Below are 224,552 nucleotides of genomic sequence, written 5' to 3' on the forward strand. Positions count from 1 at the left end.
TACGGTTACCGGGATAGCGAATTCTTTTTCATGAAGATCAAGAGCGTCTTTCCCGGTAATCCGTGAAGAACCTTTTTAATGTAGACCGAAATTGGCGTTTGTGAGGTGGACCGTGTCGCACCCTTCGCGAGCAGGCTCGCTCCCACAGGGGGCGGTGCGGTTCTTGTGGGAGCGAGCCTGCTCGCGAAGGGGCCCGTCCAGACACCACAAAAGTGTCCAGTAGCAGCCCATCACCATCTCACCGAAAGCGACTGGCCTTTTTTCTGCATGCAGAACAACCGTCATGTCAATCCAGCATCATCCGCTCGAACCGAGCTAAGGAAGCATCATCGTGAAAATCAACTGGGCCGAGAACCTGCGGCAGAACGTGCACCAACTGGCCGAGTCCCTGGGCAACCTGTTCGTCGAGACCTTCCACTACCTGGCGCTGTTCGCCATCGGTGCGGTGACCGCGTACGCCGCGGTGATGGAATTCTTGCAGATGATCGAAGCAGGGCACATCAAGATCGACGACATCTTGCTGCTGTTCATCTACCTCGAATTGGGGGCGATGGTCGGGATTTACTTCAAGACCAATCACATGCCGGTGCGATTCCTGATCTACGTGGCGATCACCGCGCTGACGCGGCTGCTGATCTCCAACGTATCGCATCACAATCCGCCGGATGTGGGGATCATCTATCTGTGCGGCGGGATCCTGCTGCTGGCGTTTTCGATTCTGGTGGTGCGCTACGCCTCGTCGCAATTCCCTTCGGTGAAGATCGAGCACCCGCAACGCAAGGTCGGTGCGGGTTCCAGTGAACATCCCGAAGTGGAGAAGGGCGAGCTTTAAAGCCGGATCGCAGGTCGCGGCTGGCCTTTGACCGGCGGTGGTGGCAAGGAGCGACTGTCGCCGTCGGTCATGGCTTCGAGGATGGTCATGGCACTGTGGCCCTGCTCGATGGCGATGCCGAACTGAATGCTTTGCACCAGGCGCTTCAGGCGCTTGGGGTCATTGCGTTGTTCGGCACTGATCATCCGTTTGGCCACCACGCGGCCGCTGTTGGAGAGGGTCAGCATGATGCTGCCGTCCAGACCCTGAATGCTCAGGTTGATCTGGTAATCCGGTGCAAAGGCATCGGTAATGACCTGAAAGGGGTTGTCCATAATGCGTCACCGCCTGATTGAACGTGCAGTTGTTGACCGGCCATATTCGGGTTGGTTCGCAACACCGGACCATCGGCCGATCGCTCGCTGAGGTTTCAACAGTCCTTTTGCCTCAGCGGTGACGTAGCAAGGGGCATGCCGGAAAAATTGTCGGACAATGATCACGGCAAAAAACAGGCGGGCGCCCTGACAATCAAGCAGGCCGCCTTCTTTTTACCTGCCCGTTTCAGGGCATGAATGCGCAGATGACCGCAGACAGTGCAATCAGCACTCCACCCAGCTCACCGCCAAACCGCCGCGTGACGTCTCTTTGTATTTGTCATGCATGTCGGCGCCGGTATCGCGCATGGTGCGGATCACCCGGTCCAGGGAGATGAAATGTTTGCCATCGCCGCGCAGGGCCATTTGCGTGGCGTTGATCGCTTTCACCGCGGCAATCGCGTTGCGCTCGATGCACGGCACTTGGACCAGGCCGCCGACCGGATCGCAGGTCAGGCCGAGGTTGTGTTCCAGACCAATTTCAGCGGCGTTTTCAAGCTGCTCTGGCGTGGCACCGAGCACGTCGGCCAGACCGGCGGCCGCCATCGCGCAGGCCGAGCCGACTTCGCCCTGACAGCCGACTTCAGCGCCGGAGATCGAGGCGTTTTTCTTGCACAGGATGCCGACTGCCGCCGCACCCAGAAAGAACGCGACCACGTCATCGTCCGACGCGTCCGGGTTGAACTTCATGTAGTAATGCAGCACCGCCGGAATGATCCCCGCCGCACCGTTGGTCGGAGCCGTGACCATGCGCCCGCCCGCGGCGTTTTCCTCGTTCACGGCAAGGGCAAACAGGTTGACCCACTCCATGGCCGACAGGGTGGAGGTGATGACATTCGGCTTGCCGATTTCCAGCAGGCTGCGGTGCAACTTCGCCGCGCGACGGGGCACATTCAGGCCACCCGGCAGGATGCCCTCGTGACGCAAACCCTGTTCGACACACTCGCGCATCACCGACCAGATGTGCAGCAAGCCCTGGCGGATCTCGGCTTCGCTGCGCCAGGCCAATTCATTGGCCATCATCAATTCGGAAACCCGCAGACCGTGCTGGTTGCAGAGCCGGAGCAATTCGGCGGCGCTGGAGAAATCGTATGGCAGCACCACATCGCTGGCCGGTGCGATGCCGGACTCGGCTTGCGCCGCTTCGATGATGAAACCGCCGCCGACCGAGTAGTACGTCTGTTCGTAGAGTTCGCCGGATTCGCCGAAAGCTGTCAGCGACATCGCGTTGGGGTGGTAGGGCAGGCTCTCGTCCAGCAGCAGGAGATCGCGCTGCCAGTCGAAGGCAATTGTGGTTTTGCCGGCCAGGGATAATTCACCGGTTTCGCGCAAAGTCTGGATACGGCTGTCGATGGAGGTTGGATCGATGCTGTCCGGCCATTCGCCCATCAGGCCCATGACGCAGGCACGGTCGGTCGCGTGGCCGACGCCGGTGGCGGACAGGGAGCCATAAAGGCGGATTTCTACCCGACGAACGGCGTCCAGTAAATGCTGGTCAATCAGTGCCAGGGCGAAGGTCGCGGCGGCGCGCATCGGGCCGACGGTGTGGGAACTGGACGGACCGATGCCGACTTTGAAGAGATCGAAAACACTGATAGCCATGCTAAACCCTATACAAGCAATGGAAGAGAAATCGCTGCCATTTTTGTAGGACAAGCGCAATGTCGGCGATACTGCCTGCCTCGGTCCAGCGTGACCAACGAAACTTCCTAAGACAGCCTTTAGCAGGACTAAACGATGAGTCGTCAATTGCATGCCCAGACCTACGTCTGGCTGCACGTGTTTTCCTGTGCCGCACGGCACTTGTCGTTCACCCGTTGCGCCGAAGAACTGCACATCACGCCGGGGGCGGTGAGTCAGCAAATCCGCCAACTGGAAGAACGTTTGGGTTTCCGCCTGTTTCACCGTCGTGCGCGAGGTGTCGAACTGAGCGCTGAAGGCCAGCGCCTGGCCATTACGGTCAACGAGGCGTATGGCAGCATCGATGCGGAATTGCGCCGACTGGACGCCGGAATGATCAGCGGAACGTTGCGGCTGCGCTCGATTCCGTCATTCCTGAGCAAATGGCTGACCCCGCGCCTGCCACGTTTGCAGCAGCGCTTTCCAGACATTCAGTTGCGCCTGGTGGCGGAGGACAGCAGCGTGCCGCTGCACGAGGGTGACTTCGATCTGGCCATCGACCTGAACGATGGCAGTTACCCCGGCCTGTTATCCACAGCCTTGCTCGACGAGCAGATTTTCCCGGTTTGTGCACCGAGCCTGCTGCGCGGACGACCGCCGCTGCATGGCCCGGCGGACCTGATGCATTTCCCGTTGTTGCACGACATCACCGCCTGGCGCGGCAGCTATGAATACGCGGAATGGGAGTTCTACCTGAATGCCATCGGCTTCCAAGGCGCCGACGTACGGCGCGGGCACACATTCAATCGCAATCACCTGACCATCGAAGCGGCGATTGCCGGGATGGGCGTGGCGATTGCGCGGCGCACGTTGCTCAATGATGAGCTGGAACGGGGAACTTTGATTGTGCCGTTCGGCCTGGCGGTGCCCAATCACAAGCGCTACATGCTGCTGTATGCGCCGGGTGCATTGAGCCATCCGGGCGTGCGCGCGGTGCATGACTGGCTGGTGGAGGAGGCGGGGATTTTTCGAAGTCTGCACCCGCTGGCAGAGCAGCAGATGTGAGCAATTATGACAAAGAAGCGTGTCGACCCAACTCCCGACCTTAACAGCGCTTTTGCCCGTTGTCCGGGTTTTTTTGCGAATCCATATTTATCTTTTTTTAGGGGTTGAATTGTTCTGCGCGCAGACCGATTGTGTAAGTAAGAGGTCACGGTGATGACGCCCAAGGGCTAGCCGAAGGGCCTCTCGCGAGCTAGCTGAAATAAGGGATGAACTATGCAAATCCAAGTCAACAGCGATAACCATATTCAAAGCAGCATCCGACTGGAGGAGTGGGTACGTACTACCATTGAGAGCACGCTCGAACGTTATGCAGAGGACCTGACACGCGTCGAGGTCCACCTGTCAGACGAAAACGGCGACAAGCCCGGACCGCACGACATGCGCTGCCAGCTGGAAGCGCGGCCAAAAGGCCACCAACCGATTTCTGTCACTCATAAAGCCGATAACCTGGAACTGGCGATCGACGGCGCGGCCGAAAAACTCGAACATGCGCTGGAACACCTGTTCGGCAAACTGCGAGGCAAACCACGTGCCGCTGTGGTGCCGTTCGAACGAGCCGCAGCCGATGCGCTGCTGGAAGACGAATTTCTCGAGAACGAGCAGGCCGCACAAAACGGCTGACAGCTGATTCGCTTATTACCTTTCCACCACTGAAAACGGGCCTGCTGATGCAGGCCCGTTCTTGTTTCGGGGTCCAAAAATTCCTGTGGCTTGATGGGATCCCTGTGGCGAGGGGGCTTGCCCCCGTTCGGCTGCGAAGCAGTCGCAAAACTTGCTGTGAGGTTTTGTCTGACACAACTCATTGGATGGTTCAGGGACCGCTTCGCAGTCCAACGGGGGCAAGCCCCCTCGCCACAGGGGTGTAACCCCTCAGAAATGTCACCCGCCGGCAATCGGATCTCTTTGCGTATGAGAATATTTATCATTAATATTGCGCCCTCGCTGGCCCCATGACTTTCACGCGGCCTTACCGGTTTCAAGGTCGCATCATGAAAGACACCTCAACGCTCCCGGTTTCCTCTCGATTAGCCATCGCCACGTTTGCGCAGGGCTGACCTGATGATCACCCTCCCACCCGAATCACACGACGAGGAACATCGCGGGGCGCGCGCGCATTTCCTGCAGGTGTTTTTATCGCAGCGTTCGCAGATGGAAGCCCTGGTGAACCGGCGCGTGGGGTGTCGGGCGACGGCGGCGGATCTGGTGCAGGACTTGTTCCTGCGTTTCTGGCGGCGGCCGTTGGTGCAGGTCGAGGAACTCAGCACCTACCTGCTGCGCTGCGCCGGCAACATCGCCATCGATCATTTGCGCAGCGAAGGCACGCGGGTGCGGGTCAATGAAGGCTGGATGCCGGACGCGCCAGGCAGCCACGGCAGTGAGCCGCAAGCCGCCCTGGAAGCCGGCAACGACTTGCGTCACGTCGAAGCGGCGCTGCGTGCCCTGCCGGAACGCACGCGGCAGATCTTCCTGCTCAACCGCATCCACGGTCGCAAGTACGCCGAAATCGCCAAGGCCATGGGCTTGTCCCAAAGCGCCGTGGAAAAACATATGATGCGCGCCCTCGATGCCTGCAAGGCCAGCCTGCGGGAACCGCTAACGCGCACGCCAGGGAAAGCACCGTGAATCAGCTCGAACGCGTCACCCCGACGCCCGCTCAGGAACAGGCCGCCTTCGCGTGGCTGTGCCTGCTGCACGACCAGCCCAGCAGTGGTGATCAACTCACCTTCAGTCACTGGTTGCAGGCTGACCCCGCCCACGCCGAGGCTTATGCGCAGGCGCAGGTGCTGTGGGAATTGAGCGAGTCGCCGGCGCGAACCCTGGCCGATGAAGACGCTTTCGCCTTGCAGGGCTATCTCAATGCCATCAATCAATCACGCCGCCACAGCATGCGGCGGTGGTCGGGTGCGTTGGCGATGGCGGCGTGTCTGTTGTTGATGATTGGCCTCGGCGCGGGTTGGCAGCCGGCGCGATGGATCGATGATCTGGGGGCGGACTATGTCTCGGCGCCGGGGGAAATTCGCACCGTGACCTTGGCGGACCAGTCGCAAGTCACGCTGGATGCCGACAGTGCCATCTCGGTGGATTTCAGTCGCGGTGAGCGGCATGTCCAGTTGCGGCGCGGCGCAGGGTTCTTCAGCGTGACACACACGGGCGATCCGTTTGTCGTCGACGCTGAACAGGGCCAGGCGAAAGTGCTGGGCACCCAGTTTGAAGTGCGCCTGCAACCGCAGGGGGCTCAGGTGACGGTATTGTCCGGACGGGTAGGCGTGACCGCGAAGAAGTACGCCGAACCACAAATTCTGACCGCCGGCCAGCAATTGGCCTACGGCGACGGCGCGGCGGAAAAACTGCATGCCGTCGACAGCGAGGCGCAGTTGGCGTGGCGTCAGGGCTGGCTCAATTACTACAAGGCGACGTTGGCGGAGGTGGTGCAGGACCTCGGGCGCTATTACCCGGGGCGGATTGTATTGCTCAACGATGAGCTGGCGGCGCGGCGAATCAGTGGCAGCTTTCCGAGCAAGGACCCGCAGGCGGTGTTGAGTTCGTTGCAGGGGGTGTTGGGATTTGAGCAGCACAACGTTTTGGGCCGTCTGATTATTTTGCGTTGAGGCTGCTGGCCCCATCGCGAGCAGGCTCGCTCCCACAATTGACCGCATTTCTTCAGGATAAATGCAATTAAATGTGGGAGCGAGGCTGCTCGCGAAGGCGTCCGATCAGGCAACACATAACCTTGAGTAAAAATATTTTCAGAATTCCAGTGAGGTAAACCCGAGCCCCATCCGTGTAGTGACTGAAACTGCGAGTCATTCGCATCCGTAGCGGTTCTACACAGGTCATTGAGCAATGAAGTCCAGGGCAAAATCGGGTTCGGTCAAACAGTGGTTGGGTGCTTCGGCATTGAGTATGTCGGCGCTGGCCTTGCTGCCATTGAGCATCGCCTCGGCGGCTGAAGCGAACAACACGCAACAGCGTACCCAGTTCAGTTTCGCCATCCCCGCCAAACCACTGCCCCAGGCCCTGAGCGACTTCAGTCGGGTCACCGGCATCAGCGTGGTCTACACCGATGAAGCGCCGTACGGCCTCACTGCCCCGGCGATCAATGGCCAGTTGAGCGCCGATCAAGCGATGCAGCAGTTGCTCAGCGGCTCGGGCTTCACCTTCCGCCGCACCGATGCGCAAACCCTGATGCTTGAACCCGTGCCCACTGCCGGTACCTTGAACCTGGGCGCGACCACCATCACCTCGGTCACCGATCAATCCCTAAGCTATCAGCCGCCGCCCACCAGTTCGGTGATGCGCTCGTCGGCCTTGCTCCAGGAAATCCCGCAGACCATCAACGTCGTCCCGGCCCAAGTCATTCGCGATCAGCTGCCGCGCAATCTGGATGATGCGCTGGCCAACGTCAGCGGCATCACCCAAGGCAACACACTGGCGAGCACCCAGGATTCGGTGATGACTCGCGGTTTCGGTGACAACCGCAATGGCTCGATCATGCGCGACGGCATGCCGATCGTGCAGGGCCGCGGCATGAATGAAAGTGTCGATCGCGTCGAAGTGCTCAAGGGCCCGGCCTCCTTGCTGTACGGCATTCAAGACCCGGGCGGGGTGGTCAACCTGGTCAGCAAGAAGCCGGAACTTGAGCAATACAACGCCCTGACCCTGCGCGGTTCGACTTATGGCGATGGCAAAAACGGCAGCGGTGGCAGCCTCGACAGCACCGGCGCACTCGGCACCTCCGGCCTCGCTTACCGCATGGTGCTGGACCATGAAGATGAAGATTACTGGCGCAATTTCGGCACCCACCGCGAGTCGCTGGTAGCGCCGTCGCTGGCCTGGTTTGGCGAAAGCACCAAGCTGTTGTTCTCCTATGAACACCGCGAGTTCCTGACCCCGTTCGACCGTGGCACGATCATCGATCCGCGCACCAACCACCCGCTGGACATCTCGCGCAACGAGCGCCTCGACGAGCCGTTCAACAACATGGAAGGCCGTTCGGACCTGTACCACTTCGAGGCCGATCACGAGCTCAATGACAACTGGACCGCCCACCTCGGCTACAGCTGGAACCGTGAAACCTACGACGCCAGCCAGGTGCGCGTCACCGCCATCGACACCAAGAAAGGCACGCTGACCCGCAGCATGGACGGCACGCAGAATGCGATCAGCACCGACCGCTTCACCACCGCCAGCCTCGAAGGCAATGTCGAGTTCGCCGGGATGAAACACGACCTGGTGTTCGGCGTCGATGACGAGTACCGCAAGATCTACCGCGAAGACCTGATCCGTCAGAAAAGCCTGAGCACCTTCAGCTACGTCAACCCGGTCTACGGCCGCGAAGTTGCCGGCACCACCGTCAGCCCGGCGGACAGCGCGCAAACCGATGAACTGCGCAGCGATTCGATCTTTCTGCAGGACTCGATTCACCTCACCGACAAATGGATTTTCGTCGCCGGTGGGCGCTTCCAGGAATACGACCAATACGCCGGTAAAGGCGTGCCATTCAAGGCCAACACCGACAGCAACGGCCAGAAGTGGGTGCCGCGCGCGGGGCTGGTGTATCGCTACACCGATGAACTGTCGTTCTACGGCAGCTACACCGAATCGTTCAAACCCAACTCCACCATCGCGCCCTTGAGCGGCAGCAGCACCGTGCTCGACGGCAGCATCGCGCCGGAAGAAGCCAAGGCCTGGGAAATCGGCGCCAAGTTCGATATGCCGGGGCGCATCACCGGTGACATCGCACTGTTCGACATCAAAAAACGCAACGTGCTGGTGGCCAACTCCGAAGGCCCGGTGACGATCTACAGCGCGGCCGGCGAAGTGCGTTCCCGTGGCCTCGAAGTGGACGTGACCGGCCAATTGACGGATCGCTGGAGCATGATCGGCAGCTATGCCTACACCGATGCCGAAGTTACCGAAGACCCGGACTACAAAGGCAAGCAGCTGCAAAACGTCGCCAAGAACAGCGGCTCGCTGTCGGCGGTCTATGACTTCGGTACGATCGTCGGTGGCGATCAGTTGCGGGTCGGCGCCGGGGCGCGATATGTCGGCGAGCGGGCGGGTAACGCTGTGAACGATTTCGACCTGCCGGCATACACCGTGGCAGATGCGTTCGCCACGTACGACACCAAGGTTGAAGGGCAGCGGGTCAAGTTTCAGCTCAACGTGAAGAATATGTTCGACCGCACGTACTACACCTCGGCGGCGAGCCAGTTCTTTGTGTCGATGGGGGATTCTCGGCAGATTCTGTTGTCGAGCACGTTGGAGTTCTGATCAGACACGGCGTCATCGTTCTTCGCGAGCAAGCCCGCTCCCACATTGGTTTTGTGAACGACACAGATCAAATGTGGGAGCGGGCTTGCTCGCGAAGGCGGCCTGACAGGCACCGACTATCTAGGGGCCTACCGCAAAAACGCCTGCCGATACTCCCCAGGCGTCCCACCCAGTGCCTGCCGAAACCGATTGGTAAAATGACTCGCACTGGAAAACCCGCACGCCAACGCAATCTCCCCCAACGGCTGCGACGTCGAACGCAATAACTCCCGCGCCCGGTTCAGCCTGCGAGCCAACACATACTGATGCGGCGGCAAACCAAAGCTCTCGCGAAACATCCGCGCAAAATGGTATTCCGACAGCGCACACAGCGCAGCCAATTGCCCAAGGCTGATGGCCTCGGCCAATTGATGATCGATGAACTCCACCAACTGCCGCCGCTGGTGCGCCGCCAATCCACCCTTGAGCCGCAACCCCTCGCGCATGCCCACCTGACCCAGCAACACGTGGCTGAGCATTTCGTGGGCCAGGCTGCTGGTCAGCAAGCGTTCGCCGGGTTCGTCCCAGTTGAGGGTGAGCATCTGTCGAAAGCGCAGGGCTTGTGCCGGGTCGTCGAGGAAAGTCGCTTCGCGTAATTGCAGTTCACGCGGTTCTCTGTCCAGCAGCGTGACGCAGCCGAGGGCGAATTGTTCGGGGCTGAAATACACGTGGGCCAGGCGAATATCGCCATTGATCACCCAGCCGGACTGATGATCCGCCGGCAGGATGCACAGCTTGTCCGGGCCGCCCTTGGTGCCGGGCTGGTCACGGCGGAAGGTGCCGGTGCCGCCGGCGATGTAGCACGACAATGTGTGATGGCTCGGCGCTTCGTAGTCCTGGGCGTCGTGATGATTGCTCCACAAGGCTGCAGCCATGCCGTCACCGAGCTCGGCGCTGTGCTCGAGGCGAGCATTGGGCGAGCGGTTGAGGGCTTGAAAGACTTGCAACGTTTCCAGTGCGGGCATGATCGGTTCTCTCCAACGCCTTGCATCCTACTCCGTAGACGTTGGCCTGCCAGCCTGCGGGCTGACAAAAGCGCAAGTTTATGCAAGTGCGACGCGAGCGCACGCAGGACACTGAGCCTCTATTGAGGAGTGTTTGCCATGAACCTGTCGTTGTACTTGCTGACCGTGCTGATCTGGGGCACCACCTGGATTGCCTTGAAATGGCAATTGGGCGTGGTGGCGATACCGGTGTCGATCGTCTATCGCTTCGGCCTCGCGGCGCTGGTGCTGTTCGCGATGTTGCTGCTGAGTCGACGTCTGCAAGTGATGAACCGGCGCGGGCACTTGATCTGCCTGGCGCAGGGGCTGTGCCTGTTCTGCGTCAATTTCATGTGTTTCCTGACCGCCAGCCAGTGGATTCCCAGCGGCCTGGTCGCCGTGGTGTTTTCCACCGCGACGCTGTGGAACGCCCTGAACGCGCGGGTGTTCTTCGGCCAGAAAATCGCCCGCAACGTGCTGATGGGCGGGGCGTTGGGCTTGTTCGGGCTTGGCCTGCTGTTCTGGCCAGAGCTGGCGGGCCACACCGCGAGCCCGGAAACCTTGCTCGGGCTGGGCCTGGCGCTGCTTGGCACCCTGTGCTTCTCGGCCGGCAATATGCTGTCGAGTTTGCAACAGAAGGCCGGGTTGAAACCGCTGACCACCAACGCCTGGGGCATGGCGTATGGCGCGGCGATGTTGTCGGTGTGGTGCCTGGTCAAAGGCATTCCGTTCGACATCGAATGGAGCACCCGTTACATCGGCTCGTTGTTGTACCTGGTCATTCCCGGTTCCGTGATCGGCTTCACCGCTTACCTGACATTGGTCGGGCGCATGGGCCCCGAGCGCGCGGCCTATTGCACCGTGTTGTTCCCGGTGGTGGCGTTGAATGTCTCGGCCTTTGCCGAAGGCTATCAATGGACTGCACCGGCATTGGTGGGCCTGGTGTTGGTGATGCTGGGCAACGTATTGGTGTTTCGTAAACCCAAGCCACCCATGGTCCAGGGAACTGGCAAACTGGCGTGACGTTTATAAAGATCGAGTGTTCAGCGCTCGATCTTTAACGTTATATAGATTAACAACGGCAACATGAAGTCAACGATGTCTCGGGCCCAGTCCTTGGCATTCCATGTTTGTGATTTGTTCATGTTGAACCACTCGACGCCGACAACTTGCAGGCAAAGGTAATAGATAAACAGACCGATCATTAACCCGATGATCGAGCATTTCTTGGCTTCGTGGAATGCTTTGGCAGACGCGTTGATGTTCCGAAGCAGGTGATAAGTGCCCATCAGGCAGAATACGGTGTACGTCACCTCGAGGGTGATGATAAGCCAGTAGATACGGTGGTGGAGCAGGGGCGAGGTGATTGCCCGGTAGCGGGTATTTTCGTTTTTCTGCGTGGTGTCCATGCTCAGGATGTGGCCTACATATTCGTAGTTGGTGGCATAGTCGGTAAAGTTGCCATACATCACCAGCAGTCCAAACAAACTTATATAGGCCATCAGTATGACTTTGCTGTATCTGATGAGTTGTGCAGTTTTAAGCGTGTGCAAGGCAAGGGTTCTCCATAACCGTTAGTCCGAGGGGGCGGGCAGTAGTGGAGAGTCTATAGCGGGGTTTTATCTTTCGTCGGTTGACTGAATTGCAAGTTGTGTAGGGCGCGGGCAGACGATTAAAACCGTCTGCCCGTTTTAATCAGCCTTTCCAGACTTGCGGGTTGACCAGATCTTGCGGGCGCTCGCCCAGCAAGGCGCTGCGCAAGTTGGCCAGTGCACGGTTGGCCATGGCTTCACGGGTTTCGTGGGTGGCGGAACCGATGTGCGGCAATGTCACCGCGTTTTTCAGCTGGAACAGCGGCGACTCGGCCAGCGGTTCTTTTTCGTAGACGTCCAGCCCGGCGCCGCGAATGCGGTTGTTTTGCAGCGCTTCGATCAGGGCCGGCTCGTCGACAACCGGGCCACGCGAGATGTTCACCAGAATCGCACTTGGCTTCATCAGTGCCAGTTCGCGGTGGCTGATCAGGTGTCTGGTTTTTTCGCTGAGCGGCACCACCAGGCAGACGAAATCGGCTTCGGCCAGCAGTTGATCCAGCGTGCGGAACTGCGCGCCGAGTTGTTGTTCCAGCTCGGTCTTGCGGCTGTTGCCGCTGTAGATGATCGGCATGTTGAAACCGAGGCGACCGCGACGGGCAATGGCCGCGCCGATGTTGCCCATGCCGACGATGCCCAGGGTTTTACCGTGTACGTCGGTGCCGAACAGCGGTGCGCCGACGGTTGCCTGCCATTGGCCGGCCTTGGTCCAGGCGTCCAGTTCGGCGACGCGTCGGGCGCTGCTCATGAGTAGGGCGAAGGCCAGGTCGGCGGTGCTTTCGGTGAGGACGTCGGGGGTGTTGGTGAGCATGATCCCGCGTTCGTTGAAGTAGGCGAGGTCGTAGTTGTCGTAGCCGACCGAGACGCTGGAGACGACTTCGAGTTTGGCGGCGGTTTCGAGTTGTGCGCGACCGAGTTTGCGACCGACGCCGATCAGGCCGTGGGCGTGGGGCAGGGCTTCGTTGAATTGGGCGTTGATGTCGCCGTTTTTCGGGTTTGGCACGATGACGTCGAAGTCTTGCTTGAGGTGTTCGACCATTTCGGGGGTGACGCGGCTGAAGGCGAGGACGGTCTTTTTCATGGGAGGAGGGCTCGTCGGGCGTGGAGAATGCCAAGCACGCTAACATTCTTCCCCGCTGTTGTGCGAGTGCCCGGGCGTCGGTTATGCCCCCTATTCAAACTGTGGGAGTGGGCCTGCTCGCGATGGCGTCCTGACAGGCGACCATTCTCTTTCTTGGTGTACATATCCATTTCTGCGGTAACGGCCGCTTAGGGTTTCGCCCTTACGGCGACTCACTTTTTTTTCAAACGCCAAAAAAAAGTAAGCAAAAAAAGGCTCGCCCCGAGCGTCCGGCCCCTCGCTTAGGCTCGGCGTTCCTTCGCTCCGGTATCCATCCGGGGACACTGCCCTCCGGTCTGCTTCGCTACGACCTACATGCAGCGTGTTCGACTGCGTCGAACGGCGCTGCGCGCCACTCCCCGGATGCACACCTCCACTCAGCCTCCCGAAGGGGCGGGCAGATCAAAAGCGGCAGGCGAGCTAACGCTCGGCCTGTTGAGTGGTGAGGAGCGGTAGGTGTACACCGATCTATGTAGGAGCCTGGCTTGCCAGCGATGGCGGCCTGACAGCCGACCAATCTCTACCAGATGCACCCATTCCAACTGTGGGAGCGAGCCTGCTCGCGAAAGCGGTATGCCAGACAACATTGATGTTGAATGTTAAATCGCATTCGCGAGCAGGCTCGCTCCCACAGGGATTGGCGTTTACTGGGGGATTAGCGATGTGGCGCGGGTTTGGGCAGTACGAGGTTGTCCATCATCCGGTTTGCCGCCAGTTCGGCGAGCATGACGATCTGCTGGATGGCCATGGCGGTGTTGCGGTGCGGGCCCTCCAGGTACGCGGCAAAATCGCCGGCCATTACGCTGGCCTGGGCCAGGGATTCACAGGTGTGGGCCAGCAGGTCTTCGTCTTTGAGGTCCGGTGCAAGCATGAACATGGTGCTGGGTTTGCGGGTGGGTGGTGATTTCAGCGCGGCGGGGTTGAGGTAGTGATTCAACGCGCGTTCGGCGGCGTCGTGGAATTTTTTGGAATCGACGGATTCGTAGGGGGAAACGTCGTCGGTTTCCGGAGGATTCGGTGTTTCTTTGATCATAAAATTTACTCGATTTGGGATTAATCGAGCTGCCATTTTCGTTTCCAAGCGAAAGGGTGGCAGCCATGCGCGGTCTGGAAAACCGGATATCCCATCAAAACCGGCAGACCCGAAGGTCTCCCGCGCACAGCCGCCATAACAAGGATTTGCGTGCAGAAAAAAGCGCCGCAGTATGCCATGTGCTGTGATGGGAATATCAGGTTTCCAAGCCTGATCGCTGATTTGGCAGCGACCCACAAAGCCTACCCATTTCCCGTCTGACCCAACAACCGACAGAACGCGTCGGAATCCTTCCCCAAATTCAGCGCGTCTGTAGGACCGTGGAATCAGTTCGCCAGCCGAGCCCCACCCAGACTCCCACTCAATTCATACGCCGCCAACTCCGCTTGATGCGCCGCCAGAATCTCTGGCAACGAGCCGCGCAAGTACTCGACCCACGTCTTGATCTTCGCGTCGAGATATTGCCGCGAAGGGTAGATCGCATACAGGTTCAGTTCCTGCGAGCGGTAGTTCGGCATCACCCGCACCAGCGAGCCGTTGCGCAAGCCTTCGATCGCCGCATACACCGGCAGCACGCCAACGCCCATGCCGCTGGTGATTGCGGTTTTCATGGCGTCCGCCGAGTTCACCAGAAACGGTGAGCTGTTAATGGTGACCATCTCCTGGCCTTCTGGCCCGTCGAAAGTCCACTTCTCCAGCGGAATCACCGGGCTTACCAGGCGCAGGCACATGTGGTTCAGCAAATCGCTGGGCTTTTGCGCGCAACCGTTGGCTTTCACGTACGCCGGCGAGGCGCAGACGATGCTGTAGGTGATGCCCAGCCGCTGAGACACGAAGCCAGAGTCCGGCAGTTCGCTGGCCAGCACGATGGACACGTCGTAGCCCTCGTCGAGCAAGTCCGGCACGCGGTTGGCCATGGTCAGGTCGAAGGTTACGTCCGGGTGCGTCTTGCGATAACGGGCGATGGCGTCGATCACGAAGTGCTGACCGATGCCGGTCATGGTGTGCACCTTGAGCTGCCCGGCCGGCCGCGCATGGGCGTCGCTGGCCTCGGCTTCGGCTTCTTCGACGTAGGCGAGGATCTGCTCGCAGCGCAACAGGTAGCGCTTGCCGGCCTCGGTCAGGGCGATGCGGCGGGTGGTGCGGTTGAGCAGGCGGGTTTGCAGGTGGGCTTCCAGGTTGGAGACCGCGCGCGAAACGTTGGCGGTGGTGGTGTCCAGTTGCACGGCGGCGGCGGTGAAGCTGCCGGCTTCGGCCACGTAACTGAAGGCGCGCATGTTTTGCAAAGTGTCCATGGGGTGCTCTCGGGTGCGATGGCAAATTGTGACACGAAGTTGCTGGGGCGGTGACCCCGACCAAGGGATTATCGCGTTAACGGTAACAAAGATTCACAAGAATCCCAGCTTATCGCCGTTCCGGCCGGCCCCTAGAATTGCGCCACCGCAGGAATCCGCTTGCACCAATGCCCGTCCGGCATGGCGCAAAACCTGTGGGAGCTTGGTCTTACCTCACCCTCTCAGGAAATCGCAGCAGTGCCGCGTCGCATCAGCAGAGCGCTTCAGACGCTCAGTGTTTTGGCTTTAACCCTGGCAATCAGTGGCTGCATCGGTACCGCAGGTATTGCCCCGCAGGGCAAGGCACTGGAGGCCGATTCCCTGGCCACCGACGCAGCCATTCAACACGCTGCGCAGGACGCGCACTGGCCCACCGCTCAATGGTGGCAGGCCTATGGCGACCCGCAATTGAACCGTTGGATCGACCTCGCCGTGCAAGGCAGCCCGAGCATGGCCATGGCGGCGGCGCGTGTGCGCCAGGCCAAATCCATGGCCGGCATCGCCGAATCCGCCGAGTCGCTGCAGATCAATGGCGAATCCACCCTCAAGCGCCACAACTGGCCCACCGATCAGTTCTACGGGCCGGGCGAATTGGCCAACACCACCACCTGGGATAACAACGCCGCGTTGGGCTTCAGCTATGCGCTGGACCTCTGGGGACGCGAAAGCAATGCCACCGAGCGCGCCGTCGACATGGCGCACATGAGTGCCGCCGAAGCGCGCCTGGCGCAGCTCGAATTGCAGAACAACATCGTGCGCGCCTACATCGAGCTGTCCTTGCATTACGCCCAGCGCGACATCGTCGAAGCGACGCTGCAGCAGCAACAGCAGATTCTCGACCTCGCGCAGAAGCGTCTGAACGGTGGCATCGGCACGCACTTTGAAGTCAGTCAGGCACAAACGCCGTTGCCGGAAACCCATCGCCAGATCGATGCGCTGGACGAGGAAATCGCCCTCAGCCGCAACCAGCTCGCGGCCCTCGCCGGTTTTGGTCCGGGGGAGGGCGCGAAGTTGCAGCGGCCAACGCTGTCGTTGGGCGCGGCGTTGAAATTGCCGTCGACGCTGCCCGCGCAATTGCTCGGTCAACGCCCGGACGTGGTTGCCAGTCGCTGGCAAGTGGCGGCGCAAGCGCGCGGCATTGACGTCGCCCACGCCGGTTTCTATCCCAACGTCGATCTGGTCGGCAGCCTCGGCTACATGGCCACGGGCGGTGGGGCGCTGGAGTTCTTGACCGGCAAGAAACTCAACTACAACGTCGGCCCGGCCATCTCGTTGCCGATTTTCGATGGCGGGCGTTTGCGCTCGGAGTTGGGCGAAGCGTCGGCGGGGTATGACATCGCCGTGGCCAAGTACAACCAGACGCTGGTCAATGCGCTGAAAAGCATCTCCGATCAATTGATCCGTCGCGAGTCGATGGACAAGCAGCAGGGCTTCGCCACCGAGTCCGTGGCCACGGCGCAGAAGACCTATGACATCGCGATGATCGCGTATCAGCGCGGGCTCACCGACTACCTCAATGTGCTTAATGCGCAGACGTTGTTGTTCAAGCAGCAGCAAGTGCAGCAGCAGGTGCAGGCGGCGCGGCTGAGTGCGCATGCGGAACTGGTGACGGCGTTGGGTGGTGGGCTGGGTGCGGGGAATGATGTGCCGAGCGACGTACAAACCCAGGCCCCGAAAACCCCGGCCCTTTTGAATTGACCCCGATGTATCAGACATACCCATATTTGTGGCGAGGGGGCTTGCCCCCGTTGGGTCGCGAAGCGGCCCCAAAACCTGCCATCGCATTTTCTCAGGTACACCGCATCCATCTGTACGGCGACTGCTGCGCAGTCGAACGGGGGCAAGCCCCCTCGCCACAGACAAGCCCTTCCACCACAGGGTTTCGGTTGATCCAGGTCGTTCAACTATGAGCACGATTTCATGACTCCCTTGCCCGCACCCTTGCGCTGGCTGTACTCCCTTGAATGGCGCCGGGGTTTCTTTGATTGGGCGCGCAGCGACGGCGTGACCTGGGTCTACATCTTCAAGGTGGTGTTCGCCGCATTCCTGACCTTGTGGCTGGCGATGCGCCTGGAATTGCCGCAACCGCGCACGGCGATGATCACCGTGTTCATCGTCATGCAGCCGCAAAGCGGTCAGGTGTTCGCCAAGAGTTTTTACCGCTTTCTCGGCACCTTGACCGGCTCGGCGGTGATGGTGGCGCTGATTGCCTTGTTCGCGCAAAACACCGAACTGTTCCTCGGCTCGCTGGCGATCTGGGTCGGCATCTGCTCGGCCGGTGCCGCGCGGTGTCGCAACTTTCGCGCCTACGGTTTTGTGTTGGCCGGTTACACCGCCGCGATGGTCGGATTACCTGCGCTGGCGCACCCGGACGGCGCGTTCATGGCCGCCGTCTGGCGGGTGCTGGAAATCTCCCTGGGCATTCTCTGCTCGACGCTGGTCAGCGCCGCGATCCTGCCGCAAACCGCCAGCGCGGCGATGCGCAATGCCTTGTATCAGCGCTTCGGCGTGTTTGCCTTGTTCGTCACCGATGGCTTGCGCGGTCGCAGCAAGCGGGAGGCGTTTGAAGCGAGCAACGTGCGCTTCATCGCTGAGGCGGTGGGGCTGGAAGGCTTGCGCAGCGTGACCGTGTTCGAAGACCCGCACATGCGTCGGCGTAACGGTCGGCTCAATCGTTTGAACAGCGAGTTCATGGGCATCACCACCCGCTTCAACGCCTTGCATCAGTTGCTCGAACGCTTGCGCAGCAGCGGTGCCGAGCCTGCGGTTGCCGCGATCAAACCGGGTTTGCAGGACCTCGCGGAGGTGCTCGACGGTTTCAGCGGTCGAGCCCTGACCGACGTGGACGCGGCACGCCTGGTCGTCGAGTTGAGCGCTTATAAAGAAGGCTTGCCGGCGCAGGTTCGCCGCTTGCGGGCGACCTTTCAGGAGAGCAACCCGAGCGACGCCGAGCTGCTGGATTTCCACACTGCGTACGAGTTGCTTTATCGCTTCGTCGACGACTTGCACAGCTATGCTCAGACCCACGCCTCACTCGCCGATCACAGCCATGCGCGCGAGCAATGGGACGAACCATTCACCCCGCAAACCAACTGGATGGCCTCGGCGGCGTCGGGGATTCGGGCGGCGTTCATCCTGGTGGTGCTCGGTAGCTATTGGGTGGCGACCGCATGGCCCAGCGGCGCGACGATGACCTTGATTGCCGCCGCCACTGTCGGCCTTTCCGCCGCCACACCGAACCCGAAACGCATGGCGTTTCAGATGGCCTGCGGGACGTTCCTCGGCGCACTGATCGGTTTCGTCGAGATGTTTTTCATCTTCCCGTGGATCGACGGTTTCCCGTTGCTGTGCGTGATGCTCGCGCCGGTGATCGTGCTCGGTTCGTTCCTCACCTCGCGGCCGCAATACGCCGGTGTCGGCCTCGGCTTGCTGATCTTCTTCAGCACCGGTTCGGTGCCGGACAACCTCACGGTCTACAACCCTTATGCCTTCATCAATGACTACATCGCCATGGTGCTCGGCATGTTGGTCTGCGCCGCGGCCGGGGCAATCATTCTGCCGCCGAACAGCCGCTGGCTGTGGCGGCGTCTGGAGCAGGACCTGCGTGGGCAAGTGGTGTACGCGATCAGCGGCAAACTCAAGGGCTTGGCGTCGAGTTTTGAGAGTCGCACGCGGGACTTGCTGCATCAGGCGTATGGCCTCGCGGCGGGGCAACCGCAGGTACAAAGCAACTTGCTGCGCTGGATGTTCGTGGTGCTGGAAGTCGGCCACGCGATCATCGAGTTGCGCAAGGAGCAGGCGATTTTGCCGGTGCATCCGGCATACGCCGAATCGCAGCCGTGGCGCCAGGCGATCCGCGTGATGGGCCGCTCGCTGGTGCGGCTGTTCCTGCAACCGAGCCAGAACAATCTGGAGCGCAGTTTGATCGCGGTCGACCATGCGATCAGCCGCGTGCAAGCCACCGACGAACCCTTCGCACCGCACTTCGACACCTCGGCCCTGCGCCGGGTGAAGAGCTACCTGCACTTCATTCGCACCTCGTTGCTGGACCCGCAATCACCGCTCGCGGCCTACACGAAAACCGCGCCGCAAGGACTTGAACATGCCTCGTGAAATCGCCTTCCACGGCGTGTACATGCCCACCATGACACTGATGTTTTTCATCGCCGCCGCACTGGCCTGGGCGCTGGACCGGTTCTTGTCCGGGTTCGACCTGTACCGCTTTTTCTGGCACCCGGCGCTGCTGCGCCTGAGCCTGTTTACCTGTCTGTTCGGCGCGCTGGCGCTGACTGTTTATCACTGACTCTCTAATTCTGAAGAAGGCCCTGATGAAAAAGCTTTTCAGCCTGCTCGCCACCCTGTTGGTGCTGGCCCTCGCGCTATGGATCGGCCGGACCCTGTGGGTGCATTACATGGACACCCCGTGGACCCGCGACGGCCGGGTGCGCGCCGACATCATCAACGTCGCCGCCGACGTCACCGGGGAAGTGGTAGACGTGCCGGTGCGCGATAACCAGCAAGTGAAGAAGGGCGATTTGCTGATGCAGATCGACCCCGAGCACTACCGCATCGCGGTCAAGCAGGCGCAGTCGCTGGTCGCCTCACGCAAGGCCACGTGGGAGATGCGCAAGGTCAACGCCCGCCGCCGTGCGGACATGGACAACCTGGTGATCTCCCGGGAAAACCGCGACGACGCCAGCAACATCGCCGACTCGGCACTCGCCGATTATCAACACGCGCAGGCGCAACTCGAAGCCGCCGAACTCAACCTCAAACGCACCGAAGTGCGGGCGGCGGTGGACGGGTATGTGACCAACCTCAACGTCCATCGTGGCGACTACGCACGTATCGGCGAAGCGAAAATGGCCGTGGTCGACATGAACTCGTTCTGGGTCTATGGCTTCTTCGAAGAAACCAAGTTGCCGCATGTGCGCGTGGGCGATAAGGCCGACATGCAATTGATGAGCGGCGAAGTGCTGAAGGGGCATGTGGAGAGCATTTCTCGTGGCATCTACGACCGGGATAACCCGCAGAGTCGCGAACTGATTGCCGATGTGAACCCGACGTTCAACTGGGTGCGACTCGCGCAGCGGGTGCCGGTGCGGATTCACATTGATGAAGTGCCGGAGGGGGTGCTGTTGGCGGCGGGGATTACGTGCACGGTGGTGGTTAACCCAGCAGTTGGCGAATAACCCTGTGGCGAGGGAGCTTGCTCCCGTTGGACTGCGCAGCAGTCCCCTACTTTTTGGGACCACTTCGCAGCCCAGCGGGAGCAAGCTCCCTCGCCACAAAGAGCGATCGAGTCAACCCTTGCAAAACGTCTCATGCAAGTGCCGCCAGATCAGCCGGCCATCGGCGTCTTTCTCAAACACCACGGTCGAACGTCGATCCGAATGCAACCCGGTGGCATCGGTCTGTTGCTCGCGATAACTCACCACCGCGCCGCCGTCATACAGCGCAACACCGCGCAAGTCGCTGAGCTCGATCCTGAACCCGAGCTTCTTGCCGCCCGCCAGTTGAAACAGTTCGCTCAACGCCTCGAAATCCAGCACCCGGCCCAATGGCGAGACCATGGAGAACTGTGGCGAAAACCGGCTCAGCAGTTGTTCGAGTTCCGAGTCGTCTCGTTCTTCGGCCAGCCATTGTTCGATGGCGACGTGGGCCTGGATGACTTCGTCGAAGTAGTCGGTGTAGTCGGTCATAGTGTTTCCTGAATTTTTGCAGTGTTTGTTCTGAAGCCTTCGCGAGCAGGCTCGCTCCCACAGTGGAATGCATTTCAAATGTGGGAGCGAGCCTGCTCGCGAAGCGGTCAACTCGGTCTCAGAGCTGCCCACGCAACCCGAACCGCTTCATCAACCCCGATTCCAGCAAGCCTTTCGGCAACAACCCCGCCAACAACGGCAACGCCCGGCTGCCGTTACCCAATCGAATCAAGCGCGGTGGCTTGCTTTGCTGCACAGCCTTGAGCAAACCCTCGGCAAATTCCCGGGCCGGTGTCGGCTTGTCCTGTGATGCCTTGGCCCGTGCACGAATACCTTCACGCAGTGGAAACCATGGCGATTGTTCGGTGATCAGTTGCTCGGCTTCGTGGCCGGCATTCTTCGCGAAGCTGGATTCGATGGCGCCTGGCTGGACTTCCATCACGCGGATACCGAACGGCGCCAGTTCCATGCGCAGAGCATCGCTCAACGCATGAACGGCCGCTTTTGACGCGCAATACGCGCCAGCAAATGGCGTGACCAAAACCCCTGAAACGCTGCCAATATTCACCACCAATCCTTTGGCGCGACGCAGCACCGGGAACAGCGCGCGGGTGACGCCGACAATCGCAAACACGTTGGTCTCGAATTGCCGCTGCATGGCCGGTACACCGCCGTCGAGCAGCGGCCCCATCGCGCCATAACCGGCGTTGTTGATCAGCACGTCGAGGCCGCCGCGTTGCTGATTGATCTGTTCGCTCAGCTGTTCGAGCGCGGCGCCGTCATTGACGTCCAGTTGCACGGCGGTGAAACCGGCGGCGGTTAACGCGGCCACGTCTTCAGCCTTGCGGGCGCTGGCCCAGACTTCGTAGCCGGCCTCTTTGAACACGTCGGCGAGGGCGCGGCCAATGCCGCTGGAGCAACCGGTAATCAACGCAACGGGCATGGCGCGGTCCTTGTGCAAAGTAAGAGTTAAATTAATCGGAGAAACTACCCTGCAAACGCTCGGCGCGAAACTCCAGGGTTTGCGGGCGATAGCCTGGGCGCAATGGCGGCAAGGGCAAACAGTCTTCCCAGTTAGCGCCGGCCTGCAGCTCGCCGGGGCCACGATAGCGTGGGGCGTCGTATTGGTTGTCGGCCAGATTGACCGTGTCCCCCGGTGCATACGCCGCGATGCGCCAGCGCAATTCGGTCAGCGGCACGTCGTTGCCGTTGTTCATTTTCAGCTGCAACGGGCGATCCGCCGGGCACTGCTCGGGCGCGTAGGCGATGCGCAGCTCCAGCCGCGCCAGTTGCTTGACCTCGCGGTTGTCCAGCCAGACCACCCACGTGGCCACCAGGCCCAAACCGACGGCGGCTGCCACAGACACGGGAAACGCCTTGGACGGGTAGCGCAGCAGCAGGATCAGCCAAGTGATGACCAGCAGGACGCCGATGAACATGTGTGTACGCTCCTTGAACTCATGGCCTCCATCCTACCGAAGGGCCGCGTGAATGGACATTCGTGGATCAAGCGTTGTTGCCATTGGTCGGAACTGTAATTTCTGACAGTAGCCGGCCCGCGCCATTAGCGATTAGCTGACCACTGGCTCACAGGGACGCGCCGGCATGCACGATAAAACCCCCACAGTGTCGGTCGTCGACCCGCGAAAGCTGCCGATCCGTTCCATTGCTTATTGGCGCGAGGTTGAAGGCGAGCCGACTCAGGCACGCATCAACCGCACACTGCACAATGCCGCCGGGCACGCTGTCATGCAGTGGGACCCTCGGCTTTGGTTGCTACAGGAACAAAACCCGCTGGCGCCCGCCAGTCTCGTGAGGGTGCATGCACTGTCCGGTGTTGCCATCTCGACGCTCAGCGTGGATGCCGGCTCGCAGATCAATCTCCTCGGCCTGGCCGGCGAAGTGCTGCAAGGCTGGGACGGTCGCGGCACACGACGCGAGATTGAATACGACGAACTGCTGCGCCCGGTGACGGTGTTTGAGCACGTCGCCACCGCGCCACGACGTTGTGCCGAACGCATGGAATATGGTCGTCCCGGTCAGGGTCATCAGGACCACAACCCGTTCGGGCAACTGATTCGACGGGATGGCCCTGGCGGGACCGTATCGTTTGAGGCGTTTGCGATCACAGGTCAATGCTCAAGACAGGTTCAACACTTCGCTCTGGATGCCGTCGCCCCTGATTGGCCGGAGCCGATTGCTGATCGCGATGAATTGTTGGAGCCCGGCGATGGGGCTGTTTCGACGTGGCGGTTCGGTCCGCTCGGGAATGTGCTGGACTCGGTCGATGCCAGGCAGAACTGTCAGACCTTCGGTTACACCCTTGATGGTCGACTACGCCACAGTGCCTTGAAGCTCGCAGGCAAGCCGTCCGGGCAAACACTGGTGAGTGGCATCGAATACAACGCCCAAGGACAGATCACTCGCGAAGTGGCGGGTAACAACGTACAGACGACCCTCAAATATTCTCCGCAAGACGGACGCCTGATTGAGCGCCGGGCGCACAGCGATCACAGCGGATTGCTGCAACACCTGCTCTACGACTACGACCAAATGGGTAACGTGCTGAGCATCGAAGACAAGGCGTTGGCGGTGCGTTTTTTCAACAATCAACGCATCGAGCCCGTCAGTCGATTTACCTACGACAGCCTGTATCAACTGATCGCGGCGACTGGCTGGGAGGCGGGTGCGCCCAACCAAGGACCGGCATCCGTTGGGCGCAGCGATCCAGCGGCGCTCAGCAACTACGAGCAAACCTACAGTTATGACAAAAGCGGGAACTTGCTGAAGCTGACACATGTCGGTGCGCAAAGTCCTGGGCGTGATCTGAAAGCTGCCCCGTACAGCAATCGTTGCCTACCTTGGCGCAACGACGAACCGCCGACCGAGGAAGAAATCGCCGCGGCATTCGACGCCAGCGGCAATTTGCTGGAGCTGGATCCGGGGCGACTCCTGACGTGGGATTTGCGTAACCAATTGCAATCGGTCAGCCCGGTGGTGCGCGACTCTGGACGCAATGACGTTGAGTCCTATCTCTACGATGGCGGTGGCCAACGGGTGCGAAAAATTCGCGCGTTGCAGACCAACGCCCGAACCGTGATAGCCGAAGTGCGCTATTTACCGGGGCTGGAACTGCGTACCGCCAGTGGCACCGGTGAGAGGCTGCAAGTCATCACCGCACAGGCGGGCCTGAATTCGGTGCGGGTGTTGCATTGGGAAAGCGATCCACCGTCCGGCGTCAACGATCAGTATCGGTACACCCTGGCCGATCACCTGAACTCCTGCACCATGGAACTGGCCGACGACGCTCGAATCATCAGCCGGGAAGTTTTCTATCCGTTCGGCGAGACCGCGTGGTTCGCTGGCGCGGATGCGATTGAAGTCGATTACAAAACCATTCGCTATTCGGGCAAGGAACGGGATGCTACAGGGCTTTATTACTATGGTCTTCGGTACTACATACCGTGGCTGCAGCGCTGGCTTAATCCCGATCCCGCAGGAGAGGTCGACGGGCTCAATCTTTATCGAATGGTTCGTAACAACCCATTGACGTTTTTTGACGAACAGGGCGAAGAGCCTGAGTCGGAAACGTCATTAACCACCGCTACCGGTATTTTTGAAACGTACAAGGAAGGTTACAGCGATATAGATAGACAGCTTCCTTTCAAAATGATGGCCGATATTACCGGCAACAAATTGGTTTTTAAAACAAACAAGGCATCTGCCGGAATGCTCGAAAAAACCAGCACCAAGCGTTTCACTTTGAGGCATTACACCGTTTCTGGCAGTCAAGGGGATACGCCACCCTTCATGGAGATAGCGTCAAACTTTTCGCTGGTCCATAAAAAGGTGAAAACGTTGGGTGGAAAGGGTGGCAACACAAACGAGAAAGACTGGACGAAGGCAGGCAACAGCGCCTTTACCTTTTTTCTCCTGGCCGTGGATGGTGAAGTCAACGAACGTAAATTTCTTCAATCAATGACCCACTTCGCCGAATACGATCTAGGGGATGACAGGGCGCTGGAGGAAGCGCTGGGCCCAGGTTTCAATGATGTCGATTTTTTTTGCCTCTCCTGATGTATTGGACCCAAAGCATTCCGCGAATCTGGCAACCGTTCCAATGGTTAAGGGGCGGTTGAAAGATTTGAAGGCGCTGCTGTTGGGTAACTCAGGGATTTCTGCGGTGCAAGTGGGAAGAATGGATTCGAAATCATTACTTAATAGTATTGATCATGCGTTTGGTGGAAGCCTCGAGATCAAAATTCCTGGCACGATGAAAGTTAAAACGTGGCACAAGAAAACAACAACGCCATCTGTTGGTAAGAAGGCAGCATGATCGCCTACAGCTAAAAAAGCCCCCGCCCAACCCGCTACGGATAGGGGACGCAGCGGGCTGGACGGGGGCTTTCATTTTGCTGAACGCTTACTGCGCGATGGTTTTCACCGACACGCCGCGCTCGACCGGTGTCGACCGACCGTAGATATCTTCAAAGCGCTCGATATCGTCTTCACCCAGGTAGCTGCCCGATTGCACTTCGATGATCTCGAGTGGAATCTTGCCCGGGTTGCGCAGACGGTGGACCGACGCGATCGGGATGTAGGTCGACTGGTTTTCGCAGAGCAGGAACACATTCTCATCGCAGGTCACTTCAGCGGTGCCGCTGACCACGATCCAGTGTTCGGCGCGGTGGTGGTGCATTTGCAGCGACAGGCACGCGCCCGGTTTGACCGAAATGTGCTTGACCTGGAAACGGCCGCCCATGTCCACCGAGTCGTAGGAACCCCACGGACGATAGACTTCGCAGTGGTTCTGGGTTTCGCTGCGACCCTGCTCGTTGAGGGTGTTGACCATCTGTTTCACGCCTTGGACCGAGTCCTTGTGCGCAATCATCATGGCGTCCTTGGTTTCGACCACCACGATGTTTTCCAGGCCGATCACCGACACCAGTTTGCCGTTGCCGTGGATCATGCAGTTCTTGCTGTCCTGAATCACCACATCGCCTTTGGTGACGTTGCCGTTGGCGTCTTTTTCATTCACTTCCCACAGCGACGCCCAGCAACCGACATCGCTCCAGCCCGCAGTCAGCGGCACGACGCAGGCGCGCTGGGTTTTTTCCATCACTGCGTAGTCGATGGAGTTGTCCGGGCAGCAGGCGAAGGTGGCTTCGTCGAAGGTGATGGTGTCGGCATCTTGCTCGCTGCGTTCGAGGGTCAACAGACAGGTGTCGTAGATGTCCGGGTCGTGCTTTTTCAGTTCTTCGAGGAAGCGGCTGGCGCGGAACAGGAACATGCCGCTGTTCCAGAAATAACCACCGGACTCGACATATTCGGTGGCACGTTTGACGTCCGGTTTCTCGACAAAATGCGAGACGCGGCTGACGCCTTCGGGCAGCAGCGAATCATTGGTCGACTTGATGTAGCCATAACCGGTTTCCGGTTTGGTCGCCGGCACGCCGAACAGCACCATTTCGCCGTTTTCGGCAGCCACGGTGGCCAGGGCCAGCGCACGTTGCAGGGCTTTCTGGTCTTCCAGCACGTGGTCGGCCGGCAGCACCAGCATCAACTCGTCGCGACCTTCATTGACCAGCATCATCGCGGTCAGGGCCACGGCCGGCGCGGTGTTGCGACCGAACGGTTCCATCAGGATGCGCTGGGCTTCGAGTTTGCGGTTGCTCAACTGCTCGTTGACGATGAAGCGGTGGTCCTTGTTGCACACCACGATCGGGGTGTCCATGCCTTCGAACACCAGGCGTTCCAGGGTTTGCTGGAACAGCGTGTGTTCGCCGGTCAGGGCAAGGAATTGCTTGGGAAACTGTTTACGCGAAAGCGGCCAAAGACGTGAGCCGCTACCACCTGACAAGATCACCGGAATCATGTTGTTACTCCTTTAAAATCGATTGGTTAGAGCTACGAACGTTCTGTCGTTTCACTCTTGTTCTTATTCCGTGTCCTGACTGAGACGGCGATTCAATGTGGGAGCGAGCCTGCTCGCGAAGGCGGCGTATCAGTCGACATCAATGATGGATGTCAGACCGCTTTCGCGAGCAGGCTCGCTCCCACAAGGGAACCGAGTCAGTCAGGCAAATTGATTAGCGCGTCGAGACGGGGCGTTTTACCCAGACTGGCGACAGGCTGCTGCCGTTGCCGGTGACGTACAGCACGGCCGCTTCACCGCGTTCCAGGGCAACCGGTTTGACGTCGCCGACTTTTTTGTCGCCTTCAAACAACGCCAGGCTGACCTTCACCGGGTTGATCTCACGCTCGCCACGGCCCTTGGCGGCCACGCTTGGCACCACGTCAGTCTTGCCGTCAGCGGTCTTCAGGGTCAGGGCCTTGTCGCTCAGGTTTTGCAGACGCACCAAGGACTTTTGCTTGTTCTTGAACGGCGGTTCTTCGATCAGTTGCGGCGCGCCGGAAGCGTTGTTGACCAGGGTGTAGTAGTGGTCACCGGCCAGTTTCACCGGCAGGGACTGGCTGCCGACCTTGGCGCTGTAGTCACCGCCCGGCATGAAGCTGAAGTCGGTGCTGGACAGCGGTGCGACGTCGCTCAGGCTGGTGGTGCCGACGGTGGCGCTGACTTCAGCGTTACCGGCGTTGTAGACCCGTACGAAGCTCGAGCCTTTTGGTGCGGTCGGGCCGTAGAGTGCAGCGTCGCCACCGGCGAAGGCGTTCATCGACAGCACGCTGAAGGTCGCGGCCAAAGCGAAAGTCTTGGCGAGACGGCGAGGAGTAGTAGTGAAAGTCATGGTGTACCTCTCTTTCAGTTTTGCGCCCGGTCGGGCGTCTCGGATTTAGTGTTTGCGGCTACGTTTTGTTGGCGGGCGCCGGCTTCTTTGAGCTCTGCGACCCACTGCGGGTCGGCGTCGCCGATTTCGTTGTTCACAGGCAGATATCGTTCAGGAAACTCCCAGATCAGCACTTGTGGCGGGCTGTTCTTGAAAGCATCGCTTTTCAGGTAGCTGAGCATCGGCAGGATCGGGCCGTGGCCGTCTTCGGCGTAATTGACCACGTCGCTGCGCAGCGCTTGTTTCAGTGCGCCGACGAAGTTCCAGTTCGGGTTGGCGCTGTAGCTGGTGCCGATCAGGGCCACCGGCACTTCGGTGTTGGCGAACAAGGCGTCGTCACCGGCAGGCTGATCGCCAGCCGCCACGGTGTTGCGCTTCTGCAGCGGCTCTTGCGCCGGCATCAGGTTTTCGAACAGCGGGTCCAGCGGCAGGAACAGGCGCAGGTCGCCCTTGTGCGTGACTTTTTCCGCGGGTTCAGTGACGAAGTTTTGCGGTTCGCCGCTCAGCGGCAGTTTGTCGGCGATGGTTTTCGCCAGGGTCTCGGCGGCGACTTGTGCGCCTTCCGGGGTCCAGTGGGTGTCGGTGCGCAGGAACACTTGCTGACCGTTCTGCTTGGCTTTTTGCAGCGGGCCGAGCAGGTCGGGGGCGAGGATCTTGTCGGCCGCGACACGGGCGTGGAAGTCCTGATAGAGGTTGGCGTGAATGCTCGAAGGCTTCACCTCACCCAGGTGTTCCGGGTACAGGCGGGTCTTGGCCGGCACGATCGCCATCACCAATTGCACGCCTTGCTCTTTCAAGGTCTGGCGCACGCCTTCGACCAGCGCGTAGTTGCCTTGCAGGTTCAGCTCTTCGTTGACGATCGGGTTGAACTCTTCATCGCTGTAGAGCCACTGATCGCGGCCGAGCACGACGCCCGGACGACCTTCGTTGAACAGTTTGAAATCCAGCGCGGCCCAGAGGTTGGTGCCCAGGCGCTTGATCGGAAACTCGTCGTCGTAGTGCGTCTCCACGGCTTTGGTCCAGCGGCCGTTGAGCACCGTCGCCTCGGCGTTGGTGCTGAAGCCGAAGAAGCTGCGCGTGGACCACAGGCCCAGTGCCAACAGCGTCAGCAGGAACAGGGCGATGTAGAAGATGCGTAATGAGCGGGTCATGGTCAGATCCCTCAGAACTGGAAGTAAAGGAACGGCGAGAAGCTTTGCGCCGAGAGTTTGAAAATCGAAGCAATGAACAGCAGCAGCACCAGGGCGCGCATCACGTAACGCGACCAGTCAGCGGTCCAGTAGGCCGGTTGCACGGTGGCTTCAACGCCGACGGTGTAGCCCGGTTGGTGGATGCTGGCCGGGTTGTCGCCCGGTACGGCTTTGATCATTCCTGGGGTTGCGCCAGCAGGACCATCGGTCTCGACATTGACGGCAGGTTTGGTCTTCTCTGGCGGACGGTTGGTGTAGAAATCACGGATGCCGAAGAACGCCAGCGTCACGTACGCCACCACCAGGGTTGCCACTTGCAGGCCGGTGAGGCTGGCCTGGTTGAGTTCCGACAACGACCATTCGTTGAAGCTGAACATCGCGCCGTACATACGGCCGGCGACGTGCAGGTTTTCCGAGCGGAAGATCACCCAGCCCATCACCACCAGCAGGAACGTCAGCGCCCAGCGGATCGGGTTGATGCTGCGCGGCGAGGTGTTCAGGCCCAGCGCTTTTTCAATCGCCAGCCACATGCCGTGCCACGCACCCCAGACGATGTAGGTGATGTTCGCGCCGTGCCACAGACCACCGAGCAGCATGGTCAGGAACAGGTTGCGATAGGTCATCAGCGTGCCTTTGCGGTTACCGCCCAGCGTGATGTACAGGTAGTCACGCAGCCAGGTGGAAAGACTGATGTGCCAGCGACGCCAGAACTCGGTGATCGACTGGCTGATGTACGGCTGCTTGAAGTTTTCCATGAAGCGGAAACCCATCATCAAGCCCAGGCCGATGGCCATGTCGCTGTAGCCGGAGAAGTCGAAATACAGTTGCGCGGTGTAGGCCAGTGCGCCGAGCCAGGCATCGCCCGTGGTCGGGTTTTGCAGGGCGAAGCAGTGGTCGGCGACGACGGCGAGGGTGTCGGCGATGAAGACTTTCTTGATGAAACCCTGCATGAACCGCGTGCAGCCCTCGGAGAATTTATCCAGGGTGTGGGTGCGGTTGTTGAACTGGTCGGCGAGGTCGCGGAAACGCAACACCGGGCCGGCAATCAGGTGCGGGAAAATCGCCACGAACGCCGCAAAGTCGATCAGGTTGCGAGTCGCCGGGGTGTCACCACGATAGACGTCGATGATGTAGCTGATGGACTCGAAGATGTAGAACGAGATCCCGATCGGCAACAGCACGTGGGTCAGGATGAACGGCGACAGACCGACCGAGGTCATCATCGCGTTGATGCTGTCGACGCCGAAGTTGGCGTACTTGAAGTAGCCCAGGATGCACAGGTCGACGGCGACGCCGAGCAGCAGCCAGCGCTGGGCCGGTTTGGTGCGAACGCCTGCGGCACCGACTTTGAGGCCGATCCAGTAGTTCCACAGCGTGACGGCGGCGAACAGCGCGAGGAAGTCCACGCGCCACCAGGCATAGAACACGTAGCTGGCGATCAGCAGCAGCAGGTTGCGATAGCGTATTCCGCTCAAGTAGTACAAGCCGAGAAAGATCGGCAAGAACAGAAACAGGAACACATTGGATGAAAATACCATCCCGATCTCTCCATGTTTAACCAACAGTCAAGGGCCAACGGCCCCCCCAAACCCCCCACCGAAAACCTGGGGGGCAACATCACTTCACTGTGGGAGCGAGCCTGCTCGCGAAAGCGGTGTTTCAGTCGACATCTTTAGTGAATGTCAGACCGCATTCGCGAGCAGGCTCGCTCCCACAGGGGATTGCATCTGTCTTAGGAACCCTTGTTGCCTTTTTCATTGGCCGGGTCGAAGACCTTGGTCAAATCCCCACCGAGGCGGAAGGTCTTGAACGGCTGCATTTTGTGTTTCTGTTGCAGCACATCCGGCGCGCAGGTGTAGAGCGTGCAGAACGGTTCGAGCCAGGCGAATTTCGAGTCGATCTTCAGATCGGTCATGTCCTGTTCCTTGCCGTTCTTCTTCTCGAAGATGTCCGGATCTTTAATCCCGGCCAGCACCTGATCACCCAGGCGTTTCAGCGCGCCGTTGTTTTCCTGGCGCAAGTCCACACCGTTGACCTGAGCGAAACTGGCGATCATCGCCAGTGGCGGCAGGGCGTAGTTGTGGTAGGCGAGGGCGCGTTGCTGGCGCTTGAGTTCGTTCGGCAGGAAACCCTGCGCGTCGACCTGATTGGCGCCGACCTTGTATTCCTTCACGGCCCAGTCAAACAGGTCGCGGCGGTTGGTCGCGACCGACGTGGCCATCACCGACCAGGCAGCCCAGTACGAGTGATTGTTGGTTTGCTCGAGCGGCAGGTTGTCCCAGTCGCTGACCACCTGATCGGCCATTTTGCTGAACCAGGCTTCGATCAACTGCGACTCTTGCTGATGGTTGGCCAGCGGATGCGAGTCGGAGAACTTCAGGCGGATATACGACGAAGCCATGCTGCCCAGCGCCCATTTGCGCATGGACTTGCCGGTGTGGTTGAAGTCCTTGGACATCAACGCATCGGCCTTGGCCCAGGCGGTCAGCCAGGTCAGCGTGCATTCGAGTTGTTCCGGGCGACCATCACGCATGAATTGCATCACGCGCTTGCTGGTGCCGCGTTCGATCTTGGTGATGTCGGCGGTGCTGTCGCGGAAGGCTTTTTCCGATTGCACGTTCAGGGTCGAACGGGCCTTGTCGGAGCCTTCGTATTTGCTGCGAAATTGCAGCGAGCCGGTGTACGGTGTCGGCATCGCATCACAGCCTTCGCTGCTGTCGCCGGTTTTGACTTTTTCGATCGGCGCGAAGTAACCCTGTGGCGGGCGCAGGGGTGCGGCGGCCTGGGTGGCACCGGCGAACATTGCCAGGGTCAGCAACGATGGCGCGAGCAGGTTTTTCAACGTTCGGTTTCGCATGGCAGACCTCATTGCCCGGCCTGAGCAGTTCGCTGCTCAGCACTCGGGAACACGTTGCGTTTGCAGATTTTCGCTTCGACTTTTTGCGGCGCGGCACCTGCTTCAGGGCCCTGGACTTCGACGGCCAGCAGATTCTGCGAGGCCCAGTCTTCGTCCGTGCGCAACTCAAAGGCGAAACGCCCGTCGGTGTCGGAGGTTTCCGGTTTATCGATCTTGATGTCCTCGTGGCGACCGTTCATGTACCAGAGGGTGGCGTGCAGGGTTTTCACCGACGGATCGGCGAAGCGGATGTCGACCTGGTGGCTGCTGTTTTGCAGGTCCAGGTTTTTGCTGTTGACCATCAATTCGTTCTTGCCCGGTTTCAGCGTGGTGCTGCCGGACATCTGTGCATCCTTGCCTTCGCAACCGTTGTCCAGCAGCGCCATCATTTGGCGGTAGATGGTTTCCTGGTCGAGGCGATAGAGCGGCGAGAATTCCCAGATCAGGATCTTTGGCGGCTTGGTCTGGAATTCTTCGCTACCCAGGTACTGCAGCATCGAACCTTCCAGGCCACCGCCGGGGAACGCCACGTTGAGGATGTCGGCGCCGATGGCCTCTTCGAGGAAACCGGCGAAGTTATAGTTCTTGCCACTGTGGCTCGTGCCTACCAGGGTGATCTCCGGATTGCCGGCGTCGCTGAACAGATCGCCGTCGGCGGCTTCGCCCTTGGGCTCGGTGGTGAATTGATCCATGTACTGGATCGCGTAGCTGGTGCCACAGAGTTGACCGGCCATGTTGTGCAATGTTCCGGTCTTGCCCATGCGACCCGACCTGTGGGTCTCGAATTCACGCTTCGGAATGCCGGCAAACGCCGGAATCTGCTTGACCTTTTCCGCGACGATTTTCGCGGTGCGCTGGGCACCATACGGTGTCCAGTGTTGGTCGCCGCGGAAGTAGAAGTCGTGGGCGGGCAGGGTGTCGGGCAGTGACTCGTTGGTCAGCGGCGACAGGTCCGGTACGACGTAACCCATGGCGGCGAAACGCCCGAGCATGGTCTTGTAGTTCTTCAGTGCCTTGTCGAAATCGTACTTGGCTTTTTCTTCCGGGTTGAGCTTGTTGCGGTTCACCAGGCCACGGGTCGGCTGGTAGACGACGACCAGTTCAACGCCTTTGCTCTTGAACGCATCGTGCAGCTCTTTCATGCGTTTGTAGCCGGCGGGGGTGGTGTCGAATTCGGTGCGCAAGTCTTCTTGCGTACGGAACAGCCAGTCGCCCTGAGCCTGCACCAGGGTGGTGAAGTTTTGTTGATAACGCGTGGTGTAATTCTTCGCGTCATGGGCTTCGGGGCACAGGTTGCAGCACGGATCAGCCGTGAATTTTGGTGCCTGGGCTTCATCGGCGCGAACACCGCCGCTGGCCGCGAGAATGCCGGCGGTCAGGGCCGACAGGCTGAGTAATTTGATCAAGTGTGGGTGCATAAAATTATCCTCAGTCCCGCATTTCGGTCTGGCGTTCGACAGGGTCGATCAGCACGGCTTTCTGCTGGCGCACCAGCAAGTCGAGAATTTCATCCTGACGCTCGCCGAGAATCCCGCTGAAGCTGATGCCGCTGGATTTGGTCGGGGCGAGCATGGACACGCGATACAGCTCGACGCTCAGCGGCGAGTCGATGGACAGCGGGCCACTGCCGTTGCCGGCCAGTTCACCGCCGACCACAATCAGCGAGACTTCGGCGTCGAACGGGTCGAGCTTGATGTCGCGGTCGGTGTCGCTCAGGTCCTTGATGTGGCCGTAGACGCCGGTCAGGCCGTTGGCCAGGGACAGGTTTTCGTAGAGGCGGATGTTCACGCTGTTACGAATACGGATGCCGTGGCGTTTGTTGCTGATCACCTTGTTGCCGTAAATCAGGTTGTCGGCACTCTCGTAGAGGGTGATGCCGTCGGTGTGGTTCTTGTAGATCTCGTTGTAGGCGATCAGGTTGTTCACGCTGTTACGGTCGATCACCAGGCCCGACAACTTGTTGTCGTAGCTGCGGTTGTTGAAGATGAAGCTGTCGTTGACCTCACGGGAAATAATGATCCCGTGCTTCTTCTTGGTCCCGTAGACGGTGTTGTCGGCAATGATCAAACGGTGCGAACGGTCATGCGGGTCGATGCCGTAGACGATGTTGTCTTTGTAGGTGTTGCCCTTGACCACGAAGTCGCGGGTTTCGTAGCAGTAGAAGCCGTACCACATGTCCGAGAACTCGGAGCCGACGATCCAGCCTGTCGGTTCAGGGCGCTTCAAGACCTTGGCCATGTTCGGCGTGTACTGGGAAATACTCACGCCGTAGGACTTACTGTTGGCGTAGCCGAAACTGGCGATCTTGCTGTTGGCGATGTAGGTCTCGGTGCCACCCCAGGACAGCAGGAACGGACGGAATTCCTTCGGCGAGGTGAACGTCGCCGGGCCGTTGTCCTTCTCGCGCCAGCCAGTGATTTTGGTGTCACGCACAAACAGCTGGCCGTCGTTGACCAGGAACGAACCGGCTTCTTGGGACAGGCGCAATTCCTGAGTCTGTTTGTCGATTTCGAGGATGCCGTGACGGCCGACCACGATCGGCAACTTCGCCAGGAACACGCCCGGCGAAGTTTCGCTGAAGTACTGCTTGGGCAGTTTCTTCGCCAGGTCCTTGAGGTTCATGTAGCCGTCGTCAACGAAGATTGCCTGCGGGATACCGTGCTGACGCACCACCCACTCGGCCATCTTGTTGTCGCCGCCGATGAAGTCCTTCAGGGCGTCTTCCTGCATCATCCGGCGTACGCTGATCTTGCCAGCCTTGGTCCGCACGATTTTTGCGGCGATGGCTTCGGCGGTGTAGCCGGACAGGTCTGGCAGTTTTGGCTTGGCCAGCTCCAGCGGCGCGGTCGGTGCGCTGCTGACGGTGTAGGTCTTGGCCTGTTGCAAACCTTTGGCAAGGGTCGCCGGTTGTCCTTTCTGTACGGGCACGACCGGTTCCACATTGGCGAAGGCAGCCGCGCTGGCCAGCAGCATCGCGCCGGCCAGCAAGGAGATCGAACCTCGCTTCGAATTGTTCATGTCGGGCACTCCCTTCGCGGTTCGCATCAGAAGCGCCAGATCACGTCGATGAATGCGCGGTGCATGTACGAATCCACTTCCTTGCCGTACGCATCACCCGGCTTGAACACACCACCGCGGAAACGCACGAGGGCCGAAGGCTCGTCGATCGACTGGCTCAACGCCGCCGGCAACAGGCCTTGCTTGAAGTACTTGGTGACGACCAGGTCCATCTCCTGACCGAGGTCTTTTTCGCCATCGTTCAGCGGCAGGGACGTGGTGGAGAGAATCGCGCCGGTTGGGTCATCGGTGTTGTTCTCGACCGCGTTGATACCGTTGCTGCCGATCGGCTTGTTGCCGTCGACGCGCCAGAATTTGTGGTAGATCACGCTGGCGTCGTATTCGTCGTTGAGCATCCACGAACCGAACAGGGTGGCGGTCTGCATGTTCTGCATTTCGCCACGGAAGGCTTCGCCGAAACGGTGAACCCGCGAGCGAGTACCGGTGTAGTTCGAGCGGTTGCTTTCCAGGCCGTTCTGTTCGTACTCGGCACTGGCGCGAGCATAGGCTGCACCCACTTGCCATTGCGGATCGAGGCGCAGACGCACGCCGACATCCGTGGCCCAGCCATTGAGGTCTTGTCCGCGTTTGGCTTCGGTCGGAGGCGTGCCGTTGGCGTTCAGCGGGTTGACCGTGTCGGTGTCGCCGCTCATGCCGGTGATGCTGCCCCAGTAATTGACAGTGTTGGTGTTGCGCCAGTTATAGGCGTCGCTGTCGGCGGTCAGGCCCAGCCAGGTGATGTCGCCGTTCTGTTTTTTGTCCAGCGAATCGGCGGCTACGCCCGGTTCCGGGTAGTCGAGCTTGCCGTCATCGTGGGTGTGATGAGCGCGAACGCCCGCCCAGTTGCCCGGTGTCCACTGATACTCCGCATCGGCGTAGACGTGCAGGCGATCCTTGTCTTTTGGAGCCAGCTCCGTGAGGTCGGTGCGGTACTCGCTGAAGCGTTCGGCGACACCCATGTTGGCGCGCAACAGGGTGGTGTCGAAGGTCCAGTTCAGGGCTTCGATGTTGGTGTCGCGCCATTGGCCGTCAGCGTTGTGCAGGCGTTGACGACCGAACTTGAGCATCTCGCCCGGATACGGCGTGAGGCCGCTGTAGCCGACCCAAAATTCGCGCATCGCCAGGTAGTTTTTCTTGGTCTTGCGATCATCGTTGGTGGTCGGCGTGGTGCCATCGCTGGCAGTGCCTTGCAAGGTGTCCGTCTCGATGATGTCGGTGGCGGTCACGGCCTGGCCCATGGCGTAGGCGCTCCACGCGCCGCTTTCGCCGTAGACCCATGGACGCAGGTCGAGACCGACGCCGTTGACGTCGCCGCCGCTCTGGGTGCCGAGGTCGCTGTCGTCTTCGGACTGGCCGGTGACTTTCACTTCGAGGCCGAAGTTTTTGGTTTCAGTGATCGCGGCCAGTGTCGGGCAAGACCAGATCAGCGCGAACGTGAGGCCGATACCGGCCTTCATGAATGGATTCAACTTCATAGGGATTCCTCGCCGTCTTCTTCTTGCAGGGCATGCAGTTCCAGCGTGTTCTGGCTCAAGGACCCACGAACGGCCTGTTCTTGTTTCAACAGGCGTTGGGCCTCGGCGAGCTGGGCAGGCGGCAGTTGTGCTTCGAGTGTTTGCGCAAGCTCGGTGGCTTGCGGGGTGTCTTGAGCCTTGGCCAACTGGCTGAAGACGTAAGCGTTAAGCGGGTTGGGCTTGGTGCCCTTGCCTTGGGAAAACAGCTGGGCGATGGCGAAGTCGGCGCTGTTCTGGCCGTTGCGCGCAGCGGTCAGCAAGTGATCCAGGGCTTTCTGCGAATAGACTTTGCCCAGGTAGCCGCGGCGGTAGATCTGGCCGAGGTAGTAATCGGCGGCGACTTCGCGGCCGACGGCTTTCTGGAAATGTTCTTCGGCGACCTTGGCGTCGGCCGGGACCATCTTGCCTTCGTAGTAGAGCTTGCCCAACAACAGTTCGGCGCGCGGCTGGTCGGCGGCGCGACCGTTGTCCAGGTACTTCATCATTTGGTCGACGTCACCCAGTTCTGGGAAGTCGTAGATCAATTGCGCGAGGGTGACCCACGACGCCGGGTAGCCCGGAGCGATAGGTTCGAGCAGCGACTGCGCGGTTTTCTCGTCGGTCTTGCCCAGGGTCGGGTCCGCGAGTACACGGGCGACGCTGTCGACCCGCTGCGCGGAAACGGTGCCGCGAGCGTGTGCGGCTTGCATTTGTTTGATCAGCTCGGCTTGTTGCTCGGGCTTGGCCTGTTTCTGATAAACCGTGGCCAGTTCGACGTAGCAGATGTCGGTAGTGTTCAGCGCGGCTTTGCAGATGCTGGCGACTTCGTCCAGGTGCTGGTCGTAAGTGCCTTGGGTGCGATAGAGCAACACTTGCGCCAGACCCGCTTCCGGTTTGCCTTCGGCGCGCCATTGGCTGATCTGCTTCTGCGCATCGATGTTCGGGAAGCTGTGCGGGTATTGCAGGTACAGCATGGCCAGCGGAATCAGGGTGTTGCCTTCGCCATTGGCCGAGGCTTTTTTCAACAGGCCTTCGGCTTCGTGCTGTTCGGCTTCGGTAGAACCCGGCTTGGCCACCAGCAGGCGACCGAGGCGAGCCTGCGCCCGCGGCGAGACGTCGGCCGCGGCGCGGTAAGTCGCCTCGGCCTGCTTGATCTGCGCCGGGTCACGGCTGTCGACCTGAATATCGGCCAGGCCCACTTGAGCCTCGCTGTAGCCGAGGTCGGCCAGTTGCTTGTAGTTCTGCTGCGCGAGCGCGGTGTCGCCGCGCTTGAGGGCTTCGTTGGCCAGACGCTGGTCGGGCAGGCCGGCGCAACCGCTGAGGCTGACTGCCAACGCAATAGCGCACAGCGATCCCATGTGGGAGCGAGCCTGCTCGCGAAGCTGACTTTGCGGTGTTTCAGACAGACCGCGCGACCCCTTTCGCGAGCAGGCTCGCTCCCACAGGGACTGCGGTGTGTTCGAGATTTTTGTGATGGTCACGGGCATGTCCTCGACTTAAAGACCGGCGGCCATGGCTTTGTCGATCAGCCAGTTCAGGTTCGGGCCACGATCGCTGTTCACTTCCACCGGGCGACCGGCGAGGCTGCTGTCCAGGGCTTCGTCAGGCTGGATCAGCACACGAATGTCGGACGACAGGTCGGCGCTTTTCAGGCTGGTGCTGCTGACGATCTTGCCGGTGCGGGTTTTGTCTTCGCCGGCGATCTGGAAGCTGACCGGAGTACCTGGACGCACGTCGCGGAACTGGCGATAGGAGAAGCGCGCTTCGACGTTGGCTTCGCTGTTACGCGGCACCAGCTGGAAGATCACGTCGCCCTTGCTGGCGTACTGACCGTTGGCGACCATTTGTTGGGCCACGGTGCAATCGCACGGCGAGGTCAGGGTGCCGGTCATTTGCTTGCCGAACAGTTCTTCAACCTTGGCTGGTTGCAGTTGGTTGTCGTCCAGATGCCCTTTGAGCACGTCGAGCATGCTGGTGCTGAACGTGGCGAGCGGGGCGCCTTTGGCGGCCACGCCGTCAGCCTTGATCAGGCTCTGCACGGTGCCGTCGCGCGGCATGGTGATGTTCATGCCCGGCACGCTGACCAGGCCGGCCTGTGCGTGGCTGACGAAGTACATGCCGTACACCGATTTGAAAACGAAACCGAATGCGGCGACGCCGACGATGAAAATCCCCAGGCTGAAGGTCACTGCACGCAGGCGACCGAATGCGCTCATGCCGTGACCGCCGTCCTTGACCTTGCGCGCCTTGGTGAAGTTGTCGCGCTGCAGGGTCGCCAGCACTTCACCCATGCTGACGATGTCGCCGGCCAGGTGAGAGGTGATCAGGTGACGCAGGGTCGAAATGTCTTGCGGTTCGAGGTTCTGGAACTGGCAACCGGCACGGCCGGTCTGGCGGTCGAAGGAGCGAACCTGCAACTCCACGTCCATGGCCAGGCCGAGGTTGTCGATGACAAATTGCAGGCGAGCCTTGTACACATCACCGATCTTCAGCGGCAGCTGACCGGCGTTGAACGCCAGGCCGCCAGCGGAAAGGTCGATCACACGGGCTTCAACCGGCGTCCGGTCCGGACCGAAGAAACGCAGCTTGGCCGGGATTTTCACTCGGGCGTGTTGGCGCTGGGCTTCGGATTCATGCACTACGTTGGCGTTGACGGCGGTATTCATAGGGGCGATTTCCTTGTTAATTCAATAGGGGCGGGTCAGACCATCATCAGCAGCACGGCGACAAAAATGCTGCCGGCGGAGAAGGTCATGGTCCGAGACGACCAGGTGTTGAACCAACGTTGAAAGCTGGCGAGATCACGGGTCAGAGAAGTGGGTTGGCGAGTCCAGGACTGTTGATCGAGGCGGAAGAACACGTAGATCTTCACCAGCGCGCCGACGATCTGGTTGTAATAGAGAATCGCCGGGTAGGCCGGGCCGATCCGGTGACCGGAAAGGGACAGCATCAAGGTCAGGATCAGGCGGGTAATGCCGATCCACAGCAGGTAAACCAGGATGAACGCGGTGCCGTATTTGAAGCTGGCAATCAGCGCGACCGTCAGGCCCAGCAACGAGGTCCACATCGACACGCGCTGATCGAACAGCACCACCGAGGTGAACAGGCCGAGGCGCTTCATCCCCAGGCCCAGGGCGCGGGAGTTCTGGCGCAGGTTGTTGCCGTACCAGCGGAACATCAGCTTGCGACTGGCCTTGATGAAGCTCTTTTCCGGCGGATGCTCGACGGTGTTGATCGCGGCGTCAGGCACGTAGAAGGTGTCGTAACCCAGGCGCATCAGGCTGAACCAGCTCGACTTGTCGTCGCCGGTCAGGAACTTGAAACGACCCAGGCGCCAGTGTTGCAGCGAGTCGCTTTCCACGTCGGCAATGAATTCCGGGTTGGTGACGACCGTGGCACGGAACACCGACATGCGCCCGGTCATGGTCAATACGCGCTTGGACAGGGCCATCGAGCACATGTTGATGTGACGCTGGGCGAAACGCAGCTTGTGCCATTCGCTCATGATGTAGCCGCCGCGCACTTCGCAGAACTCGTTGGTGGTCAGGCCGCCGACGTTGCCGAACAGCTGGAACCACGGCACGGTCTTGCGCACTGTGCCTTCGCCGAGCACGGTGTCGCCATCGATCACGGCGACCACGGCGCGGTCGTCCGGCAAGTGGCGGGAGATGGCGCGGAAACCGTAGGCCAGGCCGTCGCGCTTGCCGGTGCCGGGGATGCGCACGAAGTCGAGCTTGACCCGGTCCGGCGGATTCATCCGCGACCAGAGGCTCTTCACCAGCTTCTCATCGGACATTTCCACGATGGAGCAGACCATGGTGGTCGGCAGGCCGCAGTCGATCGCTTCACGAATCACCGAGGCGTAGACCTGCGCGGTGGTCAGCGCGTCGATACGGAAACTGGTGACCATCAAAAATACATGGGACGGGTCTGCCGCTTTGCCCAGCTTGCGCACTTTACGCCGCAGGTGGGGGTAGACCACGTACAGGAACAGCATGCCGCGCAGAAAGTGCGTGGCACCCATCGAGTAACGCCAGATCCCGATGAAGCCGATCAGGAAAATGAAGTCCTTCGACTCGGAGTCGAACGTGGACGCAGGCAACGCCATGGCGATGCCCATCAATAAACTTAGGTAAAACAGCCAACCGGCGGCCTGAAGTAGGCCGTGCTTTAGCCTGTGCATAATCGGAATCCTAAAGTCAGTTGCAAGCCCCGCGCCCCTGTAGGAGCCCGGCTTGCCGGCGATGGCGATCTCAAGTCCGTCATCGTCGGCAAGGCGGGCTCCTACAGGTGTTTCATCCGCGAAAGCGCGGTGTCAGAGACGGGATTCCGTATTACCAGCAGATGCCTTCGGTGCGGCCCGAAACGCTGGTGGCTTTGGTCATGAAGCCCACCAGGTCGACCACTTGCTTGCCGTGCGGGGCGTTCTGCGCCAGGGCGCGGAATTTCTCGTCACGGTTGCCGAGGATGATCACGTCGGAGTTGTTGATCACGTCGTCGAAGTCGGAGTTGAGCAAGGACGAGACGTGAGGGATTTTCGACTCGATGTAATCCTTGTTCGCACCGTGAACACGGGCGTATTCGACGTTGCTGTCGTAGATGCTCAGGTCGTAACCCTTGCCGATCAGCATTTCGGCCAGATCCACCAGCGGGCTTTCGCGCAGGTCGTCGGTGCCGGCCTTGAAGCTCAGGCCCAGCAGGGCGACTTTGCGTTTGTCGTGGCTGGAAACGATGTCGAAGGCGTTCTGCACCTGGGATTCGTTGCTGCGCATCAGCGAGTTCAGCAGCGGTGCTTCCACGTCCAGGGAACCTGCGCGGTAGGTCAGGGCACGCACGTCTTTTGGCAGGCAAGAGCCGCCGAACGCGAAGCCTGGGCGCATGTAGTACTGGGACAGGTTCAGGGTTTTGTCCTGGCAGACCACTTCCATCACTTCACGACCATCGACGCCGACGGCCTTGGCGATGTTGCCGATTTCGTTGGCGAAGGTGACCTTGGTGGCGTGCCACACGTTGCAGGTGTACTTGATCATCTCGGCAACGGCGATGTCCTTGCGGATGATCGGTGCGTCGAGTTCTTCGTACAGCGATTGCAGAACGTCGCCCGATGCCTTGTCGAACTCGCCGATGACGGTCATTGGTGGCAGGTCGTAGTCGGCGATCGCGGTGCTTTCACGCAAGAACTCAGGGTTCACTGCAACGCCGAAGTCGACGCCGGCTTTCTTGCCGGAGCAATCTTCGAGGATCGGGATCACTACATTGGCCACGGTGCCCGGCAGCACGGTGCTGCGAACCACGATGGTGTGGCGGGTGGTCTTGTCACGCAGGACAAAACCGATTTCGCGGCACACGGCTTCGATGTAGTTCAGTTCCAGGTCGCCGTTTTTCTTGCTGGGCGTACCGACGCAGATCATCGACAGGTCGGTGTCACGAATCGCCTCGGCGAAGTTGGTCGTGCCACGCAGTTTGCCGGTATCGATACCCTTGCGCAGAAGTTCGCCCAGGCCCGGTTCAACGATCGGCGATTTGCCGGCATTGATCATATCGATTTTGTCTTTGGCAACATCGACGCCAACGACGTCATGGCCCCGTGCAGACAGGCAACCGGCACAGACAGCGCCGACATAACCCAAACCAAATATGCTGATGCGCATCGCAATTACCTCTCTGTTATCAAGACTGTTTTCACTAGCCATAAGATGGCCGGAGTTAAAGGTGTTTAGCGGTCATAGTGCACTCGAAAGTGCGGCTTACAGGCGCCACAATGCCGTGTGCAGGCATACTAAGTTCCGAGTGTCTAAATAAGTGCACTCAAGATGTGCGCAACTAGGCCTTATTATTATGACGTGCCCTGTTATGCAGCCGGTCCTCTGGCCTGAGGACGCTTGTGCAAGGATCTTGCGCGCTCAATGCCAGGCGATAAGCCTGTAAATCAAGCGGTTGGGTGCTCGGGAGAGCACGTTTATAGGGGCGCTGCCTTGGCCTTGTAGGGGATATTAATGATGCGTATCTCCTGTCCTTCGTGTGTTGCCCAAATAAGCGACTCATGTTCGGAAGTTAATGTGACAACTTCGCTATGTGAATGGCTTGTCTGCGTAAGTTATCTCGTACAAGCACGTTGATAATCGTTACCGGTGGTATGAACTACGCATTTGGACATAGTTCCAGTCCGCCCATCGCGAAATCTGAAATTTCTTGAAATATTAAGAAAGATGGCACTACTTTCAAACTGATGGCACTTGCTGTTTCACCCTTGATACATAGGGGGCTAACCGAGTTCGATAGTTTTATGCCACTACCGATAAAAATTTTCAGTGCCACTACTGAAAAAAAACACCGAAGTCGAGTGAAACAAAAGTTAGAAAATTTGGTGATGTTTTATTGGCGTCAATAAGTCGACGATATGGGGCGGGATTGTTCGACGAACGGGCGTCGGCGCACGACGAGGATTAAAAGAGTCGTGCGCCGGGTTGGTGCTTTTATTCGGGGGCGTGATCGCGCAGGAAAACCAGGTTGTCCGGTTTGGACTGTTCGGCGCTGTAGCGGTAACCCTGAACGTCAAATTGCTTGAGGTCGGCTGGGTTGTTGATGCGCTCCTCGATGACGAAGCGACTCATCATGCCGCGGGCTTTTTTCGCGTAGAAACTGATGATCTTGTACTGGCCGTTCTTCAGGTCCTTGAAGTCGGTATTGATGATGCGCGCGTTCAAGGCGTTGCGTTTGACGGCCGAGAAGTACTCGTTGGACGCCAGGTTCAGCAGCACGTCATCGCCTTGATCGGCCAGCGCTTCGTTCAGCCATTCGCTGATGCGCGTACCCCAGAAGGCATACAGGTCTTTGCCACGGGCATTCGCCAGCTTGGTGCCCATCTCCAGGCGATACGGTTGCATCAGGTCCAGCGGGCGCAGCAGGCCATACAGGCCGGACAACATGCGCAGGTGCTGCTGGGCGTAATCGAAATCGGCTTCGCTGAAGGTTTGTGCGTTGAGACCGGTATAGACGTCGCCCTTGAAGGCCAGCAGCGCCTGCTTGGCGTTTTCCGGGGTGAACGCGGGTGTCCAGCTGCCGAAACGCGCGGCGTTGAGGCCACCGATCTTGTCCGAGACGTGCATCAGTTCGCTGATTTGCGCCGGCGTCAGGTCGCGCAGCTGCATGATCAGCTCTTGGGAATGATCGAGGTACTGCGGCTGGGTAAAGCGCTGGGTCGCCGGCGGTGTTTCGTAATCGAGGGTCTTGGCGGGGGAAATCACCATCAGCATGAAGTCGTCTCCTTTAATCGTGGGCGCGATTCTAGGGGGTAGCGGCGGATGACTCCAGCTATCAAGGCGATAGGTGATGATCGGTGGCAATCCGAATACCTGTGGGAGCGAGCCTGCTCGCGAAGAGGGCGGCACATTCAACATCTATGTTGCCTGACGCACCGCGTTCGCGAGCAGGCTCGCTCCCACAGTAGGTCGTGGCGCTAGTGCGGGATCGGCTATAGTGCGCCGCGGGTTTTGTTATGGAGACATCCCATTGCGTATCGTTTTTCTATTCTCGGCCTGGCTATTGAGCTTTGGCGCCCTGGCGGCGCCCGGTGATCTGGCGACGCTGGATCGCAGCACCTGGCCTGAGAAGCTCAGCAGCCCGACCCTGTTCGACGTGGCGTCGCGGGCCGAAATCCTCATGTTCGCGCGGGTGCTTCTGGCCAGCGAATCGCTGGATGAACCCGCACTGGCTCAACGCCTGGGGTTGCGAAAAATCAATCTGGAAGCGGTCAACCAACTGCGCCAGCGTCTGTGGCAGCGTTTGTTGACCAACTACAACTTTGCCCAGCAAAGCTGCGATCAGGATGCGTCTTTCTGTTTCCTGGTCGAAGACATGGAGACGTTGCGCGGGCAAGCGGCCAAGTTCCTGGTCAGCGACGACAGCTACTACATCAAGTGGGCCGAACCGAGCCGGTTGTTCCACGCGCAGTACCTGGACGAGCAACTGCGCAAGGCCGCCCTGTTTCCACAGACCAGCAGCGAAGTCGATCGTTTTGGCGACTATGAACACACTGGCGATGCCATGCATGACCGGCTGTTTTTGCTGACCTTCGACAGCGCCGCCAACGTCGCGCCGGACAACACCGGTTGGGCCGCCGAGTACCTGCGCAAGTCGAACATGAGCGGCACGTTCTTTGTTCTCGGCAAGGACATTCAGGCACGCCTGGCTGCCGACTCGGTGGCCAGCCTGCAAGCGATGTACTCGCAGCAATGCATCGGCGTACAGGGCTGGGAGTTCCGCTCCCACAGCCACTGGCAGGACTGGCAGGACTCGGTGCGACGCAGCGTCGAACTGGTCAAAAGCAAATTGCCGGAGAACTACGTGCCGCTGTTTCGTCCTCCCGATGGCCAGCGCCGCTCCGATGCCGAAGGCTTCTTTAATGCCCAGGGTTTGCAGGTGGCGTTATGGAACATCGATGCGCAGGACGGGGCGGGCAAGCTCAAGGGCAACCCGAGCGCGCAACGCGTGCTGACGCTGATGCTGCTGTGGCGCCATGGCGTGATCAATTTCAATGTGAAGCAGGACGCGTTAAAAACGGCGATGCCCTGGCTGATTACGCAAACGGCGCAAAGCGGGATCGGTTGGGAAGACTGTCAGGACGGTTTTCGCTGAAACGCGCTGCTTGGCACAAACCCCGTAAACATTGGGTTTGGGGCGTTTTTGAGAGGAATTTCGATGCAGGCGGACTTCCGACTTTAACGGGGTAGTGGCAGTCCGCCAAGTGCTATTGGTCATTCTGAAAAATAAACTTCAAAAAAACGTCAAAGTACTTTTTTCTGTCACACGTTTTGGAGTATTACGAAGACAGACCGCCGAAACCTGCAACACAGGTGGCGTCTTCCAAGACCCGTTTGTTTTGCAGTCACTTGATTCTCCGCAGGTGAGATTCGGCGGCCACTTCGAGGCGCAGCACCGCCAAGGTATTGCGTCTACTGGCTCCCACAAAGGTGACCGAGTATGGATGATCACGGACGTAGCTCTTCTTCCAACCAGCCAATCCTTTATGTACTCGATACCAACGTATTGATTCACGATCCAAACGCGCTGCTCAACTTCGAAGAACACCACGTTGCCATCCCGATGACCGTCCTTGAAGAGCTCGACAAGCTCAAGAGCGGGCATCACAGCGTGGCTGCGGAATGCCGTCAAGCCATTCGCCTGATCGACAAGACGCTGGGCGATGCCAGTCCTGAAGATGTAGAGCTGGGTGTGCCGATCCAGCGTGGCAAAAGTGGGCCCAAGGGTTTGCTGTCAATTCTGATGAGCAAACGCACCGAACCGAACATCATTCTTCCCGAACACCTGAACGACAACATCATCATCAATCAACTGATTGATCTGCACGCGCGCGAGCCCAAGTTGCCCGTCGTGCTGGTCACCAAAGACATCAACATGCGCCTCAAGGCCCGGGCGTGCGGGATCGCGGCCGAGGACTACAGCACCGACCAACTGGTAGACGACGTTTCGTTACTGCCTAACGGCTACCACAACATGGACGGCTCCTTCTGGGATCGTGTGAAGAATGTCGAAACCCGTCAAGACCACGGTCGCACCTGGCACCAGGTGCAGCTGATCGACAACCTGCCGGCTGTGCATATCAATGAGTTCATCATCGATGAACAGGGTTTTGTCGGCTGGATCAAGGAGATCGAAGAAGACAAGCTGCTGATTCTCGACCTGCACCAGGAACCCCTGTTGCACCAGGAAGCCTGGGGCCTGAAACCGCGTGACATCTATCAAAGCCTGGCGCTGTACGCCTTGCTCGATCCGGATATCCACCTGGTCAACCTGACCGGGGCAGCAGGTTCCGGTAAAACCATCCTGGCCCTGGCGGCGGCGATCGAGCAGACCATGGTCAGCAAACGTTATCGCCGGATCATCGCGACCCGTAGCGTGCAGGGCCTGGACCAGGAGATCGGCTTCCTGCCTGGCACCGAGGCAGAAAAAATGGAGCCTTGGCTGGGCGCCATCACCGACAACCTCGAAGCCTTGCACATGGATGACGAAAACACCCATGGCAGCGTCGACTACATCCTCAGCAAAGTGCCGTTGCAGTTCAAATCCCTCAACTACATCCGGGGTCGCAGCTTCCAGCAGAGCCTGATTTTGATCGATGAATGCCAGAACCTGACACCGCACCAGATGAAAACCATCATCACCCGTGCCGGCGCCGGTTCCAAAGTGGTGTGCCTAGGTAACCTGGCGCAGATCGACACCCCATACCTGTCCGCGACCAGTTCCGGGCTGACGTACCTGACCGAACGCTTCAAAGACTTCCCCAACGGTGTGCACATCACCCTGCAAGGGGTGCCTCGTTCGATTCTGGCCGAATACGCCGAATCGCATTTGTAACTGCTCAACCCAAACCGGGCGGCCCCAAAGGTCGCCCGGTTTTTTATGCCCAACACACATCTCCCTGTAGGAGTGGTGAGCCGATAATCTAGGGTGCGGAAAATTGACCCGCAGGTTTACAATCGACGCTCCTGATCAGGAGTAACCCTGTGCTGACTCATCTCGATTCCCAAGGTCGCGCCAACATGGTCGACGTCACTGAAAAAGCCGTGACGTTCCGTGAAGCGACGGCCCAAGCGCTGGTGCGCATGTTGCCCGAAACGTTGCAGATGATCGTCAGCGGCGGTCACCCCAAGGGTGATGTGTTCGCCGTGGCGCGTATCGCCGGCATTCAGGCGGCGAAGAAAACCAGCGATCTGATTCCCCTGTGCCATCCGTTGATGTTGACCGGCGTCAAAGTCGAGCTCAGTGCCGAAGGCGACGACACCGTGCGCATCGTCGCGCGCTGCAAGTTGTCCGGGCAGACCGGCGTCGAGATGGAAGCGCTGACCGCTGCCAGCGTCGCGGCATTGACCATCTACGACATGTGCAAGGCCGTTGATCGCGGCATGACCATCGAAAGCGTGCGCCTGTTGGAGAAGGTCGGCGGCAAGAGCGGGCATTTCCAGGCGGATCAGCCATGAACGTTATCGTGAAGTTTTTCGCGCGTTACCGTGAAGCGCTCGGCGTGGACTCGGTCAAGGTTGAAGGCGATTTCGCCACGGTCGACGACGTGCGTGCGCTGCTGGCTCAGCGTGACGGTGCCGAGGTGTTGAGCGAGCAGAACCTGATGTGCGCGCGCAACGAAGACCTTTGCCAACTCGACGAGCCGGTGAGCGATGGCGATGAAGTGGCATTCTTTCCGACCGTGACCGGGGGCTGATCCATGGCGATTCGCGTGCAGTCCATGGCGTTCGATCCGGGTGCTGAAGTCAACGCCATGCACGCTGCCAATGTCGGCGTGGGCGCGGTGGTGAGTTTTGTCGGCTACGTGCGCGACTTCAATGACGGGCTCGATGTGGCCGGGATGTTTCTTGAGCACTACCCGGGCATGACCGAAAAAGCCCTCGGCAAGATTGCCCTCGAGGCCGAGCAGCGCTGGCCGCTGTTGAAGCTGGAAGTGCTGCACCGCATCGGTGCCCTGGAACCGGGCGAGCCGATCGTCTTTGTCGGCGCCGCCAGCGCCCACCGCCAGGCAGCGTTCGATGCCTGTGCCTTTGTCATGGACTACCTGAAAACCCGTGCGCCGTTCTGGAAGAAGGAAAACACCAGTGACGGCCCGCGCTGGGTTGAGGGGCGTGACAGCGATCATGCGGCGGCGGATCGCTGGAAGAAGTAGTTCCTGCGGAGTTCTCTAGCCAGTCTTCGCGAGCAGGCTCGCTCCCACAGTTGATCTTCATGAACACAAAATTTGTGTACGACGAAAATCCCTGTGGGAGCGAGCCTGCTCGCGAAGGGGCCATTCGCTTCATCCAATAGCGCCCTGACTCACCACCCGACCATTGGCCAGGCATGATCCCGCTTGCCCGATTGACGATTAATACATAAAAGTCCAGTATGGAATTATAAGTACAAAAAAAGGCGTCCCCCCGTTTCTGCTCTTTCTTCTGTCTTGCCAAACCAACAACAACCCGCGAGAGAACGAACATGAAGAAATTCCCCCTCATCACCGGTCTGGCCCTGAGCCTGTTGGCGTGCACCAGTGTGTTTGCCGCCGAGAAAGCCCTGCGAATCGGCATCGAAGCTGCCTACCCGCCGTTCGCCTCGAAAACCGACGAGGGTAAGATTGTCGGTTTCGACTACGACATCGGCAATGCGTTGTGCGCACAAATGAAGGTCGAGTGTGTATGGGTCGAAGGCGAATTCGACGGTCTGATTCCTTCCCTGAAAGTGAAGAAAATCGACATGGCGCTGTCGTCCATGACCATCAATGAAGACCGCAAGAAGTCGGTGGATTTCACCCACAAGTATTACTTCACGTCCTCGCGCCTGGTGATGAAGGACGGCGCGGTGGTCGATGACCAATACGCCAGCCTCAAAGGCAAGACCGTTGGTGTGCAGCGCGCGACCACCACCGACCGTTACGCCACCGAGGTGTTCGAAACGAAGGGCATCAACGTCAAGCGCTACGGCAACAACGAAGAAATCTACATGGACCTGGCAGCCGGTCGCCTTGATGCGATTTTTGCCGACACCATCCCGTTGAACGACTTCCTGTCGATGCCGCGTGGCAAGGGTTACGCGTTTGTCGGACCGGAATTGAAGGACCCGAAATACGTGGGCGAGGGCGCGGGGATTGCGGTGCGCAAGGGCAACACTGAATTGGTCAGTGAACTGAACGCGGCGATTGATGGCATTCGGGCGAGTGGCGAATATCAGAAGATTTCGGACAAGTACTTCAAGTCCGATATCTACGGCGACTGAAAAACCGCTTTCGCGAGCAGGCTCGCTCCCACATTTGATCTCCAAATGGCGCAGATTCAGTGTGGGAGCGAGCCTGCTCGCGAAGAGGCCGGATCAAACAACACAAACCTCAGATCCTAGCCCTTCAATTCCTTCAAATGCTTGTAAACCGTCGCCCGGCCCATGTTCAGCACATTGGCCACATAGTTCGACGCGCTCTTGCCCTTGAAAGCGCCTTCGGCGTGCAGCGCCAGCACCAGTTCGCGTTTATGGTCGCGTGTCAGCAGGTTCAGGCTCAACTGGCGCTCACGCAGCCAGGCGTGCAGGAAGGTGTTGATCCGCTCCTGCCAGTCATCTCGAAACAGTGAGTCCGGTTGCGGGATCAGCTTGCTCGGCGACAGGAACAGGTCGAGCGCCGCCTTGGCATTCTCGAACAGCGAGATGTTCAGGTTGACGCACAACACCGCCAGCGGATGACCTTCGCCATCGCGCAATACGGTGCTCAAGCTGCGAATCTTCTGACCGTCCCAATTGAGCTTTTCGTACGGCCCAATGTTGGTTTCGCTGACATCGTCGCTGAGCATGTCCTCCAGCGCCGCGTCATCGCCGATTTCCCGTTTTGACAGGTTATTGGCGATGTAGTCGATCTTCTGCGTGCGCAGGTCGTGCAGCACCACCTCGGCATGAGGAAAGAACAGCGTGGCGATGGCATCGGCGATCGCTCGGTAATTGTCCAGCGCCGGGTCTTTTTCAGGTGCGTTCATACAGTGGAGCTCCAGGCAGCGTCAGCGCCCTGTAAAAACGGGCGCTGGAAGTTTGCCGCAATCGTGGCGACACGTCACCTGAACAGGCGATCAGCCGAGGCGAGCGAGGGAGAGCATGTCGGCGTCCAGACCGAAACGCGTGAGCTGCTCGGGCAAGCATTCTCCGCGTACCAGCGCTGCGCTGGCCTGGCCCATGGCTGGCGACGTCTGGATGCCATAGCCGCCCTGTGCCGCTACCCAGAACAGGCCTGGGACCTGCAGATCGAAGCCGGACAGTAAATCGCCATCGCTGACAAAGCTGCGCAAACCGGCCCACGTGCGGGTCGGGCGGCGAATGGTCAGGGTGGTGGCCTCTTCGATCTGATAGATGCCCATGGCGATGTCCAGTTCTTCCGGCTGTACGTCGTGCGGTTCCACCGGGTCGGCGTTGGCCGGCGAACCGAGGAACATCCCCGCGTCGGGCTTCATGTAGAAGGACTCGTCGAGGCTGACCAGCATCGGCCAATGGTGGATGTCCACGCCCTCGGGCCCGGCGAAGATGAAGGCCGCCCGCCGTTTCGGTTGCAGGCCCAGCGGCCGGGCGCCGGCCAGCGCGCCGATTTTGTCAGCCCAGGCACCGGCGGCGTTGATGATGACGGGGGCGCTGAAGGTCTGGCCATTGGTGGTGACTTGCCACACGCCGTCGGCATCGCGGGTCAGGCTTAGCACTTCGGTGTCGGTAATGACCTCGCCTTTGTTGCGTCGGATGCCGCGCAAGTAACCCTGGTGCAGGGCATCGGTGTCGATGTCGCTGGCGGTCGGGTCGTAGATCGCGCCATGGACTTTTTCCCGGCGCAGGATCGGCAGGCGCGCGCAGGCTTCATCGGCGCTGAGCAGTTGCATCTCGGGCACCGTGGCTTTGGCGCTGAGGTATTGATTGTTCAGTTCAGCCGGGTCGCCGGTGAAGTCCACGGTCATCTCGCCGCGCGGAGTCAGCAGCGGGTGTTCGCAGAAGCCGGCAGGCGGCGCGTCGAAGAAGTCGCGACTGGCCTGGGTCAGCGCGCGAACCTGGGGCGTGCCGTAGGCGGCGGTGTACAGCGCGGCGGAGCGTCCGGTGGAGTGATAAGCCGGATGGGATTCGCGTTCGAGCACAATCACCTTGGCCTGCTGCGACAGCCAGAAACCGGTGGATGCCCCGGCAATCCCGCCGCCGATGATGATGAAATCTGCCTGGCTCATGAACGTCTCCTGTGGGGCGCAAATGCCGAAATTGTGGCGATCCCTGTGGGAGCGAGCCTGCTCGCGAATGCGGTTAATCATTCAACATTGATGTCGACTGACCCGACGCCTTCGCGAGCAGGCTCGCTCCCACGGGAGTTCAGTTGTTAGTTCTGTAATTGGTAGATGGCATTGGCCAGCGCGATGTCTTCCAGGCCCAGGCCGATGGAGCGGAAGAACACGGTCCGGTCGTAGTCGGGGCGTTGTACCTTGCCGCTCAGCAGATCGGGCAGGTCGCCGACTATCAAGCCCGTGTCCCAACCATGCTGCTCGCCGGCAATCAGCATTTCGCCCGCCGAGCCCGGCGTGGTCAGACGATAATCGCAGAACACCTGCATGTCATTGAGGCTCTGCGGCGGCACTTCGTGGGCGCGTGGGGCGTTGGTGCTGATGGAGGTGATCAGCGCCGGTTTGCTCAAGATAGCCGGGTCGATCACCGGGCTTGCGGACGATGTGCACAGCATGATCACGTCGGCGTCCTGAATCGCCGCTTCGCGATTGTCGGCGATGGTCAGGCGCGGGTCGAGACATTGGAGTTGCGCCAATACTTCGGGATTTTTGTCGCTCAGGCTTGGCGAGTAGAGGCTGATGCTTTGCCAGTCACGCAGGCCTTTGACGTAGTGCAGGTGCGCTTGGGCGACTTTGCCGCTGCCGATGATCGCCAGACGCTGCGCCTTTAAAGGCGCCAGTGCGTCGACAGCGACAGCGGTGGTTGCCGCCGTGCGGGCGGTGGTCAACTCACCGGCATCGCACAGCAACAACGGCTGCCCGGTTTGCATCGACATCAGCAACGTCCAGGCCGTCACCAGCGGGCCCTGTTCGCGCACGATGTAAGGCGAGGTCTTGACCCCGTAGACACCGTCCTGCGCCAGCACGCCGAGGTAATTGATGAAATCGCCGGCACCCTGAGGGAATTCAACCAGTTGCTGCGCCGGTTGTACGGCTTGGCCGGCCGCCAAGTCGCGGAACAGCTTGCGCAGGATCTGCGGGACGTCGACCTTCGCCAGTAGTTCGCGGGCCTGAGGCTGGGTGATCACGTAAGGCGTACTGGACATGGTCGGCTCCGGAAGCTGCAAGTAAACTAATTTGTCCATTATGGACTTTTAGTTGTGTTGGGCAAGCGCTTGTAAAAAAGCGAGGCGAAAAAAAAGCGCAGTCCGTTCCCGGCTGCGCCTCTTTCTGCAACTTCCCGGTTACGGGCGTTTGCGCTCAACCGCCCGCAGTAGATGCGTCGGAGGTGTTTCACAGCTGATCTTGCGGCCCAGCAACGCCTCAATGGACGGTAGCTGGTAGGAGTCGTCTTCACCGGCAAAGCTGATGGACACGCCATCGGCACCGGCGCGACCGGTACGACCGATACGGTGTACGTAGTCGTCCGGAACTTCCGGCAGGGTGAAGTTGATCACGTGGCTGATGCCGTCGATGTGAATGCCGCGACCGGCGACATCGGTGGCGACCAGCACGCGAATCTTGCCCTCGCGGAAACCTTCCAGGGTCTTGATGCGTTTGTGCTGCGGTACATCGCCGGACAGTTGCGCGGCGTTGACGCCATCGCGCACCAGGCGTTCTTCGATGCGGCGCACTTCATCCTTGCGGTTGGCAAACACCATCACCCGCTCCCAACCGTTGTCGTTGACCAGGTTGTAGAGCAGTTTGTATTTGTCGGCACCGGCAACGGCGTAGATGTGCTGCTCGACGTTTTCGCTGGCCACGTTCTGCGACTCGATCTCGACGATCGACGGTTCGGTGGTCCATTGCTTGGCGAGGTTCATCACGTCTTCGGTGAAGGTCGCGGAGAACAGCAGCGTCTGACGCTCGTTCTTCGGTGGCGTCTGGCGAATGATCTGACGCACTTGTGGGATGAAACCCATGTCGAGCATCCGGTCAGCTTCGTCCAGCACCATCACTTCGACCATGTCCAGGTGCACGTCGCCGCGCTGGTTGAAGTCGAGCAGGCGGCCCGGGGTGGCCACGAGGATGTCGCAGTGACGGGCTTCGAGGTGCTTGAGCTGCTTGTCGAAGTCCATGCCGCCGACAAACGTCATGACGTTGAGGCCGGTGTACTTGGTCAGGTCGGCCGCGTCCTTGGCGATCTGCACCACCAGTTCGCGGGTTGGCGCGATGATCAGCGCCCGCGGTTCACCCATGTAGCGCTCTTTCGGCGGCGGGGTTTCCAGCAGTTGGGTGATGATCGAAATCAGGAACGCGGCCGTTTTGCCGGTGCCGGTCTGGGCGCGACCGATGGCGTCTTTGCCCGCCAGGGTGAAGCCCAGCACTTGCGCCTGGATCGGCGTGCAGTACGGAAAGCCCAGGTCCTGGATGGCGTGCATCAGTTCGGGGGCGAGTTTGAAATCGTGGAAGCGGGTTTTGCCTTCCTGGGGTTCGACGACGAAGTCTTCGAGTTTCCAGGGAATAACCGGCGCTTTTGGCTTCGGTTCACGACGCGGTTTTGCAGGTTTCGGGGCTTCGCTGAGCGGTTGTTCCGCTGCGATGACCTCGACAGGAGGGGCGGCCGGTGTGGTCACGGGCTCGTGTTTCGGTGCCGCTACGGCAGCGGTCCGGCCAGGCTGATGACCGTCGGTGCGGTGGCTGGGGATGTGAGACGGAGCGCTGGCGACTGCGGCGAGCGGCTCAGCCTCGCTTTTACCGAACATCTTTTTGAGTGCTTTGAGCACGGTCATCTCATCAATTGGTTAAGGAATGTACGCCGGCCAGTGTAATGCAAGAAACGGGCGCGGCGTAGCGGGATGATCAAAGGAAGGCTTTTAACGCAAGCGCTCGGCGAGCCAGGTGCCGATATCGCGAATTTCTTCGGGTAACACTTCGTGGCCCATTGGGTATTCCTGCCATGTCACGGTGACACCACGCTGCTTTAAATGCTCATACGCAGAGCGGCCCATGGCGTTTTGCACCACGTCATCGTACTGGCCGTGCAAAGACAGCACGGGAATACGCTGCTGGCTGGCGGAAAGCTCGAGTTCATCGCTGAACGTCGGCGCGTAGGTGGAGAGGGCAAGTACGCCACCCAGCGCCCCCTGCCACTTCAGGAAAGCGGTGTGTAACACCACGGCGCCGCCCTGTGAAAAGCCTGCGAGAAAAATCCGCGAGGCGTCTATTCCAACGGCTCGCTGCACTTCGATCAATTTAATGATCCGTTGCGCTGACTCCTCCAGCTGCTCGCGGTTGATCGCGCGCGCCGGGCTCATGGCCAATATGTCGTACCAGCTCGGCATTTCGTAGCCACCATTAATGGTGACGGCGCAGGTCGGTGCCTGGGGCAGGACGAAGCGCGTGGTCAACAGGCTTTCCTGCAGGGCTTCGGCCACCGGCAGGAAGTCGTAGCGGTCGGCGCCCAAGCCGTGCAGCCAGATAACGCAAGCGTCTACGGGCTTTACGGGTTCAAGAATAAGGGGCTCGGTCATGGCTGCTCCATTGTTGTGCGTGCGCTCTGATTGGGTGCGAGATCCCAGTGCGCTTCAGGTTGATCAGTTAAGAAGATGTCGCAAGGCTACAAGTTTTGCTATTGACCTGTCGCGCAATCGGTTCAGCGAGCGGTCTGGTACGGGCTTTGCTATGGGAAAGCGGTGCAACCCATCTCGCCCCCTGCGGTAACACTATCAGTGTACTGCTGACGGCGGGATAGCAAAGAATCCGGTGATGGATGTTCGCCAGTGGCCGCTACGGGCTTCGCGAACGTGAAAGGGCTACAGCCCGTTCGGCCGATTGGTGAGAAGTGAGTTATCCATGATGTGGATTTTCTCCTACTAGACTCATAGCGCAGGTCCTACGTCGGTTGACCCCAAAAAAAGCCAACTCGGGTCGATTACGCCTCAAAAGGGTGCGGCAGGACTCAAGCTCCGACACAACAAGAGCAAAACTGGAGGTTTGAATGAAGATGTTGAAATCCACCCTGGCTATCGTGACTGCAGCCGCAGTACTCGGTATCAGTGGGTTCGCTCAGGCGGGTGCAACCCTGGATGCAGTGCAGAAGAAAGGTTTCGTACAGTGCGGTGTCAGTGATGGTCTGCCGGGCTTCTCGGTTCCAGACTCCACTGGCAAGATTGTGGGTATCGATGCTGACTACTGCCGCGCCGTGGCTGCTGCAGTGTTTGGCGATGCAAACAAAGTCAAATTCAGCCAGTTGAATGCCAAGGAGCGTTTCACCGCTCTGCAGTCCGGCGAAATCGACATGCTGTCGCGCAACTCCACCATGACCAGTTCCCGTGACGCGGGCATGGGCCTGAAGTTTCCTGGCTTCATCACTTACTACGACGGCGTGGGCTTCCTGGCCAACAGCAAGCTGGGCGTGAAAAGTGCCAAGGAACTGGACGGTGCAACCATCTGCATTCAAGCCGGTACCACTACCGAGCTGAACGTGTCCGACTACTTCCGTGCCAACAACCTGAAGTACACCCCGATCACTTTCGACACCTCCGATGAAAGCGCCAAGTCGCTGGAATCCGGTCGTTGCGACGTGTTGACCTCTGACAAATCCCAGCTCTACGCACAGCGCAGCAAGCTGGCTTCGCCGAAAGACTACGTGGTTCTGCCGGAAACCATTTCCAAAGAACCTCTGGGTCCAGTCGTGCGTAACGGCGACGACGAGTGGCTGGCCATCGTTCGTTGGGTTGGCTACGCCATGCTCAACGCCGAAGAAGCAGGCGTGACTTCCAAAAACGTGGTTGAACAAGCCAAGTCGACTAAAAACCCTGACGTTGCCCGTCTGCTCGGCGCTGATGGTGAGTACGGCAAGGACCTGAAACTGCCGAAGGACTGGGTCGTCAAGATCGTCAGCCAGGTCGGCAACTACGGTGAAGTCTTCGAGAAAAACCTCGGCAAGAGCACTCCGCTGGAAATCGACCGTGGCATGAACGCCCTGTGGACCAACGGCGGCATTCAATACGCACCACCAGTGCGCTGATGGTTCTATCACCCGGTGGGCCAACCACCGGGTGATGTTCTGTTCCATTACATCCGGGGCACTTCATGCAAAATTCAATCGGCGCACCAAAGCAGAGGCTCAGCCTCAGCGATCCCAAAGTGCGTGCGTGGCTGTTTCAGATCATCACCATTGTGGCGGTGGTCTCGATGGGCTGGTATCTGTTCGATAACACCCAGACCAACCTGCAACACCGGGGTATTACTTCCGGCTTCAGTTTCCTGGAGCGCAGTGCCGGTTTCGGCATCGCTCAACACCTGATCGACTACACCGAATCGGACAGTTATGCCCGGGTGTTTGTCATCGGCCTGCTCAACACGCTGCTGGTGACGTTCATCGGCGTGATCCTGGCGACGATCCTCGGGTTCATCGTCGGCGTGTCACGACTGTCGAAGAACTGGATCATCGCCAAGCTGGCGACTGTTTATGTGGAAGTCTTCCGCAACATTCCGCCGCTGCTGCAAATCCTGTTCTGGTACTTCGCGGTGTTCCTGACCATGCCGGGGCCGCGCAACAGCCATAACTTCGGCGACACCTTCTTCGTCAGCAGCCGTGGCCTGAACATGCCGGCCGCGTTGGCGGCGGACGGGTTCTGGCCGTTTGTGGCGAGCATTGTCGTGGCCATTGTCGCCATCGTGCTGATGAGCCGCTGGGCCACCAAGCGCTTCGAAGAGACCGGCGTCCCGTTCCACAAGTTCTGGGTTGGCCTGGCGCTGTTCCTGGTGATCCCGGCGCTGTGCGCCTTGATCTTCGGCGCGCCCCTGCACTGGGAGTTGCCAGAGCTCAAGGGCTTCAACTTCGTCGGTGGCTGGGTACTGATCCCGGAACTGCTGGCATTGACCCTGGCCCTGACCGTATACACCGCGGCGTTCATCGCCGAGATCGTGCGTTCGGGCATCAAGTCGGTCAGCCACGGCCAGACCGAAGCGGCGCACTCGCTCGGGTTGCGCAACGGTCCGACCCTGCGCAAGGTGATCATCCCGCAAGCCCTGCGCGTGATCATTCCACCGCTCACCAGCCAATACCTGAACCTGGCGAAGAACTCCTCGCTGGCGGCCGGTATCGGTTACCCGGAAATGGTGTCGTTGTTTGCCGGTACGGTGCTGAACCAGACCGGACAGGCGATCGAGGTGATTGCGATCACCATGAGCGTGTACCTGGCGATCAGTATCAGCATTTCCCTGCTGATGAACTGGTACAACAAGCGCATTGCGCTGATCGAGCGGTAAGGAATAGCGCATGAGTACTCATACTTTCAAACCTGACATGCCTCCACCGAGCAGTAGCATCGGTGTGATTGCATGGATGCGCGCGAACATGTTCTCCAGCTGGCTCAATACCCTGCTGACCCTGTTCGCGTTCTATCTGATTTACCTGGTGGTGCCGCCGATCCTGCATTGGGCAATCCTGGACGCCAACTGGGTCGGCACCACGCGCGCCGACTGCACGAAGGAGGGCGCCTGCTGGGTGTTCATCCAACAGCGCTTCGGCCAGTTCATGTACGGCTACTACCCACCGGAACTGCGCTGGCGCGTCGACCTGACCGTGTGGCTGGCGGTTATCGGTATCGCACCGTTGTTCATTTCGCGCTTTCACCGTAAAGCGGTGTATGGCCTGAGCTTCCTGGTGCTGTACCCGATCATTGCCTACTTCCTGTTGCACGGTGGCATCTTCGGCCTGACCCAGGTGGCGACCAGCCAATGGGGCGGCTTGATGCTGACCCTGGTGATCGCTACCGTCGGTATCGCTGGTGCTTTGCCGCTGGGTATCGTCCTGGCGCTGGGACGTCGTTCGAACATGCCGGCGATTCGTGTGGTCTGCGTGACCTTCATCGAATTCTGGCGCGGCGTGCCGTTGATCACGGTGCTGTTCATGTCGTCGGTAATGCTGCCGTTGTTCCTGCCGGAAGGCATGAGCTTCGACAAGCTGCTGCGGGCACTGATCGGCGTGATCCTGTTCCAGTCGGCCTACGTCGCCGAAGTGGTGCGCGGCGGTCTGCAAGCGATTCCAAAAGGTCAGTACGAAGCGGCTGCCGCGATGGGCCTCGGCTACTGGCGCAGCATGGGCCTGGTGATCCTGCCGCAAGCCCTGAAGCTGGTCATCCCCGGCATCGTCAACACCTTCATTGCGCTGTTCAAGGACACCAGCCTGGTGATCATCATCGGCCTGTTCGACCTGCTCAACAGCGTCAAACAAGCCGCCGCCGACCCGAAATGGCTGGGCATGGCCACTGAAGGTTATGTGTTCGCGGCCCTGGTGTTCTGGATTTTCTGTTTTGGTATGTCGCGCTATTCCATGCATCTGGAACGCAAGCTCGACACTGGGCACAAGCGCTAAGTCGCTACCTAATTTGGGAAGTTCTGTAATGAGCGAAGCAATCAAAAAGACAGTGAGCCCTGAAGGCATTATTCAGATGCAGGGCGTGAACAAGTGGTACGGCCAGTTTCACGTGTTGAAAGACATCAACCTGAACGTGAAACAGGGCGAGCGTATCGTGTTGTGCGGCCCGTCGGGTTCCGGCAAGTCGACCACCATCCGTTGCCTCAACCGACTGGAAGAACACCAGCAGGGCCGCATCGTCGTCGATGGCGTGGAGCTGACCAACGACCTGAAGCAGATCGAAACGGTGCGCCGTGAAGTCGGCATGGTGTTCCAGCACTTCAATCTGTTTCCGCACCTGACCATTCTGCAGAACTGCACCCTGGCGCCAATGTGGGTACGCAAAATGCCCAAGCGCCAGGCCGAGGAAATCGCCATGCATTACCTGGAGCGCGTACGCATTCCGGAGCAGGCGCATAAATTCCCGGGGCAACTGTCCGGTGGTCAGCAACAGCGTGTGGCGATTGCCCGCGCGCTGTGCATGAAACCGAAAATCATGTTGTTCGACGAACCGACTTCGGCACTCGACCCCGAGATGGTGAAAGAGGTATTGGACACCATGATCGGCCTGGCTGAAGACGGCATGACCATGCTCTGCGTAACCCACGAAATGGGCTTCGCCCGTACCGTGGCCAACCGCGTGATCTTCATGGACAAGGGTGAAATCGTCGAACAGGCCGCGCCGAACGACTTCTTCGATAACCCGCAGAATGAACGGACCAAGATGTTCCTGAGCCAGATTCTGCATTGATCGAAACCAGGCAGTGAAATAAACCCGGACCGTGTTCCGGGTTTATTTTTGGCTGATGAAATGCTCCAACTGCTAACTGCCAAACCTGTAGGAGCCGGCTTGCTGGCGATGGCGGCATAACAGCCGCCACCGAGTATTCCGGCTATAGCCATTTGGCATCCCACAATGGGTAATCGTGCACGCGTGTGACAAGCCCCGCACGCAATGGATTGGCAACGATGTATCTGGCGACTGCTCGCAGATCCTCTTCACGGCGAATCGCACGGTCGTGGAAACCTCTCTGCCATACCATCCCTCTGCGCTTCAGCCGCGCGTTTACCGCCCGCGCGCTGCGCGATTTGGTTGCCAGCACCAACGCCGACAACGAGTTGTCCTTCAGTTCTACCAGCCAATGAAAATGGTCGGGCATCACCACCCAAGCGAGGGAGTCGACCCATTCTTCGGTATGCGCCTGACGAAAGTGGTCAACCACCAGACGTCCTGCCCGCCAGTCAGTAAAAAACGGGGTGCGATTCCAGGTGACAGCCGTCAGCAGATAGATTTGGCCGGTTTGGGAATAGCGGCCGGCGCGCAAGCGATTGGCATGGGGAAGATCTGGCATTCCATTGCCCTCCTGTGTTTTGAAAGAAACAAAAGGCTAGTGCGCAATAGTGAGAAGCGTTGCCAAAGTTCAGTTCCGAATGTGTCGGCACGATCGCGATCGCCAGCAAGCCGGCGCCTACAGGTTTGCGGCGAATCCGTTGTCTTGTTCGGCTAAGCTGACTAACATGTCAGAAAATTCATCCTATGATTGGATGAAAGGGCGAATTACATGTCAGACATTTCTCCATTGACCAAGCGATCCTTGGTCGACCAAGCGCTGGACCAGCTACGCCTTCGTATCACGCAAGGCGTCTGGGTCGTCGGCCAACGTCTACCCACCGAACCGGAGCTGGCGACCGAGCTGGGCATCAGCCGCAATACCGTGCGTGAAGCCATGCGCGTGTTGGCATTTTCAGGCTTGATCGAAATCCGCCAGGGAGACGGCAGCTACCTGCGGGCGGTGATCGATCCGCTGGACACCATGAAAGCGCTGTCCCGCTGCTCCCACGAGCAGGCCCGTGAGACGCGGCACATCCTTGAAGTCGAAGCCATCGGCCTCGCGGCACTGCGCCGGACAGACGAAGACCTGGTGGCCTTGCGCGAAGCGTTGGGTGTCAGCGGTAGCCACTACCACGGCGATCTCGACAGCTACATCGCCTGCGACCTGGTGTTCCACCGCCGTCTGGTGGACGCCGCGCACAATCCGACACTGAGCGAGTTGTATCGCTATTTCTCCAGCGTCATCGGCGCGCAATTGCGCCAGACCTTGAACATCACCCCGCGACGCCAGGAAGTGTTCGACCTGCACATCGAACTGCTGGATGCCGTCGAGCAACGCGACCCGGAACGGGCCAAAGCCCTGTCGAGGCAGTTGATCAATGAACCTTGAAACCGAGAAATCCATGTCCAGCAGCGATAGTAATCTCACGCAATCCAAGCGCACGGCGGAGCTCGAAGAGTTGCTGATCGACGCCGAAGCGGATGATGAGCAAGTCCAGCAACGTCACCCGATCCTGCGCCGGCCGTGGCTATTGTTACTGGGACTGATCCTGGTGGCGTTGAACCTGCGTCCGGCTCTGTCGAGCATGGCGCCCATGCTCAGCGAGGTTTCGAAGACTCTTGGTTTGTCGGCGGCCCAGGCCGGTTTGCTGACGACATTGCCGGTGCTCTGCCTCGGCCTGTTCGCGCCACTGGCACCCGTGCTGGCACGACGTTTTGGCGCCGAGCGAGTGGTGTTGGGGATTCTGCTGACACTGGCGGGCGGGATCATTTTGCGCAGTTCATTCGGCGAGATCGGCTTGTTTGCCGGCAGCGTGCTGGCGGGTGCAAGCATCGGCGTGATCGGTGTGTTGTTGCCGGGCATCGTCAAACGCGACTTCCCGAAACAGGCCGGGACCATGACCGGTGTCTACACCATGGCGTTGTGTCTCGGGGCCGCAATGGCCGCCGGCGCCACCGTGCCGCTGAGTGAGCATTTCGACCAGAGCTGGGCCATGGGCCTGGGCTTCTGGGTCCTGCCGGCGCTGGTCGCGGCGATCTTCTGGCTGCCGCAGGTGGGTGGCCAGAAACATGGTGCGCATAACGTTGCGTATCGGGTTCGCGGACTGCTGCGCGATCCGTTGGCCTGGCAAGTGACGTTTTACATGGGCCTGCAATCGTCGCTGGCGTACATCGTATTCGGCTGGTTGCCGTCGATTCTGATCGGTCGCGGGCTGACACCGACCCAGGCTGGTCTGGTGCTGTCAGGATCGGTGATCGTCCAGTTGGCCAGTTCTCTCGCGGCGCCTTGGCTGGCGACACGCGGCAAGGATCAGCGACCGGCCATTGTGGTGGTAATGCTGATGACCCTCGGCGGTCTGTTCGGCTGTCTCTACGCACCGATCGAAGGCCTGTGGGGCTGGGCAATTCTGCTCGGCCTGGGGCAGGGCGCTACCTTCAGCCTGGCGTTGACCCTGATCGTGCTGCGCTCGCGGGACTCGCACGTCGCGGCCAACCTGTCGAGCATGGCCCAGGGGTTCGGTTACACCCTGGCATCGATGGGGCCGTTCGCGGTGGGTATCGTGCATGACTGGACCGGCGGCTGGACGGCGCTGGGCTGGATCTTCGGTGTGATTGGTCTCGGCGCAATCGTGGCGGGTCTCGGCGCCGGACGTTCACTGTACGTCCAGGTCGACAGCGAAAAAGTCTGATGCCCCCTCGCACTGTCGGTATTCGGCCCACGAATGCCGATAGTGTTTCGCGTCGTTGCAGACTATCGTGCAGGCAATATTACGAAGCTAATTTGCAAACACAGGGAGTCTGCCCATGAGTGAAGTCCACAGCACATTGATCACCCGGTTCTACCAGGCTTTCCAGCGTCTGGATGCCGAGGCGATGAGCGCCTGTTACACCGACGACGTGGTGTTCAGTGATCCGGCGTTCGGCGAATTGCGCGGTCGCGACGCCGGCGACATGTGGCGCATGCTCACCACTCGGGCCAAGGACTTTTCCCTGACCTTCGACAACGTGCGCGCTGACGAGCGCACGGGCGGTGCGCACTGGGTCGCGACGTATCTGTTCAGCCAGACCGGTAACATTGTGGTCAACGACATTCAGGCACGCTTCGTGTTTCGCGATGGCAAGATCTGCGAGCACCACGACAGTTTCGACCTGTGGGCCTGGTCGCGGCAGGCGCTGGGTTTCAAAGGGCTGATTCTGGGGTGGACGCCTCTGGTCAGAAACGCCGTTCGTGCTCAAGCCCTCAAGGGGCTGAAGGCATTCCAGGCCAGTCGCTGATAAGATCGCGGCTTGTTTCCTACAAGCCATGATCGTCACGTGAGCACCCTGAGCGAATCTTCCGACATTGCCGCCGAACCGGTGCTGCCCGTCAGCAAACCCTGGTTCGTCTACCTCGTTCGCGCGGCCAATGGTTCGCTTTACTGCGGCATCAGCGACGACCCCGTGCGGCGCTTTGCTACGCACCAAAGCGGCAAGGGTGCGCGGTTTTTTCTCTCCAGCCCGGCCGTGGCGCTCGTCTACACAGAAGTCTGTCGCGATAAAAGCGAAGCGCTGCGGCAGGAACGGCTGATCAAAAAGCTCAGGAAAAGCGCCAAGGAGTGCCTGGTCGCGAGTGCCGCTGCGGGCTTATCAACCTGACTGATAAGTGCCCATCAGGCAGATCTGTAGGCCGCTTGTCGATTGCGCGCTAAGCTGCGGATTCCTTATCCGTGCGGCGGAGCCGAGCATGTCCGAGTTAATTCTGCATCATTACCCGACGTCCCCTTTTGCCGAAAAGGCCCGACTGCTATTGGGCTTCAAGGGGCTGTCCTGGCGCTCGGTGCACATCTCGCCGGTGATGCCAAAACCCGATCTGACTGCACTGACCGGTGGCTACCGCCGGACGCCGGTGTTGCAGATCGGCGCGGATATCTATTGCGATACCTCGCTGATCGCTCGCCGCCTGGAGCAGGAAAAAGCCTTGCCGGCGTTTTTCCCGGAAGGCCAGGAAATGATTGCCGCGACCTTTGCGGCCTGGGCTGATTCGGTGGTGTTCCAGCATGCGGTCAGCCTGGTCTTCCAGCCGGAATCGGTAGCGGTGCGCTTCGGCAAATTGCCGCCGGAAGCGATCAAGGCCTTCCTCGCCGACCGCGCCGGGTTGTTCAGCGGTGGCAGCGCTTCCAGGTTGTCCGCCGAGCAGGCGAAACATCAATGGCCGACAATCATGACGCGACTGGAGCAACAGCTGCAGCGCGAGCAGGGTGATTTCCTGTTTGGCGAACCGTCGATTGCCGATTTTGCCCTGGCCCATTCGCTGTGGTTCCTCAAGGCAACTCCTGTGACTTCACCGCTGGTTGATGCTTATCCGGCTGTGTCGGCCTGGTTCGGGCGAGTGATGGGCTTTGGGCATGGTGCGTCCAGTGAGATGACGTCTTTGGAGGCGCTGGAAGTAGCGCGCAATGCCACGCCAGCTGCTTTGCCGGATGAGCAGTTCGAAGAACCGAACGGGTTTGAGCCTGGCCAGCAGGTGAAGATCGCGGCCATCGATTACGGCGTTGATCCGGTGGAGGGTGAGTTGCTGTTTGCAGGCAGCGAAGAATTGATCCTGCGCCGTGAAGACGAACGTGGTGGCGTGGTGCATGTGCACTTTCCGCGCTTCGGGTTTCGGATCGAAGCGAAGTAACCCGGGATTCTGCTTACAACTGTGGCGAGGGAGCTTGCTCCCGCTTGAGTGCACAGCACTCACAAAGTTGGCGTTAGTTTGGGACTGCTACGCAGTCCAGCGGGAGCAAGCTCCCTCGCCACAGAGATTGAACAAGTTATTTGAGGGCCGCGAGGATTGCGTCCGGGTCATACCCGCGAATCAGTGTCCCGTTCACGTCGATGATCGGAATCCCGCCGCCACCCAGCGCCTCATACGCCGTACGCGCCTCGGCATCTTTCTCGATATCGAATTCCTTGTATGGAATACCTTTCTGGTCGAGAAAACGCCGAGTCAATTTGCAGTAGCCGCACCAGTCGGTCGCATAGAGCACGACGGTGGCCTTGGCCTGCGTCTGCTCCGACACCACTTGCGAAGGGTTGAACACCCGCTCGATCTTGCCCCAGTTCTGATAAACCACAACGACCAGCAGGATCAGCAGGAATTTCTTGAGAATGCCATTCAGCATCAGTTGCGTCGCTTGAGCTGGTCGGTCAACTGAGTCGGCAAGCCCTTGATGATCAGCGTGCCGGCTTCTTCGTCGTACTCGATCTTCGAGCCCAACAGGTGCGCTTCAAAGCTGATTGACAGGCCTTCCGCACGACCGGTGAAGCGACGGAATTGATTCAGGGTGCGTTTGTCTGCCGGAATCTCCGGGGACAGGCCGTAATCCTTGTTGCGGATGTGATCGTAGAACGCTTTCGGGCGTTCTTCGTCGATCAGCTCCGAGAGTTCTTCCAGGCCCATGGGTTCGCCGAGCTTGGCCTGGCTGCTGGCGTAATCGACCAGGGTCTTGGTCTTTTCACGGGCGGACTCTTCCGGCAAATCTTCGCTTTCCACGAAGTCACTGAAGGCCTTGAGCAGGGTGCGGGTTTCGCCCGGGCCGTCGACGCCTTCCTGGCAGCCGATGAAGTCGCGGAAATACTCCGAAACCTTTTTCCCGTTCTTGCCTTTGATGAACGAAATGTATTGCTTGGACTGTTTGTTGTTCTGCCACTCGGACACGTTGATCCGCGCGGCCAGGTGCAATTGGCCCAGGTCCAGATGGCGAGACGGGGTCACGTCCAGCTGATCGGTCACTGCAACGCCTTCACTGTGGTGCAGCAGCGCGATCGCCAGGTAATCGGTCATACCCTGCTGGTAATGCGCAAACAGCACGTGGCCGCCCACCGAGAGGTTCGACTCTTCCATCAGCTTTTGCAGATGTTCCACCGCCACCCGGCTAAACGCCGTGAAGTCCTTGCCACCCTCGAAGTATTCTTTCAGCCAGCCGCTGAACGGGTGCGCGCCGGATTCGGCATGGAAGAAACCCCAGGCCTTGCCTTGTTTGGCGTTATAGCTCTCGTTGAGGTCGGCAAGCATGTTCTCGATCGCGCTCGACTCGGCGAGCTCAGAGTCACGGGCGTGAAGAACTGCAGGTGTGCCGTCGGGTTTTTTGTCGATCAGGTGGACGATGCAATGACGGATCGGCATGGGCTTCTCGGCTGATTGAAGAGAGGAGGGCGTGCTCCCCGAAAAAGTGCCAAGTGTACCGCAACCACTGGTTTTGGCGCGGCATGAAGGGCAAATCCGGGGCGACCGGCGGCGCTTATGCGTTTTTTTCCCGTTTTAGAGCAATAAAGCTGACCAAATGGGTAGCAAGAGGCGGATATTTCCCCGTCTCTGTGCTAGTTTTGCCCCGTCTTACGCGAAGTCACTGCGTTAAGCGTGCATTCAGCATTTGTCAGGTCGAACCAAACCCTGATTTCGGTATCTATAACCCCGATCCAGTGGTTATTGGCCGAGGGTGCCAGATCCAGAAGATCGGGCTCGATGGCTGACACTGCACTCTGCAATCCATATGAATTTGATAGGGAAGGAACACTACATGGCTCTTACTAAAGACCAACTGATCGCCGACATCGCTGAAGCTATCGACGCGCCAAAAACCACCGCGCGTAACGCTCTGGACCAACTGGGCCAAATCGTTGCTGATCAGCTGGAAAACGGCGGCGAAATCACTCTGCCAGGTATCGGCAAACTGAAAGTGACTGAGCGTCCTGCCCGTACTGGCCGTAACCCTTCGACTGGCGCTGCCATCGAAATCGCTGCCAAGAAAGTTATCAAGCTGGTTGTGGCCAAAGGCCTGACCGACGCTGTTAACAAGTAAGACTTGTTAAAAAAACCGTGCTCCGGAGCAATCCGGGCACGGTTTTTTTGTGTCTGCGATTTGCCGGCAATACCGCAAAACCAATGTGGGAGCGAGCCTGCTCGCGAAAGCGGTGTGTCAGGCGAAATCTATGTCGACTGACACACCCTCTTCGCGAGCAGGCTCGCTCCCACAGTTGATCTGCGGTGGTCAGTTACTCAGCTTTTTTTAACCCAGCGCTCGCGCCAGACCTGCTGCTCGGATTTGGTCTGGAAGGTCCAGGCAACGAAGCGGCTCTGCTTCTGACCCTGGGACATTTCCACCACCTGGCTTTCCAGCACGCCGGCTTTTTTCAGCGCAGTCTGGATCGCAGGCAAGTTCGAGGCCTTCGAGACCAAGGTGCTGAACCACAGCACTTTGTGCTGGAAGCTCGCACTTTCGGCGATCAATTGCGTCACAAACCGTGCTTCGCCGCCTTCACACCACAGCTCAGCCGATTGACCGCCGAAGTTCAGCACCGGCAATTTACGTTTAGGGTCGGCACGACCCAGGGCACGCCATTTGCGCTCGCTACCCTTGGTCGCTTCGTCCATCGAGGCGTGGAACGGCGGGTTGCACATGGTCAGGTCAAAGCGTTCACCCGGCTCCAGCAAGCCCAGCAGGATGTGCTTGGGATTGCTTTGCTGGCGCAACTGGATGGCTTTGTTCAGACCGTTGGACTGCACGATGGCTTTGGCAGCGGCCACGGCTGTCGGGTCGATTTCCGAGCCGAGGAAGTGCCAGCGGTAATCGCTGTAGCCGATCAACGGATAGACGCAGTTGGCGCCCATGCCGATGTCGAGCACTTTGACCGGTGCGCCGCGCGGGATTTCGCCGTCATTGACGCTGGCCAGCAGGTCGGCGAGGAAGTGCACGTAGTCGGCACGGCCCGGAACGGGTGGGCACAGGTAATCCGCCGGGATGTCCCAATGCGCGATGCCGTAGAACGACTTGAGCAACGCCCGGTTGAACACACGCACCGCGTCGGGGCTGGCGAAGTCGATGCTTTCCTTGCCGTACGGGTTGATGATCACGAACTTCGCCAGTTCCGGCGTGGTTTTGATCAGTGCCGGGAAGTCGTAACGACCCTGGTGGCGGTTGCGCGGGTGCAGGCTGGCCTTTTCACGCGGTTCCACGGTTTTGGCCGGGGTGGCGGTGTCAGGCTTTTTACGCGCAGGTCTTGGTGTGCGGGGGGCGTTCATGGGCGTTGTCGATTCGGGTATGGCTAAAAGTGGCGGGTATTGTCCCACATCCAGCCGTTGTGAACCCAATTGTGACAAACACCACATTCCCCCTGTAGGAGTGAGCCTGCTCGCGAAAGCGGTTTGCCATTCAGCATGGATGCGACTGACACGGCCTCTTCGCGAGCAGGCTCGCTCCCACAGGGGGGATGCCGGGAGAATATGGAAAGCACAAAAAAGGGAGGCCGTTGCGGGCCTCCCTTTTTCATTGCGATGTGCCGTTACAGACTGGCAATCCGCGCATGCTGCTCAGCCAGCTTGCCCAAAGCCTGTTCAGCTTCAGCCAGTTTGGCGCGCTCTTTCTCGATGACTTCAGCCGGAGCCTTGTCGACGAAACCCGCATTGGACAGCTTGCCGCCCACGCGCTGGACTTCGCCCTGCAAGCGCAGGATTTCCTTGTCCAGACGCGCCAGTTCGGCGTCCTTGTCGATCAGGCCAGCCATCGGCACCAGCACTTCCATCTCGCCGACCAGTGCGGTGGCAGACAGCGGTGCTTCTTCGCCGGCAGCCAATACAGTGATCGATTCGAGGCGAGCCAGCTTCTTCAGCAGGGCTTCGTTCTCGGTGAGACGGCGCTGGTCTTCAGCGCTGACGTTCTTCAGGTAGATCGGCAGCGGCTTGCCAGGACCAATATTCATTTCGCCACGGATGTTACGCGTGCCGAGCATCAGTTCCTTGAGCCATTCGATATCGTCTTCGGCGGCCGGATCGATGCGCTCTTCATTGGCCACTGGCCAAGGTTGCAGCATGATCGTCTTGCCCTGAATGCCGGCCAGCGGCGCGATGCGCTGCCAGATTTCTTCAGTGATGAACGGCATGAACGGATGCGCCAGACGCAACGCCACTTCCAGGACGCGAACCAGCGTGCGACGGGTACCACGCTGACGCTCGACCGGGGCGTTTTCGTCCCACAGCACTGGCTTGGACAGTTCCAGGTACCAGTCGCAGTACTGGTTCCAGATGAACTCGTACAGCGCTTGCGCCGCCAGGTCGAAACGGAACTGGTCGAGTTGACGGGTCACTTCAGCTTCGGTGCGTTGCAGCTGCGAGATGATCCAGCGATCCGCCAGGGACAGTTCGTAGGCTTCGCCGTTCTGGCCGCAGTCTTCGCCCTTGTCCAGAACGTAACGCGCGGCGTTCCAGATCTTGTTGCAGAAGTTGCGATAGCCTTCAACGCGGCCCATGTCGAACTTGATGTCACGACCGGTGGACGCCAGCGAGCAGAAGGTGAAACGCAGGGCGTCGGTGCCATAACTGGCGATACCGTCGGCGAACTCGTCGCGGGTCTGCTTCTCGATCTTCTTCGCCAGTTTTGGCTGCATCAGGCCGGAGGTGCGTTTCTGCACCAGCTCTTCCAGCTCGATACCGTCGATGATGTCCAGCGGGTCCAGGACGTTGCCCTTGGACTTGGACATCTTCTGGCCTTGGCCATCACGCACCAGACCGTGCACATAAACGGTCTTGAACGGAACCTGCGGCGTGCCGTCTTCGTTCTTCACCAAATGCATGGTGAGCATGATCATCCGGGCAACCCAGAAGAAAATGATGTCGAAACCGGTCACCAGCACGTCGGTGGAGTGGAATTTCTTCAGGAATTCGGTCTGCTCAGGCCAGCCGAGCGTGGAGAAGGTCCACAGGCCCGAACTGAACCAAGTGTCGAGAACGTCGTTGTCCTGTTGCAGCGCAATGTCCGGACCGAGATTGTTCTTGGCACGCACTTCGGCTTCGTCGCGACCGACGTAGACTTTGCCCGACTCGTCGTACCAGGCAGGAATCCGGTGGCCCCACCACAGCTGACGGCTGATGCACCAATCCTGGATGTCGCGCATCCACGAGAAGTACATGTTCTCGTATTGCTTTGGCACGAACTGGATGCGGCCATCTTCAACGGCAGCAATCGCTGGCTCGGCCAACGGCTTGGTCGACACGTACCACTGGTCGGTCAGCCACGGCTCGATGATCGTGCCGGAACGGTCGCCTTTCGGCACTTTCAGGGCGTGATCATTGACGCTGACCAGCAGGCCGGCGGCGTCGAATGCAGCAACGATTTGCTTGCGGGCTTCGAAACGGTCGAGGCCGGCGTATTCGGCCGGAATCTTGCCGTCGATGCTTTCGTTCAGCGTGCCGTCGAGGTTGAACACCTGGCAGGCCGGCAGTACGGCCGCATTCTTGTCGAAGATGTTCAGCAGCGGCAGGTTGTGGCGCTTGCCGACTTCGTAGTCGTTGAAATCGTGGGCCGGGGTGATTTTCACGCAGCCGGTGCCGAATTCAGGGTCGCAGTAATCGTCGGCGATGATCGGGATGCGGCGGCCGACCAGCGGCAGCTCGACAAATTTGCCGATCAGGGCTTTGTAGCGTTCGTCGTTCGGGTTAACCGCGACGGCGGAGTCGCCGAGCATGGTTTCCGGGCGAGTGGTCGCGACGATCAGGTAGTCATTGCCTTCCGCGGTTTTGACGCCGTCGGCCAGCGGGTATTTCAGGTTCCACAGGAAACCTTTCTCGTCGTGGTTTTCCACTTCAAGGTCGGAAATCGCCGTGTGCAGCTTGGTGTCCCAGTTGACCAGGCGCTTGCCGCGGTAGATCAGGCCGTCTTCATGCAGGCGCACAAAGGCTTCTTTCACCGATTCCGAGAGGCCGTCATCCATGGTGAAGCGCTCACGGCTCCAGTCTACGGACGAGCCGAGGCGACGGATTTGACGGCTGATGTTGCCGCCGGACTCATCCTTCCATTCCCAGATTTTCTCGAGAAACTTCTCACGACCCAGGTCATGGCGGCTCTGGCCTTTGGCTTCGAGCTGACGCTCCACCAGCATCTGAGTGGCGATACCGGCGTGGTCGGTGCCCGGCTGCCACAGGGTGTTGCGACCCTGCATGCGGCGGAAACGGATCAGGGCGTCCATGATCGCGTTGTTGAAACCGTGGCCCATGTGCAGGCTGCCGGTGACGTTCGGCGGCGGGATCATGATGGTGTAGGACTCGCCCGCGCCTTGCGGGGCGAAGTAATTCTCTGACTCCCAGGTGTTGTACCAGGAAGTTTCAATGGCGTGCGGCTGGTAGGTCTTATCCATGCGCGGCGGGACCCTATTGGCATTTATTCAGGAAAAGCCGGCAAGTATAGCGGGGCATGGGGCGTAGGGCGAGCAGGTGCGGACAGGGCGCTGTATCAATCGTGGTGCAGAACAAATGTGAAGCGGTCTGTGGCGAGGGAGCTTGCTCCCGCTGGGGCGCGAAGCGGCCCCAATATCGTCAGGCACACCGCAATTTCAGGTATTGCGACTGCTTCGCAGCCGAGCGGGAGCAAGCTCCCTCGCCACAGATGCCCTTACACAGGGGCGGGGGGTTACTCGTATTGGCTGAGAAGCCGTTCCATCCGCGCATCCAGCCGGCGTTTGATTTCGGTTTCGATGTGCGGGGCGAAGTCGTCGATCACGTCTTGCATGATCAGCATCGCTGCGGCGCGCAGTTCGCTGTCCAGATGCAGCAGGGCGTCAGGGCCTTTGCTGGTGTTCGGCGAAGGTTGCGTGGCAGTAGCGGGCGGTGGTGTCGGCTCGACCGGCTGTGGCGCATTGCCGACAGGCTCGAACAACATGGGAATCTGTTCCTGATCACCGTCGATGACCGTGTCGGTCAGTAGCGGTGGTTGCAGGTTGTCATCGCCGAGCAATTGGCGGATCGACTCAAGGTCGTCCAGCAGGTGCGCGGACTTTTGCTGCGGTTTCGGAGTGTCCATCGGAATGCTCAGAGTCGCTGTAAACGGTGGTCTTGCAGAGGATAGCCCTGTTCGCGGTAGAAACGGAAACTCTCCCGCGCAGCCGCTCGAATCGTCGGATCTTCCACCACCACTTCCGCCACGCGGGCGAATTTGTTGGCGAATACCGGCACTTTCAGGTCGAGATTGACCAGCAGATCCTGGTGCTGACCGCAGTCATCACCGAGCCCCAGCACAATCAAACCGTCCGGTTCACTTTCAGCAGGACCATGAGGGACGAAGCTTTCGCCCTTGAAGGCCCACAAACGGGCATCGAGATCCTCACGCTGAGCGGCATCGCTGCAGTGCAGGTAAATACGGTGGCCCATGCGCCAGGCTTTTTCGGTGAGCTTGCAGGCGAAATCCAGCCGTGCCGAAGGATCGGCGCTGGGCAGGATATAGAAGTCGACTTTGGTCATTGCAGTTCCTGAGCCAGGCACGGCGCAGCCCGAAAGCAGCGCCGCCCCGGGTCAACGGTTTCAGGCTTTGGCGCGGTCCAGCAGGTATTGGGTCAGCAATGGAACCGGACGGCCAGTGGCGCCCTTGTCCTTGCCGCCGCTGGTCCATGCGGTGCCGGCGATGTCCAGGTGCGCCCAGTTCAGGTTTTTGGTGAAGCGCGACAGGAAGCAGGCAGCGGTGATGGTCCCGGCTTTCGGCCCGCCAATGTTGGCGATGTCGGCGAACGGGCTATCCAGCTGCTCCTGGTACTCATCGAACAGCGGCAATTGCCAGGCGCGGTCGTCAGCTGTCTTGCCGGCGCTCAACAGTTGGCCGATCAGTTCGTCGTTGTTACCCAGCAGGCCCGAGGTGTGGGCGCCCAAGGCAACGACGCAAGCGCCGGTCAGGGTCGCGATGTCGATCACGGCTTGCGGCTTGAAGCGCTCGGAGTAGGTCAGGGCATCGCACAGCACCAGACGGCCTTCGGCGTCAGTGTTGAGGATTTCCACGGTCTGGCCGCTCATGGTGGTGACGATGTCGCCCGGGCGCGAAGCGTTGCCGCTCGGCATGTTCTCGGCGCAAGCCAGGATGCACACCAGGTTGATCGGCAGTTTCAGCTCAAGCACGGCACGCAGGGTGCCGAACACGCTGGCAGCGCCGCCCATGTCGTACTTCATTTCATCCATGCCCAGGCCCGGCTTCAGGCTGATGCCGCCGGTGTCAAAGGTGATGCCTTTGCCGACCAGGGCGTACGGCTTCTCGGATTTCTTGCCGCCGTTGTATTGCATGACGATCAGGCGCGGAGGCTGGGCGCTGCCCTGGCCCACGGCGTAGAACGAACCCATGCCCAGTTCCTTGATCTTCTTCTCATCAAGGACTTCAACTTTCAGTGTTTTGAATTCTTTGCCGAGGTTCTTGGCTTGCTCGCCGAGGAACGTCGGGTGGCAGATGTTCGGCGGCAGGTTGCCCAGGTTACGGGTGAAGGCCATGCCGTTGGCGATAGCGGTGGCGTGGGCCACGGCGCGCTCGACTTCAGCCTGTGCAGCCTTGATGGTCAGCAGGGTGACTTTCTTCAGGGCGCGAGGTTCGGCTTTCTGGCTCTTGAACTGGTCGAAGGTGTATTCGCCGTCCACCAGGGTTTCAGCCAGCAGGCGGGTCTTGCCGTAGCTGTCGCGGCCCTTGACCACGATTTCGTCCAGCGCCAGCACGGCGTCGGTGCCGCCCAGGCCTTTCAGGGTGTTGAGGACGCCGGCAATGATTTTGCGGAACGGGCGGTCGCCCAGTTCTTCGTCCTTGCCCACGCCGACCAGCAGAACGCGGTCAGCCTTGAGGTTCGGCAGGCTGTGCAGCAACAGGCTCTGGCCGACTTTGCCAGCGAGGTCGCCGCGCTTGAGAACAGCGCTGATCGCACCGCCACTCAGTTCGTCCAGCTGTTTGGCGACGGCGCCGAGCTTGCGGCCTTCACCGACGGCGACAACCAGCGTGGCGGTCTTCAACGTTTCTGGGCTAACGCTTTTTACAACCAGTTCCATGTCCGGGTCCCTGAATAATGGTCAACGTGCGCGGGCAAAACGGCGACGCACAGACGCTTGCTTATATAGATGGAAAGACGCAGGTCACGGCCCGCGACAAAGGCCGCAGTTTGAACCTCGCTCCCTGCGCCTGACAACCCTCGGTTGTACGATCTTCAACGCATTGAGCGCCAGCTTGAGCATGCGCAGTGACAGGCGCACTCAATCACAGGATAATGCGCCATCTTTTTCGGCGGCTCTGCCCTGCGGGCTGTCTGATACGTTTGCTTGTTTGGCCGCCTTAGCCTGACAACCCTGGAGTGTCTGGTTTGATTGTCTTCCGTTATCTGTCCCGCGAAGTCCTGTTGACCTTGAGCGCCGTCAGCGCCGTGCTGCTGGTCATCATCATGAGCGGGCGCTTCATCAAATACCTCGCCCAGGCGGCCTCGGGCCTGCTGGATCCGGGCTCGCTGTTCCTGATCATGGGCTTCCGCCTGCCGGGCTTCCTGCAGCTGATCCTGCCGCTGGGCCTGTTTCTCGGGATCCTGCTGGCGTACGGTCGCCTGTACCTCGAAAGCGAGATGACCGTGCTGTCGGCCACCGGCATGAGCCAGCAGCGTCTGTTTGTCATTACCCTGTTTCCGGCCACGCTGGTTGCGCTGGTTGTGGCCTGGCTGAGCCTGAGCCTGGCGCCACAAGGTGCCAATCAGTTCCAGCTGCTGCTGAACAAACAGGATGCCCTGACCGAGTTCGATACCCTCGAGCCGGGTCGCTTCCAGGCGTTGCGCGACGGGACCCGGGTGACCTATACCGAGCAGTTGACCGATGATCGCGTCAATTTGGCGGGTGTGTTCATTTCGCAAAAGAACACCAACTCTGACCAGAAGGATCGCGGTATTTCCGTGCTGGTGGCCGAGAAGGGTCGCCAGGAAATCCGCCCGGACGGCAACCGCTACCTGATTCTCGACAACGGTTATCGCTATGACGGTAATCCGGGGCAGGCCGACTATCGCGCGATCAAGTACGACGAGTACGGGGTATTGCTGCCAAAGCCGGACGTCAGTGACGAAGTGACCGACCGTGATGCAATGAGCACCCGTTCCTTGCTCGATAACGAAGACCCACGTTCACGCGCCGAGCTGCAATGGCGTCTGTCCCTGCCGCTGCTGGTGTTCATCGTGACCCTGATGGCGGTGCCGTTGTCACGGGTCAACCCGCGCCAAGGACGTTTCCTCAAGCTGCTGCCGGCGATTCTTCTTTATATGGCTTACCTGACCATCCTGATTGCCGCCCGCGGCGCTCTGGACAAGGGCAAGATTCCACATGCCCTGGGGTTGTGGTGGGTTCACGGGTTGTTCCTGTTCATTGGTCTCGGGTTGCTTTACTGGGAGCCGATGCGCTTGAAGATGGCGAGTCGCCGCAGCGCGCTGGAGGTGGCTCGTGGTTAAGCTCGATCGCTACATCGGTAGCAGCGTGTTCATGGCCATCCTCGCGGTACTGGGGATTATTCTCGGTCTGGCGACGCTGTTTGCCTTCATCGACGAGATGGGTGAGGTCAGCGATACCTATACGCTGATGGATGCTTTCAGTTACGTCTTGCTGACGGCCCCGCGTCGTCTTTACGACATGTTGCCAATGGCGGCACTGATCGGATGCCTGATTGGCCTCGGCAGTCTGGCCAGCAACAGTGAGCTGACCATCATGCGCGCCGCGGGCGTGTCGATCGGCCGGATCGTCTGGGCGGTCATGAAGCCGATGCTGATCCTGATGGTCGTGGGTGTCGTGATCGGCGAATACGTTGCGCCGGCCACCGAAGTCACGGCGCAGGCCAATCGCTCGCTGGCTCAGGGCAGCGGTGATGCGCAAAGCGCCAAACACGGCTTGTGGCACCGCCAGGGTGACGAGTTCATTCACGTCAACTCCGTGCAACCCAACGGTGTTCTGTACGGCGTAACTCGTTATCGCTTCGATAAAGAACGGCACATGTTGTCGGCAAGCTTCGCCAAGCGTGGTGAATTCGACAAGGATCATTGGCAACTCAGCGACGTCACGACGACGGTGTTCCACGACAAGAGCACCGAAGTGGTCACCACCCCCGTCGAGCGCTGGGATATTGCCCTGAGCCCGCAGTTGCTGGACACCGTGGTGATGGCACCAGAGTCGCTGTCGATCAGCGGATTGTGGGGTTACATCCACTATCTGGCAGATCAAGGCCTGAGCAATGGCCGTTATTGGCTGGCGTTTTGGGTCAAAGTGTTGCAGCCACTGGTGACGGCGGCGCTGGTGCTGATGGCGATTTCCTTCATCTTTGGTCCTCTGCGTTCGGTGACCCTCGGCCAGCGTGTGTTCACCGGCGTTCTGGTGGGCTTCACCTTCCGTATCGTCCAGGATCTGCTGGGGCCTTCGAGCCTGGTGTTCGGTTTCTCGCCGCTGTTTGCGGTGCTCATTCCGGCCGGTGTCTGTGCCCTGGCCGGCGTCTGGCTGTTGCGCCGGGCCGGTTGATCGAGGGTTTTTCCTGACCCCGTCGCCATCTGAAACGCCCCTGTCGCAAGACCGGGGCGTTTTTGTACGTGCCGTCTGACCTGCGAACGTGACGCTTGCGCCGTGGATCAGGTACAATTCCCGGCTATTTTTCGGCGGGCTATGCCTGCAGCCTTTTTGAGTGTTGATCCGTGAGTGATTTGAGTCATATCCGCAATTTCTCCATCATCGCCCACATTGACCATGGCAAGTCGACGCTGGCTGATCGATTCATCCAGATGTGCGGCGGCCTTGCCGAGCGCGAAATGGAAGCCCAGGTGCTGGACTCCATGGACCTGGAGCGTGAACGCGGGATCACCATCAAGGCCCATAGCGTCACCCTTTATTACACCGCTCGCGATGGCATCAAGTACCAGTTGAACTTCATTGACACCCCCGGCCACGTTGACTTCACCTATGAAGTCAGCCGGTCGCTGGCGGCCTGTGAAGGTGCGTTGCTGGTGGTCGATGCCGGTCAGGGCGTTGAAGCGCAGTCGGTTGCCAACTGCTACACGGCGATCGAGCAGGGCCTGGAAGTCATGCCGGTCCTGAACAAGATCGACTTGCCGCAGGCCGATCCGGACCGCGTCAAAGAAGAAATCGAAAAAATCATCGGCATCGATGCCACCGATGCGGTCGAGTGCTCGGCCAAGACCGGTCTGGGCGTCGACGAAGTGCTCGAGCGCCTGGTCGCCACTATTCCTCCGCCGACCGGCAACTACGAAGATCCGCTGCAAGCGTTGATCATCGATTCGTGGTTCGATAACTACCTGGGCGTTGTTTCCCTGGTACGCGTGCGTCAGGGTCGTGTGAAGAAGGGCGACAAGATCCTGGTCAAATCCACCGGCAAGATCCACCTGGTGGACAGCGTTGGTGTCTTCAACCCGAAACACACCCCTACCGCTGACCTGAAGGCCGGTGAAGTGGGCTTCATCATTGCCAGCATCAAGGACATTCACGGTGCGCCAGTGGGTGACACCCTGACCTTGAACTCGACGCCAGACGTCGACGTGCTGCCAGGTTTCAAACGCATTCAGCCGCAGGTTTACGCCGGCCTGTTCCCGGTCAGTTCCGACGACTTTGAAGATTTCCGTGAAGCCCTGCAAAAGCTCACGCTCAACGACTCGTCCCTGCAGTACACCCCGGAAAGCTCCGACGCCCTGGGCTTCGGCTTCCGTTGCGGGTTCCTCGGCATGCTGCACATGGAAATCATCCAGGAGCGCCTTGAGCGCGAGTATGACCTGGACCTGATCACCACGGCGCCGACGGTAATTTTCGAGCTGTTGCTGAAAACCGGCGAAACGATTTACGTCGATAACCCGTCGAAGCTTCCGGACCTGTCCTCGATCGAAGACATGCGTGAGCCGATCGTGCGGGCCAATATTCTTGTGCCGCAAGAGCACCTGGGCAACGTCATTACCCTGTGCATCGAAAAGCGTGGCGTGCAACACGACATGTTGTTCCTCGGTTCCCAGGTCCAGGTGACCTACGATTTGCCGATGAACGAAGTGGTCCTGGACTTCTTCGACCGTCTGAAATCGACCAGCCGTGGTTATGCTTCGCTGGATTACCATTTCGATCGTTATCAATCGGCTAGTCTGGTGAAACTGGATGTGCTGATCAACGGTGACAAGGTCGACGCCCTGGCGCTGATCGTGCACAAGGATAACGCGCACTACAAAGGTCGCCAGTTGACCGAGAAGATGAAGGAACTGATTCCGCGCCAGATGTTCGACGTCGCGATCCAGGCCGCCATTGGCGGGCAGATCATTGCGCGAACCTCCGTCAAGGCACTCAGAAAGAACGTATTGGCCAAATGCTACGGCGGTGACGTTAGCCGTAAGAAGAAACTGCTTGAAAAGCAAAAGGCCGGTAAAAAACGCATGAAGCAAGTCGGCAACGTGGAAATTCCACAAGAAGCCTTCCTTGCAGTGCTCAGGTTGGATAGTTAGGTCCTATGTCACTAAATTTCCCGCTGTTGCTGGTCATCGCCGTGTTCGTCTGCGGCCTGTTGGCGTTGCTCGATCTGGTTTTCCTGGCGCCGCGTCGGCGTGCTGCCATTGCCTCCTATCAGGGCAGCGTCAGCCAGCCTGACGGGGTGGTGGTCGAGAAGCTGAACAAAGAGCCGCTGCTGGTCGAATACGGCAAGTCGTTCTTCCCGGTGTTGTTCATCGTGCTGGTCCTGCGTTCGTTCCTGGTGGAACCGTTCCAGATTCCGTCCGGATCGATGAAACCGACCCTGGACGTCGGCGACTTCATTCTGGTGAACAAATTTTCTTACGGGATCCGCCTGCCGGTGATCGACAAGAAAGTCATCGAAGTCGGTGATCCGCAGCGCGGCGATGTGATGGTGTTCCGTTACCCGAGCGATCCGAACGTCAACTACATCAAGCGTGTAGTGGGCCTGCCGGGCGACACGATTCGCTACACTGCCGACAAGCGCCTGTTCGTCAACGGTGAGTCGATTGCCGAGCAACTGGTCGGCTCCGAGCCGGGCACGCTGGGCAGCGCTGAGCTCTACAAGGAAAAACTCGGCGTTGCCGAGCACCTGATCCGCAAGGAAATGAGCCGTTATCGCGCCACGCCGGACCATTCGTGGACCGTGCCCGCCGGGCACTATTTCATGATGGGCGACAACCGCGACAACTCCAACGACAGTCGCTACTGGGATGATCCAAGCATTCCCAAGGATCTGCTGGGCATGGTTCCCGACAAGAATATCGTCGGCAAGGCCTTCGCAGTCTGGATGAGCTGGCCGGAACCCAAACTCAGTCACCTGCCGAATTTCTCGCGGGTTGGCCTGATCAAGTAATCACACACGGCGCTGTTGAACACAGCGCCGAATGCTTTTCTGGAGTCGGCACAATCGGCCCCGGCAGCATGAAGCCAATGATATTCAGGACGTTATTTTTGAACACAGCGTTAATTGTCCCAGGCCTGCGCCGTATCACGGCGATGGCGGTGGAATCCAACCACGAACTCAGCGTGGGTAAACCGTGAGCGTCTCCTTAAGTCGTCTAGAGCGTCAGCTCGGCTACACCTTCAAGGACCAGGAACTGATGGTTCTGGCCCTGACTCACCGCAGCTTTGCCGGGCGTAACAACGAACGCCTGGAATTCCTCGGTGATGCCATCCTTAACTTCGTCGCTGGCGAGGCGCTGTTCGATCGCTTCCCGCTGGCCCGCGAAGGCCAGTTGTCGCGTTTGCGCGCACGCTTGGTGAAAGGTGAGACGCTGGCCGTACTGGCTCGCGGTTTCGATCTGGGCGACTACCTGCGCCTGGGCTCCGGTGAACTGAAAAGCGGCGGCTTCCGTCGCGAGTCGATTCTGGCCGATGCCCTGGAAGCGCTGATTGGTGCGATCTACCTCGACGCCGGCATGGACATGGCGCGCGAGCGTGTATTGGCCTGGCTGGCCGGTGAGTTCGAAGGCCTGACGCTGGTCGACACCAACAAAGATCCAAAAACCCGCCTGCAGGAATTCCTGCAATCGCGTGGTTGTGAGCTGCCACGTTACGAAGTGGTGGATATCCAGGGTGAGCCGCATTGCCGGACGTTCTTCGTCGAATGTGAAATCACCTTACTGAATGAAAAAAGCCGAGGTCAGGGTGTGAGTCGTCGTATTGCCGAACAGGTAGCGGCCGCCGCAGCACTGATTGCCCTGGGTGTGGAGAATGGCAATGACTGATACAAACGCAACTCGCTGTGGCTATGTTGCCATCGTCGGCCGTCCCAACGTGGGCAAGTCCACGCTGCTGAACCACATCCTGGGTCAGAAGCTGGCGATCACCTCGCGCAAGCCGCAAACTACCCGCCACAACATGCTGGGCATCAAGACCGAAGGCGCCGTGCAGGCGATCTACGTCGACACCCCGGGCATGCACAAGGGCGGCGAAAAGGCCCTGAACCGCTACATGAACAAGACTGCTTCGGCGGCGTTGAAAGACGTCGACGTGGTGATCTTCGTGGTTGACCGCACCAAGTGGACCGACGAAGACCAGATGGTTCTCGAGCGCGTCCAGTACGTGACCGGCCCGCTGATCGTGGCACTGAACAAGACTGACCGCATCGAAGACAAAGCCGAGCTGATGCCGCACCTGAGCTGGTTGCAGGAACAGCTGCCGAACGCACAGATCATGCCGATCTCGGCCCAGCACGGGCACAACCTCGAAGCGCTGGAGCGTGTGATCGCCGGTTACCTGCCGGAAAACGATCACTTCTTCCCGGAAGACCAGATCACTGACCGCAGCAGCCGCTTCCTCGCCGCCGAACTGGTGCGTGAGAAAATCATGCGCCAGATGGGCGCCGAGCTGCCGTACCAGATCACCGTGGAAATCGAAGAGTTCAAGCAGCAGGGCAAAACCCTGCACATTCATGCCTTGATCCTCGTTGAGCGTGATGGCCAGAAGAAAATCATCATTGGCGACAAGGGCGAACGCATCAAGCGCATCGGCACCGAGGCGCGCAAGGACATGGAGCTGCTGTTCGACTCCAAGATCATGCTCAACCTCTGGGTGAAAGTGAAAGGCGGCTGGTCCGATGACGAGCGCGCATTGCGTTCGCTGGGTTACGGCGACCTGTAAACCCGGTTCCAGATACATTGAAGATCCCCTGTGGGAGCGAGCCTGCTCGCGAAGAGGATGTAACATTCAGCATTGATGTTGACTGTCACACCGCTTTCGCGAGCAGGCTCGCTCCCACATTGTTTTGGGTTGTTTGCAAGACTGCGCGCTGCCATTGAGTACCCTGACTTCCATGTCCCAAACCCCACCCAGCGGCCAACCCGCCTACGTCCTCCACTCCCGCGCCTACCGCGAAAACAGTGCGCTGGTGGATTTCCTCACGCCGCAAGGTCGGCTGCGGGCGGTGTTGCGCAGTGCGCGGGGCAAGGCGGGGACGTTGGCGCGGCCGTTCGTGCCGCTGGAAGTCGAGTTTCGCGGACGTGGCGAGCTGAAGAACGTCGGGCGCATGGAAAGTGCCGGCGTCTCCACCTGGCTCAGCGGTGAGGCGTTGTTCAGCGGCCTCTACCTCAATGAACTGTTGATCCGTCTATTGCCTTCCGAAGACCCTCATCCCGGGGTATTCGATCACTACGCTGCTACCCTGCTCGCGCTGGCCGAGGGTCGTCCGCTGGAGCCGTTGTTGCGCTCGTTCGAATGGCGCTTGCTCGACGACCTCGGCTACGGCTTTGCACTGACCACGGACATCCACGGCGAGCCCATCGCCCCGGACGGTCTCTACCGTTTGCAGGTGGATGCGGGGCTGGAGCAGGTCTATCTGCTGCAACCCGGTTTGTTCAATGGCACCGAACTGTTGGCCATGGCCGATGCCGACTGGACCGCGCCCGGTGCGCTGTCCGCCGCCAAGCGTCTGATGCGCCAGGCTTTGGCCGTGCATCTGGGCGGTCGTCCTTTAGTCAGCCGCGAGCTGTTTCGCAAGCCGTAGTCTCCCCGTATGCTGTGCGCCGAATCTTTAAATTCAGGAGCGCTTCCGTGACCACCAGCAATCGCATTCTTCTTGGCGTGAACATCGACCACGTTGCCACCCTGCGTCAGGCCCGGGGCACTCGCTATCCGGATCCGGTCAAGGCTGCACTGGACGCGGAAGAGGCGGGCGCTGACGGCATTACCGTGCATTTGCGCGAAGACCGCCGGCACATCCAGGAGCGCGACGTTCTTGTGCTCAAGGACGTGCTGCAGACCCGCATGAACTTCGAGATGGGCGTCACCGAAGAAATGATGCTGTTCGCCGAGCACATTCGCCCGGCGCACATTTGCCTGGTCCCGGAAACCCGCCAGGAACTGACCACTGAAGGTGGCCTGGACGTAGCGGGGCAGGAAGCACGGATCAAAGCCGCGGTGGATCGCTTATCGAAAATTGGCTGCGAAGTGTCGCTGTTCATCGACGCTGATGAGCGCCAGATTGAAGCCTCCCGTCGCGTTGGCGCGCCCGCGATTGAACTGCACACCGGGCGTTACGCCGATGCAGAAACACCGACTGACGTGGCTGAAGAACTCAAGCGCGTGGCTGATGGTGTAGCGTTTGGCCTGGCTCAGGGGTTGATCGTCAACGCCGGGCACGGTCTGCACTACCACAACGTAGAAGCCGTGGCGGCGATCAAAGGCATCAATGAGCTGAACATCGGTCACGCACTGGTGGCGCATGCGTTGTTTGTTGGCTTCAAGTCAGCGGTGTCGGAAATGAAAGCGCTGATCCTGGCCGCCGCAAAAGCCTAAAACCCATACGCAAAACAAAATGTGGGAGCGAGCAGGCCTACTCCCACATTTGATTTGTGTTGTCAGGGTTAGAGCGGCGCAGGCTCCTGGGCCGGCTTGGTCTTGTCGATCCCCGGCACATGCAGATTGCCTTCGGCGACCTGGTCACCTTCAAGCTGCGGCTGCGTGACCCACGTCAGGATGTCGTAGTAACGACGGATGTTCGCCACGAAGTGCACCGGCTCGCCGCCTCGGGCGTAGCCATAGCGCGTCTTGCTGTACCACTTTTTCTCGGACAGGCGCGGCAGGATTTTCTTCACGTCCAGCCACTTGTCCGGGTTCAGCCCTTCCTTCGCCGCCAGTTTGCGCGCGTCATCCAGGTGACCGCTGCCAACGTTGTAAGCCGCCAGGGCAAACCAGGTGCGGTCCGGCTCCTGGATCGACTCGTCCAGCTGATCCTTCATATAAGCCAGGTACTTGGCCCCGCCCATGATGCTCTGCTTGGGGTCGAGGCGGTTGGACACGCCCATGGCTTGCGCGGTGTTCTGGGTCAGCATCATCAGGCCGCGAACGCCGGTCTTGGACGTGACCGCCGGTTGCCACAACGACTCCTGATAACCGATTGCGGCCAGCAGGCGCCAGTCGACCTGTTCCTTCTTGGCATACGCCTTGAAGTGCTGTTCGTACTTGGGCAGACGCTGCTGCAAATGCTGGGCGAACGTGGTGGCGCCCATGTAGCCGAGGACGTCGACATGCCCGTAATAGCGATCCTTGAGGCGCTGCAGGGTGCCGTTTTTTTGCACCTTGTCGAGGTAGGCGTTGATTTCGTTGAGCAGGCTGTTGTCTTCGCCGGCGGCCACGGCCCAACTCTGGTTGCTGGCGTCGCCGAGGTCAAAGGCGACCCGGATGTTGGTGAAGTACACCTGGTTCATCGCGACTTCGTTGGAGTCGACCAGCGTCAGGTCGATCTGGCCTTCATCGACCATGCGCAGCAGGTCGACGACTTCAACCGCGTCGGATTCTTCGTATTCAATGCCGGGGTATTTCTTTTTCAGCTCTGCCAGCTGTTCGGCGTGGGTGCTGCCCTTGAGCACCATGATCTTCTTGCCGACCAGGTCGCCCGCGTCGGTCGGCCGTGACTGGCCGTTGCGGTAGATGATCTGTGGGGTGACTTCCAGGTAGGAATGGGAAAACCGCACCTGCTTTTTGCGTGCCTCGCTGCTGACCAGACCGGCAGCCGCCAGCACCGGGCCGTTAGGCTTGCCTACCTGATTGAACAGGTCGTCGAGGTTGTCGGCGGTCTCGATCTTGAGTTCCACCCCCAGATCGTCGGCGAAGCGCTTCACCAGCTCGTATTCGAAGCCGGTTTCACCGTTGCGATCCTGAAAGTAGGTGGCGGGGCTGTTTCGGGTAACCACCCGCAGCACGCCATCCTCCTTTACGCGCTCCAGCGTGTTGGGTTTATCAACACAGCCACTGAGCACCAGGAAGAGTCCGGTTGCGATCAGCCATTTGGCGTACCGCGGACGCAAAGCCGTTGGGGAAAACATCTGCGCAGTATACGCAAAGGACCACGACCGCCATATCTCGACAGAGAAGGGCTTGTCTGCTAGGCAATTGAAAACCGCTCCGGAGCCCGCAGGAATGGGCCCGAACAGGATTTTGTGACAGAAAAAATAACCCTTTTTGAGCGCCATTCTCAGGCCCGGATCCCCGGCCCGACACGCAGGTGTTGCCGCCTGTACCGTTTCGGGTGATGTCGCGGGCGGTTTAGGCTAGAATGCACGGCCTCAAAGCACACCCCTCCCGAGGCTGTCCCGAAGATGTTGATCCTGCGCGGCGCTCCTGCCCTTTCTGCCTTTCGCCACAGCAAACTTCTTGAGCAACTGAGCCAGAAGGTCCCGGCTGTCAGCGGCCTGTATGCTGAATTCGCTCACTTCGCCGAAGTTACCGGCGTCCTGACCGGCGACGAACAGCAGGTGCTCGCGCGCCTTCTGAAGTACGGCCCAAGTGTTCCGGTACAAGAGCCGACCGGTCGTCTGTTCCTGGTGTTGCCGCGTTTCGGCACCATCTCGCCGTGGTCCAGTAAAGCCAGCGACATCGCTCGCAACTGCGGCCTGAGCAAGATCCAGCGCCTGGAACGCGGCATCGCGTTCTATGTAGCCGGTCAGTTCAGCGATGCCGAAGCACAGCTGATCTGCGACACCTTGCACGACCGCATGACGCAAATCGTTCTGGCCAACCTCGAACAGGCCGCCGGCCTGTTCAGCCACGCCGAACCGAAGCCGCTGACCGCGATCGACGTGCTGGGTGGCGGCCGCGCCGCGCTGGAAAAAGCCAACACCGAGCTGGGCCTGGCCTTGGCCGAAGACGAAATCGACTACTTGGTCAACGCCTTCGTCGGCTTGAAGCGCAACCCGCACGACATCGAACTGATGATGTTCGCCCAGGCGAACTCCGAGCACTGCCGCCACAAGATCTTCAACGCCAGTTGGGATATCGACGGCCAGAGCCAGGAAAAAAGCCTGTTCGGCATGATCAAGAACACCTACGTGATGCACAGCGAAGGCGTTCTGTCGGCTTATAAGGACAACGCCTCGGTCATCGTCGGCAACGTCGCCGGCCGTTTCTTCCCGGACCCTGAAACCCGCCAGTACGGCGCGGTGCAGGAACCGGTGCATATCCTGATGAAAGTCGAAACCCACAACCACCCGACTGCGATTGCCCCGTTCCCGGGCGCATCCACCGGCAGTGGCGGTGAGATTCGTGACGAAGGCGCGACCGGCCGTGGCGCCAAGCCGAAGGCTGGCCTGACCGGTTTCACCGTGTCCAACCTGCAAATCCCGGGCTTCGAACAGCCGTGGGAAGTGCCGTACGGCAAGCCTGAGCGCATCGTCACCGCGCTGGACATCATGATCGAAGGCCCACTGGGTGGCGCCGCGTTCAACAACGAATTCGGTCGTCCGGCCCTGACCGGTTACTTCCGTACCTTCGAACAGTCGATCACCACCCCGCGTGGCGACGAAGTTCGTGGTTACCACAAGCCGATCATGCTGGCCGGCGGCATGGGTAACATCCGTGCCGAACACGTACAGAAAGGCGAGATCACCGTTGGCTCCAAGCTGATCGTGCTCGGCGGCCCGGCGATGTTGATCGGCCTGGGCGGCGGCGCGGCTTCCTCCATGGCCACCGGTACCAGCTCGGCTGACCTGGACTTCGCTTCCGTACAACGCGAAAACCCTGAGATGGAACGTCGCTGCCAGGAAGTCATCGACCGTTGCTGGCAGTTGGGTGACAAAAACCCGATCAGCTTCATCCACGACGTCGGCGCGGGCGGTCTGTCCAACGCCTTCCCGGAACTGGTCAACGACGGCAACCGCGGTGGCCGCTTCGAATTGCGCAACATTCCAAACGACGAGCCGGGCATGGCCCCGCACGAAATCTGGAGTAACGAATCCCAGGAACGCTACGTTCTGGCGGTCGGCCCGGCCGACTTCGAACGCTTCCAGGCGATCTGCGAGCGCGAGCGCTGCCCGTTCGCCGTCGTCGGCGAAGCCACTGCGGAGCCGCAACTGACCGTCACCGACAGTCACTTCGGCAACAGCCCGGTGGACATGCCACTCGAAGTGCTGCTGGGCAAAGCCCCGCGCATGCACCGTTCGGCCGTTCGTGAAAACGAACTGGGCGACGACTTCGATCCGTCGACGCTGGAGATTGCAGACTGCGTAGAGCGCGTCCTGCATCACCCGGCTGTTGCGAGCAAAAGCTTCCTGATCACCATCGGCGACCGTACCATCACCGGCCTCGTGGCCCGTGACCAAATGGTCGGCCCGTGGCAGGTTCCGGTGGCCGACGTTGCCGTCACCGCCACCAGTTTCGACGTCTACACCGGTGAAGCCATGGCCATGGGCGAGCGTACTCCGCTGGCACTGCTGGACGCTCCCGCGTCGGGCCGCATGGCCATCGGCGAAACCCTGACCAACATCGCCGCTTCGCGCATCAACAAGATCTCCGACATCAAGCTGTCGGCGAACTGGATGTCCGCTGCCGGTCACCCGGGTGAAGACGCGCGTCTGTACGACACCGTGAAAGCGGTCGGTATGGAACTGTGCCCTGAGCTGGGTATCACCATTCCGGTGGGCAAGGACTCCATGTCCATGGCCACGCGCTGGAGCGACGAAGGCGTCGACAAGACAGTCACTTCGCCGATGTCCCTGATCGTGACCGGTTTCGCGCCAGTGGCTGACATCCGTCAGACCCTGACCCCGGAACTGCGCATGAACAAGGGCACCACCGACCTGATCCTGATCGATCTGGGCCGTGGCCAGAACCGCATGGGCGCCTCGATCCTGGCCCAGGTGCACGGCAAGCTCGGCTCGCAAGCGCCGGACGTTGACGATTCCGAAGACCTCAAGGCCTTCTTCGCGGTGATCCAGGGCCTGAATGCCGACGGTCACTTGCTGGCGTACCACGACCGTTCCGACGGTGGTCTGCTGACCAGCGTGGTGGAAATGGCCTTCGCCGGTCACTGCGGTCTGAGCCTGAACCTCGACGGCCTGGCGGAAACCTCCGCTGACATCGCCGCGATCCTGTTCAACGAAGAACTGGGTGCGGTGATCCAGGTTCGTCAGGACGCCACCCCGGACATCCTCGCGCAGTTCAGCGCAGCCGGTCTGGGTGACTGCGTGTCGGTGATCGGTCAGCCGATGAACAACGGCCAGATCAACATCACCTTCAACGGCGAAACCGTGTTCGAAGGTCAGCGTCGTCTGCTGCAGCGTCAGTGGGCTGAAACCAGCTACCAGATCCAGCGTCTGCGTGACAACGCCGACTGCGCCGAGCAAGAGTTCGACGTGCTGCTGGAAGAAGACAACCCGGGCCTGAGCGTCAAGCTGAGCTACGACGTCAACCAGGACGTCGCCGCGCCTTACATCAAGAAAGGCATTCGCCCACAGGTTGCCGTACTGCGTGAGCAGGGCGTCAACGGTCAGGTGGAAATGGCGGCCGCGTTCGACCGCGCCGGTTTCAACGCGATCGACGTGCACATGAGCGACATTCTGGCCGGCCGTGTCGACCTGAACGACTTCAAGGGCATGGTCGCTTGCGGCGGTTTCTCCTACGGCGACGTGCTCGGTGCCGGCGAAGGCTGGGCCAAGTCCGCGCTGTTCAACAGCCGCGCTCGCGATGCGTTCCAGGGCTTCTTCGAACGTAACGACAGCTTCACCCTCGGCGTGTGCAACGGTTGCCAGATGATGTCCAACCTGCACGAGCTGATCCCGGGCAGCGAGTTCTGGCCGCACTTCGTACGCAACCGCTCCGAGCAGTTCGAAGCGCGCGTGGCGATGGTTCAGGTCCAGGAGTCGAACTCGATCTTCCTGCAGGGCATGGCCGGTTCGCGCATGCCAATCGCCATCGCTCACGGTGAAGGTCATGCCGAGTTCGCCAGCGAAGAAGCGTTGCTGGAAGCCGATCTGTCGGGTTGCGTGGCGATGCGTTTCGTCGACAACCATGGCAAGGTCACCGAAAAATACCCGGCCAACCCGAACGGCTCGCCACGCGGGATCACCGGTTTGACCAGCCGCGACGGTCGCGTAACGATCATGATGCCGCACCCGGAGCGCGTGTTCCGCGCCGTGCAGAACTCGTGGCGTTCGGAAGACTGGAACGAAGACGCACCTTGGATGCGTATGTTCCGTAACGCTCGCGTGTGGGTGAACTAAGCGTCGTGTACAAGCTGAGTTTTTTTGTTCCGGCCAGTCATGTGGAACAGGTCAAGAGTGCCGTTTTTGCCGCCGGTGGCGGACGGATCGGCGCTTACGACCATTGCGCGTGGCAAGTGCTCGGCCTCGGCCAGTTTCGCCCTTTGGACGGCAGCCAGCCGTTCATTGGTGAAGCGGGGCAGGTCGAGCAGGTTGAGGAATGGAAGGTTGAGCTGGTGGTCAGCGATGAGTTGATTCGCGCGGTGGTGGTGGCTTTGAAAGAGAGCCATCCCTACGAGACGCCGGCTTATGAAGTGTGGCGGTTGGAAGACTTCTGATCTTCCTGACTGCTGAAATGAGAAACCCGCTGAATTTGCGTTCAGCGGGTTTTTTGTTGCCTGCGATGACGGCCTTCGGGCCGACCATGCTGTTGTTGACTGAGTACATATCCATTTCTGCGGTAACGGCCACTTAGGGTTTCGCCCTTACGGCGACTCACTTTTTTTCAAACGCCAAAAAAAAGTAAGCAAAAAAAGGCTCGCCCCGAGCGTCCGGCCCCTCGCTCAGGCTCGGCGTTCCTTCGCTCCGGTATCCATCCGGGGACACTGCCCTCCGGTCGGCTTCGCTTCGACCTACATGCAGCGTGTTCGACTGCGTCGAACGGCGCTGCGCGCCACTCCCCGGATGAACACCTCCACTCAGCCTCCCGAGGGGGCGGGTGAATCAAGATCAAGAGCTGCCGGCGAGCTAACGCTCGGCCTGTTGAGTGGTGAAAAGCAAGGGCTGTACGGCGATCTACTGTAGGAGCTGGCTTGCCAGCGAAGGCGGCCTGAAAGCCGACCAATCTCTTGCAGGTGTAAAAATTCCCTGTGGGAGCTGCGGTGCGGCGCTGTAACGGCTACATCGCTCGAGGAAATATCCGACAATTTTTTCAGGTTGTCCGTCGGAAGTGCCACGTCCAACCTTTGTCCATCACAAACACTTCAATCCACTTGAGGTTCAAAGATGGAATCGCCGGACGCAATTACTCAAGATTACCTGGAGACTACAGATGGCGACGCCCCATAGCGGCCACGTCCTCTCATCCGCCTTGGACACCTTGGTCAAAAAACCTTTGAATCAAGCAGATGACGCTGCGCTGGTCAGCGCTGCCAAAGCTGTTTGGTACTCCAATTTGAATCTTGAGAGTGAAGTAACTGCTTTTCTGAACTGCCACACTGATGAGGTAGAAGTTCGGCGTGCAGGCTATTTACTCGAACGGTTTACTCGTTTTTCGTGCGTGTCCGATAGCCGCGTGTCCGAAACCCTCAATGCTCTTGAGCTTTTTGCGTACTCGACTGCCAGGCAAGGGGACGCGCCCTATGCAGTCGTACCCCTTCGTAGGCGCCGTGATGTACTTGCCGTTTCCTGGGGGCTGAATGAAGGCCTCGGCCTGAAGGCTCAAGCTCTTATGCCATTCCAGACTCGGCATTACGAGGCGGAGCAGCGCGCAACATCTGCTTGAGCTTAAGTGGGTCGCATCCCGATCCGCTGGGGTAGTTGAAATGAAAAAGCCCGCAGGACCGGTCATGACCTGCGGGCGTTGAGTCCAAGGTGTTATTTAGTGCCTCATCGCGAACAAGCTCGCTCGCGATGACGGACTGACAGGCGCCAGAGATTCAGACCTTGGCACTCACCTCACTTCGATTCACCAACACCTCCAGCGCATCACTCAAGCTCGATGCCTTGTCACCAATCAGCAGGTGCCAAACGCCACCTTCCAGCTGACTGACACCCTGACACCCCAGCACCTTCAAATCACACTCCGACAGCGATTTGCCATCCGCCAGTTGCAGCCGAATCCGTGTCATGGCGATGCAGTCCATCTGCAGCACATTCTCGCCGCCCCCCAACGCATCCAGCCATTGCTGCGCTTCCGGAGCGGCCACCGCCGCAGGTGCCGGCGCATCGATAACAGCAGGAGGAGAGGACACAATCGCACGCCCCAACGCCGGCATCGCCAAGCGAATTTCATCAGCAATGCTGTCCGCCATCGGCCCAACCACCACCTGCAAACTCCCGCCTTTACCTGGACGCACTACCGCCATCGCCCCCAGCGCTTTCAACTCGGCATCGTTGGCTTTGTTGCGATCCACCATGTCCAACCGCAACCGCGTGGTGCAGGCCCCGACGGTGATCAAGTTGTGCGCACCGCCCAAGGCCTTGATATATGCCCCGGCCCGTTCGTTTTCAGCGACCACGACTTTCTCGCCGGCAGGCATCTCTTCGCGTCCTGGCGTCTTGAGGTTGAAACGGCGGATACAGAAATCAAACACCACGTAGTAGATCACCGCATACGCCAGCCCCACCGGAATCACCAACCAGCCATTGGTGGATCGGCCCCAGCCGAGAATCATGTCGATGAAACCACCGGAGAAGGTGAACCCAAGGTGAATGTTCAGCGCATTGGTGATTGCCATCGACAACCCCGTCAACAGCGCATGCAGCAAATACAGAAACGGCGCGAGGAACATAAAGGCGAATTCGATCGGCTCGGTCACGCCAGTCAAAAACGACGTCAGGGCCATCGACAGGAAAATCCCGCCCATGACCTTGCGGCGCTCCGGCAGGGCGTTGCGGTACATCGCCAGGCAGGCGGCGGGCAGGCCGAAGATCATCATCGGGAACATGCCGGTCATGAACTGGCCGCCCTTCGGGTCGCCGGCGAAGTAGCGTGACAGGTCGCCGGTGACCATGGCGCCCGTGGTCGGGTCGGTGAAGTTGCCGAAGACGAACCACGCCATGTTATTGAGGATGTGATGCAGGCCGGTGACGATCAGCAAACGGTTGAACACGCCGAAGACGAAAGCGCCGAAGCTGCCGCTTTCCATCATCAAGGCGCCGAAACTGTTAATGCCTTGCTGGATCGGTGGCCAGATCAACCCGAAGATCACGCCCAGGCCGACGGCGGCAAACCCGGTGACGATGGGCACAAAGCGCCGGCCACCGAAGAACGCCAGGTACTCCGGCAACTTGATGTCCTTGAAGCGGTTGTACAGCGCGCCGGCCATCAAGCCGCTGACGATCCCGGCGAGCATGCCCATGTTGATGCTCGCATCCAGCACCTTGAGGGTGGAGATCATCACCAGGTAACCAATCACCCCGGCCAGGCCTGCGGTGCCGTTGTTGTCCTTGGCGAAACCGACCGCGATGCCGATGGCGAAGATCATTGCCAGGTTGGCGAAGATCACTTGGCCGGCGTCGTGAATGATCGCGATGTTCAGCAGGTCAGTGTCGCCGAGGCGCAGCAGCAATCCGGCAATCGGCAGGATTGCGATCGGCAGCATCAATGCGCGCCCGAGGCGCTGCAGGCCTTCGATGAAGTGTTGGTACATGGCGAATCTCCCTGTGCTCTTATTGTTTGAGAGTTGTTGTTTTCAGCTCAGAGGCCATTGCTGGTGACAGGCGTGACGCACGGCCGCAGCGCTGCTCAGTTTGAGCAGGTCGTGGCTGATGCGTCGGCATTCGGCGGCGTCGAGGTGGCGCACGCGGTCTTTGATTTCGCCGATTTGCACCGGGCTCACCGACAATTCGCTGACCCCCAGGCCGATCAACACCGGCGTCGCCAGCGGGTCGGAGGCGAGCGCGCCGCAGACGCCAACCCAACGGTTATGCACCGCCGCACCCGCGCAGGTCTGTGCGATCAAGCGCAGCAGCGCCGGGTGCAGGGCGTCGACGCGTGAAGCGAGGCCCGCGTGGTCGCGGTCCATGGCCAAGGTGTATTGCGACAAGTCGTTAGTGCCGATGGACAGGAAATCCGCATGTTCGGCCAAGTGCTCGGCCATTAATGCTGCGGCCGGGACTTCGATCATCACCCCAAGCTCCGGGCGTTCACTCACGCCGAGTTCACAACACAACGCCTCAAGGCGCTTGCGAATGTGCAGCAGCTCGTCGACCTCGGTGACCATTGGCAACAGAATTCGGCAGCGCGATATCGGGTGAACATGCAGCAGTGCGCGCAGTTGCTGATCGAGCAATTCCGGGCGCACTTGAGCCAGACGAATGCCGCGCAAGCCAAGCACCGGATTGGCCTCGACCGGCAGGGGCAAGTAGTCGAGTTGCTTGTCGCCGCCGACGTCGATGGTGCGGATGATCACCGATTTGTCGCCCATCGCATCGAGCACGGCTTGATAGGCGAGGCGCTGTTCCTGTTCATCCGGCGCGGTATTGCGATCCACGAACAGAAACTCGGTACGCAGCAGGCCGACACCGTCGGCGCCATTGGCCAGCGCATCGGCCGCTTCGGCGCTGGACGCGACATTGGCTGCCACCTCGATATGCACACCGTCGAGCGTCAGTGCGCGGGTGTGCGCTTGAGACTGTTGAAGCGCGCGGCGCTGCTGATGATCGAGTTGCGCCTGATGCACATCGGCCAAGCGTTCAGTGGTCGGTGCCAGTTCGAGACGACCCCCGTCAGCGTCCAGCACCACCGATTGGCCTTGCTCCAGATTCAGCAGCGCCGAGCCCAGTGCAACCATGCAAGGCAAGCCTTTGCCGCGCGCAAGAATCGCCACGTGGGAGGTCGCGCCACCCTCGGCCATGCACAACCCGGCGACGCCTTGCTGGCTGAGTTGCAACAGGTCTGACGGGGTCAGTTCGTGCGCCGCGACAATGGCGCCCGCCGGCACGTCGTAATGCCAGGCCTCACCGAGCAAGGCGCGCAACACGCGCTGTTTGAGGTCGCGCAGATCATTGGCGCGCTCGGCCAGCAACGGGCTGCCGAGTTGCTGCAGAACTTCGCACTGGGCGTCGATTGACTGGCTCCAGGCGTGGGTCGCGGCGATGCCTTGGTCGATGGAGGTATTCGCCGCGTCCAGCAGTGCCGGATCTTCAAGCAGCGCGAGGTGCGCTGCAAAAATCGCTTCTTCGTCGGTGTGCTTGTGCTTTTTGGCCTGGGCCAGGGTGTGCTCGATTTCGCTACGCACGAGGGTCAGCGCGGTATCGAGCGCATGCCGTTGTTGCTCGGGATCATGATTACCTGCATCAACCGGCAGGCTGATGACGCTCAATCGAAACAGTGGCCCACCGACCAGACCGGGCGCGGCGCAAACACCGTGTAGCACACCGGCTTCGGCGGGACGATTGCGTTGGGCGATCGGCGTTGGCGCGGCGGCGTGGTTGTCTTCGGCCAGGGCGGTGGCCAGCGCGGTCAACAAGGCTTGCAACGCCGCTTCGGCATCTGCGCCCTGGCAACTGACTTGCACTTCATCCTGCTCGCCGATCGCCAGGCCCATCAGCCCGATCAAGCTGTCACAGGTCGCCGATTTACCGCCGAAATGCAGCTGCGATTTACTCTTGAAACCTTGCGCGGTCTGACGAATAAGCGCCGCAGGACGCGCATGTAAACCGCCGCGAAAGGCGACGTGGACATGCCCGTTCACTTCGATGCCCGAGGCGTCGGTCTCGACCATCGCACCGCAGGACTGCCGGCGAATAATGTGCAACAACGGCTCGCCGACCTTTACCGATTTGAGGGTGATTGGCCGTGCCTGAAATTCCTCGCTGTTGGTCAGGATCATCAGGCTGACCAGGCTTTTGCACTGCTGCGCAACCTTGTCCAGGTCATAGCGCAACAGCGGCTGGCCATTGCTGACCCGCGCGCCTTCCTTGACCAGCATCGAGAAGCCTTCGCCCTGCAACTCGACCGTGTCGAGGCCCAGGTGCAGCAACAGTTCAGCGCCGTTATCGGCACGCAAGGTAATCGCATGCCCGGTTCGGGCGACGTGCACGACGACGCCTGCGCAAGGGGCATGAAGGGTGTCGTTCAGGGGATCGATGGCGATCCCGTCGCCCATTGCGCCGCTGGCGAACACCGGGTCCGGGACCTTGGCGAGCGTGAGCACCGGGCCGCTGAGCGGGGCGCTGAGGGTCAGCTCTTTATTGTTGTTATGCATGGCTCGGTCTCATGAATAAAAAACGACGGTTCGGATCAACTCGACTTAATGGGTGCGCGTGACTTTGCTCAAATGACGCGGCTGGTCCGGGTCCATGCCGCGGGCAACCGCCAAACCGGCGGCCATGACGTAGAAACTCTGGATCGCCAGGATCGGATCAAGGGCCGGGTGTTCGGCGCGGGTCAGGGTGAGGTCGCGTTCGGCGATGTCATCGGGCGCGGCCAGCAATACGCGGGCGCCACGTTGGCGCATGTCGGCGGCGAGGCTCAACAAACCGGCCTGTTCGGCACCGCGTGGGGCGAAGATCAGCAGCGGATAGTGTTCGTCGATCAAGGCCATCGGGCCGTGGCGGACTTCGGCGCTGCTGAACGCTTCCGCCTGAATCGCCGAGGTCTCCTTGAATTTCAGCGCCGCTTCCTGGGCGATGGCGAACCCGGCGCCGCGACCGATCACCATCAGGCGTTGGCAATCGCGCAGGGCGTCGATGGCCACGCTCCAATCCTGCTGCGCGGCGTCACGCAGACCGTCCGGCAGGGCGTTGCCGGCTTCGAGCATTTCTACATCGTCTTTCCAGTGCGCGATCAGACGAGCGCTGGCGCTGAGCGTGGCGATAAAACTCTTGGTCGCGGCGACGCTGCTTTCGGTGCCGGCCAACAAGGGCAGGCTGAATTCACACGCTGCCTCCAGTGGCGAGCCTTCGGCATTGACCATGGAAATGCTCAGGGCACCACGCTTGCGCAACAGGCGCAGGCTGTTCACCAGATCAGGACTTTGCCCGGACTGCGAGAAGGCAAACGCCACCTGACCGCTGACTTTTAACGGCGCTTGCTGCATGGTCACCACCGACATCGGCAACGACGCCACCGGAATGCCCAGCAGTTGCATGGTCAGGTAGGCGAAGTAACTGGCGGCGTGGTCGGAGCTGCCACGGGCGACGGTCATCGCCACTTGCGGTGGTTGACGACGCAGGCGTCCGGCAATCTCGAGCATCTGCGGGTCGAGCTGTTGCAATTGGGCCTGCACGGCCTCGAACGAGGACAGCGCCTCTTCAAGCATTTTTGAAGTCAATGTCTTCTCCTTCGACCATGACGGCGGTCAGTGTGAGTGAGCGATCCAGCCGCACGCAGTCGGCCCAGCTGCCCGGTGTGAGGCGGCCGCGTTCTTCAAGGCCGAGGTAATCGGCGGGGAATAGCGAAAGACGTTGCGAGGCCTCGGCAATCGGCAAACCGATCTTCACCAGATTGCGCAATGCCTGATCCATGGTCAGGGTGCTGCCGGCGAGGGTGCCGTCGGGCAGGCGCACGCCGCCCAGGCATTTGGTCACGGTGTGGCTGCCGAGCTTGTATTCACCGTCGGGCATGCCGGCGGCGGCGGTGGAGTCGGTCACGCAATACAGGCACGGAATCGAGCGCAGGGCCACGCGGATGGCGCCGGGGTGTACGTGCAACAGGTCCGGAATCAGCTCGGCATATTTGGCGTGGGCCAGCGCTGCGCCGACGATGCCCGGCTCGCGATGATGCAGCGGGCTCATGGCGTTGTAGAGGTGAGTGAAACTGCTCGCACCCGCCGCCAGCGCTGCGACGCCTTCCTCGTAGCTGCCGAGCGTATGGCCGATCTGCATGCGTACGCCGCGAGCGCTGAGGGCGCGGATCAAAGCGTCATGGCCGGCGATTTCCGGGGCGATGGTGATCACGCGGATCGGCGCCAGCGTCAGATACTCTTCGACTTCGGCCATCAACGCGGTGTGGGCGAAGTTCGGTTGTGCGCCGAGTTTGCCAGGGTTGATGTACGGGCCTTCTAGGTGCACGCCGAGTACCCGGGCGCTGCCTTTCGGGCGCGTCTCGCAGAACTCGCCGAGCGCTTTGAGTACGCTGGAAATCTCTTCGCTCGGCGCGGTCATGGTGGTCGCCAGCAGCGACGTGGTGCCGAAGCGCACGTGGGTTCGGGTGATGGTCTCGAAGGCTGTTGCGCCTTCCATGATGTCTTTGCCGCCGCCGCCGTGGACGTGCAGGTCGATGAAACCCGGCAGCAGATAAGGCAAGTCGTTGTCCGCCGGATCGCAGGGCACGCCTTCGATCGACACGACTTTGCCGTGTTCGTGAATCAGCCGGCCGCGAATCCAGCCGTGGGCGGTGAGGATGTTGTCTTCGGTCATGATCGTTTTCCTGGCGCTTAGCGGCGAAGCTCTGCAACAAAGTCGTAGTAGTCGTTGCGGCAATAGGTGTCGGTGACTTCGATGGGCGTGTTGTCTTCCAGATAACCGACCCGGGTCATCAGCAACATGGCGGTGCCGGGGGCGATGCCGACCAGGGCGGCAAATTCATCCGAGGCGTTGATCGCCTGGATGTGTTGCAGCGCGCGCACGACCGGTTTGCCGATACCGTCGAGGAATTCGTAGAGGGAGTCGCCCACGGCTTGCGGCTTTGGAATGATCGAGGCGGGCAGGGTGCTCATCTCGATCGCCATCACGGTGTCGTCGGCTTTACGCAGGCGTTTGAGCCGCGCGACCTTGTCGTTGGGCGAGAGGCTCAGGCGAATCAGTTCTTCGTGGGTCGGCGGGGTGATTTCCCGTTCCAGCCATTGCGAACCGGGAACGAAGCCCTTGAGCCGGAGCATTTCGCTGAAACCCGAGAGCCGCGACAGCGGTTGTTCCAGGCGTGGGGTAATGAAGGTGCCGGAACCTTGATTGCGGCGGATCAGACCTTGCTCGAACAGCACTTCCAGCGCCTTGCGTGCGGTGACGCGGGAAATGCCGAGCATTTCGCTGAGGCTGCGTTCCGACGGCATGGCCTGTTCGGCTTTCCACTGGCCGGCATGGATGGCCGCTTCCAGATTGCGCGCCAGTTGCAGGTACAACGGCGTGGGTTGGGTGTCGTCGGGGCGTAAGGCCCGGAGGTCATTCATGTAGGTTTGGTCCGATGCGGATGTAGGATTGTTGTCGCCCGGTTGTGCGATGAAAACTAATACCACTTAAATACCATGTCAATGCCAGTGCTTTGTTGTAGGCGTACGAAAGCCTGTCCTGCTTGACGGACTTATAGGCGGGTGGGTTGAAGTGGTATTAACGATGGCGGTTTTGAACGCAAAGATCGCAGTCTGTGGTGACGCTTGCGCGGGGAATTGGTATCACCCCGGCAGGCGTTGTCTCAGGCTGCGATCTTTTGAAATTATTTTTTTGCTGGCGACCGAAGGTCGCCGTTTGTGGCGAGGGGGTGGACGTTACGGGCGGATTTCGATCATCGTGCCGTCCGGCACCAGGTTCCAGACTTCGCGCATGTCCATGTTGCGCATGGCGATGCAGCCGTCGGTCCAGTCCAGGGTGTGGAACAGGTCTTCAGGGGTGTCTTCCGTGTCCGGAGTGCCGTGGATCATGATCATGCCACCGGGATCGACACCTTCACGCCGCGAACGGGCGGAGTCGCTGATGTTCGGGTAGGAGATGTGCATGGCCAGGTTGAAGCGATCGCTGACCTTGCGCCAGTCCACCCAATAGAAACCTTCAGGCGTGCGTTTATCGCCCTCCATCAGCTTCGGCCCCTTGGGGTGTTTGCCCAGGGAAATGCGATAAGTCTTGAGCGGCTTGCCGTCATTGATCAATTGCAATTGATGGGCGGACTTGAGAATCAGGACTTTTTCGATGGCTTTGCCGTTCACGGTTTCCACGACGGAAGCCTGCGACATTGCGACGAACGACAAGCAGAACACGGCAAGCAACCAGCGCATTGAAACGATATCCCTAGAGGTGTCGGCTATTTTAGTTATAGATGTTTTAAGTGATGGCAGGCTGAGCAAGCGGCGGGATCGACTCGGACCGCACAGGGTAATCCTCGGCCCGCCGGTCAGCGAAGAAGCATTCTAAGGTACGGCCCACGGTGCGGAAAGCCAGGTCGGACCAAGGGATGTCGGCTTCTTCGAAAAGCTGCACTTCCAGGCTCTCTGGGCCGGCTGAAAAGTCCAGGTCCGCAAGCTCCGCGCGAAAGAACACATGCACCTGACTGATGTGCGGTACGTCGATCAGCGTATAGATGCTCAGGTTGCGTACCCGGGCGCAGGCTTCTTCGGCAGTCTCGCGAATGGCCGCCTGCTCGATGGTTTCACCGTTTTCCATGAAACCGGCCGGCAAGGTCCAGTAACCGCGCCGTGGCTCGATGGCGCGTCGACACAGCAACACTTTCGAACCCCAGGTCGCGACACAGCCGGCGACGATATTGGGGTTCTGGTAATGAATCGTATCGCAGCTGTCACAGACAAACCGCAGGCGCGAATCGCCTTCGGGAATGCGCTGGATCACCGGGTTGCCGCACTGACTGCAAAATTTCATGCTTGGGTTCCTGAATGCTGCGCCTATCTTGGCGTGCGGCGGTGTCAGTCGGCAAGTTGTCGTTTAGCGACATGCCGTGTTTATGGGGTTGGGCGGTCCGTTCGATTGGTGCATGATGCAGGGTAAGGCACAGATCGAGAGCACTCATGCTGGACGAGCTACTTCATCGGGTAAGCAACCACACGCCGACAACGCTGGAAACCGATAAACGTTTCCCCGAAGCCGCGGTCCTGGTCCCCATCACTCGCAGCGATGAACCGGAACTGGTGCTGACCCTGCGCGCCAGCGGGCTCTCGACCCATGGCGGTGAAGTCGCCTTCCCCGGCGGTCGCCGAGACCCCGAAGACCCCGACCTGATTTTCACTGCGCTACGTGAAGCCGAAGAAGAAATCGGCCTGCCGCCGGGGCTGGTCGAAGTCATCGGCCCGCTCAGCCCGCTGATCTCCCTGCACGGCATCAAGGTCACGCCCTATGTCGGCGTGATCCCGGACTTCGTCGAGTACCGGGCCAACGATGCCGAGATCGCAGCGGTCTTCAGCGTGCCGCTCGAATTCTTCCGCAAAGACCCCCGCGAACACACCCATCGTATCGATTACCAGGGCCGTAGCTGGTACGTGCCGAGCTATCGTTATGGCGAATACAAGATCTGGGGCCTGACGGCGATTATGATCGTCGAGTTGATCAACCTGCTCTATGACGCCAAAATCAGCCTGCATCAACCGCCCAAGAGTTTTATCAACACCTGAAGCCATCGTTCGTATGGCGTGAACCGAGCCTGCCTGGCCTTGAGGACAACAAGATGAAATATCGCCTGGGCGACGCCCGCGTCGAAACCCATCCGCAGAGCTGGGTCGCACCCAATGCCGTGCTGGTGGGCAAGGTCAAACTGGAAGAGGGCGCCAACGTCTGGTTCAACGCCGTGCTGCGCGGCGACAACGAACTGATCCTGATCGGCAAGAACAGCAACGTTCAGGACGGCACGGTGATGCACACCGACATGGGCTTCCCGCTGACCATCGGCACCGGCGTGACCATCGGCCACAACGCCATGCTGCATGGCTGCACCGTGGGCGACTACAGCTTGATCGGTATTAATGCAGTGATTTTGAACGGCGCGAAGATCGGCAAGAACTGCATCATCGGCGCCAATTCGCTGATCGGCGAAGGCAAGGAAATTCCCGACGGTTCGCTGGTCATGGGTTCGCCGGGCAAAGTGGTGCGGGAATTGACCGAACCGCAAAAAAAGATGCTCGAAGCCAGCGCCGCTCACTATGTGCATAACTCGCAGCGCTACGCCCGCGATCTGGTCGAGCAGGAAGAATGAGCGCCACAGAACGGCCAGTGCTCTCGCCCTGCGTGAATATTTGCGCACTGGATGACGATGATATTTGCACCGGGTGTCAGCGCACGGTGGAAGAGATCACCCGCTGGAGCCGGATGACCAACGATGAGCGCCGCGCGGTGTTGGGGTTGTGTCATGAGCGGGCGAAATCCAGCGGGTTGCTCTGGATGATTGGAACAAAATCGGATAAATGAGGTGCGGCCTTCGCGAGCAGGCTCGCTCCCACATTGAGTCGCATTCTTTCTGTTAGAACGCGGTCCCCTGTGGGAGCGAGCCTGCTCGCGAAGAGGCCATCACTGCCACCTCCGCGCTTGGTCCATCCTGTCTCCTGAAGTAATCTGTGCGCCAAATTGACAGGTATCCCCACGCCCCATGCTCTTCCTGATCGCTTACATCAGCAGCGTCGTGCTGATCAACTACGCCTTTTCCACCGCCCCACACCTCGACATTATCTGGTCGGCCTGGGGTGGGCTGGTGTTCGTGCTCCGCGACATGGTGCAAACCCGCTTCGGCCACGGCGCCATCGCCGCGATGCTGGCCGCGCTGGTGCTGTCCTACGTCACTTCCGATCCGTCCATAGCGTTGGCCAGCGCCACAGCGTTCGCGGTGTCCGAATGCATCGACTGGCTGGTGTTCAGCATCACCAAGCGTCCGCTGCACGATCGCCTGTGGATAAGTTCGGCGCTGAGCATTCCCCTCGATACCTTCATCTTCTTCGGCATGATCGACGCCTTCACCCCAGGCGTGATCCTCACCGCCATGGGCTCGAAGTTCGCTGGCGTGACCGCCGTGTGGCTGATCATGGCCTGGCGCTTGCGCAAACAGGCCGTCGTCAGCTGAAGCCAAACCCTGCGGTTCATGTAAAATGCCGCGCTTTCTCCCCATGGGAAGCGCGCCAGGCGTTGCATCCCTCGATGATCCGCTTCTTGAGGACCTGAGATGACCCGTATCGGAACTCCATTGTCGCCAACCGCGACCCGCGTATTGCTGTGTGGCTGTGGTGAGTTGGGCAAGGAAGTGGTGATCGAGCTGCAACGCCTGGGCGTTGAAGTGATTGCCGTCGACCGTTACGCCAACGCGCCGGCCATGCAAGTTGCCCATCGCAGCCACGTGATCAACATGCTCGACGGCGCCGCCCTGCGTGCAGTGATCGAAGCCGAGAAGCCGCACTTCATCGTGCCGGAAATCGAAGCCATTGCCACCGCCACGCTGGTCGAACTGGAAGCCGAAGGCTTCACCGTGATCCCGACCGCACGTGCTGCACAGCTGACCATGAACCGCGAAGGCATCCGTCGCCTGGCCGCCGAAGAGCTGGACCTGCCGACGTCGCCGTACCACTTCGCCGATACCTTCGAGGACTACAGCAAAGCCGTTGAAGACCTCGGCTTCCCGTGCGTGGTCAAGCCCGTGATGAGTTCGTCGGGCAAGGGCCAGAGCCTGTTGCGCAGCGCCGATGACGTCAAGACCGCGTGGGACTACGCGCAAGAAGGCGGTCGCGCCGGCAAAGGTCGCGTGATCGTCGAAGGGTTCATCGACTTTGACTACGAAATCACCCTGCTGACCGTGCGTCACGTCGGTGGCACCACATTCTGCGCGCCGGTCGGTCACCGTCAGGAGAAGGGCGACTATCAGGAATCGTGGCAGCCGCAAGCCATGAGCCCGGTTGCCCTGGCTGAGTCCGAGCGCGTGGCCAAAGCCGTGACCGAAGCCTTGGGTGGTCGTGGTCTGTTTGGCGTCGAGTTGTTCATCAAAGGGGATCAGGTGTGGTTCAGCGAAGTTTCGCCGCGTCCGCATGACACCGGCCTGGTGACCCTGATTTCCCAGGACCTGTCGCAATTCGCGCTGCACGCGCGGGCGATTCTGGGCCTGCCGATCCCGTTGATCCGTCAGTTCGGGCCTTCGGCTTCGGCGGTGATTCTGGTGGAAGGGCAGTCGACCCAGACTGCTTTCGCTAACCTGGGTGCGGCGTTGAGCGAGCCGGACACGGCGTTGCGTCTGTTCGGCAAGCCTGAAGTGAATGGCCAGCGCCGGATGGGTGTGGCGTTGGCGCGGGATGAGTCGATTGAATTGGCTCGGGCTAAAGCGACCCGCGCTGCGCAGGCTGTTGTCGTCGAGCTGTAAACCGAGGCGCGGCATTCGCGAGCAGGCTCGCTCCCACAGGTTCGGTGTGATCCATGTGGGAGCGAGCCTGCTCGCGAAGCTTTTTCTTCAGGCGACTCGATTCAAATCGTTATGCCGTGTCTCCTTCAAGCACAGCACCGCAATCAAGCTCAGCACCGCCGCCGCCGACACATACCCCCCGACATAACTCAAACCACCCATCGCCACCAGTTTCTGCGCAAAGAACGGCGCCGCCGAGGCACCGACGATCCCACCCAGGTTGTAGGCCGCCGACGCACCGGTATAGCGAACGTGAGTCGGAAACAGCTCCGGCAGCAACGCGCCCATCGGCGCAAACGTCACGCCCATCAGAAACAGTTCGATGCACAGAAACAGCGCCACACCCCAAGTCGAGCCGTGAGTCAGCAGCGGTTCCATCAAGAATCCGGACAGAATCGCCAGCACGCCACCGATGATCAGCACCGGTTTGCGCCCGTAACGGTCGCTGGCCCATGCCGACAGCGGCGTTGCTGCGGCCATGAACAGCACGGCGAAGCACAGCAGGGCGAGGAAGGTTTCACGGGTATAGCCGAGGGTCGACACCCCATAACTCAGCGAAAACACCGTCGAGATGTAAAACAGCGCGTAGCACACCACCATCGACCCGGCGCCCAGCAGCATCGGTGCCCAGTATTGGCTGAACAGCTCGACCAGCGGGATTTTCACCCGTTCCTGACGGGCCATGGCATTGGCGAACACCGGGGTTTCGTGGAGCTTGAGGCGCACGTACAACCCGACCATCACCAGAACGGCGCTGAGCAGGAAGGGGATCCGCCAGCCCCACGAGCGGAATTGTTCGTCATTCAGGGTCATGGCCAGGGTCAGGAACAGTCCGTTTGCGGCCAGAAAACCAATCGAAGGGCCAAGCTGCGGGAACATGCCGAACCAGGCACGTTTGCCCTTGGGCGCATTCTCGGTCGCCAGCAACGCCGCACCGCCCCATTCACCGCCCAGTCCCAGGCCCTGGCCAAAGCGCAGCACACACAGCAGGATCGGCGCCCAGGCGCCAATGCTGTCGTAACCCGGCAACACGCCGATCAACGTGGTACAGACGCCCATCAGCAGCAGCGAGGCCACAAGGGTCGATTTGCGCCCGATACGGTCACCGAAATGGCCGAATAGCGCTGAACCCAGTGGTCGCGCAAGAAAGGCGATGCCGAAGGTGAGGAACGCCGACAGCATTTGCGCGGTGCCGGAGGTCTGCGGAAAGAACACCGGCCCGATCACCAGCGCAGCCGCAGTGGCATAGACGTAGAAGTCGTAAAACTCGATGGCGGTGCCGATGAAGCTCGCGGTGGCCACCCGGGTGGCAGAGTTCGTCGGTTGCGCAGGCGTGGTTTCGGTATAAGTCGTGCTGGTCGTCATGCGGTTATCCCTGACAGTCATGTGCCCCAGTGGAGCGAATTATTATGGTCGAACACCCAGGGATGTGGGTTTTTATGCGGCGTGCGGGTAGCACTGGGGTGGGGCGGGGCTTGGGTAAGCGCCCCGATTATAGGAAGGCGCCTAACGATTCAACAAGGGGCTTGGTGAGGGCATTGTGGCGAGGGGCTTTAGATGACGGCTGGCACCGAGCTGGTATGCCAGATCAGCACCCGCGTGACGCGGTTATCTTCGGTTTCCAGAATCTCCAGCCGGTAGCGACCGATCTTCAGGCATACCGCGCTGTCCGGAATGGTCTCCAGGGCCTCGGTCACCAACCCGTTAAGGGTTTTCGGACCGTCGCTAGGGAGATGCCAGCCCAGGCTCTTGTTCAGATCGCGAATCGACGCCGCACCATCGATCACCAGACGCCCGTCGGCCTGGGGATGGATGTGTGGGTTGTGCAGGTTGTGCTGGCTTTCGAACTCGCCGACGATTTCTTCCAGAATGTCTTCGAGGGTGACGATGCCAAGCACTTCGCCGTATTCGTCGACCACCATGCCCAAGCGCCGTTGCTGCTTGTGGAAATTCAGCAGCTGTAGCTGCAGCGGAGTGCTTTCCGGGACGAAATAAGGGTCGTGGCTGGCCGCCATCAGCGCTTCCATGGTCAGGCTGGCATCGGGCAGCAAATGACGGATGTGCCGGGTATTGAGCACCGCTTCGACCTGGTTGATGTCGCTGTGGAAGACCGGCAGGCGCGTGCGTTTGTTGTGGCGCAGTTGCTCGATGATTTCTTCAATTGGATCGTCGAGGTTGATGCCGTCGACGTCACTGCGCGGCACCAGAATGTCGTTAACCGTGATGTTGTCCAGCGCGTGGATGCCGGACAGAGGGTGCGGGCGGCAGACACTGTGGTCGTGATCGTCTTGGCGATCCCCTGGCATTTCGTCTTCGCTCTGCTGTACCACTTTGACTTTGCGGGCGAACGGTCGCATCAGTAACTGGCTGATGGCGTTGAGCAGCCAGGCGGCCGGGTAGATGATTTTCAGAGGAACACCGAGCAACGTGTTGCCCAGGTTCAGCACGGCGTCAGGGTAGCGAGTGGCGAAGGTGCGCGGCAGGTAGTCGGCGAATATCAGCAGTGCGGCGCCAGCGCCAATGCAGGCAGCCCACGGACCATTGGCCGACCAAGTGAAAATCGCCAGCAAGGTGCTGATCACCATGACCAGCGCGCGACACAGGGTATTGCAGAAGATCAGGCTGTTGAGCGGAAAGCTCAGCTTCGCCACCGGTTTGTCGCTCGAACGCGAGGCGGTGCGCTGGGCCAGCAAATGCTGTTGTGCCACTTCAATGGCGGTAAACAGCCCCGACCATAAAATCAGCAGGGCCAATACCGCGAGCATCGGCCCTATGGGCAAGTCGTCCATTAATGCCGCTCGTCAGATATGCAGGATGTATTCACGAACCAGCTTGCTGCCGAAATACGCCAGCATCAGCAGGCAGAAACCGGCGAGGGTCCAGCGAATCGCCTTGTGTCCACGCCAGCCGAGGCGGTTACGGCCCCATAGCAGCACGCTGAAGACAATCCAGGCCAGGCACGCCAGCAAGGTTTTATGCACCAGATGCTGGGCGAACAGGTTGTCGACAAACAGCCAGCCGGAGATCAATGACAACGATAGCAGGGTCCAGCCGGCCCACAGGAAACCGAACAACAGGCTTTCCATGGTTTGCAGCGGCGGGAAGTTCTTGATCAGTCCTGACGGATGCTTGTGCTTGAGCTGGTGGTCTTGAACCAGCAGCAGCAACGCCTGGAACACCGCGATGGTGAACATGCCGTAAGCGAGGATCGACAAGAGGATATGGGCGAGGATGCCCGGTTCTTCGTCGATGACCTGTACAGTGCCGGCCGGCGCGAACTGCGCCAGCAACACGGTCGCTGCCCCCAGCGGGAACAGCAATACGAGCAGGTTTTCCACCGGGATCCGCGAGCAGGCCAGCAGGGTCAATGCGATGACCGCCGCGGCAATCAGGCTGGCGGCGCTGAAAAAGTCCAGGCCCAGGCCGATCGGCGTCAGAAGGTGGGTGAGCAGGCTGGCGCTGTGGGCCAGTACGGCCAGCACGCCGAGCGTGACCAGCAGGCGCTTGTTCGCCTTGGCGCCGGTGGCCAGACGAGAGCCCTGATAAAGAGTCGCAGCGGCATATAAGCAGGCGGCGGCGAGGGTGGTAAGCAAACTGGGTGACAAGGGGAGCATAAATCCTGTTAGGCAAGCCCGAAAGGCGCTGAGTTTGGCATAGAACCCCCGCCGCACGAAAGTGTGAGGTGTCCGCCAGACGCAGTCTTCGCTATAATCCGCGACCTGCCCACGCCGCAGGCTCGCCGAGCACATGTTTATTCCGGTCTGGGCCGCCATTATCCCGGTCTACACAGGGCCTGAAAGGATCGCGCAATGTTTGAAAACTTAACCGACCGTCTCTCGCAGACGCTGCGCCATGTCACCGGCAAGGCCAAGCTGACCGAGGACAACATCAAAGACACCCTGCGCGAAGTGCGCATGGCGTTGCTCGAAGCCGACGTCGCCTTGCCAGTGGTCAAAGACTTCGTCAATTCGGTCAAGGAACGCGCTGTCGGCACCGAGGTGTCGCGCAGCCTGACGCCGGGCCAGGCCTTTGTGAAGATCGTCCAGGCCGAGCTCGAAAGCCTGATGGGCGCGGCCAACGAAGACCTGAACCTGAGCGCCGTTCCACCTGCCGTGATCCTGATGGCCGGTTTGCAGGGCGCGGGTAAAACCACCACCGCCGGCAAGCTGGCGCGCTTCCTTAAAGAGCGCAAGAAGAAGTCGGTCATGGTCGTGTCCGCGGACGTTTACCGTCCAGCGGCGATCAAACAGCTGGAAATGCTTGCCGGTGAAGTCGGTGTGACCTTCTTCCCGTCCGACCTGAGCCAGAAGCCGGTCGACATCGCGCAAGCGGCTATTAAAGAAGCAAAACTGAAATTCATCGACGTGGTCATCGTCGACACCGCCGGTCGTCTGCACATCGACGAAGAGATGATGGGCGAGATCAAGGCGCTGCACGCCGCGATCAACCCGGTCGAAACCCTGTTCGTGGTTGACGCCATGACCGGCCAGGATGCTGCCAACACCGCCAAGGCGTTTGGTGATGCATTGCCGCTGACCGGCGTGATCCTGACCAAGGTCGACGGCGATGCCCGGGGCGGTGCCGCGCTGTCGGTTCGCGCCATCACCGGCAAACCGATCAAGTTCATCGGTATGGGCGAGAAGAGCGACGCGCTCGATCCGTTCCACCCTGAGCGTATCGCTTCGCGCATCCTCGGCATGGGCGACGTGCTCAGCCTGATCGAACAGGCCGAAGCGACCCTGGACAAGGACAAGGCCGACAAACTGGCCAAGAAACTGAAGAAGGGCAAGGGGTTCGACCTCGAAGACTTCCGCGATCAGTTGCAACAAATGAAGAACATGGGCGGCCTCGGCGGCCTCATGGACAAACTGCCGAACATCGGCGGCGTGAACCTGGCGCAGATGGGCAATGCCCAGGGCGCGGCAGAAAAGCAATTCAAGCAGATGGAAGCCATCATCAACTCCATGACCCCGGCCGAGCGCCGCGACCCTGAGATGATCAGCGGTTCGCGCAAGCGCCGGATTGCCATGGGTTCCGGCACTCAAGTGCAGGACATTGGTCGCTTGATCAAGCAACACAAGCAGATGCAGAAGATGATGAAGAAATTCTCCGCGAAAGGCGGAATGGCCAAAATGATGCGCGGCATGGGCGGTATGTTGCCCGGCGGCGGCATGCCTAAAATGTAAAGAATTCGCGCAAGGGCTTGCTCTTGCGCAACCCCACACGGAAGTGGGATCTCCAGCAAACCCGCACTTGGCGGGAGCTGACTGGCCGTTTTTAACGACGGCTCTATAGCAAATCTGGATGGCGTCCGATAGGCCGCCGGAAAAAGACATTTGCAAAAGTCCGGATATTCCTTAGAATATGCGGCCTTTCGGGCACCTATGCCCGCTGTGCCTTTAGATTTGCAGCACCGACTACAGGAACGATGTTCACATGCTAACAATCCGTCTTGCCCTTGGCGGCTCCAAAAAGCGCCCGTTTTACCACTTGACCGTAACCGACAGCCGCAACCCGCGCGACGGTTCGCACAAGGAACAGGTTGGTTTCTTCAACCCTGTTGCTCGTGGTCAAGAAGTCCGTCTGTCCGTGAACCAAGAGCGCGTAGCCTACTGGCTGAGCGTTGGTGCACAACCTTCTGAGCGTGTTGCTCAGTTGTTGAAGGACTCGGCTAAGGCTGCGGCCTGAGCAATATGAACGCGACGCCAGCTGTTGCTGATGATTTGATCGTTATTGGCAAAATTTATTCGGTTCATGGCGTTCGCGGCGAAGTGAAGGTGTATTCCTTTACTGATCCGACAGAAAACCTGTTGCAGTACAAAACCTGGACGCTCAAGCGCGAAGGCAATGTGAAACAGGTCGAGCTGGTCAGCGGACGTGGGAACGACAAGTTCCTGGTCGCGAAGCTCAAGGGTCTTGATGATCGTGAAGAAGCTCGTCTTCTGGCCGGTTACGAGATCTGTGTGCCGCGCAATCTGTTCCCTGAATTGACCGACGGCGAGTACTACTGGTACCAGCTGGAAGGTCTGAAGGTTATTGATCAACTCGGGCAATTGCTCGGGAAAATCGATCATCTTCTGGAAACCGGCGCCAATGATGTAATGGTGGTCAAGCCTTGCGCTGGCAGCCTGGATGATCGCGAACGCCTGTTGCCCTATACGGAGCAATGCGTGTTGGCCGTCGACCTTGCCGCAGGCGAGATGAAGGTGGAATGGGATGCGGACTTCTAAGCGTGGCTAACTTGCGCGTAGAAGTGATCAGTTTGTTTCCCGAGATGTTCTCCGCCATCAGCGAGTACGGCATCACCAGTCGGGCGGTGAAACAGGGGCTCTTGCAGCTCACCTGTTGGAACCCGCGAGACTACACGACGGATCGACATCACACTGTGGATGATCGCCCATTTGGCGGTGGTCCGGGCATGGTGATGAAGATCAAGCCCCTGGAAGATGCTCTGGTTCAGGCCAAGGCAGCAGCCGGGGAGGCGGCGAAGGTAATTTACCTGTCCCCCCAAGGCCGTCAACTGACTCAGTCGGCGGTGCGCGAGTTGGCGAATCTGGATGCATTGATCCTGATTGCCGGCCGCTATGAAGGCATTGACGAGCGATTTATTGAAGCTTATGTCGATGAAGAGTGGTCGATTGGCGACTATGTACTGTCTGGCGGCGAGCTGCCGGCGATGGTCCTGATCGATGCGGTTACACGACTGCTGCCTGGAGCTTTAGGGCATGCGGACTCCGCCGAGGAAGATTCCTTTACGGATGGTTTGCTGGATTGCCCGCACTACACCCGACCGGAGGTGTATGCGGATCAGCGTGTTCCCGACGTGTTGCTAAGTGGCAATCACGCGCATATCCGGCGTTGGCGTTTACAGCAGTCCCTTGGTAGGACCTTTGAACGACGCGCCGATCTTCTGGAAAGCCGCTCGCTTTCTGGAGAAGAGAAGAAGCTGCTCGAGGAATACATCCGCGAGCGGGACGATAGTTAACAACGTATCGATGGTAAATCCGACGATTTACCTTAGGAGCACAGCATGACTAACAAAATCATCCTTGCACTCGAAGCAGAGCAGATGACCAAAGAGATCCCTACCTTTGCCCCGGGCGACACTATTGTCGTTCAGGTGAAAGTGAAGGAAGGCGACCGTTCGCGTCTGCAAGCGTTCGAAGGTGTTGTTATCGCCAAGCGTAACCGCGGCGTAAACAGTGCATTCACCGTTCGTAAAATCTCCAACGGTGTTGGCGTAGAGCGTACTTTCCAGACCTACAGCCCGCAAATCGACAGCATGGCCGTTAAACGTCGCGGTGACGTACGTAAAGCCAAGCTGTACTACCTGCGTGACCTGTCCGGTAAAGCAGCTCGCATCAAGGAAAAACTGGCTTAAGTCCAGCTTCCGATGCAAAAAAAAGCAGCCTTCGGGCTGCTTTTTTGTTGCCTGTGATTTACGCCGCGGCGCTATCTTCAGGCTGAATCAACGCCAACACCGTCCACCCTGCCGAAGGCCTGACCGCGCTGTCCGGAGTCACCACATGCACCCAGCCGCTGTCATCGCGAGCAAACAACAACGTCGCACGCTCACCATGCAACGCCTGATAATCTTCCCAGCCAAATCCATCGGTCAGGTGCGTGCTGTATAACTGCGCCCCCTGATGCAGCTGATTGGCCAGCTTGACGTAAGTTAACTCCTCATTGCCCAGCAAACGCCCGCGATGCTCATGGCTGGCGCGATGCTTGTCGGTGCGTCGGCTCTCCTGGCCGCTGGCCAGCCCGAACAAGCGTTGATGACCAAAGTCATGACGAAAGCGCATCGATGCCAGTGTGTTCAGTTCGCCGGACGGCGACAGTGTCAGCAAATGCCCCAGCCCGACCAGGTCCAGGTGCGCATCTGCATGCTGCGACGCTGGATTACCGAAGTACGTCGGCAATCCGTCCATGCGCGCCGCCCGAATATTTTCCCAACTCGAGTCTGTCAGGAGCACTCGACTGCCCAGTTGCTGCAAGGCTTTGCCCAAGGTTCGCGCCGGAGCGTTGGCCCCGACGATCAGGAAACCGCTGGGCGCCGGCTCAGCCACTTTCAACAACCGCGCCAAGGGCCGAGCCGTTGCACTTTGCAGCACCACGGTGCCAATGATCACGGCAAACGTCAGCGGCACCAGCAGCAAGGCGCCTTGGTGACCGGCCTCGTGCAGGCGAATCGCGAAAATCGCTGACACGGCCGCTGCAACGATCCCGCGCGGCGCTATCCACGACAGCAGCGCCCGTTCGCGCCAGCTCAAATTCGAGCCCAGGGTGGAGAGCATCACGTTCAAGGGGCGGGCGATAAACTGAATGATCAGCAGCAGGATCAGCACCAGCGGCCCGAGGCCGATCATGGCGTTCAGATCGAGGCGCGCCGCCAGCAAGATGAACAGCCCCGAAATGAGGAGCACGCTGAGGTTTTCCTTGAAGTGCAGGATATGTCGCACATCCACGCCTTTCATGTTGGCCAGCCACATACCCATCAAGGTCACGGCCAGCAGGCCGGACTCATGCATTACTTCGTTGGCGGCGATAAAAATGCTCAGAACCGCAGCCAACGCGGCCAGGTTGTGCAGGTACTCCGGCAGCCACTGGCGCCGAATAATCATGCCGAGCACCCAGCCGCCGGCAACCCCGAACACGCTGCCGCACAGAATCACGCCGCCGAAGGTCAGCAGGCTGTGGCTCAAGCCTTCACCCGCCGCACTGGCGATGATGAAGCTGTAGACCACCACGGCGAGCAGGGCGCCAATCGGGTCGATGACGATGCCTTCCCAGCGCAGGATGTTGGCGATCGAGGCTTTCGGCCGCACCACGCGCAACATCGGCACGATCACAGTAGGGCCGGTGACCAGCGTCAGGCTGCCGAAGAGGATGGCGAGCAACCAGTCGAAACCCAGCAGGTAATGGGTCGCGACGGCGATGACCACCCAGGTCGAGAGCGCGCCGATGGTGACCAGTCGATGCACCACGCTACCAATCTCGCGCCATTCCGACAGATGCAGCGTCAAGCTGCCTTCAAACAGGATCAGTGCCACCGCCAGCGACACCAGCGGCATCAATAACGGTCCGAACATCTCCTGCGGATCGAGCCAGCCCAGAATCGGCCCCACCAAAATGCCGGTCAGCAGCAGGAAAAGAATCGCCGGCAATTTCAGGCGCCACGCCAGCCACTGACAACCCAACGCCGCTGCGCCGATACCGCCAATCGCCAACAGAATCTGCTGTTCGTTCATTGAAGCTCCTGTTCCTTGAAGTAGCCGGCTATGAAAGACTAGCGGCCATTTATTCCGTTCACCCTTTTTTCGCACGCCGTCTCAAGACTGCGTGTCTAGAGCGATCATGCCTGCTATCGATCATCCCCTGATAGACCAGTTCCTCGACGCCCTGTGGCTGGAGAAAGGTCTTTCCGACAACACCCGCGATGCCTATCGCAGTGACCTGGCCCTGTTCAACGGCTGGCTGCAGGAGAAGGGCCTGGAGTTGGTCAATGCCGGCCGCGAGTTGATCCTCGATCACCTGTCCTGGCGCCTGGAGCAGAACTACAAACCCCGTTCCACCGCGCGATTTCTCTCGGGCGTGCGTGGCTTTTATCGCTATCTGCTGCGGGAAAAGTTGATTGCCGTCGACCCGACCTTGCGCGTCGACATGCCTCAGTTGGGTAGGCCGTTGCCTAAATCCCTGTCGGAAGCCGACGTCGAAGCCTTGCTCAAGGCGCCGGACTTGAGCGAAGCCATCGGCCAGCGTGATCGCGCCATGCTCGAAGTGCTTTACGCCTGTGGCTTGCGCGTGACGGAGCTGATCAGCCTGACGCTGGAGCAGGTCAACCTGCGCCAAGGCGTGCTTCGCGTCATGGGCAAGGGCAGCAAGGAGCGACTGGTGCCGATGGGGGAGGAAGCGATTGTCTGGGTTGAACGCTACATGCGTGATGCTCGTGGCGAACTGCTCAGTGGTCGTCCCAGCGATGTGTTGTTTCCCAGTCAGCGCGGCGAGCAGATGACCCGCCAGACGTTCTGGCACCGCATCAAGCACCAGGCGAAGGTCGCCGGAATCGGCAAGTCGCTGTCACCTCACACCTTGCGCCACGCCTTCGCCACGCACCTGCTCAACCACGGCGCCGACCTGCGTGTGGTGCAAATGCTGCTCGGTCACAGCGATTTGTCCACCACCCAGATCTACACCCACGTCGCTAGGGCGCGCCTGCAAGACCTGCACGCCAAGCATCACCCGCGCGGTTGATGAGTATTCATGGATGAATGGCACTTGTGGCGAGGGAGCTTGCTCCCGCTTGAGTGCGCAGCACTCACAAAATCTTCGCCGTTCCTAGAATTTTAGGGCCGCTTCGCAGCCCAGCGGGAGCAAGCTCCCTCGCCACAATGTCTTGTGTCAGCTCCATTCGGCCACAACGACCTTATGTGGTAGGCTTTGCCGGTTTGTACGATGGGCGGTTATGACCCGGTGTTTCGGCACGGGCGTTCTGATCGTCCCATTTGTCCGCCTTCAGGAGTTCTCATGCGTCTGACCCAGATTTTCGCCGCCGCCGCCATTGCGTTGGTCAGCACCTTTGCCGTCGCCGATGACGCGGCCGACAAAGCCATTCGTAAAAGCCTGGAAAACCTCCAGCTCGAAGTACCGGTAGAAAGCATCTCCGCCAGTCCGCTGCCTGGCCTGTACGAAGTCAAACTGCAAGGCAGCCGTGTGCTCTACGCCAGCGCCGACGGCCAATATGTGGTTCAGGGCTACATGTTCCAGCTCAAGGACGGCAAACCGGTCAACCTGACCGAGAAGACCGAACGCCTGGGCGTGTCCAAACTGGTCAACGCGATCCCGGTTGCGGAAACCGTGGTCTACCCGGCCATTGGCGAAACCAAATCGCACATCACCGTGTTCACCGACACCACCTGCCCGTACTGCCACAAACTGCACGCCGAAGTGCCTGAGCTGAACAAGCGCGGCATCGAAGTGCGCTACGTTGCGTTCCCGCGCCAGGGCCTGGGCTCGCCGGGTGACGAGCAGCTGCAAGCGGTCTGGTGCTCCAAAGACAAGAAAGCGGCCATGGACAAAATGGTCGATGGCAAGGAAATCAAGGCCGCCAAGTGCGATAACCCGGTTTCCAAACAATTTGCCCTCGGTCAGTCGATCGGCGTGAACGGCACACCGGCCATCGTTTTGGCCGACGGTCAGGTCATTCCGGGCTACCAGCCTGCGCCACAAGTCGCCAAACTGGCACTGGGCGCGAAGTAAATTCGCATCGTCACGGTCAGCCATTGACGATCGTGGTCCGGCAGCGTCATCGCCGGGCCATTAATAGAGAACCGCGAGCACGCGGTTGTTTTCACGGCCGACCTTGAGTCGGCCGTTTTATGGGGAGTTCACAGTGAAACCGGTCAAAGTAGGCATCTGTGGGTTAGGAACCGTCGGTGGCGGTACCTTCAACGTACTTCAGCGCAACGCCGAGGAAATTGCTCGTCGTGCCGGGCGTGGAATCGAAGTGGCACAAATTGCCATGCGCACGCCAAAGCCTCAGTTCCAGACGACCGGTATTGCGATTACCAACGATGTCTTCGAAGTGGCCACGAACCCTGAGATCGACATCGTTATAGAGCTGATGGGCGGCTACACCGTTGCCCGCGAGCTGGTACTCAAGGCCATCGAGAATGGCAAGCATGTGGTCACCGCGAACAAGGCATTGATTGCCGTTCACGGTAATGAAATTTTCGCCAAGGCTCGCGAGAAAGGCGTGATCGTGGCGTTCGAAGCGGCTGTGGCCGGTGGCATTCCGGTGATCAAGGCGATCCGTGAAGGCCTGTCCGCCAACCGCATCAACTGGGTCGCCGGCATCATCAACGGCACTGGCAACTTCATCCTCACCGAAATGCGTGAGAAAGGTCGCACCTTCGAAGACGTGCTGGCCGAGGCGCAAGCCCTGGGCTACGCCGAAGCCGATCCGACCTTCGACGTTGAAGGCATCGACGCGGCTCACAAGCTGACGATCCTGGCGTCCATCGCGTTCGGTATCCCGCTGCAGTTCGACAAGGCTTACACCGAAGGCATCACCAAGCTGACCACCGCTGACGTGAACTACGCCGAAGCGCTGGGCTACCGCATCAAGCACCTCGGCGTGGCTCGCAGCACTGCCGCCGGTATCGAGTTGCGTGTGCACCCGACGCTGATTCCGGCCGATCGCCTGATTGCCAACGTCAACGGCGTGATGAACGCCGTCATGGTCAACGGCGATGCGGCGGGTTCGACGCTGTTCTACGGCGCTGGCGCTGGCATGGAGCCAACCGCTTCGTCGGTGATCGCCGACCTGGTGGACGTGGTTCGCGCCATGACCTCCGACCCGGAAAACCGCGTACCGCACCTGGCCTTCCAGCCGGATTCGCTGTCGGCGCACCCGATCCTGCCGATCGAAGCCTGCGAAAGCGCCTACTACCTGCGCATTCAGGCCAAGGACCATCCGGGCGTGTTGGCCCAGGTGGCGAGCATCCTGTCGGAGCGCGGCATCAACATCGAATCGATCATGCAGAAAGAAGTGGAAGAGCATGACGGTCTGGTGCCAATGATCCTGCTGACGCACCGTGTGCTGGAACAGCACATGAACGACGCGATTGCCGCCCTTGAAGCGTTGACCGGTGTGGTCGGTCCGGTTGTACGGATCCGCGTCGAGCACCTGAACTAAGCCGTTATCGTTCACCGGGCCTGCGTGCGGGCCCGGGTTTGCGAACACTGTCTATTGGAGCCAGTCATGCGTTATATCAGTACCCGCGGCCAGGCACCGGCCCTGAATTTCGAAGACGTCCTGCTGGCCGGTCTCGCCACCGACGGCGGTCTGTACGTCCCGGAAAACCTGCCACGTTTCACCCAGGAAGAAATCGCTTCGTGGGCCGGCCTGCCGTATCACGAGCTGGCTTTCCGGGTGATGCGCCCGTTCGTTACCGGCAGCATTCCTGACGCCGATTTCAAAAAAATCCTCGAAGAAACCTACGGTGTGTTTTCTCACAACGCCGTGGCACCGTTGCGTCAGCTGAACGGCAACGAATGGGTGCTGGAGCTGTTCCATGGCCCGACCCTGGCGTTTAAAGACTTCGCCCTGCAACTGCTCGGTCGTTTGCTCGACTACGTGCTGGAAAAGCGCGGTGAGCGCGTGGTGATTGTCGGCGCTACTTCCGGCGACACCGGTTCGGCCGCCATCGAAGGCTGCAAGCACTGCGAAAACGTCGACATCTTCATCCTGCACCCGCACAACCGTGTGTCCGAAGTGCAGCGTCGCCAGATGACGACCATCTTCGGCGAGAACATCCACAACATCGCCATCGAAGGCAACTTCGATGACTGCCAGGAAATGGTCAAGGCGAGCTTCGCCGACCAGAGCTTCCTCAAAGGCACGCGCCTGGTCGCGGTGAACTCGATCAACTGGGCGCGGATCATGGCCCAGATCGTTTACTACTTCCACGCCTCGCTGCAATTGGGTGGCCCGGCGCGCTCGGTGTCGTTCTCGGTGCCGACCGGCAACTTCGGCGACATCTTCGCCGGTTACCTGGCGCGCAACATGGGCCTGCCGATCAACCAGTTGATCGTCGCCACCAACCGCAACGACATCCTGCACCGCTTCATGAGCGGCAACCAGTACGTCAAGGAAACCCTGCACGCCACGCTGTCGCCGTCGATGGACATCATGGTCTCGTCGAACTTCGAACGCCTGCTGTTCGACCTGCACGGTCGCAACGGCGCAGCGATTGCCGGGCTGATGGACAGCTTCAAGCAGGGTGGCGGTTTCAGCGTCGAACAGGAACGCTGGACCGAAGCCCGCAAGCTGTTCGATTCCCTGGCCGTGGATGACGCACAAACCTGCGAAACCATCGCTGAAGTGTACGAGCAAACCGGCGAGCTGCTGGACCCGCACACGGCCATCGGCGTGAAGGCTGCGCGCGAGTGCCGTCGCAGCCTGGACATTCCAATGGTCATCCTTGGCACGGCCCATCCGGTCAAATTCCCGGATGCCGTGCAGAAAGCCGGTGTAGGAAAAGCGCTTGAACTCCCTACACATCTTTCTGATTTGTTTGAGAGAGATGAGCGTTGCACCGTGTTGCCAAACGACCTGAAAGCCGTGCAGGCCTTTGTCAGTCAGCATGGCAACCGTGGCAAGCCGTTGTAACCGGTAAAAGCTGTCACATTTTGAAGCCCGTCTCCTGACGGGCTTTCTCATTTCTGCGTGCCACACTTGTTGCGTTTTCGCCCCATGAAGGACGGGCGAGTTGATCGCGAAGGAAGTGGTAATGCAGTTTTTCATAAGGCTCGGACCAGCCGTGTGCTGGATGTTTTTAGTCAGCGTCATGGGGTTTAGCCAAGCGGCGCTGGCAGCGCAATGGGTGAATTCCGAGGCGAAGGAGGCGGTTGTCGATGTGGCGATCAAATTCGACGCAGAGGAGTTGCGGTGGATTGCCGAGCATCCGCAAGTCATCGTTGCATCGGTGCAGTACCCGTTGTATCTGTTCAAGGATGAGCACGGCCAATGGAATGGCTTGAACAACGATCTGCTCAATCGCATCAGTGCCATGACGGGCTTGAAGTTTGTTCACGAAGAATCGTTTTCCACTGATCAGATGCTCGGGCGTCTGGAAAGCGCCGCGGCGGACATGAGCACGACACTGGCGATGAACGACGAACGCAAAGTCTTTCTGGATTTCAGTCATGCATTCGGTGGTGCTGGCTGGGTGTTCGTCGGGCGGGCAGAAGAGCCTCTGGTGCAGTCCCTCGAGCAGTTGTCGAAAAAAGTCCTGGTGTTGCCGACCCGGCATGCACTCGAAGGTACGATTCGCCACGACTATCCGGCGATCGAACTGCGCTCGGTCAAAACCTATGCCGAAGCCAGGGCGCTGGTTGAAAGTGGTGAAGCCTTTGCCACCATCGAAAATGAAATCGGCGCGCAGCTTTATCCGCTGGGGCGACTCAAGGTCGGGCGTGCCGTGGAGGGTAAATGGGAGGCCGATCATCTGGTGGTACGCAAAGGTCAGTCGCCATTGCTGAGCATCCTCAACAAGGCGCTTGAGGCCTTTCCTCCTGCCGAGTTGCGGGCCATTCGCTTGAAGTGGCTTAGCGGAATCGGATCAATGAAGACGCCCTCCCTCTGGCAGCGGCTTACCCATTGGGGGTGTTGGGGCGTGGTTGTTGTCGGTCTTTTCGGTCTGCTTTCATTGCTCTGGAACCGACGCCTCGCCGGCTTGAACCAGCAACACCTGAACGACCAGAAAAACCTCAACGATCAACTCGCCTTCCAGCGTGCCTTGATGGAGGCCATGCCCGACCCGGTGTTTGTGCGTGATCTGCAAGGGCGTTTGATCATGTGCAACAAAAGTTATGAAGAGAGTCTGGCGACCCGTTTCGACCAGATTCAGGGGCGACAGTTGATCGAACTCGATCTCTTGCCCAAAGCGACGGCAGAGCGCTTGCATGCAGAGTTCATCAGCCAATTGAGCACGCGCAAGCCCCGGTTCATTGAGCGTCAATTGGAGTTCAAGAACGGTGTCAGGGATATCTATCAGTGGACGGTGCCGTTCTACAGTGGCGATGGCCAACTGCGCGGTCTACTCGGAGGCTGGACGGATCTGGATCGGCGGCGGGGCGAGTGATACGGCTGTTTTTTCCCTGTCATCTTTGGCGTGCATGCTCAATCAACCAGAGGCGCCGACGCGCCTGCACCTGGAATCCAGAACTTTCTTCTCGGGCCAGTGGTCATTAACTGTGAGCACGCCCCAGGCACTTTGTTTTCGGACTATTGAGTGGTGATCGAGATGGAAAGTATCAGTCTATTGCTCGGTGAGGCGCTGAGCCCGTATCAGGTCACGCTGACCCCGTCGGGTGCCCATGGCGAATGCCTGGTGACGCTGAAGAATGCAACCGGCGCGATGGTGGTGGAACGCGCCTTCAATCAGGCTCAGTTGACCGACAAGCGTCTTTTGACCGATGTCGTCGACGGATTGCACCGCGACGTGCTGATTGCCGAAGGACGGCTGGAGCCCTGTGTCATCGCGGCGTTGCGCAATGCGGCCCAGGAGAAAATGCTGGCTCGCAGAAATTGAAGTGAATGTTGTGGGAACCTTCCTGCGCATCGGTCAGTCAGACCTTGTAACAGCAGGATCAAGCATTGTGCTCCGGTGCTTGTAGCTTGCTGCTACTGGTCTTTATGTAGGCCACGTTTAACCCCGAGTCGTCTCCCCACTTCTCGGGGTTTCTTTTTGCCCGCGATTTATCAGTGCTCGGCCTGATGCTCGAAAAATGCCCTGGAGTCTTCCAGGTAGGCGCCGCGACTTTCCGGGTCGAGCCAGGCGGCATAGGCCTCGCTCAGGTGATCGCGTGGCAGTTTGCGCAACAGCTGATTGATCTCGACGATTGCCTGCCGGCCCTTGGGGGTGTCGGTACAGCCGATGTAGCCAGACAGGTATTTGCCGGTGCCGCGTATCGGATAGAACTGCAACTCATCCTCCGCGATCCCTTGCTGTTGGGCCTGGTAGCGGATTTCCGAACGGTAGCCCAGTAGCACTCGCAAGCGACCCAGGCGCTGCATTTGCAACAGGCTGCCCAAGGCATCATTGCCGTAATGCAGCGTCAGCGCATCGGCTGGCGCCTGTTTGAGCAGCGCATCGAGGTACTCGCCGTAGTTGCGCTCTGCAACAATCCCCAGTTTTTCGTGACCGCTGGCCAGCAGGGCGGCCAGGTCGACTTCGCCGTCCTGGATGAAGGGCGCCAGCACCTCATGGTCAATCCTGCGTATGGCAAGGCCGTTACTCATGGCTCGAAAAACCGGTATGGAAAACGCGATCCAGCCTTCGCGCTCCTTGCTCCAGTTCAGCGCCGCATCGCAGGTGAGGGAAGGCTCGTGGAGCATTTGGAGAGCGCGAGCGCGATTGACCCGCATTACCGTGTGTTCGTATTGCGGCATGCTGGTGATCAACAGAGGCATGAGTTGATCGATGACCCCTTGACCCTTTTTCGGGCCTTCGAAAATCGTCAGGGGCGGAAGGTCGCGCATCAACCAGAGGAGGGTTTCCTTGTTTTGCGCCATCGCTGATGGCGCCAGACCGACCAGCAGGAATGTCGCCAGCAACGCGCACAGTTCCCGTACGCCGCACGGCAGGCTGTGTGTGACGGGCGAGGCGAGCATCCGCCTCAGCTTAGATGGCTCCGTCTTTGTGCAGTTGTGCGATCTGCAACGCGTCATAGCCAAGTTCCTGGAGTACCTGTGCGTTGTGCTCGCCAAGTTGCGGCCCGACCCATTCCGAACTTCCGGGTGTCTCTGAGAGTTTCGGCACAATGCCCGGCATCTTGAAATCTTTACCGTCCGGCAGCTTGGCCTGCAGGAACATTTCCCGGGCCAGGTATTGCGGATCGCTGAACATGTCTTCGGCGCTGAAGATCCGGCTGGCCGGCACGTCGGCCTGATTCAGCCGTTCGATCACGGTGTCCAGCGGCAGTGAATTGACCCAGCGATCGATCACGCCATAGATCTCGTCTCGGCGGCTGTCACGTCCGTCGTTACTGGCCAGCACCGGGTCATTGGCCAGGTCTTCGCGGCCGATGATCAGCATGAACCGTTTGAAAATCGCATCACCATTGGCGCCGATTTGCACATGTTTGCCATCGGCGCTGGTGTGGATCGAGGAGGGCGTGATGCCCGGCATGATGTTGCCGGTGCGTTCGCGAATGAAACCAAATACATCGAACTCCGGCACCATGCTTTCCATCATGGCGAAGATCGCTTCATACAGTGCCACGTCGACCACTTGGCCAAGTCCGCCGTTCACTTCACGATGACGCAGGGCCATCAGCGCGCCAATGACACCCCAGAGCGCGGCAATCGAGTCACCGATGGAAATCCCGGTGCGCACCGGCGGGCGGTCCTCGAAACCGGTGATGTAGCGCAGGCCGCCCATGGACTCACCGACCGCGCCGAAACCTGGCTGGTCTTTCATCGGCCCGGTCTGACCAAAACCGGAGAGACGCACCATCACCAGTTTCGGGTTCAACGCGTGCAGGACGTCCCAGCCCAGGCCGAGTTTTTCCAGCACCCCAGGGCGAAAGTTCTCGATCAGGATGTCCGCTTCACCGAGCAGTTTTTTCAGAATCGCCAGGCCGTCCGGGTGTTTCAGGTTCAGGGTCAGCGACTTTTTGTTGCGCGCCTGGACGAACCACCACAGCGAGGTGCCTTCGTACAGTTTTCGCCATTTACGCAACGGATCGCCGCCGTCGGGGGATTCGATCTTGATCACTTCAGCGCCAAACTCACCGCAAATGCGCGAGGCAAACGGCCCGGCGATCAGCGTACCCAATTCAATGACTTTCAGGCCTGAGAGCGGTTTTCCGGTGAGTGGCATGCGGGATCCTGTAGGACAAAGGTTGAGCGAATACAGCGTTTTAACATAGCCGAACGTCAGACGACCAAGCAGAATCGCCTTCTGTTCGATGATTGCCTACAGCATCGGTTAGACTTGCCGCCTTTCCTCGTATCAAGAAGCCCGTTCATGGCCCAGCCGTCCACGACCTACAAGTTTGAACTGAACCTCACCGACCTCGACCGCAGCATTTACGAGAGCGTGAAGCAGACCATCGCCCGTCACCCTTCGGAAACCGAAGAGCGCATGACCGTGCGGCTGTTGGCCTACGCCTTCTGGTACAACGAGCAGCTGTCATTCGGTCGTGGTCTGTCAGACGTGGATGAACCTGCCCTGTGGGAAAAGAGTCTGGACGACCGCGTCCTGCACTGGATCGAAGTCGGCCAGCCAGACGCCGATCGCCTGACCTGGTGCTCGCGTCGCACTGAACGCACCAGCCTGCTGGCCTACGGCAGCTTGCGCGTCTGGGAAACCAAAGTGATCCCGGCCATCAAAAACCTGAAAAACGTGCACATCGCTGCCGTGCCTCAGGAAATCCTGGAAACCCTGGCCAAAGATATGCCACGGGTAATCAAGTGGGACGTGATGATCAGCGAAGGGACGATTTTCGTCACCGACGACCGTGGTCAGCACGAAGTCCAGTTGCAATGGCTGCAAGGTGAGCGCGGCTAATCCTGCGCTGGCAACAGACTAATCCCACGTATTCAAGAGAAGCTTCCGTCACCCCATGCGCATCGAACCTCGCCTGTTGCCCGACACCCTGCCATTCCTCGGTGATCTGCCGCCACTGCTGACCCGCCTGTACGCAGCGCGGGGCGTGCTGACCGAGGCTGAACTGGACAAGAGCCTTGCGCGGCTGATTCCGTTCCAGCAGCTCAAAGGCATCGATGCCGCCGTGGATTTGCTGGTGACGGCGCTGGAACAGCGTCAACGCATTCTGATCGTCGGCGACTTTGACGCCGACGGTGCAACGGCCAGTACCGTGGGTGTGTTGGGATTGCGCCTGCTGGGCGCGGCTCATGTCGACTATCTGGTGCCCAACCGGTTTGAGTACGGCTACGGCCTGACCCCGGAAATTGTCGAAGTCGCATTGACCCGTACGCCGCAATTGCTGATCACCGTGGACAACGGTATTTCCAGTGTCGAAGGCGTGGCCGCGGCGAAAAAGGCCGGCCTCAACGTGCTGGTGACCGACCACCACTTGCCCGGCGATGAACTGCCGCTGGCCGACGCCATCGTCAATCCGAACCAGCCAGGGTGCGATTTCCCAAGCAAGGCATTGGCCGGTGTCGGCGTTATTTTCTATGTGTTGATGGCGCTTCGCGCGCGTCTGCGCAGCCTCAGCTGGTACGAGAGCAAGCCACAACCGAACATTGGTGAATTGCTGGACCTGGTGGCGCTGGGCAGCGTCGCCGACGTGGTGCCGCTGGATGCCAACAACCGGATTCTGGTCCATCAAGGTCTGGAGCGGATTCGCGCCGGGCGTGCGCGGCCGGGGATCAAGGCGATTCTCGAAGTCGCCAAACGTGAGCCGGCACGCATCACCTCTACCGATCTGGGTTTCATTGTCGGCCCGCGCCTTAACGCGGCAGGCCGGTTGGACGACATGAGCCTGGGCATCGAATGCCTGCTCACCGACGACGCGGGGCTGGCGCGGGAAATGGCCGTGCAACTCGACGGTATGAACCAGGACCGCAAATCCATCGAACAGGGCATGCAGCGTGAAGCGCTGGCGCAACTGAAGGATTTGCCGGTCGAGTCGATGCCGTTCGGTTTGTGCCTGTTCGATCCCGAGTGGCACCAGGGTGTCATCGGTATCCTCGCTTCGCGGATGAAAGAGCGCTATTTCCGCCCGACCATCGCCTTTGCCGATGCCGGTGATGGCTTGCTCAAGGGCTCGGGGCGTTCGGTTCAGGGTTTCCACATTCGCGATGCATTGAGCGTGGTGGCGGCGCAACATCCCAATCTGATCAGCAAATACGGCGGCCACGCCATGGCGGCAGGGCTGACGTTGCCGGAAGCGAATTTTCCGCTGTTTGCCGAGGCCTTCGATGCGGAAGTGCGCCGGCAATTGCGTGAAGAAGACCTGACCGGGCGTCTGCTGTCGGACGGCACGCTGGCGGTCGAGGAGTTTCACCTCGAACTGGCCCGCGCCCTGCGCCATGCCGGTCCTTGGGGGCAGCACTTCCCGGAGCCGCTGTTCCATGGTGTGTTCCAACTGGTCGAGCAGCGCGTCGTCGGCGAACGGCACCTGAAAGTGGTGCTGAAAAGCGAATGCGGTTCGGTGAAACTCGACGGCATTGCGTTCGGTATCGACCGTGATATCTGGCCGAACCCGACCATCAAGTGGGTGGAGCTGGCCTACAAACTCGACCTCAACGAGTTTCGCGGTAACGAGACCGTGCAGCTGATGATTGCCCACATCGAACCGCGTTGACCCCTTCGCGAGCAGGCTCGCTCCCACAGAAATTGCGCGGACCCTGTGGGAGCGAGCCTGCTCGCGAAGGCGATATCCCTGACGCCAAATATCCCAGGAACCCTCCCTCATCCCCCGATGTCGACTAGGCTCTAAGCACTGCTTGATTATCCTTGTGACGTCTTGTCGAATTTTTTGCCCGCGGGGGCGGGTGCTTCACCTTTTTCCTGTCACTCGTCGACTTTCAAACAGAACCCTGGAGCCTGCCCACTGATCGAGAGGTGCCCCATGAGTCTGCTGCTTGAACCCTATACCCTGCGTCAATTGACCCTGCTCAACCGTATCGCGGTCTCCCCGATGTGCCAGTACTCCAGCGTCGATGGGCTGGCCAATGACTGGCACCTTGTCCACCTCGGCAGTCGTGCAGTCGGCGGCGCCGGCCTGGTGTTTACCGAAGCCACGGCGGTCACCGCCGACGGGCGCATCACCGCTCAGGACCTTGGCCTGTGGACTGACGAACAGATCGAACCCCTGCAACGCATTACTCGCTTCATCGCTGCTCAGGGCGCTGTGGCCGGCATCCAGTTGGCCCACGCCGGGCGCAAGGCCAGCACTCATCGGCCGTGGCTCGGCAAACATGGCAGCGTCAAACCCGAAGACGGCGGCTGGGTGCCGGTAGGCCCGTCGACCATTGCTTTCGACCCGCAACACACGCACCCAAGGCAACTCGAAGAAAGCGAGATCGCCGAGGTCATCCAGGCTTTTGTCGCCGCTGCCCAGCGCGCATTGACCGCCGGATTCAAAGTGGTCGAAATCCACGCCGCCCACGGTTACCTGTTGCATCAATTTCTGTCGCCCCTGAGCAATCAGCGGCGCGATCAATACGGCGGTTCGTTTGAGAACCGCATCCGGCTGGTACTGCAAGTCACTGAAGCGGTGCGTGCGGTATGGCCTGAAGAGCTGCCGCTGTTCGTGCGGGTATCGGCGACTGATTGGGTGGAGGACGGCTGGAACCCGGATGAGACCGTGGAGCTGGCGCGCCGCCTCAAAGCGCTGGGTGTGGACCTGATTGACGTTTCTTCAGGCGGGACGGCAGCCAATGCCGAAATCCCGACAGGCCCCGGTTATCAAACCCGTTTCGCCGAGCGCGTGCGCAAGGAGTCGGGCATTGCCACCGGCACGGTCGGCATGATTACCGAGCCGGCCCAGGCTGAACACATCTTGCGCACGTGCCAGGCGGACATCATCTTCCTGGCGCGAGAACTGTTGCGCGATCCGTATTGGCCGCTGCATGCCGATGATGATCTGGGTGGGCGCAAGGCTATCTGGCCTGCGCAATATCAGCGGGCGACGCACCGGGACCAGCCGATACATGAGTCGGATTTGCGTGACTGAGGGAGGCTGGGAAAACAAAAAGCCCCGATCGGTGTGATCGGGGCTTCTGTGTTTCTGTGCTGGCATTTTTGTATCTGTCAGGTCGCCTTCGCGAGCAGGCTCGCTCCCACATTGGTTTTGCGTCGTACACAAAATCAAGTGTGGGAGCGAGCCTGCTCGCGAATGGGCCAGCCCAGACAACCTATTACTCTCAGGTGTACTTACGCTTATCCGGCGCCGGCGGAAAGTACTGATACAACCAGGTCTCACTCAACGTCCGGTCATTGGTCCGGATGAACAACCGCAGCTCCACCGGCGCCACGCTGTCATTGGTCGGGTACCAGTCAAAGGTAATGCGATAACCCTTGATGTCGTCCAGCACCAACACATTGAAATCTTTCACCTGCCCGTTCGAACACGTCACCACAGGCTCGATCCCCGCGCCTTCCGGCAAGCGATCCAGACCGCCACCGGTGAAGTCCACCGCAAAGCGTCGCGCCCAGACTTCCGGGTAATGCTCGCCCGGCGCCCAGCCTTCGGTGAAGCCGCCCATGCCCGAACGGGTCGCATTGACCCGCGCCAGCGGCGTACCGACCGGTGGCAGTGCGCTCCAGTAGAGCTTGTAGCCGTAATTCAGGGAGTCACCGGCCGCGACCGGTTTTTTCGGGGTCCAGAACGCGACGATGTTATCCAGCGTCTCGCCGGTGGTAGGAATCTCCAGCAGATCGATAGAGCCTTCGCCCCACGCCGTTGTCGGTTCGACCCACAGGCTCGGACGCTTGCTGTACCAATCGACGGTGTCCTGATAGCTGGCGAACTCATGGTCGGTCTGCACCAGGCCGAAACCTTTCGGATCGGTGTCGGCGAAGGCATTGAATTGCAGGGTCGCGGGGTTGTTCAGCGGGCGGCAGATCCACTCGCCATTGCCGCGCCACATCGCCAGACGATCCGAGTCGTGGATTTGCGGGTGAATGGTGTCGCACATGCGCCGCTCATGGGTGCCGCAGCTGAACATGCTGGTCATCGGCGCGATACCCAGTTGCTCAATGGCGGTACGCGCGTTGACGTGGGCATCGACGGCCATGACCACCTGACTGGCCTGGCAATCGATGTCGAAACGGTAAGCCCCGGTCGCGCTCGGCGAATCCAGCAGGGCGTAGACCACGAAACGGGTGCTGTCCTTGTCCGGCGTTTCGAACCAGAACTTGGTGAAGTCCGGAAACTCCTCGCGCTTCTTGGCATACGTATCAATCGCCAGCCCGCGCGCCGACAGACCGTACTGGCCGGTCGCGTCTACCGCACGGAAGTAACTCGCGCCGAGGAAAGACAACACGTCGTGGCGGTCCAGCTCCGGGGCCTTGAACAGCTTGAAGCCGGAAAACCCCAGGTCGCCCGTGAGCTGTTTGGTGTCGACCGTGGTTTTTTCGTAGTTGAACAGGGAAGGGCGGAAATGCACCTCTCGCGCCTGACGCGTCTTGGGATCGACGCTGTACATGCGCACCGGCTGCTTGAACCCCATGCCGACGTGGAAAAACTGCACGTCCAGCTGGCCATTCAAATCCTTCCACAGCGAGTGATTCGCGTCGTAGCGGATCGCATTGAAGTTCTGCGGCGTCATGGTCGCCAGCGTCGGTGGCAGCACCTGTTTGGTGTCCTGATAACGGTTGCCGGCGAGCTGCTTGGCCTGAATCTTCAGCGCTTCAAAATCGAACGCCTGGGCCTCGCCATCCGCCGTACCGTTGCCCGCCCAGGCACGGCTGGCCAGCAGGCCGGTGGCCGACAAACCGGTGTAGGCCGCGATGGCCATGGACGCTTTGAGCAAATTCCTGCGATGCATAAGTACAACCTGTCGTGAGCAATCCCGCGCCGTTCCTGGCACGTACTGGATCAAAAATTACGGTTCGGACATGCCTTCGACCAAACGCAACGGACTTTAAACAGATGCCAAATAGCTTAAACCGTTCGGTTGCAGACAAAAATTGATTGGTAGCACATTGGCTGCGCGGCAATGAAACAAGACATTTCGGTTCATTTTTCTGACAGCGCCTTCTGATTTATAGGGCATTTCTGCTTTTTTTGACTAATTACTCTAAAAACCGCTTTTCAGCGCCGGGAATGTTCCTATTCTGTGCTTATGACCGGCTTCAGCCCTTAAGGCCGGCGACAAACAAAAAGGAGAGGGCTATGCGGTTTTTGAAGTTTTCTCGAACGTATAAAAGGACATCGTCGATGACAAAAGTACAAGGCATCACCGAAATGTTAGGAATCCTTCCTTGCCTGGCAAGCGGCCGTCGAAGGCGCCGGCTCAGCCCGGATGAAATGAAGTTACTGGAACGGTATCGAGAGCTGTCGGAGAGCGACCGGATTGCGATGAGGTATCTGGTGGATGCGATGCGGACTGTTTCGCGGTTTTGAGGAGGTACGACTTTCAGCCGCCGCGATAGTGTTGCGGCTGAATGTCGCTGATTACCAATTTTGCGATCGCTCTGCCCGCTGGTGCAGAACACGCAGTACTTGTATCTGGCCATGCATCAATCGATAGGGAGCAATGAATGGATAACGACCGAATACTAATTCACGTACATCCGGTACTACTGAAGGCCTTCCCGACCCTGGAAACTGCTCCAGTTGGTTGAAGGATTGCAGAAAAATCGCTATGGCCTCCAATGCGGCATCAGCACCAAGGGCGCCTTGGTAATACTCATGAATAGAATCAAGGTCACTTTCTGCTTTTTCAGTCAGTACTACGCTCGGCACGTTTTGCCCACTTAGCCTTTACGGCGTCCAGATCGGTGAGTTTTCCTGCGTCGGCGTCTTTTATGCCGTCGCTTATGGCTTGCAGATGCCATGACTCGGCTTCTACATATCGAACCAATGCACGCTTGAGATGGTACTGACGATCTCGATCGGTGGCCGCTGCCAGACTATCAAGCTGTTGGGCGAGCGTTTCTTCAACTCGAAAAGACAAAACGGGCGAGGCCATGGCAGCTCTCCTAGAAATGTATACGTTGTAAACGACGTAAACACCCTAGGTCTTACTGGCTTGTTCGTCAACCGATCGCCTTGCATTGGTTTGAAGAAACCTTAGCGGGCGAAAGAAGAACGGGAGGAGGGGATGTATTTCGAAATGCAATGAGTGCCCCGCTGCCATTGGTGACACCGGGGCAAACTCGTTGACCGACTAACCTTCCAAGCATCTCCCAGGCTCACGCCTACGCCGGGCTGCTTTACTCTCGTTGATTCGCTCTGCCTTCAGATACAGGTGCCCATGATCGGGAATGGTCGCTGTGCCTGCACCAGATCCGGCATATCCCGCCACTTGATCCAAGCCGACTGTTGCCAATGCAATAGCGGCACAGAGAGCCCGCCCCACTGCAACGAACTCAGGCTTGGAATGTTATCCACAGGAGCCGCGTTCGACTCACGGAGCGCAGGTATGACTTCATTGCTCAGCCATTGGCGCAGGTTGCGGTTTTCCGGGACGAAATGGTGGACAAGCAGAGCGTACATTCCTGACTCGCTGATCATGAGTGATTCGACTGTTTTGCCGTTTTTCAGCAGCCAGATATATCGGCGCTGATCGGGATCGAGTTTTTGGGTGAGTCGTTGGTCCAGCGGGCGGCCCATCAAACGTCCCAGATCCTGAACGCAGAACCAGGCTTGGTTTGCTTGGATGATGGCGTGGAGGAACCGGTTGTGGCGAGGGAAAGCGGTAGGGATGAAATGAGGATGAATTTCAGACTGATTTAGCGTGTGCATTTCTTCGACTCCATGTTGAAAAAGGAGCCGCCACTAATCCTTCGACAGATTTGGGTGGCGGACCGTGCGGCGTTCGAAGTCGGACATTCTCGATCAACATGTAAGCCAAGAGGCCCGCGTCACACGGCCCGCCATAAAGTGAAACTGAAAGGCAAAAAATGCCCCAGTTCATATGGGAGCGCAGATGCGCCATGTTGATGAGTATCCGGCTTCGACCCCGGATCGCTGATTTTGCAGCGACGGGGTAAAGCCTATCGGTCAGGCGCTTGCGGCGCCAAGTCTACTCTGGCGACGCATGGCGTAGGAATGGGCGTATTAGCTTGAAGGTTCGATCTGTAGGAATTTCCTGTTTTTGCTTGAAGTGCACTGATGCAGCATCACAGTCCTGGTTTTTCCTATAGGTTTTTCCACTTTCAGGAACGAACTGCAGGTTTGCTACATGTTGATTGAATTCTCTGTTTCCAACTATCGCTCCTTCCGCGACAAGCAAACCCTGTCCATGGCTGCGACGCCGCGCTTGAGCAAAAAGCGCAACCTGTTCGCGCCGCCGGTAAGTGGAGAAAAACTGCCGGATTTATTGAAGGTGGCGGCGATCTATGGGCCGAATGCGTCTGGTAAATCTTCACTCATTCGGGCGATGGGAATCATCGGACAGTTGCTCACAGCATTACCATCATCAAATGATGAACCGCTACCGGTTTCGCCCTTTCGTTTTGACCCGCAACTCCAACATGAACCCAGTTGTTTTGAGTACAACTTCATTCAACGCGGGCTCCGATATCGGTTTGTTCTGCGCCTGACTGCTCAGCGGATTATCGAGGAACAACTGGTTTCATACCCCAAAGGCAAGGAAGTGCTGCTGTATCAGCGTCGTTTTGCGGAGGAGGGTGAGCAGTATGTTTTTGGAGCGCACCTTGAGGGTGGTAAAGAAGTCCACAATGCGTGGCGGCGTCTGACGAGCCCCAAAACATTGTTTATTTCGCAGGCGATAGCGAACAGTAGCGAAGAGCTGACCCAGTTGCGGGGTCCGTTTAGCTGGTTTCAGACCGGTCTGCTCGTGATCGAGCAGAACAACTTCATAGGGTTGTCAGCCGCGTCCATAAGATTTCTGAAGATTGCTTCGGATCACACCGGCAATTTGCGAGATTTTCTAAAGGACGTGGATATCCCTGTGTCCGCTATCCACCTCAACATCGAAGACGCAGAGTCTGTTCAACCTGCAAAAAAACTCACGCTGAAAGAGTTCTTCGCGGCCGCCCAAAAAGACAAAGTTACCCTGACGCATACGAGCCTTTTAGGAAAAGCCGAATTCGATTTTTCAGAGGAGTCTGGGGGTACAAAAAACCTGATCGGGTTCTGGCTGCCCTGGTTCATGATCAATCACGCCGATGGGAGCGGGATTCTTTCTGTCGATGAGTTGGACAGCAGCCTTCACCCTTCAATCGTTGATGACCTGATTGAGAAACACTTGGACAGTGGGCTGGATACTCAACTGATCTTTACCACCCATGACACTCATCTAATGAACGCCAAAACACTTCGGCGCGATCAGTTCTGGATCACCGAGCGCGATGCCAACGGTGCAACCTGTCTTTATTCGGTTCACGATTTTGCAGGACGAGAAGGAGAGGACGTCGAGAAGCGCTACTTTGAAGGCCGTTATCGCGGATTACCGTTGATAAGGCGGGGCTGATCATGGCACGCCCTATACGGCTGTTTGATCGAAAGGCACCCCGGTTCAAGCCTCAACCCAAAGTGCTGATTCTCTGTGAAGACAGCAAGTCAGGAAAACGATACCTGGAAGAGGCCGCATTTCATTTTCGCGCAAATGCTCAAGTGGAAATTGCCCACTGCGGCATCACGCACCCAAGTGGCATTGTAAAAACGGCTATCGCCCGTCAGAAAGGATTCGACAAGGTGTTTTGTGCCTTGGATCGCGATACGCATTTGTGCTTTGAGCGAGCCATTGATCTGGCGAGGCCGCATCCAAAAATCAAAGTCATCGCTTCATATCCCTGTTTTGAGTTTTGGCTTCTTCTGCATTTCGGGTTCAATCGAAAGCCTTTCCGTGCGGTCGGGAAGCGCTCTCCAGGCGACTTGGTAGCCAAGAGCCTCAGAGAAAAGCCCAACATGGATAAGTATGAGAAGGGCGAAGACATCAACTATTTCGCCAAACTCTTGGGGGAGCCATTTCGAAGGGCAAGAGCTTTAGCGCCAAAGATAATCGATGATGTCGCTATTAGCGGCGAAGCCAACCCGAGCACTGAAATTCATCTACTGATGGACGAGTTTGAAAGTCTCTCCAAACCTCAACCGATTTAGCACCACTCACCCAGCCCGCATCGCTGCGGGCTGAGCAAGTATGTTTACCGACTAACCTTCCACGCATCCCCCGCAGGCGCAGTCCCGTGGTCATACGGCTTGGCAATCCACATGTACAACAACCCCAGGCCAATCACGATCGCCGTGCTCAGCACCATGGCGTAGTTGATGTACCACGCCGCATCCGGTGTGCGTGGCCAGGCCATGTTGATGATGGCGCCGATGCCATACACCAGCGCGCCGATGTTCACGGCCCAACCCCAAGCACCGAGGGTGAATTTGCCGCTCGGTTTCCAGCCTTTCATGCGGGCGTAGAGTGCCCCGAGCACGATCATCTGGAAGGCCAGGTAGATGCCGATGGCGGCGAAGCTGACGATGGTTGCCACGGCATCCTGCAGGAAGAAGCCGAGGATGATGATCAGCGCCGGCAGGACGCCGGAGACGAACAGTGCCGCTACCGGGACCTGAGTGGTTGGCGAGATTTTCTTCAGCAAGGAGCTGCCGATGACCATTTCATCGCGAGCGTAGGAATACAGCAGACGGCTCGCCGCCGCTTGCAGGCTGATGACGCAGGAGATGAAGGAAATCATCACCACGCCCATCACCACTTTCGAACCGACCGGGCCGAAGGCGTTGTTGAGGATGGTGGTGACCGGGTCCTTGTCGGTGCCGTTGATCACGGCTTGCATGTCCGGTACGGCGAGGATCAGCGCCAGGCAGGCGAACATCGCTGCGATGCCGCCGATGTAGATGGTCATGCGCATGGCCACCGGGATTTTCTTGCTCGGGTTCGGGGTTTCTTCGGCCACATCGCCGCAGGCCTCGAAGCCGTAGTACAGGAACATCCCCGCCAGTGAAGCGGTGAGGAAGGCTGGCAAGTACGAGCCGTCGACGCTGATGTCGAAGGTGTTGAACAACACGCTAAGCGGCTGATGACGCTCGAACACCAGCAGGTAAACGCCGACGATCACCGCGCCGACCAGTTCGCACAGGAAGCCGAACATGGCGATGCGCGCCAGCACCTTGGTGCCACTGAGGTTGACCAGGGTGGCGAACAACGTCAGGAACAGGGCGATGACGATGTTGGTGTTGTTGCTCGGCTCGAAGCCCATCATGGCGGCCAGGTACGGACCGGCACCGACGGCAACGGCGGCGATGGTGACGCACAGGGCGATGGAGTAAATCCAGCCGACCATCCACGCCCACTTTTTGCCGACCAAGCGGCGGGCCCACGGGTACACGCCACCGGAAATCGGGAATTGCGAAACCACTTCACCGAAGATCAGGCACACCAGCAACTGGCCGCACCCGACCAGCAGATAGGCCCAGAACATTGGCGGCCCGCCCGCGGCGAGGCAAAGGCCGAAGAGGGTATAAACCCCTACGACCGGCGAGAGGTAGGTGAAGCCCAGGGCGAAGTTTTCCCACAGGCTCATGCTGCGATTGAAGTTCGATGTGTAACCCAGTTTGCGTAGCTGTTCGGCATCGCTGTCAGCGACGGGTACAGCAAGTTCGGGTGTTGTATCCATAGTGTGTCAGCTCCGGAAAATCGGCAGATTTCGGATGTCCGAAACCGTGGCGGGGCCGTGAGGCGCTGCCCGGATCGGTGGTTATTGTTTTGGCTTCTTTGGGGTGGAACCTGGTGATGCTTACTGCCGGTTTCTGCCTTGAAACCGAGGTGGCGCCTTCGCGAGCAGGCTCGCTCCCACAGGGGGAATGCATTCAACTGTGGGAGCGAGCCTGCTCGCGAAGCTTTTAGTGCTTGAACATCACATGCCGGACGACGGTGTAATCCTCCAGTCCATACATCGACATGTCCTTCCCATAGCCGGACAGTTTCTGACCGCCATGGGGCATTTCACTGACCAGCATGAAGTGCGTATTCACCCACGTGCAGCCGTACTGCAAACGAGCAGACATCCGATGCGCGCGACCGACATCTGCGGTCCAGACCGACGACGCCAGGCCGTAGTCCGAATCGTTGGCCCAGCCCAACACCTGCGCTTCGTCGGTGAATTGAGTCACCGACACCACCGGCCCGAACACCTCGCGGCGAACGATTTCGTCATCCTGCTGCGCATCGGCCAACACGGTCGGCTCGAAGAAGAACCCGTTGCCTTCCACAGCCTTGCCGCCGGTGATCAGGCGAATGTGCGGTTGTGCGATAGCGCGCTCGACAAACCCGGCCACACGGTCGCGGTGTTGCGCGGTGATCAGTGGGCCCAGTTCGGTCGACGGATCATCCTGCAAACCGTACTTGATGCTGCTGACTGCCTCGCCGAGTTTCTCGACGAATTTTTCGTAGATGCCGGCCTGCGCATAGATACGGCACGCGGCAGTGCAGTCCTGGCCGGCGTTGTAGAAACCAAAGGTGCGGATACCTTCCACGGCGGCGTCGATGTCGGCGTCGTCGAAGATGATCACCGGGGCCTTACCACCCAGTTCCATGTGCATGCGTTTGACGCTGTCGGCGGTGCTGGAAATGATGTTAGAGCCGGTGGCAATAGAACCGGTCAGCGAGACCATGCGTACCTTCGGGTGGGTGACCAATGGGCTGCCCACGCTAGGACCACGACCAAACACCAGATTGAGTACGCCGGCGGGGAAAATGTCCGACGCCAGTTGAGCCAGACGCAGGGCGGTCAGTGGAGTTTGTTCCGACGGCTTGAGCACCACGGTATTACCGGCAGCCAGGGCCGGGGCGATTTTCCAGGCGACCATCATCAGCGGGTAGTTCCACGGTGCGATGGAGGCGATCACGCCCACCGGGTCGCGGCGGATCATCGAGGTGTGGCCCGGCAAGTATTCACCGCCCGCCGAACCGCTCATGCAACGACTGGCGCCGGCGAAGAAACGGAACACGTCGGCAATCGCCGGGATCTCGTCGTTCAGCGCGGCGCTGTAAGGTTTGCCGCAGTTGTCCGATTCCAGTTTGGCCAGCTCTTCGCCATGGGCTTCGATGGCGTCGGCGAGTTTGAGCAGCAGTAGCGAGCGTTCTTTCGGCGGGGTTTGTGACCAGCTGTCGAAGGCAGCATCGGCGGCGCGCACGGCGGCATCGACCTGGGCTTCGCTGGCTTCGTTGATCTCCACCAACACGCGACCCAGGGCCGGGTTGAACACAGGTTGGGCGGGGCCTTCGCCGTCGATCAGTTGGCCGTTGATCAAGAGTTTGGTTTGCATGGCATTTGTCCTCATTGCAGCTTTTATTGTTCTGTCGAAACCGCTCCCACAGTGGATGGGGTTCCTGCAGTTATCCGGTTATTTCCCGCCGCTACCGGCCACACTCTCGCCACCCCGGGTCAGGTAATAGGCGCCAAGGATCGGCAGCATGGTCACCATCATCACCAGCATCGCGACGACGTTGGTCACCGGCACGTCCCGCGGGCGGCTGAGCTGGTTGAGCAGCCACAGCGGCAGGGTGCGTTCATGGCCGGCAGTGAAGGTGGTGACGATGATTTCGTCGAACGACAGGGCAAACGCGAGCATGCCGCCGGCCAGCAACGCCGAGCCAAGGTTCGGCAGGACGATGTAGCGGAAGGTCTGCCAGCCATCGGCACCGAGGTCCATCGAGGCTTCGATCAAACTGTGCGAAGTACGGCGCAAACGGGCGATGACGTTGTTGTAGACGATCACCACGCAGAAGGTCGCGTGGCCGACGATGATGGTGAACATCCCCGGCTCGATCCCCAGCGTCTTGAAGGTCGCCAGCAAGGCTATCCCGGTGATGATCCCCGGCAACGCAATCGGCAGGATCAGCATCAGCGAGATGCCTTGCTTGCCGAAGAACTCCCGACGGTACAACGCCGCGGAGGCGAGGGTGCCAAGGACCATGGCGATCAAGGTCGCGACGGTGGCGATCTGCAGCGAGAGCTTGATCGCTTCCAGCACGTCCGGCCGCGAGAACGCCACGCCGATCCACTTCAGGGTGAACCCCTTGGGTGGAAAGCTGAACGCTGCATCTTCAGTGTTAAAGGCGTAGAGGAAGATGATCAGGATCGGGAAGTGCAGAAACACCAACCCGCCCCAGGCTGCGATTTTTAAACCTAATGAAGGCTTTTCAGAGTGCATCGAAGGCCCCCAGTCGTTTGACGATAGTCAGGTAGATAGCGATCAACACAATTGGCACCAGCGTGAAGGCCGCGGCCATCGGCATGTTGCCGATTGCGCCTTGCTGGGCGTACACCATGCTGCCGACGAAGTAGCCCGGCGGGCCGACCAGTTGCGGCACGATGAAGTCGCCCAGGGTCAGCGAGAAGGTGAAGATCGAACCGGCGGCGATGCCCGGAATCGACAGCGGCAGAATCACTTGCATGAAGGTCTGGCGCGGCTTGGCGCCGAGGTCTGCCGAGGCTTGCAGCAGTGATGGCGGCAGACGTTCCAGCGAGGCCTGGATCGGCAGGATCATGAACGGCAGCCAGATGTAGACGAACACCATGAAACGGCCCAGGTGCGAGGTCGACAAGGTGCTGCCGCCCACGCCCGGAATACCCAGCACGAACTGCAACACCGGCTCCAGCCCCATGTGCTGAACGAACCACTGCGCGACGCCGCCCTTGGCCAGCAGCAAGGTCCAGGCATACGCCTTGACGATGTAACTGGCCCACATTGGCATCATCACCGCGATGTAGAAAAACGCCTTGGTCTTGCCGGTGGTGTAGCGCGCCATGTAGTAGGCGATCGGGAAGGCAACGATGGCGCTGGCGATGGACACGACTACCGCCATGCTCAAGGTGCGCAGGATGATGTCGAAGTTCGAGGGTTGAAACAGCGCAGCAAAGTTGGCCAGGGTCAGGTCGGGTGTGACCGCCATGGTGAAGTCATCGAAGGTGTAGAAACCTTGCCACAGCAGCACCAGCAACGAGCCGAGATAAATCGCGCCGAACCACAGCAGCGGCGGCACCAGCAGCAGCGACAGGTAAAAATTCGGCCGGCGATACAGCAGGTTGGAAAACCTGCGCAACGGCGAGCCGCTGGCCGGGGTTTGAGGGATAGCCACGGTGTTCATCTCACACCCCGCCGACGACGGTGTCGTGCAGCGGGATCATCGCTTCCCGTGCCCAGCGAGCGCTGATGCGTTGCCCGGTCTGGTGCTGGGCGCTGACGTCCAGCCATTGGCTGTTGGCCTGGCTGATGTTCAGGGTCTGGCCGTTTTCCAGTTTCATTTCGTAGCGCGTGGCGCTGCCTTGGTACTGGATATCGTGGAGCAAACCGCTGACTTCGATCTCGTGGCTGGCCAACGGGCCTTCGGCAAATCGCACGTGTTCCGGACGAATCGAAAACGGCTGTGGATTGCCGCTCAATTGCCTGGCCAGATCGCCGCGAATCACGTTCGAGGTGCCGACGAATTCGGCGACGAAGGTCGTGGCCGGTTTCATGTAGAGATTGCGTGGGGTGTCGACCTGCTCGATGCGGCCCTTGTTGAACACGGCCACGCGGTCGGACATCGACAGCGCTTCGGTCTGGTCGTGGGTGACGAAGATGAAGGTGATGCCGAGTTGGCGTTGCAGTTTCTTCAACTCGCTTTGCATCTGCTCGCGCAGCTTCAAGTCGAGGGCGCCCAGCGGCTCGTCGAGCAGCAGCACACGCGGGCGATTGACCAGGGCGCGGGCCAGGGCTACACGCTGGCGTTGACCGCCGGACAGCTGCACTGGTTTGCGCTCGCCGTAGCCACCGAGGGCGACCATGTCGAGGGCTTCTTCGGCGCGTTTCTGGCGCTCGGCTTTACCAACGCCTTTGACTTTCAAACCGTACGCGACGTTGTCGAGGACGTTCATGTGCGGGAACAGTGCGTAATCCTGAAACACGGTGTTGACGTCACGCTCATACGGCGGCAGCCCGGCGGCTTCTTCGCCATGGATGCGGATCGAGCCTGCGCTCGGTTGTTCGAAACCGGCGATCAGGCGCAAACAGGTGGTTTTGCCCGAGCCGGAAGGGCCCAGCATGGAGAAAAACTCGCCGTCCTGAATGTCGATGGAAACCCGGTCTACGGCTTTCACTTCGCCGAACAGACGGGAAACGTTGGTGAACTGGACTGCAAGCGTCATGGTGCGGTGCTCCAAAAAGGCGAGGGCCGTCGCAGCGGCCCAGCCTGGACTTCTGAAAAAACAGTAATTCGTAAATCAGCTTTGCTTCTTGAAAATCGTCGATTGCGTAAAGTCGTTTCGGGAGCGTAGCGAGCGGCGATTAGCCGTGTCCGGCCAGCGCGCAGCTCCCGGAGCGTACGTTAGTACGTGAGGAGGCGAGCACTGCCCGGGCGCGGCTGGTCGACGCGCAGTAGCTACCGGAATGACTTTTAGCGGCCGCCCATGATCGCGATGTAGTCCTGGGTCCAGCGGCTGTACGGCACGAACTTGCCGCCTTCAGCCTGCGGGGTTTTCCAGAAGGCGATTTTCTCGAACTGGTCGAAACCGTTGGTCTTGCAGCCTTCAGCGCCAAGCAACTCGCTGCCGGTGCACGCTGCCGGTACCGCTGGCAACGAACCAAACCACGCCGCCACATCACCCTGGACTTTCGGGGTCAGCGACCAGTCCATCCACTTGTAAGCGCAGTTCGGGTGCTTGGCCTCGGCGTGCAACATCGTGGTGTCGGCCCAACCGGTGGCGCCTTCTTTTGGAATGGTCGAAGCAATCGGCTGCTTCTCGTTCATCAGGCCGTTGACCTGATAGGGCCACGCACCGGAGGCGACCACGCCTTCGTTCTTGAAGTCGCTCATCTGCACGGTGGTGTCATGCCAGTAGCGGTGGATCAGCGGCTGCTGGGCGCGCAGCAGATCGAGCACGGCTTTGTACTGGGCTTCGGTCAGTTCATACGGGTTCTGGATACCCAATTCCGGCTTGGCGGTTTTCAGGTACAGCGCGGCGTCAGCGATGTAGATCGGGCCGTCATAGGCCTGCACGCGTCCCTTGTTCGGCTTGCCGTCCGGCAGGTCTTGGGCATTGAACACCACGCCCCAGCTGGTCGGCGCGGTCTTGAATACGTTGGTGTTGTACATCAACACGTTCGGGCCCCACTGGTACGGGGTGCCGTAGGTTTGTTTGTTGACCACGTACCACGGCGCATCTTTCAGGCGCGGGTCGATGTTTTTCCAGTTCGGAATCAACGCCGTGTTGATCGGCTGCACGCGCTTGCCACCGATCAACCGCAGCGAGGCATCGCCGGATGCGGTGACCAGGTCGTAACCGCCCTTGGCCATCAAACTGACCATTTCATCGGAAGTGGCGGCGGTTTTCACATTGACCTTGCAACCGGTTTCCTTCTCGAAACCGGTCACCCAGTCGTAGGCCTTGTCGCTTTCGCCACGTTCGATGTAGCCCGGCCAAGCCACAATATCCAGCTGACCTTCGCCGGCACCCACCGCTTTCAGCGGTTCGGCGGCCTGGAGGCTGGCACTCGCCAGCAGCGCGGTGGTGATTGCACTGAACAGTGCGGTCTTGTGCACGAACATGGGAATTCCCTCTTCTTTAATTATGGTCGGGGCAGTTGTGAACGTGGTGAAGCATGCCGTTAGCGGCTTGTTATTAGCGTAGTCAGAGATGCTGGCCGTGGCGCGCCATGATGTGCCGCACCACGCTGTAGTCCTGAAGCGAATCGCTGGATAAGTCTTTGCCGTAGCCCGAACGCTTCAAGCCGCCATGGGGCATTTCGCTGACCAGCATGAAATGGCTGTTGATCCAGGTGCAGCCGTACTGCAAGCGCGCCGCGACTTGCATCGCCTTGTCGAGGTTCTGGGTCCAGACCGAGGAGGCGAGGCCGTATTCCGAGTCGTTAGCCCAGTCCACCGCTTGTTCGAGCCCGTCGAAACGGGTCACGGTGACCACCGGCCCGAACACTTCGCGCTGGACGATCTCATCGCTCTGCTTGCAGCCGGCCAGCAACGTCGGCTGGTAATAGAAGCCGGCACCGGAATGCACTGCCGCGCCGGTCACGCGTTCGATGTGCGGCTGGCCGAGGGCGCGTTCGACGAAACTGGCCACGCGGTCGCGCTGACGGGTGCTGATCAGCGGGCCGATTTCGTTATCGGCATCGCGTTTGCCGGCGAACCGCAGGCTGCTGACCGCCGCGCCAAGCTCGGCCACCAAACGGTCATGAATCCCGGCCTGTGCATAAATCCGGCACGCGGCGGTGCAATCCTGACCGGCGTTGTAATAACCGTAAGTGCGCACGCCTTCGACCACCGCTTGAATGTCCGCATCGTTGCAGACGATCACCGGCGCTTTGCCGCCGAGTTCGAGGTGCGTGCGCTTCAGGGTTTTCGCAGCGGCCTGGAGGATTTTTTGCCCGGTGACGATATCGCCGGTCAACGACACCATGCGCACTTTAGGATGGCTGACCAAGTGGCTGCCGACGCCTTCACCGCCGCCGCAGACAATGTTGATCACCCCGCGCGGCAGGATCTCGGCCAGGGCGGGCGCCAGTGCCAGAATGGACAGCGGCGTGTGTTCGGACGGTTTGAACACCAGCGTGTTGCCGGCGGCGAGGGCCGGGGCGATTTTCCACGCGGCCATCATGATCGGGTAGTTCCACGGTGCGATGGAGGCGACGACCCCGATTGGATCGCGGCGCACCATGCTCGTGTAGCCCGGCAGGTATTCGCCGCTGAGCTGGCCGGTCTGGCAACGCACGGCACCGGCAAAGAAGCGGAACACATCGACCGTCGCGCTCAAATCGTCCTGACGGGCCAGGTGCAACGGCTTGCCGCAGTTCAGGGATTCGAGACGGGCGAGCAGGTCGGCTTGTTTTTCGATGGCGTTGGCGATGTCCAGCAACAGGTTCGAGCGTTGCTGCGGTGTGGTCCGCGACCAACTGGCGAAGGCGTGATGGGCGGCGAGGATGGCGGCTTCGACTTGCTCGGTGCTGGCTTCGGCGATGTGCGTCAGCACTTCCCCGGTGGCGGGGTTGAGGATCGGTTCGACAAAACCCTGGCCTGCGACCAATTCGCCATCGATCAACAACGCGGTGAACAACGGGGTCTGCGCGCCAGCCATTTTTCGGGTTCTCTTTTCTTGTGTGGCCATGCTGCTCCCTGTGACTGGGGCCCGGCCGTCTTATATAGATGCAGCAAGACTAGTGCGCGGACCCGAGGTCGACAAATACTAAATACTGAAGGTGGCGTTCGATTAAATAGATGGCTTGCGCCCGCCGTGGGGTTGTTCGCGGGCGACGGTCAGGAACGGGTCGACCAGCGCCGGACGCGCAGTGCCACGACGCCAGGCCAGGCCGACGTCGAGGGTCTGGCTCAGGTCGGCGATGGGCCGCGCTTCGATGATGTCGCCCTCCAGCGACCACGGGCGATAGGTCATGTCGGGCTGGATCGAAACCCCCAAACCGGCGGCAACCAGGCTTCGCACCGCTTCCGTCGACGCTGTTCGCAGGGTGATTCGCGGTTGCAGGGAGGCCGCGGACCACATGCGCTGGGCATTGCGGTCCATTTCATCGACGTTCAGTTGAATCAGCGGCTCTCGCGCCACGTCGGCGAGGTTGATGCTGTCGTGCTCCAGCAACGGATGCTGCGCCGGCAGCCATAAACGGTGGGGCGAATGCGTCAGGACTTCGGTTTGCAGGGCGTGACGGTCCTCGAGGTTGGAGAGGATCAGCACGCCGACATCGATTTCGCCGCTGACCAGCAAATGCTCGATGTAGGGGCGTTCATCCTCCATCACCCGGATCTCGACGTTGGGGTAGGCACGCTGAAAACGGGTGAGTAAATCGGCGAGGTAATAACCGGCAACGAGGCTGGTCACGCCGACGATCAACTGCCCGGCAACCTGATCGGTGCTCTGTTGCAGGCTGCGCTTGGCGTTGTCCACCGTGGCCAGAATCAGGTGCGCCTGACGCAGGAATTGATGCCCCTGGTGGGTCAGGGTCATGCCTTTTGCGTGACGGTTGAACAGGCCGACGCCAATTTCCTGCTCCAGTTGCTGGATCGCCAGGGTCAGGGTCGATTGGGAAATGAACGCGGTTTGCGCGGCGGCGGAGATCGAGCCGGTCTCGGCCACGGCGATGAAATGACGAATCTGACGCAAGGTCATCATGGGGAAAGTACCCGGTGGGCGGTTTTTATAGATTCGCTTGAGTGTATATCGTTTTAATCGATGGGCCTGTGGGCGTTACAAGATATGAGCAACATCTGGAAGCATTCTCGCCGGCAGGGGGCGGGCACTTTCGATCTAGGCTGGTGGCCGGTTACCCCTTTCGTGGAGACGGCAAAATGAATACCCGTGGTTTGCTCGATCAACTGCTCAAGTCCGGTCAAGATCTGTTGCAGAACAAGGCTGGAGGCACTCAGAACAAGGCGTCCAGCGGTGGGCTCGGTGGTTTGCTCTCGGGCGCCAGCGGCGGTGCGATAGCGGCGGGCGCCATGGGGTTGTTGCTCGGCAGCAAAACGGGCCGCAGTGTTGGCGGCAAAGTCGCCCTCTATGGCGGCCTCGCGGCACTCGGGGCAGTGGCTTACAAAGCCTTTGGCAACTGGCAGGCGCAGCAAGGCACCGCGCCGAACACTGAACCGCAAACACTCGACCGCTTGCCCCCGGCGCAGGTCGAGCTGCACAGCCAGGCGATTCTCAAGGCGTTGGTCGCTGCCGCCAAAGCCGATGGCCACGTCGATGAGCGCGAACGAGCGTTGATTGAAGGTGAGTTCACCAAGCTCGACAACGATCAGGAATTACAACAATGGCTGCATGCCGAACTCGGCAAGCCACTGGACCCTGCGGAAGTTGCCCGCGCCGCCAGCACCCCGGAAATGGCCGCCGAAATGTACATCGCCAGCGTGATGCTGGTGGATGAGCAGAACTTCATGGAGAAATCCTACCTCGATGAACTGGCGCGGCAGTTGAAGCTGGAGCCGGGGTTGAAGGCCGAACTGGAAAAACAGGTGCGCCAAGCGTTGACATAATTCTTGTGGGATCACCGGGCCATCAGTCGCTTGTACCGGCCCCCGATTATCGCTCGGGAAGATCGCATGACCTCGCAGAATCGTCTGACGCGCCGACTGGTTTAACCCAATGGATGCAGTCACAGAGCCCTCCAGCAAGCTCAAGTAAATCTGGAAGGTAGCCGCGCCGGCAAAATGTTGGGGGATGAAATGAATATCTGTCGGTGACCGTTCGTCTTGAAACACCGCATACCTGTTATTTCTGACAGTAGCCGGGAAAGCGTTTCAGGGATTTGATACCGCTACCTACGCCGCTCTTCGCGGCCTGTCGAATGGGAGCGCGTTTCATGACTGATATCTCACGTGAGTCCGGACTCCTGGCGCTGTCGCCACTCAAAATTCCGGGTTCAAAGCCAGGCGTCAAATCGGAAGATCCCAAGGTACTGGATCCTGTTGGGGTGCCATTGGTGCTCACTGCAGGCAGGCATCTGAAAGTGGTTGCGGACCCGCCCTATCCGGAGGCTGATTCTTTGGAACTCCATCATAACGGCGTGCGTATCACAGTCCCTTTCACGGTCGACCCGAATACTCAACGCACCACTTTCGAAGTGCCCAGGGCCCGGCTTCGTGAGGGGGCGCACGCTTTTCATTACGTAACCAAGCGCTTTAGTGACAATGACGAAACGTCCCCCACGCAGTGGGTGTTGTACAACGAGAGTCTGCCGGGTGGCGACGACCCGATAAATGACGGCAAGGACATCCACGAAGGGTTGGGCATTAAGTTGCCTGAATATGTCATACAAAACGGCGTCGACCTGGTAACGGCCGGTCCAGGTGTCCCGCTTGCCGTCACTTACGCGAATATCAGATTGCACGACGTGGTGATAGTGACCGCCAGAAACGGCGACAACTACTTTGAGTACGAATACACCGTGGTTCAAAAGGATCTAGTCGGGGGGGCGTTCAACATCCTTCTGCCGATAGCCTTTTTCATGGGGGCCGGTAATGGTAACGCTGTCGGGATTTCTTATACGGTATATGACCAGCTGGAGAACCCTACCCAGAATTCACTGCCATCGCCGTCCCTCTCGATCAAGGTCGACCTGACGCCCAAAGTGGAACTTCCGACCGCTCCTTTTGTACCGGGGCTGGAAGGCAAAGTGATCATTCCGATCAAATACACCACGGGTTTCGTGGTCCGGGTGGATTGGGCCAAAGGCTTCAAACCCGGCGATAAAGCCAAACTGGTGGTGAAGGGCGGGGCCGCGGGAGCAGGGACACCGGTATTCACCTTTGTCGCGCTCAATTCCAACTTCCGCGCGAACTTCCAGCTGACTACGGCGTTCATCCTGGCCAACGCGGGTCGGGAGGTGGTGTTCACGTGGATCCTGTTGAGTGGTGGCGTGGAGACGGAGTCCGAGCCGTTGACCCTGACCATCGAGAGCGTCAACGTGACGGATCCGAACTTTCCGAAGCCGGAAATTGTTGAGGCCTATGGGACGAACGCCGTGGATCTGCGGGCGTTTACCGATGATGCACACATCGTTTGTGCGCCTTGGCCGCTTATCGGGCTGCTGCAGAAAATCTGGGTACATGTGTTGGGTACCGGCAAAGATGGCAATCCCAAGACCGTCGCGATTGCAGTGGGCAAAACCTTGACGCCGGAACAGGTCCAGAAGGGGCTCGAGTATGTATTGCTTCGCAAAGACCTGGAGTTGTTCGCGCCGGGTAAAGAGTTGAGGGTTCGGCTGCAAGTGGACTTCTACCCCAATGAAGTCGACGGCACAAAAAAGACCTTTACGTTGGCACGCTACACACTGGTCACGGCGGGAATGAAAGCCACGCTGGAGTTTCTCAATGCGCCTTATCGCATTGCGCCAATGGGGCACTTGACTGGTATTAAGCTCAAGTTGGTGGACGAAAATGGAGAGTTCATCAAAGAAAAATCGGTGTATGTGACTATTCCGAGCAATTTCAAATACCCGGACGGCACTACCGGGCGACGTGAGTTTAAGACCGGTTTGTTTGGTGTGTTGGAAATCCTGGGCGTGACGGGGGCGGATGCACCTGGTACGACTTACATCATCAAGGCGGAATATGATGGCAATGTCGTGACCGCGAAGCTGGATGTTACAAGTCGAGGGAAAACTGGTGAGATGGATTTTGGTTTTACCACAAACGGTATCGCTCCAGCTTGGCAATTCGGTAGTGTTGCAATTAGTCCGGATGGTACGAAAATTTTAGTGAGTAAACCGCACCCAAGTAATGGCTTTTTGGCAGTCATTGATGCCGCAACCCTGCAGATGGTAGGTGCGCGAATAGAAAATTTAGGCATGAATTACTTTGCGATTGCTCCTGATAGTGACCAGGTCTTTATGAGCAGCTCTTATGGTTATTATCATTCAGCTATGAGCTTGTCGTCAGGAGAGCAAGCCCGGATTGAGACGACTGGTTTTAATTCTGGGGAATGTGTTTTTAACCTAGAGGGTACCCATGCATATACTCTTTTCACGCACGGGATGACGAAAACAGACATTGCGCTCAAGCGTGATAAGAGTACAGGATTGCCGGAAGCTAATTTAATTGTCATGGCTCCTGATGGTAAAACCATATTTACTTTTCGTACTTATGGTTCAGAATTATTCAGTATTTCTACAAGCAGCGACTCATTAATTAAGCGAGCAAAGCTGCCCTGGCATGCACACTCACTAGCAATAAGCCCGGATGGAAAGCACATTTACGCTAATGATTATAATGCACAAAAGATAATGGTCATTGACTCCACAAGTCTGCTCGTAATCCACACTGTCGACGTTATTCAGCCGGGCGTGATTACTTTGAGTCCGGACGGTCGACTGCTCTATTTTTCCAGTGAGGGATCCAAAGTGAAAGCTCTTGATACTGTGAACCGCAAGGAGGTCAAGACTTTTGTTGTTGCAGGCGATCCATGCAGCCTGACGCTCAGCCTTGATAGTTCCCGCCTGCTTGTCGTTTATAAAAACAAATCGATTATCACCGTTATTCAAGTCGAGTAATTCTGGAGGCAGGTATAAGGAAAGCTGGAGTGAAGGATCTTTTAAGTAGGTCCGTCCATTCCCGTTAAACCCCGCCATCGTTCTTCGCGAGCAGGCTGGCTCCCACATTGGACCGCGTCCATCCGGACAATCCGGTCCCCGTGGGAGCCGGGCTTGCCCGCGAAGGCGTCTTCAGACACCCCCCATCCCCAGCGACCAATCCAGCAGAAGCCCTCCCGCCTGGGCCTACTTTCCGTCTTATAAATGAAACACCCTCGGCTATACTCCGCAGCACTTGAACCACCCCGAGGACTGACTGTGAAGAACTGGACGTTGCGCCAACGCATTTTGGCGAGTTTTGCGGTGATCATCGCCATCATGCTGTTGATGGTTGTCGTCTCGTATTCACGGCTGTTGAAGATCGAAGCCAGTGAAGAAAGCGTTCGCGATGATGCGCTTCCGGGGGTGTATTTCAGCTCGATGATTCGCAGCGCCTGGGTCGACAGTTTCCTCCAGACCCAGGAAATGCTCGGCCTCAAGGAAGGTCAGGGCATCAGTGCCGAAGACGCCGCCGATTTCAAGGCGTTCGAGGCGCGACTGATGGAGCAGATCAATAACTATCGCAGCACGGTGACCACGGAGGAGGACAAGGTCGAAATCGCCGCCTTCGAAAAACTGCATGAGGATTTCCAGAAGATCCTGATGAAGGTGCTCGACCTGCATAAAAGCAATCAGGAAGCTGACGCGATCAAGCTGTTCAACGAACAGCTGACCCCGGCTTGGACCGCCGGCCGGATGAAACTCAATGACATCATCCGCGAAAACAAAGCCGTGGCCGACAACGATATCGCCGCCATCGATGACGCGGTGCTGACGGCAAAAATAAGCATGGGCATTTCCCTGCTCGTGGCGGTATTGGCCGCCGGTTTCTGTGGCTTGCTGCTGATGCGCGCGATCATGGCGCCGATGAACCGGATCGTGAAAATCCTCGAAATCATGCGCACCGGCGACCTCAGCGGTCGTTTGAACCTGGAGCGCAAGGACGAATTCGGCGCCGTGGAAACCGGCTTCAACGACATGATGACCGAGCTGACATCCCTGGTGTCTCAGGCCCAGCGCTCATCGGTGCAAGTCACCACTTCGGTCACCGAGATCGCTGCCACGTCCAAGCAACAACAAGCCACCGCCACCGAAACCGCCGCCACCACCACGGAAATCGGCGCGACCTCCCGTGAGATCGCCGCGACGTCCCGTGATCTGGTGCGCACCATGACTGAAGTGTCCACCGCTGCCGATCAGGCCTCGGTACTCGCCGGTTCCGGGCAGCAAGGCTTGGCGCGCATGGAAGACACCATGCACTCGGTGATGGGCGCGGCCGATCTGGTCAACGCCAAACTGGCGATTCTCAACGAGAAGGCCGGCAATATTAACCAGGTGGTGGTGACCATCGTCAAAGTTGCCGACCAGACCAATTTGCTGTCGCTGAACGCTGCCATCGAGGCCGAGAAAGCCGGCGAGTACGGGCGCGGTTTTGCTGTGGTTGCCACCGAAGTGCGGCGTCTGGCGGACCAGACGGCAGTCGCCACCTACGACATCGAGCAGATGGTGCGCGAGATCCAGTCGGCGGTATCGGCCGGGGTCATGGGCATGGACAAATTCTCGGAAGAAGTGCGCCGTGGCATGTCCGAAGTGCAGCAGGTCGGCGAGCAGTTGTCGCAGATCATCCATCAGGTTCAGGCGCTGGCGCCGCGGGTGTTGATGGTCAACGAAGGCATGCAGGCCCAAGCCACCGGCGCCGAACAGATCAACCACGCGCTGGTGCAGTTGGGTGATGCCAGCAGCCAGACCGTCGAGTCGTTGCGCCAGGCCAGTTTTGCCATCGACGAACTGAGCCAGGTGGCTGTAGGCCTGCGCAGTGGCGTTTCGCGATTCAAAGTCTGATGAACGAACTCGCGGCCAAACGCGGGGCCGGGGTGCCGGTCAAGCAATCGTTGTACCTGGTGTTTCGCATCGGCGGCGAGCGCTTTGCCTTGCAGGCTATCGAAGTGGCGGAAGTGCTGCCGCGGTTGCCGTTGAAACCGATTGCCCAGGCGCCGCATTGGGTTGCCGGGGTGTTTGCCTATCGTGGCGCGGTGGTGCCGGTGATCGACCTCAGTGCGCTGACCTTCGGCCAACCGGCGCAGGCCCGTACCAGCACGAGGCTGGTGCTGGTCAATTACCGCCCGAATGAATCAACCCCGACGCAATGGCTGGGGCTGATCCTGGAGCAGGCGACTGACACGCTGCGTTGCAACCCGGCGGAATTCAAGCCCTATGGCCTGGACAATCGCCAGGCGCCTTACCTCGGGCCGGTGCGCGAAGATACCCAAGGTTTACTGCAATGGGTGCGGGTCGCCGATTTGCTCGATGATCAGGTTCGCGCGCTGTTGTTCCCGTCGCCGCCTCTCGATCCGGCGCTGCTTGAGGAGCGGCCATGAGCAGCGATCAACGGTTTTTCGATTTCCTCAAGGAGCGTATCGGCCTCGACGTGACGTCGGTCGGCCCGGCAATCATCGAGCGCGCGGTGCGCCAGCGCAGCATCGCCTCCCGTGCGCTGACGGCTGACGAGTATTGGCACACGCTTCAAGGTTCGCAGGATGAGCAGCAGGCGTTGATCGAAGCGGTGATCGTGCCCGAAACCTGGTTTTTCCGTTACCCGGAATCCTTCGCGACGCTGGCGAAACTGGCCGGCAAACGCCTGGCCGAGATCAACAACATGCGCGCGCTGCGGATTCTCAGCCTGCCGTGTTCCACCGGGGAAGAACCGTATTCCATCGCCATGGCCTTGCTCGATGCCGGGCTCAAGCCCCATCAGTTCAAGGTGGAAGGCATGGACGTCAGCCCGCTGTCGGTGGAAAAAGCCCGGCGTGCGCTGTACGGCAAAAACTCGTTTCGTGGTCAGGACATTGCCTTTCGTGACCGGCATTTCAGCGCCGAAGGCGACGTCTATCGTCTCAGTGATCGCGTGCTGGATCAGGTGCGGTTGCAGGTCGGCAACTTGCTCGATCCGGCGTTGCTGTCCAGCGAGCCGCCATATGATTTTGTGTTCTGCCGCAACTTGCTGATCTATTTCGACCAGCCGACCCAGCAGCAGGTTTTCGAGGTGCTCAAGCGCCTGACCCATGTCGACGGCGTGCTGTTTATCGGCCCGGCCGAGGGCGGTTTGCTCGGGCGTTTTGGCATGCGTTCGATTGGCATTGCGCAGTCGTTTGCGTTCAGCCGTCAGAGTGTGCCGGAGCCCGAGCCGTTTCCCGTGTTCGTGCCGGCCCCGTTGCCGCTGCGGCAACCGGCGCGCAGCGTGCCACCGCCGCCGGTGCGCAATCGCCCGTTCGCCAGCGTCACGCCGCTACCCGCCACCACGAAAACCTCGGACGCTGCCGCATTACTCGCGAACATCGCCGTGCTGGCCAACGAAGGCAAAAGTGTTGAAGCGCGCCTCGCGTGCGAACAGTATTTGCGCAGTCATGAACCGGTCGCGCAGGTGTTTTATTGGCTGGGACTGCTCAGTGATGTCGGCGGCAACGCCCTCGAAGCCCAAGGCTTTTATCGCAAGGCGTTGTACCTTGAACCGCAACATCCCGACGCGTTGATGCACCTGGCAGCCTTGCTGCAATCGCGGGGCGATGCGGCGGGTGCCAGACGATTGCAGGACCGAGCCGCCCGCAGCGAACGCGCCGACAGTGAGCGTAAACGATGATTGCCTCCGACACCTTGAACGTTACCCATGAAGATGCCCAGGCCATCGACGATTGCTGGAACCGCATCGGTATCCACGGCGACAAGTCCTGCCCGCTGCTGGCCGAGCACATTCACTGCCGCAACTGCGCGGTGTACTCAGCCGCTGCCACGCGCTTGCTCGATCGCTATGCGTTGCAGCAGGACGACCGCGTGCAACACTCGGCGACGGTCGAAACGGACATAAAAACCCGTTCGCTGCTGATGTTCCGGCTCGGCGAAGAATGGCTGGCGCTGGCGACTCGCAGCCTCGTGGAAGTGGCGCCGCTGCAAGCCATTCATTCCTTGCCGCATCAGCGCTCCCGGGCCTTGCTCGGCGTGGCGAATGTGCGCGGCGCATTGGTCGCGTGCCTGTCGCTGGTGGAGTTGCTCGGGCTCGACGCCACCAATAATGCGGCGTCCAGCACGCGAGTCATGCCGCGCCTGTTGATCATCGCCGCCCACGGTGGGCCGGTGGTGGTGCCGGTGGACGAGGTCGACGGGATTCATGCCATCGACGAGCGAATTCTCGAGGCCGCCTCGCAATCCGGCACACAGGCCAGCGGCAAGTACACCCGAGGTGTGTTGCCCTTCAAAGGTCGTAGCCTGCGCTGGCTGGATGAAGAACAATTGCTGTCCGCTGTGACCCGGAGCCTCACATGACCCCCGAGCAAATGCGCGACGCCTCGTTGCTGGAGCTGTTCAGCCTTGAAGCCGAGGCCCAGACCCAGGTCCTGAGCGCAGGTCTGTTGGCACTGGAACGCAATCCGACCCAGGCCGATCAACTCGAATCCTGCATGCGCGCGGCGCATTCGCTCAAGGGCGCGGCGCGGATCGTCGGTGTCGACGCAGGGGTCAGCGTCGCGCACGTGATGGAAGACTGTTTGGTCAGTGCTCAGGAAGGGCGCCTGTACCTGCGGCCCGAGCACATTGATGCGTTGTTGCGAGGCACCGACCTGCTGATGCGCATCGCCACGCCCAACAACAACGTGACGCCGGCGGATATCGAAACCTATGTGGGGTTGATGACGCAGTTGCTCGATCCGCTGGCGCCCGCCGCGCCGCTGGTGACTGAGCGTCAATCCATACAACCCCGCGTCGAGCTGCCGGTTCCGGTGGTTGAACTGCCGCCCGCCGCGCCTGTTGATGCTCCCCAAAAGACCAAACGCACCACCGAAAACGGTGAGCGCGTGCTGCGCGTAACGGCCGAACGCCTGAACAGCCTGCTCGACCTGTCGAGCAAATCCCTGGTGGAAACCCAGCGCCTCAAGCCGCACCTGGCGACCATGCAGCGCCTCAAGCGCATGCAGAATAACGGTCTGCGGGCCCTGGAAAACCTCAACGTCCATCTCAAGGATCACGCCTTGAGCCTGGAAGCCCAGGAAGCGCTCGAAGATGCGCGGCGGTTGCTGGCGGAATCCCAGCAACTGCTGATCGAGAAAAACGCCGAGCTGGATGAATTTGCGTGGCAGGCCAGTCAGCGCGCGCAAGTGTTGTACGACACCGCGCTGGCCTGTCGCATGCGCCCGTTTGCCGATGTGTTGACCGGGCAGGTGCGCATGGTTCGCGATCTGGGCCGGGACCTGGGCAAACAGGTTCGGCTGGAAATCGAGGGCGAGAAAACCCAAGTCGACCGTGACGTCCTGGAAAAGCTCGAAGCGCCGTTGACGCACTTGCTGCGCAACGCCGTGGATCACGGCATCGAATCCCCGGAACAACGGCTGCTGGCCGGTAAACCGGCGGAGGGTGTGATTCGTCTGCGCGCCTCGCATCAGGCCGGATTGCTGGTGCTGGAATTGAGTGATGATGGCCATGGCGTCGATCTGGAAAAGGTCCGCCGCACCGTCATCGAGCGACAGTTATCCCCAGCCGAAACCGCCGCTCAACTCAGTGAAGAAGAGCTGCTGACATTTTTATTCTTGCCGGGTTTCAGCCTGCGCGACACGGTCACCGAAGTGTCCGGGCGCGGCGTGGGGCTGGATGCGGTGCAGCACATGGTCCGCCAGTTGCGCGGTGCGGTGGTGCTGGAGCAGACGGCGGGCGAGGGCAGTCGTTTCCACCTCGAAGTGCCGCTGACGCTGTCGGTGGTTCGTAGCCTGGTGGTGGAGGTCGGTGACGAGGCTTATGCGTTTCCGCTGGCCCACATCGAACGCATGTGCGACCTGGAGCCTGAAGACATCGTGCAGGTCGAAGGACGTCAGCACTTCTGGCACGAAGGGCGGCATGTCGGGTTGGTGGCGGCCAGTCAGCTGTTGCACCGCCCGATCAACCCGAACAGCCAGCAAACCCTCAAGGTCGTGGTCATCCGCGAGCGCGACGCGATTTACGGCGTAGCGGTCGAGCGTTTTATCGGCGAGCGGACATTGGTCGTATTGCCGCTGGACGAACGTCTGGGCAAGGTGCAGGACATCTCCGCCGGGGCCTTGCTCGATGACGGTTCGGTGGTGCTGATCGTCGACGTCGAAGACATGCTGCGCTCGGTGGATAAACTGCTCAATACCGGGCGCCTGGAACGCATTGCCCGCCACAGCAATCAGGCGGTCGAAGCGGCACGCAAGCGGATTCTGGTGGTCGATGACTCGCTGACGGTTCGCGAGTTGCAACGCAAGCTGCTGCTCAATCGCGGCTATGAAGTGGCGGTGGCCGTTGATGGTATGGATGGCTGGAACGCCCTGCGTTCGGAGGATTTCGATCTGCTGATCACCGACATTGATATGCCGCGCATGGATGGCATCGAATTGGTGTCATTGTTGCGCCGCGACAACCGCCTGCAATCGCTGCCGGTGATGGTGGTGTCGTACAAGGATCGTGAAGAGGACCGTCGTCGTGGACTGGACGCCGGGGCCGACTATTATCTAGCCAAAGCCAGTTTTCATGACGATGCCCTGCTTGATGCGGTGGCTGAGCTCATCGGAGGAGCACGGGCATGAAAATCGCAATCGTCAACGACATGCCCATGGCGGTGGAGGCCTTGCGCCGCGCCTTGGCGTTTCAGCCGGCGCACCAGGTCATCTGGGTCGCCAGCGATGGCAAGGAAGCGGTGCAAAAGTGCGCCGAACAGACGCCGGACCTGATCCTGATGGATTTGATCATGCCGGTGATGGACGGGGTCGAGGCCACTCGGCGGATCATGGCCGAAACGCCGTGTGCCATTGTGATCGTCACCGTCGATCGCCAGCAGAACGTGCACCGGGTGTTCGAAGCCATGGGCCACGGCGCACTGGACGTGGTCGATACCCCGGCGCTCGGTGCCGGCAACGCCCAGGAAGCGGCGGCGCCGTTGTTGCGCAAGATCATGAACATTGGCTGGTTGATCGGCGAGCGGGGCAGCCGCGAGCGATCGATGCCGAGCCCGCTGCGCAGTGCTGCCTCGCGCCAGCGCCTGATTGCCATCGGTTCGTCCGCCGGCGGGCCGGCAGCCCTGGAAATCCTGCTCAAGGGCCTGCCGCGGGATTTTTCGGCGGCCATCGTGCTGGTGCAGCATGTCGATCAGGTGTTCGCCGCCGGCATGGCCGAATGGCTCGGCAGTGCCAGTGGCTTGAACGTGCGTCTGGCGGTCGAGGGCGAAGCGCCTCAGGCCGGAACCGTATTGCTGGCCGGCACCAACCACCATATTCGATTATTGAAAAACGGCACGCTGGCCTACACCGCCGAACCAGTGAACGAAATCTACCGGCCCTCGATCGATGTGTTTTTCGAGAGCGTGGCCAATTACTGGAACGGTGACGCCGTAGGGGTTTTGTTGACGGGCATGGGGCGCGATGGCGCGCAGGGGCTTAAACTCATGCGCCAACAAGGTTACCTGACCATCGCTCAGGACCAGAAAAGCAGTGCGGTATATGGAATGCCCAAAGCGGCCGCGGCCATCGGCGCCGCCATGGAGATTCGCCCACTGGACAAGATAGCGCCACGATTGCTGGAGATATTCGCCAAATGACCGCCATTAGCAGCAATCCTGGCCCAGGTAGAACTCAGGTGACCGCACATGACTGAATTACAGCTCGACGGCTTCAAAACCGACGAAAACGCTGCCATGGTGTTGTTGGTGGACGATCAGGCGATGATCGGTGAAGCGGTGCGTCGCGGGTTGTCGAACGAAGACAATATCGACTTCCACTTCTGCGCCGACCCGCACCAGGCCATCGCCCAGGCGATCCGCATCAAGCCGACGGTGATCCTGCAGGACCTGGTAATGCCCGGTCTGGACGGCTTGAGCCTGGTGCGCGAGTACCGCAATCATCCGGCGACCAAGGACATTCCGATCATTGTCCTGTCGACCAAGGAAGACCCGCTGATCAAGAGCGCGGCGTTTGCAGCCGGGGCCAATGATTATCTGGTCAAGCTGCCGGACAACATCGAACTGGTGGCGCGCATCCGTTATCACTCGCGCTCCTACATGACGCTGTTGCAGCGCGATGCGGCGTACCGCGCGTTGCGGGTCAGCCAGCAGCAATTGCTCGACACCAATCTGGTGCTGCAGCGGCTGATGAACTCCGATGGCCTGACCGGGCTGTCGAACCGCCGACATTTCGATGAATACCTGGAACTGGAATGGCGCCGATCGTTGCGTGACCAGAGCCAATTGTCGCTGCTGATGATCGATGTGGATTATTTCAAAGACTATAACGACAGCTTCGGTCATCTGGAGGGCGATGAAGCCTTGCGCAAGGTGGCGACGGCGATTCGCGAGGCCAGCGCTCGCCCGTCAGACCTGCCGGCCCGTTACGGTGGCGAAGAGTTTGCGTTGGTGCTGCCCAACACCACGCCGGGCGGTGCGCGTCTGGTGGCGGAAAAATTGCGCCAAACCGTGGCGGCGCTGAAGATTCCGCACATTTCACCGACCGAAGGTTCATGCCTGACCATCAGCATTGGCCTGTCCACGTTGGTCCCACAGCCGGGCAGCGATTGCCGGCAATTGATCTCGGCGGCGGACAAGGGGCTGTACCTGGCGAAGAACAATGGGCGCAATCAGGTCGGGATCGAGTAGTTTTCCTGCCTGACGGGCCCCTGTGGCGAGGGAGCTTGCTCCCGCTGGACTGCGCAGCAGTCCCATTTGTTGGGGGCGCTTCACGCCCCAGCGGGAGCAAGCTCCCTCGCCACACCAAAACCATTCACCCCTAAAGCCGCCAGGCGGGCTGCCGTGGAGGCCTGTTTACGTTATACTCGCCGGCTTTCAAAAGTTCGCCAACGAGTGCTGCCCGCCATGGAAATCAACCCGATCCTTAACAGTATCAAGGACCTGTCCGAGCGCTCCGAAACTATTCGGGGGTATCTTTGACTACGATCAAAAGCATGAGCGTCTGACTGAAGTCAATCGCGAGCTTGAAGATCCGTCTGTCTGGAACAACCCGACGTACGCTCAGGAACTGGGCCGCGAGCGGTCCCTGCTGGCGCAGATCGTCGAAACCCTCGACGAAATGCACACCGGCCTGGCCGACGCCAAAGACTTGCTGCTGATGTCCGCCGAAGAAGAAGACCAGGCCGCCGTCGATGACGTCGCCGCCGAAGTCGAGCGCCTGCGCGAGTCGCTGGAAAAACTCGAATTCCGTCGCATGTTCAGCGGAGAAATGGATGCCAACAACGCCTACCTGGACATCCAGGCCGGCTCCGGTGGCACCGAGGCCCAGGACTGGGCCAACATCCTGCTGCGCATGTACCTGCGCTGGGCTGACAAACGCGGTTTCGACGCGACCATCATGGAACTGTCCGCCGGTGAAGTCGCCGGGATCAAGGGCGCGACCGTGCACATCAAGGGCGAATACGCCTTTGGCTGGTTGCGGACCGAGATCGGCGTGCACCGTCTGGTGCGCAAGAGCCCGTTCGACTCTGGCAACCGCCGCCACACCTCGTTCTCGGCTGTGTTTGTGTCGCCGGAAATCGATGACAACATCGAAATCGACATCAACCCGTCGGACCTGCGCATCGACACCTACCGCTCCTCCGGTGCCGGTGGTCAGCACGTAAACACCACCGACTCGGCCGTACGTATCACCCACGTACCGACCAACACCGTGGTCAGCTGCCAGAACGAACGCTCCCAGCACGCCAACAAAGACACCGCGATGAAAATGTTGCGGGCGCGCTTGTACGAGCAGGAAGTGCAGAAACGCAATGCCGCCTCCCAGGCCCTGGAAGACACCAAGTCCGACATCGGCTGGGGTCACCAGATCCGCTCGTATGTACTCGATGCGTCGCGAATCAAGGATTTGCGCACTAACATCGAACGCAGCGACTGCGACAAGGTGCTCGACGGCGACATCGACGAATACCTGGTGGCCAGCCTGAAACAAGGCTTGTAAGCCATGCAATACCGGATCGCCTGACCCACGCGATCCCCTGTAGGAGCCGGCTTGCCGGCGATCCCCAGGCCGCAGGCCTGGGGGCAACGAACCCGTGATGGAATATTTAAAGACATGAGCGACCTAGAACTCGACCCGCAAGCCCTGCAACAGGAAGAAAACTCCCTGATCGCCCTGCGCAAGGAAAAGCTTGCTGCCGAGCGCGCCAAGGGCAATGCCTTCCCGAACGACTTCCGCCGCGAAAACTACTGCGAAGATCTGCAGAAGAAGTACGCGGACAAGACCAAGGAAGAGCTGGCAGAGGCTGCAATCCCGGTCAAGGTTGCCGGTCGCATCATGCTCAACCGTGGTTCGTTCATGGTGATCCAGGACATGACCGGGCGGATTCAGGTTTACGTCAACCGTAAAACCCTGTCCGAAGACACCCTGGCCTCGGTGAAAACCTGGGACATGGGCGACATCATTGCCGCCGAAGGCACCCTGGCCCGTTCCGGCAAGGGCGACCTGTACGTTGAAATGACCACCGTGCGCCTGCTGACCAAGTCACTGCGCCCGCTGCCGGACAAGCACCACGGCCTGACCGACACCGAACAGCGCTACCGTCAGCGTTACGTTGACCTGATCGTCAACGAAGAAGTGCGCCAGACGTTCCGCGTCCGTTCGCAAGTCATTGCGCACATCCGCAGCTTCCTGATGCAGCGTGACTTCCTTGAAGTCGAAACACCGATGCTGCAAACCATTCCTGGCGGTGCGGCAGCCAAGCCGTTCGAGACTCACCACAACGCGCTGGACATGGAAATGTTCCTGCGTATCGCGCCTGAGTTGTACCTCAAGCGCCTCGTTGTCGGCGGTTTCGAAAAAGTGTTCGAGATCAACCGCAACTTCCGTAACGAAGGCGTTTCGACGCGTCACAACCCTGAATTCACCATGTTGGAGTTCTACCAGGCGTACGCCGACTACGAAGACAACATGGACCTGACCGAAGAGCTGTTCCGCGAACTGGCGCAGCTGGTTCTGGGCAGCACCGACGTGCCTTACGGCGACAAAGTGTTCCACTTCGGCGAACCGTTCGTACGTCTGTCGGTGTTCGATTCGATCCTCAAGTACAACCCTGAGCTGACCGCAGACGACCTGAACGACATCGACAAGGCCCGCGCCATCGCCAAGAAAGCCGGCGCCAAGGTGCTGGGCTTCGAAGGTCTGGGCAAGCTGCAGGTGATGATTTTCGAAGAGCTGGTCGAGCACAAGCTGGAACAGCCGCACTTCATTACCCAGTACCCGTTCGAAGTCTCGCCGCTGGCCCGTCGCAACGATGACAACCCGAACGTCACCGACCGTTTCGAACTGTTCATCGGCGGCCGTGAAATCGCCAACGCCTACTCCGAGTTGAACGACGCGGAAGACCAGGCCGAGCGCTTCATGGCTCAGGTAGCCGACAAGGACGCGGGCGACGACGAAGCCATGCACTACGACGCCGACTTCGTTCGCGCGCTGGAGTACGGCATGCCGCCAACGGCGGGTGAGGGTATCGGTATCGACCGTCTGGTGATGCTGCTGACCAACTCCCCGTCGATCCGCGACGTGATCCTGTTCCCGCACATGCGGCCGCAAGCGTAAGTGTTTCAATTAAAAAGCCGCCTTTTCAGGCGGCTTTTTATTGCCTGTCTGGTACAAACGTATCAATTTATTGCTTTCATCTGAGAGGAAAGACCTGTCGTGAATCGTGCAATGGCTCAAGAAGGTGCAGCGGGTATCGCCACTGCGGTCGCTGAAAGTGTTCAGTACCAGGGCCGCAAGGCCAGCCGACAGGGCAGCGAGCAGCGTCGACAGGACATTCTCGATGCGGCGATGCGCATTGTCGTGCGCGATGGCGTGCGGGCCGTGCGCCACCGTGCGGTGGCGGCCGAGGCCGGTGTGCCGTTGTCGGCCACCACCTACTATTTCAAGGACATCGATGACTTGCTCACCGATACCTTCGCCCAATACGTAGAACGCAGCGCGGCGTTCATGGCGAAGTTGTGGGTGAACAATGAGGGCTTGCTGCGCGAGATGGTGATCAGCGGTGACGGCAGCCCCGAGGCGCGTTCGCAGCTGGCGGACGACATTGCACGGTTGATGACGGACTACGTTCACCGGCAATTGATCAACCGTCGCGAACACTTGATGGCTGAACAGGCGTTCCGTCAGGAGGCCTTGTTGAACCCGCGCCTGGCGGAACTGGTGCGCTCACATCAGCAGATTCTCCTCCAAGGCACCTGCCAGCTTTTCGAAGTGTTGGGTTCGCGTGAGCCACGAGAGGATGCCAAGGTGTTGACGGCGATTATCGGACGGATGGAATATCAGGGCCTGCTCAACGACGCCGAGCCTGTGGGTGAAGAAGAAATGCTCGGTATCCTCAATCGCTACATGCACTTGGTACTCGCGTCGGTGTAATCCCTGAGGGCGCCACAAAACCCTGTGGGAGCGAGCTTGCTCGCTCCCACAGGGGCAGGTGTTCAGTTCAGGGCTGCGTGTGTTCATAGGGAGTGTTAAATGAAAGCCTGGCGCGTCATCGTGATCGCCTTGTCGTTCCTGCTGCTCAGTGGCTGTCTGGTGACCTTCAAGGAACCGCTGCCCGCGAGCGACCCCGCGCCCAAAGGTTTGCTCGGCAAATGGACCAGCACCAACGCCTGGGGCGAGCCGATGAACCTGGAGCTGACGCGCATCGGCGACCATCGCTATCAGGCGGTCAGCTACTTCAAGGCCAAACCCGGCGAACGCGAAGCCTATCCCTTCACCGTCTCGCGCCATGGCAGCCGCTGGTACCTGTCAGCGAAGGTGCCAGCCAAATACGGCGGCCACTTCACCATTGCCGGGTTCGAGCTCACGGACAAGCATGAATTGGTGGTCTATAACCTCGACCTCGATCAGATCAACCAGGCCCTCGGACAAAAAGTCCTGAGCGGCGAAGGTTTCCAGACCGATGACGGCGACGGCGTACTGGTCGACAACGCAATGGATCAGGTCTTCAGCTACCTCGACGATCCGGCCAATTCCGATGTCTTCGTCGAGGCGGTGCGCTATCAGCGCCTGGCCAAAAGTAAATAGACTCAGCACATAACGGTTTTTCTACAGGAGTTTCGGGTGGACGATTACCAGCAGACGATACGCATTTTGTCCGATCGCATTGTGCTGGCACAGACGCCGATTCGCGTCCTCGATGCGGTCAAGTGGGACGACAGCATCCGCAAGGGATTCCTCAAGGCCAAGGGCAAGGAAATGCCGGCAGTGGACCGCGATTACTACCTCAATCGGCCACTGACATTCGACTCCAGCAAAGTGAAACTGGAATTCCAGAACATCGAGCGCGACATCACTCGACAGCTCGGCCAGTTCAACCCGGTCGGCCAGATCATGCGCCGCATGTGCAAGGAATACCGGATGGTGGTGCGCATGCTGGAAGCGCGCGGCACCGAGGATTTCGGCCTGATTTCCCAGGAGCTGTACGGCGCCGCGTCCGACGCGTTCCACGCCGGCGACCCGACCCTGGCGGACCTGGGGCTGATGCTCTCCGATTACCTGAACAACATCGACGGCCGTGGCGACCTCAAGGATGAGCCAAAAATCCTCACGGCCAAGGAAGCCGTGCACCTGCTGCAAACCCGCTTGAACAAGGTATTTGGCGAGGCCGAAGAAACCATTCGGGTGTTCGAGTCCGACGGGATCGTCGCCGATGCGGCGGCCGGCGCTGACTACATCAAGATCCGCGCCGATGCGATGTTCAACGACCGTGACGTGCGCGCCCTCGAAGTTCACGAAGGGCTGGTGCATGTCGGCACCACGCTCAACGGGTTGAACCAGCCGATCTGCACCTTCCTGTCCAAGGGGCCGCCGTCGTCGACGGTGACCCAGGAAGGCCTGGCGATCCTGATGGAAATCATCACCTTCGCGTCCTACCCGAGTCGCCTGCGCAAACTGACCAACCGCACCCGCGCCATTCACATGGTGGAGGAGGGCGCAGACTTCCTGCAGATCTACGAGTTCTTCCGCGAGCAAGGCTTCGAAATGGCGGAAAGCTACGGCAACGCCAGTCGGGTATTCCGTGGTTCGGTGCCAAACGGTCTGCCATTTACCAAAGACTTGTCCTACCTCAAGGGCTTCATCATGGTTTACAACTACATTCAGTTGGCCGTGCGTAAAGGCAAGCTTGAGCAGATTCCACTGCTGTTCTGCGGCAAGACCACGCTGGAAGACATGCGCACGCTGCGCCAGTTGGTTGATGAAGGGTTGGTGGTGCCGCCGAAGTATTTGCCGGATCAGTTCCGCGATTTGAACGCGCTGTCGGCATGGATGTGCTTCTCCAACTTCCTCAACCATTTGAGCCTGGACCGGATCGAAGCGGATTACTCCAACATCCTCTAGTCCGAGTGAAATCCCCTGTGGGAGCGAGCCTGCTCGCGAATGCGATTTAATATTCAACATTGATGTTGTCTGGCACACCGCTTTCGCGAGCAGGCTCGCTCCCACATTTGATCTCTATTTCAACCCATTACTGCGAGGTTTCAACGGATGAGATTCCTCGGCATGGTTTGCCTGCTCCTGACCCTCGGCGGCTGCAGCTCCCTGCTGTTCTACCCCGAGCCCGGCCAGTTGTTCACCCCGGAAAAAGCTCATCTGGAATACCGCGAGGTCACCCTCGTCACTGCCGACGGCCTCAAGCTCAACGCCTGGTGGTTGCCGGCCCCAAAAGGCGTCGAAGTCAAAGGCACGGTGCTGCACTTGCACGGCAACGGCGGCAACCTGCCGATGCACCTGGGCGGCAGCTGGTGGCTGCCCAAGGCCGGTTATCAAGTGCTGCTGATCGACTATCGCGGCTACGGTTTATCTGAAGGAAAGCCAAGCCTGCCGGCGATCTATCAGGACATCGACGCCGCGTTCAAATGGCTCGACCAGGCCCCCGAAGTCAAAGGCAAACCGCTGATCCTGCTTGGCCAAAGTCTCGGTGGCTCGATGGCCGTGCACTATCTGGTTCAACACCCGGAGCGCGAGAAACAGCTCACGGCGCTGGTCCTCGACGGAGCACCGGCGAGCTATCGCAGTGTCGGCCAATTTGCCTTGAGCACTTCATGGCTGACCTGGCCGTTCCAGGTGCCGTTGTCCTGGCTGGTGCCGGATGGCGACAGCGCGATCCACTCGATGCCGCAGCTAAAAAGCGTGCCGAAACTGCTCTATCACAGCATCGACGATCCGATCGTGCCCCTTTCCAACGGCATCCGTCTGTATCAAGCTGCGCCGCCGCCGCGTGTGCTGCAACTGACCCGAGGCGGTCATGTGCAGACGTTCGCCGACCCGGTCTGGCGAAAAGTCATGCTGCGTTACCTCGACGACCCGCAGCATTTCAACGGCCTGCGCCGCCTGGGTGAAATCCCCAATTATCCGGCACCCCCGAATTCAGAAGATGAACCACCAGAGAGCCCGCAATGAGTGAAGAACGTAACGCCATCCCGCTGATCATCACCGGTATCTGCAGCATCCTCGGCACCGTGGGTGCCTTGTGGTACTACGGCTACCTGCATTTCGCCAAGCCTGAGGATGCGTTGCTGCTCAACGAATTCACCATGCTCAAGACCGTGCCGGGCGAAGACTACAAAGTCTCCCTGGAGCCTGCCGCGCAAGTGGCGCAGTGCATTGACGGCGTGCTGGTGCTGTTTGATACCGAGCAAAAAGGCCTGACCGGTGTGCTGATCGACAGCAAGAAAAAAGCGGTGCGCTGCATGGGGCAGGAAACGCCACAGAAGCTGGAGCAGTAACCCGGTCCTGCATTCACCAAAGATCCACTGTGGGAGCGAGCCTGCTCGCGAATGCGATTTAACATTCAACATTAATATTGCCTGACCCACCGCTTTCGCGAGCAGGCTCGCTCCCACAGGGTTTTGAGTGATCCGCAAAGATAAAAAGCCCCGCCTGATCAGATCAGCCGGGGCTTTTTGTTTAAGCAGATGTTGCTTAGTTCGAACTGACAGCCGAACGCGGAATCACCGGCTGATTATCATTGGAAATGGTCACTTCCACCCGACGGTTCATCGCCCGCCCCGACACGCTGGAATTCTCCGCGACCGGGTATTCCTTGCCATAACCCTGAGCAACGATTCGCGCCGGATCAACGCCCATCTTCACCAGCGCCGTGCGCACGGAACCGGCCCGACGCTCCGACAGCGACTGGTTGTGGCTCTCGGTGCCGGTGCTGTCGGTGTAACCCTCGACGATCACTTTGCGATCCGGGTTTTCCGAGAGGAACTGCGACAGTTTGTTGATGTTCGCCAGACCGCTGGACTTCAGGTCTGCGCGGTCGGTGGCAAACAACACATCACCAAACGTCACCAGAGTGCCGCGATCGGTTTGCTTGGCGTTCAGGCTGGCCTGCAGCTGTTTGATCTGCGTATCGCGCGCATCCAGTCGCGCCTGCGCACGTTGGGCCGAGGCGTTTTTCAGGTTGGCTTCAGCGGTGCGCAGAGCGATGGTCTGCTTGGCCACTTCAACGCGCTGGTTGGTCAGGTATGCCAGTTGATCGACCTTGGCCGGGTCTTGCTTGTCGCGGTACGCCTGATCGGCTTTGTCCAGGTAATCACTGGCGTCTTTGGTTTCCAGCGCCGCGACTTTGCTCGCTTGCGGGTTGGCTTGCAGACCGCTGTAGTTGGTGCGCGCCTGTTCCAGGTTCGCGTTAGGCGGGGTGGAGCAGGCAGCCAGGGCAACGCTGGCGGCAAGGAGAGCGGGGATCATCAATTGTGTACGCATAATCATTCGTCCTTTTAATCGGTAAGAGCTTCAGGTCCGGGGTCTGGATGCGCGCTTACTGCACGGTGCGCTGACTTTCCTGACGCAGTTCCTGAACACCTTGCTGAGAGTCCTTCAGTGTCTGTTGCGCTTTCGCCGCCTGAGCCTTGCGTTCGGCCACACGAGCGTCCCACTCGGCTTGTTCGGCGAGCATCCGCGCCTCGTCATACTTTTTGTCGTGCATGGCGATTTCGGCTTGTTTGAATTTGTCCTGCGCGGACTTCATTTCCACAGCGGCAAACTCGGTGCCGCCGGCACTGACCGCGTCATTGACGGCGGATTGGGTGACTGCGTATTGCTCGGTCGGCGGATTACCGGCGCAACCGGCCAGAATGAAACTGCTGCCGATTGCCAGGGCAGCCAGTTTCAGGCCGCGCAAGTGGGTGGATGAGGTGGTTTTCATAGTCTTCAACTCCATTGGAATAACTCCTGTAAAACTTGAATATCCATCCTGGTATGGAGCCGTAACCGACCGACGTGCTGTGCGAAATGAAACGACCGTACCAGGCGTGGTTACTGGTTACGACCGGAGGCGTTTTTTAAAAGTTCAGAGAAATTCACCGAGCCTGCGAAAAAGCACGAAAGGCTCTAAATCGGGAACTTTGGCGGCGAGAGGCGGTATTCCCAGGCTTTTTTGCCCTCAGGAACACTCGTTTTTTGATGGGTATTACATCCCTTTGTGGGAGCGAGCCTGCTCGCGAATGCAGTGAGTCAGTCAACCGTAATGTTGAATGTTGTACCGCATTCGCGAGCAGGCTCGCTCCCACAGTTTTACATAGGCCGGATCAGTGTTTTTGCTTGTCACTACCGCCCGACAAATCATGCAAATGCCGTCGCGACAACGCGAGAAAACGCGGTGTAGGACCGACGTCTTCATACAGCGGATCACCTTCTTCGTCAGTCGCCACGACGGTCGAGCCCTTCACGTAGGGAAAGCTTTTTTCCAGCTCTTCCAGGGCAGCGCCGATCAGCTCGCCGAGCAGCTCTTCAGGTTGGCGTTTGGGGTACATTTCGGTAATGGCCGCCAGCCGCGCGGCGGCTTCCACGTCCAGGTGAATCGTGTAGCCCGTCTCGGTCAGGCGACCCTTGGCGTTTTCTTCCCAATGCTGGGCAAGCTCGCGAATTTTCATAGTGACCTCAATGCGTTCCTGCTCGTGGCAGGCCGTTTCAGTGTCCGGCAGTGGCCGGCGAAAGCCGTTGTGCGGCTTCCTCTTCAGACTAGCTTCTGCGCGCCGGGTTTAAAGTCCCTTCGTCGTTTGCTTGTAAGAACGGCCTTACGGCGGCACTCTTGGGGTCAAAGCATGATGTTCATGGCCGCCCGGATTTTTTGCTGGAGAACTGCTGATGACCGATATTGATGCACGCTTGCGCGAAGACGTTCACCTGTTGGGTGAGTTGTTGGGCAACACCATTCGTGAACAGTACGGGGACGGTTTTCTCGACAAGATCGAGCAGATCCGCAAGGGCGCCAAGGCCGACCGTCGCGGTTCGATGGACGCGGAACTGAGCGCCAGCCTCAACCAATTGAGCGAAGATGAGTTGCTGCCGGTGGCGCGGGCATTCAACCAGTTTCTCAACCTGGCCAACATCGCCGAGCAATACCAGCTGATTCACCGCCGCGAAGCCTCGCAGCCCGCACCGTTCGAAGCGCGCGTGCTGCCGGAACTGCTCGCACGGCTGCGCGCCGAAGGCCACAGCGCCGACGCCCTGGCCCGGCAACTGGGACGACTGGAGATCGAACTGGTACTGACCGCGCACCCGACCGAAGTGGCGCGCCGCACACTGATCCAGAAATACGACGCGATTGCCGCGCAACTGGCCGCGCAAGACCACCGCGACCTGACCCCGGCCGAACGCGAACAGATACAGGCGAAATTGCAGCGCCTGATCGCCGAAGCCTGGCACACCGAAGAAATCCGCCGCACCCGCCCGACACCTGTTGATGAAGCCAAATGGGGCTTCGCGGTGATCGAGCATTCGTTGTGGCAGGCGATCCCCAATTACCTGCGCAAGGCCGATAAAGCCCTGTTTGACGCCACCGGCCTGCACTTGCCGCTGGAGGCCGCGCCGATTCGTTTCGCCTCGTGGATGGGCGGCGACCGCGACGGCAACCCCAACATGACCGCTGCCGTGACCCGTGAAGTGTTGCTGCTGGCGCGCTGGATGGCTGCCGATTTGTACGTGCGCGACGTCGACCATTTGGCGGCGGAACTGTCGATGCAGCAGGCCAGCGAGGCCTTGAAAGCCAAGGCCGGGGACAGCGCCGAACCGTATCGCGCGGTGCTCAAACAACTGCGCGAACGTCTGCGGGCCACACGCAACTGGGCGCACGCATCCTTGACGACGACCACCCCGGCACCGGCCGATGTACTGCAAAACAACCGCGACCTGCTCGATCCACTGGAGCTCTGCTACCAGTCGCTGCATGAGTGCGGCATGGGTGTGATCGCCGACGGTCCGTTGCTCGATTGCCTGCGTCGGGCAGTGACGTTCGGCCTGTTCCTGGTGCGCCTCGATGTGCGTCAGGACTCGTCGCGGCATACCGCCGCCATGACTGAAATCACTGATTACCTGGGCCTCGGTCGCTACGAAGACTGGAGCGAGGACGAGCGCATCGCCTTCCTGATGCGCGAGCAGAACAACCGTCGACCGTTGCTGCCGGCGTACTTCAAACCGTCGGCCGATACTGCCGAAGTGCTGGCGACCTGCCGGGAAATCGCCGCCGCCCCTGGCGCTTCGCTGGGTTCGTATGTGATCTCAATGGCCGGTGCCGCCTCCGACGTGCTCGCGGTGCAATTGCTGCTCAAAGAGGCGGGCGTGCTGCGGCCGATGCGCGTGGTGCCGCTGTTCGAAACCCTTGCCGACCTCGACAACGCCGGCCCGGTGATCGAAAAACTGTTGCTGCTGCCAGGCTATCGTTCGCGCTTGCAAGGCCCGCAGGAAGTGATGATCGGCTACTCCGACTCGGCCAAGGATGCCGGCACGACGGCAGCGGCCTGGGCGCAATATCGAGCGCAGGAACGCTTGGTCGACATCTGCCGCGAGCAGCAAGTGGAACTGCTGTTGTTCCATGGTCGCGGCGGCACTGTGGGGCGTGGTGGCGGTCCGGCGCACGCGGCGATTCTGTCGCAGCCGCCGGGTTCGGTCGCCGGGCGTTTCCGTACCACCGAGCAAGGGGAAATGATTCGTTTCAAATTCGGCCTGCCGGACATCGCCGAGCAAAACCTCAATCTGTACCTGGCCGCAGTGCTGGAAGCGACCCTGCTGCCACCGCCGCCACCAGAGCCTGCGTGGCGCCATTTGATGGACGAATTGGCCGCCGATGGGGTCAAGGCGTACCGCGCCGTGGTGCGTGAGAACCCGCAATTCGTCGAGTATTTCCGCCAGTCGACGCCGGAACAGGAACTGGGACGCTTGCCGCTGGGCAGTCGCCCGGCCAAACGCCGCGCCGGCGGGATCGAAAGCCTGCGCGCGATTCCGTGGATCTTCGGCTGGACGCAAACGCGCCTGATGTTGCCGGCCTGGCTCGGCTGGGAAGCCGCGTTGAGCAAGGCGCTGGAGCGCGGTGAAGGCGAGTTGTTGGGGCAGATGCGCGAGCAATGGCCGTTCTTCCGCACCCGCATCGACATGCTGGAAATGGTCCTGGCCAAAGCGGACGCGGACATCGCCCAATCCTACGATGAGCGTCTGGTCGAGCCGGATTTGCTTCCTTTAGGTGTGCACTTACGCGACCTATTGTCGCAGGCGTGTGCCGTGGTCCTTGGGCTGACCGGTCAGTCGCAGCTACTGGCACATAGCCCAGACACCCTTGAATTCATCCGGTTGCGCAACACCTACCTCGACCCGCTTCATCTATTGCAGGCGGAGTTGCTGGCCCGTTCGCGGCAACAGGATGTGGCGCAGGGCAGCCCGGTAGAACAGGCGTTGCTGGTGTCTGTGGCGGGGATTGCCGCCGGTTTGCGAAATACCGGCTAAGGTTTTTGCCGTGGGGCGAGGCACTCGGCGCGGGCGTCGGGTGCCTGTAGGCGAGGCCCGGAAAAGGTCGGTCAGGCGACAGTTAATGATGGGGTTGCGACTTGGGGCACTCCATCAAAAGGTCACATCAGGCAGCGGTTTCTCCGACTTTCGGCGGCTTGTGTGGTCCGGGCCTGCTGTGTATCTTGATCAGCCTTTGGCCGTTTGGGCGGTCACGACCCTATTTTTGAGATTGGCCCCACGAGGCGAATCTGACGTTATCCATATAAAAAATTGAGGAGCACATCGATGCGCGTCATTCTGCTGGGAGCTCCCGGGGCCGGTAAAGGTACTCAGGCTAAGTTCATCACCGAGAAATTCGGCATTCCGCAAATCTCCACTGGCGACATGTTGCGTGCAGCCGTCAAGGCCGGCACCGAGCTGGGCCTGATCGCCAAGAGCGTCATGGACAGCGGCGGTCTGGTCTCCGATGACCTGATCATCAACCTGGTCAAGGAACGCATCAGCCAGGCGGATTGCGCCAATGGTTTCCTGTTCGACGGTTTCCCGCGCACCATTCCTCAGGCTGAAGCCCTGGTGAAGGCCGGCGTCGAGCTGGACCACGTGCTGGAAATCGACGTCAAAGACGAAGACATCGTCCAGCGTATCGCCGGCCGTCGTGTTCACGAGGCCAGCGGCCGCGTGTACCACATCGTCTACAACCCGCCGAAAATTGCCGGTAAAGACGACATCACCGGCGACGAGTTGGTACAGCGCAAAGACGACACTGAAGAAACCGTGCGTCATCGCCTGTCGGTCTACCATGCCCAGACCGAGCCTCTGGTGAAGTTCTACCAGGAGCTGTCCGCCGCTCAAGGCAAACCGAAGTACAGCCACGTTGAAGGTGTTGGCTCGGTTGAAGCGATCACCGGCAAAGTGCTTGAAGCACTGAGCTAAAAAAACGCTTCATCTTCTACGGCCCGCTTGCGGGCCGTAGTTGTTTATACTGGCGCACTTTTTCTGACCTCTCTTACGGAAACATCGATGAGCACCTTGCTGGCCCTGGACACCGCGACTGAAGCTTGCTCCGTTGCCTTGCTGCATGACGGCAAAGTCACGAGCCATTACGAGGTGATCCCGCGCCTGCATGCGCAGAAGCTGTTGCCGATGATCCAGCAACTGCTCGCCGATGCGGGGACCACGCTGCAAGCGGTCGATGCCATCGCGTTTGGCCGTGGGCCGGGCGCGTTTACCGGTGTGCGGATTGCCATCGGGGTGGTGCAAGGCTTGGCGTTTGCGCTGGATCGCCCGGTGTTGCCGGTGTCGAACCTGGCCGTGCTGGCGCAACGCGCGTATCGCGAACACGGCGTGAGCCAGGTCGCGTCCGCCATCGATGCGCGGATGGATGAAGTGTATTGGGGCTGCTACCGCGAAACGGCGGGGGAGATGCGCCTGGCAGGCAATGAAGCCGTGTTGCCGCCGGAAGTGGCGGCGTTGCCGGCGGATGCCAGTGGTGAGTGGTTTGGCGCGGGCACGGGTTGGGGCTATGCCGAGCGCATTGCCGTGAACCTGGCCGGGCAGGATGCGGGCATGTTGCCGCATGCCGAAGATCTCCTGACGCTGGCACGGTTTGCCTGGGAACGGGGTGAGGCGATTGTGGCGGATGAGGCTCAGCCGGTTTATTTGCGCGATAAAGTGGCGACGCCCAAGGCGCGTTGATTTCTCTGTATCGAGTAGGTCCTATCGCGAGCAAGCTCGCTCCCACAGGGGATTTGTGAACGCCGCAGATCCAGTGTGGGAGCGAGCCTGCTCGCGAAGGCATTTTGTGTAACGCAGCCAATCGTCGATTTATACCCTCAGCTTTTAAACCTTTTCCCGATTCTGTGTTCTAGTTATCACCAAGCGGTTTGCGAAGCGGCCAATGCGCCACTAAACTGCCATCATTGATACCGGACATGTACTCATGCGTATAGACGGCCTTTCCTCTCAGTCCTACCCCATCAAGCGCAAGGCTCGCAAAGGCCCTGTGGCGGAAGACGATTACGTCGATATCGACGGCGAGCTGGAAATTCCGTCCGAAGAGCAAATGGCTGCCCGTGCCGCCAAAGCCTCGGCGCAACGCCTGAGCAATCTGCCGGCGCGTCAGCAAGACATGATCTACCACCGCGCCATGAGCAAAAGCGTCGCCACCGCGCTCGCCAGCTACCTGAGCACGGCCACTTTTGTCGATTGGGATACGGATGTGCTGGGTCTCGACCTGTACATCTGATGGTTCAGCCTTACTACCTCGGCTGCCCGTCCTGGAGTGAAAACGCCTGGCGCGATTATCTTTATCCGCCAGACGCGAAATCCTCCGAGTTTCTAAATCTCTATACCCAAGTATTCAACGCCGTAGAAGGCAATACGACCTTCTACGCGAGCCCGGCTGCCACCACTGTCGAACGCTGGGCCGAGGCCATGCCCGAACACTTTCGTTTCACCGCCAAGTTTCCTGGCGATATCAGCCACGGCGGCGACCTGCGCGAGCAACTGACCGCCGCCGAAACCTTCGTGCAATTGCTTAGCCCCTTGGGTGAGCGGGTTTCGCCGTTGTGGCTGCAATTGTCGAAAAGCTTCACGCCGCAGCGATTGCCCGAACTGGCCGCGTTCATTGATGCGTTGGAACGCCCGCTGGCCGTCGAGGTGCGCCACGATGCGTTCTTCGCCAAGGGCGATGCCGAGCGCATGCTCAATCGCCTGCTACTGGATCGCGGTGTCGAACGCATCTGCCTCGATCCGCGTGCGCTGTTCAGTTGCATCTCGACCGATCCCTCGGTGCTTCACGCCCAGTCGAAAAAGCCCAAGGTACCGCCACGTCCGGCGGCGTTCACCCAGTTTCCGCAGGTGCGTTTCATCGGCCATCCACAGCTGGAAGCCAACGATCCGTTTCTGCTGCCGTGGGTCGAGAAAATCGCCGCGTGGATCGAAGAGGGGCGCACGCCCTACATCTTCCTGCACACCGCCGACAACCTGCTGGCCGCCCGGCTGGCGCAACGTTTTCACGCACAACTGATGGTGCGTTTGCCTGGCCTGCCGCCGCTGCCTGAGCTATACAGAGAACCCGCAGCGGAGCAACTTGGATTGCTCTGAGGCGGATTCGTCCCCCTATTCAGGAGCCTGCCCAATGGATGCGCAAACCCTTCGAGCCCAGGCGTTCAAAGCGCTGCACGAACGCGATGGGGCTTTCGTCATTCCCAACCCGTGGGACGCCGGCTCGGCGAAGATGCTCGCCAGCCTCGGTTTCGAGGCGCTGGCAACCACCAGTGCCGGTTACGCTTTTTCCAATGCACGCCCGGATGGCGCGCTGACCCTCGACGATACGCTGGCTAATGTTCGGGCGATTGTCGCGGCCACTGATCTGCCGGTGGCGGTGGATCTGGAAAACGGTTTTGCCGATGACCCCGCGCAATGCGCCCAGAGCATTTTGCGCGCGGCTGAGGCCGGTGCGGTCGGCGGCTCGATCGAAGACGCCACGGGCCGTGAAGCGGCGCCGATCTACTGCTTCGAACATGCCGTGGCGCGGGTTGCAGCGGCGGTGGCAGCGGCGCGCAGCTTGCCGTTCCCCTTCATGCTGACCGCGCGTGCCGAGAACTTTCTGCACGGCAATCCCGATCTCGCCGACACCATTCGCCGCTTGCAGGCGTTCGCCGAGGCCGGTGCCGACGTGCTCTATGCGCCGGGGTTGCGCAGTGCCGAAGATGTGTTGGCGGTGGTCCGTGCCGTGGCGCCCAAACCGGTCAATGTGTTGATGTCTGGCGGGCTCAAGTTGACGGTCGAGCAGTTGAGCGAAATGGGCGTCAAACGCATCAGCGTCGGATCGGCGCTGGCCTTGGCGGCGTATGGCGAATTTTTCCGTGCGGCTGAAGAGATCAAGACTTCGGGCACGTTCGGGTTTACCTCGCGCTCCATGCCGTACGCGAAGGCCAATCAACTGTTCAAAGGCTGACGATGCGGTGGTGGCTGTTGTTGATCCTGTTGCTCATTGGCGCGTTGGGCCTGGGTGTCTGGCGCGGCTTGATCTCCCTCCCACCGCAGTGGAACCCTTGGGCGCCACTGGACGTGAAGGCCGAACCGAACCTGTTGACCCGCTACAAGTTGATGCGCTTGGGCGATGATCCACAGTTGTGCGACCAGGCCTTGAGCAGTTCCGGATTGCGCGTGACCCGCCAGGCCGACAGCCCCGACGCCACGTGCCCGCTGATCAACACGTTGCGTGTGCAGGGCGGTGAAGTGGCCCTGAGCAGCAGCTTCCTCGCCAGTTGCCGGTTGGCGGTGTCGTTCGCGCTGTTTGACCGGCATGTCCTGCAACCCGCGGCGCAGACGGTCTACGGGCTGGCGGTGACGCGGGTTGACCATCTCGGCAGTTTTGCCTGTCGCAACGTTTACAACCGCAACAACGGCAGGCTCAGTCAGCACGCGTCAGCCAATGCGCTGGACATTGCCGGTTTCCGTCTGGCGGATGGGCGAACCATCAGCGTGCTCAAGGATTGGCCAAAGGATAATCAGGACACGCGGTTTCTACGTCAGGTCCGCGACGGTGCGTGCGACATGTTCAGCGTGGTGTTGAGCCCGGATTACAACGCCGCCCATCGCAATCATTTTCATGTGGATGTCGGGCCGTGGTGGGTGTGTCGCTGAGGGCCTGTTACAGAAGGTCAGGCGGCGATGCGCAGGTTTTGCAGTACGATCGGGCGAGCCCAGCCGTTATCGAAATCGAGCTGTTTTTGTTGTTCCACCAGTTCTTCGGGGGAGAACGGCGGGAACGGCTTGTCCAGCAGGTCCATCTCGAATTCGGCGATCGGCAGGTGCAGCGGACGTGGTTGTGGCGCCGGGCCGGCTTCCGGCACGGGTTGACCGGCGGTGAGCACGATAGGGCGGACCCAGCCGCTTTCGAAGTCCTGTTGTTTCTGCTGAGCGACGATTTCTTCCGGCGGGAACGGTGGGGCCGGTTTGTCGGCCAGGTCCATTTCGAACTCGGCAATCGGCAAAAACAGTGGCTCCGGCGGGCGGACCACGGTGTCCGTCACGTTGCATTCGCGCTGGGAAACGATGTGCGCCAGCAGGTCGCTGCCGACGGTAGGCTCGACCGGGCTGTCGAGATCGACCGGTGGAAACTTGAGCGACTCAGGAACCCCGTCACCCGGCTGATCGGCCAGCGCCCGGGCAAAAAAATCTTGCCACAGGTGACTGACACCGCCCAACGCTTGGGTGTTTCGCAGGTTGTAATCGCCGTAGGGCGAGATAAAACCTGTGATTGTGGGTTGAAAGTCTGACATTTCTCTCGGTCGACGCTCAGCTCTGGCAAAATGCCCGTTAGTTTTGTTATCGGCCGTTTTTGCCGATCATTAATTTTTTGAGCGTGTTTTCCGATGATTGATCAACCGGCGGTTTGCCGCATCCATGTCGAGGCCCTGGGCACGACCTTTCAGCCCCAGGCCGAGCAATGGGCCGAGCGCCTGGGCTTGCCGTTGCAGGTGGATGATGGCGAGTTTGCCTTGCAGGTCGGCGAGCAGGGTTTACAGCTGCAACAACTCGGCGCGGATGCGCCGGGGCCGGTGCGGGTGGACTTCGTCGAAGGCGGGGCGGCGCATCGCCGGTTGTTCGGTGGCGGCACGGGGCAGATGATCGCCAAGGCCGTTGGCATCGCGCAGGGCGTGCGTCCGCGTGTTCTGGATGCCACGGCGGGGCTGGGCAAGGATGCGTTCGTGCTGGCGAGCCTGGGCTGCGAGATGAGCCTGATCGAGCGTCAGCCGCTGATCGGCGCCTTGCTGGAGGATGGCCTGGCGCGCGGCGCGGAAGATTTCGACGTGGCACCCATCGTGGCGCGCATGCGGTTGCTCAAGGGCAATTCGATTGAAGTGATGCGCAATTGGGAAGGTGAACCGCCGCAGGTGATCTACCTCGACCCGATGTTTCCCCATCGCGAAAAAACCGCGTTGGTGAAAAAGGAAATGCGCTTGTTCCGGCCGTTGGTGGGCGATGACCCGGACGCGCCGGCGTTGCTTGAGGCGGCATTGGCGTTGGCCAGTCACCGGGTTGTAGTGAAGCGGCCGCGCAAGGCGCCGTGTATTGCGGGACCGAAGCCGAGTCATGCGCTGGACGGGAAATCCAGCCGGTATGACATTTATCCGAAGAAAGCACTTAAACCCTGATACCGCGTCGCTCCCACATTGGATCTGTGCAACACCAGAGATCCCTTGTGGGAGCGAGCCTGCTCGCGAAGGGGCCAGAATTAGCACCCCAAACCTATCAGCTTGTCTCTGGCCGATAAGCCCGCATAAACAACCCCACCACTTCCTGCACATGCTCCTCGGCCGCAACCCCGGTCACCGGCCCGCCGCAGCCGTACAACAACCGAAAATTGCCCCCGCCCTTGAGCAAGCAGAAGAAATGCTCAGCCGCATTACGCGGTTTATCAATGCTCAACACACCGCTTTGATCCACCTGGGTCAGCAACCGCTCCATGCCATCCAGCATGCGTTGCGGGCCGGCCTCGAAAAAGATCAGCGAGAGTTTCGGGTCCTGGCTGCCGAGGGTAATCATCAGGCGGTGCAGGTTTACTGATTCGTCGCTATTGATCAGCTGGTGAAAGCCGTGCGCGATGTTCAGCAGCACGGTTTCCACGGCGACCCCGTCCGCCAGTTCGAAAAACAGCGGCGGCAGTTGCTCTTCGCATTTGGCGACCACGGCGGCGGAGAACAGCGTCTCCTTGTCGTTGAAGTGGCTATAGACGGTCAGCTTGGACACGCCAGCCTCAGCCGCCACGGCATCCATGCTGGTGTTCGCGTAACCCTTGCTCACAAACAGAATTTTCGCCGCATCGAGGATGGCCTGGCGCTTGGCCAGATCCTTGGGGCGGCCCGGACCGCTGGGTGCTGAAAGATTGTTCGACATATTCGCTTTTATTACTGGACTGGTGAGTTTGCTATTAATACCATACTGCTCAGTATAATTATTCCAAGCACCATTAGCGAAAGGTCGTTCACCATGTTCCGCTATGCCTTGCCCCTCGCGTTGCCAGTCAGTCTGGCGTTTTTATTGACGGCGTGTGGTCACGAAGAGGCGCCGCAAGTCACCATTCGCCCGGCCATGGTGGTGCAGCCAGAGCCTTCGGCGCAGGCGATGGAAAGCTATCCCGGTGAAGTGCGGGCGCGCTATGAGCCGGACCTGGCGTTTCGCATTGGCGGCAAAGTCAGCCGACGACTGGTCGAGGAAGGGCAGCGCGTCAAGGCTGACCAGCCGCTGGCAGAGCTCGACCCTCAAGACGTTCGCCTGCAACTGGAAGCCACCCGCGCCCAAGTCGCCGCCGCCGAGGCCAACCTGAGCCTGGTGCGCACCGAGCGGGATCGCTACAAGACCCTGATGGACCGTCAGATGGTCAGCCATTCGCAGTACGACAATGCCGAAAACCTTTACCGATCCGGTGAAGCCCGCCTCAAGCAAATCAAAGCCGAATTCAATGTCTCGACCAATCAGGCGAGCTACGCGGTGCTGCGCGCGCCTCAGGATGGCGTGGTGGCCAAGCGGGCCGTGGAAGTCGGGCAAGTGGTGGCCGCCGGGCAAACCGTGTTCACCATTGCCACCGATGGCGAACGTGAAGTGTTGATCAGCCTGCCGGAACAGAGTTTCGGCCGCTTCAAGGTCGGTCAGCCGGTGTCGGTAGAGCTCTGGACCCAACCGGATCAACGCTTCGCCGGCCGCATCCGCGAACTGTCGCCTGCCGCCGATCCAAAATCGCGCACCTTCGCCGCCCGCATTGCGTTTACCGCAGGCAAAGTCCCGGCGGAGCTCGGCCAAAGCGCCCGGGTGTTCATCCAGACGGTAGAAACCATTGCGCTGTCGGTACCGTTATCGGCGGTCACCGCCGAAAACGGCGCGACTTACGTGTGGGTACTCGGCGCCAACAACACCTTGAAAAAAGCCCCGGTGCGCGTCGGCCCGTTCGGCGAGAAAACCGTGCCGGTGCTCGAAGGCCTGAATGCCAGCGACTGGGTGGTGGCTGCAGGTGTTCATGTGCTTCACGACGGGCAACAAGTGCGTCCGGTGGATCGCTCCAACCGCGTGGTCAATCTGGCGGACAAGGAGTAATTCCCGATGCGCTTCAACCTTTCCGAATGGGCGCTGCGTAATCGCCAGATCGTACTGTTCCTGATGCTCTTGCTGGCCGTCGTCGGTGCGCTTTCCTACACCAAGCTCGGCCAAAGCGAAGACCCGCCGTTTACCTTCAAGGCCATGGTGATTCGCACCAACTGGCCGGGGGCCACGGCTCAGGAAGTGTCGCGCCAGGTCACCGAACGCATCGAGAAAAAACTGATGGAAACCGGAGAGTACGAGCGCATCGTCTCGTTCTCCCGTCCGGGTGAGTCCCAGGTCACCTTTATCGCGCGTGATGCCATGCACTCGCAGGACATTCCCGAGCTCTGGTATCAGGTCCGCAAGAAGATCAGCGACATCCGCTACACCTTGCCACCGGGTATTCAGGGGCCGTTTTTCAACGATGAGTTCGGCACTACGTTCGGCAACATCTACGCCCTGACCGGCGACGGTTTTGATTACGCGGTGTTGAAGGACTACGCCGACCGCATCCAGATCCAGCTGCAACGGGTCAAGGATGTGGGCAAGGTCGACCTGCTCGGACTGCAGGACGAGAAAATCTGGATCGAGCTGTCCAACGTCAAACTCGCCACCCTTGGCTTGCCATTGGCCGCCGTGCAGCAAGCGCTTGAAGAGCAGAACGCTGTGTCGACGGCCGGGTTCTTCGAAACCACCAGTGAGCGATTGCAGCTACGGGTTTCGGGGAATTTTCAGACGGTCGATGAGATCAAGAACTTCCCGATCCGTGTCGGTGATCGCACGTTCCGCATTTCCGATGTGGCCGACGTTCGCCGTGGTTTTAACGATCCTCCCGCACCGCGCATGCGCTTCATGGCCGAAAACGCCATCGGTCTGGCCGTGGCGATGAAGGACGGCGGCGACATTCTGGTGCTGGGCAAGGCGCTGGAAGTCGAGTTCGACCGCATCCAGAACAACCTCCCGGCCGGGATGCAATTGCGCAAGGTGTCGGACCAGCCCGCCGCGGTGAAAACCGGGGTCGGCGAATTCGTTCAGGTGTTGGTTGAAGCCTTGGCGATTGTGTTGCTGGTGAGCTTCTTCTCTCTTGGCGTGCGCACCGGCATGGTGGTGGCGCTGGCGATTCCGCTGGTGCTGGCAATGACTTTTGCCTGCATGTATTACCTCGGCATCGGCCTGCACAAGATCTCCCTTGGCGCGCTGGTGCTGGCGCTGGGCTTGCTGGTGGACGACGCGATCATCGCCGTGGAAATGATGGCGATCAAAATGGAGCAGGGCTTCGATCGTGTAAAAGCAGCCAGTTATGCCTGGACCAGTACGGCGTTCCCGATGCTCACCGGCACGCTGATCACCGCTGCCGGCTTCCTGCCGATTGCCACCGCGCAATCGAGCACCGGCGAATACACCCGCTCGATCTTCCAGGTGGTGACCATCGCGCTGCTGGCCTCATGGGTCGCTGCGGTGGTGTTTGTGCCGTACCTGGGGGAAAAACTCCTGCCGGATCTGGCGAAAATTCATGCGGCGAAACACGGCACCGATCAGCCCGACCCTTACGGCACACCGTTCTATGAGCGTGTCAGACGTCTGGTGGAGTGGTGCGTACGGCGGCGCAAAACGGTGATCGTGCTGACGATCATGATGTTCATTGGCTCGGTCATGCTGTTCCGTTTCGTGCCGCAACAGTTCTTCCCGGCGTCGGGGCGGCTGGAGCTGATGATCGATTTGAAACTGGCTGAAGGCGCCTCTCTGAGCAACACCGCCGACGAAGTCAAACGCCTGGAAGCCTTGCTGAAGGACCGTGCCGGTATCGACAATTACGTGGCGTACGTCGGCACCGGTTCACCGCGTTTCTACCTGCCACTGGATCAACAACTGCCGGCGGCGAGTTTCGCGCAGGTGGTGGTCCTGGCCAAGACCATCGAGGATCGCGAAAGCCTGCGGACCTGGCTGATCGAAACCCTCAACGAACAATTCCCGGCCCTGCGTGGGCGGGTCACGCGTCTTGAAAACGGACCGCCCGTGGGCTATCCCGTGCAGTTCCGGGTGACCGGTGAGCACATCGACGAGGTCCGCGCACTGGCGCGTAAAGTGGCGGCCAAGGTTCGCGAGAATCCGCACGTGGTCAACGTCCACCTCGACTGGGAAGAGCCCAGCAAAGTGGTGTACCTGAACGTCGATCAGGACCGCGCCCGAGCGCTGGGTGTGAGCACGGCGAACCTGTCGAAGTTCCTGCAAAGCTCGCTGACCGGTTCCAGCGTCAGCCAGTACCGCGAAGACAACGAGTTGATCGAAATCCTGCTGCGCGGAACCCTGCACGAACGCACCGAACTGTCGTTGCTGCCGAGCCTGGCCGTGCCGACCGACAACGGCCGCAGCGTGGCACTGTCGCAGATCGCGACGCTGGAATATGGCTTCGAAGAAGGCATCATCTGGCACCGTAATCGCCTGCCGAACGTCACCGTTCGCGCCGACATCTACGGCAAGGAACAACCGGCCACGCTGGTGCAGCAGATCATGCCTACGCTTCATCCGATTCGCGCCGAATTGCCGGACGGCTACTTGTTGGACGTTGGCGGCACGGTCGAAGATTCCGCCCGCGGACAGAACTCGGTGAAGGCCGGTGTGCCGTTGTTCATCGTGGTGGTGTTGACGTTACTGATGCTGCAACTGCGCAGCTTCTCGCGCACGGTGATGGTGTTCCTCACCGCGCCGCTGGGGTTGATCGGCGTGACCTTGTTCCTGTTGGTGTTCCGGCAGCCGTTCGGTTTTGTCGCGATGCTCGGGACCATCGCGCTGTCCGGGATGATCATGCGCAATTCGGTGATTCTGGTCGACCAGATCGAGCAAGACATCGCGGCGGGTCTCAAACCCTGGCAGGCGATTATCGAGGCGACCGTGCGCCGCTTCCGCCCGATTGTATTGACCGCACTGGCGGCGGTGCTGGCGATGATCCCATTGTCACGCAGTGTGTTCTTCGGGCCGATGGCAGTAGCGATCATGGGCGGGTTGATTGTGGCGACGGCGCTGACGTTACTGTTCTTGCCGGCGCTGTATGCGGCTTGGTTCAGGGTGAAGAAAGAGCCGGTCTGACTTCCTACATGTATTTCAGAATCCTCTGATATTGAGTCAGAGGACTCTGAATGCTGTACTCACGACTCAGTTTTACGAGTTTTGAGACAGTCATCATGAAGAAGCCACCGGTTGTAACGGGCAGGACCGATCCGGTGTTCGACCTGTTGATGAAATCTCCCCACAAGGAACGACTCCCGGACTATCTGGCCCTGCTGAAACCGCTGGATGATCAGGGGCGTTACCTCCCATTTAATGAATTGCGTTACCGCTGGGCGCCGGGTCTGGATTCAAGCGTGTGTTGGGCCTTGGTCAAAAAGGCCCGGACGGCACAGTATTCCTGCCTTCTGCCCTTGGGCGAACCAGTCCAGTGGGGCAATTTTTTGCTGACGCCGTTGGCGCAGAAAGCCATTTCGGCAGTCGATCGGCAAACCACCACCGCCGCGCTGGAATACATGACCAGCCAGATCGGTGAGCGTGCGCATTTCAGTTATCTGCTCAATGACCTGATCGAAGACGAAGCCATCAGCAGCAGCCAACTCGAAGGCGCTGCAACCACCACGCGGGCGGCCAAGGACATGCTCAAGCGCCATCGCCTGCCGCGTACGCCTGACGAGCGAATGGTCATTGGCAACTACCAGATGATGAACTTTGCCTGGGAACAACGTTATGAACCACTGAGTGTGGAACTCATCACCGCGATGCACCGTGTCGGCGTCGAGGGTATTGATGACGCGCAGTATTCGCCGGGCGAATTCAGAGGCAACGATGATGTAGTGGTGCAGGACGGCGAGGGCAACACCGTGCATACACCGCCGCCCGCGGCAGGGCTGGTGTCACGCTTGCAGGTGCTGTCGAAGTGGATCAATCGGTCCCACAACGATATCAACCGTGAGGACTACCTCCATCCGCTGGTGAAAGGCATCGCGCTGCATTTTGCCTTGGGTTACGAGCATCCTTTCCGCGATGGCAATGGTCGTGTCGCGCGGGCACTGTTTTACTGGTTCATGTTCAAGAATGATTTCTCGGCGTTTCGCTACATTGCTATCAGCGTGTTGCTGCGCAACGCACCCGTGAAATACGGGCGGTCGTATTTGAATACCGAGGCCGATGAACTGGACCTGACTTACTTCATTGATTTCCAGTGTTCGGTGATCCTGCGGGCCGTCAGCGGTTTTACCGAGGTCTATCGCAAGAGTCTGGCCCACGCCGAGCACTTTGATCGTTGGTTGATGGCGTCCGGTTTTTTCGACCAGCTCACCGAGAAGCAGCGCGCCGTCTATCAAGTGGCCAAGAGCGGGATGGCCAAGGAGTTCACAGCCGTCAATGTGAAGGAAAACCTCGACTGCTCTTACAACACGGCTTCGTCGACCTTGAATGGGTTGGTTGACTTGAAGGTGTTCGAGAAACGCAAGATGGGGCGCGAGTGGGTGTTCTTTTTACGGACGGCGCCCGTTGCCTCATCCATCATGGAAGCCGTTTAAATAAAAAAACCCGCTGAACCAGTAAAGGTCAGCGGGCTTTTTTACAGGGTTCAGTTGCTCGGAATTACAACGTCCCAAACACCTTCTTCGCCAGGCTGGTCGCCGCCGCAGCAGGGTTCTGGCGGATGGTTTCTTCCTGTTTGCCGATCATCTCGAACAAACCGTTCAAGGCCTGTTCGGTGACATAGTTTTCGACGTTGGCGTTCTTGGCATCCAGCACGCCCATGGTCGCCGCCTGACCGGCGAACGTGTTGTATTGCTTGGCCAGACCGACCTGATCGGTGGCCTGCTTCACAATCGGCAGGAACTTCACGCGGATCTGTTCGCGACTGGTTTTGTTCAGGTACTGAGTGGCCGAGTCGTTGCCGCCGCTGAGGATGCCCTTGGCATCTTCCACACTCATCTTCTTCACCGCCTCCACGAGGATCGGCTGGGCCTGGGTCACGGCGGTTTCAGCTGCTTTGTTCATGCTGGCTTCCAGTTCGTCGACCTGATCGCCCATGCCGAACTGCTTCATTTTGCCGGCGACCTTGCCGAGTTTGCCCGGCAAACCGATTTTCACCTCCGGGTTGTTGCTGAAGCCACCCGGTGTGCCAAGTTGTTTGACCGCCAGTTGTGCACCTTGGGTCAGGGCATCCTTGAGGCCGCCAGTGGCGTCCTTTTGCGACAGGTCGTTGAGCGACAGCGCCAGTGCGCTGGCGGAGATCATCAAGCCTGCGCAGAGGCCGGCGAAGCGAAGGGTAGGGCGGAACATGACAGCTTCCTTGTTCAAAAAATGGAAATTAGCGGACTACGTCAAAGCAGATGGATTCAGTCGGCCGGCGCCGCATGTACGACCTGGTCCGCCGCATCTTCACTGCGATGCAACGCCACCTGACGGATCGACAAGCGAATCTCCGCCGGCAATACCCGTTTGGCCGCGCCTTCGGCCAGCTCGCCGAGCAGTTCGTGGTAGCTCAACTTGCCGGCTTCGTCGCGCTTGAGCACCTCGAGATCGAGCATTGTCTGGATGAAGTGACGGAACAGGCTCTTGTCGAAGAATTCCGGGGCGTTCAGGCCATGGAGAATCGACAGGCGCTGGGCCATGACTGTGCACAAGTCTTCCAGCTCTTCGGCGCTGATGCTGTTCTGGCCGCTGTTGAGCAGCAAGGACACGGTCATGTAGAAGCGCTGCAAGGTCTGGGCGATGCTCTTCGACAGCAAGGTCAGCAACACGAAATGCCGTGAGCTGGGTGCCGGGCGCAGGTAGACATCGTTTTCGAAACGCAACAGGCCTTGCTCGACGAACGCTTCCAGCCATTGGTCGATCACGGCGTCCAGTTCGTCCATGGACCAGCGAATGAACAGTTCCGACTGCAGGTACGGATAAAGTGCACGGGTGTAACGCAGGATCTGGTCGCGGTTCATGCGCGACGCGCTCTGGAAGAAACTCGCGAGCAGTGCCGGCAACGCAAAAATGTGCAGCACGTTGTTGCGGTAGTAGGTCATCAGGACGGCGTTCTGCTCATCCAGGTACAGAATCTTGCCCAGGGCATCGCTCTGCTCGGACAGCAGGTCCATGTCCTTTACGTGCTCGATCAGCGCACGACCATCACCTTCCGGCAGCGTGGTGTGCGGCGAATACGGAACCTTGCGCAGCAGCGCCAGGTACAGGTCGAGCACTCGCGCCATGGCGCGATCATCCAGCGCCAGACGGCTGGTGGACAGTAACGCCAGGGCCACCAGGTTCACCGGGTTGATCGCTGCCGCTTCGTTCAGATGCTGTGCGACTTTTTCGCCGAGACGGTTAGTCGTTTCGGTGAGCCAGGCCGGTTTGAATTGCGGGCCGAGTTCCTGTTGGCGCCAGTCCGGCTGTTCGCTGTCGAGGAACTCCGCCAGTTTAATCGGCTCGCCGAAGTTCACCGCCACCTGGCCGAAGCGCTGCTTGAGCGCGCCGATGACTTTGAAAATATCGAAGATCGACTCTTTTTTCTTGGTCGCCCCACGCAGTTCGCCGAGGTAGGTCCGGCCTTCCAGTACGCGCTCGTAGCCGATGTACACCGGCACAAACACGATGGGCATGCGCGACGAACGCAGGAAGCTGCGCAGGGTAATCGCGAGCATCCCGGTTTTCGGTTGCAGCATGCGCCCGGTGCGCGAACGGCCGCCCTCGACGAAGTATTCGACCGGGAAGCCTTTGGTAAACAAGGTGTGCAGGTATTCGTTGAACACCGAGGTGTACAGCGGGTTGCCCTTGAACGTGCGGCGCATGAAAAACGCACCGCCGCGACGCAGCAGGCCACCGATCCCCGGCATGTTGAGGTTGATCCCGGCGGCAATGTGCGGCGGGGTCAGGCCATTGCGGAACAGCAGATAGGACAGCAGCAGGTAGTCGATGTGGCTGCGGTGGCAGGGTACGTAGATCACTTCGTAACCCGGCGCGACCTTTTGCACGTCTTCGATGTTATTGACCTTGATGCCGTCGTAGATCTTGTTCCAGAACCAGCTCAGCACCACTTCCATGAAGCGGATCGCGGTGTAGGTGTAGTCGGAGGCGATCTCGTTGCCGTAGCGCAGGGCCTGGGCCTTGGCTTTCTCCGGGGAGATGTTCTCGCGCTCGGCTTCGTCGAGGATCGCTTGCTTGACCAGTGGCTGGTTGAGCAAGCCCTTGACCAGATTGCGCCGGTGGGAAATGTCCGGGCCGATGACCGCGGCTTTGAGGTTGCGGAAGTGCACCCGCAGGATCCGCTGGGCCATGCGCACGGTGCGCTCGTGGCCTTTGTTGTGATCGATCAGCTCGCGCAGGTGGATCGGCGCGGAGAACTGCACGCGGGTCTTGCGCCCCAACACGATGATGCTCAGCAAGCGGCGCAGACGCCCGGTAACCGCCCAGCTGTCGGCGAAGAGCAATTTCCAAGGGCTCGATTCGCTGTCCGGCGACTGGCCCCAAAACACGCTGACCGGAATGATTTGCGCGTCTTCGGCGGCATTCTGGCTCAGGGCGCTGACCAGGCGGGTCAGGGTTGGCGGTGCGCCGCGTTTGTCCTGACGGCCGAGCCAGTCGGGCTCTGGCGTCAGGTAGAAGAACGCGGCGGGCTCCAGCAGATTACCCACTGAAACCGGCAACACCGGGCGGGGCAGGCCCGCCTTGCTGCATTCGGTGTCGACCACGGCAAGGTCGGTCAGCGAAGGGTTTTGCAGGACGTAGAACACCGGACGACTGCGGTCGAGGTTGAGGGTGAACGACGACTGGTTGATCGTCTCCGAGCGAACCCAGAGATACAACAGTCGGCGCAGGGTGCCAAACACAAGACGGCGGAACGGGGAGCGGGTCATACGGCTTCTGCGTGAGTGAGTAAAACCGAGCAAATGCTCGGGCGGCCGATAGTGTGCCGTATTCACCGAAAATCGGCAAAAAAGCGGCTAAGTAAAGTGAGTTGAGAGTTTTGGCGGCTGTCATATACTCGGCCGTTCAAAATAAAAACAAGGGGGTACTGATTCATGGCTACGCGCGAAACCGGCAACGTGAAGTGGTTCAACGACGCCAAGGGCTACGGCTTTATTCAACGCGAGGACGGGGTGGACGTGTTCGTGCACTACCGCGCGATTCGCGGCGAAGGGCACCGTTCGCTGGCTGAAGGCCAGCAGGTTGAATATGCCGTGGTGACCGGCGAGAAGGGCTTGCAGGCTGAAGACGTCGTAGGCTTGTAAACCGGATCTTCAGACGCCACAAACCACTGTGGGAGCGAGCCTGCTCGCGAATGCGGTCTATCAGTCAGCATCTAAGTTGAATGACACACCGCATTCGCGAGCAGGCTCGCTCCCACATTGGGTCCCTGTATGGGTTTTAAACAGTTTTCCAGGTGATCTCTTCTTCACCGTCAGCACTGATACGCATCCAGCGATCCGCTGTCTCTTCGCCTTCTTCCTCGACCCACGTCCCCGGTGCGCAACGCACTTCGACGTTCAGCGCAGCAAAGGCTGCGCGGGCGCAGGCGATGTCGTCTTCCCACGGGGTCTGGTCGCTGTCCAGGAACAGGCTGTTCCACTTGCCCACGGCTTTGGGCAGCCAAGTGACCGGCACGGTGCCGGCCTTGCACTTGTACGTCTGGCCTTTCTGGACCCAGTCGGTGCACGGGCCTAACGCAGTGCCGAGCCAGGCCGCGATGGCCTTGTAGTCGACGTCGGCGTCTTTCAGGTAAATCTCGATATCGGGTTGGCGCATGGATGTCCTCACTGCGGGTCTGAAAAATCCATTCGCGGATTTAGCCGGCCTCAAGCCATTGCTCAAGACCAAAAAATTAAGGGTTTATTGAAGAACGAAGTAATCGTAGCGCATCGACACAGTGACCTCGAACGGCTCGGCCTGTTCGATGACCGCTGCGCGGCGTTCGGCACTGGCACGCCAGCCATGGGGAGTCATGGCCAACAGGTTCGCACGGTCCTGACCCTCTGCAAGCGTCAGTTTGAATTCCAGGGTTTCACTGTGCGCCAACGCCATGCCGTCCGGCACCAGGGCCAGGTGCTTGTCGTCGGTGTATTCGCGGACTTCGTCGTACAGCCGCTCGCGCAACTCCATCAGATGGCCGCTGGTCGGCCCGACTTTCATCAAGCCGCCACCGGGGCTGAGCAGGCGTTTGGCTTCTTCCCAATCCAATGGGCTGAAGACGCTGGCGAGAAACTGGCAACTGCCGGAAGCCAACGGCACCCGCGCCATGCTGGCGATTAACCAGGTCAGCTGCGGGTTGCGTTTGCAGGCGCGTTTGACCGCTTCGCGGGAGATGTCCAGCGCGTAACCGTCGGCGTTCGGCAAGGCCTCGGCGATTTGCGCGGTGTAGTAACCCTCGCCACAGCCGATGTCGAGCCAGCGCTGTGGCGCGTATTGCGCCGCCAGTTCCGCCAGACGCTTGGCCACCGGCGCGTAATGGCCGGCGTTCAAGAAGTCGCGGCGGGCTTCGACCATGGCCAGGTTATCCCCTGGGTCGCGGCTGTTTTTGTGCTGCACCGGCAACAGGTTCAGGTAACCCTGGCGCGCGCGGTCGAAACGATGCCCGGCGGGGCAGGCCACGCCGTTGTCCACCGCATTCAGCGGTTCACTGCAGATCGGGCAAGCGAGCATCAGGCGAGCAACTTGATCAGGGTCTGGTAGTAGATTTCGGTCAGCACGTCGAGGTCGGCGGCCAGTACACGCTCGTTGACCTGGTGGATCGTCGCGTTGACCGGACCGAGTTCAACCACTTGCGTGCCCATGGTCGCGATGAAACGACCGTCAGAGGTGCCACCGCTGGTGGACGCCTTGGTGTCGCGACCGGTGATGTCCTTGATGCTCGACGCCACGGCATCCAGCAAGGCACCCGGCTCGGTCAGGAACGGCAGGCCGGACAGCGCCCAGTCGATGTGCCAGTCCAGGCCATGCTTGTCGAGAATGTCGGCGACGCGCTTTTGCAGGCCTTCGACGGTGGACTCGGTGGAGAAGCGGAAGTTGAACACCGCCACCAGATCGCCCGGGATCACGTTGGTCGCGCCAGTGCCGGAATTGACGTTGGAGATCTGGAAGCTGGTCGGCGGGAAGAAATCGTTGCCGTGGTCCCAATGCTCGGCGGCCAGTTCGGCCAGGGCCGGGGCCGCGAGGTGGATCGGGTTCTTGGCGAGGTGCGGATAGGCCACGTGGCCCTGCACACCGCGAACGGTCAGCTTGGCACCGAGGGAGCCGCGACGGCCGTTCTTGACCACGTCACCCACCAGCGTGGTGCTCGACGGTTCGCCGACGATGCACCAGTCCAGACGTTCCTTGCGCGCGGCGAGGCGTTCAACCACAGCCTTGGTGCCGTGGTGCGCCGGGCCTTCTTCGTCGCTGGTGATCAGGAAAGCGACCTTGCCCTTGTGATCCGGATAATCGGCGACGAAGCGCTCGGCGGCCACGGTCATCGACGCCAGGCTACCTTTCATGTCCGCCGCACCACGGCCGCAGAGCATGCCGTGTTCGTCGATCAACGCATTGAACGGGTCGATCTGCCACGCGGTGACCGGACCGGTCGGCACCACGTCGGTGTGACCGGCAAAGCACAGCACCGGGCCGTCGTGTTTGCCGTGGGTCGCCCAGAAGTTATCCACATCTTCGATGCGCATCGGTTCCAGCATGAAACCGGCATCGCCCAGGCGCTGCATCATCTGCTTCTGGCAATCGGCGTCGACCGGCGTCACGGACGGACGGCGGATCAGGTCGATGGCGAGTTGAAGGGTCGGCGAAAGGTCGGCGTGGGCCGTCATGGAAAACTCCGGAATCATGAATGTGGGCACGGACTAAATGTGGGAGCGAGCCTGCTCGCGAATGCGGCATGTCAGTCAACATAACCCTTGAATGTGACAACACCTTCGCGAGCAGGCTCGCTCCCACAGGGATGGACATCACGCCAAGCCCTGCAAAATGGCGGTTATCTTAAAGCAAAACGGCGACCATTGGCCGCCGTTTAGTGCATCCGTACAGATTTAGACCGCCGGTGCCGGCTCCGGCTCGGCGGCCGGTTTCGGCAGCGAAGACAAGAACGCCATGATCAGCGCCGCCAGGTACGGCAGCGATTGCACCAGCAACATGGTCACCCAGAAGCGCATGTCGTTGCTCGGCAAGCCGTTGACCAGGAAGATCCCCAGCGCCGCGCCCCACAACAGCAGCATGATGAACACCTCTTCACGAGCCTCCGAAATCGCCACCCAGAAGCCGTGGTTATCGGCGTTTTTCGGCGTGCGGAAGAATGGAATGCTGCTGGTGAAGAAGCCGTACAGCACCGCTTTGGCGATGGTGTGCGACAACGCCAGCCCGGCCAGTGCCGCGCAGAACGCATCTTTGAGGTTCACGCCGACGGCGCGGCGATACAGGAAGATGATCTTGCCGACCTTGAACACGAACAGCGCCAACGGCGGGATTGCGAAAATCAGCAACGGCGGATCGACCCGCTGCGGCACGATGATCATCGCCGCCGACCACAACAACGCGCCGACGGTGAAGAAGATGTTCATGCCGTCCGCGACCCACGGCAACCAGCCCGCGAGGAAGTGGTAACGCTGGCCACGGGTCAGTTCGGTGTCCTTGCCGCGCAACAAACTGGCGGTGTGACGCTTGATGATCTGAATCGCACCGTAGGCCCAGCGGAAACGCTGTTTCTTGAAGTCGATAAAGGTATCGGGCATCAGGCCTTTGCCGTAGCTGGTGTGGTAATACGCCGCCGACAGGCCTTTTTCGAATACACGCAGACCCAACTCGGCGTCTTCACAAATGCACCAGTCGGCCCAGCCGAGCTCTTCGAGCACCGAGCGTCGGGTCATGGTCATGGTGCCGTGCTGGATGATCGCGTCACGGTCGTTACGGGTGACCATGCCGATGTGGAAGAAGCCTTTGTACTCCGCGTAGCAGAGCTTTTTGAAGGTGCTTTCGTTCTGGTCGCGATAGTCCTGCGGCGACTGCACCACAGCGATTTTCGGATCGGCGAAGTGCGGCACCATGTGCTTGAGCCAGTTCGGGTCGACGCAGTAGTCCGAGTCGATCACCGCGATGACTTCGGCATCCTTGGCGGTGTGCGGGATCAGGTAATTCAGCGCGCCGCCCTTGAAGCCGGCCAGCGGTGCAACGTGGAAGAACTTGAAGCGCGGGCCGAGGGTTTCGCAGTAATCGCGCACCGGTTCCCAGACCGCCGGGTCCTTGGTGTTGTTGTCGATGATCAGGACTTCGAAGTCCGGATAGTCGAGGTTGGCCAAGGCGTTGAGGGTCTGTTTGACCATCTCCGGCGGCTCGTTGTAGCAGGGCACATGGATCGAGACTTTCGGTCTGTAGTCCGAATCGCCCACCACCGGCAGGAATTCACGACGACGCTTGTGGGTCCATACCGCTTCGGCCAGTTCATGCGCCTCGGTCAGCAGAACAATAAAGACCCCGAGCGCACCGAGCGCCAGGAGGAATCCGACCGTCAGGCTGAACCAGGTGCTGTATTGCTGGCTGTAGTCGTAACCGATCCACACCAACACCGAACCACACAGGAACGCGATAAAGGTCAGGAAGGTGCGGCCGCGCTGGCGAAGGGCCGAGCCGTCGATCATCAGCAAGGTCAGCGACAACAACGCTAACACGGCCGAGCCGATCGCCAGCACGCGCCACTGCGGGATCGCAACGACCGGGCCTTCGAAGTTGAATTTCTGCTGGCGCGCGGCGTTGAACACACCCCAATACGCGCCCACCGAACCTTCGTCGCTGGCCTTCCACGGCTGGTCAAACGCTTCGATCACGAAGTAGTTGAAGCCCTGGCGGTTGAGTTTGTTGACCAGGGTGCGCAAGTAGATCGCCTGATCCGCCGGGCTCGCATCGGTGCCGCCACGCATACGGCCGTTGCTCGGCCAGCCAACCTCCGAGAGCAGCAGCGGTTTTTTCGGGAACATCTTTTTCAGGTCTCGGGCGCGGTCGAGGACGAACTGGCCGGCCTTGTCCACCGGGATGAATTCCCAGTAAGGCAGAACGTGGGCGGCGATCAGGTCGACGTGCTTGGCCAGTTCCGGGTGTTCTTCCCAGACGTGCCACTGCTCGGACGTGGTCACCGGCACTTTCACGGCGGCGCGCACGCGATCGAGGATCACGCTCAGTTCCGCAGCGGTAATTTCCTTACGGAAGATTGCCTCGTTGCCTACAACCACGCGAACCACGCTGCGTGAGGTGTTGGCAATTTCGATGGCACGGGTGATTTCGCGCTCATTGCGTTCCTGGTCCGGGCTGATCCAGATCCCCAGGGTCACGCGCAGGCCGAATTCTTCTGCGAGCTTGGGAATGTCTTCCAGGGTGCCGTCGACCGAGTAAGTACGGATGTTGTCCGTCAGCTTGCTCATGATCTCCAGGTCGCGACGCATTTGATCGTCGGTCGGGTACTGCTCTTTCTGCGGGTACTGGCCCTGCTGGAACGGTGAGTACGAAAAGCCGGAGATCTGTTCAGGCCAGTTGGGGGCGGTGACCGGGCGGTTGATCAGCGCCCAGAAGCCGGTAAACAAGGCTGCGATGGCGAGCACCACGACCAGGTTGAGTCCAAATTTGCGGGATGACATAGCTATTTCAGGTTCCAAAGACTGTGGAACGAAGGAACGGTTGGCGGTCGCCAAGGGGCGCGCATCCTACACCGGGCATTCTCTTTACGTACAGCAGACAGGGAATTGCCGGACATTGGGCAATTTGCTTTCACATAAGTTCTTACACTTGTAGATTGAAATTCAAAACTTGGCGCAGCGAAGCCCTATAATGCGCGCCGGTTTTTGGGGTATTGGTCATGAGTACAGAAGATCCGCGGTTTGCAGGCATCGCCCGTTTGTATGGCATCGAGGGGCTGGAGCGCCTGCGCGCGGCGCATGTGGCGATCGTTGGCGTCGGCGGCGTGGGTTCGTGGGCAGCGGAAGCCATCGCCCGGTGTGGCGTGGGCGAGATTTCGCTGTTTGACCTGGACGACGTCTGCGTCAGCAACGCCAATCGTCAGTTGCACGCGCTGGACAGCACTGTCGGCAAACCCAAGGTCGAGGTGATGGCCGAGCGCCTGCGCGGGATCAACCCGGACTGCACGGTGCACGCGGTGGCGGACTTCGTCACCCGCGAGACCATGGCCGAGTACATCACGCCGAACATTGACTGCGTGATCGATTGCATCGACAGCGTCAACGCCAAGGCAGCGCTGATCGCCTGGTGCAAGCGGCGCAAGATCCAGATCATCACCACTGGCGGCGCGGGTGGGCAGATTGATCCGACGCTGATTCAGGTGTGCGACTTGAATCGGACGTTCAATGATCCGCTGGCGTCGAAAGTGCGCTCGACCTTGCGTCGCGACTACGGTTTCTCGCGCACCGTGACTCGCCATTACAGCGTGCCGTGTGTGTTTTCCACGGAACAACTGCGCTATCCGAAACCGGATGGCAGCATCTGTTTGCAGAAGAGTTTTGTCGGCGATGGCGTGAAGCTGGACTGTGCGGGCGGGTTTGGTGCGGTGATGATGGTGACGGCTACGTTCGGGATGGTCGCGGCGACCAAGGCTGTGGATAAGATCGTTGCCGGGGTTCGGCGCCCTGCTGATCGGGTCAAGCCTGAGGTTTAAGCGCTGCTGCTTATGACCCCTTCGCGAGCAGGCTCGCTCTCACATGGAAGCGCATTCCAGGGTGGGAGCGAGCCTGCTCGCGAAGACGGTTAACCGGCCAACTCATTCATCCGCTGGAGCACGGCATTCAGGCCATTACTGCGTGACGGCGACAGCTGCCGCGACAGCCCGAGCTGATTAAACCACTCCGGCAAATCCACCTGCCGCAACTCAGTCGCCGACAACCCGTTGACCCGCGCCAGCAGCAATGCCACCAACCCGCGAATCAACCGCGCATCACTGCTCGCCGCAAACTGCCAATGGCCGTCCTGTAACGCGCCCACCAACCACACCTGGCTTTCACAGCCATGCACCCGGTTGGCATCCACCTTATCCACATCACTCAATGCAGGCAGGCGGTCGCCCCATTGCATCAGCAATCGCGCGCGTTGTTCCCAGCCGGCAGCGTTCTGGAATATCTCCAGCGCCGTCACCGCATCGGCAGGCAAACTCATCGCAACAGGTCCAGCGCCTGATCCAGCGCTTCAAAGAACCGCTCCAGGTCTTCGGAATCGTTGTACAGCGCCAACGACACCCGGATCGCCCCAGCCAGTTCGAAGCTTTTGAGCAGCGGCATCGCGCAGTGATGCCCGGCTCGAACGGCAATCCCCTGTTCGGTCAGCAAATGCGCCAGATCCGAGTTATGCACACCCTCGACGACAAAACTCGCCAGGGCCAGTTGCGGTTTACCCAGCAACCGGATGCCGTTACGGGCTTCAAGACCCTTCAGCAAATAATCATGCAGCGCGGCTTCATGGGCGTTAACGGCGTCCTGATCGAGCCCGGTGAGGTAATCCAGGGTCGCGCCCAGACCAATCACAGCGGCAATGGGCGGCGTTCCGGCCTCGAAACCCAGCGGGGCAGGGCGGAAGCGTGCGTGGTGGTAATCCGCATCCAGCACCATTTCACCGCCGAACTGCCAGTGACGCAGTTGCTTAAGTGCCTCGTTGCTCCCGAACAACACACCGAGGCCATCGGGACCATAGAGCTTGTGGCTGGAAAACACATAGAAGTCGCATCCCAACGTCTGCACGTCATGCCGGCCATGCACCACGCCTTGAGCGCCGTCGACCACGGTCAACGCATCGTGCGTCTTGGCCATCGCCATCAAGGCCGGCAGTGGCTGCCAGACGCCGAGCACGTTGGACAGCTGACTGACCGCCAACAAACGGGTCTGCGGCCCAATCAACTGCGTGGCGGCGTCCAGATCGATCAAACCGTCGGCATCCAGCGGCAGGATCACCAGTTTCAGCTCGCGCCGCTGGGCCAGTTGCTGCCATGGCAGCAGGTTGGCGTGATGCTCCAGGGCGCTGATGACAATCTCGTCGCCCGGATTGAAAAGATGCTCCAGACCATAGGCCAGGAGGTTCAGCGCAGAGGTCGCGCCGTGGGTAAATATGATCTGCCCGCAATCGCCGGCATTCAGCCATTGCGCGACTTTGCTGCGGCTGGCCTCGAACGCCTGGGTGGCGTGGGCGCCGGGCAAGTGTTGTGCCCGATGCACGTTGGCTGCGCCGTTGGCGTAGTAATGCGTCAGGGCATCCAGCAGGGCTTGAGGTTTTTGCGTGGTGGCGGCGTTGTCCAGATAGGTCTGGTCTTGCCGTTGCAGAGCGGCGATGGCCGGAAAATCGGCGCGCCAGGGAGAGTGAATCATCATGTCATTCGGCCCATGCGCATGACCTTGTGGGAGCGAGCCTGCTCGCGAAGGCGTCCTTGAGGCCGCCGAAAAACTTCGCGAGCAGGCTCGCTCCCACAGGTGATCGGTTACGTTGCTCGCAACGCTTAGTTGTGAGCGTGCAGCGCTTCGTTCAGTTCGATGGCCGATTTGTGGGTTTTGCATTCCACGGCACCGGTCTCCGAATTGCGACGGAACAACAGGTCAGGCTGACCGGCCAGTTCACGCGCCTTGACGACTTTGACCAGCTTGTTGTTTTCGTCCAGCAACGCGACTTTGGTGCCAGCGGTCACGTACAGGCCCGATTCAACGGTGTTGCGGTCGCCCAACGGAATGCCGATACCGGCGTTCGCGCCGATCAGGCAGCCTTCGCCGACCTTGATCACGATGTTGCCGCCGCCCGACAGGGTGCCCATGGTCGAGCAACCGCCGCCCAGGTCCGAGCCCTTGCCGACGAATACGCCTGCCGATACACGGCCTTCGATCATGCCCGGACCTTCGGTGCCGGCGTTGAAGTTGACGAAACCTTCGTGCATGACGGTGGTGCCTTCGCCCACGTAAGCGCCCAGACGGATACGCGCCGCGTCAGCAATACGCACGCCGGCCGGAACCACGTAGTCGGTCATTTTCGGGAACTTGTCCACCGAGAACACTTCCAGCAACTCGCCACGCAGACGGGCTTCCAGTTGATGTTCAGCCAGCTCGGCCAGGTCGATCGCGCCCTGGCTGGTCCACGCTACGTTCGGCAGCAGCGGGAACACGCCGGCCAGGTTCAGGCCATGCGGCTTGACCAGGCGGTGGGACAGCAGGTGCAGCTTGAGGTATGCCTCAGGCGTGGACGTCAGCTGTACGTCTTCGGCCAGGATGGTCGCGACCAGCGGCTTGTGGCTCTCGGCCAGACGGGTCAGCAGCGCAGCCTGGGCAGCGTCGACGCCTTTCAGCGCTTCAGCCAGTTGCGACGCCTGAGCGGTGCTGAAAGCGATGGCCTGATTGCCTTCGGTGTAACCCAGGACCGGCGCGATAGCGGCGATGACTTCAGCCGACGGATGCAGGACCGGGGCGGCGTAGAACACTTCCAGCCATGCGCCTTGACGGTTTTGAGTGCCGACACCGAAGGCCAGGCTGAACAGGGAATTGGACATGTGAATACCTCTACAAAATTGAACGGGCTGGCTTACTTGAGCGCTGCCGCGTAGATATCTGGCTTGAAGCCAATCAGGGTTCGGTCACCGAGATCGAGCACCGGGCGCTTGATCATCGAGGGTTGTGCGAGCATCAGTTCGATGGCTTTCGGCTGGTCGAGATCGGCTTTGCGTTCGTCGTCGAGTTTGCGAAAGGTCGTGCCTGCACGGTTCAACACCACTTGCCAGCCGTGCTCGTCGCACCATTGGGTCAGGTGTTCACGGTCGATTCCGGCCGTTTTGTAATCATGAAAGTCATAGCTGACAGCGTGTTCATCGAGCCAGGTGCGCGCCTTTTTCATGGTGTCGCAGGCTTTGATGCCGAAAAGGTGCAACGTTTTGCTTGAAACGGTCAAGGAATTGCCCCCTTTGCAGGTGCTGGAAAAAAAAGGTGACGGATTATGCCATGGAAGCGCAAAACCTGTGGGAGGTTGAGATCTGCCTGCGACATTGGTGTAACGGCCGTCGTGCAGTTTATGCGGCTAATATGGCACTTCGATGCTGTCGATTGCCTGGGAACCGCGCGTTATGCAAACCGCCTACACCGTCCTGATCCTGTTGATGCTGGTCGGCGTTTCGCGCCTGATCGGACGGGTGATCCCGCTGCCGCTGCCCTTGGTGCAAATAGCTGCCGGTGCGTTGCTGGCGTGGCCGACCCTGGGGTTGCACGTGGCACTCGACCCGGAACTGTTCCTCTTTCTGTTCCTGCCACCGCTGCTGTTCTCCGACGGCTGGCGTATGCCCAAGCGCGAATTCTGGCGACTGCGCGGGCCGATCCTGACGTTGGCGGTGGGATTGGTGCTGTTCACTGTAGTCGGCGCGGGCTACTTCATTCATTGGTTGATCCCGGGCATTCCATTGCCGGTGGCCTTTGCCCTTGCCGCCGTGTTGTCGCCGACGGACGCCGTGGCGGTGTCAGCCATTTCCCGGAATCGCTTGCCCACACCCTTGATGCATATGCTTCAGGGCGAAGCACTGATGAACGACGCCTCAGGTCTGGTGACCTTCAAATTCGCCTTGGTCGCTGCGGTGACCGGCGTGTTCTCGCTGGCAAATGCCAGTCTGACGTTTGTATTGGTGGCGGTTGGAGGCCTGGCCGTCGGCGTGGCGCTGAGTTGGCTGGTCGGGCGCTTGCGCTCGTGGATGATCGCTCGCGGTTGGGATGACCCGGCGACTCATGTGGTGTTCATGTTGCTGCTGCCGTTCGCCGCTTATGTGTTGGCGGAACGGCTCGGTGCCTCAGGAATCCTGTCTGCCGTGGCAGCGGGAATGATGCAGAGCTGGCTCGACTTGCTGCCGCGCCAGACCAGCACCCGATTGCTCAACCGCAGCGTCTGGTCGTTGCTGGAATTTGCCTTCAATGGCCTGATTTTCCTGCTGTTGGGCTTGCAGCTGCCGGACATCATCAAGGCAGTGGCCAGCCATGAAACCTCGCTTTGGCCGACACTGCTCTATCGCTGTCTGGATGTGCTGGCGATTTTCCTGGTCCTGCTGGTGTTGCGGTTTGTCTGGGTGCAGAGCATCTGGCGCTTGTCGGTATTGATGCGGCGCTTGCGCGGCAAAGGCGAGGTGACTCATGTGCCGACGATGCGTTCCTGTTGGCTGCTGACGGTCGGCGGAGTACGCGGTGCGGTGACGCTGGCGGGCGTGCTGTCGGTGCCGCTGCTGATGGGCGGCGAGGCATTCCCTGAGCGCGACCTGATGATCTTCATTGCGGCCGGGGTCATCCTGTTGTCGCTGATTTCAGCGTGTATCGGCTTGCCGCTGTTACTGCGCGGCATTGAAACAGGTCCTGACGACAAGCGCCGTAATGAAGTGCGAGACGCGTGGCGCAAGACCGCTGAAGCGGCGATCCATGCGCTGGAAATCGAAGAGGCCAAGCCTGCGGATGCGAGCGAGGCAGCATTGGCGGTGGAGCTCAAGGCGCGGATCATGTCCGAGTATCGGCATCAGCTGGAAGTGTTCAACGATTCGGCGGAAGCCCAGGCGCTGGCGTTTCAGATGGATCTGCTGGAGCGCCGGTTGCGACTCAAGGCACTGCGGGCGCAACGTCTGGAGTTGTATAGCCTCAGTCGTCATCACCAGATTGGTGATGACGTGCTGCGAGAGGTGTTAGGGGAGTTGGATTTAAGCGAGGCTAAACTTGGGCAAGTGAAATAGATCTATTGGTGATTAACGCTTCGGATAAAGCAACTTCATCAGTTGTTTGTCTTTTTTGCTGATCTTTCGATTGATCGGAATCTCCCAATCACCCAGCGTCAAGTTGTTGGCCACCGGGTGGTGCATGATGGATTTTCTGTCATAGGGTGTGTAAATAGCTTCGATGGTATTGAACGGTGCGAAGAGATTCCTGTCGACGTCTTCTTTGCTTAGCGGGTTCATCTCGCGATTCTGATAGAACTCATACACTTTTGGCTTATCCCACGGGATATTGGCCTCGGGGTGCTGATGTTCGTGCATCGCGCCTAATACATGTCCGAACTCATGAATCACAATGACCTCGAAGTCTTCATGATCCGGCTTGACGCCCAGGCTCATGGTGGGCCAATCGGGATGGATCAACAGAGCGTCAGTGCCTAGCATGGCACTGTTGACGTTGGTTTTTGTCTCGATTCTGATATCACCTTCAGTCCCGTCAACAAAATCGAAGCTCAAATTGATGTAAGGCAGCCACTGGACGGCCGCGTCAATGATCTTCTGTTTGTGTTCATTGTCGGTGTTATCGATAAAAGCTATTTTCAGTGTGCGTCCGTTTGCCCACAGCTTTGAATAGTTAACCAGAGAGCGCTTGCGACGATGGGTGCCTGTGGTTCTTGCGTTCTCGGGATTTTCGTTGATAGCCGCTTCGTAGGATTGCTGGTCGTCGGGCCATTGGATGAGTGTGCAGTGATCAATACTGTTCATTAGTAACTTCTTCCATGAAGTAAGAGTAATCGTTTTAAGGTGATGCACAAAAATGCACTGCATGAGAGTAAAGGGCACTCCGCAGTTCGTTAAGGTTTATTTTTGATGAAGTGTAACTGACTATAAAATAGCGCCCGCACTACATTGCGCAGTGCGGGCGGGGATGTTTACTTTTGACGTTTGATGAAGTCGCGAATCCGCTCGGCAGCCTCGACGCATTCCGCCAATGGCGCAACCAGTGCCATACGCACCCGACCGGCCCCCGGATTAAAACCATCAACTTCACGGGACAAGTAAGAACCCGGCACCACCGTCACGTGCTCTTCGACAAACAGATCACGGCAGAACGCTTCATCGTCGCCTGCAACATTGGGCCACAAGTAAAAGCCGCCATCCGGACGCTGCACATCCATCACCGGGCTGAGGATTTCCAGCACGGCATCGTACTTCTCGCGGTACAGCGCACGGTTGGCGCGCACGTGCACTTCGTCATTCCACGCGGCAACGCTGGCCAGTTGGGTTTGAACCGGCATCGCGCAGCCGTGGTAGGTGCGATACAGCAGGAAGCCCTTGAGGATGTCGGCATCACCAGCCACGAAACCGGAGCGCAGGCCAGGCAGGTTGGAGCGCTTGGACAGGCTGTGAAACACCACGCAACGCTTGAAGTCTTTACGACCCAGCTCCACGCAGGCGCTGAGCAGGCCGGCCGGCGGGGTTTGTTCGTCGAAGTACAGTTCGCTGTAGCACTCGTCGGCAGCGATCACAAAGTCGTATTCGTCAGCCAGGGCGATCAGCTTCTTCAGGGTTTCGACCGGGATCAGTGCGCCGGTCGGGTTGCCTGGCGAGCACAGGAACAGGATCTGGCAGCGTTTCCAGATGTCTGGCGAAACGGCATCGAAATCCGGATTGAAGCCGTTTTCGTCCAGGCATGGCAGGTAGTGCGGCTTGGCGCCGGCGAGAAACGCTGCGCCTTCGTAGATTTGATAGAACGGGTTCGGGCTGACCACCAGGGCGTCATCGCCACGGTTGACCACGGTCTGGGTGAAGGCAAACAACGCTTCACGAGTACCGTTGACCGGCAGCACGTTGCGCGCCGGGTCGAGCCAGCCGTTTGGAACGCTGAAGCGGCGTTCGCACCAGGCGGCGATGGCTTCGCGTAGCGCCGGGATGCCGAGGGTGGTCGGGTACACGGCCATCTGATCCAGATTGCTGGCCAATGCTTCGGCCACGAAACTTGGCGAGCGGTGTTTCGGCTCGCCGATGGACAGCGCGACAGGGCGTTTGTCCGGGTTTGGCGTAACGCTGCCGAGCAGGGCGCGGAGCTTCTCGAAGGGGTAGGGCTGCAACTGGTTCAGAGCGTTGTTCATCGGTAGATCTCGTTCGGTGTGGGGCCGGCTTTTGTAGGAGCCGGGCTTGCCCGCGATGCAGGCGCCTCAGTTGTCAGGTGCACCGAGGTGATGCTATCGCAGGCAAGCCCGGCTCCTACATAAGCGCTTTCCCACAGGGAAAGTTGGTTTATTCAGATGCTGATGCGGGAAAGCTTGATATCGGGTTCGTGGCTGACGCTCAGCTGTTCAACGATTGCATCCTGCAAGCGGCTGCACAGCAGCGGGTCCGACAACTGCTGGTTGTTCGCGTCGGTAATGAAGAACACGTCCTCCACCCGCTCGCCCAGCGTGGCAATCTTGGCGTTTTGCAGCGACAGGTCGAACTCCAGGAAGATCGTGCCGATCCGCGCCAACAGGCCAGGACGGTCGGGAGCCGTGAGTTCCAGGACCGTGACCGGGCGCTGGGCGTCGTTGTGGATCGTCACTTGTGGCGCAAAGGCGAAATGCTTGAGCTGGCGCGGCACCCGGCGCTGGATGATGGTCGGGTAATCGTCCGGGTTGCGCAGGGCTTCGGTCAGGCCGTCGCGGATCTGCTTGACCCGCGCCGGGTTATCGCCGATCGAGTCGCCGTCCGTGTCGAGCACAATGTAGGTGTCGAGGGTGAATTGACTGCTGGAGGTGATGACCCGGGCGTCGTGAATGTTCAGGTTGAGCTGATCCATCGCAGCCACGGTCACGGCGAAGAAGTCGTGTTGGTCCGGCGCATAGATGAAAATCTGCGTGCCGCCCTCGAACTCACGCTGAGTGGTTTCCTTGATCAGCACCAGCGGCCCGCCGTCGGCCGGCTGCTGGAGAATCGCGTCGCTGTGCCAGGCCACGTCGCCGGCGGTGTGACGCAGGAAGTAGTCATCGCCCAACTGCGACCACAGCTGCTCGACGTCGTCCGGGTCGGTGCCGCCGCGCACGAGGATGTCCAGTGCGGCGCTCTGGGTCTGGCGGATCTGCTCTTCGCGATCGACCGGATTTTCCAGGCCGCGGCGCAAGGCGCGCTTGGTCTCGGTGTAGAGCTGGCGCAACAGGCTGGCACGCCAGGAATTCCACAGCGTCGGGTTGGTGGCGTTGATGTCGGCGACCGTCAGCACGTACAGGTAATCGAGGCGGGTTTCGTCGCCGACAGTCTGCGCGAAATCGTGGATCACCTGCGGGTCGGACAAGTCCTTGCGCTGGGCCGTGGTCGACATCACCAGGTGGTTTTGCACCAGCCAGACGATCAGGCGACTGTCCCACACCGGCAGCTGATGGCGCTGGCAAAAGGCTTCGGCATCCACCGCGCCGATTTCCGAGTGGTCGCCATGCCGGCCCTTGCCGATGTCGTGGTACAGCCCGGCCATATAGATCAGCTCAGGCTTGGGCAGCTTGCCCATGAGCTTGGCGGCCAGCGGGAATTTTTCCGACACTTGCGAGTACTGCAACTTACGCAAGTGTTTGATCAGGTTCAGGGTATGCGCATCGACCGTATAGATGTGGAACAGGTCGTGTTGCATCTGGCCGACGATGAAGCCGAACTCCGGCAAATAGCGCCCGAGGATGCCGTAACGGTTCATCCGGCGCAGGTTGCGGTGGATGCCGATCTTGCACTTGAACAGCTCGATAAACAGGCTGGTATTGCGAATGTCGTTACGGAACTCGTCGTCGATCAGGTGCCGATGTTCGCGCAGCAGACGGATGGTATCGGCGCGAACGCCTTTGATTTCCGGTTGCTGGGCCATCAGCACGAAGATTTCGAGCATGGCGAACGGCGTGCGACGGAACACGTTGTCGTTGCGCGCCTCGATGTAGCCGTCGTGCAACTGGAACCGCGAGTTGATCGGCTGCGGTGGCGCTTCGTCATCCGGGGCGAGAATGACTTCTTCGAAGTGCTGGATGATCAGGTCGCTGAGCTGGGCAATGCTCATGACCACCCGGTAATACTGCTGCATGAAGTTTTCGATGGCTTGCTTGGCGTCATCGCCGACGAAACCCAGCAGCCCGGCAATCGAGCGCTGGTGATCGAACAGCAAGCGATCCTCGGAGCGACCGGCAAGCATGTGCAGCGCGTAGCGGACTTTCCAGAGGAATTCCTGGGACGAGGCCAGCAGGGCGTTTTCGCTCTCGACCAGAAAGCCTTCGCCGGCCAGTGCACGCAGATTCAGGGTGCCGTATTCGCGACGGGCCACCCACAAAATCGTCTGGATATCGCGCAGGCCGCCGGGCGAGCCTTTGACGTTGGGTTCCAGGTTGTATTCGGTGTCGTTGTATTTGTGGTGACGGGCTTTCTGCTCGGCACGCTTGGCCAGGAAGAACTCCTTGCTCGGCCACATGTGCGCGGTGCTGGTGACATCGAGCATGCGCTGGCGCAGGCGCTCGGGGCCGCAAATGGTGCGGCTTTCCATCAGGTTGGTGACAACCGTCAGGTCCGCGCGGGCTTCAACGGCGCATTCATCCACCGAGCGAACGCTCTGACCGACTTCCAGGCCGATGTCCCACAACAACGTCAGAAAACGCTCAATGGAATCGCGGAAAACTTCGTGGTCGGCGCTGTCCAGAAGGATCAGCAGATCAATGTCGGAATACGGGTGCAGCTCACCGCGACCATAGCCGCCGACCGCGACCAGCGCGATGTCGGCGTCTTCGCTCCAATTGAACTGCTCCCAGGCCTTTTGCAGGATGTTATCGACGAACCAGGCGCGATCCTCGATCAGACGGCGAATGTCGCGGCCGCTGCGAAAGCGCCCGTCGAGCACCTCGCGGGCCTGGCGGATCGCCTTCTTGAAGGCCGCGATCGGGCTTGCCTTCAGGGCCAGTTCAGCCTGGAACTGGCCGCGGTCGAAGAGTTCGGGATCCACCTGCGGCATCGATTGGCTTTCCTGTCTGTCAATAAGGCTGAGAGCGCTGCGGTCCGGATCAGGCCGAGACGCGGGCGATGGTGTCGTCGGCGCGCAGGGTGAAGATCTCGTAACCGGTGTCGGTGACCAGCAGGGTGTGCTCCCACTGGGCCGACAGCTTGCGGTCCTTGGTGATCGCGGTCCAGCCATCGCCCAACACCTTGGTGTCGGCCTTGCCCTGGTTGATCATCGGCTCGATGGTGAAGGTCATGCCCGCTTTCAGTTCCATGCCGGTGCCGGCGCGGCCGTAATGCAGGATCTGCGGCTCTTCGTGGAACACTTTGCCGATACCGTGACCGCAGAACTCGCGAACCACCGAGAAACCGTTCTTTTCCGCGTGCTTCTGGATGATTTCGCCGATGTCGCCGAGGCGGCAGCCGGGTTTGACGATTTCAATCGCCTTGTACATGCATTCCTGGGTCACTTGCGACAGGCGCTCGGCCCAGACCGGCACGGTGCCGACGTGGAACATGCGGCTGGTGTCGCCGTGGTAACCGTCCTTGATGACGGTGACGTCGATGTTCAGGGTGTCGCCATCCTTCAACGGCTTCTCGTTCGGAATCCCGTGGCAGACCACGTGGTTGATCGAGGTGCAGATGGACTTCGGGTAGCCTTTATAGTTGAGCGGCGCGGGAATGGCTTTCTGCTCGTTGACGATGTAGTCGTGGCAGATGCGGTCCAGCTCTTCGGTGGTGATGCCCGGTTTGACATGTTCGGCAATCATTTCCAGTACATCGGCGGCCAGTTTGCCGGCGATGCGCATTTTTGCGATGTCCTCTGGGGTTTTGAGGGTGACGGTCATACAGGCTCTCTCTGCGCTCGATGGCGCTTGTTAAATCGAAATGGGCGGTGTGCGATCGATCTTCGCGGCCCTGAAAAACCTGATTCTATCAGACGATCAGCGCAAATCTGAGCCTCTGTGCGTCGCATCTCTCTATAGATAGGCGCATTCTTGAACGATTCCACGGGTCGATTAAGGGTGCGCATCAGGATTTGAGAATCCGGGTTCCGTTTTTTTCAGCCTTGTGGTATAAAATGCGCCGCTTTCCGGGGATACCCCGAAAGGCTTAAATCCACACACGTGTCGACACGATGACCTGGGTGCCTTCAGCTGATGCTGCTGGTTGGTCATTGGGATACGTGGAGGCCAAACCCGACTTATTAAGGAACTATCATGTCCCAAGTCAACATGCGCGATATGCTGAAGGCCGGTGTGCACTTCGGTCACCAAACCCGTTACTGGAACCCGAAAATGGGTAAATACATTTTCGGCGCGCGTAACAAGATCCACATCATCAACCTTGAAAAAACCCTGCCAATGTTCAACGAAGCTCTGACTTTCGTAGAGCGTCTGGCCCAGGGCAAAAACAAGATTCTGTTCGTCGGCACCAAGCGTTCCGCTGGCAAGATCGTTGCTGAAGAAGCAGCACGTTGCGGTTCGCCGTACGTCGATCACCGCTGGTTGGGCGGCATGCTGACCAACTTCAAAACCATCCGTGCTTCCATCAAGCGTCTGCGTGACCTTGAAGTGCAAGCCGAAGACGGTACTTTCGCCAAGCTGACCAAGAAAGAAGCGCTGATGCGCACTCGCGATCTTGAGAAGCTCGATCGTTCCCTGGGTGGTATCAAGGACATGGGCGGTCTGCCAGACGCACTGTTCGTTATCGACGTTGATCACGAGCGCATCGCGATCACCGAAGCCAACAAGCTGGGCATCCCGGTTATCGGCGTAGTCGATACCAACAGCAGCCCGGAAGGCGTTGACTACATCATCCCAGGCAACGATGACGCAATCCGCGCTATCCAGCTGTACATGGGTTCGATGGCTGACGCTGTAATCCGCGGTCGCAACCACGTTGCTGGCGGCACCGAGCAGTTCGTTGAAGAAGCTCCGGTAGCAGCGGCTGAGTAATTGACGCCTTGGCGTTGACTCAGTAAGCAAAAAGGGGGCTTGGCCCCCTTTTTGCCACCTCGAAAACCGTTTGTCGGCCCCGCACTTGCAGAGCTGTAACGTGCAGCGGCTTACAACGGTGGTTCGGGAAGAATTGATCGCCCGTTCGATCGGGTGGAATGGTTGAAAACCTATCCAAGAGGATTTTGAAAATGGCAGCAATTACTGCAGCGTTGGTTAAAGAACTGCGTGAGCGTACCGGCGAAGGCATGATGGATTGCAAGAAAGCCCTGGAAAAGGCTGACGGCGACATCGAAAAAGCCATTGATGACATGCGTGCTTCCGGCGCAATCAAGGCTGCCAAGAAAGCAGGCAACGTGGCTGCTGAAGGCGCTATCGCTCTGAAAGAAGACGGCAAATCTGCTGTTCTGCTGGAAGTGAACTCGCAGACTGACTTCCTGGCTCTGCAGGACGACTTCAAGGCATTTGTTGCTGCTAGCGTTGAAAAAGCGTTCGCCGACAAACTGACTGACGTCGCTCCGCTGATCGAAGCTCAAGAAGCTGCTCGCCTGGTACTGGTCGGCAAGGTTGGCGAAAACGTCAACATCCGTCGCCTGGTGCGCGTTGAAGGTGATGTTGTTGGTGGTTACCTGCACGGCAACAAGATCGGTGTTGCAGTTGTCCTGAAAGGCGGCAACGTTGAACTGGCCAAAGACATCGCTATGCACGTAGCGGCCAGCAACCCAGAGTTCCTGCTGCCTTCGGAAGTTTCTGCCGAAGCGATCGAGCGTGAAAAAGCTGTGTTCCTGCAGCTGAACGAAGAAAAAATCAAAGGCAAGCCAGAAAACATTGTTGAAAATATGGTCAAAGGCCGTATCAGCAAGTTCCTGGCTGAAGCAAGCCTGGTTGAGCAGGCGTTCGTCAAGAACCCTGAAATCAAGGTTGGCGAGCTGGCCAAGAAAGCCGGTGCTGAAATCGTTTCTTTCACCTACTTCAAAGTAGGCGAAGGCATCGAGAAGCCAGTAGACAACTTCGCTGAAGAAGTTGCTGCCCAGCTGGCTGCTGCCAAGTCGTAAGACGGTTTTTTAAACTGTCGCCCTGAAGAGGCTGCCCGCTTACGCGCGCAGCCTCTTTTCAGATGGGCCGCCAATTTTTAATTGGTTTCCCGTTGGAACTGGCTTACAAAGCCATGTTCCGATGGCGCTGAAGCAGCGCCAAGCTAGAGTGAACGCAGCTGTAAACAGCTCGCAAAGAATTTTTTAAAATACGCCGCAGGAGAGATTCGCAATGGCTCAGCAGGGCAGTGGTTATCAGGCTCGCTATAAACGCATTCTACTCAAGCTTAGCGGCGAGGCCCTGATGGGCTCGGAAGAGTTCGGGATCGATCCGAAAGTTCTGGATCGCATGGCGCTGGAAGTCGGCCAACTGGTTGGTATCGGCGTTCAGGTCGGTCTGGTGATCGGTGGTGGCAACCTGTTCCGCGGTGCAGCGCTGAGCGCGGCCGGCATGGATCGGGTGACGGGCGACCACATGGGCATGCTGGCCACTGTGATGAACGCCCTGGCCATGCGCGATGCGCTGGAACGTGCCAATATCTCGGCCATCGTGATGTCGGCCATTTCCATGGTGGGCGTAACCGATCACTATGATCGTCGCAAAGCCATGCGCCACCTGAACGCCAAGGAAGTCGTGATTTTCGCGGCGGGTACCGGTAATCCATTCTTCACCACGGATTCGGCGGCCTGCTTGCGTGCAATCGAAATCGATGCCGATGTCGTGCTCAAGGCGACCAAGGTCGATGGCGTCTACACCGCTGACCCATTCAAAGACCCGCATGCCGAGAAGTTCGATCATCTGACTTACGATGAAGTGCTGGATCGCAAGCTGGGCGTGATGGATCTGACGGCCATTTGCCTGTGCCGCGACCACAAGATGCCGTTGCGCGTCTTTAACATGAACAAGCCCGGCGCCCTGCTGAACATCGTACATGGCGGCGCTGAAGGGACCCTGATCGAGGAAGGCCAACAATGATCAATGAAATCAAGAAAGACGCTCAAGAGCGCATGCAGAAATCCCTGGACTCTCTGAACCATGCATTTGGTCAGATTCGTACCGGCAAGGCGCACCCAAGCATCCTGGGTAGCGTAATGGTGCCGTACTACGGCACAGACACGTCCATCACCCAAGTGGCCAACATCACGGTAAAAGACTCCCGGACCCTGCAGGTCGTCGCGTTCGAACGCAACATGCTCGCGGCCGTCGACAAGGCCATCCAGAGTGCTGGCCTGAACCTCAACCCGACCAACCTGGGTGAGTTGCTGCTGATCTCCATGCCTGCCCTGACTGAAGAAACCCGCAAGGGCTTCACCAAGCAGGCGCGCAGTGCCGCTGAAGATGCTCGTGTTGCCGTGCGCAACATTCGTCGCGATGCCTTGGGTGACCTCAAGAAACTGGTCAAGGACAAGGAAATCAGCGAAGACGAAGAGCGTCGTGCCGCTGCCGATATCCAGAAGCTGACCGACAAGGCTGAGGCTGACATCGATGCGGCCACCAAGCAGAAAGAAGCCGACCTGATGGCCGTATAAGGGTCGCGTTTTCATGGATAAGACCAAGCAGACTGCGCCGTCCGCGGTGCCGCGCCATGTCGCGATCATCATGGATGGTAATAATCGCTGGGCGAAGAAGCGCTTTATGCCGGGTGTCGCCGGGCATAAAGCGGGCGTGGATGCGGTTCGTGCGGTAATCGAGGTGTGCGCCGAGGCCAAGGTCGAGGTGCTGACCCTGTTCGCTTTCTCCAGTGAAAACTGGCAGCGCCCTGCAGATGAAGTCAGCGCCTTGATGGATCTGTTCTTCAAGGCATTGCGTCGCGAGGCCAAGCGCCTCAACGAAAACAACATCAGTCTGCGCATCATCGGTGATCGCTCGCGCTTTCACCCTGAGCTTCAAGCTGCGATGCGTGAGGCTGAAGCGATGACCGTCGGTGCCAACCGCTTTGTCCTGCAAATCGCCGCCAATTACGGCGGTCAGTGGGACATCGCGCAGGCCGCTCAACGTCTGGCGCGGGAAGTTCAGGCCGGGCATCTGCGCCCGGAAGACATCACCCCGGAACTGCTGCAAACCTGTCTGGCCACCGGCGATCTGCCGTTGCCGGATTTGTGCATCCGTACCGGTGGCGAACACCGCATCAGCAACTTCCTGCTGTGGCAACTGGCTTACGCCGAGTTGTACTTCTCCGACCTGTTCTGGCCGGACTTCAAACACGACGCCATGCGAAATGCGCTGGCCGATTTCGCTTCTCGCCAGCGCCGCTTCGGTAAAACGAGCGAGCAGGTCGAGGCTGGAGCCCGGGTTTAATGCTTAAACAACGAATCATCACTGCACTGATCCTGCTGCCGATCGCTTTGTGCGGGTTTTTCCTGCTTGAGGGTTCCGGCTTTGCGCTGTTCATCGGGCTGGTCGTGACGCTCGGTGCCTGGGAATGGGCGCGGCTGGCCGGTTTTACCGCCCAGCCGATTCGCGTTGCCTATGCCGCAGTGGTCGCGTTGATGCTGTTTGTCATGCACATCCTGCCGGGGCTTGCGCCCTGGGTGCTGGGCGCTTCGGTGCTCTGGTGGGCTGTGGCGACATATTTGGTGCTGACCTATCCGCGTTCCAGCGAGCACTGGGCCAGTGCCGCCTGCAAGTTGGTAATCGGTTTGCTGATTCTGTTGCCGGCCTGGCAAGGTCTGGTCCAGATCAAACAGGAACCCTTGGGGAACTGGTTGATCATGGCGGTGATGGTGCTGGTCTGGGGTGCCGATATCGGTGCGTACTTCTCCGGTCGTGCCTTCGGCAAGCGCAAGCTGGCGCCGCAGGTCAGCCCCGGCAAGAGCTGGGAAGGCGTTTATGGTGGCCTGGTGCTGAGCCTGGTCATCACGGCGATCGTCGGCCTGGTGCGCGACTGGAGTTTCGCCCAGGTGCTGATGGGGTTGATCGGCGCGGCAGTGATCGTCTTCATTTCGGTGGTGGGCGACCTCACCGAGAGCATGTTCAAGCGCCAATCCGGCATCAAGGACAGCAGTAACCTGCTGCCAGGGCATGGTGGTGTGCTGGATCGAATCGACAGCCTGACGGCTGCGATCCCGGTGTTTGCCGTGCTGCTTTGGATGGCTGCACCGTGAGCCGCCCTCAACAGATTACTGTGTTGGGGGCGACCGGTTCGATTGGTCTGAGCACCCTCGACGTGATTGCTCGTCATCCTTCGCGTTATCAAGTGTTCGCCTTGAGCGGGTTCACTCGCCTGAGTGAGCTGTTGGCCTTGTGCGTACGTCACACGCCGCGCTTTGCTGTCGTACCGCAAGCCGACACGGCCCGAACCCTGCAGGATGATTTGCGCGCGGCTGGCTTGTCGACCCGTGTGCTGGTGGGGGAGGAGGGGCTGTGTCAGGTCGCTTCCGATCCTGAAGTCGATGCCGTCATGGCTGCCATTGTTGGCGCGGCGGGCTTGCGTCCGACCCTGGCGGCGGTCGAGGCAGGCAAAAAAATTCTGCTGGCGAACAAGGAAGCGCTGGTCATGTCCGGCGCTCTGTTCATGCAAGCCGTGCGCAAAAGCGGCTCGGTGCTGCTGCCGATCGACAGCGAGCACAACGCGATTTTTCAGTGCATGCCGCAGGATTTCGCTCGTGGGCTGGGTGTGGTTGGCGTGCGTCGGATTCTTCTCACGGCCTCTGGCGGTCCGTTCCGACAGACACCTTTGGCTGAACTGGCGCATGTTACCCCCGACCAGGCGTGTGCTCATCCGAACTGGTCCATGGGGCGCAAGATTTCGGTCGATTCCGCCAGCATGATGAACAAGGGGCTCGAATTGATCGAGGCCTGCTGGCTGTTCGATGCCAAGCCGTCCCAGGTCGAAGTGGTGATTCACCCACAAAGTGTGATTCATTCCCTGGTCGACTACGTAGATGGTTCGGTGTTGGCGCAGTTGGGTAACCCGGACATGCGCACCCCGATCGCCAATGCCCTGGCCTGGCCGGAGCGTATCGACTCGGGCGTGGCGCCGCTGGATCTGTTTGCCATTGCGCGCCTGGACTTCCATGCGCCCGATGAAGAACGTTTCCCTTGCCTGCGCCTGGCGCGTCAGGCTGCCGAGGCGGGTAATAGCGCGCCGGCGATGCTCAACGCGGCGAATGAAGTGGCTGTGGCGGCGTTTCTCGACGGGCGGGTTCGCTACCCGGAAATCGCGAGTATCATCGAGGAAGTGTTGAACCTCGAGCCTGTAGTGGCGGTGGATGATCTCGAGGCCGTGTTCACGGCTGACGCGAAAGCGCGAGTACTGGCCGGGCAATGGTTGAGTCGTCACGGGCGGTAAGTGCTGCAATACGTTGGTCCATGCAGCACCGGATAGGATTGCGGAGAAAGTAGATGAGCGCGCTCTATATGATTGTCGGCACCCTGGTGGCTTTGGGTGTGCTGGTTACCTTTCACGAATTCGGCCATTTCTGGGTCGCACGTCGCTGTGGGGTCAAAGTGCTGCGTTTTTCCGTAGGCTTTGGCATGCCGTTGCTGCGCTGGCACGACAAGAAAGGCACGGAGTTCGTTGTGGCCGCCATCCCGTTGGGCGGCTATGTGAAAATGCTCGATGAGCGTGAAGGCGAAGTGCCGGCCGATCAGATCGACCATTCTTTCAATCGCAAATCTGTCCGTCAGCGTATCGCAATCGTGGCTGCCGGCCCGATTGCCAACTTTCTACTGGCCATGGTGTTTTTCTGGGTCTTGGCAATGCTCGGCAGCGAGCAGGTGCGCCCCGTCATCGGCGCAGTCGAGTCCGGCAGTATTGCCGCCAAGGCCGGTTTGACTGCAGGTCAGGAAATTGTTGCCATCGATGGCGAGCCAACGACCGGCTGGGCTTCGGTGAATCTGCAACTGGTTCGCCGTCTTGGCGAGAGCGGTTCACTTCAATTGTTGGTGCGTGAACAGGGTTCCACCGCAGACTCTCCTCGCGAACTGATGCTGGATAAGTGGCTCAAGGGTGCTGACGAGCCGGATCCGATCCGTTCGCTGGGTATTCGTCCTTGGCGTCCGGCACTGCCGCCGGTGCTGGCTGAACTTGATCCTAAAGGGCCGGCGCAGGCTGCTGGCCTGAAAACCGGTGATCGCTTGCTGGCTCTGGATGGCAAGGCGCTGGACGACTGGCAGCAAGTGGTCGACACCGTCCGTATGCATCCGGATACCAAAATCATGCTGCGCGTCGAGCGCGATGGTGCTCAAATCGACGTCCCTGTGACGTTGGCCGCTCGCGGCGAGAGCAAGGCACCTACCGGTTATATGGGGGCCGGGGTGAAAGCGGTCGATTGGCCGCCAGAGATGATTCGCGAAGTCAGTTACGGTCCTGTGGCCGCGATTGGAGAGGGTGCTCGACGCACCTGGACCATGAGTGTACTGACCCTCGATTCGCTCAAGAAAATGTTGTTCGGTGAGCTCTCGGTAAAAAACTTGAGTGGACCGATAACCATTGCTAAAGTGGCGGGCGCTTCTGCCCAGTCGGGCGTTGCTGATTTCCTGAATTTCCTTGCTTATCTGAGTATTAGCCTGGGAGTTCTGAATTTGTTGCCTATTCCTGTACTGGATGGGGGGCATTTGTTGTTTTATCTGATCGAGTGGGCGCGTGGTCGTCCCTTGTCGGATCGGGTGCAGGGTTGGGGGATACAGATCGGTATCAGTTTGGTGGTCGGGGTGATGTTGCTTGCTCTGGTCAATGATTTGGGCCGTCTGTAACACTTCGCTGAATTGCGAATCTGCCGCATTTTGCGGCAGTTTGTTTATTGCCAGTTGGAATAAGAAAGGACTTCATGAAACGTCTGCTGCTAACTGCGGTTCTCACCGTATTGATGATCGCCGAAGTTCACGCCGAGTCCTTCACTATCTCTGATATTCGCGTCAATGGCCTCCAGCGGGTCTCCGCGGGTAGCGTCTTTGGTGCTTTGCCGTTAAACGTCGGCGAACAGGCGGACGATCGTCGCCTGGTGGAATCCACTCGTGCTTTGTTCAAAACCGGGTTCTTTCAAGATATCCAGCTGGGCCGCGATGGCAACGTCCTGGTCATCACGGTAGTCGAGCGCCCATCGGTCGCCAGTATCGAGATCGAGGGTAACAAGGCGATCTCGACTGAAGACCTGATGAAGGGCCTCAAACAATCCGGTCTGGCCGAAGGCGAGATCTTCCAGCGTGCCACGCTCGAAGGTGTGCGTAACGAACTGCAGCGCCAATACGTCGCTCAGGGTCGCTACTCGGCCACCGTCGACACCGAAGTGGTACCGCAGCCACGTAACCGCGTCGGCTTGAAGGTCAACATCAACGAAGGCACCGTCGCTGCTATCCAGCACATCAACGTGGTGGGTAACACTGTCTTCCCTGACGAAGACCTGATCGACCTGTTCGAACTGAAGACCACCAACTGGCTGTCCTTCTTCAAGAATGACGACAAGTACGCCCGTGAAAAACTCTCCGGTGACCTGGAGCGTCTGCGTTCCTACTACCTGGACCGCGGCTATATCAATATGGATATCGCTTCGACCCAGGTATCGATTACTCCGGACAAAAAACACGTCTACATCACTGTCAACGTCAACGAAGGCGAGAAGTACACCGTTCGTGACGTCAAGCTGAGCGGCGACCTGAAAGTCCCTGAAGACCAGGTCAAGTCCTTGCTGCTGGTACAGAAAGGCCAGGTGTTCTCGCGCAAGCTGATGACCACCACCTCGGAATTGATCACTCGCCGCCTGGGTAACGAGGGTTACACCTTCGCCAACGTCAGCGGCGTGCCTCAGCCTCACGATGAAGACCACACCGTCGACATCACATTCGCTGTCGATCCGGGCAAACGTGCTTACGTCAACCGCATCAACTTCCGTGGCAACACCAAGTCCGAAGACGAAGTGCTGCGCCGCGAAATGCGTCAGATGGAAGGTGGCTGGGCTTCGACCTACCTGATCGATCAGTCCAAGACCCGTCTTGAACGTCTGGGCTTCTTTAAGGAAGTGAACGTCGAAACCCCGGCTGTACCGGGTGTCGATGACCAGGTTGACGTGAACTACAGCGTTGAAGAGCAGGCTTCCGGCTCGATCACTGCGAGTGTCGGTTTTGCACAAAGTGCCGGCCTGATCCTCGGTGGCTCGATCACCCAGAACAACTTCCTGGGTACTGGTAACAAGGTCAGCATCGGCTTGACCAAAAGCGAATACCAGAGCCGTTATAACTTCGGTTATGTCGACCCGTACTGGACTGCCGACGGCGTGAGCCTGGGCTACAACGCTTTCTATCGCACCACCGACTACAAAGACCTCGACGTCGACGTAGCAAGCTATGCCGTAGACAGCCTGGGCGCTGGCGTGAGCGTCGGTTACCCGATCAGCGAGACCTCGCGTCTGACCTTCGGCCTGACTGCACAGCAAGACAAGATCAAGACCGGTCAATACACCGTCGACGAAATCTTCGACTTCGTTAACCGTGAAGGCGACGAGTATCTGAACTTCAAGGCCTCGGCCGGCTGGTCTGAGTCCACCCTGAACAAAGGCGTGTTGGCGACCCGTGGTCATTCTCAAAGCCTGACGGCGGAAGTCACTACACCAGGTAGCGACCTGTCGTTCTTCAAGCTCGATTACCGTGGCCAGTTGTTCCAGCCATTGTCTGAGAACTACACCATGCGCCTGCACACTGAATTGGGTTATGGCGACGGTTACGGTTCGACCGATGGCTTGCCATTCTATGAAAACTACTATGCTGGTGGTTTCAACTCGGTTCGTGGCTTCAAGGACAGTACATTGGGCCCGCGTAGTACGCCGAGCCGTGGTCAAGGTTCTACCGGTAACCCGGGCACTCTGGCTGACCCGGATCAGGACCCGCTGCCGTTCGGTGGTAACGTCCTGATTCAAGGTGGTGCGGAGATTCTGTTCCCGCTGCCGTTCGTCAAGGATCAACGCTCCCTGCGTACCTCGGTATTCTGGGATGTGGGTAATGTGTTCGACTCCAAGTGCGAGCAGACGACCAACACCAATCCTGCGTCGAAGTCCAATACGCAGTGCAACGACATCAGCCTCAGCAACATGGCCAGTTCCGTCGGTGTAGGTGTGACATGGGTCACTGCGCTGGGTCCGCTGAGTTTCGCGCTGGCGATGCCAGTAAAAGAACCGGATAACGCTGAAACTCAAGTGTTCCAATTCTCTCTTGGTCAGACGTTCTAAGCGTCTGCCTCAAAATAATGACAATGGATTTTGTAGGGGTGCATCGTGCGTAAGTTGACTCAATTGGTTCTCCTCGCCACCGTACTGGTCGCAGGCCCGGCTTTTGCCGACATGAAAATCGCCGTTCTGAACTATCAGATGGCCCTGCTGGAATCCGACGCGGCCAAGAAATACGCCGTGGATGCCGAGAAGAAATTTGGTCCGCAACTGAGCAAGCTCAAGACGCTGGAAAGCAGCGCCAAAGGCATTCAGGACCGTCTGATGGCCGGTGGCGACAAGATGCAACAGGGCGAGCGTGAGCGTCTTGAACTCGAGTTCAAGCAAAAGGCCCGTGACTTCCAGTTCCAGTCCAAGGAGCTGAACGAAGCCAAAGCCGTTGCCGACCGTGAAATGCTGAAGCAGCTGAAGCCGAAACTGGACAGCGCTGTGGAAGAAGTCATCAAGAAAGGTGCTTTTGACCTGGTCTTCGAGCGTGGCGCAGTGATTGATGTCAAACCTCAGTACGACATCACTCGCCAGGTTATCGAGCGCATGAATCAGCTGAAGTAACTATGACAGCGACTATAAAACTCGGCCAGTTGGCCGAGTTCCTCGGCGCCACGCTACGTGGCGACCCGGAGAAAGAAATTACTGGGCTAGCCACTTTGCAAGAGGCTGGCCCAGCTCAGTTGAGCTTTCTCGCAAACCCTCAATACCGTAAATACCTGGCAGACAGCCGGGCCGCAGCCCTGTTGCTGAAGGCCGCTGATGCCGAAGGTTTTGCCGGTAATGCGCTGGTGGTGCCTGATCCGTATCTGGCCTACGCGCGTATTTCCCACCTGTTCGATCCAAAACCGAAAGCGGCTGCCGGTATTCATCCGACAGCCGTAGTGGCCGAGGACGCGGTGGTTGACCCGGCTGCGAGTATTGGTGCCTTTGCGGTGATCGAAAGCGCGGCACGCATTGCTGCCGGCGTGACCATCGGTGCGCATTGCTTCATCGGTGCCCGTTGCGAAATTGGCGAAGGCGGCTGGCTGGCCCCGCGGGTCACGCTGTACCACGACGTGCGCATCGGCAAGCGCGTGGTGATTCAGTCAGGTGCCGTACTCGGCGGCGAAGGCTTCGGCTTTGCCAACGAGAAAGGTGTCTGGCAGAAAATCGCCCAGATCGGTGGTGTGTTGGTCGGTGATGATGTGGAAATTGGCGTGAATACCGCTATCGACCGCGGCGCATTGGCCGATACCGTTCTCGGTAATGGCGTGAAGCTCGACAACCAGATCCAGATCGCCCACAACGTGCAGGTTGGTGATCACACCGCCATGGCCGCCTGTGTCGGGATCTCCGGCAGCACCAAAATCGGCAAGCATTGCATGCTCGCTGGCGGTGTCGGGCTGGTAGGGCACATCGAAATTTGCGACAACGTTTTCATCACCGGGATGACCATGGTGACCCATTCAATTACTGAAAAGGGCTCCTATTCTTCCGGTACGGCCATGCAGCCAGCAGCCGAATGGCGCAAAAGCGCGGCTCGCATCCGTCAGCTCGATGACATCGCGCGGCGTCTGCGACAGCTGGAAAAGCGTGTAGGGGAAGTGACCCCTGACGGTAATGCTTCATCAGATGGCTGATACCATTTCCATATCAAGCGTGCACAGCCGTTAGACTGCCTGCTTGATTTGCTAGAGGGGCGCGCGTCAGTCGCGCGCTCCCAATCTTTACATAGGCTTCCCCCCGAAATGATGGACATCAACGAGATTCGCGAATACCTGCCTCACCGTTACCCGTTCCTGCTGGTGGACCGGGTCGTGGATCTGGATGTGGAAGGCAAGCGCATTCGCGCCTACAAGAATGTCAGCATCAACGAACCGTTCTTCAATGGTCACTTCCCTGCGCATCCAATCATGCCGGGCGTACTGATCATCGAAGCGATGGCTCAGGCTGCCGGGATCCTTGGTTTCAAAATGCTCGACGTGAAACCGGCGGACGGCACCCTTTACTACTTCGTCGGCTCCGACAAGTTGCGCTTCCGTCAGCCGGTACTGCCGGGCGATCAGTTGATCCTTGAAGCCAAGTTCCTGAGCTGCAAGCGTCAGATCTGGAAGTTCGAATGCCAGGCTTCGGTCGACGGCAAGCCAGTCTGCTCCGCAGAAATCATCTGCGCGGAACGCAAACTATGAGTTTGATTGACCCTCGCGCAATCATCGATCCGACGGCCATCCTGGCCGACGACGTCGAGGTCGGCCCGTGGTCGATCGTCGGCGCAGGTGTGGAAATCGGCGAGGGAACAGTGATCGGGCCGCACGTGATTCTCAAAGGCCCGACCCGAATCGGTAAGCACAACCGCATCTACCAGTTTTCGTCGGTAGGTGAGGACACGCCCGATCTGAAATACAAAGGCGAAGAAACCCGTCTGGTCATCGGTGACCACAACGTCATCCGTGAAGGTGTGACGATTCACCGCGGGACCGTTCAGGATCGTTCGGAAACGACCTTGGGCGATCACAACCTGATCATGGCCTATGCCCATATCGGCCACGACAGCGTCATCGGCAACCACTGTATTCTGGTCAACAACACTGCGTTGGCCGGCCATGTGCACGTTGAAGACTGGGCGATCCTCTCCGGTTTCACGCTTGTTCACCAGTATTGCCACATTGGCGCCCACAGCTTCTCCGGCATGGGCACGGCCATTGGCAAGGACGTTCCAGCGTACGTCACCGTGTTTGGCAACCCAGCAGAAGCACGCAGCATGAACTTCGAAGGCATGCGTCGTCGTGGTTTCAGCGAAGACGCCATTCACGCGCTGCGTCGTGCCTACAAGGTGGTTTACCGCCAGGGCCTGACGGTCGAGCAAGCGCTCACCGAGCTGGCCGAACCTTCGGATCAGTTCCCGGAAGTCGCGGTGTTCCGTGATTCCATCCAGTCTTCGACTCGCGGCATCACCCGTTAATCATGGCTAATCTGCGTATTGCGCTGGTAGCGGGTGAGGCTTCCGGCGACATTCTGGGCGCGGGCCTCATGCGCGCACTCAAGGCTCAGCACCCGGCGGTGGAGTTCATCGGTGTCGGTGGTCCGCTGATGCAAGCCGAGGGCCTGACCTCGTATTTCCCGATGGAACGTCTTTCGGTCATGGGCCTGGTGGAAGTGCTCGGCCGATTGCGCGAGCTGATGGCGCGGCGCAAGAAACTGATCGCCGACCTGATCGCCGAGAAGCCGGACGTATTCATCGGTATCGATGCTCCGGACTTCAACCTCAATATCGAACTCAAGCTGCGGCAAGCCGGGATCAAGACCGTGCATTACGTCAGCCCGTCGGTGTGGGCATGGCGGCAGAAGCGCGTGCTGAAGATTCGCGAAGGCTGCGACCTGATGCTGACGCTGTTTCCGTTCGAAGCAAAATTTTATGAAGAAAAGGGCGTACCGGTACGGTTCGTCGGGCACTCCCTGGCCGATGCCATCCCGCTTGAGGCTGATCGCGCCGCCGCGCGTGCCGAACTTGATTTGCCGGACGGTCCGCTGGTTGCGCTGATGCCCGGCAGTCGCGGCGGCGAAGTGGGGCGGCTCGGTGCGTTGTTCCTCGACACCGCCCAGCGCCTGCGCGCCTTGCGTCCTGGCGTGCGTTTTGTCATGCCGTGCGCCAGCCCGGAGCGCCGTGCACAGCTTGAAGAGCTGCTGGCCGGCCGCGATCTGCCGCTGACCTTGCTCGATGGCAAATCGCATCTGGCCCTCGCCGCCTGCGACGCGGTGCTGATCGCTTCCGGTACCGCGACCCTTGAAGCGTTGCTGTACAAGCGGCCGATGGTGGTGGCTTATCGACTGGCGCCCCTGACGTTCTGGATTCTCAAGCGCATGGTGAAAAGCCCTTACGTGTCCTTGCCGAACCTGTTGGCCCAGCGCCTGTTGGTGCCCGAGTTGCTGCAGGATGACGCAACGGTCGAAGCCCTTGCTCAAACGCTTTCACCCTTGATCGAAGGTGGCGAGGAACAGACTCGCGGCTTCGACGAAATTCACCGTACCTTGCGTCTGGATGCCTCCAATCAGGCGGCGGACGCGGTACTGAACCTGATCGGCAAAACACAATGAGCAAAACCAGCATTCAGATGGGCCTGGACTTCACCCTGGTCGCCGAAGTCGAAGACCTCGTGGCCGGCGTCGACGAAGTCGGTCGCGGCCCACTGTGTGGTGCCGTGGTCACGGCAGCGGTGATCCTTGATCCAAACCGGCCGATCCTCGGCCTGAATGACTCAAAGAAACTCACCGAAGCCCGCCGCGAAAAGCTCTACGACGAAATCTGCGAAAAAGCCCTGAGCTGGTGCATCGCCCGGGCCGAAGTTGAGGAAATCGACGAACTGAACATTCTGCACGCCACCATGCTGGCGATGCAGCGCGCGATCGAAGGCCTGCACATCCAGCCGAAACTGGCGATGATCGACGGCAATCGTTGCCCGAAGCTGTCCATGCGCGCTGAAGCGGTGGTGCAGGGCGACGGCAAGGTTCCGGCCATTGCAGCGGCATCGATTCTGGCCAAGGTCAGCCGCGACCGCGAGATGGCGGCATTCGAACTGATTTACCCCGGTTACGGCATCGGCGGGCACAAAGGCTACCCGACGCCCGTTCATCTGGAAGCGCTGGCCCGGCTTGGCCCGACTCCGATTCACCGCCGCTCGTTCGCCCCGGTGCGTCTGGCGTACGAGGCGCGGGAAAGTCTGATCGAGAGTTAGTCGCAAGGCTGATGTTTTACGCAAGGCCCGGTACAATCCGGGCCTTGTTGTTTTCATGACATAACGCAGGATCACTATGCCGGCTTCATTCGTTCACCTACGCCTGCACACTGAATATTCCCTGGTCGACGGTCTGGTGCGGATCAAACCGCTGGTCAAGACACTGGTCGGCATGAACATGCCTGCCGTAGCGGTCACCGACCAGAACAACATGTGTTCCCTGGTCAAATTCTACAAAGCCGCCATGGGTGCCGGGATCAAGCCGATCTGCGGCGCCGACTTGTGGCTGTCGAACAAGGACCCGGACAACGCCCTGAGCCGGATCAGCCTGCTGGCCATGAACGCTGTCGGCTATCGCAACCTGACCGAACTGATTTCCCGTGGTTTCATCGACGGCCAGCGCAATGGCTCGGTGATCATCGAGCGCGAATGGGTCGCCGAAGCCAGCGAAGGCTTGATCATGCTGTCGGCGGCGAAAGAGGGCGAAATCGGCCTGGCCATGCTCAGTGGCAACCCGGCTGAAGCGGAAAACCTCGCGCGCGAATGGATGGCGGTGTTCCCGGATCGTTTCTACCTGGAAATCCAGCGCACCAATCGCCCCAACGATGAAGAGCAGTTGCACGGTGCCGTGGCCCTGGCCGAGAAAATCGGCGCGCCACTGGTCGCAACCAACGATGTGCGTTTCATCAAGCAGGAAGACTTCGCCGCTCACGAAACCCGCGTGTGCATCGGTGAGGGCCGCGCCCTCGACGATCCGCGGCGTTCGAAGAATTACAGCGATCAGCAATACCTCAAAAGCGCCGAGGAAATGGCCGAGCTGTTCAGTGACTTGCCCGAGGCGCTGGAAAACACCGTCGAAATCGCCAAGCGCTGCAACATCGAAGTGAAGCTGGGCAAGCACTTCCTGCCCAACTTCCCGATTCCCGATGGCATGACCATCGATGAATATTTCCGCAAAGTGTCGTTCGATGGCCTGGAAGATCGCCTGACCGTTCTGCTGCCCAAAGACACCACGGAAGACTACGAGGCCAAGCGTCAGGTCTACGTCGACCGGCTGAATTTCGAGCTGGATATCATCATCCAGATGGGGTTCCCCGGTTACTTCCTGATCGTGATGGACTTTATCCAGTGGGCCAAGAGCAACGGCGTGCCGGTAGGTCCGGGCCGGGGGTCGGGTGCCGGGTCGCTGGTGGCCTATGTACAGAAGATCACCGACCTCGATCCGCTGGAATATGACCTGCTGTTCGAACGTTTCCTCAACCCGGAACGGGTATCGATGCCCGACTTCGACGTCGACTTCTGCATGGACGGTCGCGATCGGGTGATTGAATACGTGGCCGAGAAATACGGTCGCAATGCGGTTAGCCAGATCATCACCTTCGGTTCCATGGCGGCCAAGGCTGTGGTCCGGGACGTGGCGCGGGTGCAGGGCAAGTCCTACGGCCTGGCGGATCGTCTGTCGAAGATGATTCCGTTCGAAGTCGGCATGACCCTGGAAAAGGCCTATGAGCAGGAAGAGATCCTGCGTGACTTCATCAAGGTCGATGAAGAAGCCGCCGAAATCTGGGAGATGGCCCGCAAGCTCGAAGGCGTTGTGCGTAACGTCGGTAAACACGCCGGTGGTGTGGTTATCGCGCCGACCAAACTGACCGACTTCTCGCCGATCTATTGCGACGAGGCCGGTGACGGCCTGGTGACCCAGTTCGACAAGGATGACGTCGAGGCCGCCGGTCTGGTGAAGTTCGACTTCCTCGGCCTGCGAACCCTGACGGTTATCGACTGGGCGCTGAAAACCATCAACCGCGACCGCGCCAAGGTCGATCAGCCGCCTCTGGACATTGCGTTCATTCCGCTGGACGACAAGCCTACCTACACGCTGCTGCAAAAAGCCGAAACCACGGCGGTGTTCCAGCTCGAATCCCGCGGCATGAAGGAGCTGATCAAGAAGCTCAAGCCCGACTGCCTGGAAGACTTGATCGCACTGGTGGCCCTGTTCCGTCCGGGCCCGTTGCAATCGGGCATGGTGGATGACTTCATCAACCGTAAGCACGGTCGCGCCGAACTTGCGTACCCGCACTCGGATTACCAGTACGAAGGCCTCAAGCCGGTACTGGCACCGACTTACGGCATCATCCTGTATCAGGAACAGGTGATGCAGATTGCCCAGGTCATGGCCGGTTACACCCTCGGTGGTGCGGACATGCTGCGTCGGGCCATGGGTAAGAAAAAGCCCGAAGAAATGGCCAAGCAGCGCGGCGGTTTCATTGAAGGTTGTGCGACCAACAACATCGATGCGGACCTTGCCGGTAACATTTTCGACCTGGTAGAGAAATTCGCCGGTTACGGCTTCAACAAATCCCACTCCGCGGCGTACGGCCTGGTGTCGTACCAGACCGCGTGGCTGAAAACGCATTACCCGGCGCCGTTCATGGCGGCGGTGCTGTCGGCAGACATGCACAACACCGACAAGGTCGTGACCTTGATCGAGGAAATTCGCAGCATGAAGCTGCGTCTCGACGCGCCGGATGTGAATGCCTCCGAGTTCAAGTTCACGGTGAATGACGAAGGCCGGATCATTTACGGCCTCGGTGCGATCAAGGGTGTTGGCGAAGGCCCGGTGGAGGCGATCACTGAGGCGCGCCAGGACGGTCCGTTCAAGGATCTGTTCGATTTCTGCGCCCGTGTCGATCTCAAGCGGATCAACAAACGTACCCTCGACGGTTTGATCCGCAGCGGTGCGCTGGATCGTCTGGGGCCTTATTTCCATGACGAGCCGAAGGCCTATCAAGCGAGCATCGACCAGAATCGCGCGGTGCTGTTGGCGGCGATGGAAGGGGCGATCAAGGCGGCCGAACAAACCGCACGTACCCAGGACAGTGGCCATGCCGACCTGTTCGGCGGGTTGTTTGTCGAGGAAGACGCGGACGTCTACGCCAGTCATCGCAAAGCCAAGGAACTGACGCTCAAGGAGCGGCTGAAAGGGGAGAAAGACACCCTGGGCCTGTACCTGACCGGTCACCCGATTGACGAATACGAAGGTGAAATCCGTCGCTTTGCCCGTCAGCGCATCATCGATTTGAAGCCAGCGCGCGATACCCAGACCGTCGCCGGCATGATCATCGCCCTGCGCGTGATGAAGAACAAAAAGGGCGACAAGATGGGCTTCATCACCCTCGATGACCGCTCCGGACGGATCGAGGCGTCGCTGTTTGCCGAGGCGTTCCATACCGCGCAGTCGCTGTTGCAGACGGATGCGATGGTCGTGGTCGAAGGCGAGGTCAGCAATGACGACTTCTCCGGCGGCCTGAAGCTGCGGGTCAAGCGCGTGATGAGCATGGAAGATGCGCGCACCAACCTTGCCGAAAGCCTGCGCCTGAAGTTGCAGACCAAGGATTTGAAAGGCGATCAGCTACGCTGGTTGGGTGAATTGTTCAAGCGCCATCGCGGCGCATGCCCGATCACCATGGAGTACACGAGCCCCGATGCAAAGGCCTTGCTGCAGTTTGGCGAGACCTGGCGAATCGATCCGGCGGATGCGTTGATTCAAGCCTTGCGTGACCAGTTCGGGCGAGACAACGTCTTCCTCCAATACCGTTGACGGTCAGGTGCCTTCTGTACTCCCTGATCTCGACCTGAATTTTTAATCTCGACCTGAACGCGCCTCTCCCTTAAGGTAGGGCGCGAATAGACAACCGGCCGGCCCAAGCTCTCTTGGACGTCGACCCAAGACGGACGCCTATGAACCCGAATTTTCTAGATTTCGAACAGCCGATCGCCGACCTGCAAGCCAAGATCGAAGAGTTGCGCTTGGTCGGTAACGACAATTCGCTGAATATCGGCGATGAGATCTCCCGCCTGCAGGACAAAAGCAGCACGCTGACCGAAGACATCTTCGCCAAGCTGACCAGCTGGCAGATCGCACGTCTGGCGCGTCACCCGAAACGTCCTTATACCCTGGACTACATCGAACACATCTTCACCGAGTTCGATGAGCTGCACGGTGACCGTCACTTCTCCGATGACGCTGCCATCGTCGGCGGCATTGCCCGTCTGGACGACCAGCCGGTGATGATCATCGGTCACCAGAAAGGCCGTGAAGTGCGCGAGAAAGTTCGCCGCAACTTCGGCATGCCGCGTCCGGAAGGCTACCGCAAGGCGTGCCGCCTGATGGAAATGGCCGAACGCTTCAAAATGCCGATCCTGACCTTCATCGACACCCCGGGCGCTTACCCTGGTATCGACGCTGAAGAGCGTAACCAGAGCGAAGCGATTGCCTGGAACCTGCGTGTCATGTCGCGTCTGAAAACCCCGATCATCGCCACCGTAATTGGTGAAGGTGGTTCTGGTGGTGCTTTGGCTATCGGCGTTTGCGACCAGCTGAACATGCTTCAGTATTCGACTTACGCGGTGATCTCGCCGGAAGGTTGCGCCTCGATTCTGTGGAAAACCGCCGAGAAAGCCCCGGACGCCGCTGAAGCCATGGGCATTACCGCCGAGCGCCTGAAAGGCCTGGGTATCGTGGACAAGGTGATCGGCGAGCCATTGGGCGGTGCACACCGTGACCCGGCCGCTGCGGCCGCCTCGATCCGTGCCGAGCTGAGCTCGCAACTGGCGATGCTGAAGAAGTTCGACAACGACGCGCTGCTGGCTCGTCGTTACGCGCGACTGATGAGCTACGGTCTCTGATCTGACGCTGCTTCGACAAACGACGCAAAACCATTGTGGGAGCGAGCCTGCTCGCGAAAGCGGTATAACAGTCAACAAGTGGGTTGAATGTTAAGCAGCCTTCGCGAGCAGGCTCGCTCCCACATTGGGTCTATGTGAAGCGACTGATATCTATGAATCCTTCAAAGTTTGATCTGCCTGCCAGACTTCTGCTGAATCTGGCCCCTTGGCGCAATGCCAAAACCTGGCGCATCGCCTTCTCCGGTGGTCTCGACTCCACCGTCCTGCTGCACCTTCTTGCCGACCTGGCAAAAACACAATCCCTGCCGGTGCTCAGCGCCATTCATGTCCATCACGGCCTTCAGCCTGCGGCGGATACGTGGCCGGCACACTGCCAGTCCGTCTGTGATGCCTTGAGTGTGCCGCTACACGTCGTTCATGTTCAGGTTCAACCCGGCGCCAGCCTCGAACGTGCCGCCCGGGATGCGCGCTATGGCGCATTCGTTGAAGCCACTCAGGCCAATGAACTGCTGCTGACCGCCCAGCACCGAGACGATCAGGCGGAAACCCTGTTGTTTCGGCTGTTGCGCGGGGCCGGGGTGAGAGGTTTGTCGGGGATGCCGAGTGCGCGGCCGTTGGGTCGGGGCCATCTGCTGCGGCCCCTGCTGGACGTGAGTCGCGCCGAACTTGAAGCCTATGCGGCAGAACATAAAATGAATTGGATCGAAGACCCTTCGAACCAGGATCGGCAATTTTCGCGCAACTACCTGCGACATCAGGTGTTCCCGGTATTGACCGAGCGCTGGCCGCAAGCGATGGCGACCATGGCTCGCAGCGCTGCGCACTTGAGCGAAGCGCAGGCCTTGCTGGATGAGCTGGCGCACATCGATCTGGCCGAAGCGACGACGGTCAATGAATTCGACTGGCTGGGCGTGCCCTCTCTGGAGCTCGCTGCTCTTTTACACCGCTCTGCCGCTCGCCAACGCAATGCGCTAAGCCATTGGCTCGCAGCGCGGACCCGTTTGCCGGACAGCGACCATTGGTCGGGTTGGGAAGATTTGCGCGACGCCACCGGTGATGCGCGTCCGGTCTGGCGGTTGGCGGATGGCGAGCTGCATCGGTCGGCCGGGCGTATCTGGTGGCTGTCGGGCTGTTGGCTACGCAATCCGTCGCGTGCTGTGCATTGGGCTGATCCTGCGAAGCCGCTGGAGTTGCCGGAAAATGGTCTGCTCACGCTCACCGGGCAAATCCCCGATGGCCCGCTGCAAATCCGCTATCGTGAGGGAGGTGAGGTCATGCATTTAGCTGATCGCGGCCACCGCGACCTCAAGCGTTTGCTCAATGAACGCGGGGTTCCGGCCTTCGCCCGTGGCAGATTGCCGCTGCTCTGTCGCGGCGAGCAATTGCTGGCAGTGGCCAGCGTGCAGGGCTTGAATGGCAGTGGGCAGGACGGCTGGCATTTGCATTGGCAGCCACCTGGCGAAGATCAAGGTTTGAGCTGAAAGGGGCTTTCCGGTAGACTACGCTCCCTTCTTGATACAACTTCTGTGGATTCGCCTGAATTGCAGGAGTTGCCGATTACCAAGCAGTCTTTGCTGGGCGATTCCAAAAAATGTGTAGCGAGCAACGTACCGGTGTTTCATCTGCCGGTCTGTCCCAACGCGGCGGTTTTTTTGAAAGGTGCACTGTGATTAATGCAGGTGATCGGGGGCTTCGGCCTTCCTTCGCTTTCCCCGGCGGCTCGGACCGCTTTAACGCAGACTTCTAGGGTTTTTCATGACGCGCTACATATTCGTCACGGGCGGTGTTGTTTCTTCATTGGGGAAAGGCATCGCATCGGCTTCATTGGCGGCCATCCTGGAGGCGCGGGGACTTAAGGTCACCATGCTGAAGCTGGACCCGTACATCAACGTTGACCCGGGCACCATGAGCCCGTTCCAGCACGGTGAAGTGTTCGTCACCCACGACGGCGCCGAGACCGACCTGGACCTGGGCCACTACGAGCGGTTCATCCGCACGACCATGACCCAGAACAACAACTTCACCACCGGCCGTGTCTACGAACACGTGCTGCGCAAAGAGCGCCGTGGTGATTACCTGGGCGCAACCATCCAGGTGATCCCGCACATCACCGACGAAATCAAGCGCCGGATCATCAAGGGCGCCGGCGATGCCGACGTGGCGATGGTCGAGATCGGTGGCACCGTGGGTGACATCGAGTCGCAACCGTTCCTGGAAGCGATCCGCCAACTGCGTTTCGAAGTCGGCGCCAAGCGCGCGATGCTGATGCACCTGACACTGGTGCCGTACATCGCCACTGCCGGCGAAACCAAAACCAAGCCGACCCAGCACTCGGTCAAGGAACTTCGTTCCATTGGCCTGCAGCCGGACGTGCTGGTTTGCCGTTCCGATCACCCGATCGACATTTCTTCGCGCCGCAAGATCGCGCAGTTCACCAACGTTGAAGAACGTGCGGTGATCGCGCTGGAAGACGCCGACACCATCTACAAGATCCCGGGCATCCTGCACTCCCAGGGCCTGGATGATTTCGTCGTCGAGCGTTTCGGCCTGCAATGCGGCAGCGCTGACCTCTCCGAGTGGGAAGCGGTGGTTGACGCCAAGCTGAACCCGGAGCACGAAGTGACCATCGCGATGGTCGGCAAGTACATGGAACTGCTGGATGCCTACAAGTCGCTGATCGAAGCGATGAGTCACGCCGGCATCAGCAACCGCACCAAGGTCAACCTGCGCTACATCGATTCCGAAGACATCGAAAACCAGGGCACCGCGCTGCTGGAAGGTGTTGACGCGATCCTCGTACCGGGCGGCTTCGGTCTGCGTGGCGTGGAAGGCAAGATCACCGCCGTTCAATACGCTCGCGAAAACAAGGTTCCGTACCTGGGCATCTGCCTGGGCATGCAAGTGGCCGTGATCGAGTTCGCTCGTAACGTGCTGGGCTGGAAAGACGCCAACTCCACCGAGTTCGATCGTGCCAGCGGCCATCCGGTCGTGGGCCTGATCACCGAGTGGGAAGACGCTACCGGCGCGGTCGAAACCCGTACCGAATCGTCCGACCTGGGCGGCACCATGCGCCTCGGCGCTCAGGATTGCCTGCTGGAGCCGGGTTCGCTGGTACACGACTGCTACGCCAAAGACGTCATCGTCGAGCGTCACCGTCACCGCTACGAAGTGAACAACAACCTGCTGCCGCAGATCATGGAAGCCGGCCTGAAAATTTCCGGTCGTTCCGGTGATGGCGCGCTGGTTGAAGTGGTCGAAGCCCCGGATCATCCATGGTTCGTCGCTTGCCAGTTCCACCCTGAGTTCACCTCGACGCCACGCGACGGTCACCCGTTGTTCAGCGGTTTCGTTAAAGCAGCATTGATTCAACACCAGAAGAAGGCATAAATCTGATGGCGCAGAAGATCATCCGCGTAGGCGATATCGAGATTGCCAACGACAAGCCAATGGTGCTTTTCGGTGGCATGAACGTGCTGGAAAGCCGCGACATGGCGATGCAGGTCTGCGAAGAGTATGTGAAGGTTACCGAGAAACTCGGTATCCCTTATGTGTTCAAGGCCAGCTTCGACAAGGCCAACCGTTCCTCCGTGACCTCTTACCGTGGCCCCGGCCTGGAAGAGGGCATGCGGATTTTCCAGGACATCAAGCAAGCCTTCGGCGTGCCGATCATCACCGACGTCCACGAGCCTGACCAGGCCGCGGTCGTCGCTGAAGTCTGCGACATCATTCAGTTGCCGGCCTTCCTGTCGCGCCAGACCGACCTCGTGGTCGCGATGGCCAAGACTGGCGCGGTGATCAACATCAAGAAAGCCCAGTTCCTCGCACCGCACGAGATGAAACACATCCTGAGCAAGTGCGTGGAAGCGGGCAACGATCAGTTGATCCTCTGCGAACGCGGTTCGAGCTTCGGCTACAACAACCTGGTCGTCGACATGCTCGGCTTCGGCATCATGAAGCAGTTCGAATACCCGGTGTTCTTCGATGTGACCCACGCGCTGCAAATGCCCGGTGGTCGCTCGGATTCCGCCGGTGGTCGTCGTGCCCAGGTGACGGACCTGGCCAAGGCAGGCATGAGCCAGTCGCTGGCCGGCCTGTTCCTCGAAGCCCACCCGGACCCGGACAACGCCAAATGCGACGGCCCTTGCGCCTTGCGTCTGGACAAACTGGAGCCATTTCTGGCCCAGCTCAAAGCGTTGGACGAACTGGTGAAGAGTTTTCCGACGGTAGAAACCGCGTAAACCTCAATTCTCCGGTAAAGTACCGCACGATTTGTTGCTCAGGCCCTCGGGCCTGAGCCTTATCGTCCGCAAGTCTGCCCGCTGCACCTCACTTGCCGACGGTAAAAGATTTCCTCTAGCTGCGTCGTTTTCGTCAACTTTGGAGTGTTTACAACAATGGCAAAAATCGTCGACATCAAAGGTCGTGAAGTTCTCGACTCCCGTGGCAATCCCACCGTGGAAGCGGACGTGCTTCTCGATAACGGCATCATCGGCAGCGCCTGCGCGCCGTCCGGTGCTTCCACTGGCTCGCGTGAAGCACTCGAGCTGCGTGATGGCGACAAGAGCCGTTACCTGGGCAAGGGCGTTCTGAAGGCCGTGGCCAACATCAACGGTCCGATCCGTGACCTGTTGAAAGGCATGGATCCAAGCGACCAGAAAGCGCTGGATCACGCGATGATCAAGCTCGACGGTACCGAAAACAAAGGCTCCCTGGGCGCCAACGCGATCCTCGCCGTTTCCCTGGCTGCGGCCAAGGCAGCAGCACAGGACCAGGACCTGCCGCTGTACGCTCACATCGCCAACCTGAACGGCACCCCGGGTGTTTACTCGATGCCGGTTCCGATGATGAACATCATCAACGGTGGCGAGCACGCCGATAACAACGTCGACATCCAGGAATTCATGGTTCAGCCGGTTGGCGCCAAGTCTTTCTCGGAAGGCCTGCGCATGGGCACCGAAATTTTCCATCACCTCAAAGCTGTGCTGAAGGCCCGTGGCCTGAGCACTGCTGTCGGTGACGAAGGTGGTTTCGCACCGAACCTGGCTTCCAACGAAGACGCTTTGAAAGTGATCTCCGAAGCCGTGGCCAACGCCGGTTACAAGCTGGGCACCGACGTGACCCTGGCGCTGGACTGCGCGGCGAGCGAGTTCTACGAAGACGGTAAATACAATCTGTCTGGCGAAGGCCAGGTGTTCACCGCCGAAGGTTTCGCTGACTACCTGAAAGGCCTGACCGAGCGCTATCCGATCATCTCGATCGAAGACGGCCTGGACGAGTCCGACTGGGCAGGCTGGAAAATCCTCACCGACAAAATCGGCGAGAAGGTTCAACTGGTAGGCGACGACCTGTTCGTGACCAACACCAAGATCCTGAAAGAAGGCATCGATAAAAAGATCGCCAACTCGATCCTGATCAAGTTCAACCAGATCGGCACCCTGACCGAAACCCTGGAAGCCATCCAGATGGCCAAGGCCGCTGGTTACACCGCCGTGATCTCGCACCGCTCCGGCGAAACCGAAGATTCGACCATCGCCGACCTGGCTGTGGGCACCTCGGCTGGCCAGATCAAGACCGGTTCCCTGTGCCGTTCCGATCGCGTATCCAAGTACAACCAACTGCTGCGTATCGAAGAGCAGTTGAATGGCAAAGCCAAGTACAACGGCCGCAGCGAGTTCCGCGGTTAATTGCTACATGGTAAAAAGACACCGGATTGTGTCGGAAAAGTCGCTACAGCGATGAATTTGCCACTAATCTGATGCCTTATAAGCACAAGCCTGGTTCTTCCAGGCTTCGTGCTATCAGAAGCTTCAATGTTTTTGCATGGCTGTCTTTTTTCACTGGAAACCTGATATTCGATGCGCAGTCCCAATTGGTTGTTCCTCGTCTTGCTCTTGTTGCTGGCTGGCCTGCAATACCGCCTGTGGGTGGGTAATGGCAGTCTGGCGCAAGTGGCTGAGCTGACTCAGCAGATCAAGGATCAACAGGCTGAGAATGAAGGGTTGCTGGAGCGCAATCGGGTCATGGACGCCGAAGTCGGCGAGTTGAAAAAAGGCATGGAGACCGTCGAAGAGCGGGCTCGCCATGAGTTGGGCATGGTCAAGGACGGTGAAACCCTTTACCAGTTGGCTCGATGAATTCCCCGTTACCGGCCTTCTGGGCCGTGATTCCTGCCGCGGGCGTCGGTGCCCGTATGGCCGCAGACCGTCCCAAGCAATACTTGCAACTGGGCGGGCGCACTATTCTCGAACACAGCCTTGGCTGTTTCCTTGATCACCCGACCCTGAAAGGGTTAGTGGTCAGTCTTGCTGTTGACGATCCTTACTGGCCAAACCTGGCCTGTGTTGGCGATTCGCGAATTCAGCGGGTTGACGGCGGCGCCGAGCGTTCCGGGTCGGTGCTGAATGCGTTGCTGCATTTGCATGCGTTGGGCGCTGATGATGAAGACTGGGTGTTGGTCCACGATGCTGCGCGCCCGAATCTGAGTCGTGATGATCTGGACAAGTTGCTGAGTGAATTGGCAGATGATCCGGTCGGCGGGTTGCTGGCGGTTCCGGCGCGCGACACCCTCAAGCGGGTCGACAAGCATGGGCGTGTGGTTGAAACCGTGGATCGCAGCGTGATTTGGCAGGCTTATACGCCGCAGATGTTTCGCCTTGGCGCCTTGCATCGGGCGCTGGCTGACAGTCTGGTGGCTGATGCGGTTATCACTGACGAAGCGTCGGCGATGGAGTGGTCCGGTTTGGCGCCGCGCCTGATTGAAGGTCGATCCGATAATCTCAAGGTTACGCGTCCCGAAGACCTCGAATGGCTTCGTCAGCGCTGGGCTAATCGCCGCTGACTGCTGTGGTGTCTGGCAGATTGCTTTCGCGAGCAGGCTCGCTCCCACATTGTTTTGCGCTGCCCACTTTTTCAGTGTTCGCCATCGATCCACTGTGGGAGATTCTATGGTTGAGGGGAAGCCCTCAACTGGTTTTCGATTGGTATTCGCTCTGCCCGTTCAGCAGGG

General features: G+C 59.6%; 196 protein-coding genes. 115 read left to right on the plus strand and 81 right to left on the minus strand.

The genetic code is table 11. The annotated features are described in order from the left end of the window. The first annotated feature begins 331 nt into the window (after positions 1–331). Positions 332–832, plus strand: a complete 501-nt coding sequence (locus AC07N8_RS14850; RefSeq protein ID WP_027924586.1) for a phosphate-starvation-inducible protein PsiE — start codon at positions 332–334, stop codon at positions 830–832. Here the strand turns inward: AC07N8_RS14850 and AC07N8_RS14855 are convergent. Beyond that, positions 829–1,146 (minus strand): DUF3509 domain-containing protein, encoded by a 318-nt coding sequence (locus AC07N8_RS14855; RefSeq protein WP_123435358.1) that lies wholly within the window; start codon positions 1,144–1,146, stop codon positions 829–831. The two genes, AC07N8_RS14850 and AC07N8_RS14855, sit on opposite strands and share 4 nt — an antisense overlap. Before the next feature lie 264 nt (positions 1,147–1,410). Beyond that, complete coding sequence (locus AC07N8_RS14860) at positions 1,411–2,787, minus strand: L-serine ammonia-lyase (RefSeq protein WP_493144481.1); 1,377 nt, start codon at positions 2,785–2,787, stop codon at positions 1,411–1,413. 135 nt (positions 2,788–2,922) lie between these two features. Between AC07N8_RS14860 and AC07N8_RS14865 the strand changes: the two genes are divergently transcribed. The 5 genes from AC07N8_RS14865 (at position 2,923) to AC07N8_RS14885 (ending at position 9,144) form a co-directional block, all read left to right on the plus strand. Continuing rightward, the gene (locus tag AC07N8_RS14865) at positions 2,923–3,870 is read left to right on the plus strand and encodes a LysR substrate-binding domain-containing protein (protein ID WP_483842595.1); all 948 of its coding nucleotides are present in this window, start codon (positions 2,923–2,925) and stop codon (positions 3,868–3,870) included. Positions 3,871–4,083: 213 nt separating this feature from the next. Next, positions 4,084–4,491, plus strand: a complete 408-nt coding sequence (locus tag AC07N8_RS14870; RefSeq protein WP_483842596.1) for an HPF/RaiA family ribosome-associated protein — start codon at positions 4,084–4,086, stop codon at positions 4,489–4,491. 438 nt (positions 4,492–4,929) lie between these two features. Continuing rightward, the gene (locus tag AC07N8_RS14875) at positions 4,930–5,493 is read left to right on the plus strand and encodes an RNA polymerase sigma factor (RefSeq protein WP_493144477.1); all 564 of its coding nucleotides are present in this window, start codon (positions 4,930–4,932) and stop codon (positions 5,491–5,493) included. Continuing rightward, on the plus strand, positions 5,490–6,479 hold the full coding sequence (locus tag AC07N8_RS14880; protein WP_483842598.1) for a FecR family protein: 990 nt from the start codon (positions 5,490–5,492) through the stop codon (positions 6,477–6,479). Before AC07N8_RS14875 ends, AC07N8_RS14880 begins: the two co-directional genes overlap by 4 nt. 235 nt (positions 6,480–6,714) lie before the next feature. Further along, positions 6,715–9,144, plus strand: a complete 2,430-nt coding sequence (locus AC07N8_RS14885; protein ID WP_493144474.1) for a TonB-dependent siderophore receptor — start codon at positions 6,715–6,717, stop codon at positions 9,142–9,144. Positions 9,145–9,272: 128 nt separating this feature from the next. Here the strand turns inward: AC07N8_RS14885 and AC07N8_RS14890 are convergent, their stop codons facing one another. After that, positions 9,273–10,148, minus strand: a complete 876-nt coding sequence (locus tag AC07N8_RS14890) for a helix-turn-helix domain-containing protein (protein ID WP_493144472.1) — start codon at positions 10,146–10,148, stop codon at positions 9,273–9,275. 138 nt (positions 10,149–10,286) lie between these two features. Between AC07N8_RS14890 and AC07N8_RS14895 the strand changes: the two genes are divergently transcribed. Next, entirely contained in the window at positions 10,287–11,189 is a 903-nt protein-coding gene (locus tag AC07N8_RS14895; RefSeq protein WP_483842601.1) for a DMT family transporter, read from the plus strand. A gap of 20 nt (positions 11,190–11,209) precedes the next feature. On the opposite strand, the gene AC07N8_RS14900 is transcribed toward AC07N8_RS14895, so the two are convergent. The 4 genes from AC07N8_RS14900 to AC07N8_RS14915 all read right to left on the minus strand — a co-directional run bounded on the left by AC07N8_RS14900 (position 11,210) and on the right by AC07N8_RS14915 (position 15,203). Continuing rightward, positions 11,210–11,719 (minus strand): DUF2165 family protein, encoded by a 510-nt coding sequence (locus tag AC07N8_RS14900; RefSeq protein WP_493144471.1) that lies wholly within the window; start codon positions 11,717–11,719, stop codon positions 11,210–11,212. A gap of 142 nt (positions 11,720–11,861) precedes the next feature. After that, a complete protein-coding gene (locus AC07N8_RS14905) occupies positions 11,862–12,836 on the minus strand; it encodes a 2-hydroxyacid dehydrogenase (RefSeq protein WP_483842603.1) in 975 nt (324 codons plus the stop codon). A gap of 694 nt (positions 12,837–13,530) precedes the next feature. Beyond that, on the minus strand, positions 13,531–13,908 hold the full coding sequence (locus AC07N8_RS14910) for a DUF6124 family protein (RefSeq protein ID WP_493144469.1): 378 nt from the start codon (positions 13,906–13,908) through the stop codon (positions 13,531–13,533). A 326-nt stretch (positions 13,909–14,234) separates the two neighbouring features. After that, positions 14,235–15,203: a LysR family transcriptional regulator gene (locus tag AC07N8_RS14915; RefSeq protein WP_483840328.1), complete on the minus strand. Its 969-nt coding sequence runs from the start codon at positions 15,201–15,203 to the stop codon at positions 14,235–14,237. A 237-nt stretch (positions 15,204–15,440) separates the two neighbouring features. Between AC07N8_RS14915 and AC07N8_RS14920 the strand changes: the two genes are divergently transcribed. From AC07N8_RS14920 to AC07N8_RS14935, 4 genes are all read left to right on the plus strand, one after another. After that, complete coding sequence (locus tag AC07N8_RS14920) at positions 15,441–16,940, plus strand: efflux transporter outer membrane subunit (protein ID WP_493144468.1); 1,500 nt, start codon at positions 15,441–15,443, stop codon at positions 16,938–16,940. 222 nt (positions 16,941–17,162) lie between these two features. Then, the gene (locus AC07N8_RS14925; protein ID WP_493144467.1) at positions 17,163–19,355 is read left to right on the plus strand and encodes an FUSC family protein; all 2,193 of its coding nucleotides are present in this window, start codon (positions 17,163–17,165) and stop codon (positions 19,353–19,355) included. Then, positions 19,345–19,545, plus strand: a complete 201-nt coding sequence (locus AC07N8_RS14930; RefSeq protein ID WP_008153498.1) for a DUF1656 domain-containing protein — start codon at positions 19,345–19,347, stop codon at positions 19,543–19,545. Before AC07N8_RS14925 ends, AC07N8_RS14930 begins: the two co-directional genes overlap by 11 nt. A 25-nt stretch (positions 19,546–19,570) precedes the next feature. Further along, on the plus strand, positions 19,571–20,434 hold the full coding sequence (locus AC07N8_RS14935) for an efflux RND transporter periplasmic adaptor subunit (protein WP_483840331.1): 864 nt from the start codon (positions 19,571–19,573) through the stop codon (positions 20,432–20,434). A gap of 111 nt (positions 20,435–20,545) precedes the next feature. Here AC07N8_RS14935 and AC07N8_RS14940 read toward each other — a convergent pair whose 3' ends face one another. The 3 genes from AC07N8_RS14940 to AC07N8_RS14950 all read right to left on the minus strand — a co-directional run bounded on the left by AC07N8_RS14940 (position 20,546) and on the right by AC07N8_RS14950 (position 22,383). Continuing rightward, positions 20,546–20,944 (minus strand): DUF4440 domain-containing protein, encoded by a 399-nt coding sequence (locus tag AC07N8_RS14940; RefSeq protein WP_483840332.1) that lies wholly within the window; start codon positions 20,942–20,944, stop codon positions 20,546–20,548. Positions 20,945–21,062: 118 nt separating this feature from the next. Beyond that, entirely contained in the window at positions 21,063–21,887 is an 825-nt protein-coding gene (locus AC07N8_RS14945; protein WP_483840333.1) for an SDR family oxidoreductase, read from the minus strand. A 31-nt stretch (positions 21,888–21,918) separates the two neighbouring features. Beyond that, positions 21,919–22,383 (minus strand): multidrug transporter, encoded by a 465-nt coding sequence (locus AC07N8_RS14950; protein ID WP_483840334.1) that lies wholly within the window; start codon positions 22,381–22,383, stop codon positions 21,919–21,921. Between the two features lie 166 nt (positions 22,384–22,549). Between AC07N8_RS14950 and AC07N8_RS14955 the strand changes: the two genes are divergently transcribed. Further along, complete coding sequence (locus AC07N8_RS14955; RefSeq protein WP_493144466.1) at positions 22,550–25,021, plus strand: RHS repeat domain-containing protein; 2,472 nt, start codon at positions 22,550–22,552, stop codon at positions 25,019–25,021. Further along, a complete protein-coding gene (locus AC07N8_RS14960) occupies positions 24,996–25,280 on the plus strand; it encodes a hypothetical protein (RefSeq protein ID WP_493144464.1) in 285 nt (94 codons plus the stop codon). The genes AC07N8_RS14955 and AC07N8_RS14960 overlap by 26 nt, the downstream gene beginning before the upstream one ends. Before the next feature lie 87 nt (positions 25,281–25,367). Here AC07N8_RS14960 and AC07N8_RS14965 read toward each other — a convergent pair whose 3' ends face one another. From AC07N8_RS14965 to yaaA, 13 genes are all read right to left on the minus strand, one after another. Beyond that, complete coding sequence (locus AC07N8_RS14965) at positions 25,368–26,819, minus strand: mannose-1-phosphate guanylyltransferase/mannose-6-phosphate isomerase (protein WP_483840336.1); 1,452 nt, start codon at positions 26,817–26,819, stop codon at positions 25,368–25,370. A gap of 214 nt (positions 26,820–27,033) precedes the next feature. Further along, positions 27,034–27,690, minus strand: coding sequence for an alginate O-acetyltransferase AlgF (locus AC07N8_RS14970; protein WP_483840337.1), 657 nt, complete (start codon positions 27,688–27,690; stop codon positions 27,034–27,036). A gap of 14 nt (positions 27,691–27,704) precedes the next feature. Further along, positions 27,705–28,880 (minus strand): alginate O-acetyltransferase, encoded by a 1,176-nt coding sequence (locus AC07N8_RS14975; RefSeq protein WP_123433573.1) that lies wholly within the window; start codon positions 28,878–28,880, stop codon positions 27,705–27,707. 11 nt (positions 28,881–28,891) lie between these two features. Continuing rightward, a complete protein-coding gene (locus AC07N8_RS14980) occupies positions 28,892–30,457 on the minus strand; it encodes an MBOAT family O-acyltransferase (protein WP_483840339.1) in 1,566 nt (521 codons plus the stop codon). Positions 30,458–30,651: 194 nt separating this feature from the next. Then, positions 30,652–31,776: a mannuronate-specific alginate lyase gene (locus tag AC07N8_RS14985; RefSeq protein ID WP_483840340.1), complete on the minus strand. Its 1,125-nt coding sequence runs from the start codon at positions 31,774–31,776 to the stop codon at positions 30,652–30,654. An 8-nt stretch (positions 31,777–31,784) separates the two neighbouring features. Then, positions 31,785–33,233, minus strand: coding sequence for an alginate O-acetyltransferase (locus AC07N8_RS14990; protein WP_493144459.1), 1,449 nt, complete (start codon positions 33,231–33,233; stop codon positions 31,785–31,787). A 10-nt stretch (positions 33,234–33,243) separates the two neighbouring features. Continuing rightward, entirely contained in the window at positions 33,244–34,833 is a 1,590-nt protein-coding gene (gene algG, locus AC07N8_RS14995; protein WP_493144457.1) for a mannuronan 5-epimerase AlgG, read from the minus strand. Between the two features lie 26 nt (positions 34,834–34,859). Next, a complete protein-coding gene (locus AC07N8_RS15000; RefSeq protein WP_483840343.1) occupies positions 34,860–36,347 on the minus strand; it encodes an alginate export family protein in 1,488 nt (495 codons plus the stop codon). After that, positions 36,344–37,852 carry an alginate biosynthesis TPR repeat lipoprotein AlgK gene (algK, locus tag AC07N8_RS15005; RefSeq protein WP_493144454.1) on the minus strand — a complete coding sequence of 503 codons (1,509 nt, stop codon included), beginning with the start codon at positions 37,850–37,852 and terminating at the stop codon, positions 36,344–36,346. Before algK ends, AC07N8_RS15000 begins: the two co-directional genes overlap by 4 nt. Before the next feature lie 9 nt (positions 37,853–37,861). Further along, on the minus strand, positions 37,862–39,031 hold the full coding sequence (locus AC07N8_RS15010; protein WP_483840345.1) for a PilZ domain-containing protein: 1,170 nt from the start codon (positions 39,029–39,031) through the stop codon (positions 37,862–37,864). Positions 39,032–39,066: 35 nt separating this feature from the next. After that, the gene (gene alg8 / locus AC07N8_RS15015) at positions 39,067–40,548 is read right to left on the minus strand and encodes a mannuronan synthase (protein WP_483840346.1); all 1,482 of its coding nucleotides are present in this window, start codon (positions 40,546–40,548) and stop codon (positions 39,067–39,069) included. 151 nt (positions 40,549–40,699) lie between these two features. Then, the gene (locus tag AC07N8_RS15020) at positions 40,700–42,016 is read right to left on the minus strand and encodes a nucleotide sugar dehydrogenase (RefSeq protein WP_007942268.1); all 1,317 of its coding nucleotides are present in this window, start codon (positions 42,014–42,016) and stop codon (positions 40,700–40,702) included. Positions 42,017–42,841: 825 nt separating this feature from the next. After that, positions 42,842–43,621, minus strand: coding sequence for a peroxide stress protein YaaA (gene yaaA, locus AC07N8_RS15025; RefSeq protein ID WP_027924847.1), 780 nt, complete (start codon positions 43,619–43,621; stop codon positions 42,842–42,844). Between the two features lie 256 nt (positions 43,622–43,877). On the opposite strand from yaaA, the gene AC07N8_RS15030 reads away from it, so the two are divergent. The 6 genes from AC07N8_RS15030 to AC07N8_RS15055 all read left to right on the plus strand — a co-directional run bounded on the left by AC07N8_RS15030 (position 43,878) and on the right by AC07N8_RS15055 (position 49,145). Beyond that, positions 43,878–45,002 (plus strand): polysaccharide deacetylase family protein, encoded by a 1,125-nt coding sequence (locus AC07N8_RS15030; protein ID WP_483840348.1) that lies wholly within the window; start codon positions 43,878–43,880, stop codon positions 45,000–45,002. 345 nt (positions 45,003–45,347) lie between these two features. Then, on the plus strand, positions 45,348–46,742 hold the full coding sequence (locus AC07N8_RS15035; RefSeq protein WP_483840349.1) for a PhoH family protein: 1,395 nt from the start codon (positions 45,348–45,350) through the stop codon (positions 46,740–46,742). A 149-nt stretch (positions 46,743–46,891) separates the two neighbouring features. Next, the gene (moaC, locus tag AC07N8_RS15040; protein WP_027924850.1) at positions 46,892–47,365 is read left to right on the plus strand and encodes a cyclic pyranopterin monophosphate synthase MoaC; all 474 of its coding nucleotides are present in this window, start codon (positions 46,892–46,894) and stop codon (positions 47,363–47,365) included. Continuing rightward, complete coding sequence (gene moaD / locus AC07N8_RS15045) at positions 47,362–47,604, plus strand: molybdopterin converting factor subunit 1 (protein ID WP_483840350.1); 243 nt, start codon at positions 47,362–47,364, stop codon at positions 47,602–47,604. The genes moaC and moaD overlap by 4 nt, the downstream gene beginning before the upstream one ends. Positions 47,605–47,607: 3 nt before the next feature. Then, the gene (moaE, locus tag AC07N8_RS15050) at positions 47,608–48,060 is read left to right on the plus strand and encodes a molybdopterin synthase catalytic subunit MoaE (RefSeq protein ID WP_483840351.1); all 453 of its coding nucleotides are present in this window, start codon (positions 47,608–47,610) and stop codon (positions 48,058–48,060) included. 308 nt (positions 48,061–48,368) lie between these two features. Then, on the plus strand, positions 48,369–49,145 hold the full coding sequence (locus tag AC07N8_RS15055) for an ABC transporter substrate-binding protein (protein WP_493144445.1): 777 nt from the start codon (positions 48,369–48,371) through the stop codon (positions 49,143–49,145). 116 nt (positions 49,146–49,261) lie between these two features. On the opposite strand, the gene AC07N8_RS15060 is transcribed toward AC07N8_RS15055, so the two are convergent. The 5 genes from AC07N8_RS15060 to AC07N8_RS15080 all read right to left on the minus strand — a co-directional run bounded on the left by AC07N8_RS15060 (position 49,262) and on the right by AC07N8_RS15080 (position 54,567). Next, complete coding sequence (locus AC07N8_RS15060; RefSeq protein ID WP_123433588.1) at positions 49,262–49,888, minus strand: helix-turn-helix transcriptional regulator; 627 nt, start codon at positions 49,886–49,888, stop codon at positions 49,262–49,264. A gap of 90 nt (positions 49,889–49,978) precedes the next feature. Further along, positions 49,979–51,106, minus strand: coding sequence for an NAD(P)/FAD-dependent oxidoreductase (locus AC07N8_RS15065; protein WP_493144443.1), 1,128 nt, complete (start codon positions 51,104–51,106; stop codon positions 49,979–49,981). Between the two features lie 146 nt (positions 51,107–51,252). Further along, positions 51,253–52,200 carry an ornithine cyclodeaminase family protein gene (locus AC07N8_RS15070; protein WP_493144441.1) on the minus strand — a complete coding sequence of 316 codons (948 nt, stop codon included), beginning with the start codon at positions 52,198–52,200 and terminating at the stop codon, positions 51,253–51,255. 138 nt (positions 52,201–52,338) lie between these two features. Beyond that, on the minus strand, positions 52,339–53,826 hold the full coding sequence (gene rhlB / locus AC07N8_RS15075; RefSeq protein ID WP_493144439.1) for an ATP-dependent RNA helicase RhlB: 1,488 nt from the start codon (positions 53,824–53,826) through the stop codon (positions 52,339–52,341). A gap of 84 nt (positions 53,827–53,910) precedes the next feature. Beyond that, entirely contained in the window at positions 53,911–54,567 is a 657-nt protein-coding gene (locus AC07N8_RS15080) for an alpha/beta hydrolase (RefSeq protein WP_483840356.1), read from the minus strand. A gap of 467 nt (positions 54,568–55,034) precedes the next feature. On the opposite strand from AC07N8_RS15080, the gene AC07N8_RS15085 reads away from it, so the two are divergent. The 4 genes from AC07N8_RS15085 to AC07N8_RS15100 all read left to right on the plus strand — a co-directional run bounded on the left by AC07N8_RS15085 (position 55,035) and on the right by AC07N8_RS15100 (position 59,214). Then, positions 55,035–56,066 carry an amino acid ABC transporter substrate-binding protein gene (locus AC07N8_RS15085; RefSeq protein ID WP_123433592.1) on the plus strand — a complete coding sequence of 344 codons (1,032 nt, stop codon included), beginning with the start codon at positions 55,035–55,037 and terminating at the stop codon, positions 56,064–56,066. A 65-nt stretch (positions 56,067–56,131) separates the two neighbouring features. Continuing rightward, positions 56,132–57,313, plus strand: coding sequence for an amino acid ABC transporter permease (locus AC07N8_RS15090; protein ID WP_483840357.1), 1,182 nt, complete (start codon positions 56,132–56,134; stop codon positions 57,311–57,313). Between the two features lie 10 nt (positions 57,314–57,323). Further along, positions 57,324–58,421, plus strand: a complete 1,098-nt coding sequence (locus AC07N8_RS15095) for an amino acid ABC transporter permease (protein WP_483840358.1) — start codon at positions 57,324–57,326, stop codon at positions 58,419–58,421. Between the two features lie 28 nt (positions 58,422–58,449). Next, positions 58,450–59,214 carry an amino acid ABC transporter ATP-binding protein gene (locus tag AC07N8_RS15100; RefSeq protein ID WP_123433595.1) on the plus strand — a complete coding sequence of 255 codons (765 nt, stop codon included), beginning with the start codon at positions 58,450–58,452 and terminating at the stop codon, positions 59,212–59,214. A 142-nt stretch (positions 59,215–59,356) separates the two neighbouring features. On the opposite strand, the gene AC07N8_RS15105 is transcribed toward AC07N8_RS15100, so the two are convergent. Further along, positions 59,357–59,815, minus strand: coding sequence for an REP-associated tyrosine transposase (locus AC07N8_RS15105; protein WP_493144437.1), 459 nt, complete (start codon positions 59,813–59,815; stop codon positions 59,357–59,359). Positions 59,816–60,025: 210 nt separating this feature from the next. Here AC07N8_RS15105 and AC07N8_RS15110 point away from each other — a divergent pair, with 210 nt between their 5' ends. The 5 genes from AC07N8_RS15110 (at position 60,026) to AC07N8_RS15130 (ending at position 63,955) form a co-directional block, all read left to right on the plus strand. Then, positions 60,026–60,685: a FadR/GntR family transcriptional regulator gene (locus AC07N8_RS15110; RefSeq protein ID WP_059181581.1), complete on the plus strand. Its 660-nt coding sequence runs from the start codon at positions 60,026–60,028 to the stop codon at positions 60,683–60,685. Continuing rightward, a complete protein-coding gene (locus AC07N8_RS15115; RefSeq protein ID WP_493144435.1) occupies positions 60,675–61,985 on the plus strand; it encodes a CynX/NimT family MFS transporter in 1,311 nt (436 codons plus the stop codon). The genes AC07N8_RS15110 and AC07N8_RS15115 overlap by 11 nt, the downstream gene beginning before the upstream one ends. Positions 61,986–62,100: 115 nt before the next feature. Further along, a complete protein-coding gene (locus tag AC07N8_RS15120; protein ID WP_483840362.1) occupies positions 62,101–62,571 on the plus strand; it encodes a nuclear transport factor 2 family protein in 471 nt (156 codons plus the stop codon). A 39-nt stretch (positions 62,572–62,610) separates the two neighbouring features. Further along, positions 62,611–62,931, plus strand: a complete 321-nt coding sequence (locus AC07N8_RS15125) for a GIY-YIG nuclease family protein (protein WP_483840363.1) — start codon at positions 62,611–62,613, stop codon at positions 62,929–62,931. 88 nt (positions 62,932–63,019) lie between these two features. After that, the gene (locus AC07N8_RS15130; protein ID WP_493144433.1) at positions 63,020–63,955 is read left to right on the plus strand and encodes a glutathione S-transferase family protein; all 936 of its coding nucleotides are present in this window, start codon (positions 63,020–63,022) and stop codon (positions 63,953–63,955) included. 136 nt (positions 63,956–64,091) lie between these two features. Here AC07N8_RS15130 and AC07N8_RS15135 read toward each other — a convergent pair whose 3' ends face one another. Both AC07N8_RS15135 and yejK read right to left on the minus strand, forming a co-directional pair. Beyond that, positions 64,092–64,442 (minus strand): glutaredoxin family protein, encoded by a 351-nt coding sequence (locus tag AC07N8_RS15135; protein ID WP_483840365.1) that lies wholly within the window; start codon positions 64,440–64,442, stop codon positions 64,092–64,094. Beyond that, positions 64,442–65,446, minus strand: a complete 1,005-nt coding sequence (yejK, locus tag AC07N8_RS15140) for a nucleoid-associated protein YejK (RefSeq protein WP_007944833.1) — start codon at positions 65,444–65,446, stop codon at positions 64,442–64,444. Before yejK ends, AC07N8_RS15135 begins: the two co-directional genes overlap by 1 nt. Before the next feature lie 394 nt (positions 65,447–65,840). Here yejK and AC07N8_RS15145 point away from each other — a divergent pair, with 394 nt between their 5' ends. Next, a complete protein-coding gene (locus tag AC07N8_RS15145) occupies positions 65,841–66,122 on the plus strand; it encodes an HU family DNA-binding protein (RefSeq protein ID WP_007905514.1) in 282 nt (93 codons plus the stop codon). Between the two features lie 197 nt (positions 66,123–66,319). Here the strand turns inward: AC07N8_RS15145 and rlmF are convergent, their stop codons facing one another. The 5 genes from rlmF to AC07N8_RS15170 all read right to left on the minus strand — a co-directional run bounded on the left by rlmF (position 66,320) and on the right by AC07N8_RS15170 (position 73,099). Next, positions 66,320–67,342, minus strand: coding sequence for a 23S rRNA (adenine(1618)-N(6))-methyltransferase RlmF (gene rlmF, locus AC07N8_RS15150; protein ID WP_493144430.1), 1,023 nt, complete (start codon positions 67,340–67,342; stop codon positions 66,320–66,322). 260 nt (positions 67,343–67,602) lie between these two features. Continuing rightward, positions 67,603–70,449: a valine--tRNA ligase gene (locus tag AC07N8_RS15155; RefSeq protein ID WP_493144427.1), complete on the minus strand. Its 2,847-nt coding sequence runs from the start codon at positions 70,447–70,449 to the stop codon at positions 67,603–67,605. 272 nt (positions 70,450–70,721) lie between these two features. Further along, complete coding sequence (locus tag AC07N8_RS15160) at positions 70,722–71,111, minus strand: DNA polymerase III subunit chi (RefSeq protein WP_493144424.1); 390 nt, start codon at positions 71,109–71,111, stop codon at positions 70,722–70,724. Positions 71,112–71,119: 8 nt separating this feature from the next. Beyond that, positions 71,120–71,548, minus strand: a complete 429-nt coding sequence (locus AC07N8_RS15165; RefSeq protein ID WP_483840369.1) for a DNA polymerase III subunit chi — start codon at positions 71,546–71,548, stop codon at positions 71,120–71,122. Between the two features lie 60 nt (positions 71,549–71,608). Continuing rightward, a complete protein-coding gene (locus AC07N8_RS15170) occupies positions 71,609–73,099 on the minus strand; it encodes a leucyl aminopeptidase (protein ID WP_483840370.1) in 1,491 nt (496 codons plus the stop codon). A gap of 308 nt (positions 73,100–73,407) precedes the next feature. On the opposite strand from AC07N8_RS15170, the gene lptF (AC07N8_RS15175) reads away from it, so the two are divergent. The 8 genes from lptF (AC07N8_RS15175) (at position 73,408) to pdxJ (ending at position 81,832) form a co-directional block, all read left to right on the plus strand. After that, a complete protein-coding gene (lptF, locus tag AC07N8_RS15175; protein ID WP_483840371.1) occupies positions 73,408–74,526 on the plus strand; it encodes an LPS export ABC transporter permease LptF in 1,119 nt (372 codons plus the stop codon). Then, complete coding sequence (gene lptG, locus AC07N8_RS15180; RefSeq protein ID WP_493144421.1) at positions 74,519–75,580, plus strand: LPS export ABC transporter permease LptG; 1,062 nt, start codon at positions 74,519–74,521, stop codon at positions 75,578–75,580. The genes lptF (AC07N8_RS15175) and lptG overlap by 8 nt, the downstream gene beginning before the upstream one ends. 170 nt (positions 75,581–75,750) lie before the next feature. Beyond that, entirely contained in the window at positions 75,751–77,550 is a 1,800-nt protein-coding gene (gene lepA / locus AC07N8_RS15185; protein WP_483840373.1) for a translation elongation factor 4, read from the plus strand. A 5-nt stretch (positions 77,551–77,555) separates the two neighbouring features. Beyond that, positions 77,556–78,410: a signal peptidase I gene (lepB, locus tag AC07N8_RS15190; RefSeq protein ID WP_493144418.1), complete on the plus strand. Its 855-nt coding sequence runs from the start codon at positions 77,556–77,558 to the stop codon at positions 78,408–78,410. A gap of 184 nt (positions 78,411–78,594) precedes the next feature. Next, positions 78,595–79,284 (plus strand): ribonuclease III, encoded by a 690-nt coding sequence (rnc, locus tag AC07N8_RS15195; RefSeq protein ID WP_027924885.1) that lies wholly within the window; start codon positions 78,595–78,597, stop codon positions 79,282–79,284. Further along, a complete protein-coding gene (gene era / locus AC07N8_RS15200) occupies positions 79,277–80,179 on the plus strand; it encodes a GTPase Era (protein ID WP_027924886.1) in 903 nt (300 codons plus the stop codon). The genes rnc and era overlap by 8 nt, the downstream gene beginning before the upstream one ends. Positions 80,180–80,351: 172 nt before the next feature. After that, entirely contained in the window at positions 80,352–81,041 is a 690-nt protein-coding gene (recO, locus tag AC07N8_RS15205) for a DNA repair protein RecO (RefSeq protein WP_493144416.1), read from the plus strand. Positions 81,042–81,088: 47 nt separating this feature from the next. Next, entirely contained in the window at positions 81,089–81,832 is a 744-nt protein-coding gene (pdxJ, locus tag AC07N8_RS15210; RefSeq protein ID WP_123433620.1) for a pyridoxine 5'-phosphate synthase, read from the plus strand. Between the two features lie 68 nt (positions 81,833–81,900). On the opposite strand, the gene mltF is transcribed toward pdxJ, so the two are convergent. Beyond that, the gene (gene mltF / locus AC07N8_RS15215; RefSeq protein WP_483840375.1) at positions 81,901–83,361 is read right to left on the minus strand and encodes a membrane-bound lytic murein transglycosylase MltF; all 1,461 of its coding nucleotides are present in this window, start codon (positions 83,359–83,361) and stop codon (positions 81,901–81,903) included. Between the two features lie 273 nt (positions 83,362–83,634). Here mltF and purL point away from each other — a divergent pair, with 273 nt between their 5' ends. The 3 genes from purL (at position 83,635) to AC07N8_RS15230 (ending at position 89,014) form a co-directional block, all read left to right on the plus strand. Continuing rightward, positions 83,635–87,531, plus strand: a complete 3,897-nt coding sequence (purL, locus tag AC07N8_RS15220) for a phosphoribosylformylglycinamidine synthase (RefSeq protein ID WP_493144413.1) — start codon at positions 83,635–83,637, stop codon at positions 87,529–87,531. A gap of 5 nt (positions 87,532–87,536) precedes the next feature. Beyond that, the gene (locus AC07N8_RS15225) at positions 87,537–87,848 is read left to right on the plus strand and encodes a YqfO family protein (protein WP_059181570.1); all 312 of its coding nucleotides are present in this window, start codon (positions 87,537–87,539) and stop codon (positions 87,846–87,848) included. A 713-nt stretch (positions 87,849–88,561) separates the two neighbouring features. Further along, a complete protein-coding gene (locus AC07N8_RS15230) occupies positions 88,562–89,014 on the plus strand; it encodes a hypothetical protein (RefSeq protein WP_493144411.1) in 453 nt (150 codons plus the stop codon). Between the two features lie 154 nt (positions 89,015–89,168). Here the strand turns inward: AC07N8_RS15230 and nagE are convergent, their stop codons facing one another. From nagE to AC07N8_RS15265, 7 genes are all read right to left on the minus strand, one after another. Continuing rightward, entirely contained in the window at positions 89,169–90,884 is a 1,716-nt protein-coding gene (gene nagE, locus AC07N8_RS15235; RefSeq protein WP_493144410.1) for an N-acetylglucosamine-specific PTS transporter subunit IIBC, read from the minus strand. Between the two features lie 42 nt (positions 90,885–90,926). Continuing rightward, a complete protein-coding gene (gene ptsP / locus AC07N8_RS15240; protein ID WP_493144408.1) occupies positions 90,927–93,443 on the minus strand; it encodes a phosphoenolpyruvate--protein phosphotransferase in 2,517 nt (838 codons plus the stop codon). Positions 93,444–93,488: 45 nt separating this feature from the next. Beyond that, positions 93,489–94,511 (minus strand): SIS domain-containing protein, encoded by a 1,023-nt coding sequence (locus tag AC07N8_RS15245; RefSeq protein WP_483840380.1) that lies wholly within the window; start codon positions 94,509–94,511, stop codon positions 93,489–93,491. Continuing rightward, a complete protein-coding gene (nagA, locus tag AC07N8_RS15250; protein ID WP_493144406.1) occupies positions 94,492–95,598 on the minus strand; it encodes an N-acetylglucosamine-6-phosphate deacetylase in 1,107 nt (368 codons plus the stop codon). The genes AC07N8_RS15245 and nagA overlap by 20 nt, the downstream gene beginning before the upstream one ends. 17 nt (positions 95,599–95,615) lie before the next feature. Continuing rightward, positions 95,616–96,347, minus strand: a complete 732-nt coding sequence (locus AC07N8_RS15255; RefSeq protein WP_483840382.1) for a GntR family transcriptional regulator — start codon at positions 96,345–96,347, stop codon at positions 95,616–95,618. Positions 96,348–96,662: 315 nt separating this feature from the next. Then, on the minus strand, positions 96,663–97,166 hold the full coding sequence (locus AC07N8_RS15260) for a L,D-transpeptidase family protein (RefSeq protein WP_483840383.1): 504 nt from the start codon (positions 97,164–97,166) through the stop codon (positions 96,663–96,665). 46 nt (positions 97,167–97,212) lie between these two features. Next, a complete protein-coding gene (locus AC07N8_RS15265; RefSeq protein ID WP_483840384.1) occupies positions 97,213–97,764 on the minus strand; it encodes an NUDIX hydrolase in 552 nt (183 codons plus the stop codon). 146 nt (positions 97,765–97,910) lie between these two features. Between AC07N8_RS15265 and AC07N8_RS15270 the strand changes: the two genes are divergently transcribed. The 5 genes from AC07N8_RS15270 to purT all read left to right on the plus strand — a co-directional run bounded on the left by AC07N8_RS15270 (position 97,911) and on the right by purT (position 101,227). Beyond that, positions 97,911–98,510: a CoA pyrophosphatase gene (locus tag AC07N8_RS15270; RefSeq protein WP_483840385.1), complete on the plus strand. Its 600-nt coding sequence runs from the start codon at positions 97,911–97,913 to the stop codon at positions 98,508–98,510. A gap of 53 nt (positions 98,511–98,563) precedes the next feature. After that, positions 98,564–99,088, plus strand: a complete 525-nt coding sequence (locus AC07N8_RS15275; RefSeq protein ID WP_034154816.1) for a gamma carbonic anhydrase family protein — start codon at positions 98,564–98,566, stop codon at positions 99,086–99,088. Beyond that, on the plus strand, positions 99,085–99,300 hold the full coding sequence (locus AC07N8_RS15280) for a DUF1289 domain-containing protein (protein ID WP_483840386.1): 216 nt from the start codon (positions 99,085–99,087) through the stop codon (positions 99,298–99,300). Before AC07N8_RS15275 ends, AC07N8_RS15280 begins: the two co-directional genes overlap by 4 nt. 178 nt (positions 99,301–99,478) lie before the next feature. Continuing rightward, the gene (locus AC07N8_RS15285; RefSeq protein ID WP_310263625.1) at positions 99,479–99,946 is read left to right on the plus strand and encodes a VUT family protein; all 468 of its coding nucleotides are present in this window, start codon (positions 99,479–99,481) and stop codon (positions 99,944–99,946) included. 99 nt (positions 99,947–100,045) lie between these two features. Continuing rightward, positions 100,046–101,227, plus strand: coding sequence for a formate-dependent phosphoribosylglycinamide formyltransferase (purT, locus tag AC07N8_RS15290; protein ID WP_140666515.1), 1,182 nt, complete (start codon positions 100,046–100,048; stop codon positions 101,225–101,227). A gap of 87 nt (positions 101,228–101,314) precedes the next feature. Here the strand turns inward: purT and AC07N8_RS15295 are convergent, their stop codons facing one another. The 3 genes from AC07N8_RS15295 to AC07N8_RS15305 all read right to left on the minus strand — a co-directional run bounded on the left by AC07N8_RS15295 (position 101,315) and on the right by AC07N8_RS15305 (position 104,880). Beyond that, positions 101,315–102,631, minus strand: a complete 1,317-nt coding sequence (locus AC07N8_RS15295; protein WP_223512020.1) for an MFS transporter — start codon at positions 102,629–102,631, stop codon at positions 101,315–101,317. Positions 102,632–102,819: 188 nt separating this feature from the next. Beyond that, positions 102,820–104,055 carry a transporter associated domain-containing protein gene (locus tag AC07N8_RS15300; RefSeq protein ID WP_493144402.1) on the minus strand — a complete coding sequence of 412 codons (1,236 nt, stop codon included), beginning with the start codon at positions 104,053–104,055 and terminating at the stop codon, positions 102,820–102,822. 12 nt (positions 104,056–104,067) lie between these two features. Continuing rightward, a complete protein-coding gene (locus tag AC07N8_RS15305; protein WP_140666509.1) occupies positions 104,068–104,880 on the minus strand; it encodes a cytochrome C assembly family protein in 813 nt (270 codons plus the stop codon). Between the two features lie 195 nt (positions 104,881–105,075). On the opposite strand from AC07N8_RS15305, the gene ffh reads away from it, so the two are divergent. The 5 genes from ffh (at position 105,076) to rplS (ending at position 108,647) form a co-directional block, all read left to right on the plus strand. Then, positions 105,076–106,452 carry a signal recognition particle protein gene (gene ffh / locus AC07N8_RS15310; RefSeq protein WP_027924907.1) on the plus strand — a complete coding sequence of 459 codons (1,377 nt, stop codon included), beginning with the start codon at positions 105,076–105,078 and terminating at the stop codon, positions 106,450–106,452. Positions 106,453–106,702: 250 nt separating this feature from the next. Beyond that, positions 106,703–106,954: a 30S ribosomal protein S16 gene (gene rpsP, locus AC07N8_RS15315; protein WP_045059142.1), complete on the plus strand. Its 252-nt coding sequence runs from the start codon at positions 106,703–106,705 to the stop codon at positions 106,952–106,954. 5 nt (positions 106,955–106,959) lie between these two features. After that, positions 106,960–107,496 carry a ribosome maturation factor RimM gene (rimM, locus tag AC07N8_RS15320; protein ID WP_008014731.1) on the plus strand — a complete coding sequence of 179 codons (537 nt, stop codon included), beginning with the start codon at positions 106,960–106,962 and terminating at the stop codon, positions 107,494–107,496. Further along, positions 107,478–108,251, plus strand: coding sequence for a tRNA (guanosine(37)-N1)-methyltransferase TrmD (gene trmD / locus AC07N8_RS15325; protein ID WP_483840388.1), 774 nt, complete (start codon positions 107,478–107,480; stop codon positions 108,249–108,251). Before rimM ends, trmD begins: the two co-directional genes overlap by 19 nt. Positions 108,252–108,296: 45 nt before the next feature. After that, positions 108,297–108,647 carry a 50S ribosomal protein L19 gene (gene rplS, locus AC07N8_RS15330; RefSeq protein ID WP_003175895.1) on the plus strand — a complete coding sequence of 117 codons (351 nt, stop codon included), beginning with the start codon at positions 108,297–108,299 and terminating at the stop codon, positions 108,645–108,647. Positions 108,648–108,705: 58 nt separating this feature from the next. Here the strand turns inward: rplS and AC07N8_RS15335 are convergent, their stop codons facing one another. Next, a complete protein-coding gene (locus tag AC07N8_RS15335) occupies positions 108,706–110,517 on the minus strand; it encodes a cation:proton antiporter (RefSeq protein WP_493144398.1) in 1,812 nt (603 codons plus the stop codon). 106 nt (positions 110,518–110,623) lie between these two features. On the opposite strand from AC07N8_RS15335, the gene xerD reads away from it, so the two are divergent. From xerD to AC07N8_RS15365, 6 genes are all read left to right on the plus strand, one after another. Beyond that, positions 110,624–111,520 carry a site-specific tyrosine recombinase XerD gene (gene xerD / locus AC07N8_RS15340; protein ID WP_493144396.1) on the plus strand — a complete coding sequence of 299 codons (897 nt, stop codon included), beginning with the start codon at positions 110,624–110,626 and terminating at the stop codon, positions 111,518–111,520. A gap of 273 nt (positions 111,521–111,793) precedes the next feature. Continuing rightward, on the plus strand, positions 111,794–112,525 hold the full coding sequence (gene dsbC / locus AC07N8_RS15345) for a bifunctional protein-disulfide isomerase/oxidoreductase DsbC (protein ID WP_034149004.1): 732 nt from the start codon (positions 111,794–111,796) through the stop codon (positions 112,523–112,525). A gap of 133 nt (positions 112,526–112,658) precedes the next feature. Further along, positions 112,659–113,963, plus strand: a complete 1,305-nt coding sequence (locus AC07N8_RS15350) for a homoserine dehydrogenase (protein WP_027924910.1) — start codon at positions 112,659–112,661, stop codon at positions 113,961–113,963. 66 nt (positions 113,964–114,029) lie between these two features. Next, a complete protein-coding gene (gene thrC, locus AC07N8_RS15355) occupies positions 114,030–115,439 on the plus strand; it encodes a threonine synthase (protein ID WP_140666495.1) in 1,410 nt (469 codons plus the stop codon). A gap of 121 nt (positions 115,440–115,560) precedes the next feature. Then, positions 115,561–116,913, plus strand: a complete 1,353-nt coding sequence (locus tag AC07N8_RS15360; RefSeq protein WP_483840391.1) for a transporter substrate-binding domain-containing protein — start codon at positions 115,561–115,563, stop codon at positions 116,911–116,913. 162 nt (positions 116,914–117,075) lie between these two features. Further along, on the plus strand, positions 117,076–117,363 hold the full coding sequence (locus tag AC07N8_RS15365; RefSeq protein ID WP_493144392.1) for a DUF3509 domain-containing protein: 288 nt from the start codon (positions 117,076–117,078) through the stop codon (positions 117,361–117,363). Between the two features lie 170 nt (positions 117,364–117,533). Here the strand turns inward: AC07N8_RS15365 and AC07N8_RS15370 are convergent, their stop codons facing one another. Together AC07N8_RS15370 and AC07N8_RS15375 are read right to left on the minus strand one after the other, a co-directional pair. After that, complete coding sequence (locus tag AC07N8_RS15370; RefSeq protein ID WP_493144391.1) at positions 117,534–118,445, minus strand: TIGR02285 family protein; 912 nt, start codon at positions 118,443–118,445, stop codon at positions 117,534–117,536. Between the two features lie 10 nt (positions 118,446–118,455). Then, a complete protein-coding gene (locus tag AC07N8_RS15375) occupies positions 118,456–119,655 on the minus strand; it encodes a CaiB/BaiF CoA transferase family protein (RefSeq protein ID WP_493144389.1) in 1,200 nt (399 codons plus the stop codon). 147 nt (positions 119,656–119,802) lie between these two features. On the opposite strand from AC07N8_RS15375, the gene AC07N8_RS15380 reads away from it, so the two are divergent. The 3 genes from AC07N8_RS15380 (at position 119,803) to AC07N8_RS15390 (ending at position 123,484) form a co-directional block, all read left to right on the plus strand. Further along, on the plus strand, positions 119,803–120,345 hold the full coding sequence (locus AC07N8_RS15380) for a YaeQ family protein (RefSeq protein ID WP_483840395.1): 543 nt from the start codon (positions 119,803–119,805) through the stop codon (positions 120,343–120,345). A gap of 55 nt (positions 120,346–120,400) precedes the next feature. After that, complete coding sequence (gene recJ, locus AC07N8_RS15385; protein WP_493144386.1) at positions 120,401–122,110, plus strand: single-stranded-DNA-specific exonuclease RecJ; 1,710 nt, start codon at positions 120,401–120,403, stop codon at positions 122,108–122,110. Between the two features lie 267 nt (positions 122,111–122,377). Beyond that, positions 122,378–123,484, plus strand: coding sequence for an NADH:flavin oxidoreductase/NADH oxidase (locus AC07N8_RS15390; RefSeq protein WP_483840397.1), 1,107 nt, complete (start codon positions 122,378–122,380; stop codon positions 123,482–123,484). Between the two features lie 190 nt (positions 123,485–123,674). On the opposite strand, the gene AC07N8_RS15395 is transcribed toward AC07N8_RS15390, so the two are convergent. Then, entirely contained in the window at positions 123,675–125,300 is a 1,626-nt protein-coding gene (locus tag AC07N8_RS15395) for a glucan biosynthesis protein D (protein WP_123433647.1), read from the minus strand. 392 nt (positions 125,301–125,692) lie between these two features. Between AC07N8_RS15395 and AC07N8_RS15400 the strand changes: the two genes are divergently transcribed. Then, positions 125,693–125,878: a hypothetical protein gene (locus AC07N8_RS15400; protein ID WP_027924920.1), complete on the plus strand. Its 186-nt coding sequence runs from the start codon at positions 125,693–125,695 to the stop codon at positions 125,876–125,878. Positions 125,879–125,929: 51 nt separating this feature from the next. Here the strand turns inward: AC07N8_RS15400 and AC07N8_RS15405 are convergent, their stop codons facing one another. From AC07N8_RS15405 to AC07N8_RS15415, 3 genes are all read right to left on the minus strand, one after another. Next, entirely contained in the window at positions 125,930–126,220 is a 291-nt protein-coding gene (locus AC07N8_RS15405) for a type II toxin-antitoxin system RelE/ParE family toxin (RefSeq protein WP_493144383.1), read from the minus strand. Continuing rightward, positions 126,198–126,446: a CopG family ribbon-helix-helix protein gene (locus AC07N8_RS15410; RefSeq protein WP_414923805.1), complete on the minus strand. Its 249-nt coding sequence runs from the start codon at positions 126,444–126,446 to the stop codon at positions 126,198–126,200. Before AC07N8_RS15410 ends, AC07N8_RS15405 begins: the two co-directional genes overlap by 23 nt. Before the next feature lie 269 nt (positions 126,447–126,715). Further along, positions 126,716–127,222, minus strand: coding sequence for a BRO-N domain-containing protein (locus tag AC07N8_RS15415; RefSeq protein ID WP_493144382.1), 507 nt, complete (start codon positions 127,220–127,222; stop codon positions 126,716–126,718). A 439-nt stretch (positions 127,223–127,661) separates the two neighbouring features. Between AC07N8_RS15415 and AC07N8_RS15420 the strand changes: the two genes are divergently transcribed. Together AC07N8_RS15420 and AC07N8_RS15425 are read left to right on the plus strand one after the other, a co-directional pair. After that, positions 127,662–128,915, plus strand: coding sequence for an AAA family ATPase (locus AC07N8_RS15420; protein WP_493144380.1), 1,254 nt, complete (start codon positions 127,662–127,664; stop codon positions 128,913–128,915). A gap of 2 nt (positions 128,916–128,917) precedes the next feature. After that, on the plus strand, positions 128,918–129,544 hold the full coding sequence (locus tag AC07N8_RS15425) for an RloB family protein (RefSeq protein ID WP_493144379.1): 627 nt from the start codon (positions 128,918–128,920) through the stop codon (positions 129,542–129,544). Between the two features lie 44 nt (positions 129,545–129,588). On the opposite strand, the gene AC07N8_RS15430 is transcribed toward AC07N8_RS15425, so the two are convergent. The 8 genes from AC07N8_RS15430 to AC07N8_RS15465 all read right to left on the minus strand — a co-directional run bounded on the left by AC07N8_RS15430 (position 129,589) and on the right by AC07N8_RS15465 (position 139,575). After that, a complete protein-coding gene (locus tag AC07N8_RS15430) occupies positions 129,589–131,073 on the minus strand; it encodes an APC family permease (RefSeq protein ID WP_483840402.1) in 1,485 nt (494 codons plus the stop codon). A 226-nt stretch (positions 131,074–131,299) separates the two neighbouring features. Then, positions 131,300–132,724 (minus strand): gamma-aminobutyraldehyde dehydrogenase, encoded by a 1,425-nt coding sequence (locus tag AC07N8_RS15435; RefSeq protein ID WP_483840403.1) that lies wholly within the window; start codon positions 132,722–132,724, stop codon positions 131,300–131,302. A gap of 78 nt (positions 132,725–132,802) precedes the next feature. Beyond that, positions 132,803–133,612 carry an ABC transporter permease gene (locus AC07N8_RS15440; RefSeq protein ID WP_483840404.1) on the minus strand — a complete coding sequence of 270 codons (810 nt, stop codon included), beginning with the start codon at positions 133,610–133,612 and terminating at the stop codon, positions 132,803–132,805. Next, positions 133,602–134,549, minus strand: coding sequence for an ABC transporter permease (locus AC07N8_RS15445; RefSeq protein WP_493144377.1), 948 nt, complete (start codon positions 134,547–134,549; stop codon positions 133,602–133,604). The genes AC07N8_RS15440 and AC07N8_RS15445 overlap by 11 nt, the downstream gene beginning before the upstream one ends. A 1-nt stretch (position 134,550) precedes the next feature. After that, the gene (locus tag AC07N8_RS15450; protein ID WP_310263457.1) at positions 134,551–135,588 is read right to left on the minus strand and encodes an ABC transporter ATP-binding protein; all 1,038 of its coding nucleotides are present in this window, start codon (positions 135,586–135,588) and stop codon (positions 134,551–134,553) included. Positions 135,589–135,836: 248 nt separating this feature from the next. Next, a complete protein-coding gene (gene ydcS, locus AC07N8_RS15455) occupies positions 135,837–136,988 on the minus strand; it encodes a putative ABC transporter substrate-binding protein YdcS (protein WP_483840407.1) in 1,152 nt (383 codons plus the stop codon). A gap of 82 nt (positions 136,989–137,070) precedes the next feature. After that, the gene (locus tag AC07N8_RS15460; RefSeq protein WP_483840408.1) at positions 137,071–138,558 is read right to left on the minus strand and encodes a gamma-aminobutyraldehyde dehydrogenase; all 1,488 of its coding nucleotides are present in this window, start codon (positions 138,556–138,558) and stop codon (positions 137,071–137,073) included. A gap of 102 nt (positions 138,559–138,660) precedes the next feature. Next, positions 138,661–139,575: a LysR family transcriptional regulator gene (locus AC07N8_RS15465; protein WP_473655765.1), complete on the minus strand. Its 915-nt coding sequence runs from the start codon at positions 139,573–139,575 to the stop codon at positions 138,661–138,663. Between the two features lie 176 nt (positions 139,576–139,751). Between AC07N8_RS15465 and AC07N8_RS15470 the strand changes: the two genes are divergently transcribed. The 16 genes from AC07N8_RS15470 to AC07N8_RS15545 all read left to right on the plus strand — a co-directional run bounded on the left by AC07N8_RS15470 (position 139,752) and on the right by AC07N8_RS15545 (position 159,269). Further along, positions 139,752–140,435 carry a tellurite resistance TerB family protein gene (locus AC07N8_RS15470; RefSeq protein ID WP_483840409.1) on the plus strand — a complete coding sequence of 228 codons (684 nt, stop codon included), beginning with the start codon at positions 139,752–139,754 and terminating at the stop codon, positions 140,433–140,435. 326 nt (positions 140,436–140,761) lie between these two features. Continuing rightward, complete coding sequence (locus tag AC07N8_RS15475; RefSeq protein WP_493144374.1) at positions 140,762–143,449, plus strand: YncE family protein; 2,688 nt, start codon at positions 140,762–140,764, stop codon at positions 143,447–143,449. 297 nt (positions 143,450–143,746) lie between these two features. Continuing rightward, the gene (locus AC07N8_RS15480) at positions 143,747–145,369 is read left to right on the plus strand and encodes a methyl-accepting chemotaxis protein (protein ID WP_493144372.1); all 1,623 of its coding nucleotides are present in this window, start codon (positions 143,747–143,749) and stop codon (positions 145,367–145,369) included. Then, positions 145,369–145,905, plus strand: coding sequence for a chemotaxis protein CheW (locus tag AC07N8_RS15485; RefSeq protein ID WP_483840412.1), 537 nt, complete (start codon positions 145,369–145,371; stop codon positions 145,903–145,905). Before AC07N8_RS15480 ends, AC07N8_RS15485 begins: the two co-directional genes overlap by 1 nt. Then, a complete protein-coding gene (locus tag AC07N8_RS15490) occupies positions 145,902–147,164 on the plus strand; it encodes a CheR family methyltransferase (protein WP_493144370.1) in 1,263 nt (420 codons plus the stop codon). The genes AC07N8_RS15485 and AC07N8_RS15490 overlap by 4 nt, the downstream gene beginning before the upstream one ends. Further along, positions 147,161–147,844, plus strand: a complete 684-nt coding sequence (locus AC07N8_RS15495) for a chemotaxis protein CheW (protein WP_483840414.1) — start codon at positions 147,161–147,163, stop codon at positions 147,842–147,844. Before AC07N8_RS15490 ends, AC07N8_RS15495 begins: the two co-directional genes overlap by 4 nt. Next, positions 147,841–150,111, plus strand: a complete 2,271-nt coding sequence (locus tag AC07N8_RS15500; protein ID WP_493144368.1) for a hybrid sensor histidine kinase/response regulator — start codon at positions 147,841–147,843, stop codon at positions 150,109–150,111. Before AC07N8_RS15495 ends, AC07N8_RS15500 begins: the two co-directional genes overlap by 4 nt. Next, positions 150,108–151,118, plus strand: a complete 1,011-nt coding sequence (locus AC07N8_RS15505; RefSeq protein ID WP_483840416.1) for a chemotaxis response regulator protein-glutamate methylesterase — start codon at positions 150,108–150,110, stop codon at positions 151,116–151,118. Before AC07N8_RS15500 ends, AC07N8_RS15505 begins: the two co-directional genes overlap by 4 nt. Before the next feature lie 48 nt (positions 151,119–151,166). After that, the gene (locus tag AC07N8_RS15510; RefSeq protein ID WP_483840417.1) at positions 151,167–152,168 is read left to right on the plus strand and encodes a diguanylate cyclase domain-containing protein; all 1,002 of its coding nucleotides are present in this window, start codon (positions 151,167–151,169) and stop codon (positions 152,166–152,168) included. 216 nt (positions 152,169–152,384) lie between these two features. Beyond that, positions 152,385–153,480, plus strand: a protein-coding gene (prfB, locus tag AC07N8_RS15515) for a peptide chain release factor 2 (RefSeq protein ID WP_111451403.1) whose coding sequence is annotated in 2 segments (ribosomal slippage) — positions 152,385–152,456 and positions 152,458–153,480 — 1,095 coding nt in all. Because the reading frame shifts where the segments join, the coding sequence is not laid out codon by codon here. Positions 153,481–153,594: 114 nt separating this feature from the next. Further along, complete coding sequence (lysS, locus tag AC07N8_RS15520; RefSeq protein WP_483840418.1) at positions 153,595–155,097, plus strand: lysine--tRNA ligase; 1,503 nt, start codon at positions 153,595–153,597, stop codon at positions 155,095–155,097. A 99-nt stretch (positions 155,098–155,196) separates the two neighbouring features. Next, positions 155,197–155,913, plus strand: coding sequence for a TetR/AcrR family transcriptional regulator (locus AC07N8_RS15525; protein WP_027924940.1), 717 nt, complete (start codon positions 155,197–155,199; stop codon positions 155,911–155,913). Positions 155,914–156,012: 99 nt separating this feature from the next. Further along, the gene (locus AC07N8_RS15530) at positions 156,013–156,567 is read left to right on the plus strand and encodes a hypothetical protein (protein WP_493144365.1); all 555 of its coding nucleotides are present in this window, start codon (positions 156,013–156,015) and stop codon (positions 156,565–156,567) included. A gap of 36 nt (positions 156,568–156,603) precedes the next feature. Next, positions 156,604–157,881: a flavohemoglobin expression-modulating QEGLA motif protein gene (locus AC07N8_RS15535; protein WP_483840420.1), complete on the plus strand. Its 1,278-nt coding sequence runs from the start codon at positions 156,604–156,606 to the stop codon at positions 157,879–157,881. A gap of 147 nt (positions 157,882–158,028) precedes the next feature. Further along, complete coding sequence (locus tag AC07N8_RS15540; protein ID WP_493144363.1) at positions 158,029–158,943, plus strand: alpha/beta hydrolase; 915 nt, start codon at positions 158,029–158,031, stop codon at positions 158,941–158,943. Then, positions 158,940–159,269, plus strand: coding sequence for a PA3694 family proteiin (locus AC07N8_RS15545; RefSeq protein ID WP_483840422.1), 330 nt, complete (start codon positions 158,940–158,942; stop codon positions 159,267–159,269). Before AC07N8_RS15540 ends, AC07N8_RS15545 begins: the two co-directional genes overlap by 4 nt. A gap of 196 nt (positions 159,270–159,465) precedes the next feature. Here the strand turns inward: AC07N8_RS15545 and lptF (AC07N8_RS15550) are convergent, their stop codons facing one another. The 3 genes from lptF (AC07N8_RS15550) to AC07N8_RS15560 form a co-directional block, all read right to left on the minus strand. Continuing rightward, the gene (gene lptF / locus AC07N8_RS15550; protein WP_483840423.1) at positions 159,466–160,254 is read right to left on the minus strand and encodes a lipotoxin F family OmpA-related lipoprotein LptF; all 789 of its coding nucleotides are present in this window, start codon (positions 160,252–160,254) and stop codon (positions 159,466–159,468) included. 55 nt (positions 160,255–160,309) lie between these two features. Then, the gene (locus tag AC07N8_RS15555; protein ID WP_123433674.1) at positions 160,310–160,711 is read right to left on the minus strand and encodes a DUF4398 domain-containing protein; all 402 of its coding nucleotides are present in this window, start codon (positions 160,709–160,711) and stop codon (positions 160,310–160,312) included. A 367-nt stretch (positions 160,712–161,078) separates the two neighbouring features. Beyond that, positions 161,079–161,423, minus strand: coding sequence for a pilin assembly protein (locus tag AC07N8_RS15560; protein WP_123433675.1), 345 nt, complete (start codon positions 161,421–161,423; stop codon positions 161,079–161,081). A gap of 214 nt (positions 161,424–161,637) precedes the next feature. On the opposite strand from AC07N8_RS15560, the gene ppc reads away from it, so the two are divergent. From ppc to AC07N8_RS15595, 7 genes are all read left to right on the plus strand, one after another. Continuing rightward, the gene (gene ppc / locus AC07N8_RS15565) at positions 161,638–164,268 is read left to right on the plus strand and encodes a phosphoenolpyruvate carboxylase (RefSeq protein WP_493144359.1); all 2,631 of its coding nucleotides are present in this window, start codon (positions 161,638–161,640) and stop codon (positions 164,266–164,268) included. Positions 164,269–164,556: 288 nt separating this feature from the next. Further along, a complete protein-coding gene (adk, locus tag AC07N8_RS15570; protein WP_027924949.1) occupies positions 164,557–165,204 on the plus strand; it encodes an adenylate kinase in 648 nt (215 codons plus the stop codon). A gap of 87 nt (positions 165,205–165,291) precedes the next feature. Beyond that, positions 165,292–165,966, plus strand: coding sequence for a tRNA (adenosine(37)-N6)-threonylcarbamoyltransferase complex dimerization subunit type 1 TsaB (gene tsaB / locus AC07N8_RS15575; protein ID WP_493144357.1), 675 nt, complete (start codon positions 165,292–165,294; stop codon positions 165,964–165,966). Between the two features lie 244 nt (positions 165,967–166,210). Further along, on the plus strand, positions 166,211–166,516 hold the full coding sequence (locus AC07N8_RS15580) for a hypothetical protein (RefSeq protein ID WP_123433679.1): 306 nt from the start codon (positions 166,211–166,213) through the stop codon (positions 166,514–166,516). Continuing rightward, positions 166,516–167,376, plus strand: coding sequence for a DUF72 domain-containing protein (locus tag AC07N8_RS15585; RefSeq protein WP_493144354.1), 861 nt, complete (start codon positions 166,516–166,518; stop codon positions 167,374–167,376). Before AC07N8_RS15580 ends, AC07N8_RS15585 begins: the two co-directional genes overlap by 1 nt. Before the next feature lie 34 nt (positions 167,377–167,410). Next, positions 167,411–168,232, plus strand: a complete 822-nt coding sequence (locus AC07N8_RS15590) for an isocitrate lyase/PEP mutase family protein (RefSeq protein WP_483840427.1) — start codon at positions 167,411–167,413, stop codon at positions 168,230–168,232. 2 nt (positions 168,233–168,234) lie between these two features. Further along, complete coding sequence (locus tag AC07N8_RS15595; protein WP_493144353.1) at positions 168,235–168,924, plus strand: extensin-like domain-containing protein; 690 nt, start codon at positions 168,235–168,237, stop codon at positions 168,922–168,924. 17 nt (positions 168,925–168,941) lie between these two features. On the opposite strand, the gene AC07N8_RS15600 is transcribed toward AC07N8_RS15595, so the two are convergent. Further along, complete coding sequence (locus AC07N8_RS15600) at positions 168,942–169,562, minus strand: hypothetical protein (protein WP_027924955.1); 621 nt, start codon at positions 169,560–169,562, stop codon at positions 168,942–168,944. 93 nt (positions 169,563–169,655) lie between these two features. Here AC07N8_RS15600 and AC07N8_RS15605 point away from each other — a divergent pair, with 93 nt between their 5' ends. Then, complete coding sequence (locus tag AC07N8_RS15605) at positions 169,656–170,438, plus strand: class I SAM-dependent methyltransferase (protein ID WP_027924956.1); 783 nt, start codon at positions 169,656–169,658, stop codon at positions 170,436–170,438. Between the two features lie 97 nt (positions 170,439–170,535). On the opposite strand, the gene AC07N8_RS15610 is transcribed toward AC07N8_RS15605, so the two are convergent. Then, positions 170,536–171,180 carry a TetR/AcrR family transcriptional regulator gene (locus tag AC07N8_RS15610; protein ID WP_483840431.1) on the minus strand — a complete coding sequence of 215 codons (645 nt, stop codon included), beginning with the start codon at positions 171,178–171,180 and terminating at the stop codon, positions 170,536–170,538. A gap of 93 nt (positions 171,181–171,273) precedes the next feature. Here AC07N8_RS15610 and AC07N8_RS15615 point away from each other — a divergent pair, with 93 nt between their 5' ends. From AC07N8_RS15615 to AC07N8_RS15625, 3 genes are all read left to right on the plus strand, one after another. Then, entirely contained in the window at positions 171,274–172,374 is a 1,101-nt protein-coding gene (locus tag AC07N8_RS15615) for an efflux RND transporter periplasmic adaptor subunit (protein ID WP_493144350.1), read from the plus strand. A 6-nt stretch (positions 172,375–172,380) separates the two neighbouring features. Continuing rightward, a complete protein-coding gene (locus AC07N8_RS15620; RefSeq protein WP_493144348.1) occupies positions 172,381–175,446 on the plus strand; it encodes an efflux RND transporter permease subunit in 3,066 nt (1,021 codons plus the stop codon). 95 nt (positions 175,447–175,541) lie between these two features. Further along, positions 175,542–176,909: a Fic family protein gene (locus AC07N8_RS15625; RefSeq protein WP_493144346.1), complete on the plus strand. Its 1,368-nt coding sequence runs from the start codon at positions 175,542–175,544 to the stop codon at positions 176,907–176,909. 64 nt (positions 176,910–176,973) lie between these two features. On the opposite strand, the gene AC07N8_RS15630 is transcribed toward AC07N8_RS15625, so the two are convergent. Together AC07N8_RS15630 and plsB are read right to left on the minus strand one after the other, a co-directional pair. Further along, entirely contained in the window at positions 176,974–177,663 is a 690-nt protein-coding gene (locus AC07N8_RS15630) for a DUF4197 domain-containing protein (protein WP_483840435.1), read from the minus strand. 56 nt (positions 177,664–177,719) lie between these two features. After that, positions 177,720–180,224: a glycerol-3-phosphate 1-O-acyltransferase PlsB gene (plsB, locus tag AC07N8_RS15635; RefSeq protein ID WP_493144344.1), complete on the minus strand. Its 2,505-nt coding sequence runs from the start codon at positions 180,222–180,224 to the stop codon at positions 177,720–177,722. Between the two features lie 165 nt (positions 180,225–180,389). Here plsB and AC07N8_RS15640 point away from each other — a divergent pair, with 165 nt between their 5' ends. Then, a complete protein-coding gene (locus AC07N8_RS15640; protein WP_010462862.1) occupies positions 180,390–180,599 on the plus strand; it encodes a cold-shock protein in 210 nt (69 codons plus the stop codon). A 136-nt stretch (positions 180,600–180,735) separates the two neighbouring features. On the opposite strand, the gene AC07N8_RS15645 is transcribed toward AC07N8_RS15640, so the two are convergent. The 4 genes from AC07N8_RS15645 to AC07N8_RS15660 all read right to left on the minus strand — a co-directional run bounded on the left by AC07N8_RS15645 (position 180,736) and on the right by AC07N8_RS15660 (position 185,969). Beyond that, positions 180,736–181,113, minus strand: coding sequence for a hypothetical protein (locus tag AC07N8_RS15645; RefSeq protein ID WP_483840438.1), 378 nt, complete (start codon positions 181,111–181,113; stop codon positions 180,736–180,738). A gap of 84 nt (positions 181,114–181,197) precedes the next feature. After that, on the minus strand, positions 181,198–182,007 hold the full coding sequence (locus AC07N8_RS15650; RefSeq protein WP_483840439.1) for a putative RNA methyltransferase: 810 nt from the start codon (positions 182,005–182,007) through the stop codon (positions 181,198–181,200). After that, positions 182,007–183,158: a succinyl-diaminopimelate desuccinylase gene (gene dapE, locus AC07N8_RS15655; protein WP_027924964.1), complete on the minus strand. Its 1,152-nt coding sequence runs from the start codon at positions 183,156–183,158 to the stop codon at positions 182,007–182,009. Before dapE ends, AC07N8_RS15650 begins: the two co-directional genes overlap by 1 nt. A gap of 219 nt (positions 183,159–183,377) precedes the next feature. Continuing rightward, positions 183,378–185,969: a glycosyltransferase gene (locus AC07N8_RS15660; RefSeq protein ID WP_059181551.1), complete on the minus strand. Its 2,592-nt coding sequence runs from the start codon at positions 185,967–185,969 to the stop codon at positions 183,378–183,380. Positions 185,970–186,187: 218 nt separating this feature from the next. Here AC07N8_RS15660 and tcdA point away from each other — a divergent pair, with 218 nt between their 5' ends. Beyond that, positions 186,188–187,000 (plus strand): tRNA cyclic N6-threonylcarbamoyladenosine(37) synthase TcdA, encoded by an 813-nt coding sequence (gene tcdA, locus AC07N8_RS15665; RefSeq protein WP_010462854.1) that lies wholly within the window; start codon positions 186,188–186,190, stop codon positions 186,998–187,000. Between the two features lie 89 nt (positions 187,001–187,089). Here the strand turns inward: tcdA and AC07N8_RS15670 are convergent, their stop codons facing one another. From AC07N8_RS15670 to AC07N8_RS15685, 4 genes are all read right to left on the minus strand, one after another. Beyond that, complete coding sequence (locus AC07N8_RS15670; RefSeq protein WP_493144340.1) at positions 187,090–187,494, minus strand: SufE family protein; 405 nt, start codon at positions 187,492–187,494, stop codon at positions 187,090–187,092. Then, complete coding sequence (locus AC07N8_RS15675) at positions 187,491–188,696, minus strand: aminotransferase class V-fold PLP-dependent enzyme (RefSeq protein WP_493144338.1); 1,206 nt, start codon at positions 188,694–188,696, stop codon at positions 187,491–187,493. Before AC07N8_RS15675 ends, AC07N8_RS15670 begins: the two co-directional genes overlap by 4 nt. A 125-nt stretch (positions 188,697–188,821) precedes the next feature. Beyond that, a complete protein-coding gene (dapD, locus tag AC07N8_RS15680) occupies positions 188,822–189,856 on the minus strand; it encodes a 2,3,4,5-tetrahydropyridine-2,6-dicarboxylate N-succinyltransferase (RefSeq protein ID WP_123433696.1) in 1,035 nt (344 codons plus the stop codon). Positions 189,857–189,888: 32 nt separating this feature from the next. Then, positions 189,889–190,251 carry an ArsC family reductase gene (locus tag AC07N8_RS15685; protein WP_007949322.1) on the minus strand — a complete coding sequence of 121 codons (363 nt, stop codon included), beginning with the start codon at positions 190,249–190,251 and terminating at the stop codon, positions 189,889–189,891. Between the two features lie 172 nt (positions 190,252–190,423). On the opposite strand from AC07N8_RS15685, the gene AC07N8_RS15690 reads away from it, so the two are divergent. After that, a complete protein-coding gene (locus AC07N8_RS15690; RefSeq protein ID WP_493144335.1) occupies positions 190,424–192,055 on the plus strand; it encodes a Na+/H+ antiporter in 1,632 nt (543 codons plus the stop codon). A 12-nt stretch (positions 192,056–192,067) separates the two neighbouring features. On the opposite strand, the gene AC07N8_RS15695 is transcribed toward AC07N8_RS15690, so the two are convergent. From AC07N8_RS15695 to map, 4 genes are all read right to left on the minus strand, one after another. After that, complete coding sequence (locus tag AC07N8_RS15695) at positions 192,068–192,799, minus strand: M12 family metallopeptidase (RefSeq protein WP_483840445.1); 732 nt, start codon at positions 192,797–192,799, stop codon at positions 192,068–192,070. 167 nt (positions 192,800–192,966) lie between these two features. Next, entirely contained in the window at positions 192,967–194,166 is a 1,200-nt protein-coding gene (gene dapC / locus AC07N8_RS15700) for a succinyldiaminopimelate transaminase (RefSeq protein WP_493144333.1), read from the minus strand. A gap of 152 nt (positions 194,167–194,318) precedes the next feature. Next, entirely contained in the window at positions 194,319–197,021 is a 2,703-nt protein-coding gene (locus tag AC07N8_RS15705; protein WP_493144331.1) for a [protein-PII] uridylyltransferase, read from the minus strand. 49 nt (positions 197,022–197,070) lie between these two features. Next, positions 197,071–197,853, minus strand: a complete 783-nt coding sequence (gene map, locus AC07N8_RS15710; RefSeq protein ID WP_140666356.1) for a type I methionyl aminopeptidase — start codon at positions 197,851–197,853, stop codon at positions 197,071–197,073. Between the two features lie 372 nt (positions 197,854–198,225). Here map and rpsB point away from each other — a divergent pair, with 372 nt between their 5' ends. From rpsB to ispD, 23 genes are all read left to right on the plus strand, one after another. After that, complete coding sequence (rpsB, locus tag AC07N8_RS15715; protein WP_003219330.1) at positions 198,226–198,963, plus strand: 30S ribosomal protein S2; 738 nt, start codon at positions 198,226–198,228, stop codon at positions 198,961–198,963. Between the two features lie 191 nt (positions 198,964–199,154). Continuing rightward, the gene (tsf, locus tag AC07N8_RS15720) at positions 199,155–200,018 is read left to right on the plus strand and encodes a translation elongation factor Ts (RefSeq protein WP_483840448.1); all 864 of its coding nucleotides are present in this window, start codon (positions 199,155–199,157) and stop codon (positions 200,016–200,018) included. Positions 200,019–200,229: 211 nt separating this feature from the next. Beyond that, positions 200,230–200,973, plus strand: coding sequence for a UMP kinase (pyrH, locus tag AC07N8_RS15725; protein ID WP_003172271.1), 744 nt, complete (start codon positions 200,230–200,232; stop codon positions 200,971–200,973). Beyond that, complete coding sequence (frr, locus tag AC07N8_RS15730; RefSeq protein WP_007949335.1) at positions 200,970–201,527, plus strand: ribosome recycling factor; 558 nt, start codon at positions 200,970–200,972, stop codon at positions 201,525–201,527. The genes pyrH and frr overlap by 4 nt, the downstream gene beginning before the upstream one ends. Before the next feature lie 13 nt (positions 201,528–201,540). Further along, positions 201,541–202,296, plus strand: a complete 756-nt coding sequence (uppS, locus tag AC07N8_RS15735) for a polyprenyl diphosphate synthase (RefSeq protein WP_483840449.1) — start codon at positions 201,541–201,543, stop codon at positions 202,294–202,296. Further along, complete coding sequence (locus AC07N8_RS15740) at positions 202,296–203,102, plus strand: phosphatidate cytidylyltransferase (protein WP_493144328.1); 807 nt, start codon at positions 202,296–202,298, stop codon at positions 203,100–203,102. The genes uppS and AC07N8_RS15740 overlap by 1 nt, the downstream gene beginning before the upstream one ends. Next, positions 203,099–204,289 (plus strand): 1-deoxy-D-xylulose-5-phosphate reductoisomerase, encoded by a 1,191-nt coding sequence (gene ispC, locus AC07N8_RS15745; RefSeq protein ID WP_483840451.1) that lies wholly within the window; start codon positions 203,099–203,101, stop codon positions 204,287–204,289. The genes AC07N8_RS15740 and ispC overlap by 4 nt, the downstream gene beginning before the upstream one ends. 53 nt (positions 204,290–204,342) lie before the next feature. Beyond that, the gene (gene rseP, locus AC07N8_RS15750; protein WP_483840452.1) at positions 204,343–205,695 is read left to right on the plus strand and encodes a sigma E protease regulator RseP; all 1,353 of its coding nucleotides are present in this window, start codon (positions 204,343–204,345) and stop codon (positions 205,693–205,695) included. Between the two features lie 74 nt (positions 205,696–205,769). Continuing rightward, positions 205,770–208,160: an outer membrane protein assembly factor BamA gene (gene bamA, locus AC07N8_RS15755; protein WP_123433704.1), complete on the plus strand. Its 2,391-nt coding sequence runs from the start codon at positions 205,770–205,772 to the stop codon at positions 208,158–208,160. 45 nt (positions 208,161–208,205) lie between these two features. Then, a complete protein-coding gene (locus AC07N8_RS15760; RefSeq protein ID WP_010462812.1) occupies positions 208,206–208,709 on the plus strand; it encodes an OmpH/Skp family outer membrane protein in 504 nt (167 codons plus the stop codon). A gap of 2 nt (positions 208,710–208,711) precedes the next feature. Next, positions 208,712–209,767, plus strand: a complete 1,056-nt coding sequence (gene lpxD, locus AC07N8_RS15765; RefSeq protein WP_493144325.1) for a UDP-3-O-(3-hydroxymyristoyl)glucosamine N-acyltransferase — start codon at positions 208,712–208,714, stop codon at positions 209,765–209,767. A 108-nt stretch (positions 209,768–209,875) separates the two neighbouring features. After that, a complete protein-coding gene (gene fabZ, locus AC07N8_RS15770) occupies positions 209,876–210,316 on the plus strand; it encodes a 3-hydroxyacyl-ACP dehydratase FabZ (protein WP_007907157.1) in 441 nt (146 codons plus the stop codon). Beyond that, the gene (gene lpxA / locus AC07N8_RS15775; RefSeq protein WP_027924980.1) at positions 210,313–211,089 is read left to right on the plus strand and encodes an acyl-ACP--UDP-N-acetylglucosamine O-acyltransferase; all 777 of its coding nucleotides are present in this window, start codon (positions 210,313–210,315) and stop codon (positions 211,087–211,089) included. Before fabZ ends, lpxA begins: the two co-directional genes overlap by 4 nt. A gap of 2 nt (positions 211,090–211,091) precedes the next feature. After that, complete coding sequence (gene lpxB, locus AC07N8_RS15780; protein ID WP_140666339.1) at positions 211,092–212,222, plus strand: lipid-A-disaccharide synthase; 1,131 nt, start codon at positions 211,092–211,094, stop codon at positions 212,220–212,222. 11 nt (positions 212,223–212,233) lie between these two features. Further along, on the plus strand, positions 212,234–212,860 hold the full coding sequence (rnhB, locus tag AC07N8_RS15785; protein ID WP_017336711.1) for a ribonuclease HII: 627 nt from the start codon (positions 212,234–212,236) through the stop codon (positions 212,858–212,860). 76 nt (positions 212,861–212,936) lie between these two features. Continuing rightward, complete coding sequence (gene dnaE, locus AC07N8_RS15790; protein WP_483840455.1) at positions 212,937–216,458, plus strand: DNA polymerase III subunit alpha; 3,522 nt, start codon at positions 212,937–212,939, stop codon at positions 216,456–216,458. A gap of 140 nt (positions 216,459–216,598) precedes the next feature. Further along, positions 216,599–217,546: an acetyl-CoA carboxylase carboxyltransferase subunit alpha gene (locus tag AC07N8_RS15795; RefSeq protein ID WP_483840456.1), complete on the plus strand. Its 948-nt coding sequence runs from the start codon at positions 216,599–216,601 to the stop codon at positions 217,544–217,546. Between the two features lie 152 nt (positions 217,547–217,698). Then, complete coding sequence (gene tilS, locus AC07N8_RS15800) at positions 217,699–219,027, plus strand: tRNA lysidine(34) synthetase TilS (RefSeq protein WP_493144322.1); 1,329 nt, start codon at positions 217,699–217,701, stop codon at positions 219,025–219,027. 274 nt (positions 219,028–219,301) lie between these two features. Beyond that, positions 219,302–220,933, plus strand: a complete 1,632-nt coding sequence (pyrG, locus tag AC07N8_RS15805) for a CTP synthase (RefSeq protein WP_046029209.1) — start codon at positions 219,302–219,304, stop codon at positions 220,931–220,933. Positions 220,934–220,938: 5 nt separating this feature from the next. Further along, positions 220,939–221,784: a 3-deoxy-8-phosphooctulonate synthase gene (gene kdsA / locus AC07N8_RS15810; RefSeq protein WP_007949350.1), complete on the plus strand. Its 846-nt coding sequence runs from the start codon at positions 220,939–220,941 to the stop codon at positions 221,782–221,784. A 156-nt stretch (positions 221,785–221,940) separates the two neighbouring features. Beyond that, entirely contained in the window at positions 221,941–223,230 is a 1,290-nt protein-coding gene (gene eno, locus AC07N8_RS15815; protein ID WP_452625136.1) for a phosphopyruvate hydratase, read from the plus strand. 171 nt (positions 223,231–223,401) lie between these two features. Beyond that, positions 223,402–223,680: a cell division protein FtsB gene (gene ftsB, locus AC07N8_RS15820; RefSeq protein WP_027924988.1), complete on the plus strand. Its 279-nt coding sequence runs from the start codon at positions 223,402–223,404 to the stop codon at positions 223,678–223,680. Beyond that, a complete protein-coding gene (gene ispD / locus AC07N8_RS15825) occupies positions 223,677–224,384 on the plus strand; it encodes a 2-C-methyl-D-erythritol 4-phosphate cytidylyltransferase (protein ID WP_493144318.1) in 708 nt (235 codons plus the stop codon). The genes ftsB and ispD overlap by 4 nt, the downstream gene beginning before the upstream one ends. The last annotated feature ends 168 nt before the right edge of the window (positions 224,385–224,552 follow it).

This window comes from Pseudomonas sp. GW821-FHT10C09, from assembly GCF_059415465.1.

What these genes read in the sequence shown, in the direction of transcription:
- AC07N8_RS14855 (WP_123435358.1), bottom strand. Translation starts at nt 1,146, where the DNA reads ATGGACAACCCCTTTCAGGTCATTACCGATGCCTTTGCACCGGATTAC.
- AC07N8_RS14860 (WP_493144481.1), bottom strand. Translation starts at nt 2,787, where the DNA reads ATGGCTATCAGTGTTTTCGATCTCTTCAAAGTCGGCATCGGTCCGTCC.
- AC07N8_RS14865 (WP_483842595.1), top strand. Translation starts at nt 2,923, where the DNA reads ATGAGTCGTCAATTGCATGCCCAGACCTACGTCTGGCTGCACGTGTTT.
- AC07N8_RS14870 (WP_483842596.1), top strand. Translation starts at nt 4,084, where the DNA reads ATGCAAATCCAAGTCAACAGCGATAACCATATTCAAAGCAGCATCCGA.
- AC07N8_RS14875 (WP_493144477.1), top strand. Translation starts at nt 4,930, where the DNA reads ATGATCACCCTCCCACCCGAATCACACGACGAGGAACATCGCGGGGCG.
- AC07N8_RS14885 (WP_493144474.1), top strand. Translation starts at nt 6,715, where the DNA reads ATGAAGTCCAGGGCAAAATCGGGTTCGGTCAAACAGTGGTTGGGTGCT.
- AC07N8_RS14890 (WP_493144472.1), bottom strand. Translation starts at nt 10,148, where the DNA reads ATGCCCGCACTGGAAACGTTGCAAGTCTTTCAAGCCCTCAACCGCTCG.
- AC07N8_RS14895 (WP_483842601.1), top strand. Translation starts at nt 10,287, where the DNA reads ATGAACCTGTCGTTGTACTTGCTGACCGTGCTGATCTGGGGCACCACC.
- AC07N8_RS14905 (WP_483842603.1), bottom strand. Translation starts at nt 12,836, where the DNA reads ATGAAAAAGACCGTCCTCGCCTTCAGCCGCGTCACCCCCGAAATGGTC.
- AC07N8_RS14910 (WP_493144469.1), bottom strand. Translation starts at nt 13,908, where the DNA reads ATGATCAAAGAAACACCGAATCCTCCGGAAACCGACGACGTTTCCCCC.
- AC07N8_RS14915 (WP_483840328.1), bottom strand. Translation starts at nt 15,203, where the DNA reads ATGGACACTTTGCAAAACATGCGCGCCTTCAGTTACGTGGCCGAAGCC.
- AC07N8_RS14925 (WP_493144467.1), top strand. Translation starts at nt 17,163, where the DNA reads ATGACTCCCTTGCCCGCACCCTTGCGCTGGCTGTACTCCCTTGAATGG.
- AC07N8_RS14930 (WP_008153498.1), top strand. Translation starts at nt 19,345, where the DNA reads ATGCCTCGTGAAATCGCCTTCCACGGCGTGTACATGCCCACCATGACA.
- AC07N8_RS14935 (WP_483840331.1), top strand. Translation starts at nt 19,571, where the DNA reads ATGAAAAAGCTTTTCAGCCTGCTCGCCACCCTGTTGGTGCTGGCCCTC.
- AC07N8_RS14940 (WP_483840332.1), bottom strand. Translation starts at nt 20,944, where the DNA reads ATGACCGACTACACCGACTACTTCGACGAAGTCATCCAGGCCCACGTC.
- AC07N8_RS14945 (WP_483840333.1), bottom strand. Translation starts at nt 21,887, where the DNA reads ATGCCCGTTGCGTTGATTACCGGTTGCTCCAGCGGCATTGGCCGCGCC.
- AC07N8_RS14950 (WP_483840334.1), bottom strand. Translation starts at nt 22,383, where the DNA reads ATGTTCATCGGCGTCCTGCTGGTCATCACTTGGCTGATCCTGCTGCTG.
- AC07N8_RS14955 (WP_493144466.1), top strand. Translation starts at nt 22,550, where the DNA reads ATGCACGATAAAACCCCCACAGTGTCGGTCGTCGACCCGCGAAAGCTG.
- AC07N8_RS14960 (WP_493144464.1), top strand. Translation starts at nt 24,996, where the DNA reads ATGTCGATTTTTTTTGCCTCTCCTGATGTATTGGACCCAAAGCATTCC.
- AC07N8_RS14965 (WP_483840336.1), bottom strand. Translation starts at nt 26,819, where the DNA reads ATGATTCCGGTGATCTTGTCAGGTGGTAGCGGCTCACGTCTTTGGCCG.
- AC07N8_RS14970 (WP_483840337.1), bottom strand. Translation starts at nt 27,690, where the DNA reads ATGACTTTCACTACTACTCCTCGCCGTCTCGCCAAGACTTTCGCTTTG.
- AC07N8_RS14975 (WP_123433573.1), bottom strand. Translation starts at nt 28,880, where the DNA reads ATGACCCGCTCATTACGCATCTTCTACATCGCCCTGTTCCTGCTGACG.
- AC07N8_RS14980 (WP_483840339.1), bottom strand. Translation starts at nt 30,457, where the DNA reads ATGGTATTTTCATCCAATGTGTTCCTGTTTCTGTTCTTGCCGATCTTT.
- AC07N8_RS14985 (WP_483840340.1), bottom strand. Translation starts at nt 31,776, where the DNA reads ATGCGAAACCGAACGTTGAAAAACCTGCTCGCGCCATCGTTGCTGACC.
- AC07N8_RS14990 (WP_493144459.1), bottom strand. Translation starts at nt 33,233, where the DNA reads ATGCACCCACACTTGATCAAATTACTCAGCCTGTCGGCCCTGACCGCC.
- algG (WP_493144457.1), bottom strand. Translation starts at nt 34,833, where the DNA reads ATGAACAATTCGAAGCGAGGTTCGATCTCCTTGCTGGCCGGCGCGATG.
- AC07N8_RS15000 (WP_483840343.1), bottom strand. Translation starts at nt 36,347, where the DNA reads ATGAAGTTGAATCCATTCATGAAGGCCGGTATCGGCCTCACGTTCGCG.
- algK (WP_493144454.1), bottom strand. Translation starts at nt 37,852, where the DNA reads ATGCCCGTGACCATCACAAAAATCTCGAACACACCGCAGTCCCTGTGG.
- AC07N8_RS15010 (WP_483840345.1), bottom strand. Translation starts at nt 39,031, where the DNA reads ATGAATACCGCCGTCAACGCCAACGTAGTGCATGAATCCGAAGCCCAG.
- alg8 (WP_483840346.1), bottom strand. Translation starts at nt 40,548, where the DNA reads ATGCACAGGCTAAAGCACGGCCTACTTCAGGCCGCCGGTTGGCTGTTT.
- AC07N8_RS15020 (WP_007942268.1), bottom strand. Translation starts at nt 42,016, where the DNA reads ATGCGCATCAGCATATTTGGTTTGGGTTATGTCGGCGCTGTCTGTGCC.
- yaaA (WP_027924847.1), bottom strand. Translation starts at nt 43,621, where the DNA reads ATGCTGATGGTGATTTCCCCCGCCAAGACCCTCGATTACGAAACACCG.
- AC07N8_RS15035 (WP_483840349.1), top strand. Translation starts at nt 45,348, where the DNA reads ATGGATGATCACGGACGTAGCTCTTCTTCCAACCAGCCAATCCTTTAT.
- moaD (WP_483840350.1), top strand. Translation starts at nt 47,362, where the DNA reads ATGAACGTTATCGTGAAGTTTTTCGCGCGTTACCGTGAAGCGCTCGGC.
- moaE (WP_483840351.1), top strand. Translation starts at nt 47,608, where the DNA reads ATGGCGATTCGCGTGCAGTCCATGGCGTTCGATCCGGGTGCTGAAGTC.
- AC07N8_RS15055 (WP_493144445.1), top strand. Translation starts at nt 48,369, where the DNA reads ATGAAGAAATTCCCCCTCATCACCGGTCTGGCCCTGAGCCTGTTGGCG.
- AC07N8_RS15060 (WP_123433588.1), bottom strand. Translation starts at nt 49,888, where the DNA reads ATGAACGCACCTGAAAAAGACCCGGCGCTGGACAATTACCGAGCGATC.
- AC07N8_RS15065 (WP_493144443.1), bottom strand. Translation starts at nt 51,106, where the DNA reads ATGAGCCAGGCAGATTTCATCATCATCGGCGGCGGGATTGCCGGGGCA.
- AC07N8_RS15070 (WP_493144441.1), bottom strand. Translation starts at nt 52,200, where the DNA reads ATGTCCAGTACGCCTTACGTGATCACCCAGCCTCAGGCCCGCGAACTA.
- rhlB (WP_493144439.1), bottom strand. Translation starts at nt 53,826, where the DNA reads ATGACCGTGCTCAAAGCACTCAAAAAGATGTTCGGTAAAAGCGAGGCT.
- AC07N8_RS15080 (WP_483840356.1), bottom strand. Translation starts at nt 54,567, where the DNA reads ATGACCGAGCCCCTTATTCTTGAACCCGTAAAGCCCGTAGACGCTTGC.
- AC07N8_RS15085 (WP_123433592.1), top strand. Translation starts at nt 55,035, where the DNA reads ATGAAGATGTTGAAATCCACCCTGGCTATCGTGACTGCAGCCGCAGTA.
- AC07N8_RS15090 (WP_483840357.1), top strand. Translation starts at nt 56,132, where the DNA reads ATGCAAAATTCAATCGGCGCACCAAAGCAGAGGCTCAGCCTCAGCGAT.
- AC07N8_RS15095 (WP_483840358.1), top strand. Translation starts at nt 57,324, where the DNA reads ATGAGTACTCATACTTTCAAACCTGACATGCCTCCACCGAGCAGTAGC.
- AC07N8_RS15100 (WP_123433595.1), top strand. Translation starts at nt 58,450, where the DNA reads ATGAGCGAAGCAATCAAAAAGACAGTGAGCCCTGAAGGCATTATTCAG.
- AC07N8_RS15105 (WP_493144437.1), bottom strand. Translation starts at nt 59,815, where the DNA reads ATGCCAGATCTTCCCCATGCCAATCGCTTGCGCGCCGGCCGCTATTCC.
- AC07N8_RS15110 (WP_059181581.1), top strand. Translation starts at nt 60,026, where the DNA reads ATGTCAGACATTTCTCCATTGACCAAGCGATCCTTGGTCGACCAAGCG.
- AC07N8_RS15115 (WP_493144435.1), top strand. Translation starts at nt 60,675, where the DNA reads ATGAACCTTGAAACCGAGAAATCCATGTCCAGCAGCGATAGTAATCTC.
- AC07N8_RS15120 (WP_483840362.1), top strand. Translation starts at nt 62,101, where the DNA reads ATGAGTGAAGTCCACAGCACATTGATCACCCGGTTCTACCAGGCTTTC.
- AC07N8_RS15130 (WP_493144433.1), top strand. Translation starts at nt 63,020, where the DNA reads ATGTCCGAGTTAATTCTGCATCATTACCCGACGTCCCCTTTTGCCGAA.
- AC07N8_RS15135 (WP_483840365.1), bottom strand. Translation starts at nt 64,442, where the DNA reads ATGCTGAATGGCATTCTCAAGAAATTCCTGCTGATCCTGCTGGTCGTT.
- yejK (WP_007944833.1), bottom strand. Translation starts at nt 65,446, where the DNA reads ATGCCGATCCGTCATTGCATCGTCCACCTGATCGACAAAAAACCCGAC.
- AC07N8_RS15145 (WP_007905514.1), top strand. Translation starts at nt 65,841, where the DNA reads ATGGCTCTTACTAAAGACCAACTGATCGCCGACATCGCTGAAGCTATC.
- rlmF (WP_493144430.1), bottom strand. Translation starts at nt 67,342, where the DNA reads ATGAACGCCCCCCGCACACCAAGACCTGCGCGTAAAAAGCCTGACACC.
- AC07N8_RS15155 (WP_493144427.1), bottom strand. Translation starts at nt 70,449, where the DNA reads ATGGATAAGACCTACCAGCCGCACGCCATTGAAACTTCCTGGTACAAC.
- AC07N8_RS15160 (WP_493144424.1), bottom strand. Translation starts at nt 71,111, where the DNA reads ATGGACACTCCGAAACCGCAGCAAAAGTCCGCGCACCTGCTGGACGAC.
- AC07N8_RS15165 (WP_483840369.1), bottom strand. Translation starts at nt 71,548, where the DNA reads ATGACCAAAGTCGACTTCTATATCCTGCCCAGCGCCGATCCTTCGGCA.
- AC07N8_RS15170 (WP_483840370.1), bottom strand. Translation starts at nt 73,099, where the DNA reads ATGGAACTGGTTGTAAAAAGCGTTAGCCCAGAAACGTTGAAGACCGCC.
- lepB (WP_493144418.1), top strand. Translation starts at nt 77,556, where the DNA reads ATGTCACTAAATTTCCCGCTGTTGCTGGTCATCGCCGTGTTCGTCTGC.
- era (WP_027924886.1), top strand. Translation starts at nt 79,277, where the DNA reads ATGACTGATACAAACGCAACTCGCTGTGGCTATGTTGCCATCGTCGGC.
- recO (WP_493144416.1), top strand. Translation starts at nt 80,352, where the DNA reads ATGTCCCAAACCCCACCCAGCGGCCAACCCGCCTACGTCCTCCACTCC.
- mltF (WP_483840375.1), bottom strand. Translation starts at nt 83,361, where the DNA reads ATGTTTTCCCCAACGGCTTTGCGTCCGCGGTACGCCAAATGGCTGATC.
- purL (WP_493144413.1), top strand. Translation starts at nt 83,635, where the DNA reads ATGTTGATCCTGCGCGGCGCTCCTGCCCTTTCTGCCTTTCGCCACAGC.
- AC07N8_RS15230 (WP_493144411.1), top strand. Translation starts at nt 88,562, where the DNA reads ATGGCGACGCCCCATAGCGGCCACGTCCTCTCATCCGCCTTGGACACC.
- nagE (WP_493144410.1), bottom strand. Translation starts at nt 90,884, where the DNA reads ATGTACCAACACTTCATCGAAGGCCTGCAGCGCCTCGGGCGCGCATTG.
- ptsP (WP_493144408.1), bottom strand. Translation starts at nt 93,443, where the DNA reads ATGCATAACAACAATAAAGAGCTGACCCTCAGCGCCCCGCTCAGCGGC.
- nagA (WP_493144406.1), bottom strand. Translation starts at nt 95,598, where the DNA reads ATGACCGAAGACAACATCCTCACCGCCCACGGCTGGATTCGCGGCCGG.
- AC07N8_RS15255 (WP_483840382.1), bottom strand. Translation starts at nt 96,347, where the DNA reads ATGAATGACCTCCGGGCCTTACGCCCCGACGACACCCAACCCACGCCG.
- AC07N8_RS15260 (WP_483840383.1), bottom strand. Translation starts at nt 97,166, where the DNA reads ATGCGCTGGTTGCTTGCCGTGTTCTGCTTGTCGTTCGTCGCAATGTCG.
- AC07N8_RS15265 (WP_483840384.1), bottom strand. Translation starts at nt 97,764, where the DNA reads ATGAAATTTTGCAGTCAGTGCGGCAACCCGGTGATCCAGCGCATTCCC.
- AC07N8_RS15270 (WP_483840385.1), top strand. Translation starts at nt 97,911, where the DNA reads ATGCTGGACGAGCTACTTCATCGGGTAAGCAACCACACGCCGACAACG.
- AC07N8_RS15275 (WP_034154816.1), top strand. Translation starts at nt 98,564, where the DNA reads ATGAAATATCGCCTGGGCGACGCCCGCGTCGAAACCCATCCGCAGAGC.
- AC07N8_RS15280 (WP_483840386.1), top strand. Translation starts at nt 99,085, where the DNA reads ATGAGCGCCACAGAACGGCCAGTGCTCTCGCCCTGCGTGAATATTTGC.
- AC07N8_RS15285 (WP_310263625.1), top strand. Translation starts at nt 99,479, where the DNA reads ATGCTCTTCCTGATCGCTTACATCAGCAGCGTCGTGCTGATCAACTAC.
- purT (WP_140666515.1), top strand. Translation starts at nt 100,046, where the DNA reads ATGACCCGTATCGGAACTCCATTGTCGCCAACCGCGACCCGCGTATTG.
- AC07N8_RS15295 (WP_223512020.1), bottom strand. Translation starts at nt 102,631, where the DNA reads ATGACGACCAGCACGACTTATACCGAAACCACGCCTGCGCAACCGACG.
- AC07N8_RS15300 (WP_493144402.1), bottom strand. Translation starts at nt 104,055, where the DNA reads ATGGACGACTTGCCCATAGGGCCGATGCTCGCGGTATTGGCCCTGCTG.
- AC07N8_RS15305 (WP_140666509.1), bottom strand. Translation starts at nt 104,880, where the DNA reads ATGCTCCCCTTGTCACCCAGTTTGCTTACCACCCTCGCCGCCGCCTGC.
- ffh (WP_027924907.1), top strand. Translation starts at nt 105,076, where the DNA reads ATGTTTGAAAACTTAACCGACCGTCTCTCGCAGACGCTGCGCCATGTC.
- rpsP (WP_045059142.1), top strand. Translation starts at nt 106,703, where the DNA reads ATGCTAACAATCCGTCTTGCCCTTGGCGGCTCCAAAAAGCGCCCGTTT.
- rimM (WP_008014731.1), top strand. Translation starts at nt 106,960, where the DNA reads ATGAACGCGACGCCAGCTGTTGCTGATGATTTGATCGTTATTGGCAAA.
- trmD (WP_483840388.1), top strand. Translation starts at nt 107,478, where the DNA reads ATGGGATGCGGACTTCTAAGCGTGGCTAACTTGCGCGTAGAAGTGATC.
- rplS (WP_003175895.1), top strand. Translation starts at nt 108,297, where the DNA reads ATGACTAACAAAATCATCCTTGCACTCGAAGCAGAGCAGATGACCAAA.
- AC07N8_RS15335 (WP_493144398.1), bottom strand. Translation starts at nt 110,517, where the DNA reads ATGAACGAACAGCAGATTCTGTTGGCGATTGGCGGTATCGGCGCAGCG.
- xerD (WP_493144396.1), top strand. Translation starts at nt 110,624, where the DNA reads ATGCCTGCTATCGATCATCCCCTGATAGACCAGTTCCTCGACGCCCTG.
- dsbC (WP_034149004.1), top strand. Translation starts at nt 111,794, where the DNA reads ATGCGTCTGACCCAGATTTTCGCCGCCGCCGCCATTGCGTTGGTCAGC.
- thrC (WP_140666495.1), top strand. Translation starts at nt 114,030, where the DNA reads ATGCGTTATATCAGTACCCGCGGCCAGGCACCGGCCCTGAATTTCGAA.
- AC07N8_RS15360 (WP_483840391.1), top strand. Translation starts at nt 115,561, where the DNA reads ATGCAGTTTTTCATAAGGCTCGGACCAGCCGTGTGCTGGATGTTTTTA.
- AC07N8_RS15365 (WP_493144392.1), top strand. Translation starts at nt 117,076, where the DNA reads ATGGAAAGTATCAGTCTATTGCTCGGTGAGGCGCTGAGCCCGTATCAG.
- AC07N8_RS15370 (WP_493144391.1), bottom strand. Translation starts at nt 118,445, where the DNA reads ATGCTCGCCTCGCCCGTCACACACAGCCTGCCGTGCGGCGTACGGGAA.
- AC07N8_RS15375 (WP_493144389.1), bottom strand. Translation starts at nt 119,655, where the DNA reads ATGCCACTCACCGGAAAACCGCTCTCAGGCCTGAAAGTCATTGAATTG.
- AC07N8_RS15380 (WP_483840395.1), top strand. Translation starts at nt 119,803, where the DNA reads ATGGCCCAGCCGTCCACGACCTACAAGTTTGAACTGAACCTCACCGAC.
- recJ (WP_493144386.1), top strand. Translation starts at nt 120,401, where the DNA reads ATGCGCATCGAACCTCGCCTGTTGCCCGACACCCTGCCATTCCTCGGT.
- AC07N8_RS15390 (WP_483840397.1), top strand. Translation starts at nt 122,378, where the DNA reads ATGAGTCTGCTGCTTGAACCCTATACCCTGCGTCAATTGACCCTGCTC.
- AC07N8_RS15395 (WP_123433647.1), bottom strand. Translation starts at nt 125,300, where the DNA reads ATGCATCGCAGGAATTTGCTCAAAGCGTCCATGGCCATCGCGGCCTAC.
- AC07N8_RS15400 (WP_027924920.1), top strand. Translation starts at nt 125,693, where the DNA reads ATGACAAAAGTACAAGGCATCACCGAAATGTTAGGAATCCTTCCTTGC.
- AC07N8_RS15410 (WP_414923805.1), bottom strand. Translation starts at nt 126,446, where the DNA reads ATGGCCTCGCCCGTTTTGTCTTTTCGAGTTGAAGAAACGCTCGCCCAA.
- AC07N8_RS15415 (WP_493144382.1), bottom strand. Translation starts at nt 127,222, where the DNA reads ATGCACACGCTAAATCAGTCTGAAATTCATCCTCATTTCATCCCTACC.
- AC07N8_RS15420 (WP_493144380.1), top strand. Translation starts at nt 127,662, where the DNA reads ATGTTGATTGAATTCTCTGTTTCCAACTATCGCTCCTTCCGCGACAAG.
- AC07N8_RS15425 (WP_493144379.1), top strand. Translation starts at nt 128,918, where the DNA reads ATGGCACGCCCTATACGGCTGTTTGATCGAAAGGCACCCCGGTTCAAG.
- AC07N8_RS15430 (WP_483840402.1), bottom strand. Translation starts at nt 131,073, where the DNA reads ATGGATACAACACCCGAACTTGCTGTACCCGTCGCTGACAGCGATGCC.
- AC07N8_RS15435 (WP_483840403.1), bottom strand. Translation starts at nt 132,724, where the DNA reads ATGCAAACCAAACTCTTGATCAACGGCCAACTGATCGACGGCGAAGGC.
- AC07N8_RS15440 (WP_483840404.1), bottom strand. Translation starts at nt 133,612, where the DNA reads ATGCACTCTGAAAAGCCTTCATTAGGTTTAAAAATCGCAGCCTGGGGC.
- AC07N8_RS15445 (WP_493144377.1), bottom strand. Translation starts at nt 134,549, where the DNA reads ATGAACACCGTGGCTATCCCTCAAACCCCGGCCAGCGGCTCGCCGTTG.
- AC07N8_RS15450 (WP_310263457.1), bottom strand. Translation starts at nt 135,588, where the DNA reads ATGACGCTTGCAGTCCAGTTCACCAACGTTTCCCGTCTGTTCGGCGAA.
- ydcS (WP_483840407.1), bottom strand. Translation starts at nt 136,988, where the DNA reads ATGTTCGTGCACAAGACCGCACTGTTCAGTGCAATCACCACCGCGCTG.
- AC07N8_RS15460 (WP_483840408.1), bottom strand. Translation starts at nt 138,558, where the DNA reads ATGGCCACACAAGAAAAGAGAACCCGAAAAATGGCTGGCGCGCAGACC.
- AC07N8_RS15465 (WP_473655765.1), bottom strand. Translation starts at nt 139,575, where the DNA reads ATGATGACCTTGCGTCAGATTCGTCATTTCATCGCCGTGGCCGAGACC.
- AC07N8_RS15470 (WP_483840409.1), top strand. Translation starts at nt 139,752, where the DNA reads ATGAATACCCGTGGTTTGCTCGATCAACTGCTCAAGTCCGGTCAAGAT.
- AC07N8_RS15475 (WP_493144374.1), top strand. Translation starts at nt 140,762, where the DNA reads ATGACTGATATCTCACGTGAGTCCGGACTCCTGGCGCTGTCGCCACTC.
- AC07N8_RS15485 (WP_483840412.1), top strand. Translation starts at nt 145,369, where the DNA reads ATGAACGAACTCGCGGCCAAACGCGGGGCCGGGGTGCCGGTCAAGCAA.
- AC07N8_RS15490 (WP_493144370.1), top strand. Translation starts at nt 145,902, where the DNA reads ATGAGCAGCGATCAACGGTTTTTCGATTTCCTCAAGGAGCGTATCGGC.
- AC07N8_RS15495 (WP_483840414.1), top strand. Translation starts at nt 147,161, where the DNA reads ATGATTGCCTCCGACACCTTGAACGTTACCCATGAAGATGCCCAGGCC.
- AC07N8_RS15500 (WP_493144368.1), top strand. Translation starts at nt 147,841, where the DNA reads ATGACCCCCGAGCAAATGCGCGACGCCTCGTTGCTGGAGCTGTTCAGC.
- AC07N8_RS15505 (WP_483840416.1), top strand. Translation starts at nt 150,108, where the DNA reads ATGAAAATCGCAATCGTCAACGACATGCCCATGGCGGTGGAGGCCTTG.
- AC07N8_RS15510 (WP_483840417.1), top strand. Translation starts at nt 151,167, where the DNA reads ATGACTGAATTACAGCTCGACGGCTTCAAAACCGACGAAAACGCTGCC.
- lysS (WP_483840418.1), top strand. Translation starts at nt 153,595, where the DNA reads ATGAGCGACCTAGAACTCGACCCGCAAGCCCTGCAACAGGAAGAAAAC.
- AC07N8_RS15530 (WP_493144365.1), top strand. Translation starts at nt 156,013, where the DNA reads ATGAAAGCCTGGCGCGTCATCGTGATCGCCTTGTCGTTCCTGCTGCTC.
- AC07N8_RS15540 (WP_493144363.1), top strand. Translation starts at nt 158,029, where the DNA reads ATGAGATTCCTCGGCATGGTTTGCCTGCTCCTGACCCTCGGCGGCTGC.
- AC07N8_RS15545 (WP_483840422.1), top strand. Translation starts at nt 158,940, where the DNA reads ATGAGTGAAGAACGTAACGCCATCCCGCTGATCATCACCGGTATCTGC.
- lptF (WP_483840423.1), bottom strand. Translation starts at nt 160,254, where the DNA reads ATGCGTACACAATTGATGATCCCCGCTCTCCTTGCCGCCAGCGTTGCC.
- AC07N8_RS15555 (WP_123433674.1), bottom strand. Translation starts at nt 160,711, where the DNA reads ATGGAGTTGAAGACTATGAAAACCACCTCATCCACCCACTTGCGCGGC.
- AC07N8_RS15560 (WP_123433675.1), bottom strand. Translation starts at nt 161,423, where the DNA reads ATGAAAATTCGCGAGCTTGCCCAGCATTGGGAAGAAAACGCCAAGGGT.
- ppc (WP_493144359.1), top strand. Translation starts at nt 161,638, where the DNA reads ATGACCGATATTGATGCACGCTTGCGCGAAGACGTTCACCTGTTGGGT.
- adk (WP_027924949.1), top strand. Translation starts at nt 164,557, where the DNA reads ATGCGCGTCATTCTGCTGGGAGCTCCCGGGGCCGGTAAAGGTACTCAG.
- tsaB (WP_493144357.1), top strand. Translation starts at nt 165,292, where the DNA reads ATGAGCACCTTGCTGGCCCTGGACACCGCGACTGAAGCTTGCTCCGTT.
- AC07N8_RS15580 (WP_123433679.1), top strand. Translation starts at nt 166,211, where the DNA reads ATGCGTATAGACGGCCTTTCCTCTCAGTCCTACCCCATCAAGCGCAAG.
- AC07N8_RS15585 (WP_493144354.1), top strand. Translation starts at nt 166,516, where the DNA reads ATGGTTCAGCCTTACTACCTCGGCTGCCCGTCCTGGAGTGAAAACGCC.
- AC07N8_RS15590 (WP_483840427.1), top strand. Translation starts at nt 167,411, where the DNA reads ATGGATGCGCAAACCCTTCGAGCCCAGGCGTTCAAAGCGCTGCACGAA.
- AC07N8_RS15595 (WP_493144353.1), top strand. Translation starts at nt 168,235, where the DNA reads ATGCGGTGGTGGCTGTTGTTGATCCTGTTGCTCATTGGCGCGTTGGGC.
- AC07N8_RS15600 (WP_027924955.1), bottom strand. Translation starts at nt 169,562, where the DNA reads ATGTCAGACTTTCAACCCACAATCACAGGTTTTATCTCGCCCTACGGC.
- AC07N8_RS15605 (WP_027924956.1), top strand. Translation starts at nt 169,656, where the DNA reads ATGATTGATCAACCGGCGGTTTGCCGCATCCATGTCGAGGCCCTGGGC.
- AC07N8_RS15610 (WP_483840431.1), bottom strand. Translation starts at nt 171,180, where the DNA reads ATGTCGAACAATCTTTCAGCACCCAGCGGTCCGGGCCGCCCCAAGGAT.
- AC07N8_RS15615 (WP_493144350.1), top strand. Translation starts at nt 171,274, where the DNA reads ATGTTCCGCTATGCCTTGCCCCTCGCGTTGCCAGTCAGTCTGGCGTTT.
- AC07N8_RS15620 (WP_493144348.1), top strand. Translation starts at nt 172,381, where the DNA reads ATGCGCTTCAACCTTTCCGAATGGGCGCTGCGTAATCGCCAGATCGTA.
- AC07N8_RS15625 (WP_493144346.1), top strand. Translation starts at nt 175,542, where the DNA reads ATGAAGAAGCCACCGGTTGTAACGGGCAGGACCGATCCGGTGTTCGAC.
- AC07N8_RS15630 (WP_483840435.1), bottom strand. Translation starts at nt 177,663, where the DNA reads ATGTTCCGCCCTACCCTTCGCTTCGCCGGCCTCTGCGCAGGCTTGATG.
- plsB (WP_493144344.1), bottom strand. Translation starts at nt 180,224, where the DNA reads ATGACCCGCTCCCCGTTCCGCCGTCTTGTGTTTGGCACCCTGCGCCGA.
- AC07N8_RS15640 (WP_010462862.1), top strand. Translation starts at nt 180,390, where the DNA reads ATGGCTACGCGCGAAACCGGCAACGTGAAGTGGTTCAACGACGCCAAG.
- AC07N8_RS15645 (WP_483840438.1), bottom strand. Translation starts at nt 181,113, where the DNA reads ATGCGCCAACCCGATATCGAGATTTACCTGAAAGACGCCGACGTCGAC.
- AC07N8_RS15650 (WP_483840439.1), bottom strand. Translation starts at nt 182,007, where the DNA reads ATGCTCGCTTGCCCGATCTGCAGTGAACCGCTGAATGCGGTGGACAAC.
- dapE (WP_027924964.1), bottom strand. Translation starts at nt 183,158, where the DNA reads ATGACGGCCCACGCCGACCTTTCGCCGACCCTTCAACTCGCCATCGAC.
- AC07N8_RS15660 (WP_059181551.1), bottom strand. Translation starts at nt 185,969, where the DNA reads ATGTCATCCCGCAAATTTGGACTCAACCTGGTCGTGGTGCTCGCCATC.
- tcdA (WP_010462854.1), top strand. Translation starts at nt 186,188, where the DNA reads ATGAGTACAGAAGATCCGCGGTTTGCAGGCATCGCCCGTTTGTATGGC.
- AC07N8_RS15670 (WP_493144340.1), bottom strand. Translation starts at nt 187,494, where the DNA reads ATGAGTTTGCCTGCCGATGCGGTGACGGCGCTGGAGATATTCCAGAAC.
- AC07N8_RS15675 (WP_493144338.1), bottom strand. Translation starts at nt 188,696, where the DNA reads ATGATGATTCACTCTCCCTGGCGCGCCGATTTTCCGGCCATCGCCGCT.
- dapD (WP_123433696.1), bottom strand. Translation starts at nt 189,856, where the DNA reads ATGTCCAATTCCCTGTTCAGCCTGGCCTTCGGTGTCGGCACTCAAAAC.
- AC07N8_RS15690 (WP_493144335.1), top strand. Translation starts at nt 190,424, where the DNA reads ATGCAAACCGCCTACACCGTCCTGATCCTGTTGATGCTGGTCGGCGTT.
- AC07N8_RS15695 (WP_483840445.1), bottom strand. Translation starts at nt 192,799, where the DNA reads ATGAACAGTATTGATCACTGCACACTCATCCAATGGCCCGACGACCAG.
- dapC (WP_493144333.1), bottom strand. Translation starts at nt 194,166, where the DNA reads ATGAACAACGCTCTGAACCAGTTGCAGCCCTACCCCTTCGAGAAGCTC.
- AC07N8_RS15705 (WP_493144331.1), bottom strand. Translation starts at nt 197,021, where the DNA reads ATGCCGCAGGTGGATCCCGAACTCTTCGACCGCGGCCAGTTCCAGGCT.
- map (WP_140666356.1), bottom strand. Translation starts at nt 197,853, where the DNA reads ATGACCGTCACCCTCAAAACCCCAGAGGACATCGCAAAAATGCGCATC.
- rpsB (WP_003219330.1), top strand. Translation starts at nt 198,226, where the DNA reads ATGTCCCAAGTCAACATGCGCGATATGCTGAAGGCCGGTGTGCACTTC.
- tsf (WP_483840448.1), top strand. Translation starts at nt 199,155, where the DNA reads ATGGCAGCAATTACTGCAGCGTTGGTTAAAGAACTGCGTGAGCGTACC.
- pyrH (WP_003172271.1), top strand. Translation starts at nt 200,230, where the DNA reads ATGGCTCAGCAGGGCAGTGGTTATCAGGCTCGCTATAAACGCATTCTA.
- frr (WP_007949335.1), top strand. Translation starts at nt 200,970, where the DNA reads ATGATCAATGAAATCAAGAAAGACGCTCAAGAGCGCATGCAGAAATCC.
- uppS (WP_483840449.1), top strand. Translation starts at nt 201,541, where the DNA reads ATGGATAAGACCAAGCAGACTGCGCCGTCCGCGGTGCCGCGCCATGTC.
- AC07N8_RS15740 (WP_493144328.1), top strand. Translation starts at nt 202,296, where the DNA reads ATGCTTAAACAACGAATCATCACTGCACTGATCCTGCTGCCGATCGCT.
- rseP (WP_483840452.1), top strand. Translation starts at nt 204,343, where the DNA reads ATGAGCGCGCTCTATATGATTGTCGGCACCCTGGTGGCTTTGGGTGTG.
- bamA (WP_123433704.1), top strand. Translation starts at nt 205,770, where the DNA reads ATGAAACGTCTGCTGCTAACTGCGGTTCTCACCGTATTGATGATCGCC.
- lpxD (WP_493144325.1), top strand. Translation starts at nt 208,712, where the DNA reads ATGACAGCGACTATAAAACTCGGCCAGTTGGCCGAGTTCCTCGGCGCC.
- fabZ (WP_007907157.1), top strand. Translation starts at nt 209,876, where the DNA reads ATGATGGACATCAACGAGATTCGCGAATACCTGCCTCACCGTTACCCG.
- lpxA (WP_027924980.1), top strand. Translation starts at nt 210,313, where the DNA reads ATGAGTTTGATTGACCCTCGCGCAATCATCGATCCGACGGCCATCCTG.
- lpxB (WP_140666339.1), top strand. Translation starts at nt 211,092, where the DNA reads ATGGCTAATCTGCGTATTGCGCTGGTAGCGGGTGAGGCTTCCGGCGAC.
- dnaE (WP_483840455.1), top strand. Translation starts at nt 212,937, where the DNA reads ATGCCGGCTTCATTCGTTCACCTACGCCTGCACACTGAATATTCCCTG.
- AC07N8_RS15795 (WP_483840456.1), top strand. Translation starts at nt 216,599, where the DNA reads ATGAACCCGAATTTTCTAGATTTCGAACAGCCGATCGCCGACCTGCAA.
- tilS (WP_493144322.1), top strand. Translation starts at nt 217,699, where the DNA reads ATGAATCCTTCAAAGTTTGATCTGCCTGCCAGACTTCTGCTGAATCTG.
- pyrG (WP_046029209.1), top strand. Translation starts at nt 219,302, where the DNA reads ATGACGCGCTACATATTCGTCACGGGCGGTGTTGTTTCTTCATTGGGG.
- kdsA (WP_007949350.1), top strand. Translation starts at nt 220,939, where the DNA reads ATGGCGCAGAAGATCATCCGCGTAGGCGATATCGAGATTGCCAACGAC.
- eno (WP_452625136.1), top strand. Translation starts at nt 221,941, where the DNA reads ATGGCAAAAATCGTCGACATCAAAGGTCGTGAAGTTCTCGACTCCCGT.
- ftsB (WP_027924988.1), top strand. Translation starts at nt 223,402, where the DNA reads ATGCGCAGTCCCAATTGGTTGTTCCTCGTCTTGCTCTTGTTGCTGGCT.
- ispD (WP_493144318.1), top strand. Translation starts at nt 223,677, where the DNA reads ATGAATTCCCCGTTACCGGCCTTCTGGGCCGTGATTCCTGCCGCGGGC.